The 192,203-nt window shown below is 66.1% G+C and carries 146 protein-coding genes, 4 tRNA genes and 2 pseudogenes; 92 read left to right on the top strand and 60 right to left on the bottom strand.

From position 1 onward, the window contains the following. The 5 genes and pseudogenes from OGL92_RS10695 to OGL92_RS10680 all read left to right on the top strand — a co-directional run. On the top strand, nucleotides 1-202 hold a 202-nt coding region (locus OGL92_RS10695), incomplete at its 5' end, for a hypothetical protein (RefSeq protein ID WP_263143570.1). Between the two features lie 194 nt (nucleotides 203-396). Further along, on the top strand, nucleotides 397-819 hold the full coding sequence (locus OGL92_RS10690) for a hypothetical protein (RefSeq protein ID WP_263143569.1): 423 nt from the start codon (nucleotides 397-399) through the stop codon (nucleotides 817-819). A 268-nt stretch (nucleotides 820-1,087) separates the two neighbouring features. Beyond that, a pseudogene (locus OGL92_RS22210) lies at nucleotides 1,088-1,309 on the top strand (transposase); the annotation flags it as partial. Nucleotides 1,310-1,320: 11 nt separating this feature from the next. After that, nucleotides 1,321-1,587, top strand: a complete 267-nt coding sequence (locus tag OGL92_RS22205; RefSeq protein WP_346659495.1) for a transposase — start codon at nucleotides 1,321-1,323, stop codon at nucleotides 1,585-1,587. Nucleotides 1,588-1,741: 154 nt separating this feature from the next. After that, entirely contained in the window at nucleotides 1,742-4,102 is a 2,361-nt protein-coding gene (locus OGL92_RS10680) for a DNA polymerase II (protein ID WP_263143568.1), read from the top strand. A 136-nt stretch (nucleotides 4,103-4,238) separates the two neighbouring features. On the opposite strand, the gene OGL92_RS10675 is transcribed toward OGL92_RS10680, so the two are convergent. The 4 genes from OGL92_RS10675 to OGL92_RS10660 form a co-directional block, all read right to left on the bottom strand. Next, a complete protein-coding gene (locus OGL92_RS10675) occupies nucleotides 4,239-4,562 on the bottom strand; it encodes a hypothetical protein (protein WP_263143566.1) in 324 nt (107 codons plus the stop codon). Next, nucleotides 4,559-5,104 (bottom strand): thiamine pyrophosphate-binding protein, encoded by a 546-nt coding sequence (locus OGL92_RS10670; protein WP_263143564.1) that lies wholly within the window; start codon nucleotides 5,102-5,104, stop codon nucleotides 4,559-4,561. The genes OGL92_RS10675 and OGL92_RS10670 overlap by 4 nt, the downstream gene beginning before the upstream one ends. After that, complete coding sequence (locus tag OGL92_RS10665) at nucleotides 5,101-6,294, bottom strand: PepSY domain-containing protein (RefSeq protein WP_263143562.1); 1,194 nt, start codon at nucleotides 6,292-6,294, stop codon at nucleotides 5,101-5,103. The genes OGL92_RS10670 and OGL92_RS10665 overlap by 4 nt, the downstream gene beginning before the upstream one ends. Nucleotides 6,295-6,647: 353 nt before the next feature. Beyond that, nucleotides 6,648-7,088 (bottom strand): hypothetical protein, encoded by a 441-nt coding sequence (locus OGL92_RS10660; RefSeq protein ID WP_263143561.1) that lies wholly within the window; start codon nucleotides 7,086-7,088, stop codon nucleotides 6,648-6,650. Between OGL92_RS10660 and OGL92_RS10655 the strand changes: the two genes are divergently transcribed. Together OGL92_RS10655 and OGL92_RS10650 are read left to right on the top strand one after the other, a co-directional pair. Then, nucleotides 7,087-7,707, top strand: a complete 621-nt coding sequence (locus tag OGL92_RS10655) for a hypothetical protein (protein ID WP_263143558.1) — start codon at nucleotides 7,087-7,089, stop codon at nucleotides 7,705-7,707. The genes OGL92_RS10660 and OGL92_RS10655 overlap by 2 nt on opposite strands. Continuing rightward, nucleotides 7,704-8,054: a ferric uptake regulator family protein gene (locus tag OGL92_RS10650; protein WP_263143556.1), complete on the top strand. Its 351-nt coding sequence runs from the start codon at nucleotides 7,704-7,706 to the stop codon at nucleotides 8,052-8,054. The genes OGL92_RS10655 and OGL92_RS10650 overlap by 4 nt, the downstream gene beginning before the upstream one ends. A gap of 170 nt (nucleotides 8,055-8,224) precedes the next feature. Here the strand turns inward: OGL92_RS10650 and OGL92_RS10645 are convergent. Beyond that, nucleotides 8,225-9,103: pseudogene (locus OGL92_RS10645) on the bottom strand (LysR family transcriptional regulator); the annotation flags it as partial. 593 nt (nucleotides 9,104-9,696) lie between these two features. On the opposite strand from OGL92_RS10645, the gene uvrY reads away from it, so the two are divergent. The 4 genes from uvrY to OGL92_RS10625 all read left to right on the top strand — a co-directional run bounded on the left by uvrY (nucleotide 9,697) and on the right by OGL92_RS10625 (nucleotide 12,903). Continuing rightward, nucleotides 9,697-10,341 carry a UvrY/SirA/GacA family response regulator transcription factor gene (gene uvrY / locus OGL92_RS10640; protein ID WP_263143555.1) on the top strand — a complete coding sequence of 215 codons (645 nt, stop codon included), beginning with the start codon at nucleotides 9,697-9,699 and terminating at the stop codon, nucleotides 10,339-10,341. A 4-nt stretch (nucleotides 10,342-10,345) separates the two neighbouring features. Then, nucleotides 10,346-12,169: an excinuclease ABC subunit UvrC gene (gene uvrC, locus OGL92_RS10635; RefSeq protein WP_263143552.1), complete on the top strand. Its 1,824-nt coding sequence runs from the start codon at nucleotides 10,346-10,348 to the stop codon at nucleotides 12,167-12,169. Between the two features lie 33 nt (nucleotides 12,170-12,202). After that, nucleotides 12,203-12,763, top strand: coding sequence for a CDP-diacylglycerol--glycerol-3-phosphate 3-phosphatidyltransferase (pgsA, locus tag OGL92_RS10630; protein WP_263143550.1), 561 nt, complete (start codon nucleotides 12,203-12,205; stop codon nucleotides 12,761-12,763). Nucleotides 12,764-12,827: 64 nt separating this feature from the next. Continuing rightward, nucleotides 12,828-12,903 (top strand) — tRNA-Gly (locus OGL92_RS10625). Between the two features lie 497 nt (nucleotides 12,904-13,400). Here OGL92_RS10625 and OGL92_RS10620 read toward each other — a convergent pair. The 4 genes from OGL92_RS10620 to OGL92_RS10605 are packed head-to-tail and all read right to left on the bottom strand — an operon-like array spanning nucleotide 13,401 to nucleotide 17,543. Further along, nucleotides 13,401-14,798: an isochorismate synthase gene (locus tag OGL92_RS10620; protein WP_263143548.1), complete on the bottom strand. Its 1,398-nt coding sequence runs from the start codon at nucleotides 14,796-14,798 to the stop codon at nucleotides 13,401-13,403. Next, nucleotides 14,795-15,100 carry an isochorismate lyase gene (locus OGL92_RS10615; protein ID WP_263143546.1) on the bottom strand — a complete coding sequence of 102 codons (306 nt, stop codon included), beginning with the start codon at nucleotides 15,098-15,100 and terminating at the stop codon, nucleotides 14,795-14,797. The genes OGL92_RS10620 and OGL92_RS10615 overlap by 4 nt, the downstream gene beginning before the upstream one ends. After that, the gene (locus OGL92_RS10610; RefSeq protein ID WP_276583904.1) at nucleotides 15,097-15,879 is read right to left on the bottom strand and encodes an alpha/beta fold hydrolase; all 783 of its coding nucleotides are present in this window, start codon (nucleotides 15,877-15,879) and stop codon (nucleotides 15,097-15,099) included. The genes OGL92_RS10615 and OGL92_RS10610 overlap by 4 nt, the downstream gene beginning before the upstream one ends. After that, on the bottom strand, nucleotides 15,876-17,543 hold the full coding sequence (locus OGL92_RS10605) for an AMP-binding protein (protein ID WP_263143544.1): 1,668 nt from the start codon (nucleotides 17,541-17,543) through the stop codon (nucleotides 15,876-15,878). The genes OGL92_RS10610 and OGL92_RS10605 overlap by 4 nt, the downstream gene beginning before the upstream one ends. 222 nt (nucleotides 17,544-17,765) lie before the next feature. Here OGL92_RS10605 and OGL92_RS10600 point away from each other — a divergent pair, with 222 nt between their 5' ends. The 8 genes from OGL92_RS10600 (at nucleotide 17,766) to OGL92_RS10565 (ending at nucleotide 36,588) form a co-directional block, all read left to right on the top strand. Then, nucleotides 17,766-18,659, top strand: coding sequence for an AraC family transcriptional regulator (locus OGL92_RS10600; RefSeq protein ID WP_263143542.1), 894 nt, complete (start codon nucleotides 17,766-17,768; stop codon nucleotides 18,657-18,659). Between the two features lie 166 nt (nucleotides 18,660-18,825). Beyond that, nucleotides 18,826-23,142, top strand: a complete 4,317-nt coding sequence (locus tag OGL92_RS10595; protein WP_263143540.1) for an amino acid adenylation domain-containing protein — start codon at nucleotides 18,826-18,828, stop codon at nucleotides 23,140-23,142. After that, on the top strand, nucleotides 23,139-28,541 hold the full coding sequence (locus OGL92_RS10590) for a non-ribosomal peptide synthetase (protein ID WP_263143538.1): 5,403 nt from the start codon (nucleotides 23,139-23,141) through the stop codon (nucleotides 28,539-28,541). The genes OGL92_RS10595 and OGL92_RS10590 overlap by 4 nt, the downstream gene beginning before the upstream one ends. Beyond that, the gene (locus OGL92_RS10585) at nucleotides 28,538-29,590 is read left to right on the top strand and encodes a Gfo/Idh/MocA family oxidoreductase (RefSeq protein WP_263143537.1); all 1,053 of its coding nucleotides are present in this window, start codon (nucleotides 28,538-28,540) and stop codon (nucleotides 29,588-29,590) included. The genes OGL92_RS10590 and OGL92_RS10585 overlap by 4 nt, the downstream gene beginning before the upstream one ends. Continuing rightward, nucleotides 29,571-31,310: an ABC transporter ATP-binding protein gene (locus OGL92_RS10580; RefSeq protein WP_263143535.1), complete on the top strand. Its 1,740-nt coding sequence runs from the start codon at nucleotides 29,571-29,573 to the stop codon at nucleotides 31,308-31,310. The genes OGL92_RS10585 and OGL92_RS10580 overlap by 20 nt, the downstream gene beginning before the upstream one ends. Beyond that, complete coding sequence (locus OGL92_RS10575) at nucleotides 31,307-33,004, top strand: ABC transporter ATP-binding protein (RefSeq protein WP_263143533.1); 1,698 nt, start codon at nucleotides 31,307-31,309, stop codon at nucleotides 33,002-33,004. The genes OGL92_RS10580 and OGL92_RS10575 overlap by 4 nt, the downstream gene beginning before the upstream one ends. 169 nt (nucleotides 33,005-33,173) lie before the next feature. Beyond that, the gene (locus tag OGL92_RS10570; protein WP_276583902.1) at nucleotides 33,174-35,267 is read left to right on the top strand and encodes a TonB-dependent siderophore receptor; all 2,094 of its coding nucleotides are present in this window, start codon (nucleotides 33,174-33,176) and stop codon (nucleotides 35,265-35,267) included. Between the two features lie 94 nt (nucleotides 35,268-35,361). Next, a complete protein-coding gene (locus tag OGL92_RS10565; RefSeq protein WP_263143531.1) occupies nucleotides 35,362-36,588 on the top strand; it encodes a RhtX/FptX family siderophore transporter in 1,227 nt (408 codons plus the stop codon). Between the two features lie 69 nt (nucleotides 36,589-36,657). Here the strand turns inward: OGL92_RS10565 and OGL92_RS10560 are convergent, their stop codons facing one another. From OGL92_RS10560 to OGL92_RS10550, 3 genes are all read right to left on the bottom strand, one after another. Then, on the bottom strand, nucleotides 36,658-37,575 hold the full coding sequence (locus OGL92_RS10560) for a bestrophin family ion channel (protein WP_263143530.1): 918 nt from the start codon (nucleotides 37,573-37,575) through the stop codon (nucleotides 36,658-36,660). A gap of 346 nt (nucleotides 37,576-37,921) precedes the next feature. Then, a complete protein-coding gene (locus OGL92_RS10555; protein ID WP_263143528.1) occupies nucleotides 37,922-38,338 on the bottom strand; it encodes a DUF3597 domain-containing protein in 417 nt (138 codons plus the stop codon). 192 nt (nucleotides 38,339-38,530) lie between these two features. Continuing rightward, nucleotides 38,531-41,185: an excinuclease ABC subunit UvrA gene (locus OGL92_RS10550; protein WP_263143526.1), complete on the bottom strand. Its 2,655-nt coding sequence runs from the start codon at nucleotides 41,183-41,185 to the stop codon at nucleotides 38,531-38,533. A gap of 363 nt (nucleotides 41,186-41,548) precedes the next feature. Between OGL92_RS10550 and OGL92_RS10545 the strand changes: the two genes are divergently transcribed. From OGL92_RS10545 to OGL92_RS10530, 4 genes are all read left to right on the top strand, one after another. Then, on the top strand, nucleotides 41,549-42,355 hold the full coding sequence (locus OGL92_RS10545) for an ABC transporter substrate-binding protein (RefSeq protein ID WP_263143524.1): 807 nt from the start codon (nucleotides 41,549-41,551) through the stop codon (nucleotides 42,353-42,355). A 74-nt stretch (nucleotides 42,356-42,429) separates the two neighbouring features. Then, a complete protein-coding gene (locus OGL92_RS10540) occupies nucleotides 42,430-43,158 on the top strand; it encodes an amino acid ABC transporter permease (protein WP_263143580.1) in 729 nt (242 codons plus the stop codon). 2 nt (nucleotides 43,159-43,160) lie between these two features. Next, nucleotides 43,161-43,853 carry an amino acid ABC transporter permease gene (locus tag OGL92_RS10535; protein ID WP_263143522.1) on the top strand — a complete coding sequence of 231 codons (693 nt, stop codon included), beginning with the start codon at nucleotides 43,161-43,163 and terminating at the stop codon, nucleotides 43,851-43,853. 305 nt (nucleotides 43,854-44,158) lie between these two features. Next, nucleotides 44,159-44,232: transfer RNA gene (locus OGL92_RS10530), tRNA-Cys, on the top strand. A gap of 1,136 nt (nucleotides 44,233-45,368) precedes the next feature. Here the strand turns inward: OGL92_RS10530 and OGL92_RS10525 are convergent. The 3 genes from OGL92_RS10525 to OGL92_RS10515 form a co-directional block, all read right to left on the bottom strand. Beyond that, nucleotides 45,369-45,455, bottom strand: a tRNA-Leu gene (locus tag OGL92_RS10525). Nucleotides 45,456-45,640: 185 nt separating this feature from the next. Beyond that, nucleotides 45,641-45,859: a hypothetical protein gene (locus tag OGL92_RS10520; RefSeq protein WP_263143520.1), complete on the bottom strand. Its 219-nt coding sequence runs from the start codon at nucleotides 45,857-45,859 to the stop codon at nucleotides 45,641-45,643. 113 nt (nucleotides 45,860-45,972) lie between these two features. After that, nucleotides 45,973-47,163, bottom strand: coding sequence for a benzoate/H(+) symporter BenE family transporter (locus OGL92_RS10515; protein WP_263143518.1), 1,191 nt, complete (start codon nucleotides 47,161-47,163; stop codon nucleotides 45,973-45,975). Between the two features lie 925 nt (nucleotides 47,164-48,088). Here OGL92_RS10515 and OGL92_RS10510 point away from each other — a divergent pair. The 3 genes from OGL92_RS10510 to OGL92_RS10500 all read left to right on the top strand — a co-directional run bounded on the left by OGL92_RS10510 (nucleotide 48,089) and on the right by OGL92_RS10500 (nucleotide 51,730). Next, nucleotides 48,089-49,255, top strand: coding sequence for a PLP-dependent aminotransferase family protein (locus OGL92_RS10510; RefSeq protein WP_263143516.1), 1,167 nt, complete (start codon nucleotides 48,089-48,091; stop codon nucleotides 49,253-49,255). Between the two features lie 10 nt (nucleotides 49,256-49,265). Continuing rightward, on the top strand, nucleotides 49,266-49,868 hold the full coding sequence (locus OGL92_RS10505; RefSeq protein ID WP_263143515.1) for a glutathione S-transferase family protein: 603 nt from the start codon (nucleotides 49,266-49,268) through the stop codon (nucleotides 49,866-49,868). 323 nt (nucleotides 49,869-50,191) lie between these two features. Beyond that, the gene (locus OGL92_RS10500; RefSeq protein WP_346659494.1) at nucleotides 50,192-51,730 is read left to right on the top strand and encodes a methyl-accepting chemotaxis protein; all 1,539 of its coding nucleotides are present in this window, start codon (nucleotides 50,192-50,194) and stop codon (nucleotides 51,728-51,730) included. Nucleotides 51,731-51,861: 131 nt separating this feature from the next. Here OGL92_RS10500 and OGL92_RS10495 read toward each other — a convergent pair whose 3' ends face one another. The 3 genes from OGL92_RS10495 to OGL92_RS10485 all read right to left on the bottom strand — a co-directional run bounded on the left by OGL92_RS10495 (nucleotide 51,862) and on the right by OGL92_RS10485 (nucleotide 53,530). Then, nucleotides 51,862-52,419 (bottom strand): Smr/MutS family protein, encoded by a 558-nt coding sequence (locus tag OGL92_RS10495; RefSeq protein WP_263143513.1) that lies wholly within the window; start codon nucleotides 52,417-52,419, stop codon nucleotides 51,862-51,864. A 65-nt stretch (nucleotides 52,420-52,484) separates the two neighbouring features. Then, a complete protein-coding gene (locus OGL92_RS10490) occupies nucleotides 52,485-52,802 on the bottom strand; it encodes a hypothetical protein (protein WP_263143511.1) in 318 nt (105 codons plus the stop codon). Nucleotides 52,803-52,933: 131 nt separating this feature from the next. Further along, nucleotides 52,934-53,530, bottom strand: coding sequence for a cysteine hydrolase family protein (locus OGL92_RS10485; protein ID WP_263143510.1), 597 nt, complete (start codon nucleotides 53,528-53,530; stop codon nucleotides 52,934-52,936). Between the two features lie 224 nt (nucleotides 53,531-53,754). On the opposite strand from OGL92_RS10485, the gene prmB reads away from it, so the two are divergent. Continuing rightward, nucleotides 53,755-54,669: a 50S ribosomal protein L3 N(5)-glutamine methyltransferase gene (gene prmB, locus OGL92_RS10480; RefSeq protein WP_263143509.1), complete on the top strand. Its 915-nt coding sequence runs from the start codon at nucleotides 53,755-53,757 to the stop codon at nucleotides 54,667-54,669. A gap of 142 nt (nucleotides 54,670-54,811) precedes the next feature. Here prmB and OGL92_RS10475 read toward each other — a convergent pair whose 3' ends face one another. Beyond that, the gene (locus tag OGL92_RS10475; protein WP_263143507.1) at nucleotides 54,812-55,936 is read right to left on the bottom strand and encodes a mechanosensitive ion channel family protein; all 1,125 of its coding nucleotides are present in this window, start codon (nucleotides 55,934-55,936) and stop codon (nucleotides 54,812-54,814) included. Nucleotides 55,937-56,054: 118 nt separating this feature from the next. Further along, entirely contained in the window at nucleotides 56,055-56,849 is a 795-nt protein-coding gene (locus OGL92_RS10470) for a cytochrome c (RefSeq protein WP_263143505.1), read from the bottom strand. Between the two features lie 758 nt (nucleotides 56,850-57,607). On the opposite strand from OGL92_RS10470, the gene OGL92_RS10465 reads away from it, so the two are divergent. The 3 genes from OGL92_RS10465 to OGL92_RS10455 all read left to right on the top strand — a co-directional run bounded on the left by OGL92_RS10465 (nucleotide 57,608) and on the right by OGL92_RS10455 (nucleotide 62,059). After that, the gene (locus OGL92_RS10465) at nucleotides 57,608-58,813 is read left to right on the top strand and encodes an acetyl-CoA C-acetyltransferase (protein ID WP_263143503.1); all 1,206 of its coding nucleotides are present in this window, start codon (nucleotides 57,608-57,610) and stop codon (nucleotides 58,811-58,813) included. Between the two features lie 78 nt (nucleotides 58,814-58,891). Further along, nucleotides 58,892-61,036 carry a 3-hydroxyacyl-CoA dehydrogenase NAD-binding domain-containing protein gene (locus OGL92_RS10460; RefSeq protein ID WP_263143501.1) on the top strand — a complete coding sequence of 715 codons (2,145 nt, stop codon included), beginning with the start codon at nucleotides 58,892-58,894 and terminating at the stop codon, nucleotides 61,034-61,036. 291 nt (nucleotides 61,037-61,327) lie between these two features. Beyond that, nucleotides 61,328-62,059 carry an amidotransferase gene (locus OGL92_RS10455; protein ID WP_263143499.1) on the top strand — a complete coding sequence of 244 codons (732 nt, stop codon included), beginning with the start codon at nucleotides 61,328-61,330 and terminating at the stop codon, nucleotides 62,057-62,059. 33 nt (nucleotides 62,060-62,092) lie between these two features. Here OGL92_RS10455 and OGL92_RS10450 read toward each other — a convergent pair whose 3' ends face one another. From OGL92_RS10450 to OGL92_RS10435, 4 genes are all read right to left on the bottom strand, one after another. Then, nucleotides 62,093-63,064 (bottom strand): magnesium and cobalt transport protein CorA, encoded by a 972-nt coding sequence (locus tag OGL92_RS10450; RefSeq protein ID WP_263143497.1) that lies wholly within the window; start codon nucleotides 63,062-63,064, stop codon nucleotides 62,093-62,095. 112 nt (nucleotides 63,065-63,176) lie between these two features. Beyond that, the gene (locus tag OGL92_RS10445; RefSeq protein ID WP_263143496.1) at nucleotides 63,177-63,905 is read right to left on the bottom strand and encodes a 1-acylglycerol-3-phosphate O-acyltransferase; all 729 of its coding nucleotides are present in this window, start codon (nucleotides 63,903-63,905) and stop codon (nucleotides 63,177-63,179) included. 141 nt (nucleotides 63,906-64,046) lie between these two features. Beyond that, entirely contained in the window at nucleotides 64,047-65,930 is a 1,884-nt protein-coding gene (locus tag OGL92_RS10440; protein WP_263143494.1) for a methyl-accepting chemotaxis protein, read from the bottom strand. A 232-nt stretch (nucleotides 65,931-66,162) separates the two neighbouring features. Then, the gene (locus OGL92_RS10435; RefSeq protein ID WP_263143493.1) at nucleotides 66,163-66,852 is read right to left on the bottom strand and encodes a crotonase/enoyl-CoA hydratase family protein; all 690 of its coding nucleotides are present in this window, start codon (nucleotides 66,850-66,852) and stop codon (nucleotides 66,163-66,165) included. A 194-nt stretch (nucleotides 66,853-67,046) separates the two neighbouring features. On the opposite strand from OGL92_RS10435, the gene OGL92_RS10430 reads away from it, so the two are divergent. The 4 genes from OGL92_RS10430 (at nucleotide 67,047) to efp (ending at nucleotide 69,400) form a co-directional block, all read left to right on the top strand. Continuing rightward, on the top strand, nucleotides 67,047-67,256 hold the full coding sequence (locus OGL92_RS10430; RefSeq protein WP_263143491.1) for a hypothetical protein: 210 nt from the start codon (nucleotides 67,047-67,049) through the stop codon (nucleotides 67,254-67,256). 84 nt (nucleotides 67,257-67,340) lie between these two features. Beyond that, nucleotides 67,341-67,430, top strand: a tRNA-Ser gene (locus OGL92_RS10425). Between the two features lie 120 nt (nucleotides 67,431-67,550). Continuing rightward, on the top strand, nucleotides 67,551-68,702 hold the full coding sequence (gene earP / locus OGL92_RS10420) for an elongation factor P maturation arginine rhamnosyltransferase EarP (RefSeq protein WP_263143489.1): 1,152 nt from the start codon (nucleotides 67,551-67,553) through the stop codon (nucleotides 68,700-68,702). A gap of 131 nt (nucleotides 68,703-68,833) precedes the next feature. Further along, on the top strand, nucleotides 68,834-69,400 hold the full coding sequence (gene efp, locus OGL92_RS10415; protein WP_263143488.1) for an elongation factor P: 567 nt from the start codon (nucleotides 68,834-68,836) through the stop codon (nucleotides 69,398-69,400). A 66-nt stretch (nucleotides 69,401-69,466) separates the two neighbouring features. Here the strand turns inward: efp and OGL92_RS10410 are convergent, their stop codons facing one another. Continuing rightward, the gene (locus OGL92_RS10410; protein WP_263143487.1) at nucleotides 69,467-70,423 is read right to left on the bottom strand and encodes a LysR family transcriptional regulator; all 957 of its coding nucleotides are present in this window, start codon (nucleotides 70,421-70,423) and stop codon (nucleotides 69,467-69,469) included. 103 nt (nucleotides 70,424-70,526) lie between these two features. Between OGL92_RS10410 and OGL92_RS10405 the strand changes: the two genes are divergently transcribed. Continuing rightward, a complete protein-coding gene (locus tag OGL92_RS10405) occupies nucleotides 70,527-71,276 on the top strand; it encodes a sulfite exporter TauE/SafE family protein (protein WP_263143486.1) in 750 nt (249 codons plus the stop codon). An 86-nt stretch (nucleotides 71,277-71,362) separates the two neighbouring features. After that, nucleotides 71,363-71,611 (top strand): hypothetical protein, encoded by a 249-nt coding sequence (locus tag OGL92_RS10400; protein ID WP_263143485.1) that lies wholly within the window; start codon nucleotides 71,363-71,365, stop codon nucleotides 71,609-71,611. 11 nt (nucleotides 71,612-71,622) lie between these two features. Here OGL92_RS10400 and OGL92_RS10395 read toward each other — a convergent pair whose 3' ends face one another. Continuing rightward, nucleotides 71,623-71,946 carry a hypothetical protein gene (locus OGL92_RS10395; RefSeq protein ID WP_263143484.1) on the bottom strand — a complete coding sequence of 108 codons (324 nt, stop codon included), beginning with the start codon at nucleotides 71,944-71,946 and terminating at the stop codon, nucleotides 71,623-71,625. Between the two features lie 203 nt (nucleotides 71,947-72,149). Here OGL92_RS10395 and OGL92_RS10390 point away from each other — a divergent pair, with 203 nt between their 5' ends. The 3 genes from OGL92_RS10390 (at nucleotide 72,150) to OGL92_RS10380 (ending at nucleotide 73,241) form a co-directional block, all read left to right on the top strand. Continuing rightward, on the top strand, nucleotides 72,150-72,437 hold the full coding sequence (locus OGL92_RS10390; RefSeq protein ID WP_263143483.1) for a hypothetical protein: 288 nt from the start codon (nucleotides 72,150-72,152) through the stop codon (nucleotides 72,435-72,437). Nucleotides 72,438-72,700: 263 nt separating this feature from the next. Beyond that, entirely contained in the window at nucleotides 72,701-73,000 is a 300-nt protein-coding gene (locus tag OGL92_RS10385) for a hypothetical protein (RefSeq protein WP_263143482.1), read from the top strand. 64 nt (nucleotides 73,001-73,064) lie between these two features. Next, nucleotides 73,065-73,241, top strand: a complete 177-nt coding sequence (locus OGL92_RS10380; RefSeq protein ID WP_263143481.1) for a hypothetical protein — start codon at nucleotides 73,065-73,067, stop codon at nucleotides 73,239-73,241. A 224-nt stretch (nucleotides 73,242-73,465) separates the two neighbouring features. On the opposite strand, the gene OGL92_RS10375 is transcribed toward OGL92_RS10380, so the two are convergent. Next, the gene (locus tag OGL92_RS10375; RefSeq protein ID WP_263143479.1) at nucleotides 73,466-74,032 is read right to left on the bottom strand and encodes an RNA polymerase factor sigma-70; all 567 of its coding nucleotides are present in this window, start codon (nucleotides 74,030-74,032) and stop codon (nucleotides 73,466-73,468) included. Between the two features lie 322 nt (nucleotides 74,033-74,354). Here OGL92_RS10375 and OGL92_RS10370 point away from each other — a divergent pair, with 322 nt between their 5' ends. From OGL92_RS10370 to OGL92_RS10345, 6 genes are all read left to right on the top strand, one after another. After that, nucleotides 74,355-74,573 (top strand): MbtH family protein, encoded by a 219-nt coding sequence (locus OGL92_RS10370; RefSeq protein ID WP_263143478.1) that lies wholly within the window; start codon nucleotides 74,355-74,357, stop codon nucleotides 74,571-74,573. Between the two features lies 1 nt (nucleotide 74,574). Further along, nucleotides 74,575-75,339, top strand: coding sequence for an alpha/beta fold hydrolase (locus OGL92_RS10365; RefSeq protein ID WP_263143477.1), 765 nt, complete (start codon nucleotides 74,575-74,577; stop codon nucleotides 75,337-75,339). Between the two features lie 51 nt (nucleotides 75,340-75,390). Beyond that, nucleotides 75,391-88,440, top strand: a complete 13,050-nt coding sequence (locus tag OGL92_RS10360) for a non-ribosomal peptide synthase/polyketide synthase (protein ID WP_263143476.1) — start codon at nucleotides 75,391-75,393, stop codon at nucleotides 88,438-88,440. A 175-nt stretch (nucleotides 88,441-88,615) separates the two neighbouring features. Further along, nucleotides 88,616-90,028, top strand: coding sequence for an aspartate aminotransferase family protein (locus OGL92_RS10355; RefSeq protein ID WP_263143474.1), 1,413 nt, complete (start codon nucleotides 88,616-88,618; stop codon nucleotides 90,026-90,028). 215 nt (nucleotides 90,029-90,243) lie between these two features. Beyond that, nucleotides 90,244-100,557 carry a non-ribosomal peptide synthetase gene (locus tag OGL92_RS10350; RefSeq protein ID WP_263143473.1) on the top strand — a complete coding sequence of 3,438 codons (10,314 nt, stop codon included), beginning with the start codon at nucleotides 90,244-90,246 and terminating at the stop codon, nucleotides 100,555-100,557. After that, nucleotides 100,554-103,775, top strand: a complete 3,222-nt coding sequence (locus OGL92_RS10345; protein WP_263143470.1) for an amino acid adenylation domain-containing protein — start codon at nucleotides 100,554-100,556, stop codon at nucleotides 103,773-103,775. The genes OGL92_RS10350 and OGL92_RS10345 overlap by 4 nt, the downstream gene beginning before the upstream one ends. A 454-nt stretch (nucleotides 103,776-104,229) precedes the next feature. On the opposite strand, the gene OGL92_RS10340 is transcribed toward OGL92_RS10345, so the two are convergent. Beyond that, nucleotides 104,230-105,138, bottom strand: coding sequence for a LysR substrate-binding domain-containing protein (locus tag OGL92_RS10340; RefSeq protein WP_263143468.1), 909 nt, complete (start codon nucleotides 105,136-105,138; stop codon nucleotides 104,230-104,232). Nucleotides 105,139-105,313: 175 nt separating this feature from the next. On the opposite strand from OGL92_RS10340, the gene OGL92_RS10335 reads away from it, so the two are divergent. Then, nucleotides 105,314-105,820 (top strand): DUF1993 domain-containing protein, encoded by a 507-nt coding sequence (locus OGL92_RS10335; RefSeq protein ID WP_263143466.1) that lies wholly within the window; start codon nucleotides 105,314-105,316, stop codon nucleotides 105,818-105,820. A gap of 147 nt (nucleotides 105,821-105,967) precedes the next feature. Beyond that, entirely contained in the window at nucleotides 105,968-106,576 is a 609-nt protein-coding gene (locus OGL92_RS10330) for an NAD(P)H-dependent oxidoreductase (protein ID WP_263143465.1), read from the top strand. A 191-nt stretch (nucleotides 106,577-106,767) separates the two neighbouring features. On the opposite strand, the gene OGL92_RS10325 is transcribed toward OGL92_RS10330, so the two are convergent. After that, nucleotides 106,768-108,357, bottom strand: a complete 1,590-nt coding sequence (locus OGL92_RS10325; protein ID WP_263143464.1) for an ABC-F family ATPase — start codon at nucleotides 108,355-108,357, stop codon at nucleotides 106,768-106,770. A gap of 504 nt (nucleotides 108,358-108,861) precedes the next feature. Between OGL92_RS10325 and gvpU the strand changes: the two genes are divergently transcribed. Continuing rightward, the gene (gene gvpU / locus OGL92_RS10320) at nucleotides 108,862-109,263 is read left to right on the top strand and encodes a gas vesicle accessory protein GvpU (RefSeq protein WP_263143463.1); all 402 of its coding nucleotides are present in this window, start codon (nucleotides 108,862-108,864) and stop codon (nucleotides 109,261-109,263) included. Between the two features lie 201 nt (nucleotides 109,264-109,464). After that, entirely contained in the window at nucleotides 109,465-109,758 is a 294-nt protein-coding gene (locus OGL92_RS10315) for a hypothetical protein (RefSeq protein WP_263143462.1), read from the top strand. A gap of 45 nt (nucleotides 109,759-109,803) precedes the next feature. Here OGL92_RS10315 and OGL92_RS10310 read toward each other — a convergent pair whose 3' ends face one another. The 5 genes from OGL92_RS10310 to OGL92_RS10290 form a co-directional block, all read right to left on the bottom strand. Continuing rightward, nucleotides 109,804-110,043 (bottom strand): hypothetical protein, encoded by a 240-nt coding sequence (locus OGL92_RS10310; protein ID WP_263143461.1) that lies wholly within the window; start codon nucleotides 110,041-110,043, stop codon nucleotides 109,804-109,806. Between the two features lie 103 nt (nucleotides 110,044-110,146). After that, nucleotides 110,147-111,049, bottom strand: coding sequence for a LysR family transcriptional regulator (locus tag OGL92_RS10305; protein WP_263143459.1), 903 nt, complete (start codon nucleotides 111,047-111,049; stop codon nucleotides 110,147-110,149). Between the two features lie 142 nt (nucleotides 111,050-111,191). Then, nucleotides 111,192-111,740, bottom strand: coding sequence for a DUF1003 domain-containing protein (locus OGL92_RS10300; protein WP_263143458.1), 549 nt, complete (start codon nucleotides 111,738-111,740; stop codon nucleotides 111,192-111,194). A 252-nt stretch (nucleotides 111,741-111,992) separates the two neighbouring features. Beyond that, a complete protein-coding gene (locus OGL92_RS10295) occupies nucleotides 111,993-112,913 on the bottom strand; it encodes a c-type cytochrome (protein ID WP_263143456.1) in 921 nt (306 codons plus the stop codon). Next, nucleotides 112,910-113,563 carry a cytochrome c4 gene (locus OGL92_RS10290; RefSeq protein WP_263143454.1) on the bottom strand — a complete coding sequence of 218 codons (654 nt, stop codon included), beginning with the start codon at nucleotides 113,561-113,563 and terminating at the stop codon, nucleotides 112,910-112,912. The genes OGL92_RS10295 and OGL92_RS10290 overlap by 4 nt, the downstream gene beginning before the upstream one ends. Nucleotides 113,564-113,813: 250 nt before the next feature. Between OGL92_RS10290 and zapE the strand changes: the two genes are divergently transcribed. The 4 genes from zapE (at nucleotide 113,814) to OGL92_RS10270 (ending at nucleotide 117,954) form a co-directional block, all read left to right on the top strand. Further along, entirely contained in the window at nucleotides 113,814-114,935 is a 1,122-nt protein-coding gene (gene zapE, locus OGL92_RS10285; protein WP_263143453.1) for a cell division protein ZapE, read from the top strand. A 156-nt stretch (nucleotides 114,936-115,091) separates the two neighbouring features. Further along, nucleotides 115,092-115,919 carry a MaoC family dehydratase N-terminal domain-containing protein gene (locus OGL92_RS10280; protein WP_263143452.1) on the top strand — a complete coding sequence of 276 codons (828 nt, stop codon included), beginning with the start codon at nucleotides 115,092-115,094 and terminating at the stop codon, nucleotides 115,917-115,919. 46 nt (nucleotides 115,920-115,965) lie between these two features. Next, nucleotides 115,966-117,126: an acyl-CoA dehydrogenase family protein gene (locus tag OGL92_RS10275; protein WP_263143451.1), complete on the top strand. Its 1,161-nt coding sequence runs from the start codon at nucleotides 115,966-115,968 to the stop codon at nucleotides 117,124-117,126. A gap of 15 nt (nucleotides 117,127-117,141) precedes the next feature. Then, complete coding sequence (locus tag OGL92_RS10270) at nucleotides 117,142-117,954, top strand: CoA ester lyase (RefSeq protein WP_263143449.1); 813 nt, start codon at nucleotides 117,142-117,144, stop codon at nucleotides 117,952-117,954. 710 nt (nucleotides 117,955-118,664) lie between these two features. Here the strand turns inward: OGL92_RS10270 and OGL92_RS10265 are convergent. Further along, complete coding sequence (locus OGL92_RS10265; RefSeq protein ID WP_263143447.1) at nucleotides 118,665-119,888, bottom strand: OprD family porin; 1,224 nt, start codon at nucleotides 119,886-119,888, stop codon at nucleotides 118,665-118,667. Nucleotides 119,889-120,164: 276 nt separating this feature from the next. Here OGL92_RS10265 and OGL92_RS10260 point away from each other — a divergent pair, with 276 nt between their 5' ends. From OGL92_RS10260 to OGL92_RS10175, 18 genes are all read left to right on the top strand, one after another. Beyond that, the gene (locus OGL92_RS10260; protein WP_263143445.1) at nucleotides 120,165-121,361 is read left to right on the top strand and encodes an acetyl-CoA C-acetyltransferase; all 1,197 of its coding nucleotides are present in this window, start codon (nucleotides 120,165-120,167) and stop codon (nucleotides 121,359-121,361) included. 25 nt (nucleotides 121,362-121,386) lie between these two features. After that, nucleotides 121,387-122,244, top strand: a complete 858-nt coding sequence (locus OGL92_RS10255; RefSeq protein WP_263143444.1) for an alpha/beta hydrolase — start codon at nucleotides 121,387-121,389, stop codon at nucleotides 122,242-122,244. A gap of 110 nt (nucleotides 122,245-122,354) precedes the next feature. Next, a complete protein-coding gene (locus OGL92_RS10250) occupies nucleotides 122,355-123,245 on the top strand; it encodes an MBL fold metallo-hydrolase (protein ID WP_263143443.1) in 891 nt (296 codons plus the stop codon). An 80-nt stretch (nucleotides 123,246-123,325) separates the two neighbouring features. Further along, nucleotides 123,326-124,243: a LysR substrate-binding domain-containing protein gene (locus OGL92_RS10245; RefSeq protein WP_263143442.1), complete on the top strand. Its 918-nt coding sequence runs from the start codon at nucleotides 123,326-123,328 to the stop codon at nucleotides 124,241-124,243. A 120-nt stretch (nucleotides 124,244-124,363) separates the two neighbouring features. Beyond that, nucleotides 124,364-125,416: a cyclase family protein gene (locus OGL92_RS10240; protein WP_263143441.1), complete on the top strand. Its 1,053-nt coding sequence runs from the start codon at nucleotides 124,364-124,366 to the stop codon at nucleotides 125,414-125,416. A 19-nt stretch (nucleotides 125,417-125,435) separates the two neighbouring features. Then, nucleotides 125,436-126,137, top strand: a complete 702-nt coding sequence (locus tag OGL92_RS10235) for an SDR family oxidoreductase (RefSeq protein WP_263143440.1) — start codon at nucleotides 125,436-125,438, stop codon at nucleotides 126,135-126,137. Between the two features lie 554 nt (nucleotides 126,138-126,691). After that, on the top strand, nucleotides 126,692-127,393 hold the full coding sequence (locus tag OGL92_RS10230; protein WP_263143438.1) for a 3-oxoacid CoA-transferase subunit A: 702 nt from the start codon (nucleotides 126,692-126,694) through the stop codon (nucleotides 127,391-127,393). A 4-nt stretch (nucleotides 127,394-127,397) separates the two neighbouring features. Then, nucleotides 127,398-128,102, top strand: a complete 705-nt coding sequence (locus OGL92_RS10225) for a 3-oxoacid CoA-transferase subunit B (protein WP_263143437.1) — start codon at nucleotides 127,398-127,400, stop codon at nucleotides 128,100-128,102. Between the two features lie 34 nt (nucleotides 128,103-128,136). Next, on the top strand, nucleotides 128,137-129,027 hold the full coding sequence (locus OGL92_RS10220; RefSeq protein ID WP_263143435.1) for an acyl-CoA thioesterase domain-containing protein: 891 nt from the start codon (nucleotides 128,137-128,139) through the stop codon (nucleotides 129,025-129,027). A gap of 261 nt (nucleotides 129,028-129,288) precedes the next feature. After that, entirely contained in the window at nucleotides 129,289-130,590 is a 1,302-nt protein-coding gene (locus OGL92_RS10215; protein ID WP_263143433.1) for an MFS transporter, read from the top strand. A 20-nt stretch (nucleotides 130,591-130,610) separates the two neighbouring features. Further along, a complete protein-coding gene (gene catC / locus OGL92_RS10210) occupies nucleotides 130,611-130,886 on the top strand; it encodes a muconolactone Delta-isomerase (RefSeq protein ID WP_263143432.1) in 276 nt (91 codons plus the stop codon). Nucleotides 130,887-130,964: 78 nt separating this feature from the next. Then, on the top strand, nucleotides 130,965-132,221 hold the full coding sequence (locus OGL92_RS10205) for an acetyl-CoA hydrolase/transferase C-terminal domain-containing protein (protein ID WP_263143431.1): 1,257 nt from the start codon (nucleotides 130,965-130,967) through the stop codon (nucleotides 132,219-132,221). A gap of 400 nt (nucleotides 132,222-132,621) precedes the next feature. After that, a complete protein-coding gene (locus tag OGL92_RS10200; RefSeq protein ID WP_263143430.1) occupies nucleotides 132,622-133,464 on the top strand; it encodes an RsbRD N-terminal domain-containing protein in 843 nt (280 codons plus the stop codon). A gap of 11 nt (nucleotides 133,465-133,475) precedes the next feature. Further along, nucleotides 133,476-133,898 (top strand): STAS domain-containing protein, encoded by a 423-nt coding sequence (locus OGL92_RS10195; RefSeq protein ID WP_263143429.1) that lies wholly within the window; start codon nucleotides 133,476-133,478, stop codon nucleotides 133,896-133,898. After that, entirely contained in the window at nucleotides 133,858-134,256 is a 399-nt protein-coding gene (locus OGL92_RS10190) for an ATP-binding protein (protein ID WP_263143427.1), read from the top strand. Before OGL92_RS10195 ends, OGL92_RS10190 begins: the two co-directional genes overlap by 41 nt. Next, on the top strand, nucleotides 134,253-135,233 hold the full coding sequence (locus tag OGL92_RS10185) for an ATP-binding protein (protein WP_263143426.1): 981 nt from the start codon (nucleotides 134,253-134,255) through the stop codon (nucleotides 135,231-135,233). The genes OGL92_RS10190 and OGL92_RS10185 overlap by 4 nt, the downstream gene beginning before the upstream one ends. After that, nucleotides 135,226-136,992: an ATP-binding protein gene (locus tag OGL92_RS10180; RefSeq protein WP_263143425.1), complete on the top strand. Its 1,767-nt coding sequence runs from the start codon at nucleotides 135,226-135,228 to the stop codon at nucleotides 136,990-136,992. The genes OGL92_RS10185 and OGL92_RS10180 overlap by 8 nt, the downstream gene beginning before the upstream one ends. Next, nucleotides 136,979-138,094 carry a response regulator gene (locus OGL92_RS10175; RefSeq protein WP_263143424.1) on the top strand — a complete coding sequence of 372 codons (1,116 nt, stop codon included), beginning with the start codon at nucleotides 136,979-136,981 and terminating at the stop codon, nucleotides 138,092-138,094. The genes OGL92_RS10180 and OGL92_RS10175 overlap by 14 nt, the downstream gene beginning before the upstream one ends. A gap of 223 nt (nucleotides 138,095-138,317) precedes the next feature. Here the strand turns inward: OGL92_RS10175 and OGL92_RS10170 are convergent, their stop codons facing one another. The 15 genes from OGL92_RS10170 to OGL92_RS10100 all read right to left on the bottom strand — a co-directional run bounded on the left by OGL92_RS10170 (nucleotide 138,318) and on the right by OGL92_RS10100 (nucleotide 154,529). Beyond that, entirely contained in the window at nucleotides 138,318-138,887 is a 570-nt protein-coding gene (locus OGL92_RS10170) for a GNAT family N-acetyltransferase (RefSeq protein ID WP_263143422.1), read from the bottom strand. A gap of 175 nt (nucleotides 138,888-139,062) precedes the next feature. Beyond that, nucleotides 139,063-141,771, bottom strand: a complete 2,709-nt coding sequence (gene tssH, locus OGL92_RS10165; protein ID WP_263143421.1) for a type VI secretion system ATPase TssH — start codon at nucleotides 141,769-141,771, stop codon at nucleotides 139,063-139,065. Nucleotides 141,772-141,785: 14 nt separating this feature from the next. Then, nucleotides 141,786-142,637, bottom strand: coding sequence for a hypothetical protein (locus tag OGL92_RS10160; protein ID WP_263143420.1), 852 nt, complete (start codon nucleotides 142,635-142,637; stop codon nucleotides 141,786-141,788). A gap of 83 nt (nucleotides 142,638-142,720) precedes the next feature. After that, nucleotides 142,721-143,773 (bottom strand): type VI secretion system baseplate subunit TssG, encoded by a 1,053-nt coding sequence (gene tssG / locus OGL92_RS10155; protein WP_263143419.1) that lies wholly within the window; start codon nucleotides 143,771-143,773, stop codon nucleotides 142,721-142,723. Further along, nucleotides 143,770-145,641 carry a type VI secretion system baseplate subunit TssF gene (gene tssF / locus OGL92_RS10150; RefSeq protein ID WP_263143418.1) on the bottom strand — a complete coding sequence of 624 codons (1,872 nt, stop codon included), beginning with the start codon at nucleotides 145,639-145,641 and terminating at the stop codon, nucleotides 143,770-143,772. The genes tssG and tssF overlap by 4 nt, the downstream gene beginning before the upstream one ends. 2 nt (nucleotides 145,642-145,643) lie before the next feature. After that, nucleotides 145,644-146,168: a type VI secretion system baseplate subunit TssE gene (tssE, locus tag OGL92_RS10145; protein WP_263143417.1), complete on the bottom strand. Its 525-nt coding sequence runs from the start codon at nucleotides 146,166-146,168 to the stop codon at nucleotides 145,644-145,646. After that, entirely contained in the window at nucleotides 146,165-146,986 is an 822-nt protein-coding gene (locus OGL92_RS10140) for a type VI secretion system accessory protein TagJ (protein ID WP_263143416.1), read from the bottom strand. Before OGL92_RS10140 ends, tssE begins: the two co-directional genes overlap by 4 nt. Before the next feature lie 133 nt (nucleotides 146,987-147,119). Then, a complete protein-coding gene (locus OGL92_RS10135; protein ID WP_263143415.1) occupies nucleotides 147,120-147,350 on the bottom strand; it encodes a hypothetical protein in 231 nt (76 codons plus the stop codon). After that, entirely contained in the window at nucleotides 147,350-147,736 is a 387-nt protein-coding gene (locus OGL92_RS10130; protein WP_263143414.1) for a hypothetical protein, read from the bottom strand. Before OGL92_RS10130 ends, OGL92_RS10135 begins: the two co-directional genes overlap by 1 nt. A gap of 47 nt (nucleotides 147,737-147,783) precedes the next feature. Then, the gene (locus OGL92_RS10125) at nucleotides 147,784-148,269 is read right to left on the bottom strand and encodes a type VI secretion system tube protein Hcp (RefSeq protein WP_263143413.1); all 486 of its coding nucleotides are present in this window, start codon (nucleotides 148,267-148,269) and stop codon (nucleotides 147,784-147,786) included. Nucleotides 148,270-148,361: 92 nt separating this feature from the next. Further along, entirely contained in the window at nucleotides 148,362-149,858 is a 1,497-nt protein-coding gene (tssC, locus tag OGL92_RS10120; RefSeq protein WP_263143412.1) for a type VI secretion system contractile sheath large subunit, read from the bottom strand. A 32-nt stretch (nucleotides 149,859-149,890) separates the two neighbouring features. Further along, nucleotides 149,891-150,448: a type VI secretion system contractile sheath small subunit gene (gene tssB, locus OGL92_RS10115; protein WP_263143411.1), complete on the bottom strand. Its 558-nt coding sequence runs from the start codon at nucleotides 150,446-150,448 to the stop codon at nucleotides 149,891-149,893. A 45-nt stretch (nucleotides 150,449-150,493) separates the two neighbouring features. After that, complete coding sequence (gene tssA / locus OGL92_RS10110) at nucleotides 150,494-151,510, bottom strand: type VI secretion system protein TssA (protein ID WP_263143410.1); 1,017 nt, start codon at nucleotides 151,508-151,510, stop codon at nucleotides 150,494-150,496. A gap of 33 nt (nucleotides 151,511-151,543) precedes the next feature. Then, entirely contained in the window at nucleotides 151,544-151,975 is a 432-nt protein-coding gene (locus tag OGL92_RS10105; RefSeq protein ID WP_263143409.1) for a TssQ family T6SS-associated lipoprotein, read from the bottom strand. Between the two features lie 76 nt (nucleotides 151,976-152,051). After that, a complete protein-coding gene (locus tag OGL92_RS10100) occupies nucleotides 152,052-154,529 on the bottom strand; it encodes a serine/threonine protein kinase (RefSeq protein WP_263143408.1) in 2,478 nt (825 codons plus the stop codon). Nucleotides 154,530-154,877: 348 nt separating this feature from the next. On the opposite strand from OGL92_RS10100, the gene tagH reads away from it, so the two are divergent. The 18 genes from tagH to OGL92_RS10010 all read left to right on the top strand — a co-directional run bounded on the left by tagH (nucleotide 154,878) and on the right by OGL92_RS10010 (nucleotide 177,944). Continuing rightward, complete coding sequence (tagH, locus tag OGL92_RS10095; protein ID WP_263143407.1) at nucleotides 154,878-156,545, top strand: type VI secretion system-associated FHA domain protein TagH; 1,668 nt, start codon at nucleotides 154,878-154,880, stop codon at nucleotides 156,543-156,545. Beyond that, nucleotides 156,542-157,369: a PP2C family serine/threonine-protein phosphatase gene (locus OGL92_RS10090; RefSeq protein ID WP_263143406.1), complete on the top strand. Its 828-nt coding sequence runs from the start codon at nucleotides 156,542-156,544 to the stop codon at nucleotides 157,367-157,369. The genes tagH and OGL92_RS10090 overlap by 4 nt, the downstream gene beginning before the upstream one ends. A gap of 137 nt (nucleotides 157,370-157,506) precedes the next feature. After that, nucleotides 157,507-158,067, top strand: coding sequence for a type VI secretion system lipoprotein TssJ (gene tssJ / locus OGL92_RS10085; RefSeq protein ID WP_263143405.1), 561 nt, complete (start codon nucleotides 157,507-157,509; stop codon nucleotides 158,065-158,067). 42 nt (nucleotides 158,068-158,109) lie between these two features. Beyond that, on the top strand, nucleotides 158,110-159,444 hold the full coding sequence (tssK, locus tag OGL92_RS10080) for a type VI secretion system baseplate subunit TssK (RefSeq protein WP_263143404.1): 1,335 nt from the start codon (nucleotides 158,110-158,112) through the stop codon (nucleotides 159,442-159,444). Between the two features lie 32 nt (nucleotides 159,445-159,476). Then, nucleotides 159,477-160,778: a DotU family type VI secretion system protein gene (locus OGL92_RS10075; RefSeq protein ID WP_263143403.1), complete on the top strand. Its 1,302-nt coding sequence runs from the start codon at nucleotides 159,477-159,479 to the stop codon at nucleotides 160,776-160,778. Then, on the top strand, nucleotides 160,778-164,380 hold the full coding sequence (gene tssM, locus OGL92_RS10070; protein WP_263143402.1) for a type VI secretion system membrane subunit TssM: 3,603 nt from the start codon (nucleotides 160,778-160,780) through the stop codon (nucleotides 164,378-164,380). The genes OGL92_RS10075 and tssM overlap by 1 nt, the downstream gene beginning before the upstream one ends. Beyond that, nucleotides 164,380-165,009 carry a type VI secretion system-associated protein TagF gene (tagF, locus tag OGL92_RS10065; protein ID WP_263143401.1) on the top strand — a complete coding sequence of 210 codons (630 nt, stop codon included), beginning with the start codon at nucleotides 164,380-164,382 and terminating at the stop codon, nucleotides 165,007-165,009. Before tssM ends, tagF begins: the two co-directional genes overlap by 1 nt. A 311-nt stretch (nucleotides 165,010-165,320) precedes the next feature. Next, complete coding sequence (gene epsC / locus OGL92_RS10060) at nucleotides 165,321-166,280, top strand: serine O-acetyltransferase EpsC (RefSeq protein WP_263143400.1); 960 nt, start codon at nucleotides 165,321-165,323, stop codon at nucleotides 166,278-166,280. Between the two features lie 598 nt (nucleotides 166,281-166,878). Continuing rightward, nucleotides 166,879-168,114: an SfnB family sulfur acquisition oxidoreductase gene (locus OGL92_RS10055; protein ID WP_263143399.1), complete on the top strand. Its 1,236-nt coding sequence runs from the start codon at nucleotides 166,879-166,881 to the stop codon at nucleotides 168,112-168,114. Nucleotides 168,115-168,126: 12 nt separating this feature from the next. After that, nucleotides 168,127-169,350: an SfnB family sulfur acquisition oxidoreductase gene (locus tag OGL92_RS10050; protein WP_263143398.1), complete on the top strand. Its 1,224-nt coding sequence runs from the start codon at nucleotides 168,127-168,129 to the stop codon at nucleotides 169,348-169,350. A 10-nt stretch (nucleotides 169,351-169,360) separates the two neighbouring features. Then, the gene (locus OGL92_RS10045; RefSeq protein WP_263143397.1) at nucleotides 169,361-170,749 is read left to right on the top strand and encodes an LLM class flavin-dependent oxidoreductase; all 1,389 of its coding nucleotides are present in this window, start codon (nucleotides 169,361-169,363) and stop codon (nucleotides 170,747-170,749) included. Between the two features lie 74 nt (nucleotides 170,750-170,823). After that, on the top strand, nucleotides 170,824-171,621 hold the full coding sequence (locus OGL92_RS10040; protein WP_263143396.1) for a MetQ/NlpA family ABC transporter substrate-binding protein: 798 nt from the start codon (nucleotides 170,824-170,826) through the stop codon (nucleotides 171,619-171,621). Nucleotides 171,622-171,626: 5 nt separating this feature from the next. Further along, nucleotides 171,627-172,748 (top strand): ATP-binding cassette domain-containing protein, encoded by a 1,122-nt coding sequence (locus OGL92_RS10035; protein ID WP_263143395.1) that lies wholly within the window; start codon nucleotides 171,627-171,629, stop codon nucleotides 172,746-172,748. Then, complete coding sequence (locus tag OGL92_RS10030; RefSeq protein WP_263143394.1) at nucleotides 172,732-173,385, top strand: methionine ABC transporter permease; 654 nt, start codon at nucleotides 172,732-172,734, stop codon at nucleotides 173,383-173,385. Before OGL92_RS10035 ends, OGL92_RS10030 begins: the two co-directional genes overlap by 17 nt. A gap of 95 nt (nucleotides 173,386-173,480) precedes the next feature. Beyond that, nucleotides 173,481-175,115, top strand: coding sequence for a bifunctional protein tyrosine phosphatase family protein/NAD(P)/FAD-dependent oxidoreductase (locus OGL92_RS10025; RefSeq protein WP_263143393.1), 1,635 nt, complete (start codon nucleotides 173,481-173,483; stop codon nucleotides 175,113-175,115). Between the two features lie 330 nt (nucleotides 175,116-175,445). Further along, nucleotides 175,446-176,366, top strand: coding sequence for an aliphatic sulfonate ABC transporter substrate-binding protein (locus OGL92_RS10020; protein ID WP_263143576.1), 921 nt, complete (start codon nucleotides 175,446-175,448; stop codon nucleotides 176,364-176,366). A 22-nt stretch (nucleotides 176,367-176,388) separates the two neighbouring features. Beyond that, nucleotides 176,389-177,219 carry an ABC transporter permease gene (locus tag OGL92_RS10015; protein WP_263143392.1) on the top strand — a complete coding sequence of 277 codons (831 nt, stop codon included), beginning with the start codon at nucleotides 176,389-176,391 and terminating at the stop codon, nucleotides 177,217-177,219. Beyond that, nucleotides 177,216-177,944 (top strand): ABC transporter ATP-binding protein, encoded by a 729-nt coding sequence (locus OGL92_RS10010; RefSeq protein ID WP_263143391.1) that lies wholly within the window; start codon nucleotides 177,216-177,218, stop codon nucleotides 177,942-177,944. The genes OGL92_RS10015 and OGL92_RS10010 overlap by 4 nt, the downstream gene beginning before the upstream one ends. Before the next feature lie 25 nt (nucleotides 177,945-177,969). On the opposite strand, the gene OGL92_RS10005 is transcribed toward OGL92_RS10010, so the two are convergent. The 6 genes from OGL92_RS10005 to OGL92_RS09980 form a co-directional block, all read right to left on the bottom strand. Beyond that, nucleotides 177,970-179,100, bottom strand: coding sequence for a sigma-54 dependent transcriptional regulator (locus OGL92_RS10005; RefSeq protein WP_263143390.1), 1,131 nt, complete (start codon nucleotides 179,098-179,100; stop codon nucleotides 177,970-177,972). Next, complete coding sequence (locus tag OGL92_RS10000; protein WP_263143389.1) at nucleotides 179,097-180,275, bottom strand: acyl-CoA dehydrogenase family protein; 1,179 nt, start codon at nucleotides 180,273-180,275, stop codon at nucleotides 179,097-179,099. The genes OGL92_RS10005 and OGL92_RS10000 overlap by 4 nt, the downstream gene beginning before the upstream one ends. Nucleotides 180,276-180,331: 56 nt before the next feature. Further along, on the bottom strand, nucleotides 180,332-181,480 hold the full coding sequence (gene ssuD, locus OGL92_RS09995) for an FMNH2-dependent alkanesulfonate monooxygenase (protein ID WP_263143388.1): 1,149 nt from the start codon (nucleotides 181,478-181,480) through the stop codon (nucleotides 180,332-180,334). A 9-nt stretch (nucleotides 181,481-181,489) separates the two neighbouring features. After that, on the bottom strand, nucleotides 181,490-182,053 hold the full coding sequence (msuE, locus tag OGL92_RS09990) for an FMN reductase (RefSeq protein WP_263143386.1): 564 nt from the start codon (nucleotides 182,051-182,053) through the stop codon (nucleotides 181,490-181,492). A gap of 214 nt (nucleotides 182,054-182,267) precedes the next feature. Beyond that, nucleotides 182,268-182,630 carry a response regulator gene (locus OGL92_RS09985; RefSeq protein WP_263143384.1) on the bottom strand — a complete coding sequence of 121 codons (363 nt, stop codon included), beginning with the start codon at nucleotides 182,628-182,630 and terminating at the stop codon, nucleotides 182,268-182,270. Nucleotides 182,631-182,657: 27 nt separating this feature from the next. Continuing rightward, nucleotides 182,658-184,103: an ATPase domain-containing protein gene (locus tag OGL92_RS09980; RefSeq protein ID WP_263143574.1), complete on the bottom strand. Its 1,446-nt coding sequence runs from the start codon at nucleotides 184,101-184,103 to the stop codon at nucleotides 182,658-182,660. A gap of 188 nt (nucleotides 184,104-184,291) precedes the next feature. On the opposite strand from OGL92_RS09980, the gene OGL92_RS09975 reads away from it, so the two are divergent. Next, nucleotides 184,292-185,227, top strand: a complete 936-nt coding sequence (locus tag OGL92_RS09975) for a sterol desaturase family protein (protein ID WP_263143382.1) — start codon at nucleotides 184,292-184,294, stop codon at nucleotides 185,225-185,227. Here OGL92_RS09975 and OGL92_RS09970 read toward each other — a convergent pair. The 3 genes from OGL92_RS09970 to OGL92_RS09960 all read right to left on the bottom strand — a co-directional run bounded on the left by OGL92_RS09970 (nucleotide 185,190) and on the right by OGL92_RS09960 (nucleotide 189,402). Then, the gene (locus OGL92_RS09970) at nucleotides 185,190-185,861 is read right to left on the bottom strand and encodes a helix-turn-helix domain-containing protein (protein ID WP_263143380.1); all 672 of its coding nucleotides are present in this window, start codon (nucleotides 185,859-185,861) and stop codon (nucleotides 185,190-185,192) included. The genes OGL92_RS09975 and OGL92_RS09970 overlap by 38 nt on opposite strands. Next, a complete protein-coding gene (locus OGL92_RS09965; RefSeq protein WP_263143378.1) occupies nucleotides 185,858-188,650 on the bottom strand; it encodes a response regulator in 2,793 nt (930 codons plus the stop codon). The genes OGL92_RS09970 and OGL92_RS09965 overlap by 4 nt, the downstream gene beginning before the upstream one ends. A gap of 104 nt (nucleotides 188,651-188,754) precedes the next feature. Then, entirely contained in the window at nucleotides 188,755-189,402 is a 648-nt protein-coding gene (locus tag OGL92_RS09960; RefSeq protein WP_263143376.1) for a DUF480 domain-containing protein, read from the bottom strand. A 231-nt stretch (nucleotides 189,403-189,633) separates the two neighbouring features. Between OGL92_RS09960 and OGL92_RS09955 the strand changes: the two genes are divergently transcribed. Next, nucleotides 189,634-189,894: a YjfB family protein gene (locus OGL92_RS09955; protein WP_263143374.1), complete on the top strand. Its 261-nt coding sequence runs from the start codon at nucleotides 189,634-189,636 to the stop codon at nucleotides 189,892-189,894. A gap of 7 nt (nucleotides 189,895-189,901) precedes the next feature. On the opposite strand, the gene OGL92_RS09950 is transcribed toward OGL92_RS09955, so the two are convergent. Next, on the bottom strand, nucleotides 189,902-191,056 hold the full coding sequence (locus OGL92_RS09950; RefSeq protein ID WP_263143373.1) for an MFS transporter: 1,155 nt from the start codon (nucleotides 191,054-191,056) through the stop codon (nucleotides 189,902-189,904). Between the two features lie 343 nt (nucleotides 191,057-191,399). On the opposite strand from OGL92_RS09950, the gene OGL92_RS09945 reads away from it, so the two are divergent. Next, nucleotides 191,400-192,203, top strand: an 804-nt coding sequence (locus OGL92_RS09945; protein ID WP_276583892.1) for a cache domain-containing protein, incomplete at its 3' end; no start/stop codon positions are given.

Here is a 192,203-nt window from a genome sequence, read left to right as displayed (position 1 = left end):
GTGGGGTGGATTGACCCACTGGGCCTCGCGGGCAGGATGGGGGGTAAGTAAATCTGGACACCATGCACCTTCGTTTAGAAAATCAGTAGGTAGGCCTTTTGAAATGAGCCGGAGTAATAAATGCTGGCCTACACTATTTCCCAAAGGAAAAGATCCAGAGTTAGAACATGAAAGGTTGCATGAGGCTGAAGAAAAACTGTAGGTAAGCGGCAAGGGCCATTCGAAGGAACGGACAAAGAGCTATTTGAAGCTTACGAAAAACCTATGCTGATCCAGCAATTAATGATATTAAAGTTTATTTAAGGTCTCCTGATGAGTCGGTAATGCTGCGTGAAAACTGTACACCTTTAGATGCTATTAAAAAATGCAAGAATGGCTTAAAGAGAAAGGTATGCTATGCAGTTAACTAATGATGGTTTGGATAAGTTTTTGAAGGGGCTGCTCAGTAAGGATTTTTTATCTAGTTATAATGATGAAGAAAAAATTATTGAATGCCTAGATTCACGTGATACCGATTCATTCGATTCGGAATGGGTAGAGATAGATAAACTTTTGACAGAGAAAATAGCAGACTCTTCGGATGGTAATCATATTGAATCTATCCAGGAACATTATAGGAAGGCTTTTTTCGAAAAGGTTATTCGTATCACTGGTTCAGCCGAACTGGCCAGCTATGTGTCTGAAGACATAGAGCTAATTATTGGGGCAGTATATTTTTCTATAGAAAATTGTTTTATATTTTCTCTAGTGGATAGCTATATGAAAAATATCGTGCCAGATAATAATATGGCTAGAGTGGATGCGTTGCCTAACTTTTAAGTTTTCCCTGTATATTGCAGCATGATTTTTTTGTCGTGCGGATATGATTATATGAGTAAAGGGCTTAACTAACTGATCTGTAGAGGATATTTGAAGGCTACCGTATTAAGGGAACTCTGAATTTCACTTCCCCAATCTGCTGAAATAAGCCGATCCCGCAGCCCGAGTATCCCGATGAAGCAGATGACCTTCCGACGCCGAGTGTGCCGGCAAGCGCAAGCAGACCCGCTCAGGTTGGCGCGGCCCGCGAGAAACAGGAGCGCAACGCCTGCAGCACGTTCTTGATCGTGGACGCGCAGAGCGTGAAGAACACGGATACGGCGGGCCAGAGGGCTATGACGCGGGCAAGAAGGTCTCGGGGATCAAGCGCCACATTGTCGTCGATACCCGAGGTTTCCCGAATGCCATCGCGGTGACAACGGCAGAGGTGACCGACCGCAAAGGCGCATTGCAAGCCCTGGATCGCTGCAAGCCGACCTTGGGGCAAGTACAAAGCCTGTTGTGCGACAGCGGCTACGCTGGAGAACCATTCGCCGAAGGCGTGCGAGAGGGCTTGGGCGAGCAGGTCACGGTACAGATCGCAAGCGCAGCGAACTGCACACCTTCAAGGTTATGCCCAAGCGCTGGGTTGTCGAACGCAGTTTTGCGTGGCTGGAGAAGAGTCGAAGGTTATGGAAAAACTGCGAGCGCAAACTCAACACCAGCTTGCAGCCCATCCATCTGGCCTTCCTGGCACTACTACTCAGAAGATCGTGGACAGGTTCTTAGACTAACGCTGTTCCGGTCACTCAAAGCCTGCTGCACCGAGGCATCTGGCAAGCCGCCGATCATCGCCTCGCGCGTCGGTGGAGTGGTGATGCACGACAGCCGAGTGCTCGGGGCACGTAGAATCCTCCGCTCGACAATGTCTGGATTCGGATTCGTGGATGTACAGCAGGGCTTCGTGCTCACCCGGCAATGGCGCGATACGCCCAGCGGTACGGAAGTAGAGTTCTGGCTGGCGACCGACGCCGGTCCGCGCTTCATTCGTTTGCCGCACCAGCCTTCGGTGGCGTTCATACCCGCCGAGCAGCGCTCGGAGGCGGAGACGCTGTTGCGCGGCGAGCCTGGCGTCGAGCTGCGGGCGCTGGAGCTGTGTGATTTTTCCCACCGCCCGGTGCTCGGTCTGTACTGCCGCCAGCATCGTCAGTTGATGCAGCTCGAAACCACGTTGCGGCGCGCGGGCATCGAGGTGTTCGAGGCGGATATCCGCCCGCCGGAACGCTACATGATGGAGCGTTTCATCACAGCGCCGGTGTGGTTCGGCGGTAAGCCGGATGGCGATGGCCGGCTGCTCGAGGCTCACATGAAGCCGGCGCCTGATTACCGGCCGCGGCTGCGGCTGGTCTCCCTCGATATCGAGACCACCGCCCGCGGCGAGCTGTACTCCATCGGCCTGGAAGGCTGCGGCGAGCGTCAGGTCTACATGCTCGGGCCGGCGAACGGCGAGCGCGGCTCGGTGGATTTCCGCCTCGACTACTGCGACAGCCGTGAACAATTGCTCGAACGGTTGAACGACTGGCTGGCCGAGCACAACCCGGACGCAATCATCGGCTGGAACCTGGTGCAGTTCGATTTACGCGTGTTGCACGAGCACGCGCAGCGCCTGCAGGTGCCCCTGCGGCTCGGACGCGGTGGCGAAGTCATGAGCTGGCGCGAACATGGCAGCCGCAGCCACTTTTTCGCGGCGGTTCCGGGCCGGCTGGTCATCGATGGCATCGAGGCCTTGCGCTCGGCGACCTGGAGCTTTCCGTCCTTCAGCCTGGAGAACGTTGCGCAGACGCTGCTCGGCGAAGGCAAGGCCATCGATAACCCTTACCAGCGCATGGATGAAATCAACCGCATGTTCGCCGAGGACAAGCCTGCGTTGGCGCGCTACAACCTCAAGGACTGCGAGCTGGTGACGAGGATCTTCGCCAAGACCGAGTTGCTGACCTTCCTCCTGGAGCGGGCCACCGTCACCGGTCTGCCCGCCGACCGCAGCGGCGGTTCGGTGGCCGCCTTCTCCCACCTGTACATGCCGCTGATGCACCGACAGGGTTTCGTCGCGCCCAATCTCGGCAGCCGCTCGCCGGAGGCCAGCCCCGGCGGCTTCGTCATGGACTCGCGACCGGGCTTGTACGAGTCGGTGCTGGTACTCGATTACAAGAGCCTGTACCCCTCGATCATCCGCACTTTTCTCATCGACCCGGTCGGCTTGGTGGAGGGCTTGCGACACCCGGGCGACGGGGAGTCGGTGCCGGGTTTTCGCGGGGCGCGCTATTCGCGGACTCGCCATTGCCTGCCGGCCATGGTGGCACGGGTCTGGGAAGGGCGCGAAGCCGCCAAGCGCGAGCACAACAAACCCTTGTCCCAGGCCCTGAAAATCATCATGAACGCGTTCTACGGCGTGCTGGGTTCGTCCGGCTGCCGCTTCTTCGACCCTCGGCTGGCCTCGTCCATCACCCTGCGTGGCCACGAAATCATGCGTCGGACGCGGGAACTGATCGAGGCCGAGGGCTACACCGTGATCTATGGCGACACCGATTCCACCTTCGTCTGGCTCAAGGACGCGCGCTCGGAAGAGCAGGCGGCGCATATCGGCAACGGACTGGCGCTGCGCATCAACCAGTGGTGGCGGGATCACCTGCGGCGTGAATTCGACCTGGACAGCGCACTGGAGCTGCAATTCGAAACGCATTTCCGGCGTTTCCTGATGCCCACCATCCGTGGCGCGGAGGAGGGCAGCAAGAAGCGTTATGCGGGCCTGGTCCGTCGCGCAGACGGTCGCGAGGACATGATCTTCAAAGGGCTGGAGACCGTGCGCACCGACTGGTCGCCCCTGGCCCAACGTTTCCAGCAGGAGCTCTACCTGCGGATATTCCATCGGCGCCCTCATCAGGACTACGTGCGCGACTACGTGCGGAGGACCCTGGCCGGCGAACTCGACGACCTGCTGATCTACCGCAAGCGCCTGCGTCGCCGGCTGGACGATTACACCCGCAACGTGCCGCCCCACGTGCGCGCCGCGCGCATCGCCGACGATTACAACGACCGGCAGCGCCGTCCGCGCCAATACCAGAAAGGTGGCTGGATCAGCTACGTGATGACGCTGGCCGGGCCGGAGCCGCTGGAAGTCCGGCAGGCCGCCATCGACTACGACCACTACCTCACGCGGCAGCTCCAGCCGGTGGCGGACGCCATCCTGCCGTTCGTACAGGACGACTTCGCCACGCTGGTGGACCGGCAGATGGGGCTGTTCTGAGCGCTTGGCCGTGGGCACCGGCTACCCAGCGGGGGCACCGAAACGAACGATGTGCCGCCAGCCCCTGGTGTGTCCGGTCGCCTCTTCGCTTGCTTTGCCTTGCCTGACCTTCGCGCGGCGGCTTTTCGCACAGCCCCTAGGGCGCGATGTCGGTGTGATCGACTTCGACCACGTAGCCCGGGCCCGCATCGAACAGCACATAGAAGGGACCGTCCGGACGCGTGAAGGTGAGGCTCGAGTCCGGTCCCAGCTCGCCGTGGAGGAGGATGGTCTCGTCTGGACCGATCACGTCCAGGGTCACGCCGGGCGCCGCGCCACCGCCGATGAAGCCGCCGGTGCAGCGGACCCGAGCGGCGTCCAGCGCCTTGCAGGTGCAGAAGGCGCCGTGGCCGAAGGCCAGGGGGGCGGACACGACGAGCAGCAGGCCAAGGGCGGCTCGATACCGAAGGATGGGGTTCATCGGGCGTTTCCTCCTTTGCCGAGCCAGGCGATCAGGGACGGCGAGGCTTGCTCGAGGGGAAGGGTGGCCTGGTGAACGGCGCCGTCCCAGCCCTCGACGGTGATCCATAACCTGTCCCCGGCACTCGCGCGTGGAGGAACCGGCACCTCGGCGATCAAGCGGTACGGATTGCCCGAGAGCAGGGCGCCGGCGGCACGCAGGCTGCGGGGTTGGCCGATGCGTAGATAGGCGGCCTTGATTTCTCCGCTACAGGTTTCGCACAGGGCCACGACGAACGCCTTCATGTAGCCGGCCTGGCCTTCGTCCTCCGGGTCGCCGACTTCCCACTCGGCCAGGCGCAGCGTCCAGGGGCCGACGGCCAGTTCGCCGATCTCCCGCTCGCCGAGGCCGAGCTTGCCGCTGAAGCGTGCCTGGTCGTGGAGGTATTTGGACATGAACACCAGCGGGACGACGAGCAGCAGCGCATTGAGATGAAAACGCCAGCGTTGCCAGAGGCGTTTGGCCGGATGCTCGGCTACGGGGGCGGCGTTGTTCCGGCTCATGCGCTGTGCTCCGCGGTCGGGGCGCCGGAAGGCGCACGGGGTTCGCGCGGCGGGCGCGCCTTCTTGAATGGCTTGGCGGTGGCCAGCGCCGTGCGCTTGGTCCAGATCAGCAGGCCGCTGAGGACCATCAGGCTCAGCAGCAGGCCGAAGAAGAACCAGATCAGCTTGACCGCGAGCCCGCCGAAATCGCCGTAGTGCAGCGGGTACATGGAGTCGATGATGAAATCCGCCAGGGGCCTGTCGCCTTTGAGGTAGGTATTCATCACCCGACCGCTGTAAGGGTCGAGGGAGGCGGATTGGTACATCAGCGGGTACCAGTCGCGTCCGCCGACGTGCAGCACGTCATAGGCGTTCTCGGGCATGCCGATATAGCTGACTTCCAGGCCGGGGATGGCCTGTTCGGCCAGTTTCGTGGCTTGGTCCAGGTCGAGGCGCGCGACGCCGTCGCCTGTCGCCGATGTCGGTACCGCCTCGCGGGCGTTCACCACCGGGGCTTCGATGGGCGTGACGCTCAGTTCCAGGTCCGAGAGGATCGCCCGGAGCAGGAACCAGGTACCGGTGATCGAAATGACGGCGATGAACCAGATCGACCAGATGCCGGCAAGCCGATGGAAATCGCCCCAGAAGATCCGCGCCCCTTGGTTGAAGCGCAAACGTGGCGTGAGGAAACCGCGCCAGAAGCGCTTGTAGACCACCAGCCCGGTGACCAGGGAGGCGAGCATCAGCGGGCCGAGCAGGCAGACCATGTACCAGCCCCAACTGAAGCCGTGAGTGAAGGGCACCAGCCACCAACCGTGCAGCGCCCGGGTGAAGCCGCGAAAATCGAAGTCCGGTGCGCTGCCCTGGATCCGCCCCGTGTAGGGGTCCACGTACAGCACCGCGGAGCGCGCGTCGGGATAAGTCACCGACGCGCTCAGCGCGAAATGCGACTCCTCCGGTTTGCGCAGGCTTTCGACGACCATCGTCGGTTCCTGCTCGGCCAGCGCCTGCAGGATGCGCTGGTAACTGAGCGGCTGGGCGTCGTCCGAGGGCGCGCTGGCGCGGATCTGCGGAGTGGCCAGCCAGACGATCTCCTGGCTGACCACCGCCAGGGTGCCGGTGAGGCATACCAGCAACGCGAATACCCAGATCGGCAGCGCGAGCCAGCCGTGGACGAGGAACCAGATTTTCGAGCGGGACTTCTTGGACATGGGCGGAGGACTTCTGCCGGCAAAGTGGAGGTGAAATGTCGCCCTCACGGAAGCGGCGAGGAATGGCCGCGGTATCGAGCACGCGGGTCTGAAACGGGACATGCCTCACCGGGCCGGACGACCGGGCCGTAGGATACGGACGAAGGGTGGGGACAGGCGCCTGCGCAGATGCAAGAAAATGTGTCCAAAAGCTAATGAGAACGCCTATCGGCTCGAAAGGTTGGCGTCCGATGCCTCCTCGGCCGCTCGTTCGGAACCTCAGCGGCGATGGCTGAGGCGAGCCGGCGTCTTTCGAGTGGCCATGCCAGTGGCCGAACGCTGGCCAGCGTCAAGCTCGCCCCTGTGGGAGCGATTCATCCCCCGGCGCGATTTCGCTGCGTCTTGGTCTCGAACCGCTCCTGCTGCCACGAGGCAGGCTTCATCGCCCCCTCCATAGGGTCTTGGCGAGCCTTTTTCGTTACCGTCCGATCCCGCTCGAGCGCCGCGTTTTTTTCGACGCGAGTTGGAGCGCGGCTTTCCAAGGCTGCCGCAACGTCACGGGCACCGGAGCTTCCACCGTGCAGGGATACGGGCTCGAGAAAGATGATCGAGCGCTCCGAAAAGGGCCGCGCAGCCGCTCCGGACAGGCAGGATCTTTCGTCCCGCGTCCGATGCCATGCATCGTCAAATCGAATCTTCGAGGCGCTTGGGGTGCGGGTTTTTCCGGTTTCATACGTCTTGTAAGGAAAGCATCCGATTTTTTGCGGGATCGCGCTCGCGAGATACGGCTGCATGAATAAAAGGAGTTTCTGCATGTCCCTGTTTCCTCGCCAGGCGGTGCTGTTCGGTGCGGCATCGTTCGTCTTGCCCTTGGCACACGCCGATTACCTTTGGCTGGAGCGCGGCTCCGAACCCGCGGCGTACGCCTATCTGAGCGAGTTCCAGCCAGGGGAGCATCTGCCTCTCGCAGGGCTGCAAGCACCCAAGGCTGCGCTCGGCACCGGCAAGGAGGTCGCGTTGCAAGCCAGCAGCGACGCTTATACCTTGCAGGGGCCGTTCCCGGGCGATCTGCGGGTCACCGCCAAGCGATCCGATGGAAAACGACTGACCCTCTACGAGGCGCGTGAAGGCCGCGACGAGACCCGCGCGGCGAACGACCTGGAGTTGGTCCCCGTCGCGCCTGGGAGCAACCAGTTCCGCCTGCACTGGAAGGGCTCCGTGGTCGCCGCCTCCCAGGTCAATGTCCATACCGGCGCGGAATGGGCGCGAGTCCTGAAGCCTGCCGCCGATGGCAGCGTGACCCTCGACACACCCTTTCCCGGTCGCTACGTGCTGGAGGTCACCGCCCAGGTCAATGGCGAGGCCACCGTCGACGGCCAGCGCTACGACAGCGTGGTGCATGTCGCCACTCTTTCTTTCCAGGTGCCGAAATGACCCTGGCGGCACCGGCTCTGGCCGTGGACAACCGTGCATTACGCCGCCTGATGCAACGCGTCGGCCTGCGCTGCAGCCTGCCGCGGCTGAAAATCCTCGATGCGCTTTGCACCGGCGACAGCGTGTCGGCCCCGGAGCTGCACGCGCGCCTGCTGAGCTGCGACGTGCCCATCACGCCCAGCTGTGTCAGCCAGGTGCTGCGTCGCTTGCACCAGCGGGGATTGCTGCGTCGCGATGCGCAGAAGCGCTACACCCTGGCGATCGCCCTGGCGGAGATGGAGCACGAGGGGGCTGCAACCTTGGACGACGCTGCGCAAGGCCTGGCGTTCGGAGCCGGCCAGGCCTGAAGGAAGGCCGTGGCCAGCGATCGAAGCGCGCTGCTGGCTCATCGGTATCCGCCGTCGCCAAGTCAATTCGGGCGGCCGGATTGCCTCGCTTCGCCGGGCGGCGCGATTGCGTCGCCTGGCGCGGACATATCTCATGCCGGCACGCTGTCGCCGGGGTTGTGCTCGAAGGCCCGCAGGCGCTGCCGTGTGCTGTGCAGGAAGTTCAGGAAGCCCTGTTCCGATTCCAGCGCCGAGTTGTAGTAGCAATAGATCTTGGTGGAGATGCCGGCGGGTTCGTAGAAGTTGCTCAAGGCCACCAGTTTTTGGGCGCGCAGGTGGGCTTCGACGAAATAGTGCGGAAGAATGCCCCATCCGACGCCGGCTTCCACCAGATGCAGCATGTCGTCGAAATTCTCCACGTAACACACCTTGTCGCTGACCGGTCGCAACAGGTTGGAGTAGATCGCCTGGCGGCTGCCCAGGCTTATCTGGCGGTAGTTGGAGAGCGTCGCCACGTTGCTCAGGGTCGAGTGGCACAGCGGGTGTTCGGGGTGAGCCACGATGAAGGCCTTGGTGTAACCCAGCACGCAATGGCTGAAACGGCCGATCTTCAGCTCTTCGTCGATGGTGATGGCGATATCGATTTCCGATTTGTCCTGCTTGATCATCATCAGCGTATCGGCCGGGGAGGCGCGCATCAGGCTGATGACGTTGAACTTGTCCAGCAGCATCTCGGCGACCGTTTCGCAGATCGACGAGGGGATGGCGGCATCCAGCAGGATGCGTAGGTTGCGCGGCCCCTTGTTGAGGTTGTAAGCGATGTCCCCGATCAACTGCTGGTAGTTCAGCAGGCTCTGCATGTACGGAATCAGGCGCAGCGCCTGATCGGTCGGCTCCACCTTGTAACCATCCCGATGAACCAGTTCGACGCACAGATCGATTTCCAGGTTGCTCACCGCGGAACTGACGGCGGTGTGCGATTTGCGCAGGATCCGTGCGGCTCCGGAAATCGAACCCGAGGCGATGACCTGGAGGAACATGTTGATGTGGTTCAGGTTGTGGATAGACATTCCCTTATCCCTTTGGCTATGACGTGAAACCCGCTTCCCTACGTGCCGGCGCTCCGTTTCGGCACTTGAACCTGTAGACGTCCCACGGGACCTGCAGTTGAGCACGAACCCCCGTGTATTGATTAACGTAAAACGACAGATGATTCCGTGACGGCCGGCAGCGTTTGCGTCCAAAGCCCTCTTTTTATGTATTACTCGAGCGGCCCGGGCCTCGCAATCGGGAAATCGTTGGAAGGTCGGAGGCCCTGTGTAGCAGAGGCCTAGCGCCGAGAAAATCCTCATTTTGGATAGGTTTTCCGTGCCAGCATTGGGGCATCTGTGCCGTTTTCCTCCTCTGAACTGGGCTGTCGCGTATGTGCCCGAGTCTGTAAGATGCCTAGCCATTCGAGGCAGGCGGGCGCCATGGAGTAGGGGGCGAGCAGACCTAAATATCTCCCCCTGTATGGCGTTGTTTCAGCGCCTTCCGGCTAGAGCGTTTGGGGGGCGTCGACAGCCAATCGTCATCCGCCACGCGTTGATCTCGCTGGTTTTATCGAAGCCAGCCTTCACAGAATTGCCGCTCTCGCGGCTCGCGATGCACAGCGAGGTGTCGCTTGATTAGGGTGCTAGTGGTCGATGACCATGATCTGGTACGTACCGGCATCACACGTATGCTGGCCGATATCGATGGCTTGCAAGTGGTGGGGCAGGCCGACTCGGGCGAAGAGGCGATAAAGAAAGCGCGCGAACTCAAGCCGGACGTCATCCTGATGGACGTGAAGATGCCGGGCATCGGCGGGCTCGAGGCGACGCGCAAGCTGTTGCGCACCAACCCCGACCTGAAGATCGTGGCGGTCACGGTTTGCGAGGAAGACCCGTTCCCGACCCGCTTGCTGCAGGCGGGCGCCGCGGGTTACCTGACCAAGGGCGCGGCCCTGGAAGAGATGGTCCAGGCCATTCGGCAGGTATTCGTCGGCCAGCGCTACATCAGCCCGCAGATCGCTCAACAGCTCGCGCTGAAGTCTTTCCAGCCACAGAACAGCGGTTCTCCTTTCGATTTGTTGTCGGAGCGCGAGATCCAGATCGCGCTGATGATCGCTAATTGTCAGAAAGTCCAGAGCATTTCCGATAAACTCTGCCTGTCTCCGAAGACGGTGAACACTTACCGCTATCGGATTTTCGAGAAACTATCCATCACCAGTGACGTTGAACTGGCGTTGCTGGCGGTGCGTCACGGGATGGTCGACGCTGTCAACTGAATCGATGCCTGCTGTTTTCGATCCCGGCGCCTTGCTCGCCGCCTGTAGTGTTCGCCCCGGCGTTTACCGGATGTTCGATGAGAGTGGCAAGCTGCTCTACGTCGGCAAGGCGAAGAACCTCAAGAATCGTCTTTCCAGCTACTTCCGCAAAAGCGGGCTGGCGCCGAAAACCGCGGCGCTGGTGGCCAAGATCGCCCAGGTCGAGACCACCGTCACCGCCAACGAGACAGAGGCGCTGCTGCTCGAGCAGACCCTGATCAAGGAATGGCGGCCGCCCTATAACATCCTGCTGCGCGACGACAAGTCCTACCCCTACGCCTATCTGTCGGCCGGGGAATTTCCGCGCCTGAGCATTCATCGCGGCGCGAAAAAGGGGAAAGGCCGCTACTTCGGGCCTTATCCGAGCGCCGGAGCGATCCGCGAAAGTCTCAACCTGCTGCAGAAAGCCTTTCTCGTGCGCCAGTGCGAGGACAGTTATTTCCGCAACCGTACGCGTCCCTGCCTGCAATACCAGATCAAGCGTTGCAAAGGGCCCTGCGTCGGGTTGGTCGATCCAGCCGAATATGCGGAGGACGTGCGCCACTCGACAATGTTCCTCGAGGGGCGCAGCAGTGCACTGAACGACGAATTATCCGCGGCGATGGAGAAAGCCGCGCAGCAGCTGGACTTCGAGCGGGCCGCCGAGCTGCGCGACCAGGTTTCCCTGCTGCGTCGGGTGCAGGAGCAGCAGAGCATGGAGGGCGGTACCGGCGATATCGACGTGATCGCCGCCATCGTCAACCCCGGGGGAGCCTGCGTGCACCTGATCACCGTGCGGGGCGGCCGCGTGCTGGGCAGCAAGAACTTCTTCCCGCAGGTGGCCATCGAGGAAGACGCGAGCGAAGTGCTGCTGGCCTTCCTGTCCCAGTACTACCTGGGCAACCATGAGCGCGAATTGCCCAGCGAGTTGATCGTCAACAGCGTGCATGAGGATTTCCCCACCTTCATCGAGGCGATCAGCGCGACCCGGGGTCGCGAGCTGGCCATCGGCTACCGAGTGCGGGGAACGCGTGCGCGCTGGCAGCAATTCGCCGTGACCAACGCCGAGCAGGCCATGGCCGCACGCCTCGCCAATCGCCAGCATCTCGCCGCCCGGTTCGAGGCGTTGGCCAACGCACTGGGCCTGGAAGAGCCGCCGCAGCGCCTCGAGTGCTACGACATCAGCCATTCCAGCGGCGAAGCGACCGTCGCCTCCTGCGTCGTCTTCGGGCCCGAGGGGCCGTTGAAGTCCGACTATCGCCGCTACAACATCGAAGGCGTGACGGCGGGCGACGACTACGCGGCCATGCACCAAGCGTTGACCCGGCGCTTCAGCAAGCTCAAGGAAGGAGAAGGCAAGCTTCCGGATATCTTGCTGGTGGATGGTGGCAAAGGGCAGTTGTCCATGGCCCAGGCCGTTCTCAGGGAGCTCGCGGTTCCGGACCTGATCTTGCTCGGCGTGGCCAAGGGCGTGACCCGCAAGCCAGGCTTCGAGACGCTGTACCTCAACGATGCGGCTCACGAATTCACCCTGCCCGCCGACTCGCCCGCCTTGCACTTGATCCAGCAGGTGCGCGACGAAGCCCACCGCTTCGCCATCACCGGTCACCGTGCTCGCCGCGGAAAGGCACGGCGCACGTCAAGCCTGGAGGAGGTGGCCGGCATCGGGCCGAAGCGGCGCCGCGAACTGCTCAAGCATTTCGGTGGCCTGCAGGAATTGTCCCGGGCCAGCAGCGACGAAATCGCCAAGGCGCCGGGAATCAGTAAAAAGCTCGCCGAGTCGATTTATGCAGCCCTGCACAGCGAGTAGAATGCCGATTCACCTCGCAGCCCAGCCGTACAGATGAATATTCCCAACCTGCTCACCGTTCTGCGCGTTCTGCTGATTCCGGTTTTCATCCTGCTGTTCTATATGCCCTTCCCATGGAGCTATTGGGCAGCCAGCGCGGTCTTTGCCCTGGCCTGCGCCACCGACTGGCTCGACGGCTACCTGGCGCGGCGCCTCGGGCAGAGCACCGCGTTCGGCGCCTTTCTCGACCCGGTCGCGGACAAGCTGATCGTCGCGGTGGCCCTGGTGTTGCTGGTGGAAGAGCACGCCAATCTATGGCTGACGCTTCCTGCGGTGATCATCATCGGCCGGGAAATCGTGGTCTCCGCGCTGCGCGAGTGGATGGCCGAATTGGGGGCACGCGCCCAGGTCGCGGTGTCCAATCTGGGGAAATGGAAAACCGCGGCGCAGATGCTGGCGCTGGTGATTCTGTTGGCCAATCCCCCGTTGATCAGCATCTGGGTGATTCTGGGCTATCTGCTGCTGATCGTTTCCGCTGCGCTCACCCTCTGGTCGATGCTGCAATACCTGCTGGCCGCCTGGCCCCATCTGACCCGCGAATCCAGTAAGAAATAACTTTTTCGAATCAAGGGGTTGACGGCGCGCGGAGTTCCTATAGAATGGCGCCCGTCACCAAGACGCGGGAATAGCTCAGTTGGTAGAGCACGACCTTGCCAAGGTCGGGGTCGCGAGTTCGAGTCTCGTTTCCCGCTCCAAATTACGATCCGCAGATACTCGAAATGTCTGTAGATTGTTGAAAAAAGGGCCGAAAGGCCCTTTTTTTATTCCTGCGATTTGTACTGAAACCGCCCTAGACCAGCGTTTTTCAAGTCCTCGATTTGAGGGCAAGATGTGGGGCAAATTGTCGCTGGAGCCGAGGGGCGTCATGACGAACGTCGAGCCCGGGTCGCAACCTTGACACTCCACGATGCTTCTCCTACCCGGTCGTCCGCCAGGCCAAGCGGCCGGCAACTTTCCGTCTCAAGACCCGCCGCAAGCAGGAACGACACGCTATCGGCTTAGCCGCCGAGCACGCCTTCAAGGCGATGTCAGGCCGCATCACCTCCGGCGCACTCTGCGTTCTCTAAAGTAGTCGAGCAGGACCATTCTTTAGGTGGCGATGTGCAAGCCCGATGGCTGCGCGCGAAGTCATGCCGTCGTTTGTAAGGCGTGAACGACTTGGACCGGTTTTCCTGATGGTCGGAATGCCGTTCTATACGGCTAGAGCCGCGTGCATGCTCGCCAACTTGATACAGGTTTCCTCGTATTCGCTGGCCGGGTCGGAGGTTCGTACGATGCCGCAGCCGGCGAATAGCCGGGCTTGCTTGCCATCCAGCAACGCCGAGCGCAAACCGACGATGAATTCGCCGTTGCCCCTCCCATCGAGCCAGCCCAACGGCGCGGCATACCAGCCGCGGTCGAAGCCCTCGAACTGACGGATATGTTCCAGGGCCTGCCGCCGCTCATGGCCACCGACGGCAGGGGTTGGATGCAGCGTTTCGACCACTTGCAGCAGGCTGGCTCGATCGCGCAGTTGGCCTTCGATTACCGTGCTCAGGTGTTGAACCCGACTCAGGCGTTGAATGGAAGGGGCCGCCGGTACCTGCAATTGGCTGACCCAGGGTGCCAGGTCGCTCTGGATGATCTGCACCACCAGTGCATGTTCGTGGCGGTTCTTTTCGCAGTCCATCAGCGCTTGCGCCAGCGCGGCGTCTCGCCCTGGGTCCGGACTGCGGCGGGTAGTGCCGGCCAACGCCAAGGTTTGCAGATGGCCGTCGTGCAGTTTGGCCAGGCGCTCCGGCGAGGCGCCAATGAAGCAGCTTTGCTGCCGGCGGAAGGCGAACAGGTAGGCGGAGGGGTCGTTGCTGGCCAGCCGCGCCAGGGTCCGGCCAGGGCTGACGGGGTGGGAAAACTCGCTGACCACTTCCCGCGCCAGTACCACCTTTTTCATCGAGGTGTTGCGCAGCACGTCCAGGGCCTGGGCGATTTTGCTTTCCCAGCAGGCCTGTGGCAGCAACTGGTCGCGTACATGCTGCGGCGCCGCCGTGGTAGCCGGCGGCGACAGGTAGCGATCCATCAGGCCGTGCCATTCATTCAGCACATGTTCGCAGCGCAGACTGGCCACGTCCGAAGGGCCGATCCGCTGTTGGCACAGCAGCCAACAGCGATCGCCTTCGCGTATCAGCAGCAGGGTCATCAGCAGCATCGAGGCGTCGTCGAATCCCTGCCAGGCACCGCCGGCCTTGGCCTGATGATCGAAGCGAAAGCCGCCGCAGAGGGTGGGGGGCTGCGGGCCGTGGATCACCGCGCCGCGCAGCCACTGCTGCCATTGCCGATCCACCGCGACGAAACGCTGCTCGCCGGCGCCGCTCAGCTCTGCGGCCACTCCCCAGCCGAACAGGCTCCTGCCGCCCTCGGCCGCCCGCCAGAACAGACTTTCGGCATGAGGCCGGTCGACCCGGCAAAACAGTTCCAGCAGGTCCATCGGGCTGATCGTCAGGGCATAGCTGGCCAGTACCGGCGCGTCTTGCGCGGCGGCACGTCGCCGGGCCTGCTCGAACACCTGGGTCAACCCTTCGACGTGTTCGTCCAACCGTGCAAAGGCGCTCATGCCAGGGTTCTCGTGGCGCGCCAGTGCAGCACCTGCTGGGCGATGCACCAGTGAATGATCTGGGCGAACAGGGTTTCCATGAAGTGCGCGTCCAGCCCGGCTTCCTCGGCCCATTGGCGCCGCTGCGGGAGCATCTGCTCCACGCGTTCGGGGGCGGGAATGCTGCTTTCCGTCGGTTTGTAGCGGGCGGCGGCTTTGACGTAAGCCATGCGCTGGCGCATGAGTTCGACGATCTGGTGGTCCAGTGAATCGATGGCGATCCGGATGTCCGGCAGGCCTTCGCAAGCGTCAGGGGTTTTCATCGGCAGGGTTCCTCGGGAGCGGGCGATGTGAGCGGGCGACGGCCGAGCAGGGCGGTCGCCAGGGCGTCGAACAGCGCCTGGCGCTGTTCGATCAGGTAGAAGTGTTCGCCATCCCAGCGCCGCAGGTGCAGTGGCTGGAGGCTGGCGGCTTGCCAGGCGAGGGCTTCGTCGAGGTCGATCTCCGGGTCTTGCTCGGGGTAGAACACCTCGATCCGGCTGTCGAGCGGCAGCGGTTGCGCGCGGCGGTAGGTCTCGACGATGCGGTAGTCGTTGCGCAGGCTGGGCAGGAACAGCTCTCGCTGGGCCGGGTCTTCCAGCAATGGATGGGGACGGCCGGACAGGCGCCGCACATCGTCCAGCAAGGCGGCGTCCGGCCCGCTGTGCAACTGCCCGCCGCGTTGGCATTGCGGGGCCGGGTGGGCGGAGATGAACAGGTGCTCGACGGCGATCGCCTGCCGCTCCAGGCGTATCGCCACTTCATACGCCGCCACGGCGCCGAGGCTATGGCCGAACAAGGCCAGGGGGCGATCGGCATAACCCCGTAGCGCCTGGCTGGCGGCCTCGGCGAGGCTGTGCATGTCGGTCAGGCAGGGCTCGCAGAAGCGGTCTTCGCGCCCCGGATACTGGATGGCCAACAGGTCGATATCGGCGGGCAGGGCAGCGGCCCAGTCGCGGAAAAAACTCGCACTGCCGCCGGCATGGGCGAAGCACACCAGGCGCCAGCGCGGCATCGGCGAGAGGCGATAGGGGCGCACCCAGCGCTCGTCCAGGGGCATCATGAGGCGAGGCCCCCGCGATGGGCGGCCAGCCAGGCCAGGCGCAGGCTTTCCCGCAAATCCTTGCGGCTGACCTTACCGACGCCGGTCTGCGGAAAGCGGGGGACGAATTCGATGCGGTCCGGCACCTTGAACGCGGCCAGGCCCTGGCTGCGCAGGTGCTGCTTGAGGCCAAACGCCGATGGCGCAGGATCGCGGGCGACGATGAAGGCGCAGGTGGATTCGCCGAGCACCGCATCGGGCATCGCCACCAGGGCCGCGTCATGCACCTGGGGATGGTTGATCAGCAGGTTTTCCACTTCCTCGGCGGCGACTTTCTCGCCGCCCCGGTTGATCTGGTCCTTGTCCCGCCCCTCGACCACCAGGTAACCCTCGGCGGTACGCCGTACCCGGTCGCCGCTGCAATAGAAACCGTCGGCGGTGAAGGCTTTGGCATTGTGTTCGGGCAGGCGGTAATAACCGCGAATGGTGTAGGGCCCACGCACTTGCAACTCGCCGACCTCACCGTCGGGCACCGGCTGTCCCCGTTCGTCGACGATGCGCACTTCGTCGTCGGCGCAAAGCGGGCGGCCCTGGGTGTGCAGGATCAGGTCCTCGCGGTCGTCGAGGCGCGTATAGCAGAGCAGCCCCTCGGCCATGCCCAGCACTTGCTGCAGGGTGCAGCCGAGGGTCGGCGCGACCCGCGCCGCGGCGGTGCTCAGCAGTTTCGCCCCGCCGACCTGCAACAGCCGCAGGCTCGACAGATCGGCCTGGCGCTGGGCCTGGGCATCGAGCCAGAGCATGGCCAGCGGCGGCACCAGTGCGGTGACGGTGACCCGCTCCGCGCTGATCAGGGCAAAGCAGGTGTCCGGGTCGGAGCGCCGGGTGCACACCACCCGGCCGCCGGCCAGCAGGGTGCCGATCACGCCCGGGCAGCACAGGGTGAAGTTGTGCGCCATCGGCAGGGCCGTGAGGTACACGCTGCGGGCGTCCAGGCCGCAGACCGCGCTGCTGGCGCGCACGTTGTAGAGGTATTCGGCGTGCCGGCGCGGAATCAGCTTGGGCGTGCCGGTGGTGCCGCCGGATAACTGGAAGCAGGCCACCGCGTCGGCGCGGCCGGCGTCCTGCTCCAGCGGTTCGTTGCGATACAGCTCGTCCAGGGCGGTGAATTCCTCGGCGCCACCGTCGATCACGACATATTGCAACTGCGGGTTGGCCGCGAGCAGCTGGCGCGCCATCTGCCGGCAATCGAAGCCTTCCAGTTGAGCGCAACCAATGTAGGTCGTGGCCTGGGCAAAGCGACAAAAGCCACCGATCTCGTGCTGGCGATGGGCGGGCAGGGCGAGAATCGGCCGGGCGCCCAGGCGAAACAAGGCAAAACACACCTCGATAAAGGCGCTGCCGTTGGGCAAGTGCACGACCACGTTGTCACCGGCTTGGACGCCAAGTGCGCGCAACCCACCGGCGAGGCGTCGACAGCGTTCCGCCAGGCTGCGGTAGTTCAGGTACAGGGGGCCGTCGGTAATCGCGATCGCCGAGGGTGTGCGAGCGGCGGCGGCATCCAGGGCGTGGGCGAATGTCTGGTCCTGCCAGTAGCCGGCCCGGCGATAGCGCTCGGCGAAGGCTGGCGGCCAGTCCGGCGCGTCGTCGAAAGCGTCTGAATCGTGGGTAGGGGTGAGCGATGACATGGGATCTCCTACTTGTAGAAATAATCGGCTACAAATAACTAAATGAGATCCATTATCATTATACTTTGCCTGGTGCTTCTCAACGCCAAGGCTTTCGGTGCCGCGACTTTTTCATTAGATGAAATACGCAGTGGCTTCAAACAGGGAGGTTTAGGGTTTAAAAGCCTCCCCATACTCAGGCCAGGCCCCCGCGTAATGGCCTCAGGATCAAGGGAAAACCCAATGACTATTACGATCATCGCCCCCACCCACCAAGAGACGCCGGCCGAACCCAAGGGCAACCAGCCCGGAACGGTCTACCTGGAACCGCACATGACCCTGGTCACCGGCACCCTGTGGTCCGAGAGCGAGGCCTGGGTGGAGGACCCGCTGGAGCGCGGGCTCAAGTTGATCCTGGTGCAGAGTGGCGAGTTGTCCTGCCGCGTTCCCGGGCACGCCGAGCAATCGATCAGGGGCCCGAGCCTGTGCACCATCGTCAATGACGGCGAGTTCACTTCGTCGCAGATCTACGGCACCTCGACGCCGCTGCGCTACACCATCGTGCAACTGGACCTGGAATCCCTCGACCGCCACCTGGGCATGGCACCGCGCAAGCTGCTGGCCCGCGGCGCCGGGGACCCCTACATGATGGTGCGCCCGGCGCCGCGGGCGATGCAGGCCCTGGCGACGCAGATCGCGACCTGCCCGATGCAGGGCCCGAGCCGCTCGCTGTACCTGGGCGGCAAGGCACTGGAACTGACCGCCCTCAGCGCTCAATTCCTGCTGGATGAACGGGGGCAACCGGAGCAGAAGCTGCGCATCACCTCATCCGATGTCGAGCGGGTGCACGCCGCGCGGGATCGTCTGGTGCGCTCGTTGCTGGAACCGCCGAGCCTGAACGACCTGGCCAGCCATGTCGGCATGAGCCCACGCAAGCTCACCGCGGGATTCCGCAAGGTCTTCGGCACCAGCGTGTTCGGCTACCTGCACGAACACCGCCTCAGCGAGGCGCACCGCATGCTCAGCGATGAAGAGAGCAACGTGTCGACCGTCGCCTATGGCGTGGGCTACAGCCCGGCGCATTTTTCCATCGCCTTCCGCAAACGCTACGGGGTATCGCCCAGCGAGATCCGCTGAGAGGGTCCAGCGCGCGGGCGACTGCCTCTGAATCGAATGAAAAGGCCCGTGCATCTAAAGCCCTGAGCGCTTCCTGAAAACCCGCTTGAGATAAAGTCTCATTTGACAATGGCTTCCATCTTGGTGAGCCACAGACTTCATTTCGACGGGCCACAGGAAGCTTTTCATGAGCGAGCTGACAACAGCAGACACGATCTCGGCGAACCCACTCCGCCCCTGGCTGATCGACTACCTCGCCCAATTGCTGGGCGCGACCGTGGAGGACATCGACAGCCTGGGCGACGAGGAAAACCTGTTGGGTTGCGGGCTGGATTCGATCCGCCTGATGTACCTGCAGGAACGCCTGCGCAGTCACGGATTACAGGTCGAATTCGCCCAACTGAGCGCCGACCCCTGCGTGGCCGCCTGGCTCGCATTGCTGCGCGGCCAGAGGTTGCAACCCACGCCGGCGACGGCCGTCGCAGCGGCGCCGGCGCCCGAGGAGAGCTTCGAGCTCAGCGCGGTGCAGCAGGCCTACTGGCTGGGCCGTGGGTCGGCGGAAGTGCTGGGCAATATCAGTTGCCACGCCTGGCTGGAATTCGACTGCCAGGGCATCGATCCGCAGCGCCTCGAAGCCGCCGTGAAATGGGTGCAGGCCCGCCACCCGATGCTGCGGGCCAGTTTCAACGAGGGCCGCCAACGCATTCTGGCGTCGCCGACAGTGCCGGTGTTCGATCATCAGGACTGGCGCCAACACAGCTTACAAGCCGCACGGAATGCCTGGGCCGAACTGCGCCACTGGCGCTCGCACCAATGCCTGGCGGTGGAGGCGGGGCAGGTGATGCTGGTGGGCCTGGTGCAGTTGCCCGACGGCCGTGACCGGGTCTGGCTGAGTGTCGACCTGTTGGCCGCCGACGTGGAGAGCCTGCGCCTGCTGATGGCTGAGTTGGGCCGCGCCTATCAGGCGCCGGCGTCCCTGGCCGCGCCGCCGACCTTGCATTTCGCCGACTACCTGAGTCGTCGCCGGCAACGTCGCGCCGAGGCCTATGCGCGGGATCGCGAATACTGGTGCCAACGCCTGGCCCAGTTGCCCGACGGCCCGGCGCTGCCCCTGGCGCGCGCGCCGGAATCGATCCGCGAACCGCGCTTCAGCCGCCAGGCCTTCGTGCTCAGCGTCGCCGAAGCCGGGCGCCTGCAAGACCAGGCCACCCGCCACGGGCTGACCTTGTCCTGCGTATTCGCCACCGCGTTCAACGCGGTGCTGGCGCGCTGGAGCGCACAGTCGAATTTCCTGCTCAACGTGCCGCTGTTCGACCGGCACGACGACCAGTTCCCCCTCGACCAGGTGATCGCCGACTTCACCACCTTGCTGCTGGTGGAGTGCCAGGACGCGCCGCAGTTGCCCTTCGCCGAAGCGGCGCGACTGTTCCAGCACGGCCTCCATGCGGCCATCGACCGCTCGGCGTTCCCGGCCCTCGAGGTGTTGCGCGAAGCCCGCCGCCAGGGCCATCCCCGTTCGGCGCCGGTGGTGTTCTCCAGCAACCTGAGCGAGTCGGGATTCGTCCCGAAGAGCTTTCGCGAGGTGTTCGGCGACCTGCACGACATGCTGTCGCAAACCCCGCAGGTGTGGCTCGACCACCAGTTGTACCGGGTCGAGGACGGCCTGCTGCTGGCCTGGGACAGCATCGCCGAGCTGTTCGCCGACGGCGTGCTCGAGGCGATGTTCCAGGCGTATATCGAACTGCTGCAGCGCCTCGCCGACAGTGACTGGAACCAGCCGCAACCGGTGCCGTTGCCGGTGGCGCAACAAGCCCGTCGCGACCGGCAGAACGGCGCCCCGGCACCGGGCCGCGGGCGGGGTTTGCTCGAGGACTTTTTCCGCCAGAGTGCCCGACGCCCGGAGGCGCTTGCGCTGATCTGCGGCGAACGGCGCTGCACCTATGGCGAATTGGCCACCCGCGCGCTGCGGGTCGCCGCCGGGTTGCTGGAGGCCGGGATGCGCCAGGGCGAGGCGGTGGAAGTCTGCCTGCCGCGGGGCCTTCAGCAGATCGTCGCGGTGTTCGGCGTGCTGGCGGCGGGTGGCTGCTACGTGCCGGTCGACACCGCGCAACCGCCGGCGCGCCGCCGCCTGATCGAATCGGCGGCGGGAATCGCCCTGGTGATCGCCGAGCAAGCGCCGGCGCTCACCCCCGACAGCCCGCCGTTGCGCTGGCTGGACCCCGCACGCCTGGAACGGTCCGCGCCCCTGGCGGCCCCGCGCGCGCAGGCGCCGCAGGCCAGCGCCTACGTGATCTACACCTCGGGTTCCACCGGAATTCCCAAGGGTGTCGAGGTGAGCCATGGCGCGGCGCTCAATACCCTCGACGCTTTGCAGGCCGAGTTGGATATCGACCAGGACGACTGCCTGCTGGCGGTGTCGGCGCTGGATTTCGACCTGTCGGTGTTCGACCTGTTCGGCGTGCTGGGGCAGGGCGCCCGCCTGGTGTTGCTGCACCCCGAGGAAACCCGCGATGCGGCGCGCTGGGCGCAGTTGATTGCCGAGCATCGGGTGAGCCTGTGGAATTCGGCGCCGGCCCTGTTGGAAATGGCCTTGGGCATCGCCGCCCGCGACTGTCGCTACCAGAGCCTGCGGGCGGTGTTGCTGTCGGGGGACTGGATCGCCCTGGACCTCGCCGCGCGCCTGCGCCGGCACGCCACGCCGCAATGCCGGGTGTATGGCCTGGGCGGCGCCACCGAGGCGGGCATCTGGTCGAACCTGCAACGCATCGATGAGGTGCCCGAACAGTGGCCGTCGATCCCCTATGGCAAGCCGCTGGCCGGCCAGGCGTACCGGGTGGTGGACGACAGCGGTCACGATGTGCCCGATCACGTGGTGGGGCACCTGCTCATCGGCGGTGGCAGCCTGGCGCGGGGCTATCGCAACGATCCGCGACTCACCGCCCAGCGTTTTCGCTGCGATGACCGTGGCCGCTGGTACCACACCGGGGATCGCGGGCGCTTCTGGGGCGATGGCACGATCGAGTTCCTCGGGCGCATGGACCAGCAGGTCAAGCTGCGCGGGCAGCGTATCGAGCTGGGGGAAATCGAGGCGGCGCTGACGGCCCACCCGCTGATCGACAGTGCGTGTGCCGCCGTATTGCCCGGCGCTGTCGCCAGCCTCGGCGCGGTGCTGGTGATGGGGGCAACGCCGATCGATATCGCGGCGGATGCCTTGCACGGTCCGTCCCTGCTCGACGACACCCCGGCGGCCGAGGCGCGGGTGGCGGGCGAAGTGCTGCAGCGTGTGTTGCAAGGGCCGCCCTTGCCGGAGCGGCCGCTGTTCGACACCTGGCGCCAGTGGCTGGACGGGCAACCCGCCGAGTCGATGAGCCTCGGCGACGCGCTGGCGCAACTGGGTTGGCGCGAGGCAGACCTGCACGCCATGGTCAATGCGCTGCAGGCGCTGTTGCGCAGCGAAGACGGCATCTCCCAGGTGCTGTTCGATCCGCTGCTGGCGCCCCAGGCCCTGGCCTTGAACCTGCCGGCCGGGCGCCAGGTGCTGGACGCGATGAGCCGCGCGGTGCAGGAGCAATGCGCCGCCCAGGCCGGGCCGCTCGAGGTGGCGGTACTGGATGTGCGCGGCGGGCAGTTGCTCGATCGATGGCTGGATCAGCTGAACCACGGCGACCTGCGACTGACCCTGTTCGACACCAGTCCCGGCCTGCTGGCGGCCGCCGGCAAGCGTGCGCGGGTCGCCTGCCAATCGCTGCAGGACGGTCTGTTGCCCGCCGAGCATTGGGCGCGCTATGACCTGGTGATCAGCTTCGCCGCCTTGCACAGCCATGCGCAGCCTGGCGACTGCCTGAACCTGGCCCAGGCGCTGCTCAAACCAACCGGTCGGTTACTGCTGGCCGACCTGTTGCGGGATTCGCCGCTGGGCCTGGTCAGCGCTGCGCTGCTGGAGAACCGTGCGCCGGTATTGCCTGACACCGGACAGATTGCACAAGCGCTGGGGCGGAGCGGCTTCGCCGAGCCGGAATGCCTGTGGCGGAACCCGGCGATGCTGCTGGTCAGCGCGCGGGCGGCTGAAACGCCGGACGGCGACAGCTTGCAGCCGTGGATGCAGCAACGCTTACCCCTGGCCATGTGCCCCGAACACCTGTGGTGCGTGCCGCACCTGACACTCAACGCCAACGGCAAGATCGACCGTGGCCGCTTGCAGGCCGGACTGACCGCGGCGTCGCAACGCCAGCAGCCGGCGAGCAGCGCGGCGGGCGAGTTGAGCCCGGCCTTGCAACCCCTGGCCGCGTGCTGGGAGGCGATATTGGGGCGGCCGGTGCTCAGCGCCCAAGGCAGCTTCTTCAGCCTGGGGGGCGACAGCCTGCTGGCCACCCGTTTGCTGGCCAGCGTGCGCGAACGCTTGGGCGTCAGCCTGCGTATGAGCGATTTCTATCGGCAGCCGACTCTGGCCGGCATGGCCGCGCTGCTGGCGCGCAGTGCCGCCCTCGAGGAGGGCGTGCTATGAGCCTGGACGACTTGCTGGATATCTGCCGTGAACGCCAGATCGAACTCTGGACCCGCGACGGCACGCTGCATTTCCGTGCGCCGGAAGGCGCGTTGGATCCGGCCCTGGCCGAATGCCTGCGCGCCCAGCGGGAAGCGCTGATGGTGCGTCTGTCGCCCCAGGTGCAGTGGTGCTCGCAGCCTGAGCAGGCATGCCAACCCTTTGCCCTGAGCGCGGTGCAGGGTGCCTACGTCTTGGGGCGCAACCCGGCGTTCGACTACGGCGGCAACGCCTGCCACCTGTATGTCGAGTACCCCTGGCCGGCCCCCCTCGACACCGAGCGGCTGGACCGCGCCTGGCATGCGCTGGTGCAGCGCCACCCGATGTTGCGCGCGGTGGTGCAAGACAACAGCCGCCAGTGCGTACAGGCCCAGGTGCCGTGGCTGCACGTGCCGCTGCACGACCTGCGCCATGCCACGCCGCTGGCGTTCGAGGCGCACCTGCAACAGGTGCGCGAGCGGCTGGATCATGCCTGCCATGCCCTGGACCGGTGGCCGATCCTGCTGCCCGAAGTCAGCCTGGGCGCCGAGCGGGCAATCCTGCACGTTTCCGTGGACTTCACCCTGCTCGACTACGCCAGCCTGCAACTGTTGCTGGTGGAGTTGACCCAGCGCTACCGGGAGCCGACGCGGCAGTGGCCCGTGCTGGAGGCCACCTTCCGGGATTACCTGCAATACGAGCGCGAGATGCGCGAAAGCGCCGCCTGGCAAAGCGACAAGTCCTGGTGGCTGGCGCGCCTGGAAAGCCTGCCCGGACGTCCGGACCTGCCCCTGAGCGACGACGCGGGGATCGGTTCGACGCGCTTCGAACACCACCACGGCGTGCTGACCACGGCCCAGTGGACCGCCCTCTGTGCCCTGGCCAGTGGCCAGGGCCTGAGCGCCGCAGGGGTGACCCTGGCGGCGTTCGCCGAGGTGATTGGACGGTGGAGCCAGACCGCGGATTTCTGCCTGAACCTCACCGTGCTCAACCGGCCGGACCTGCACCCGCAACTCGGCCAGGTGATCGGCGATTTCACCGCCCTGAGCCTGCTGGCGGTGCAGGGCGGCAGCGGCGCGAGCTTCGTGCAGCGCGCGCGGCGCATCGGCGCGCAGTTGTTCGACGACCTGGACCACGGCCGCTTCACCGGGGTGGAGGTGCTGCGCGAACTGGCTCGGGTCCGGGGGCGCGGCGCCGACCTGATGCCGGTGGTGTTCACCAGCGGCATCGGCAGTGTCGAGCGCCTGCTGGGCGATACCGGGCACCTGTTGCAGCCGCCCAGCTACATGATCAGCCAGACGCCCCAGGTGTGGATCGATTGCCAGGTCAGCGACCAGTACGGCAATTTGCAGATCGGCTGGGACGTGCGCACCGGCGTGCTGCCGGCAGGCATGGCCGCGCAGATGTTCGAGGCCTATGTCGACCTGCTGCGGCGCCTGGCCGAGGACCCGCAAGTGTGGCAGGCACACGGCGATATCGTTCTGCCGCGCCAGCAGGCGCCGCGGCCCCCGGCGGAAACGGCGCCCGACCGCAACATCGCCAGCGGCTTCGCCCGGCAGGCGCTGCGCACGCCGGATGCGCCGGTGATCAGCGACCGCGACGGCCGCTACAGCTATCGCCAGGTCGCCCGCCATGCCGAAGCGGTGCGCACGGCCCTCGAGGCCCTCGACTTGGCGCCCGGCGCCCGGGTGGCGGTGCTGCTGCCGAAGAGCGCCTGGCAACTGATGGCGGTGCTGGGCATCACCCAGATGGGCGCGGCCTATGTGCCGGTCGATATCCGTCAGCCGGCCCTGCGCCGCGAAGCCATCTTGCGCGACGCCGGGATTGCCGCGCTCGTCTGCCTGGAAGCCGAGGCCTTGCCGGCGACCCTCGAGCTGCCACGCATCGCCATCGACCGCCTGGCCGCCGCCAGCCATTGGCCGCCCCGGGAACCGCGGGCGGTATGCGCCGACGACCTGGCCTACATCATCTATACCTCCGGTTCCACGGGCACGCCCAAGGGGGTGATGCTCAGCCATGGCGCGGTGGTCAACACCCTGGACGACATCAACCGGCGCTATGGCGTCGATGTCGAAGACCGGGTGCTGGGGCTGGCGGAGCTGAGCTTCGACCTGTCGGTCTACGACTTCTTCGGCGCCACGGCAGCGGGCGCCCAGGTGGTGCTGCCGGACCCCGAGCGCGGCGCCGATCCCTCCCACTGGGCGCAGCTGATGCTCGAACACGGCGTGACCCTGTGGAACTCGGTGCCGGCCCAGGGCCAGATGCTGGTGGACTACCTGGAGACCGAGTCGGCGGCGATCCCCGGGCCCCGTTGCGTGCTGTGGTCCGGGGATTGGATTCCCACGACCCTGCCGACCCGCTGGTGGCGGCGCTGGCCCGACAGTCGCCTGTTCAGCCTGGGGGGCGCCACCGAGGCGGCGATCTGGTCGGTGGAGCATCCGATCCGCCCGGCCGATACCGCCTTGCCGAGCATTCCCTATGGGCGTGCGCTCGAAAACCAGACCCTGGAAGTCCTCGACAGCCTCGGCCGCCAATGCCCGCCGGGCGTGCGCGGCGAGATCCACATCGGCGGCCTCGGCCTTGCCCTGGGCTACGCTGAGGACCCCGAGCGCACGGCCGAACGTTTTATCACCCATGCCAGCGGGCGGCGGCTGTACCGCACCGGCGATCAGGGGCGTTACCTGGATGAAGACGGCCTGATCGAGTTCCTCGGGCGCCAGGACGACCAGGTGAAGATCCGTGGCCATCGCATCGAACTGGCGGAAATCGACGCCGCCTGGCTGGCCCATCCGCAGATTGCCGCGAGCGCCACGGTGCTGGTGGGGGAACGCCATGAGCGTTCGTTGTGCAGCTTTGTCACCGCGCAAGCGGTGGCGACGGATCCACGGCGCGTGCGCGAGGACATGCAGCACGTCCTGGCCCAGGCGCGCGCGACCCTGGAGCGGGCGGATTTCGGCCCGCGCGATGGGATTCACGCCGCCCTGGCGGCACTGGACCGGGCCGCGGATGCATCGCTGCTGCACTGGCTGGCGGGCAGTGGTCTGCTGGGGCTGGACCGGACCGTGGAATTCGCGCCGCTGTGCCAGGCCCTCGGGCTGCAACCCGGCCAGCACCGCCTGTTGCACCATTGGCTGACGCTGTTGACCGACAGCGGCTACCTGCAACGCGAGGGCGAAGGCTGGCGCTGCGGGGTGGACCCGGGCGCGTTCGATCAGGCCGCCGCCTGGGCGCACTTCGCCGAACGGGCGCCGGCGGGCATCTGGCCGGTGGAACTGGTGGATTACCTGCGTGGCAGCGCCCAGCGCCTGGCCGAGCAACTGGACGGTCGCCTGAGTCCGGCGAGCCTGATGTTCCCCGAAGGCTCGGCGCACATTGCCGACGCCATGTACAGCCGCGGCCTGCACGCGCAGGTGCTGCACCGGGCCATGGCCGAGGCGGTCGGCGCGATCGTGGCACGTGAACCCCAGCGCTCCTGGCGCATTCTCGAAGTGGGCGCCGGTACAGGTGCCGCCAGTGCCTCGGTCATTCCGGCGTTGGCCCCGCAGGTGGCCGCCGGTGTGCAGGTCGACTACCTGTTCTCCGACGTGTCCAGCTACTTCCTCAACGCCGCCCGGGAACGCTTCGCCGAGTACCCGTGGGTGCGCTTCATGCACTTCGACATGAACAAGCCCGCCTGCGAGCAGGGTCTGCCCGCCGGTTCGCTGGACCTCGTGTTGAGTTCCGGAGCCTTGAACAACGCCCTGGATACACCACGCCTGCTGGGCGGGTTGCGTCGACTCTTGCAGGCCGACGCCTGGCTGGTGATCCAGGAACTCACCCGCGAACACCGGGAAATCAGCATCAGCCAGAGCCTGATGATGGAGACGCCCCAGGACGCGCGCGCAGCCAATGGGCAACTGTTCGTGCACACCCACCAGTGGCTGGATTGGCTCAACAGCGAAGCGGGGGATCAGGCCCAGTCCCTGGCGTCATCCCGCAGCGTGCTGGCACTGCTGGGCTACGACCTGCTGGTGGCGCGGATGAAAACCGACCGGCCGCGCCTGCCCGCCGAAGACCTGTTGGCGTTCATCGCCGAGCGTGTGCCGCGCTATATGGTGCCGTCCCAGGTTCGGGTGCTGGAAAGTTTGCCGATGACCGCCAACGGCAAGATCGACCGCCGCGCCCTGACCACCCAGGCACAGCAGCGCCAGTTGGAACCGCTTCGACCGGTACGCACCGAGGTGGCCGACGAGCTGGTCCGGCGCCTGATCGGCCACTGGGAACGGGTGCTGGATCGCCGTGGCTTGTCGGCTGAGCAGGATTTCTTCGCGGCCGGTGGCGACTCGCTGCTGATCGCGCAGTTGATCGCCGGCCTGCGGGAACAGGAACCCCTGGCCCACGGGCAGCCTTTCGATCGCCTGCTGCGCTGGGCGCTCAGCCAGCCGACCCCGATCGGCCTGGCGCAGCGCCTGCGCAGCGCGTCAGGCGTTGAAGGGGCGCCTCCTGCGACTCCGGCGGCGGCCATGCCGCCAGGCACCCGCGCCCCCTTGGGTGGGCGCGTGCGGGTGGATGCCTTGAGCGAACTGGCGGGGGGCGAGGGCATCCCCCGGGTGTTGGTGCACGAGGGTCTTGGCACACTCTTGCCGTACCGCGGGCTGATCGCCGGACTGACCGGCAGCGGCCCGCTGCTGGGGCTGGCGGTCCACCACAGCGAAGATTACCTGCGCCTGCCGCCGCCGCAGGTGAATGCGACCCTCGGCAAACGCTACGCCCAGGCCTTGTGGGACAGCGGCCGGCGCCGCTTCGACCTGCTGGGCTACTGCTCCGGCGGGTTGGTGACCCTGGAGCTGGCCAAGGCGCTCCTGCAACTGGGGGCCGAGGTGCGGCAGGTGGACATCGTGTCCAGCTACCGCATTCCGTATCGGGTGGACGATGAGCTGCTGATTCTCTACAACTTCGCCGCCACCCTGGGGCTGGACACCGAGGCGCTGGGCCTGCCATCCGCCGGGCGACTGCAAGCGGCCCTGGCCCCGTTGCTGGTGGATTCGCCGCACCACCTGGCCGCGGGCAGCCTGGCTGCGGCGCTGCGGGACGTCGACACCGCGTCGCTCAAGTCCCGGGTGCTGGCCGCCGCCACCGGCATCGCCGACGAGCAGTTGTATCGGGTGTTCGCCCATTCGGTCCGGGCCAGTCACTACAGCGACGGCGCGCCCTATGCCGGCGCCCTGCGGCTATTCGTGCCCAGCGTCAGCAACCCGTTGATCGCCGATCATCAGGCCAGCCTGCAGGCCTGGTGGCAGGCGGCATCGCTGGCGCCGCTCACCTTGCACGCCCTGGCCGGCAATCACTTCGATTGCCTGGCCGGATTGAGTCGTCACTTGCTGGAGGAGCACCGCCCATGAGCAACCCCGTCAAAACCCTGGTGGTGGGTTCGCGATTCGGCCAGTTCTACGCTGCCGGTGTCGCCGCCGCCGACCATCTCGAACTGGTGGGCGTACTGGGGCAGGGCAGTCGCCGTTCGCAGGCCCTGGCCCGGCGCCTGGAGGTGGCCTGTTTCGATGCGCTGGAGCAGGTGCCCGGCGACACCCGCCTGGCCTGCGTGGCCGTGGGCGGCGCGGCACGTGGCGAGCAGGGCCCGCGACTGGCGCAGGCACTGATGGCCCGCGGCATGGATGTGTTGATCGAACACCCGCTGTTGCCCCAGGAACTGCACGACCTGTTGCGCAGCGCGGCGCGCCTGCAGCGGCGCTGCCTGCTCAACAGCTTCTACCCGCAACTGCCGTGGGTGGCGCGCTTCATCGAGCTCGGCCGGCAGTTGCACCGCCAACAGGGGATTCGCCACATCGAGGCTCAGTGCGCAGTGCAGGTCAGCTATGCGACCCTGGACCTGCTGGCGGCGCTGCTGGAGTCGGTGGGCCCCTGGTCGCTGGACAATCTGGCGCCGGCCCTGTCGCCGTGGCGTGACTTGAGCCTGGTGATGGCCGAGGTGCCGGTGTCACTGCGGGTGCTCAACGAGCTGGCGGCGGCGGATGACGGCCGCATGCAGCTGCTGCAGCGCATCAGCCTGGCCACCGAGAGCGGCACGCTGCTGCTGGCGTCGCCCCACGGGCCGCTGCTGTGGATGCCGGCGGTGCGTGCGCCCCGGGAAGACGCGGACGGCTTGTTCGCGCCGACGGACGCCGCCTTGCCCTGCGCTGAGGTGTTGCGGGAAGCCTGCGCGGATTGGGCGCAGGTCTACCGCCAGGTCTGGCCGCGGGCGGCGGCCAGCGCCTTGCAACCGCTGATCGACGGTGTCGGTTTGGCGCGCCTGCAACAGCGCAGCCTGGAGGTGGTCGAGTTGTGGCAACGGGTGACCGCGGCCATCGGCTTTCCCGAGACGCCCGCCCAGGCGTTGCCGGCAGGCCGCCTGGCCCAGGTGCTGGAGGGTGCCGATGCAGGTGCTCGGGCCTGAGTTGCGCGCATTGCTGCAGCCGTTTCGCGCGCGTCTGTGGCTGGCGGTGGCGGTGCAGGCGGTGGCCGGGATCGCCTCGCTGTTGCCGCTGATCGCCTTGGCGCAGTTGGCGGAGCGCCTGCCCGAGGCGCCGCCGCTGGGGCCCTCGGTCATGGGCTGGGTGCTGCTGGCGGTGCTCGGGTCGGGCCTGTGGCTGGTTGGCCAGACCCTGGCGTTGCACCTCACCCACGGGGTGGACGCCGACCTGAGCGACCGCCTGCGGGTGCGCCTGGCCGAGCACCTGCAACGCCTGCCCCTGGACTGGTTCGCCCGGTTGGGGCCCGAAGGCGTCACCCGTTACGCCGAGCAAGATGTGCGGGCGCTGCACCAACTGGTGGGGCACGCGCCGACGGACCTGGTCAACCTGCTGCTGATTCCATTGGCGACCCTGGCGTATCTGCTGTGGAGCGACAGCGGGCTGGCGCTCTGGTGCTTGTTGCCCTTGGGTTTGGGGGTGTTGGGATACGGTCGCCTGGGCTCGGCCCATTACCGCGAAGACGTCGAGCGGCGCAACGCGGCGATCCAGCAGTTGTTCAGCGACTACAGCCAGTTCGCCGCCAACCTGGGCCTGGTGCGGCAGTTCCCGGGGGCGGGTATCCACCCTCGCTTGCAGCAGGCGGTGCAAGGCTTCGATCAGCGCTTCAGCCACTGGGTGCGTCGCGCCGGTCATCTCGCCGCCTTGATCCAGGTGCTGCTCAGCGCGCCCTGGCTGCTGGCCTGGGTGGTCGTCGGCGCATGGCTGGCGGGCATGGCCGAGGCCGGCGCGGCGCAGCTGTGCGGCTTCCTGCTGCTGGTGCGCGCCATGGCCGCGCCCGTGCTGGCGATGGGGCACGGCTTCGATGCGCTCCACGGCGCACGGATCAGCGCGCAGCGCCTGCAAGAGGTGTTGAGTACGCCGCCGCTGGCGGAGCCCGATGCGCCCTTGGCACCGCAGGATGCCAGCGTGGAAATGCTCGACGTATACTTCACCCATGGCTCGGTACCGCTGCTGTCGGCGATCGACCTGCGGCTGGAACCGGGCACCACCACGGCGCTGGTGGGACCCTCGGGGGCGGGCAAGAGCACCTTGGTCGGATTGATCGCGCGGTTCATGGACGTGGACAGCGGGCAGGTGCGGGTGGGCGGAGTGGATGTGCGCCGGATCGCCAGCCCGCAGTTGCAACGGCACCTGGCGCTGGTGTTCCAGCATGCCGGCGCGCTGCGCATGTCCCTGGCGCAGAACATCGCGTTGTACCGGCCCGACGCCAGCCTCGCGCAGGTTCGCCAGGCGGCGCGAGCGGCTTGCCTGGACAGCCGGATCATGGCCCTGCCCAAGGGCTACGCCAGCATTGCCGGCGACGATGTGCAGCTTTCCGGTGGCGAGTTGCAACGCCTGGCCATCGCCCGGGCGTTGCTGTCCGGCGCGCCGATCATGCTGCTGGACGAGCCGACCTCGGCCACCGACCCGCAAACCGAACGGGCGTTGCGCGCCGCTTTGCGCGACGGCGCGGCCGGGCGTACCCGGCTGATCGTCGCGCACCGGCTGGAGAGCATCCGCCACGCCGAGCAGATCCTGGTGCTGTGTGATGGACGGATTGTGCAGCGCGGACGCCATCAGGACTTGCTGGCCGTGGAAGGCCTTTACCGCCAGCTCTGGCATGAGCAAATGCCTGGCGCCGATCGACCGGAGGCCCTGTCATGAGTGTCTTTTCGCCGCTTCGCCACCTGCCGGAGGTCGCCTGGCAAGCGTTGCGCGGCGCCTTGGCCTGGATGGTGCTGGCCGCCGTGCTGGATGGCCTGGCGGGGCTGGCGCTGGTGCCGTTGATTCTGGCCTGGTTCGACGGTTCCCGCGCCGCCGTGTCGCAGAGTGTGTGGCTGGTGCTCGGGTTGACGCTGTTGCAGGCCATCGCCGGCTACACTGCGCAGCGTCGCGGCTATCTGGCCGGAGCGGGGCTGGCGGCGGGCCTGGTGGCGCGTCTGCTGGAGCACTTGCCACGGCTGCCGCTGGGCCGGCGCCGGCACCTGGAGGGGCTGGTACGCGGTCCGGTGTTCAACAGCATGGGGATTCCCGCGCACCTGTTGGCGCCGTTGATTACCGCATTGGTCACGCCGACGGTGGTGGTGCTCGGCCTGTTCGCCCTCGAGCCGCGCCTGGCGTGGGCAGTGGCGCTGGCCTATCTGCCGCTGTTCGCCCTGCTGCGCTGGGCCGGACGGCGCAGCCTGGATCTGGAGCGGCAGCGCCAGGCGGTGGATCGCCAGGCCGGGCAATTGCTGCAAGCCTTCGCCGAACAGCAACCGCTGATCCGCAGCAGCGGCGACGCCAGTCAGGGCCAGCAGGCATTGCGCACGGCGTTGCACGCGCAACACCAGGCGACGCGCTCGCTCAATCGGCGGGCATTGCCCGCCAGCCTGGGGTTCGCCACCGCCGTGCAGATGATGTTTTCGCTGGTCCTGGCCGGTGGAGTACTGGCGGTGGCCGCCGGGTATTTGCCGGGAGCGCTGCTGGTGGCGGTGCTGGTGCTGCTGGTGCGCTTTATCGAGCCGCTGTCGCAACTGGCGCAATTGGACCAGGCGTTGCGCATGGCCTGGCAGGCCTTGTCCCAAGTACTGACGGTGCTGGGCGCGCCGGCGTTGCAGAGTCCGCAACCTGGCAGACAACCGCTGGATGCCAGCCTGCAAGGCCAGGGTTTGCAGTGTTACGGCGAAAACGGCGAGCAGTTGCTCAAGGATCTCGATGTGTACTGTGCTCCCGGCACCTTCACTGCGATCGTCGGTCCTTCCGGCGCGGGCAAAAGCACGCTGCTGGCGCTGCTTGGCCGGGGCATGGATCCGCAGGCCGGCGAAGTGCGGCTGGGGCAGGTGGACATCCGCCAGTTGAGCGAACGGACCCTTGCCGAGAACCTGACCCAGGTGTTCCAGGACAGCGGCTTGTTCGCCGGCAGCCTGTTGTGGAATGTCAGCATGGCCAGGCCCGAGGCGACACCGGCGCAATTGCAGCAGGCCGCCTCGGCCGCCGCGCTGGACGAGGTGATCGACAGCCTGCCGGATGGTTGGCACGCCGACGTCGGCCCGGGCGGCGGCTTGTTGTCGGGCGGCCAGCGGCAACGGGTCGGCCTGGCGCGGGCGCTGCTGTCCGAGGCGCCGATCGTACTGCTGGACGAGCCCACCGCCAGCCTCGATGCGCGCAGCGAGGCGCGGGTCAATCGTGCCCTGCGGGCGCTGCACGGCCGGCGGACGCTGGTGCTGGCGTCGCACAATCCGGCGCTGGTGCGCGAGGCGGACCAGATCCTGGTGCTGGAGGGCGGACGCTTGAGCGGCTGCGGTCGCCATGAGCAACTGCTCGCCACGCACCCGTGGTATGCGCAGTTCGTCGAGCCCGAGCAGGCGGGCGAGTAGGTCCATTCCTGCCCGCCATCGTTTGAAAAAGTCCCTAAATCGAAAAGTCCGACCGGTCGTTTGAACGATACTAATGAGAATTGTTATCGATCACGAGGCGGGGGACATGTCACACCGGGGAGTAGCGAAAGCGGGACGGGGTTCGACGCGCAGCGGTGCGCACTTGGGGATGGCACTGGCACTGGGTTTAAGCCCCCTGGCACAAGCGATTGCCGCCGAAAGCGGCGCCGGAGCGGTGCAACTGGGCAACATCGAGGTTACCGGTGATGCCACTTCGGGCGCGGCGACCGCGCCGGGTGTCACTGCCATTGGCAAGCTGCCACTCAAGCTGCGGGAAATCCCGCAATCGGTGAGTACGATCGACCACGAGCGTATCGAACAGCAGAACCTGTTCAGCCTCGACGAGGTGATGCAGCAAGCCACCGGCGTCACGGTGCAGCCGTTCCAACTGCTGACCACCGCGTATTACGTGCGCGGTTTCAAGATCAACGCCTTCGAACTGGACGGCGTACCGGCCTTGCTCGGCGACACGGCCAGTTCACCCCAGGACATGGCGGTGTACGAGCGGGTCGAGATCCTGCGCGGTTCCAATGGCTTGCTGCATGGCAGCGGCAACCCGGCCGCCACCGTCAATCTGGTGCGCAAGCGTCCGCAGAAAACCTTCGCCGCCAGCACTACTGTCAGTGGCGGTACCTGGGACCGTTACCGGGGGGAAGTGGACGTCGGCGGGCCGCTGACCGAGACCGGCAACGTGCGCGGGCGGGCGGTCGCGGCCTATGAGGACCGCGATTACTTCTACGACGTCGGCAAACAAGACACCCAATTGCTCTATGGCATCACCGAGTTCGACCTGAGCCCCGACACCCTCCTGACCCTGGGCGCGCAGTACCAGACCATCGACTCGGTGACCAACATGGCCGGTGTGCCGATGGCCAAGGACGGTTCGAGCCTGAACCTGCCGCGCTCCACCTACCTGGACGTCGGCTGGGATCGCTTCGAGTGGACCACCCGCCGGGTGTTCGGCTCTCTCGAGCAGCAACTGGATCACGACTGGAAAGCCAAGGTCGCCGCCGAATACCAGGACGCCGACTCCAGCCTGCGCTACGCCGGATCCTTCGGAGCGGTCGATCCGGCCACCGGCGACGGCGCGCACCTGATGGGCGCGGCGTACAGGTTCGAAAGCACCCAGAAAAGCCTCGACGCTTCGCTCAGCGGGCCGTATTCGGCGTTCGGCCGCCGCCATGAATTACTGCTGGGCAGCAACTACAGCCAGGGCGAAACCGAGCAACGCACGGCGAACTTCACGACCCCGTTGAACGTGCCGGTGAATGTCTATCGCTGGGACCCCCACAGCGTGCCGAAGCCGGCTATCGGTACCTACAGGTCGCCGGGTTCCACGACGACGACCTCCAAGGGCGTCTACGCGCTGACCCGCTTCAAGCTGCTCGACCCGCTGACCCTGGTGGTCGGCGCCCGCGCCAACTGGTGGGATCAGGACGCACCGAGCGATCGCCTCGAGCCCGGACGCGAGATCACGCCCTATGGCGGGCTGATCTGGGACTTCGCGCAAAACTGGTCGTGGTACGCCAGCTATGCCGAGGTCTACCAGCCGCAGACCGGCCTGACCTGGAGCGGCGACCTGCTCAAACCGGTGGAGGGCAAGACCTACGAGACCGGGATCAAGGGCGAGTTGATGGACGGCCGCCTGAATGTGTCCCTGGCGGCGTTCCGCATCGACCTGGAAAACAACCCGCAGGTCGACCCCGACCACCCCGGGGTAGGGCAAACCACCTATTACATCAGCGGCGGCAAGGTTCGCAGCCAGGGTTTCGAGCTGGAAAGCACCGGCTACATCACGCCGGACTTGAGCCTGTTCGCCGGCTACACCTACACCACCACCGAGTACCTCAAGGACACCCGCAGCGACTCGGGCGACCGCTACGCCGAGTTCACCCCGCGGCACATGTTGCGGCTCTGGAGCCAATACGATCTGCCGTGGCAGGACCGGCGCTGGAGCGTCGGGGCCGGCGTGCAGGCGCAGAGCGATTTCTCCACGCAATCGGGGGCGGTGTCGATGGAGCAAGGCGGTTATGCGCTGTTCAATGCCCGCGTGGCTTATCGCATCGACGAGCACTGGAGCGCCTCGCTCAACGGCAACAACCTGGCCGACCGCACGTACTACCAGAGTCTGTCCAACCCCAACTGGAACAACCGCTACGGCGAACCCCGCAGCCTCAACATGACTTTGCGAGGCACGTTCTGACCAGCCACCGGGCGCGCCCCGTGGCCATTGCGGGTCAGCCTCTTCGCGTACGGCAAGGGCCGCCGACGCCAACGCTCACTGATAGGAGACTACCATGCTGGAACTGTTGAAACATTGGCGCATGGTGCTGACGTTCGGCTTGTTGTACCTGTCCCAAGGCATCTGCTTCGGCATCGCCATGGACGCCTTGCCCACTCTCCTGCGCCACGACGGCGAGGCGCTGCAGGCCCTGGCATTCCTGCCGCTGGTGGGCTTGCCGTGGGTGGCGAAGTTCATCTGGGCGCCCCAGGTCGATAACCGCTGGAGCCCGCGTCTGGGGCGCCGTCGCAGCTGGATCATCCCGATGCAGATCCTGGTGCTGCTGTGCGTCGTCGCGCTGGCGGGCATCGGGCTTAGCGTCGCCACCGCCGGCTGGGCCGTGGGCCTGCTGATCGTCGCCTCCTTGGCCAGCGCCACCCAGGACATCGCCACCGACGGCATGGCCGCCGAATATTTCAGCGACACCCTGCTGGCGCGGATCAACGCGGTCCAGGTCGGCGGCACCATGGTCGGCTTCTTCGTCGGTGGCGCCGGGGCATTGCTGCTCAGCGGTCACTTCGGCCAGTCGACCGCCTTCGGCCTGTTGGCGCTGGTGCCGTTGGCGAGCCTGTTCTGCGTCGGCTGGCTGCACGCGGCACCGGCCAAGGAAATACAGCCGGACGTGGCACACGCCAGCCTGTCGCGGTTCATCAAGCGGCCCAAGGCGTTGTCGCTGGTGGCGCTGGCGTTGCTGTCCGCGATGACCTCAGTCTCGGGGTTCGGCCTGTCGAAACTCTTCCTCAATGATGCCGGCTGGTCGTTGCAGGCCATTGGCCAACTGGGCATCAGCGGTGGGGTGGTGACCATTGTCCTCGGTTGCGGCGGCGGTGCCTGGCTGATCCGGGTGCTGGGCCTGTGGCCGGCGTTCATGCTGGCGGTGAGCGTGGCCGGGGTTGCCGCGCTGGTCTGGCTGCTGCAAGCCACCGGGGCGGTGGCTCCCCAGGCCGGGCTGATCTGGCTGGCGGTGGGCCTGGGCTCGTTCGCGACCGGGGCGACCTCGGTGGCGATCATGACCGCCTCCATGGCCTTCGCCGCGCGAAGCGACCAGGCCGGCACCGACATGACGGCGGTGCAGAGCACCCGCGACCTCGGGGAGATGCTGTCGTCTTCGCTGCTGCTCGGGCTGACCGCCCAGGCCGGTTACGGTGGCGGGTTCCTGGCCGGGGTGGTGATGGCGGTGTTGGCGTTGCTGGTCGCGCTGAATCTGGCTCGGTTTCCGGTGGACCGCAGCAGGGTGGCCTAGGCGTGAGACGGCTGACCGGCGAACGAAGGCCGTCGCGCGCTAAACGCCATGTTCGCCGCTGTTCGCTCGCTACAGGAGCACGCCGTCCTGGGGCTGCTGCGGAGCGGGGGAGGGTTCGTCCAGGAGCTCCAAGGCCGAGATTTCGATCGTGCGACACATCGCGTTCAGCGGAAGGTCGTTGGGCTGGGTGTCGAAAGGATCGGAGATCTGGTCGCCCAGGGCATCGAGGCCGAAGAAGGTGTAAGCCAGCACGCCGACCGCGAAGGGCGTGAACCAGCCGATGCCATCCACCAGGCAGAACGGCAGCAAGAAGCAGTAGACGTGCACCACCCGATGCAGCATCAGGATGTAGGGGTAGGGGATCGGCGTGGTGGCGATGCGCTCGCAGCCGCCCAGCACGTAGGACAGGCGAGTGAGCTGCTGGTCGATCTCGACCTGCAGGATGTCGCTGGCGCCGACGCGCCGCGCCGCGCCCATGAAGCGCTGCGCCAGCAAGCCGAGCAGGGCGTTGGGCGTGTTGCTCTTCCAGGCCAGCGCGGCCTGGAGGGCCGGGTCCAGCAGACGTCTGGCGTCCTCGCTCGAAGCCTCTCCGCGTAGATGGTCGCGCAGCACATAGCCGAAGCCGATCAGGCCATGGATCAGCTCCAGGCGTTCCTTACCCGTCAATTGCGGCAGCAGGCTGAGGGCCTGCCGGGTCAGGTTGCGCGACACGATGAGCAGTTCACCCCACAACGTCCTGGCTTCCCAGAAGCGCTGGTAGGCCACGGTATTACGGAAACCCAGGAAGATCGCCAGGGTCAGTCCCCACAGAGTGAAGGGGGTGGAAGTGAGGATCACCTTGTAGTGATAGAGGGTGCCGTGGGTCGCCACCACGATCGAACTGATCAGCATGGTGAAGACCACCTTGCGCCAGATCACCGGGATGATCGAACCCTTGAGGGAAAACAGGAGCACCCAGATGGAAGGGTTTTGCGGGCGGGTAATCATGCGAGCGAGGCCTGCTGGAGAGCATGGGCAGGCTGACCGGAGTCGGCCTGGTGCGTTGAGCGCGCAGTATATCGCGCTGAACGGAGGGCGCGGCTTGCCGTGCGGATATGGGACGTCGAAGACCTGGATCGAGCCGAGCCCTCAGGTGGGCATCGAGCGAACGCATAGAAAGAGATAGATAAAGAGTGCGTGGATAACCGAGTGAGCGCGATGATTCGCAGCGGGTGGAGCCTGTGGACGGAAGCCGCGGTGGTTTCGGATCGAAACGGCGGAAGGGATGGCGCGGGGGGCGGCGGAGCCTGTCGAAACGAAATCGCTCCCCTGCCAGGCAGGGGAGCGGGTTCGATCAGTGCAGCAGATCGGCGGGAATGTTACCGCCGTTATCCGCCAGTTTCTGCAGGACGGTCTTGTGCAGCCAGGTATTCATCTGCGCGGAGTCCGAGAGTTTCTCTTGCGGGCAACCCAGCTCCTTGGCCAGCTCCTGGCGAGCGCTCAGGCTGCTATCCAGGCCCAGCAGTTTGAGCAGGTCGACGATGGACACTTTCCAGTTGAGCTTTTCCGGATGGTTGGCGGCCAGTCCTTCCAGTTTGGCGACCACGTCCACTACGCCGATGGCTTGAGGCTGAGCGGTGGTGGTGGTGGTCCCGGCTGTCGTCGGGGAAGAGGGCGCGGCGGTCGCCGTCTTATCGTCGGGCGTGGTGCCGGCCTGTGCTTGACTGTGGCCAAAACCGAGTTTTTCCAGAATCTTGCTGAACAACCCCATGGGATTACCTCTTCGCTTATGGGTGGCTGGTTGCGAGGCCGGTAATCCGACTCCGCTCTCTAAAACCGACCCTGGTGTTTCTATTAAGTTTGGATTTTCTGCGACGTCGACGCGTTGCCGAGTGCCAACCCGAGGTCGCGGGACAGGCGGGCATCGCTGCGCGAGCGCATCGAACCGGGGCGATTCCTTACGTCATCCGTTCAGCGCTTGCAGCAGATAGGGCGCGGTCCGGCTGGCAGGAGTACCCGCCACGGTTTCCGGCGTGCCCTGGGCGACCAGGGTGCCGCCCTGGTCACCGGCGCCCGGACCGATATCGATCACCCAGTCGCTCTGGGCGACCACGCGCATGTCGTGTTCGACCACCACGACCGTGTTCCCCGCGTCCACCAGGCCGTTCAATTGCACGAGTAGGCGATCGACATCGGTGGGGTGCAGGCCCGTGGTGGGCTCGTCGAGCACGTAGAGCGTCGCCCCTCGCTGGGTGCGCTGTAGCTCGGTGGCCAATTTGATTCGCTGGGCCTCGCCACCGGACAGCTCGGTGGCGGGCTGGCCCAGGCGCAGGTAGCCCAGGCCGATATCGCGCAAGACCTGCAGGGCGCGCGCGACACCCGGTTCCGCGGCAAAGACCTCGCAGGCATCCTCGACCGTCAGGTCCAGCACCTGGGCGATGTTTCGCGACTGCCACAGGACTTCCAGGGTCTGGGGGTTGTAGCGGGCGCCATGGCAGGTGGGGCAGGGTGCATAGACGCTGGGCATGAACAGCAATTCGACGCTGACGAAGCCTTCCCCCTCGCAGGTGGGGCAGCGGCCCTTGGCGACGTTGAAGGAAAACCTCCCGGCATCGTAGCGGCGCTTGCGGGCTTCCGGCGTCGCGGCGAAGAGTTTGCGCACGTTGTCGAACAGCCCGGTGTAAGTGGCCAGGTTGGAGCGGGGTGTACGGCCGATGGGTTTCTGGTCCACCCGTACCAGACGGCGGATATGCCGCATGCCGTCGGCGATATGGCCTGAACTCGCTCGTAGCGATTGTTCATCCGCCTGCACATCCTCCGGGTCGCCTTGTTCCACCGGCGTGCCCAGGGCGGCGCCCACCAGCTCGATGAGGGCCTGGCTCACCAGGCTGGACTTTCCCGAGCCGGAAATGCCGGTGACCGCAGTGAAGCAGCCGAGCGGGAAATCCACCGTCAATTCCTTGAGGTTGTTGCGGGTGATCCCCGCCAGCTTCAGCCAAGTCCGGGGCTCGCGACGTTCCCGTCGAGCGGCTGGCTGGCGTCCGAACAGGTGGGTGCGGGTCTGCGACGCGGCTATCGCTTCCAGGCCCGCCGGCGGTCCGCTGTAGAGGATGGTCCCGCCGTGCTCGCCGGCCGCCGGGCCGACGTCCACCAGCCAGTCGGCGCGGCGCATGGTTTCCAGGTCGTGTTCGACCACGAACAGCGAGTTGCCGGCCTCCTTGAGTCGCTGCAACGCGTCGAACAACGCCTCGCCATCGGCGGGGTGCAAGCCGGCCGAGGGTTCGTCCAGCACGTAGACCACGCCGAACAGTTGCGAGCCCAGTTGGGTCGCCAGGCGCAGGCGTTGCAGCTCGCCCGAAGACAGGCTCGGCGTGCTGCGTTCCAGGGCCAGGTAGCCCAGGCCGAGGGCGGTCAGGGTGGTCACCCGCGCCAGCAGATCCTCGGCGATGCGCTGAGCCGCCAGGCGTTTCTCCGCCGAAAGGTGCGGCGTGACGCGTACGTCGGGCGCGGCCTGGTGGCCGGACTGGCCGCGCTCGACCCGGTGATGCCGTGTGTCGCGGGATTCCGCGCGGCTGAGGGTGTCGGACGCATCCTGCGCCTGGACCTCGAAGCGGCCCTCGGCCACCGGTTGCAACACCTCGGCCAACTGCAGCAATGGCATCCGCGCCAACTCGCCGATGTCGTAGCCGGCGAAGGTCACCGCCAGTGCCTCGCGTTTCAAGCGCTTGCCCGCGCAGAGCGGGCAGGCACTGCCGACCATGAAGGGCGCCACGCGTTTCTTCATCAACGCGCTCTGGGAATGGGCGAAGGTGTGCAGCACATAGCGCCGTGCGCCGGTATAGGTGCCCTGGTAGCTTGGCTCCAGCTTGCGGCGCAGAGCCTCGCGGGTTTCCTCGGGGGAAAGGCCCGCGTACACCGGCACCGTGGGCTGTTCCTCGGTGAACAGGATCCAGTGACGGTCCTTCGCCGGCAGCTCGCGCCAGGGAATGTCGACGTCGTAGCCCAGGGTGACCAGGATGTCCCGCAGGTTCTGGCCCTGCCAGGCGGTCGGCCAGGCGGCGATGGCGCGCTGCCGGATCGTCAGCGAAGGGTCGGGAACCATCGACGCCTCGGTGACTTCGTAGACCCGCCCGAGGCCATGGCACTGCGGGCAAGCGCCCTGGGGCGTGTTCGGCGAGAAGTCCTCGGCGTAGAGCATGGGCTGCCCGGCGGGATAGAGGCCCGCCCGCGAGTAGAGCATGCGGATCAGGCTCGACAGCGTGGTCACGCTGCCTACCGAGGAGCGCGCGTTGGGCGTGCCGCGCTGCTGCTGGAGCGCGACTGCGGGCGGCAGGCCGTCGATGGCGTCGACGTCCGGCACGCCGACCTGATCGATCAGCCGCCGCGCATAGGGCGCCACCGACTCGAAGTAACGCCGTTGCGCTTCCGCGTAGAGAGTGCCGAACGCCAGGGAGGATTTTCCCGAGCCCGAGACACCGGTGAACACCACCAGGGCGTCACGGGGAATGTCCACGTCGACGTCCTTGAGATTGTGTTCGCGCGCGCCGCGGACGCTCACGAATCCGGAAACCGCGGGGGCCGGGCGGGGTGCTGAGGTCGGATCGGCTGTGCGTTTCATGCTGGAATCCATGGAAATTCAAAACGAAGGTCGCCGCCTCGGTCGCGAGCGGCTGCAGAAGGTTTCGAGAATTCCGCGGGCGAACCGTTCCGATGGATCCTTGCCTCGACATGGATCGGCGGACTGGATTTATTTCCTCTGGGTATTTCAGTAGGATTTTTATAACGTTAAAGAATTAACTAGCGTTATTCGTTCTTTTCAAACCAGGCCTAAAGCCTGCAAGACTGCGCACACCGACGAGCCATCCTCGCGGTGATCGACAGGCGACCCTATCCGGGGCGCCGTCATTTTCATAACAAGCGGAACGTTACTGCCCATGCGCCATGTCCGCTGCGTAGAGCGTCCCTCCAGAGTTGGAAGACCATGAAAAAACTGACTGCCCTCAGCGCCCTCGCACTCGTCGTGATGTCGAGTCTGGCCCACGCCGACCGCCTGGAAGACATCAAGAAAGCCGGTGTCCTGCGGGTCGCGGCCTTCGATAGCAACCCGCCGTTCGGCTTCGTCGATGCCAGCAGCAAGCAAATCGAAGGCCTCGACGTCGACTACGCCAAAGCCATCGCCGACAAGCTCGGCGTCAAGCTCCAACTGCAACCCACCAACCCGGCCAACCGCGTGCCTTTGCTGGTGGCCAACAAGGTCGATCTGGTCCTGGCCAACTTCACCATCACCCCGGAGCGCGCCGAACAGGTCAATTTCAGCATTCCCTACTTCGCTTCCGGCCAGCAGTTCATCGTCAAGAAGGGCACGCTCAAGTCGCCGGATGACCTGAACAAGTGGCGGGTCGGCGTGGACAAGGGCACGGTCAACGAAGGCGTGCTGCGGGCCAAGTACCCCGGCGCCAAGGTGATCGCCTATGACGACACGCCCTTCGCCTTCACCGCCTTGCGCAACGGCAACGTCCAGGCCATCACCCAGGACGGCCCCAAGCTGATCGGCCTGCTGGCCAACGTCCCGGACCGCGACAAGTACGAAGTGCCGGCTTTCACCATCTCCAACGACCTGATCGGCGTGGGCCTGCCCAAGGGCGAGGCGGCGCTGACGGAGTTCGTCGACCAGACCCTGCTGGAGCTCGAAGCCAACGGCCAGGCGCAGAAAATCTACGACACCTGGTTCGGCCCGCAAACCAAGACGCCGCTGGCGCGCTTGTATAAGATCGGCGACAAGAACTAACCCTCGCTCCACCGTTCAGAGCCCGCCCCGTTCGTTCGGGGCGGGCGCGTTCGTTCACCATGGGCTTTCCACGCATGTTCGGCGATCTGCTCGCACCCCAGTATTTGCATTGGCTGCTCGACGGCTTCCTGCTCACCCTGTTGCTTTCCGCGCTGGCCTGCCTCGTGGCGACCGGCCTGGGCTTTCTGCTGTGCATGGCGCGCTTGTCGAGCCTGCCTGTCTGCGCGTGGCCGGCACGCGCCTACCTGGCGTTTTTCCGCAATACGCCGCTGCTGGTGCAACTGTTCTTCTGGTATTTCGGTGTTTCGGCGTTGCTGCCGGAAGACTTTGTCACCTGGCTCAATATGCCCCATGACCTCGCGTTGGGACCCTGGACGCTCGAGTGGCCCGCCTTCGAGTTCCTCGCCGGCTTGTGGGGCCTGACGCTGTACACCACGGCCTTCATCGCCGAAGAGTTCCGCGCCGGTGTCGCCTCGGTCCGCGAGGAACAACGCGCCGCCGGCATGGCTTTGGGGATGCGCCCCGCCCAGGTCTGGCGCCACGTCATCCTCCCCCAGGCATTGCGCACGGCCATGCCGCCCTTGCTCGGGCAATACATGAATGCCCTGAAAAACTCTTCGCTGACCATGGCCATCGGCCTGGCCGAGCTTTCCTATGCCTCGCGGCAGGTGGAAACCGAGACCTTCAAGACCTTCCAGGCCTTCGGCATCGCAACCTTGCTCTATATCGGCAGCATCGCGCTCATCGAAGTGGCCGGGCAGTTGCTCCAGCAGCGCAAGCGCTACCGGCAAGGGGAGGCGTGAGCATGGATTTTTCGGTCATTCAGGAAAACTTTTCCTACTTCCTGCTGGGTGCCTATCCCGATGGCCCCCTGGGCGGGGCGGCGTTGACGGTGGTGTTGAGCTTGCTGTCCGGGCTGGCCTCGGCAGTCCTGGGTCTTGGCCTGGGCATCGCCCTCACGGTGGTGCGTGGTCGAACGCGTTGGGCGCTGCTGACCGGGTTGGGGTTTTTCCGGGCGGTGCCGGTGCTGATGCTGATCTTCTGGACCTATTTCCTCTTGCCCATCCTGTTCCAGGTGGATGTGCCGGCCCTGGCCACGGTCGTTTGCGCGCTTTCCTTGATCGGCGGCGCTTACCTCGCCCATTCGGTCCATGCCGGCATCCGCAGCCTGCCGTCCGGACAATGGGCCGCGGCGCGCGCGCTCGGTCTGCGCCCCGGTCAGGTGCTGCGGCTGATCATCCTGCCCCAGGCGTTGCCGATCATGCTGCCGTCGTTCCTCAACCAATGGGTCGCGCTGGTGAAGGACACTTCCCTGGCCTATGTGATCGGCGTCGGCGAGCTCTCCTTCGTCGCCACCCAGATCAGTAACCGCGTAATGGTCCACCCGACCGAGATTTTCCTGTTCGTGGCGCTGCTGTACTTCGTGTTCTGCGCCAGCCTGGACCTGGCCGCGAACCTCCTGGCCAGGAGGGCGCCAGCCGTACGGCGCAGGGGGTGACGTCGACTGTGCCGGGTCGACCATGACCGGATGCCGGAGCGGGGGCTTTCCGGAATCGCCGGTGCCGGGTAGGCATTGCCATCGGGCATGCCTTCAGGCATGGATTCCCTGCCGTCCCTCTGAATCGAGAAAAAGGAATGTCGACCGTTTTTGGGGTTGCCAAGCCTTTGAAAGTAGTACACAATTCGGCCCGTCATCCAAGGCGGCAACGCTAAGGCTGAAGCTTCACCCCGCCTGAGGATGAAATAGCGAGTCGTCAGGCACGAGTTTGCAACGAAGAGGTCGGGTTCGACGTTTTCGTTTGAGGCCGGTTGGCAGAGTGGTTATGCAGCGGATTGCAAATCCGTGTACGCCGGTTCGATTCCGACATCGGCCTCCATATTGAAAGCCCCGCAGATCAAGGTCTGCGGGGCTTTTTCTTTGCCCGTATAAAAGCCAATCGTTTCCGCAACTCTTGGATCGTTTCCGGCCATGGATCATTTCGTCAGATTCATGGCTTTGCCAACGCGCCCGCACCTTCTCGACATAGATACCCCTGCGCTCTTTGGCAGAACGCCTACCTGTCGCGTTCTTCAAAACAAAAGGCATCATTGAGATTGCCATCGGCTTCGACATGGGCAGAATCGAGCGGCCGGCCGCCAGCAGATGTGAACACTGGGGCCGAATAGAGGGTTAAAGAGTGACGTTCGGCCAGGTCAGTAATCGCGGGCGCCGAATGCGGCTTATCGTCGGAATGGCAGCCAGCCTTATGGCCGCTCCCTGGGGTGACGCGAGAGTTAATCCCGATTTTGTCCGACTTTACGGTAGACCGACACAACGTCACGGCCATATGGCCAGAGAGTCGTAGCACCACTCCGGCTGTGCGCGCTTTCCTGGATGTGTTGATCGAAACGTCCTGAAACCACCGCAGTCGTTAGCCTTCATTTTCGATGGTGCCGCGCGGGTGCTGCATTTCAACGCATATAGCGATGATGCTGGATGGGTGTTTGCCTGCCCCGGCGAGCGGCATGGCTAACGGAATAAATGCAGGTAGCAGCGCCGGCCTTTTCTGCGCATGCAGCCGAATCCATTTGTGGACGAGGTTCGCCTTGAGACAATCGCCGAGCGCGGCGTTAGCAACCGAAGCGCTGGGCTGGGCACACTCTTTCTTTAATGAACGAGGCCTTTAGGGGCTTGGAATAGGAACGGCGCATTGGCTGCATGAAATACCCGCTTATAAAGGCTGGAACGGGTGTGCACTTAAATTTAAGTGCATACCATGTCTTGGCTTTGCGGGCCTGGCTTGATGACATGACCGGAGGGTTACGAAGAAAAGGGTCAGCAGTTGGACTCGATCGTCCAATTATGGGCGAGCTGATCGGGCCAAGGAGTGGCTTATGAATGACCTAATCGAGAACCGAATATTTTCAGGTCCGCAAAGCCTATTCAGCACTGGCCCAAAGGGCGATTGCGGAACGACTTGGAATGACGGGAAAAGCATTGCGACTTGGCTGTTGGCGAAAGCTGCGTCGTGACTGGTGCCCGGAGCCGGGGTCGAACCGGCACGGGGTTACCCCCGAGGGATTTTAAGTCCCTTGCGTCTACCGATTTCGCCATCCGGGCGGTAGCGCTTCGAGCCTGAAAGTGGATGCCGGGAGGCGCCCGGCTCGAATGAGGGCAGGACTATATACAGCTCGCCAGCAGGGCGCAAGGCGCGTAGGTCGTTGGGGAAGTTGGCTTTTATCCCCAGCGCCGCGGTCATCGGAGACCGCAGCGGCCGTTCTCTCGGGAGGTGTTTGGGCGGCGCGTCAGAGTTCCTGGAGCTGGATATCGGAAATACCCGTGGTGGGCAATTGCTCGATGATGGCGCTGCGGCCACCCAGCGGATGCTCGGGCACCACGAAACCGTGCAGTTCGAAGAGTTCGGCCGCGGCATCTTCCAGGGACAGCTGTTCGGCATGGGAAAGATGGGTCATGGGTTCGCCGCGCAACAGGTAGGAGATGGCGAACGTGGCTTTGTCGGTCATGGCGGTTCCTTGCAGGGGATGATGCTTCTTCAGACCATCGCGGATGGGCATCCGTTTCCGTCTTCGTCGTATGGGCTGGTGGGCCTGTTCGGCTTGTCGCGGACAGGTGCCGGTCAGGCGCTCCGCCCGTTGATGATGGCGAGGGTGAGCACGCCGCCGATCAAGCCCCAGAAGGCTGAACCGATTCCCAGCAGGGTCATGCCGGAGGCGGTGATCATGAAGGTGATCAGCGCCGCTTCGCGTTCTTTCGGCTGTTGCATGGCGACGGTCAGGCCATTGCCGATCGAGCCGAGCAAGGCGAGGGCGGCGATGGACAGCACCAGTTCCGGCGGCAGCGCGGCGAAGAGGGCGGCGAGCGTGGCGCCGAATACCCCGGCGATACCGTAGAACAGGCCGCACCAGACCGCCGCGGTGTAGCGTTTGCTCGGATCTTCCTCGGCGTGGGGGCCGGTGCAGATCGCCGCACTGATGGCGGCCAGGTTGATTCCGTGGGAGCCGAACGGGGCCAGCAGCACCGAGGCGAATCCGGTGACCGAGATGAGCGGGGAGGCGGGGGTGTGATAGCCATCGGCACGCAGCACGGCGATACCGGGGATGTTTTGCGAGGTCATGGCCACGACGAACAGGGGAATGCCGATGCTGACGATGGCGGTGAAGGAAAAGCGGGGCGTGGTCCAGACCGGCCAGGCGAGGCTGAACGAGAAGCCGCTGAAATCCAGCAGGCCGAGCAGGCCGGCCGCTACCGTGCCGATCAGCAGCGCGGCGAGTACCGCGTACCGCGCATGCAGCCGCTTGACGACCAGGTAGGTGAAAAACATGCCCAGCACCAGGGCCGTGCGATGCTGTGCCGCCACGAAGATCTCGCTGCCGATCTTGAACAGGATGCCGGCCAGCAACGCGGCGGCGAGCGGCGCGGGTAAGCGGCGCATCATGCGTTCGAATCCGCCCGTCAGGCCGACCAGGGTGATCAGCGCGGCGCAGACCAGGAAGGCCCCTATGGCCTCGTCGTAGGCGACGCCTGGCAGGCTGGTGATCAGCAGGGCCGCGCCGGGGGTCGACCAAGCCACCACGATGGGCGCGCGAAAACGCAGCGACAGGCCCACGCTGGTGATCGCCATGCCGATGGAGAGTGCCCAGATCCACGACGAGATCTGCCCGTTGCTCAGCCCCGCGGCCTGGCCTGCCTGGAACATCAGCACCAACGAACTGGTGTAGCCGGTGAGCATGGCGATGAAGCCTGCGATGATCGCCGAGGGCGATGAGTCGGAAAAGAAAGAGAGGCGCGTCTGCGTGGCATCGGTCATCGGACGGTTCCTGAGTTCTGCGGCGGGGGCGCGAGCGGGGCGTTGCGGCCGGCGCGAGTGAGGGGAAAGGCCGCTTCATGGAGGGCGGCGACCGGTCGATTCCTCGAGGTGCCCATGGAGGTTCGATCGATGGCAGCCTCGCGGACGGGAGCCGACGAGGATCGCGTCAACGACCAGGATCCGGCGGCCTTGGAGGAGTGCGGCACGCCACTCGATGCCCTGACTGTGCGAGGCTCGCCTCGAGGGCTGCTCGACGGGCGGAAGGGGGGTAAGACCAGTAAAAGGCGGAACTGCAGACTCACGCGGGTCACTCCGTAGCGATGTCTGGAGCCTAAGCGGCCCTCCGCGTGGACGTCGCCATACAGCGAAGCGCGTAAAGGGCATTACAGTTCGACGGGCGCGGTGCGTTTCTCCAGCTGTCTTGCTTCCGTAGGGGTGGATTGCCTGAGATGGCGGGGGATCGAGTCATCCGTCGAGGCATGATTGCCGCCACCGAGTCCTTTGCTTGAGCAATCTTGAGGCGACATCGCGGCCCTGTACGAAATGCGTTCCACCGAGGCGGGACTGTCCGGATGGGGCGTGCCTCGGATAGCCACCCCTGCGTCACCATGGACCGGTCGCATCGTCGTCCGACCCGTTTGGCGGCCCGTCGAACACCCATCCGTCGAAGGCCTGGGCGGCCTTGGCGGCGCGATGCCGAGGCGATGAGGGCGCGGGGCATGACGAGGGAAATCCGAGGCGTCAGCGCTCGGGACAGGGCTTAAATTTTGATGGTGAATGCCGAGGGGTGTAACGGAAAGCTTCCATGGCGAGTCGCCGAGCCTGCGCGTTTTCAGGGCGTTTCAGGTTGACGGTTCCGAGCGGGGCGTCGTAGTTTCGGTCGGTACTCGAGTCCATTCCCCGCTTGTCATTGGTGACCCCCCGCATGGCTTTCTCCGAACGCGTTACCCGCCTGAAAAGTTCTCTGATCCGCGAAATCCTGGCCGCCGCCCAGCGCCCGGAAGTGATGTCGTTCGCCGGGGGGCTGCCGGCGGAGTCCATGTTGCCGACGCTGGAGTGGGCGGAGATGCCGGCCTCCCTGGGCCAGTACGGCATGAGCGAGGGAGAGCCCGCGCTGCGCGAGGTGATCGCCGCCGAAGCCCGTTCGCTGGGCGTGGCCTGCGAGGCCAGCCAGGTGCTGATCGTCAGCGGTTCGCAGCAAACCCTGGACCTGGTCTCGAAGCTGTTCATCGATCCGGGTACCGAGGTGCTGGTGGAGGCACCCACTTACCTGGCGGCCTTGCAGTCGTTCCAATTGTTCGGCGCGGACTGCATCGCGGTGCCCCAGGAAGCGGACGGTCCGGAAATCGCTGCATTGCGCGAGCGCCTGGAGCAGCACAAGCCGGCGTTCGCCTATCTCATTCCGACGTTCCAGAATCCGTCCGCCGTACGCTACAGCGAAGCGAAGCGCGATGCGGTGGCCGCGTTGCTTGACGAGTACGAGGTGACGCTGATCGAGGACGAACCCTATCGCGAGTTGGTCTTCGACGAGGGCAGCGCCAGCCCCATCGTCGGCCGCCTGAAAAAGGCCCGCTGGATTTACACCGGCACGGTCTCGAAGACTCTGCTGCCGGGGCTGCGCGTAGGCTATCTGATCGCCAGCCCGGAGCTTTTCCCGTACCTGTTGCGTCTCAAGCAGTCCGCCGACCTGCACACCAATCGCATCGGTCAGTGGCAGGCGTTGCAGTGGCTGGGCAGCGATCGTTATCGCCAGCACCTGGCCGATCTGCGGGATTTCTATCGGCAACGTCGCGATGCCATGCAGATCGCCTTGGAGGCGCATTTCGGCGACCTCGCCACCTGGGAAATCCCCCAGGGCGGCCTGTTCTTCTGGTTGACCCTTAAATGCCCCTTGGATACCCGTACCTTGCTGGCGCCTGCCCTGGAGCGGCACGTCGCGTTCATGCCCGGCGAGCCCTTTTTCATCGAGCCGGATCGTCACCCGGGTCACCTGCGGCTGAACTTTAGCCATGTGGCCCCGGAGCGCCTGAGCGAGGGGCTCGCCCGCCTGGCCACTGTCATACGGTCCGCCGTGGCGGACGAAGCAGCCTGAGGAGAAGTGGATGTACAAGGTTTATGGCGATTACCGCTCCGGCAACTGTTACAAGATCAAGCTCACCCTGCACCTGCTCGACGAAGCCTACGAATGGATTCCCGTGGATATCGTCAAGGGCGAGACGAAAAGCCCGGCATTCCTGCAGAAGAACCCCAACGGCAAGATTCCCGTGCTGGAGCTGGAGGACGGCTCGACCCTGTGGGAATCCAACGCCATTCTCAATTTCCTCGCCGATGGCAGCGACCTGCTGCCGAGCGAGCCGCGCCTCCGCACCCAGGTGCTGCAATGGCAGTTTTTCGAGCAGTACAGCCATGAGCCGAATATCGCCGTGGCGCGCTTCATCCAGCTCTACCAGGGCTTGCCGGAAGCGCGGCGCGCCGAATACGAAGCGACCCATGTCGAAGGCTACAAGGCCCTGCGGGTCATGGAGCAGCAGCTCGAACGCACGCCCTATCTGGTCGGCGATCGCTATTCCATCGCCGACATCGCGCTCTACGCCTACACCCATGTCGCCCACGAAGGCGGTTTCGATCTGAGCGGTTTCCCGGCCATTCGCCGGTGGATCGACCGGGTCGCCAGCCATCCCCGCCACGTCGGCATGTTGGATTAACCCGCGCCCCGCTCGACGAAGGCCGCGAGGGCGCCCGGCATCGCGGTTCCTCGGCAGTTTGCATCCGGACGACCCGAGTGGCTGCCATCGCTTGCCGGTAGCGTTCGCCGGCAAAAGACAAAGCAGCCGCTATGCTTGCGCAGGACTCGTCCGCGGGGTCGGTGTGCGACCACCGCGACGGGACCGCGGCGTCTCGAAGCTGGTCCTTCGGCCGTATCCCGGCCCAGGCCTGTAATGACCATGAAGCTCCCACGTACCAAGCCGCTCGCATGGCGCATAGGCCCGATCGCCTGTGCGCGAAGTGCGGCGAAGAGGGTTGAAGGATGTTCAAGAATATGAGGATCGGCCTGCGGCTGGGCTTGGCTTTTTTGATGTCGACGATCCTCCTGCTGGTCAACGGTATCGTTGGCATGCAGGCATTGCATAAAACCAACGAAGGCTTGGAAACCGTCTACCAGGATCGCGTGGTGCCGTTACGGGGCCTGAAGGTGATCGCCGACGCCTATGCGGTGAACGTCATCGACGCGGTCAACAAGGCCAACGCCGGCCTGCTGAGCGCCGAGCTGGCCTACGCCGGTATCCAGCAGGCCGAGCAGCGCATCAAGGAGGAGTGGAGGACCTATACCGCGACCCGCCTCACGGCCGAGGAATCCCGCCTGGTGGCGGAAACCGAGCGCCTGTTCGAGGCCGCCGACGTCGATATCCAGCGTGTCTCAGCGGCGTTGCGGGATCGCCACGGCAACCAGGAGGGCCAGTTGAACGACTACGACGGCGCGCTCTACAAGAGCGTCGACCCCATCAGTGGAAAGCTCGCCGAACTGATCGAATTGCAACTGCGCGTGGCGAAGGAGCAACGCGACAAGGCGACCGAGGTATTCGGCCAGACCCAGCGCCTGATCATGGGGCTCAGTTTCGCCGCGATCCTGCTCTCGGCGCTCATCGGTCTGTCGATCACCCGTTCCATCACCCGGCCGATCGGTTTCGCCGTGTCGGTGGCCGAACGGCTGGCCGATGGCGACCTGACCCTGGCCATCCCGCCCGGCCGCGGCGACGAAACCGGGCGCCTGCTCGCCGCCATGGCGCGGATGGTGGAGCGCCTGGGCCACACCCTCGGCGAGGTGCGCAATGCCGCTGCCGCCCTGGGCGGGGCGTCGGCGCAGATCAGCGCCACCACCCAGTCGCTCAGCCAGGCGGCGAGCGAACAGGCCGCCAGCCTCGAGCAGACCCACGCCGCGCTGGCCCAGGCCGCGGCATCCATCAACCAGAACAGCGAGAACGCCCGGATAACCGACGGCCTCGCCACCCGCGCGGCCGAGGAGGCCCGCCAGGGCGGTGCGGCGGTAGTGGAAACGGTGCTGGCCATGAGGCGCATCACCGAGCGCGTGGGAATCATCGACGACATCGCCTACCAGACCAACCTTCTCGCGCTGAACGCGGCCATCGAGGCGGCCAGGGCAGGGGAGCATGGCAAGGGGTTCTCCGTGGTGGCTGCGGAGGTGCGCAAGCTGGCCGAGCGCAGTCAGGTCGCCGCCCTGGAGGTGGGCCAGCTGGCCAGCGGCAGCGTCGCCACCGCGGAGCGGGCCGGTGCATTGCTCAGCGGCATGCTGCCGAGCATCCAGCGCACGTCCGATCTGGTGCAGGAGATTTCCGCGGCGTCATCCGAACAGGCCACCGGCATGGGCCAGATAAACGGCGCGGTCGGCCAGCTCAACGAGGCCACTCAACAGAACGCGGCGGCGTCCGAGCAACTGGCCGCGACCGCCGAACAGATGAGCGCCCAGGCCGAGGACCTGCAACGCCTGATCGCCTTCTTCAGTTTGCAGGACGAGCGCCAGACGCCGCCGGGGAGGCAGTTGCCTTAAGGCTCCAAGGGGGGGCGGCGAGGTGAGGCGCGGATTCGGCATCGGGCCGAAGCCCGGCGAGTATGACTGGAGGCGCGGAGCTCAGGCAGGGCGCGGTCGGGAGACCGAGCGCTCGACCCGCGACCGGACCGTCACTCGTCCCGGCCTTCGAGCATGCTGCGCTTGAGCATGACGTAGGCGGCGCCGGCACCCCCGTGCCTGGGCAGACACGAGGTGAAGCCGAGGACCTGCGGGTGTTGGCGCAGCCAGGTATTGACGTGGCTCTTGATCAAGGGACGTCGACCGTCCAGGCGGATGCCCTTGCCATGGGTGACCCGCACGCAGCGCACTTCGAAGCGAGTGGCTTCGGCGAGGAACTCCCACAGGGTCTCCCGGGCCTTCTCGACGCTCATGCCGTGCAGGTCGAGACTGCCTTCGAAGGCGATCTGCCCGGCTTTCAACTTGCGCATCTGGCTGTCCTGGACGCCATCGCGCGCCCAGTAGAGTTCGTCGTCGCCCCCGACGTCGATCACGAACTGATCGGACAATCCATCGACCTTGAGTTCGCCGGTGCTCACCGTGGCGTTCAGCCGGCGGCTGACCAGTTGGTGACGGTCGCTCTTGGGCTTACCGGTTTCCGCGCGATCGTGGTGGAGGGGCTTGACCCCCTTCACGGCGCTGCTGAACAAGGAAAAATCGTCGTCTTGCATGGGGCCTCCGAAGGGCGCGCAGTTTACCCAAGGGCACGGCAGGCCGACAGTCTCTCGGGCCTCGTTCAATCCTTCTTCATCAGGTGGGGCGCCAGGCACAGATCGTTGCGACGTCGGCTGCGGCGGCGGCAGAGGCGCCAGGCGAGCACGCCGAACCAGAGCGAAAACACCCCCAGGACCAACAGAACGGAAGCGTTGGCGGGGGTGGCCTCGAGTTGGCCCAGGGCCGGTGCGTGGCCGAGCAACATGGCGGCGCCCGCCATCGTGAGCAGTACGCCGAACCCGGCGAACAGTGCGGCCAGCGCCGCACCGAAACGCCAGCGCCAACTGCAAGAGCCTTTTGGGCGCAGGCGGCGGGCGTCGAAACCATCGGACAATTTCATCCGGACGTCCTCTTAATCAATCGGCGTATGACCGAGGCAGGGTAAGCGGGTTCCGGCAGGGTCCGGGATGAATGTCGTTTCGGCTGTCGTCGGTCGGATGGCGCCGGGCGACCGCTTCACGCCTGGAGGCTTCAGGACAACGCCCGTGCGTTGGGCACCACGCAGGCGAAGTTGTCCGCCAGGGCGATGACTTCGATGCGGTGCATGTCGGCGGCGCTGATCACGCCGCCATCGAGGGTGGGCAGGTCGCGGGTGGCGCAGGCGGCGTCGACCAGCGTGCACCGGTAGCCGTAATCCTTCGCGGCGCGGACGGTGGTGCTGACGCTGGAGTGGGTCATGAACCCACATACGATCAAATCGAGATTGCCGATGGCCTGCAGGCGGTCGTGCAGTTCGGTGCCGGCGAAGGCATTCGGCAGGCGCTTCTCCACGACGATTTCCCGCTCCAGGGGCGCCACTTCCGGCAGATGCTGGCCACGTTCGCCCTGGGGATCGAGCAGGCCGCCGGGAACGCCCAAATGCTTGACGTGTACCACGGCCGACCCGATCCCGCGGGCGGCGGCCAGCAGGCTGGCGATCTCCGCCACCGCCGCGTCCAGGCCGGGCAAGCTCAGCACGCCGCTGCGATATTCCTCCTGGACGTCGATGACCAGCAAGGTGGCATGGGCGAGGCTCGCCGGCGAGTAACCGCGGCCGGTCAGTTGCAGCATGGTCTTGGGGGCGGACATGGGCACGACTCCTTATACGGCTTTGGCGCCATTCTCCGCTGCCGGGAGCGTTCTGTGAACCATGCCGGGCTTTTCCGCCCCGCGCGCGGCGATTCCCCGCGTAAGGGTCCGCGGCTACGGCTGCGCCGGCAGATCGGCGTGAGCGTCGCTTCCGCCGGTGCAAGGCATCGAAGCCAGGTGGCGCGGCTGCTAGAATCCGCTTTCCGTCCATGGAGGTACTCGTCGTGTCCGAATCCCGTCTGCGCACCCTGCGCGATCACATCCGCTGGGCTGTCAGCCGTTTCCATCAGGAAAACCTGTTCTTCGGTCACGGTACCGATAACGCCTGGGACGAGGCGCGGCAACTGGTGCTCGGCGCGCTGTACCTGCCCTATGAGCTGGCCGATAGCTACCTCGATTGCGCGATGGAGGATGACGAGCGCGAGTACGTGAGCCTCCTGCTGCGTCGCCGTATCGAGGAGCGGGTGCCAAGTGCCTACCTGTTGGGAGAGGCCTGGTTCTGCGGCCTGTCATTCATCGTCGACCCGCGCGTACTGGTGCCGCGCTCGCCGATCGGCGAGCTGATCCAGCAGCGTTTCGCCCCCTGGCTACCCGCCGATCCGGCGAGGATTCTCGACCTGTGCACCGGTTCCGGTTGCATCGGGATCGCCTGTGCGCAGGTTTTCAGCGAGGCCGAAGTGGTGCTCGCCGACCTGTCGTTCGATGCGTTGGAAGTGGCCAACCTGAACATCGAGCGGCACGAGCTCGAGTCCCGCGTCTACACCGTGCAGGGCGATGGCTTCGATGGCCTGCCGGGACAGCGCTTCGACTTGATCCTCTCCAACCCGCCCTATGTGGACGCCGAAGACTTCGCCGACATGCCCGAGGAATATCACCACGAGCCCGCCCTGGGCCTGGCCTGCGGCGTCGATGGCCTGGATCTGGTGAGACGGATGCTGGCCGAGGCCGCCGATCACCTGACCGATGCCGGACTCTTGTTCGTCGAGGTGGGCAACAGCCAGGTTCACCTCGAGGCCCTGTACCCGGAAGTGGACTTCGCCTGGATGGAGTTCGAGAACGGCGGCCACGGGGTGTTCATGCTCAGTGCCGAGCAGTGTCGCCAGCATCAAGCGTTGTTCCGCGAGCGACTCGGCGCCTAGCCCGCAGGGCGGCGGGCGAGAGGATGCGCCAGCGCGAGAGTCGTGGGTTTCGCGCGGCCCGCTGGGCTCGTCGCCCGGCGGCCCATTCGCCTAGGATCACCTGCCTGAGGGGTTATCCAGCCGCTGTTCGGACTGGCGTTCCTCAGTCGCGCCTGCCGCCCTGGTGCAGGGTCGGCGAGCTGCGCAGGGCGTTTTCCTGCCGCCGCGGCGGCGCCTCGTCCTTGCTGGCCAGGGGCTCGCTGAGCACTAGGTTCTGCGTCGGGAAGGCGAACTGGATGCCGCGCTCGACCATCGCCTGCATGATTTCCAGATTGATGTGCTGCTGGATGTCCATGTAACGGTTGTAGTCGGCGCTGAGCACGATATACACCACCTCGAAACGCAGGGCGGTCTGCTCGAAGGCGAGGAAGTGCGCGCGGTCGAAGCGGGTGTCCGGCGTCGCCCTGATGATTCGCTCGATCACCGCGGGCATTTCCCGGACCTTTTCCACCGGCGTCTTGTAGGAAAGGCCGAGGCCGAAGACGATCCGCCGTTCGGCCATGCGCTTGTAGTTGTGCAGGATCTGCTTGAGCAGCTCGGCGTTGGAGCAGACGATCTGCTCGCCGCTCAGGCTGCGGATCCGCGTGGTTTTCATGCCGATGTGTTCGATGCTGCCGGCGACATCGCCGAAGACCACGAAGTCGCCCCGCTCGAAGGGCTTATCGATGCCGATGGACAGGGACGCGAAGAGGTCGCTGAGGATCGTCTGCACCGCCAGCGCCACCGCGATGCCGCCAACCCCCAGGCTGGCGACGAAGGCGGTGATGTTCACGCCCAGGTTGGAGAGGATCGCGAGCAGCACGACCGACCAGATGGTGCCGCGCACCATGTAGGTGACGAGGACGCTGGTCACCGGGTTGCGTTGCGCGCCGTTGATGTAGCTCACCGTCCACAGGCGTACGGCGGCGTCCAGCCAGAGGGCGATCTGCAGCGCCAGGGCGAGGAACCAGCCATGGGCGAAGGCGCTTTCCCAGCGGGGCGACAGTTCCACCAGCTTGAGGCCGATCTGCACCGAGAAGACCATCAGTAGGAAGCGGCTGGTGTTGCCGATGATTTCGCTGACGAAGCCGTACCAGGGGTTCTGGTGATGGCTGGCGAATTTGGCGAGGCGTCGGCTCAGCAGGCCGAACGCGGCACGCAGCAGCAGGTAGCTGACCACCGCCACGGCGACCACCAGGCAGGTGTCGAGCAGTGTCGTCTGATTGAAACCCAGGACCCCGTTCTCCATGAGACCGTCCTCCACGGCTGTCTTTTCGGAAGACCGAGCCTCCGGCCGGCCACGCATAGGAGTTCGTTTGCCGGCGGCGCCGATAGTTCCCCGGCAGGGGTGGATGCGTTCGCTCGGCTCAGCGCTTGCGCGAGGCCATGTGGCGCAGGTAGGCGATCAGTTGGGACAGCTCGGGTTCGGAAAGAATGCCCTCGCCGAACGCCGGCATTTTCGCCTGCGGCCAGCGCCGCAGGCTTTGCGGGTCGCGGATGTAGCGGCGCAGGAAGTCGCCGGCGAAATACTCGGTGGGATTGAAGGGCTGGTTGAGGTCCGGCCCGAATTCGGCATCGCCGGCACCGTTCAGGCGGTGGCAGGCCAGGCAGTTCTTACGGAACTGGGCGAACCCCTCGCGTACCTCCGCGTCCGCGTCAGCGGCGGGCAGCAGGGCGGGGAAGCGCTGCGCCAGGGGCGCCAGGTAGCGCAGCCGGGATAACTGGAACGGCCATTGTTCCGGAACGATGCGCGACGCCTTGGGATCGGTCCAGACCAGATAGAAGGGCCCCGCGCTGGGTTTGCCCTGGCCCAGGGGCGGCCAGGGCTGGGCGGGGTCCTCGATGGCCAGCCAGGCCCGCGATCCCCGCTCGTTCAGCAAGGGCGCGGCGTCCAGCTCCGCGGCGAAACCGTCCAGGGCGACCGCCTGCAACTGGTCCCCGGGCTTGAGGCCCTCCAGCAATACGGCGAGGGGAATGGCGCGATAACGCATCGGGCGTTTGTAGGAGACGTCGTCGGCGACCTCGAGGGTTACCGTGCGAGGATCGGCCAGCAGTTCGGCGCTGTGCAGGGTCCGCGTGGCCTGGGGCCGCTCGATGACCAAGTCGGCGGCGCTGGCGGGTAGCAGGCCGAGTGACAACAAGGCGATCAGCAGTCCACGCATTTCGATCTCCAGGCGCTCCATGGAGGGGATAGGACGCTCGCCGTGCCCATCCGTTCCCTGCCATCTCCCCACGGCGCTCGGGGCGCGGCCTTCGGGGGGCGGCGGCGGGGCGAGCGGACGGGACCCGCTCCGTTCGACTGGGTGGCACCGAGGCGCTGCGGGCGGTATCGGCCGCGCGGGACGACACGTCAGGAGCAGGGAGAATGGCCGGGGTTTCTCGCTCAGGTGAACCAGCGGGTGAGGTTGGGCAGGATCAGGACGACGGTGGTGGCGAACAGGATGAGGCTCGCTTGCCTCAGCTTGGGGTGCTTGAACATGGCCTCACCTTTTCTTCTTGTTAGGAGTCGTCGGTGTCCGCTCTGACGGCTTGGCGGAAAGACGGACGGCCCATGTATGGATGGGATGCCCCGGCATTCCCGGCGGCATATCGAGTACGAGTCAGTAAGGTTTAGATAATTCCGCAGCCCCCGTCATCCCTGGGCCCGCGGATAATCCGGCGAGTGCCGCGGAATGGCTGGCACGGGCGCCGCGGAAACGCCCGCCGGAGGCGGCGAAGGCCTGTGCCAGACGCCTCGCCGAGGGCGATTGAAGTGCCTGGCGTGATCATGACCGTTCGTCTGAGCGCCGTGGTCAACGCCGTCGAGCGCTTCCGTCATTGAGTCGGGAGTCCGCCGCGCTATGGTGTACGACCAGCGGCATCCGGGCTCGACGCTTTCCAGCGCCGACGGCGCTGCCCAGAACCTGTGCTAGAGGATTCCATGACCGAAGCCTATATCTACGACACGGTGCGCACGCCCCGTGGCAGGGGCAAGAAGGACGGCGCCCTATACAGCGTCAAGCCCGTCAACCTGATCGCCGGCCTGCTCAGGGCCCTGCAGGCGCGCAATCGCCTGGATACCCGCGAAGTGGACGATATCGTGCTGGGCTGCGTGACGCCGGTGGGCGACCAAGGCGCCGATATCGCCAAAAGCGCGGCGATGGTCGCCGACTGGGACCAGCGCGTCGCCGGCGTGCAGCTCAATCGCTTCTGCGCCTCGGGCCTGGAAGCGGTGAACCTGGCGGCGATGAAGGTCCGCTCGGGGTTCGAGGACCTGGTGGTGGCGGGCGGGGTGGAGTCCATGTCGCGGGTGCCCATGGGCAGCGACGGCGGCGCCTGGGCCCTGGATCCTGAAACCAACCTGCATGCGCGCTTCGTTCCCCAGGGCATCGGCGCCGACCTGATCGCCACCCTGGAAGGATTTTCCCGGGCCGAGGTCGACGCCTTCGCCCTGCGCTCCCAGCAGAAGGCCGCCCGTGCCCGGTCCGGCGGCGCTTTCGCGCGCTCGCTGGTGCCGGTCACCGACCAGAACGGCATCCTGCTGCTGGACCACGACGAGTTCATCCGCCCCGATACCACCCTGGAAGGCCTCGGTCGGCTCAAGCCGAGCTTCGAGATGATGGGCCAGATGGGGTTCGACGCCACCGCCCTGCGCCAATACAGCCATCTCGAACGCATCGAGCATGTGCATACCCCGGGCAACAGCTCCGGCATCGTCGATGGCGCCGCCGCCATGCTCATCGGCTCCGCCGCCAAGGGCGAAGCCCTCGGCCTGACGCCGCGCGGGCGTATCCTCGCCACGGCAGTCACCGGCACCGAGCCGACGATCATGCTCACCGGCCCGGGGCCGGCTTCCCGCAAGGCTCTCGCCAAGGCCAGCCTGGATGTTTCCGACATCGACCTGTTCGAGGTGAACGAGGCGTTCGCCTCGGTGGTGATGAAGTTCATCAGGGACATGGGCATCGACGAGGACCGGGTCAACGTCAACGGCGGCGCCATCGCGCTGGGCCATCCGCTCGGGGCGACCGGTTGCGCGATCCTCGGCACCCTGCTCGACGAACTGGAAAAGCGCCGCTTGCGCTATGGCCTGGCCACCCTGTGCGTGGGCGGCGGCATGGGCATCGCGACCATCATCGAACGCATTTGAGGCGCGCTGCGGGCCGGTTTCCGCGCGGCCCGGTAGCCCGGCGCTTCGAACCGCCTCTCGAATCAAGGAATCCTCTGCATGACCGACGCTATCCGCTACGAAAAAGGCCCGGACGCCATCGTCATCCTGACCATCGATCTGCCCGGCCAGAGCGCCAACACCATGAACGCCCTGTACCGCGAGGCGATGGGCCAAGTCCTCGACCGGCTGGAGGCCGAGAAGGAGGCCATCGCCGGGGTGGTCTTGACCTCGGCGAAGAAGACTTTCTTCGCCGGCGGCGACCTCAATGAGCTGGTCAAGGTCGACAAGGCCGGCGCCGAGGACTTCTATCGCATGGTGCTGAAGATCAAGGCTGATCTGCGCCGCCTGGAAACCCTCGGCAAACCGGTGGTCGCGGCCATCAATGGCGCCGCCCTGGGCGGCGGCTGGGAAATCTGCCTCGCCTGTCATCGACGCATCGCCCTCGACGACGCGAGCGTGCAGATCGGCCTCCCGGAAGTCACCCTGGGCCTGTTGCCCGGGGGTGGCGGCGTGGTGCGCATGGTCCGCTTGCTGGGGCTGGAAAAGGCCCTGCCTTACCTGGTGGAGGGCAAGAAAGTCCGGCCGGCTGCCGCCTTGAAGGCGGGCCTGATCCATGAGCTGGCGGCCAGCCGCGAGGACATGTTGGCCAAGGCGCGTGCCTGGATTCTGTCCGCGCCGGATGCGCAGCAACCCTGGGACGCCAGCGGTTACCGGATGCCGGGCGGCACGCCGGCGAGTCCCGGCCTGGCGCAGACCCTTGCCATCGCGCCGTCGCTGCTGCTCGACAAGACCAAAGGCTGTTTCCCGGCTCCGGAAAAGATCCTCTGCGCCGCGGTCGAGGGTGCGCAGGTGGACTTCGACGCGGCGCAGCTCATCGAGACCCGCTACTTCACCGAGCTGGCGACCGGCCAGGTGGCGAAGAACATGATCGGTGCCTTCTGGTTCCAGCTCAACGCGATCAACGCCGGCGGTTCGCGGCCCCAGGGCCATGAGCGCCAGCGCGTGCGCAAGGTCGGCGTGATCGGCGCCGGCATGATGGGCGCGGGTATCGCCCAGGTGACGGCGGCGGCCGGCATAGAGGTGATGCTCAAGGACGTGAGCCGCGACGCGGCGGAGCAGGGCAAGGCCCGCGCGGCGGCGGCATGGGAAAAGAAGGTCGCGCGCGGGCATCTCACGCCGGCCCAGCGCGACGCCTATCTGGCACGCCTCCATGCCACCGACGACGATGCGGATTTCGCGGGTTGCGAGTTGATCATCGAGGCGGTGTTCGAGGATCGGGCTCTGAAAGGCAAGGTGATGGTCGCGGCGTCGGTGGCTGCCCGCCATGATGCGGTGCTGGCTTCGAACACGTCGACGCTGCCGATCACCGGTCTGGCGAGCGCGGTGGCCGAGCCCGAGCGGTTCGTTGGCCTGCATTTCTTCAGTCCGGTGGAGAAAATGCCGCTGGTGGAAATCATCCGTGGCGCACACACCCGCGACGAAACCCTGGCCCGCAGCTTCGATTTCGTCCAGCAGATCAAGAAGGTCCCGATCGTGGTGAACGATAGCCGGGGGTTCTTCACCTCCCGGGTCTTCGCCACTTTCATCCAGGAAGGCATCGCCATGCTTGGCGAGGGCGTTGGCGCGGCGCTGATCGAGAACGAGGCCCGCAAGGCCGGCATGCCGGTGGGGCCGCTCGCGGTTTCCGACGAGGTGTCCCTGAGCCTGATGACCCATATCCGCAGCCAGACCGCCAAGGACTTCGAGGCCGAAGGTAAGCGACCGCCGGAGCATCCGGCCTTCGCCGTCATCGACCGGATGGTGGAGCAGGGGCGGCTTGGAAAAGCCGCCGGCGCGGGCTTCTACGACTATCCGGCGAATGGCCGCAAACAGCTATGGCCTGGCCTGAAGGCTGGTTTCGAGCGCCCCGGCGTCGCCCTGGCGACAGCGGACGTACGGGATCGCCTGTTGTTCGTTCAGGCGCTGGAAACCGTGCGTTGCCTGGAGGAGGGCGTGCTCACTTCGGTTGCCGATGCCAATCTCGGCTCGATTCTCGGGATCGGCTTCGCCGCCTGGACCGGCGGCGCGTTGCAATTCATCAATCAATACGGCTTGGACGCGTTCGTCGCGCGGGCCCACGACCTGGCGGCGCGCTTCGGCGAGCGCTTCGCTCCGCCGGTGTCGCTGCTGGAAAGGGCTGTCCGTGGCGAGGCATTTGTCTGAGACGGCCCGGCTCGACGGGGCGGACTGCATGAGGCCGTTCCCCTGTCGGCGGGTCGCGTGGGCCGGGTCGCGTAGGCGAGCCAAGCGGACGCGATGCAAGGTGCCCGGCGACAGGAGGGGGCGGTCGCAGGCACGACGGCATGTCAATTTTTATTGACGGGCACCTTTATTTCGGCGGGAAGAGCGGGACGCTAACGCCTACGCAAGCCTTTGAAGTCGCTTCGCCTCTTTGCGAATACGCGCGCTTGTGTTAAATAAATCGCACATCTCGCGCCCGCTTCAGGAATACCCATGTCTTTGCGTATCTGCATTCTGGAAACCGACAACCTCCGGCCCGAACTGGTCGACCAATACCAGGGGTACGGCCGCATGTTCGAAGAGCTCTTCGCCGGCCAACCCATTCCTGCGCGGTTCTCCGTTTACAACGTGGTGCAGGGGCATTACCCGGCGGATGACGAACGTTTCGACGCCTACCTAGTCACCGGCAGCAAGGCGGATTCCTTCGGCGACGATCCCTGGATCCAAACCCTGAAAACCTATCTGCTCGAGCGCTACAAGCGCGGCGACAAGCTGCTCGGCATCTGCTTCGGCCACCAGTTACTGGCCTTGCTGCTGGGCGGCAAGAGCGAGCGGGCCAGCCAGGGGTGGGGCGTGGGCACCCATCGCTATCGACTCGATGAACGCAATCCCTGGATGACCCCCAGTCTCGACGAACTGATCCTGTTGATCAGCCATCAGGATCAAGTCACCGCCTTGCCGGCGAACGCCACGGTGATCGCATCCAGCGAGTTCTGCCCGTTCGCGGCCTACCGTATCGGGGATCAGGTGCTGTGCTTCCAGGGCCACCCGGAGTTCGTCCAGGATTATTCGCGGGCGCTGCTGGACCTGCGTCAGCAGCACTTGGGCGAGCACCTGTATCGCCAGGGTGTGGACAGCCTGCAGCACGACCACCATGGCAGGACGGTAGGTGAGTGGATGCTGCGTTTCGTGGCCAATCCCCGCAGCCTCACCGAGGACGCCTGATCTCTCGCCGGCCTGCCTGACAGCGCCGGCCGATCACAGCCAATTCAGGCGTTTGAAGTTCAGGTACAGGCCCAGGCAGCCGGCGCCCAGCAGGCCGAGCACGGTAAAGTACCCGTAGTGCCAGCCCAGTTCCGGCATGTTCTGGAAATTCATACCGTAGATGCCCGCCACCGCCGTCGGAAACGCCAGGATCGCCGCCCAGGCGGCGAACTTGCGCTGTACCACGCTCTGCCTCGACGACTCCAGCAGCAAGCCGATCTCGATGGCGTGGTCGGCCAGTTCGCGCAGGCCGGTGAGGTCTTCCAGCAGGCGGTTGACGTGGATCGCCAGGTCGCGGAAGTACGGCTTCACATGCTTGTCGATAAAGGGGAATTCGAGGTGCTGCAATTCCTGGCAGATTTCCACCAGAGGCGCGACATAGCGGCGTAGACGCAGCAGGTCGCGACGCAAGCCGTGGATCTGCTCGACATCGGACTGGGTCAGCGGACAGTTCAGCACCCGTTGCTCGATCTGCTCCAGTTCCGCGCGATATTGCTCCAACTGCGGGCGGTAATTCTCGATGACGAAATTGAGCAGCGCGTAGAGCACGAAGTCCTCGCCATGCTCCAGCAGCAACGGACGGGCCTCGCAGCGTTGGCGCACCACCGAATAGGACGAGGATTTGCCGTAGCGCGCGCTGATCACATAGCCCTTGCCGGCGAACAACTGGGTCTCGACGAAGGCCAGCTTGCCGTCGTCCATCACGGGCGAATACACCACCAGGAACAGGGCGTCGCCGAAGGTTTCCAGCTTGGGACGGGTGTGCTGGGCCAGGGCATCGTCCAGAGCCAGTTCATGGAGGTCGAACTGGTTCTGCAAATGCAGTAATTCGGCGGGTTCGGGGTCATGCAGGCCGATCCAGACGAAATGGCCCGGCTTGGCGGCCCATTCGCGGCCTTGGTCGAGCCCTATGTCGGTGACTTTTCGGCCCTTGGCATAAACAGCAGCAGCGATGACTCGACCCATGGATATCCTGTTCCTTATCGTCGGGAGGGTACCGGCTGAACGCTTGACGCCGACCCGGCCGGTTCCTGCTTGTTGTGAGGCGCGGCGGGTGGCGAAGTTCAGCTCGGCGAGCTTAGCCCGAATTCGCCTCCAGCCGACGATCGAGGCGCTGGATGCAGGCCTGCATCTGCGCGCGGCATTCCTCCATCAGCGCCGACAGGTCCTGGGAGCCCATGCCCTGTGTCGGGATCGCCGGCAGCGCCTGGATCGATACCCGCCCGCTGCGCCAACGGTCCAGTTGAAGCCGCCCGGCATAGCTGCTGACGCATACCGGCACTATGGGGACGCCGGCATTGATCGCCATCTGGAAGGCGCCTTTCTTGAAGGGCTGCAGACCTCGGCCGAGGCTGCGCGTGCCCTCGGGGAATATCCAGATCGAGGTGGTGCGTTGGCGAAGGGTCTGCTGGGTGATCTTCAGCGCCCGCTTCGCCGAGCGTGGATTCCCCCGGTCCACCAGGACATTCCCCGCTAGCCAATACGCCTGGCCGAAGAACGGAATCCACTTCAGGCTCTGCTTGCCGATGCTGACCGTCCGCTCCGGCACGATGCGGCCCAGGACGAACAGGTCGAAGTTGGACTGATGATTGGCGACGATCACGCAACTCTGTTCCGGCGTAGGCAGGCTATCGAGCCTGGCCTCGACCCGGATGCCCAGCAGGCAGAGCGCGGGCCAGGCATAGAGCCGGGCGCACAGGCGGCTGTTGTCGGGGTGGAACGGGCGGGCCAGCGTCAACAGAAGGCTCAGGACGCTAGCGAGCAGGCAGTGCACCGCGAGTAAGAGCATGCGGAAGAGATGGAGCATGGGGAACGCACCCGATGGAAAAGCGTTCCAGTGTATGGTCGTGCACTCGGATGAGCAAACGCCTGCGGGAGGAGAGGCAAAACTTCGAGAAGAAATCCGCCTTCATGCGGTCGAGGCAGGAAGGCGGAGGCTATGCGGCCGTCAGACCTTGAAGCGACCGAGCAGCCGATCCTGCTGGCTGACCTGCTCGACCATCACGGCGCATTGCTCGACCTGCTTGTCGGCACCGCCGGCGACGTCGTGGCTGATGTCGCGAATGTTGGTGGTGTTGCGGTTGATCTCTTCGGTGGTGGCGCTTTGTTCTTCGGCCGCCGTGGCGATCTGCAGGTTCATGTCGTTGATCCGGGTGATCGCATCGCGGATGCGGCCGAGCATTTCATTGGCCGCGCCGGCATCTTCGGCGGTGCGGCTGGCGGTATCCCGGCTCTGCTGCATCCGGGTCTCGGCCTGTTTCACCCCGGTTTGCAACTGGTCGATCATTTGCCGGATTTCCTGGGTCGATTGTTGCGTGCGCGAGGCCAGCGAGCGTACCTCGTCCGCCACCACGGCGAACCCGCGTCCCGATTCGCCGGCGCGCGCCGCTTCGATGGCGGCGTTGAGGGCGAGCAGGTTGGTCTGGTCGGCGATGCTGGTGATCACCGAGAGGATCGACTCGATGTTGTGGCTGAGCTTGGCCAGCTCGTTGATGGCGTGGCTGGTTTCGTCCATCTCGTTGGCCAGGCGCTTGATCGCCTGGGTCGACTGCGACACCACGGCCACGCCGTTCTCGGTTTCCTGGTTGGCGGCCTGCGCGGCTTGGGCCGCGGCCTGGGCATTGCGGGCGACCTCTTCGGCGGTGGAGGCCATTTCCTGCATGGCGGTCGCCAACTGGTCGAGCTCCTGCAACTGCTCCTGCAGGCGCCTCGCCGCCTGATGGGCTTCGTGTGAGGTCAGCGTGGTGCTCTCGCGAACCAGGCCCGAACTGCCCTTCACCTCGCTGATCAGCGTCTGCAGGTTTTGCAGGAAGCCGTTGAATTCGTGGGAAACCAGGGCGATTTCATCCTTGCCCTGGATCGGCAGGCGCCGGGTCAGGTCGCCGCCGCCGCGGTTCACTTCGTTCAGCGAGGTGTTCAGATGGTCCAGGGGCTTGAGCAGCCGGCCCATCAGCCAGCCCAGCACCACCAGGCTGATCACCACACCCAGGAGGGTCCCGATCACCGCGCGCCAGGTCAGCGCGTTCGCCTCGGCCATGACGACGTCCTTATCGAGCACCACGCCGATGTACCAGTCCATGCCCTTGAGGTTGGGCAAGGGGGTGAAGGACACCAGAAGCTCCTTATCGCTGCCGTCGACCTCCTTCAATTGCTTATCCAGCGCCGGACTCTTGCCGCCGAAGAGTTCGCTGTAGGACTTGCCGTTCAGCTTGGCGTCCGGGTGGGAAATGATGTTGCCGTTGCGGCTGAGCAGAAAGGCATAGCCCGCGCCGTTGAAGTCCAACGTATTGACCGCGTCGGCCACGCTCTTCAAGCGGATGTCGCCGCCAAAGACCCCCTGGAACGCGCCGGCGTTGGTCAACTTGGCCACCGCCGAGATCAGGATCTCGCCACTAGTGGAGTCCACGTAGGGTTCGGTCAGCACCGCCTGGCTCGAGTTCTTGCCGGTGGCGTACCAGGGGCGTACCCGGCCGTCCCAGTCCGGCTTGGGCTGCCAGGTGGTGGTGTTCTTGATCGGTTTGCCATCGCTTTCCAGGGCCCCGAAAACCAGCAGGAATTCGTCTTTGAGCATGGGCCGTTCGATTACCCGCTGGATGCCTTCCGCACTGAACTGGTTGTCGATGCTTTGTCCCATCAGGTCGATCAGGCGCAGCTTGGCGTTCAGCCAGTTCTCGATCTGGCGGGCCAAGGCGTTGCTGGACTCCGAGATGCTCGCTTCGGCCTGACTGCGCAAGGTATGGCGCACCTGGCTGATCTGCGCCAGGGACAGCAGGCCCGTGGTGAGGAACAGCACCGCGGCAGCGGCGATGCCGACTTTATGGACGATCTTCATGGGGAATGACTCCGAAACAGCGTTCACTGGAAGGACAGGACGTTCGGCCTTCGTCCGTGAGGCTTTCCTAAACAGTAATACAGGTTGCGCAGAACGCTCGTCGGACGAGCAGATTTTCTCGCCGGTAAGTGGGGAGCCGTCTAGAACGGGGGAGGGCAGGCGCGGTGAAGTGGCACGGTGACATGAGGGAGGGCCAGCGTGCCCGAGCGGCGACGCTGGCTCCGGAGGGTGTTCAGACCTGATGGCGCTTGTCGAGCTCGATGGCCTTGTCGAGGGTTTCCAGCAGGGTGTGGCGCACCTTCAGCTTGGTATTGCGATGCGCGGTCATGTTGATCTTCTTCAGTTGCTGGGCGGCGGCCAGGGCGGTTGCCTGGAGCTGGTCGGCGGCTACGACCTTGTCGAGGAAGCCCGCGCCGACCGCGCTCTGCGGATCGAACATCTCGGCGTTGATCACCGAGCGATGGAAGGCCGAGCGGCGCAGGCGGTCACGCGCCAATTCGATGCCCACGTGGTGCATGGTCATGCCGATCTGCACTTCGTTGAGGCCGATATGGAAGGGGCCTTCCACACCGATCCGGTAGTCGGCCGACAGCAGCAGGAAAGCGCCTTTCGCGACCGCGTGGCCCGGACAGGCGACGATGATCGGGAAGGGATGGGCGAGCATCCGCCGTGCCAGGGTCGATCCCGCGGCCACCAAGTCGATGGCGTTCTGCGGGCTGGAGGTCATGACCTTCAGATCGTAACCGCCGGATAGGATGCCCGGCTGTCCGGTGAGGATGACGATGGCCTTGTCCTGTTCGGCGCGATCGAGTGCCGCATTGAGGGCGACGATCACGTCGGGGGAAATGGCGTTCACCTTGCCGTTGTTCAGCGTCAGCGTGGCGATGCCGTCTTCTAGGCGATAACCGATCAGGTCGCTCATGATGGATTCCTTGTCTGCCCGTTGGCTGGAAAAGCGCTGACGTTACGCAGCCCGGCGCATGAGGTAAAGCGCTTTGGCTGACTGGCAGGTCAGGCCACGGCGCGGTTCTATCGCCGTCATTGGCAGAGCCAATTGGTAGGGCGCCCGGCGACGCGCGAGGATCGGGCTTCCCGTTTTCTCGAGGTGAGCCGGCCATGCGTAACCTTTCCTTGTCGCCCTGCGCGGCTCTCGTCGGCCTGATGCTGATCGCTTCGCTGGTTCTGGCTCAGGACCCGGCCAGTCACAACCCCTATGGGCTCGCGCTGTTGTCGCTGAGCGGCTCGTTCGCATCCCTTGGCCTGCTGTTATATGGGAGCCGCGGCACGCCCGACTCGCAGCCGCCGGTGCAGCGCTTAAATGCATGAATAGGCTGAAAAAAGATTTGCCTTTGGAAATATGTTCGACTACATTAGCGCGCCTCGACGGACCAGACTGGTTCGGCGAGATCCGGTGAAGTGTCCGAGCGGTTGAAGGAGCACGCCTGGAAAGTGTGTATACGAGAAATCGTATCGTGGGTTCGAATCCCACCTTCACCGCCAGATAGAAAGACGAAGAGCCCGGCCAAGTGCCGGGCTCTTTCGTTTCCGCTTTCCGCCAACGGTTTTCGCCCTTTCGCCTATGGCGTTTATCATCGGCGCCTACCCGCCACGAGGATGCCCATGTCGGTTTCCATCGCTTCCGCCCGCTGGGACATCTTTTGCCGGGTCATCGATAACTACGGCGACATCGGCGTGACCTGGCGCCTGGCACGGCAACTGGCGCGGGAACATGGATTCCATGTGCGCCTCTGGCTCGACGAGCCGGCGGCCTTCGTACGCCTGTGTCCGCAAGCCGATGGGGCGACGCCCGGGCAATGGATCGATGGTGTGGAAGTGCGCCAGTGGCCGACGGAGTGGCAGGCCGAAGAGCCGGCGGACGTGGTGATCGAGGCCTTTGCCTGCGAGCTGCCGCAGGCTTATCGACGGGCAATGGCCGAGCGCCGCCCGACACCGCGCTGGATCAACCTGGAATATCTCAGTGCCGAGTCCTGGGTGGCCGGCTGCCATGGCCTGCCTTCGCCACAGGAAAACGGCCTGCCGAAATTCTTTTTCTTTCCCGGCTTTTCCGCGGCCACTGGCGGATTGCTGCGCGAGGACGGATTGCTCGAACGGCGACGGGCGTTCCAGGCGGACCCCCTGGCGCGCGATGCCTTTCTGGGGGCGCTGGGCGTGGAGCCACGACCCGGCGAGCGACTGGTTTCGTTGTTCGCCTACGAGAATCCGGCGCTACCCGGCTGGCTCGAAGCCTTGAGTTCCGGGACCACGTCAACGCGGCTGCTGGTCCCGGAAGGGCGCATCCTCGCCGATGTCGCTCGCTGGCTGGGCGAGCGGCCGAAGCCCGGCGACGTCCACTCGAGAGGTGCCCTAAGCCTGCACGTGCTGCCGTTCCTGGCCCAGGACGACTACGACCGCCTGCTCTGGAGCTGCGATTTCAACGGGGTGCGCGGCGAGGATTCGTTCCTGCGGGCGCAGTGGGCCGGGCGACCGCTGCTCTGGCACATCTACCCCCAGGAGGACGGTGCTCATTGGGACAAGCTGGACGCCTTTCTCGAGCTCTATGGCGCGGAGCTGCCGCCAGCGGTCTTGTCGGCCTTCGAATCCTTCTGGCGCGGCTGGAATGCCGGAACGGACGTCACCGAAGCCTGGATCGGACTCGAACCCCATCTGGCCCTTTTGCGCCTGCATGCCGAGCGTTGGTGCCAGGCGCAAGGCGAGCGCGCCGATCTGGCCTCCGCGCTGGTGGCCTTTCTGGACACCTCCGCAGCGCCTTGAACGACGCCCGGTGCGCCGCCGCAAACCGCTCGGCGCGCGCTTTCCGGGGGCAGGGTTACACCCTCAAGCAAATTGGCTATGATGTGCGGCCTGTTTTTTCGTTACCCAATCAATCCAAATCGGATATTCGTATGAAAACCGCTCAAGAGTTTCGCGCTGGCCAGGTAGCCATGGTCAATGGTTCTCCCTGGGTCATCCAGAAAGCCGAGTTCAACAAATCCGGCCGTAACAGCGCCGTGGTCAAGATGAAGCTGAAGAACCTGCTCAACGGTTCCGCCACCGAGACCGTATACAAGGCCGATGACAAGCTGGAGCCGGTGATCCTCGAACGCAAGGAAGTGACCTACTCCTACTTCGCTGATCCGCTGTATGTCTTCATGGACAACGAGTTCAACCAGTACGAAATCGAAAAAGACGACCTCGAAGCCGTGTTGACCTTCATCGAAGACGGCATGACCGACGTCTGCGAAGCGATCTTCTTCGGCGACAAAGTCATTTCCGTCGAATTGCCCACCACCATCGTTCGCCAGATCGCCTACACCGAGCCTTCGGTGCGCGGCGATACGTCCGGCAAGGTGATGAAAACCGCACGCCTGAACAACGGCGCCGAACTGCAGGTTTCCGCGTTCTGCGAAATCGGCGATTCGATCGAGATCGATACCCGTACCGGCGAATACAAGTCCCGCATCAAGGCTTGATTCCCGCGAGACCCAGAGAAGCCCGGCCATGCCGGGCTTCTTCGTTCCTGGGAGGGGCGAACGGCTTCAGGCCTGCGACAGGGATAGCCGCAGGGCGAGATCCCAGGGCGGAACGGGACCGAAGCGGTCCTTGAGGAATTCCAGCAACAGGCGACTCCGGGTTCCCGTTTCGCCCTCCAGATGCAAGGCGTGGATGCCGCTCGGTTCGGCGGTCGGAAGGCCGGTTTCGCAGAACAGCGGGAGCAACTCGCCTCGCGCCAGGTATTCACCGCTCAGCCAAGTCGGCAAGTGGGCGATTCCCAGGCCGGACAGGGCGCCGAATACCAAGGTTTCCGCGTTGTTGGCGACCATGCGCATCCGGCGCGGGCGGATCAGCCGCGACTGCCCATCCACCTCGAAGCGCCAGGCGAACGGCGGCGCCAGCGCATCCCAATCCAGGCCATCGTGATCGCTCAACTCCAGCGGGCTTGCGGGGTGCCCACGGCGCCGCAGGTAGGCCGGGCTGGCGCAGGCGATGCGAATTATCGGCGCCAGGGGCGTAGCGATCAGGCGGCTATCGACTAGCGGGCCGACTCGCACCATCAGGTCCACTTTGCCCAGATGCTCGCCCTGCATATCGACGAAGCTGTCGATCAAGCGCAACTGGACGTCGAGACCCGGGTAGGCCGCCAGGAAATCGGCGAGGGCCGGGGCCAGGTGGCGGCGCCCGAACGGCGAGGGCGCATCGATGCGGATCAAACCCTCCGGCGCGTTGCTCAGGGACACGACTTCGGCCCGCGCCTGGCGCAGTTCGCCGAGGATGCGCTTGGCACGCTCGGCGAACGCCAAGCCCGCGGCGCTTGGACGTACCGCGTGGGTCGTCCGAATGAACAAGGCGCTTCCCAGCGCGCGCTCCAGGCTGTCGATGCGTCTGGCAACGGCGGAGGGCGTGAGAGGGCGCCGCCGCGCCACGGCGGAAAAGCTTCCGGACTCCACCACATCGAGAAACAGTGACAGGTGCTCGGTAAGCGCATCGGGATTCATACACGTTTCTTTTGCGAATAATGCATAGCCATTGTGCGTGGCTTTGCGTTTCCGGAAAAGCTGCGGACGTCTAGGCTAGGCGTTCTTTTCAGGAGACGACCGCATGCCGTGGGATATGTTGATCAACCTGGGCCTGGGCGTCGCCCTTGGCTTGCTGGGTGGGGTATTCGGGATCGGCGGAGGCCTGGTGGCCATCCCGGTATTGGGCGTGCTGTTCGGGCTGGACCAGCAGCTCGCCCAGGGTACCGCCTTGGTGATGGTGGTACCCAACGTGCTGATGGCGCTATGGCGCTACCACCAGCGCAACCGAATCGATCCGTGGCACGCCCTGGCCCTCGGAGTCGCCGGCTTCCTCTGTGCCTGGCTGGTCTCCCTATATGCGGTGCGTCTGGACGGCAGCTACGTGCGCCTTGGCTTCGTGGTCTTCCTGTCGCTGCTGGCGCTGTACAACTTCGCCCGCATGTTCATGGACAAAGGGACGCCCAGCCGCGAACTGCGTCATCCCTGGCCGTGGCTCGCGGTATTGGGTGGATTCGCTGGCGCACTCGGCGGCCTGTTCGGGGTCGGCGGTGCGGTGCTGGCCACGCCCGTTCTGACCAGTCTCTTCGGCACCAGCCAGGTGGTGGCCCAAGGCTTGTCCCTGGCGCTGGCCGCACCCAGCACCGGGATCACCCTGGGCATTTATGCCTGGCACGGCCAGGTGGACTGGATGAGGGGAGTGCCCCTGGCGATCGGTGGGTTGGCGAGTGTCAGTTGGGGCGTTCGTCTGGCCCACGGTTTGTCGGAAACCCTGTTGCGCAGCCTGTTCTGTGGTTTCCTTCTACTCTGCGCGATCGCCCTGGCCTTGCGTTGAGCCAGGCGCGTCCCACGCGCTCTACGCCCAACTTGGGACGAATGGCGCAGTCCAAGGGTTCTCCGGATCGATTGCAAAGGCGCTCCATGACCGAACAACAATTGCTGGCACTGGTGAAGCGGATCATGCAGCGTGAAGCGCTTCCGGATTTCCTGCCTTCGCGGGTCGGCGCCTTGCTGTTCGAGGCATTGGTCAGGGACTGGGACGCCCTGAGCGAGGAGAGTCGGCAGGATCTGCTGGTGGCGCTGGGCATGCTGGCCAAGTCGTTTTCCGCCGAAGCCAAGGCGGAGCGCACCACCACCGACATCCTCGACCGACTTTGCGGTACCCGCTGAGCAGGAATCGCTCAGAACCGATCGCGCAAACTCCGGCGCAGCAAGCGTGCGGCGAGCCAGCCCAGCGCACCACCCACCAACGTCCCTATGACGTCCGCCAGGAACAGCGTCGGCAAGCTGCCGCCCTCGGTTCTCGCTGCTTCCGCGGGATGCAGCCATGCCCAACCGTGGGGGAAAAATGCCAACGCCAAGAGTGCCGGCACCAGCACCAGGTAATACCAGAACGGACTCAGATCATGGGGCTTGACGGTTTTCACGTACAGGATGAAGCAAGACACGAGCGCGGCGATCAGCCCGCTGCGAACGCACTGCTGAAGGATCTCCAGGCTATACATGGCGGACTCCGCTTTCAGATGGCTTGGATTTTCAGACCGCGGCCCGGCCATGGGTTCAGCTTTTATCCAGGGTGCAGGGCGGCGCGCTGGCATCGACCATCCGTCATCCTTTTCCCCGCCGAAGAAACCTGGGGCGCGTTTCGCTTCTCCCTATAAGGTACCGGCCGCTTTTTGCGGGCGGATAAGAACCCCCGGGAGTGAGCATGGCGAAGTCAGCGCTCGACAACGTAATCGATACACGATGGTTCCAGTGGGCGAGGTGGGGCCAATGGTTCGGATTGGCTGCATTGCTCAGCGCCATGTTGCTGGGCGGCTTCACCGATATTCGGCAGACGCCCGCCGGCATCGCGTTCGTCGCGATCATCGGCATGCTCGGGCTCATGTCGCTGATTCCGGCTCGTTTCATTCTCACCGTCTACCTGATGCGACGGGAACAGCGAAGCCATCACGGCCGTCGGGTCGCATCGGCCAGGAAATCCAGCCAGAGGTAAAAAGATGACTACGGATCGCAGCAAATCGCCTTCGACACAGGACCAAGACCTTGGCACCCGGTTGCCGCCCGAGCGTGATCAGGCCGGCAAACCCGGTTCCTATCACAACGATCCCAATGGCCAGAAGGGGCCAGGGCCGCAGAATGACGAGAAAAAATAGCAGGTCGTTCCGGTAGAACTACCGTTCGTCAGGCTTCGAGCACCTTCCCCCGCTGGTGCAGCCCAATTCCAGGTAATCCCCATCAAGACTTGGAGAAAGACATATGACCATCAAGAGCTTCGGCGCCCTCGCAATTGCAGCAGTAATGTCCTTTCCCGTTTTCGCTGATACCTCCGCAAGCGGCTCGCCCACCAGCCAGCCTTCGGCCAGCGAAAGTTCTTCCGGTAAAACCAACAACGCGACCACCACCAACAACGGCGAAAGCAGTGGCACCACCACTGGCGCGAGCACCGATGCCGGTAACGGCACCGATTCGATGGTCGGCAGCGAAAGCTCGGGCGTGACCACCGAAACCGGTGCGGGCACCGGCACTACCGGCGGCGCGACCGACGCTAAAAAATGATCGAAGGATGGAAGAAGCCTCGCCTTGTGCGGGGCTTTTTTATTCAGCTTGGAGACGTCTTTCCATGAGCCAGCAAGACACCAGACGCACGTTGAATGATCCCCATGCGAATCCGGCGGATATCGCCGACGAGCGTGAGCGAGGCATCGAAGAGCGGCGTAGCGAGAAATTGACCGGCGGACGCAACGACAGCCAGGGGCATACGCCCCAGTTGAAACGGTCGGAGTCGGACAAGCCATGATCGGCCTGGGCGAAGTGGGGCGGGTGTCGCCCCCTCGCTCCCATCCTGCCAGGCGCCAGGCTCTGTACGAAAGGGATCTGCGCTCGGTGAGGTTGCGCTAACAACAGGCTCAGCATGTTCATTTACTGCGGAGAAACTCCGTTTCTTCGCCCGTTTTGCTTTCCCTGACCTGCGTTCGGTTATTTTTCGTACAGGCGGTTTCTGTGTTCAGGGACGCACATCCCCTAGCTTGCCTTTTCCAGCGAAAGCCTTTCGTTCTCTACGCGCTTGCGGCAATGCAGCAACGCATCCCGGACCATGAAGTTGACCAAGGTCGGTGACACGCCGAGCTCCTTGGCGATTTCCTTCTGCGGCACCCCGTGCAAGCGATACATCTCGAACGCGTAACGGGTTCGGCGCGGCAGTTCGCCCAGCGCGCCATCCAGCATGTCCAGGGTTTCCTGATGGATGTGGGTCGCTTCGGGGGAAGCGCTTTCATGGGTCTCCACCTCCAAACCTTCCGCTTCGCTCCCCGAATACTTTCTTTCCAGGATCTGCTTGCGGTAATGATCGATGGCCAGGTTGCGCACCGTGCGGAACATATAGCTGACCTGGGCTTTGAAGGAGAGGGAAACCAGAGGGGCTGACTCCAAGCGGAAATAGGCATCCTGGACGATGTCTTCGGCGCGGGAATGACATCCGGTGATGCGCGCCGCGGTTTTCACCAGGACAGAGCGATGTTCGACGAAAGCCTGTAGCGATGGGGCGCGCAGCCCGGTAGCCAGAAAATCAACGGATCCTTGTTTTTGCATGGAAGTTACCTGTGCGACGAGGTGTGACGGCAAATTTCTATGGGCTTGGTCCATACGACGCCGGACAAAATAGGGCGACTGATGCGCATTGTCAAATGAGAATCATTATCGAGAAATATTGCCATTTTGCTGACTGCCTGCTATGGCAGCCTGCCGCGAAAATGTTTTGTCCATGTGACGCGCAGCCGCACCGGAGGACCTGTTCCCGAGCTTCCCCCTCGTTCGAAGGCCGTCTGAAAGCGGGCTAATTATTTTCGAAACCCATCCGTTCTTCTCTGTGTAATGGGTCGGGCAGGGGCCCGGCCTCAGGTCAACCGAGGGGATGAACATGGTTTTCGATCGTGACGACGTTGTGTTCCAGGTCGTGGTGAACCACGAGGAGCAGTACTCCATCTGGCCGGACTACAAGGAAATCCCCAATGGCTGGCGCGCCGTCGGCAAGCGTGGGCTGAAGCAGGAGTGCCTGGCCTACATCGAGGAGGTCTGGACCGACATGCGCCCGCTGAGCTTGCGGCAGAAGATGGACCAGGCGACCGCTTGAGATGACAGGCATGCCCCGGCTGCGCTTGTTCTGCCTGCCCTATTCGGGCGCCAGCGCCATGGTCTACGCCCGTTGGCGGCGCAAGCTGCCCGCCTGGCTCGACGTGCATCCGCTGGAGCTGCCTGGGCGCGGCGCACGCTCCGCCCAGCCGTTCGCGACCGACGCCATCGAGCTGGCACGACGCCTGGCGATGGAGATTCGCGCCGATCTACAGCGTCCCTATGCGCTGTTCGGCCATAGCCTCGGCGGACTGCTGGCCTTCGAGACCGCCCACGCGTTGCGCGAAATGGGCGTTCCCGCGCCGCTGGCGCTTTTCGCGTCGGGGACCTCGGCACCGGCCAGGCGAGACTTCTCCGACTACGCCGAGCCGAAAAGCGACCCCGAGTTGATCGAACGGTTACGCAGCCTGCGTGGCACCTCCGAGGAGGTCCTCGCCAATCCCGAGTTGCTCAGCTTCGCGCTGCCGATCCTGCGGGCGGACTTCCTGCTCTGCGGAGGCTACCGCTATTCCCCCCGCGCGCCGCTGCGGCTGCCGATCCATGTGCTGGGCGGCAAGCAGGACGATGTCAGCATCGAAGACCTGCTCGCCTGGCAAGACGAAACCCTGGGGGCCTTCTCCCTCGATATGTTCGAAGGCCACCACTTCTTCATCCACGACTGCGAACGGGAAGTGCTGCTCGCCGTCGAGGAACACGCGCGACTTCATCTGTACGGCCCGCCTGCCAGCGGCCTGGATTCCCGTCGCCAGGCGCTCACCAGCCCCTGATCCCGCTCTTCTCCGAACCCACGCACGCAGCCGATCCAGGCAGGTAACGACATGAAGGAAGTATTCGATCTCCCGGGCGCCCCGCGCCTCGAAACCCTGGCTGACGCCTTGCAATCGCGCGCCGCTGCGGAGCCGGATCGGCTGGCCCTGCGTTTCCTCACGGGTGAAGGTGACGGCGAAACGCTCAGTTACCGTGAACTGGACCTGCGGGTCCGCGCCATCGCCGCTACGTTGCGCCAGTCCGCCGAGCCCGGTGACCGCGCACTGCTGCTGTTCAGCAGCGGCGTGGAGTACGTGGCGACCTTCTGCGCCTGCCTGTACAGCGGGATCATCGCCGTGCCGGCCTATCCTCCGGAGTCCAACCGCCCCCAGCACCGGGAACGCTTGCTGGGCATCGTCGAGGATGCCCGGCCGCGGCTGATCCTGACCACCTCGGGCCTGCGCGAGAGCCTGCGGCCGCTATGCGAAGGGCAGCCCGAGATCGGGTTGCTCGCGGTGGACGAGTTCGATCCATCGGCTGTCGCCGCCTACCAGGCACCGGTGCTATGCGGGGATGACATCGCCTTCCTGCAATACACCTCCGGTTCGACCGCGTCGCCCAAGGGCGTGCAGGTCACCCATGGCAACCTGGTGGCCAACGAGCGCCTGATCCGCCACGGCTTCGGCATTCAGGATGACGATGTGATCGTCAGCTGGTTGCCGCTGTACCACGACATGGGGCTCATCGGCGGCTTGCTGCAGGGTATCTTCAGCGGCGTCCCGGTGGTGTTGATGTCGCCACAGTATTTCCTCGAACGCCCGTTGCGCTGGCTGGACGCGGTGAGCCGCTTCGGCGGCACCGTCAGCGGCGGACCGGATTTCGCCTTCCGCCTGTGCGCCGAGCGCATCGCCGACAGCGCCTTGGCGCGGCTCGACCTGAGCCGCTGGCGCGTCGCATTCTCCGGTTCGGAGCCGATCCGTCCGGACAGCCTGGAAGGGTTCGCGGCGAAATTCTCCGCCTGTGGCTTCCAGGCGTCCGCCTTCTTCGCCTGCTACGGGCTGGCGGAGGCGACCCTGTTCGTCACCGGCGGACGGCGCGGTGCGGGCATTTCCACCCTGGAGCTGGACGCGCGCGCGCTGAGCGAGCACCGGGCCAAGGAAGGGGCGGGCCTGCCGTTGGCCAGCTGTGGCCATGCCCAGCCCGGCCACGCGCTGATGCTGGTCGATCCCGTGAGTGGCGAAACCCTGGAGGACGACCGGGTCGGCGAGATCTGGACCAGCGGTCCGAGCATCGCGCACGGCTACTGGCGCAATCCCCAGGCGAGCGCCGCCAGCTTCGTCGAGCGCGAAGGGCGTACCTGGCTACGCACGGGCGACCTGGGCTTCCGCCGCGCCGGCGAGTTCTATGTGACCGGTCGGCTCAAGGACATGCTGATCGTCCGCGGGCAGAACCTCTATCCGCAGGACATCGAACGCAGTATCGAGCAGGCGGTGGAAGGGGTACGCAAAGGACGTGTCGCCGCATTCGCCGTTCAGAGCCAAGGGCAGGAACGCATCGGCATCGCCGCCGAGATCGGCCGGCGCGTGCAGAAACTGGTGCCGGCGGACACCCTGGTCGCGCTCATTCGCCAGGCGGTCGCCGAGGCGCACGGCGAGGCGCCGGGACTGGTGGCGCTGCTCGATCCCGGCACCTTGCCGAAGACCTCCAGTGGCAAGCTGCAACGCTCGGCCTGCCGCATCGGCCTCGAAGAGGGGCGCCTCGACGCCTACAGGCTGTATCGCCAGGACGAATTCCCGACCGCTTCAAGCACGCCGAGCCCGGCTTCGGACACCCCCGAACACCTGATCGCGGCGCTCTGGCGCGAACGCCTGGGCGTCGAGCGCGTCGAGGCGGACAGCCATTTCTTCGGCCTGGGGGGCAACTCCATCCGTGCCGTCGAGGTCGTCGCAGCCCTGCGCGAGCGTCTCGGGGTCGCCCTGGAGCCGCAGCATCTGTTCGAAGCGCCGACCTTCGCCGCGTTCACCGCCCTGGTGGCGCGCCTGCAACAGGCCGGCAAGGTGGCTGGCAGCGCCATCGAGCGACATGCCGGCACGCAACCCACGCCCCAGTCTCCGGCCCAGCAGCGGCTGTGGTTCCTCTGGCAACTCGATCCTCTCGGTGCCTCCTACAACATTCCCGGCGCCTTGCGCTTGCGTGGCGATCTGGACGAGGTCGCGCTCCAGCGCAGCTTCGACCACCTGCTCAGCCGGCATTCCGGCCTGCGGACCTTCTTTTTCGAACAGGACGGGATCGCCTTGCAGCAGGTCCAGGCCGCGCAGCCGCTGCGGCTGCAACGGACCGATCTCGGCGAGTGGCCGCCCGAGCAGCGCGAGTCGCAAGCGCAGCGCCTGCGCGAAGAGGAGGCGCTGCGGCCCTTCGATTTGCGCGAAGGGCCGTTGCTGCGGGTCGGTTTGATCCGTCTGGACGACCAGGAGCACCTGTTACTGGTCACCCTGCATCACATCGTCGCCGACGGCTGGTCGCTGAACCTGCTGATCGAGGAGTTCTCCAGCCTCTACGCCGCCTTCGCCCAGGATCGCCTCGCGCAGCTCTCCGAACTGCCGGTGCAATACACCGATTTCGCCCTCTGGCAACGGGAGTGGCTGGCCCAGGGCGAGGGCGAGCGGCAACTGGCGTACTGGCGGGAAACCCTGGGCGGCAGCCAGCCGGTACTGGCGTTGCCCACCGATCGGCCCCGCCATGACGGGGGCAAGTATCGCGCCGAGCGCCTGTCGTTCGGGCTCGATCCAGAGCTGGCCGAGGGCCTGAAAGCCCTCGCCCGGGAACGGGATGCCACGCTGTTCATGCTCTTGCTGGCGGCGCTGCAAAGCCTTCTGCATCGCTACAGCGGGCAGGACGATATCCGCGTCGGCGTGCCCAATGCCAACCGCACCCGGTGGGAGACCCAAGGGCTGGTCGGCTTCTTCATCAATACCCTGGTACTGCGCGGCGAGCTGGATGCCGGCACCCCCTTCCAGCAGGTGCTGGACGCCGCGCGTAGCGCGACCTTGGGCGCACAGGCGCACCAAGACGTGCCCTTCGATCAAGTGGTGGAGGCCCTCGCGGGCGCTCGCGGAGCGAACGCCGCCGGACCCTTCCAGGTCCTGTTCAACCACCAGCAACGTGACCGTCGCGCATTGCGCCGCCTGCCCGGTCTGCTCGCCGAGGAGTTGCCCTGGCACAGTCGCGAAGCCAAGTTCGAGCTGCAGTTGCAGAGCGAGGAAGACGAGCGCGGTCGGCTGACGCTGGCCTTCGACTATGCCGCCGAACTGTTCGATGCCTGCACCATCCAGCGCATGGCGCGGCACCTGGTGGCGCTCCTGCGCGAGGCCGTGGCGCACCCGGCGAGGCCCATCGGCGAGCTCGAACTGCTGGACGACGGCGAGCGGGCGCAACTGGAGGCCTGGGCGAGGGCGCCCCGGACGTACCCGGCCAGCCTGATCCCCCACGCCATCGCCGAAACGGCTCGTCGCGCGCCGCAGCGGATCGCGCTGGTCAGCGACGGCGGCAGCCTCGATTACGCCACCCTGGATGCCCGTGCCAATCGCCTGGCTCATCGCCTGATCGCCCTCGGCGTCGGCCCGGAAGTGCGGGTCGGCATCGCCGTGGAGCGTTCGCCGGAACTGATCGTCGGGCTGCTGGCCATTCTCAGGAGCGGCGCCGCCTATGTGCCGTTGGACGTCGACTATCCGGCGGAACGCCTGGCCTACATGGTCGAGGACAGCGCGCTCGCCTTGCTGCTGACCCAGAGTCACCTGCCCGCGCTGGCACTGCCGGCCGGCCTGCCCGTGCTGGAACTGGACCGGCTGAACCTGGAGGAGGGCGATGCCCAGGCGCCGGACGTCGCCCTCAGCGGCGACAACCTCGCCTACGTCATCTACACCTCAGGGTCCACCGGCCAACCCAAGGGCGTCGGCAATACCCATCGGGCCCTGAACGAGCGGCTGCGCTGGATGCTGGACACCTACGGCTTCGACGCCGAAGACGTTTTCCTGCAGAAGGCGCCGGTCAGCTTCGATGTCTCGGTGTGGGAATGCTTCCTGCCGCTGCTCGCCGGTAGCCGCCTGGTGCTCGCCGCGCCGGGCGAGCACCGCGACCCGCGGCGCCTGGTGGACCGAGTGATCGAGCAGGGCGTGAGCGTGCTGCATTTCGTCCCGCCGCTGCTGCACCTGTTCATCGAGGAGGCGCGCGTCGAGCAGTGCGTCACCCTGCGCCTGCTCTTCTCCGGCGGCGAGGCTCTTTCCAGCGAATTGCAGGACCGGGTGCGGGAGCGCTTGCCGGCCGTGGCATTGCACAACCGCTATGGCCCGACGGAAACGGCGATCAACGTCACCCACTGGCCCTGCGTGTCGGAAAATCGTGCCCTGGTGCCCATCGGCCGGCCGCTGGGCAACGTGGTCTGCCAGGTGCTCGATGCGCGCCTGCAACCGGTGCCCATCGGCGTCGCCGGCGAACTCTATATCGGCGGCAGCGGGCTGGCGCGGGGTTACCTGGGGCGCGCGGCACTGACCGCGGAGCGTTTCGTGCCGGCCGCCGACGATCGCGGTGGGCGGCTGTACCGCAGCGGCGACCGGGCACGCTGGCGCGCCGACGGTGCGCTCGAATACCTGGGGCGTATGGACCGCCAGGTCAAGTTGCGCGGGTTCCGCATCGAGCTGGAGGAAGTCGAAACCTGGCTGCTGGAGCAGCCAGGTGTCCGCCAGGCGGCGGTGACCCTGCACCGCGGGCAGGCGGGCGAGCAACTGGTGGGCTATGTCGTCTGCGAAAGCCAGGAGGACCAGGACGCACTGGGCCTGCGGGTACGCCAGGCGTTGCAACGGGTCCTTCCGGAATACATGGTCCCGGCGCTCGTGATGCGCCTGGAAACCCTGCCCTTGACGCCGAGCGGCAAACTGGACCGGCGCGCGCTGCCGGAGCCGCGCTGGACCCAACGGGCGCAGCGCGCCCCGAGCAGCGACCTGGAGTGCCGGATCGCCGCGATCTGGCGCGAGGTCCTGGGGGTCGAGCGCATTGGCCTGGACGACGATTTCTTCGAGCTGGGCGGGCACTCGCTGCTGGCTACGCGCATCGTTTCCCGCGTGCGCCAGGCCTGTGACGTCGAGCTGCCGCTGAGCAGCCTGTTCGAGGCCAGCCGCTTGGAAGCCTTCGTCTCGTGCGTGCAGCAGGCCCTGGAAACCGGCCAGCGCAATGGTCAGGGCGCCATCGCCCGGATCGATCGCAGCCTGCCGGTGCCCTTGTCCTATTCGCAGCAACGCATGTGGTTTCTCTGGCAACTGGAGCCGGACAGCCCCGCCTACAACGTCGGCGGCGTGGCGCGCATGAGCGGTCCGCTGCAGGCGGATCACTTCGACGCGGCGCTACAGGCACTGATGCAGCGTCACGAAACCCTGCGCACCACCTTCCCCAGCGTCGACGGCGTCCCGCTGCAAAAGGTCGCCGCCGAAAGTCCGGTACGCCTGCGCCGGCTGGATTTCTCGAACCTGGCGGCGCCGGCCTTCCAGGACGAGCTGCGACGTTTCGCCGAGGCCGAGGCCCATGCGCCCTTCGACCTGGAGCGGGGCCCCTTGCTGCGGGTCTGCCTGCTGAAGGCAGCCGACCGCGAACACTACCTGGTGGTGACCCTGCATCACATCGTCACCGAGGGCTGGGCGATGGACATCTTCGCCCGGGAACTGGCGGCGCTCTACGAGGCGGCGCTGCAGGGCCGGCCCTCGCCGTTGCCGGAACTGCCGGTGCAATACCTGGACTACAGCGTCTGGCAACGTCAATGGCTCGAGGCCGGCGAGTTGCGCCGGCAGTTGGATTACTGGACGCATCAACTGGGCGGCGAGCAGCCCTTGCTCGAACTGCCCTTCGACCGGCCACGCCCGCCGGTGCAAAGCCACCGTGGCGATCTGTACCGCTTCGAGCTGGACGACGATCTGGCGCAACGGTTGCGCGCATTCAACGCCGAACGGGGCCTGACCCTGTTCATGACCATGACCGCCACCCTCGGCCTGCTGCTGTATCGCTACAGCGGGCAGGATGACCTGCGCATCGGCACGCCCATGGCCAACCGGATACGCCCGGAAAGCGAGGGCCTGATCGGCGCCTTCCTGAATACCCAGGTGCTGCGTCTGCGTCCCGCAGGCCACATGCGGGTGGAGGAGTGGCTGGAGCAGGTGAAGCAGGTCGCGGTGGAGGGCCAGTCCCATCAGGATCTGCCGTTCGATCATCTGGTCGAAGCCCTGCAACCCCAGCGGAGCGCGGCCTACAACCCGTTGTTCCAGGTGATGTGCAACGTGCAGCGCTGGGAATTCCAGCAAACCCGGGAGATCGCCGGCGGCCTGCGCCTGGACTACCTGGTCAACGACGCCCGGGCCACCAAGTTCGACCTGAACCTGGAGGTTACCGATTTCGATGCGCACCTGCGCTGCTGCCTGACCTATAGCAGCGATTTGTTCGACGCCGACACCATCGAGCGCATGGCCCGGCACTGGCAAACCCTGTTGTGCGGCCTGCTCGCCGAGCCGCAGCGGCGGCTCAGCGAATTGCCCCTGTTCGAGGCCGACGAACTTCGTGCCTTGTTGACCCAGGACCCGCCCGCCCCGGCGGAGTCGGCGCTCGACGAATGCCTGCACGTCCTGTTCGAGCGGCAAGCCGCCGCGACGCCGGAGGCGCCGGCATTGACCTTCGCGGGTTCCACCCTGAGCTACCGCGAACTCAACGCGCGGGCCAACCGTCTGGCCCGCCACCTGCGCGAGCGGGGCGTCGGCGCCGAAGCCCGGGTGGGCCTGGCCCTGGAACGCTCCCTGGAGATGGTCGTGGGCCTGCTGGCGATCCTCAAGGCCGGCGCTGCCTATGTGCCGCTGGACCCCGAATACCCGGCGGAGCGCCTGCGTTACATGGTGGAGGACAGCGGCATCGGCCTGCTGCTCGGCCACGCGGCGTTGTTCGATGCCCTGGGGGAATTGCCGGCCGGTGTCGGCGCCTGGTGCCAGGAGCGCGACGCCGCCGCCCTGGACGCCCATGAATCCGCCGACCTGAATCTGCCGGTCGACCCGGCGCACCTGGCCTATCTGATCTACACCTCCGGCTCCACCGGCCAGCCTAAAGGCGTCGCGGTGGCCCATGGCGCCATCGCCATGCATTGCCGCGCGGTGATCGAGCGCTTCGGCATGGGCGCCGACGACTGCGAACTGCACTTCTATTCGATCAATTTCGACGCCGCCAGCGAGCGCCTGCTGACCCCCTTGCTCTGCGGTGCCCGCGTGGTGTTGCGCGAGCAGGGCCAATGGGGGGCGGAAGACATCTGCGGGCTGATCCGCGAACAGTCGGTCAGCGTCGTCGGCTTCACCCCCAGCTATGGCGGCCAGCTCGCCCAATGGCTGCGCGAACGTGGCGAGGTACTGCCGGTGCGCCTGTGCATCACCGGCGGCGAAGCCCTGACACCGGAACACGTGCATGGCATTCGTGCGGCCTTCGCGCCGCAGCGCTTCTTCAACGCCTATGGCCCGACCGAGACGGTGGTGATGCCGCTGGCTGGCGAGGTCCCGCTCGATCTGGACCAGGAGGCCAACAGCATTCCGATCGGCTCGGGGGTCGGGGCGCGCAGCCTGTACATTCTCGACGCGGACCTCAACCCGGTCGCGCCCGGGGCGGTGGGCGAGCTCTACGTCGGCGGTGCCGGCCTGGCCCGCGGTTATCACGAGCGGCCCGGGCTGACCGCCGAACGCTTCGTCGCCGACCCCTTCGGCACGCCGGGGGGCGGACGCTTGTACCGTACCGGCGACCGGGTGAAACGCCGGCGCGACGGTTTGCTGGAATACCTGGGGCGGATCGACCATCAAGTGAAGATCCGCGGCTTCCGCATCGAACTGGGCGAAATCGAGGCCCGCCTGCAGGCATCCCCGGAGGTGCGGGAAGCGGTGGTGCTCGCCGTCGAAGGCGGTTCCGGGCTGCAACTGGTGGCCTACGTGACTGCCGTCGAGACAGGACTGAACCTGGCCGACGAGGCCCGCCAGGAGCGCTTCCGGGAAAGCCTCAAGGGTGAGCTGCAAGCCCGGTTGCCGGACTACATGGTGCCGACGCACATCCTGTTACTGGATAGCCTGCCCTTGACCGCCAACGGCAAGCTGGACCGCAAGGCGTTGCCGATGCCGGACCTGGAGCGCGCGCGACAGGCCTATGTCGAGCCGCGCGACGAGCGCGAGCGAAAGCTGGCGCGAATCTGGCGCGAGGTGCTGAACGTGGAGCGCGTCGGCCTGCACGACAACTTCTTCGAGCTGGGCGGCGATTCGATCCTGTCGATCCAGGTGGTCAGCCGGGCGCGCCAGGCCGGACTGCACTTCACGCCGAAGGAACTTTTCCGCTTCCAGACCGTGCAGAGCCTCGCCGCCGCGGCGCAAGTCAGCGAGCGCCTGAGCATCGACCAGGGAGCGGTGAGCGGAGACGCGCCCCTGACGCCGATCCAGCACTGGTTCTTCGACAGCCTTTCTCAGCGGCCCGACCATTGGAACCAGGCGCTGTTGCTGGAGCCGGTCGCGACCCTCGAAGGCCGGCATCTGGAACAGGCGTTGCACGCGTTGGTGGCCCATCACGATGCCTTGCGCCTGAGTTTCGTCCGGGATGAGCAGGGCTGGCACGCCACGCATCGCGAGGTCGATGCGCCAATCGCCGACCTGCTCTGGCAACGCCGCGTCGACGACGCGGCGGACCGTCTCGCGCTGTTCGAGGAGGCCCAGCGCAGCCTGGACATCCAGCGCGGTCCGCTGCTGCGCGCGGTGCTCGCCGAGGGCCCCGGTGAACAGCGACGCTTGCTGCTGGCGATCCACCACCTCGCGGTGGATGGCGTTTCCTGGCGCGTCCTGCTCGACGATTTGCAGACCGCTTGCCGGCAGTGCGCGGCGAGCGAGCAGGTGAACTTGCCGGCGAAAACCAGCGCCTTCCGCGACTGGGGCCGTTGCCTGCAGACCTATGCCGGCAGCGAGCCGCTGCGCGAGGAACTGGACTGGTGGCGGGACCACCTGGCCGGTCCCGCGGTCGAGCCGCCCCGCGACAATCCGCAGGGTCTCAACCTGCAACGGCACGCGTGCAGCCTGTCGGTGAAACTGGACGCGCAACGCACCCGCGAGCTGCTGCAACAGGCGCCCGCGGCCTACCGGACCCAGGTCAACGACCTGTTGCTCACTGCCCTGGCGCGGGTGCTGTGCCGCTGGACCGGCGAACGCTCGACCCTGGTCCAGCTGGAAGGCCACGGCCGCGAAGCGCTGTTCGACGCCATCGACCTGACCCGCACCCTGGGTTGGTTCACCAGCGCCTACCCCTTGCGCCTGACCCCGGCCGACGAACCTGGCACGTCGCTCAAGGCGATCAAGGAACAACTGCGCGCGGTGCCGCACAAAGGCCTCGGCTACGGCGTGCTGCGCTACCTGGCGGACGCCGAGCGGCGGGCTGTCCTGGAGACGCTGCCCCAGGCCCGAGTCACCTTCAACTACCTCGGCCAGTTCGACCAGAGCTTCGCCGCGGACGCGCTGTTCCGTCCGGTGGACGAAGCCTCCGGCGCGGCCCACGACCCCGACAGCCGCTTGCCCAACTGGCTCAGCGTGGATGGCCAGGTCTACGGCGGCGAACTGCTGCTGCGCTGGACCTTCAGCGAAGACCTCTATCAGGTGAGCACCGTGCAGGACCTGGCGGAGGCCTATCTGGAGGAATTGCAGGGATTGATCGCCCATTGCCTTGAGCCCGAGGTCGGCGGCATCACGCCATCGGACTTCCCGCTGGCACGGCTCGACCAAGGCCAGTTGGATGCGCTGCCGGTGGCCTTCGACCAGATCGACGACATCTATCCCCTGACCCCGATGCAGGAAGGCTTGCTGCTGCACACCCTGTTGGAGCCGGGCTCGGGCGTGTATTTCATGCAGGACCGCTACCGGGTGGACAGCGAGATCGATCCGTCGCGCTTCGCCGCCGCCTGGCAAGCGGTGGCGGCTCGCCACGAAGCGTTGCGCGCCTCCTTCTGGTGGGACGCCGGCGACACCATGCAGCAGATCATCCACCGACCGGGCCCGGTGCCGGTGGATTACCAGGACTGGAGCGAGGTGCCCGAGGACGACCACGAAACCCGCCTGGCGACTCTGCTCGAAAACGAACGCCAGGCCGGCTTCGACCTGCTGCGGGAACCGCCTTTCCGCCTGCGCCTGATCCGCCTGGGCCAAGCGCGCTACTGGTTCCTGATGAGCAACCACCACATCCTCATCGACGCCTGGTGCCGGTCATTGCTGATGGGGGACTTCCTCGAGATCTACCAGGCCTTCGGCCGTGGCGAACAGGCCGAGTTGCCGCTGGCGCCGCGTTATCGCGACTACATCGCCTGGCTGCAGCGCCAGGACGCCGATGAAGCCACCGCCTATTGGCGGGAAAGCCTGCGCGGCTTCGAACGGCCGACCCTGGTTCCCAGCGACCGGCCGATCGTGCATGACAGCGGTGCGATGCGCGTGGCCGATGCCCACGCTCGCCTGGATGCGGCCGACGGTCGCCGCTTGCGCGAACTGGCGCAGCGTCACCAGTTGACTGCCAACACCTTCGCCCAGGCGGCCTGGGCGCTGGTATTGCGCCGCTACAGCGGCGAGCGGGACGTCCTCTTCGGGGTCACCGTGGCCGGGCGTCCAGTGGGCATGCCGGAGATGCAGCGGACCGTGGGGCTGTTCATCAACAGCGTGCCGTTGCGGGTGCCGATGCCGGCGGCGGGCGAGCGCCGCGCCGTCGGCGACTGGCTGCGCGAGCTGCTGGAGCGCAACCTGGCGCTGCGCGAGCACGAATACCTGCCGCTGGTGAACATCCAGGCGTGCAGCGAACTGCCCAAGGGCCAGCCGTTGTTCGATAGCCTGTTCGTCTTCGAGAACGCGCCGGTGGAAGTCTCGGTGCTGGACAAGGCGCAAAGCCTCAATGCGCGCTCGGAGTCGGGGCGGACCCACACCAACTTCCCGCTGACCGTGGTCTGCTACCCGGGCGACGACCTGGGCCTGCACCTTTCCTATGACCAGCGGTTCTTCGACGAACCGACCGTGGCGCGCCTGCTGGCCGATTTCAAGCGCCTGCTGCTGGCCTTGATCGACGGCTTCCAGGGCGACTTCGCCGACTTGCCGCTGATGGGCGAGGATGAAAGCCGCTTCCTCTTGCAGGACTGCAACCGCACCGACCGTGCCTATCCGCTGGAACAGGGGTACGCGGCGCTGTTCGAGGCCCGGGTCGCGGCCCATCCCCAGCGCATCGCGGCGGTCTGCCTGGAGCGGCAATGGAGCTATGCCGAGCTCAATCGCCAGGCCAATCGCCTCGCCCATGGTTTGATCGAGGCGGGCGTGCGGCCCGATCAGCCGGTGGCGCTGCTGGCCGAGCGTGGCCTGGAACTGCTGGGCATGATCGTCGGTAGCTTCAAGGCGGGCGCGGCGTACCTGCCGCTCGACCCCGGCCACCCGAGCCAGCGCCTGAGCCATATCCTCAGCCTGAGCCGCGCGCCGGTGCTGGTCTGCGACCAGGCGTGCAGCGACCAGGCGCGGCGTTTGCTCGACGAACTGGAGGCGCCGCGGCGGCCCCGTCTGCTGGTGTGGGAAACGCTGCAAGGGACTCCGGGCGCGGAGCACGACCCCGCCGTGCCCAGCGGCCCGGATCGGTTGGCCTACATCATCTACACCTCGGGTTCCACCGGGGTGCCCAAGGGGGTGATGGTGGAGCAGGCCGGCATGCTCAACAACCAACTGAGCAAGGTGCCTTATCTGGGCCTGGACGAACGCGACGTGATCGCCCAGACCGCGTCGCAGAGCTTCGATATTTCCGTGTGGCAGTTCCTCACCGCGGCGCTGTGCGGCGCGCGGGTCGAGATCGTCCCCAACGCCATCGCCCACGACCCGGCGGTCCTGCTCAGGCATGTCCGCGAGCGTGGTGTGACCGTGCTGGAGAGCGTGCCCTCGTTGATCCAGGGGCTGCTGACGGAAGAGCAGGACCCGTTGCCGGCCCTGCGCTGGATGCTGCCGACCGGTGAGGCCATGCCGCCGGAGCTGGCGCGGCAGTGGTTGCAGCGCTACCCCGATATCGGCCTGGTGAACGCCTACGGCCCGGCGGAGTGCTCCGACGACGTGGCGCTGTTCCGGGTGGACCCGGCGTCCACCCAGGGCAGCTACCTGCCCATCGGCACGCCCACCGACAACAATCGCCTGTACGTGCTGGACGAACAGGCCCTGCCGGTGCCGGTCGGCGCGGTGGGCGAACTGTGCGTGGCGGGGACCGGGGTCGGCCGAGGTTATGTCGGCGATCCGGCACGCACCGCCCTGGCGTTCCTGCCGCATCCCTATGGCGAACCCGGCGAGCGCCTGTACCGCACCGGGGACCTGGCGCGGCGGCGCGCCGATGGCGTGCTGGAGTACGTCGGCCGCCTCGACCACCAGGTGAAAATCCGTGGCTTCCGCATCGAACTGGGCGAGATCGAGGCGCGCCTGCACCAGCACGATGGCGTGCGGGACGCGGCGGTCGCGGTACAGGAAGGCCCCACCGGCAAGCAACTGGTGGGCTACGTGGTACCGGCGGACAGTGCCCTGCTGCAACTGGACGAAGCCAACGCGGCGCAATCGCTTGTCGAGCAGAGCGCCTATCGCGAACGGCTCAAGCAGGACCTGAGGGCCGAGCTGCCGGACTACATGGTGCCCTTGCACTGGTTGCTGCTGGAGCGCCTGCCGCTCAACGCCAACGGCAAGCTGGATCGGCGTGCCCTGCCGGGGCTGGACATCGGACAGGCGCAGCAGCACTACACCGCGCCGCGCAGCGAGCTGGAACGCGACCTGGCGGACATCTGGCGCGAGGTGCTGAAGGTCGAGCGGGTCGGCATCCACGATAACTTCTTCGAGTTGGGTGGGCACTCGCTGTTGGCCACGCAGATCGCGTCACGGGTGCAGAAGGCCTTGCAGCGCAACGTCCCGCTGCGGGCGATGTTCGAGTGCGCGACGGTCGCGGAACTGGCGGCCTACATCGAGGCGCTGGAAGGCTCGGCCATCACCGAGCAGAAAGCCGAGCGCCTGAACGATCTGATGAGCCAACTGGAAGCCTTGTAAGGCCCGCCCGGGACGCGCGGCGGTTATCGCCGCGCGCCGGCCCCGCCTGTCGCGTCGTCCCTCGCCGCCGGTGTAAATCGGCACCGGGGCCGTGCGTCATCTGAACGAGCCGCCGCCGCGCCGCTTCCGCGCGGCGGATGGCCCGGCGCACCATCACTCCATCGAGGAATCCGCTATGCAAGTCGTTTCCAGCGTCGTCGAAAACCCGACCGTCCCGGCTTCTGCCGAGGCGGCGGAAACGCTCTATCGGTTCGACGAGTCGCCCTTGCTGGCCCGGCAGAAGCGACAGGAATCCAATGCGCGCAGCTATCCCCGGCGCCTTCCGCTGGCCCTCAAGCGGGGCCGCGGCATCCGCGTCGAGGACGTCGAAGGCCGCTGGTTCATCGACTGCCTGGCCGGCGCCGGAACCCTGGCCCTGGGGCACAACCACCCGGTGGTGATCGAAGCGATCCGCCAGGTGCTGGACGATGAGCTGCCGCTGCATACCCTCGACCTCACCACGCCGGTCAAGGATCGCTTCGTCCAGGACCTCTTCGGCCTGCTGCCGGAGGCGTTTTCCCGCGAGGCGAAGATCCAGTTCTGCGGGCCGACCGGCACCGATGCGGTGGAGGCCGCGCTGAAACTGGTGCGCACCGCCACCGGGCGCAGCACCGTCCTGTCGTTCCAGGGCGGTTACCACGGCATGAGTCAGGGCGCCCTCGGCCTGATGGGCAATCTCGGGCCGAAGAAACCCCTGGGCGCGTTGCTCGGCAATGGTGTGCAATTCCTGCCCTATCCCTACGCGTATCGCTGCCCGTTCGGGCTTGGCGGCGACGCGGGCGTGAGGGTGAACCTGAACTACCTGGAAAACCTGCTGAAGGACCCGGAGAGCGGCGTGCAGCCACCCGCCGCGGTGATCGTCGAAGTGGTGCAGGGGGAGGGCGGGGTGATCCCCGCCGACCTGGACTGGCTGCGCGGACTGCGCCGTATCACCGAGGAGGCCGGCGTCGCCCTGATCGTCGACGAAATCCAGAGCGGCTTCGGCCGCACCGGGCGGATGTTCGCCTTCGAGCACGCCGGCATCCTGCCGGACGTGGTGGTGCTCTCCAAGGCCATCGGCGGCAGCCTGCCGCTCGCCGTGATGGTCTATCGCGAGTGGCTGGACAAGTGGCTACCCGGCGCCCATGCGGGCACCTTCCGCGGTAACCAGATGGCCATGGCCGCCGGTTCGGCGGTGATGCGCTACCTGCGCGAGCACGACCTGCCGGGCCACGCCGCCGCCATGGGCGAGCGCCTGGCCGAGCATCTGCGCGTGCTGCAACGGGACTTCCCGCAGTTGGGCGACATCCGTGGGCGCGGGCTGATGCTCGGTGTGGAGATCGTCGATCCGCGGGGTGTTGCCGATGCGCTGGGCCATCCGCCGGGTGACGGTAAGCTGGCCTCGGCGATCCAGCACGAGTGCCTGCGTCGTGGCTTGATCCTCGAACTCGGCGGTCGCCACGGCTGCGTGGTGCGCTTCCTGCCGCCCCTGGTGATCAGCGCCGAAGAAATCGACGACGTCGTGCAGCGTTTCGCCCGCGCTTTGCAGGCGGCCTTGCGGCGCGCCTGAGCTCGTCGTGCGCCCTGGCCCGGGGCGCACTCTTCCACGCCTTCGTTTCGCCCGTCCATCCGATGGGTGCGTCCGCGCTCGCCCGGGTGAACGGCCAGGGCGCGGCATCGCCGCGCCGGGCCACGCAGGCCTAAATGACCGTGCGGCTGCTTCGTTCAACTGGATATGGCGGGGAAGCGAAGGCTTTCCACTGACTTGGCCGGATGGACTGATAGATGAATGCAGAAGACGCACTGAACCTGGCCCGGCGTTTTATCGGGCTGCCGGCCGACAAGCGCAAGCTGTTCCTCGGTGTTCTCGACCGCGAGGGCGTGGATTTTTCCCTGCTGCCGATTCCGGCGGACGTCGAGGCGCCCGAGCGCGAAGCGCTTTCCTATGCCCAGCAGCGCATGTGGTTCCTCTGGAAGCTCGACCCCGACAGCGGCGCCTACAACCTGCCCAGCGCGGTCCGCCTGCACGGCGCCCTGGATACCGAGGCGCTCATTCGCGCCTTCGCCGCGCTGGTGGAACGCCACCAGGTGTTGCGTACCGGTTTCGTCGAAGAGAACGGGCGGGTTCGCCAACAGGTTCGCCCGGCCTTCGTTCCCCAGGTGCGCCGCGAGGATCTGAGCGGATTCGACGAGGCGCGACAGGCGCTACGCATCGATCAGGCGATCGAGGCGGAAGCGCAGACGCCCTTCGACCTGGTGGCCGGCCCCCTGCTGCGGATCGGCCTGTTGCGCCTGGCCGAGCGGGAGCACGTGCTGTTGCTGACCTTGCACCACATCGTCGCCGACGGCTGGTCGATGACGGTGTTGATCGACGAGTTCACCCGCCTGTACGACGCGTTCGCCCTGGGCGAGGCCCCCGCCCTGAACCCGCTGCCCATCCAGTACGGCGACTATGCCCTGTGGCAACGCTGCTGGCTGGAGGCCGGCGAATTGCAGCGCCAATTGGACTACTGGCAGGCCCGCCTGGGCGACGAGCACCCGGTGCTGGAGCTGCCGCTGGATCACCCGCGCCCGGCCCAGCCGTCGCACCGCGGCGCGCGCCTCGAGTTCGCCCTCGACGGCGCCTGGGTCGAGCGCCTGCGCGGCTTCGCGCGGCAGCATAACGTCACCCTGTTCATGCTCTTGCTGGGCGCTTTCAAGCTGGTCCTGCAGCGCCACTCCGGCCAGTCCGATATCCGCGTGGGCGTGCCCATCGCCAACCGCAACCGCGGCGAGATCGAAGGGTTGATCGGCTTCTTCGTCAACACCCAGGTCCTGCGCACAGCCATCGATCCGAACCTCGGCGTCGACGCCTTTCTGCAGGGAATCCGCGAGACCGCGCTCGGCGCCCAGAGCCACCAGGACTTGCCCTTCGAGCAACTGGTGGAAGCCCTCAAGCTGGAGCGCAACCTCAGCCACACCCCCTTGTTCCAGGTGATGTACAACCACCAGCCGAACGTGGTCGCCCTCGACAGCCTCGCCACGCGCAGCGGGCTGCGCCTGGAAACCCTGGAATGGGAGAAGCGGGTCACGCCATTCGATCTCAGCCTGGACACCCACGAGCGTGACGGGGAACTCCACGCCGCCTTCACCTATGCCCGCGACCTGTTCGAGCCCGCGAGCATCGAGCGCCTGGCGGGCCATTGGCAGAACCTGTTGCAGGCGATGCTGGAACGGCCCCAGGCGCGCATCGGCGAATTGTCGATGCTGGGCGAGGAGGAGCGGGATCGCATTCTCCGGCAATGGAACCTGAGCGAGGCGTTACCGCCGCCCGGTACGCTGGCCGGCGCGTTCGAAGCCCAGGTCAAGCGCACGCCGGAGGCGCTGGCGCTGATCGACGGCGAACGATGCCACACCTATGCCGCGTTGAACGAAAAGGCCAATCGTCTCGCCCATTGCCTGCGCGAGTGGGGCGTGAGGCCGGGCGTATTGGTGGGCGTCGCCCTGCCGCGCCGGGTGGAGCTTCCGGTCGCCCTGCTGGCGATCCTCAAGGCGGGTGGCGCCTACGTCCCCCTGGATCCCGGCTATCCCCGCGAGCGCCTCGCCTACATGCTCGCCGACAGCGGCGCGCGGGTGGTACTGAGCCACAGCGACCTGCAGGTCGAGCTGCCGGTCCCGGACGGCACGCGGACCCTGTTCATCGACCGCGAACAGGATTGGCTGACGCGCCAGCCGAGCCATGATCCGGCGCCTCTCGCGCAACCCGAGGACCTGGCCTACCTGATCTACACCTCGGGCTCCACCGGCCAGCCCAAAGGCGTGGCGATCGAGCAGCGCAATGCCACCGCGCTCATCGACTGGTCCTTGCGCCACTACAGCCGCGAGGACCTGTGCGGGGTCCTGGCATCCACCTCGGTGTGCTTCGACCTGTCGGTCTGGGAGTTCTTCGTCACCCTGAGCGCCGGCGGTTTCCTGGTGCTGGCGGAAAACGCGCTGGCCCTGCCGGAGCTGCCGGCCCGCGACCGGGTGCGCCTGATCAACACGGTGCCCTCGGCCATCGCCGCACTGCTGCGCGCCGACGCGATTCCCGCCAGCGTGCGCATCATCAACCTCGCCGGCGAGGCGCTGAAGCAGCGTTTGGTCGACGCGCTCTATCGGCTGCCTGGCCTGGCGCGGGTCCACGACCTCTACGGGCCTTCCGAAGACACCACCTATTCCACCTTCGCGCTGCGCCGGGCCGGTGGCCAGTCGAACATCGGGCGGCCGCTGGACGGCACCCGTAGCTACATCCTCGACGCCCGGGGGCAGCCGCTGCCGGTCGGCGTGACCGGCGAGCTGTACCTGGCGGGCGCGGGCACCGCGCGTGGCTACCTGCATCGCCCGGCCCTGACCGCGGAGAAATTCCTGCCCGATCCCTTCTCGGCGGACGGCGGCCGCCTGTACCGCACCGGCGATCTGGCGCGTTACCGCGAAGACGGCAGCATCGACTATGTCGGCCGCCTCGATCACCAGGTCAAGGTGCGCGGATTCCGCATCGAACTGGGTGAGATCGAAGCGCGCCTGCTGGCCCACCCGGCGGTCCGCGAGGCGGTGGTGATGGCGCGGGACGGCCTGCAAGGCCAGCAGTTGATCGCCTATGCCGGGGTGGGCGACGCCGACCCCGAGGCGCTGCGGGTGACGCTGCGCGAACACATGCAGGCGACGCTGCCGGACTACATGGTACCGGCCCACCTGCTGCTGTTGCCCCAGTTACCGCTGACTCCCAACGGCAAACTGGACCGCAAGGCCTTGCCGACGCTCGACAGCGAAACGCTCCAGGCGGGGTTCGTCGCACCCGCCGCCGGCCTGGAGAGCCAACTGGCGACCCTCTGGCAAGAGGTCCTGGGGCTCGCGCAGGTCGGGCGCGACGACAACTTCTTCGAGCTCGGCGGCGACTCCATCGTGTCCTTGCAGATCGTCAGCCGCGCGCGCCAGGGCGGCATCCGGATCACCCCGAAGGACCTGTTCCAACACCAGACGATCGCGCGCCTGGCGGCGGTCGCGGCGGAAGGACGCGGCCCGCTGGCGGAACAGGGCAGGGTGCGGGGCGAGTCGCCCCTGACGCCGATCCAGGCGTGGTTCTTCGAGGCGGCCATCCCGGCGCCCCATCATTGGAACCAGTCGGTATTGCTGCGTAGCCGCGAGCTCCTCGACGCGGCCTGGCTGCGGCGGGCGCTGGAGGCCCTGGTGCAGCAGCATGACGCGCTGCGGCTGAGCTTCGTCGCCGGCGAGCAGGGCGTTAGGGCCAGCCACCGCGACGACCCGAGCGACGGCGCGCAGCTGCTATGGCTGCGCACCGCGGAGGACGCCGCCGAAATGACTGCGGTATGCGACGCGGCCCAGGCCAGCCTCGACCTGGAACGGGGCCCGCTGCTGCGCGCGGTGCTGATCGAGACCACCGATGGCCAGCGTCTGCTGCTGGCGATCCATCACCTGGTGGTGGACGGCGTGTCCTGGCGAATCCTGCTGGAAGACCTGCAAAGCGCCTACCTCCAGGCGCGCGAAGGGCAGCAACCGCGCTTTCCGGCCAAGAGCAGTTCGTTCAAGGCCTGGGCGGAGCGTCTGCAAGACTATGCCCGCGCGCCCTCGCTACGCGCGGAGCTGGACTATTGGCATGACCAGGCCGCTGGCGATCTGCCCGAATTGCCCCGCGACAACCCGGCCGGCAGCCTGAGCAATGCCTACTTGCGACGCCTGAGCCTGCGATTGGATCGGGAACAGACCGAGCGCCTGCTGAAGCAGGCCGGCGCCAGCTATCGCACCCAGATCAACGACCTGTTGCTGACCGCTTTGGCGCGGGTGCTCTGTCGCTGGAGCGGCGCTCCCGCCGTGCGCGTGCAATTGGAGGGACACGGGCGCGAAGACCTGTTCGACGAGCTCGACCTGACCCGCACGGTCGGCTGGTTCACCAGCCTGTTCCCGTTGCGCCTGACGCCGACGGAGGATCTGGACGGCTCGATCAAGGCGATCAAGGAACAACTGCGCGGCGTGCCCGATAAAGGGCTCGGGTATGGCGTGCTGCGCTACCTGGCGGCGCAACCGCTACGCGAAGCGCTGGCCGCGTTGCCCCCCGCGCGCGTCACCTTCAACTACCTGGGGCAGTTCGACGGCAGTTTCGAAGAGACGGCGCTGTTGCGTCCGTCCGGAGAGAGCAGTGGCGCGGGACAGAGTGCGGCGGCCAGCCTGGGCAACTGGCTGAGCGTCGACGGCCAGGTATTCGACGGCAGGTTGAGCCTGGACTGGTCGTTCAGCGCCGACGTCTATCGCGATGAAACCATCCAGCAGTTGCTGGACGACTATCGGCGCGAACTCCTGGCCCTGATCGAGCACTGCACCAACGGCCTGCACCAGGGTGTGACCCCCTCCGATTTCCCCTTGGCGGGCCTTACCCAGGCGCAGCTCGATGGGTTGCGCCTGGTGCCGGCGGACGTCGCGGATATCTACCCGTTGTCGCCGATGCAGCAGGGCATGCTGTTCCACAGCCTCTACGAACCCGGCGCGGCCGCCTATGTGAATCAGCTGCGGGTGGATGTCCAGGGCCTCGATCTGGAGCGCTTCCGCAACGCCTGGCAGGCCACCCTGGATGCTCACGATGTGCTGCGCAGCGGTTTCGTCTTGCAGGAGGCGGGCCGGCAGCCGTTGCAGATCGTCCACCGCCGGGTGGCGGTGCCCTTCGTCGAGCTGGACTGGCGCGAACGCGCGGATGCGCCGACCGCCCTCGAAGCCCTGGCGGAGGACGACCGCCTGCGGGGTTTCGAACTGGCCCGGGCCCCCTTGATGCGCCTGACCCTGGTACGCCTGGAAGACGACCGCCACCACCTGATCCACACCAGCCATCACATCCTGATGGACGGCTGGAGCAACGCTCGCCTGCTCGGGGAAATGCTCGGCCGCTATGCGGGTGAGACCCTTCCGTCGGCGAGTGGCGGTTACCGCCAGTACATCCAGTGGCTGCAAGGCAAGGACCCGGCGGCGGCCGAAGCCTTCTGGCGCGCGCAACTGGTTGACCTGGAAGGGCCGACCCTCCTGGCCGCCGCGCTGCCGCGAGCGGTGCCCTTGGAGCCGGGCTACGGCGAGTTCGATCAACGCCTGGACGAGGCCGCCACCGCGCGCCTCGGCGATTTCGCGCGGCGCCACAAGGTCACGCTCAATACCCTGGTACAGGCGGCCTGGCTGCTGCTGTTGCAGCGCTATACCGGCCAGCGGCGGGTCTCCGTGGGGACCACGGTGGCGGGACGGCCCGCCGAGTTGCCGGGTATCGAGCAGCAGGTCGGGTTGTTCATCAACACCTTGCCGCTGATCGCCGAGCCACCGCTCGAACGCTCGGTGGCCGACTGGGTCCAGGACGTCCAGGCGCTGAACCTCGCCTTGCGCGAGTACGAGCACACGCCGCTCTACGATATCCAGCACTGGGCGGGGCGCGCCGGCGAGGCCTTGTTCGACAGCATCCTGGTATTCGAGAACTTCCCCGTCGCCCAGAGCCTGCGCGCGGGTCAGTCCAGCGGGCTGGCGTTCTCGGCCGTGGAGAACCATGAGCGCACCCACTATCCGCTGGCGCTCACCCTGAACGCCGGGCAGCACCTGTCGCTGAGCTACGGGTATCAGCGCGAGCACTTCAGCGACGGGCAGATTCAGCGTATCGCCGGTCACCTGCTGCATCTGCTGGAGCGCTTCGTCGCCTCCCCGCAACTCGCCTTGGGTCGACTGGCCCTGCCGACGCCGGACGAATCGCACCAACTCCTGAACGTCTGGAATCCCGGCGAGCCGGAGAGGGCGCCACTCCTTTGCGTCCAGCACTCGATCGAGCGCCAGGCGGCCGCGGCGCCCGAGCGGATCGCCCTGATCATGGACGAGCGCCAATTGAGCTATGGCGAGTTGAATCGCCAGTCCAACCGCCTCGCCCATCGCCTGATCGAGCAGGGCGTGGGCCCGGACGTGCCGGTGGGCGTTGCCCTGGAGCGTTCCCTGGAGATGATCGTCGGGCTGCTGGCGGTCCTCAAGGCGGGAGGCGCCTACGTACCCCTCGATCCCCAGTATCCGGCGCAACGGCTCGGCTGGATGATCGAAGACAGCGGCCTGCGCCTGCTGCTGACCCATTCGGCTGTCTTGGACAGCCTGCCGATCCCTGAACAGGTGCGGGCCCTCTGCATCGACCGGGAGGTGCCGGCCCCGGTCGAGGCGGCGGAACACGATCCTTGCAGCCGGGCCCGTCCGGAGAACCTCGCCTACATCATGTTCACCTCGGGCTCCACCGGGCGCCCGAAGGGGGTGGCCATCAGCCACGGAGCGTTGTCCCGGCATACCGAGGTGGCGACGGCGCTGTTCGACTTGCAGGCGAACGACCGGGTCTTGCAGTTCAGCACCTTCAACTTCGACGCCTTCGTCGAACAGCTGTATCCGGCCCTTACCCAGGGCGCGTCTGTGGTAGTGCGTGGCCGCGAGTTGTGGGACAGCGAGACCTTCCACCGGCAGGTGATCGAGCAGGGCATCAGTGTGGTGGACCTGCCCACGGCCTACTGGTACATGCTCGCACGCGACTTCGCCGCCGCGCCCCGCGACCTTGGCCGTTTGCGCCAAGTGCACATAGGCGGCGAGGCCATGCCGCCCGAGGGCCTGTCGGCCTGGAAAGCGGCCGGGCTCGAGCGGGTGCGCCTGATCAACACCTACGGGCCGACCGAGGCCACGGTGAGCGCGACCGCCCTGGATTGCGCCGATTACCTGAACGGGCGCCAGGCGGTGCCCCTGGTCATGCCGATCGGCCGGGCGCTGGGCGGACGCCGCCTGTACCTGCTGGATACCAGCCTGAACCCGGCACCGGTGGGGGTTACCGGCGAGCTGATGATCGGCGGCGAGTTGCTCGCCCGCGGCTACCTGGGCAAGGCCGCGCTGACCGCCGAACGCTTCGTGCCCGATCCCTTCGCCGAGCGTCCTGGCAGTCGGCTCTATCGCACCGGCGACCTGACCCGTCATCGCGAGGACGGCGTGATCGACTACGTCGGCCGGGCCGACCATCAGGTGAAGATCCGTGGATTCCGGATCGAACTGGGTGAAATCGAGGCCCGCCTGCTGGCCCACCCGCAGGTGAGCGAAGCGGTGGTGTTGGTTCTGGACGAGCAGGGCGATAAACGCATCCTGGCCTACTGGGTGCCCGTCGGTGCGCTACCAGAGGGCGCGGCGGCGGAACGCCTGCAGGCCGAGTTGCGCGATCACCTGAAGAACCAACTGCCCGACTACATGCTGCCAGGCCAGTGGGTCATGCTCGCCGAGCTCCCCCTGAGCCCCAACGGCAAGCTCGATCGCCGGGCATTGCCCGTGCCCGACAGGCACGGCGTCGAGGGCGCCCACCGGGTGCCCGAAACCCCGCTGCAACGGCAGTTGGCACGGATCTGGGCACAGGTCCTGGGCGCCGAGTCGATCGGCCTGGATGACAATTTCTTCGAGCGTGGCGGGCATTCGTTGCTGGCGACCCGGGTGACGTCCTGCGCGCGCGCCGAAGGCCTGGAGAGCCTGCAACTGCGTGACCTCTTCGAATGCCCGAACCTGGCCGCCCTCGCGGAACGCCTGGAAGCCCGGGGCGCTGCGACGCCTACCGCGACTCGACTGCCCGCCCTGGAAGCGCAACCCAGGCGCGCGCCCTTGCCGCTGTCCCTGGCGCAGCAGCGCCTGTGGCTGGTGGACCGGATAGCGGCGGGCGGAACGGCGTACAACATGCCGGCGGCCCTGAGCGTGCGGGGCCCCTTGTCGCGCCCGGTGCTGGCGCAAGCGTTCGACCTGCTGCTGCAACGGCACGAGATCCTGCGGACCAGCTACCACCAGGACGAGGAGGGCAACCCCTTGGCGCGGGTCGGCGATTCCGTCGAGTTGCCCATCGGGTTCGACGACCTGTCCGGGCTGGAGCCCGCCGCGCGGGAGCGGGCGCGGATCGACTGGCTGCGCCGCTGCGCCGAGGAAGCCATCGATATCGAACGGGCACCCTTGCTGCGCGTCCATCTGCTCAAGCTGGCCGAGGATGAGCACCAGGTGTTCTTCGCCATGCACCACATCATCTCCGATGGCTGGTCCATGGGGGTGCTGGTGAAGGAGCTGCTCGCGTTCTACCGGGCCTGCGCCGAGGATTCGCCTGCCGGTTTGCCCGCCCTGCCGCTGCAATACCTGGATTACGCCCTCTGGCAGCAGCGCTTGCGGGAGGAGGGTTGGTTGCAGAAGGACGTGGAGTACTGGCAGCTCGCCTTGCGAGACGCGCCGCCGCGCATGCGCCTGCCGACCGATCATCCACGGCCGCAGCAACCGACGCTGGACGGTGAGAGCCTGGAGTTCCGCCTCGAGGCGTCCCTGTACGAACCGCTCAAGGCGCTGGCCAGGCAACTCGATACCACGCCCTACGTATTGCTGCTGGCCGCATTCCAAGTGGTCCTGCACCGCACCTGCGGCGTCGACGACCTGGTCGTCGGCACGGACGTCGCCGGCCGGCAGCGGCAGGCGCTGGAAGGCCTCATCGGCTTCTTCGTCAACGTACTGCCGATGCGTTCGCGCTTCGACCCGCGTCAAGGGTTCGAGGATTACCTGGCTCAGGTCCGGGCCACCGCGCTGAACGCCTACGAGCATCAGGAATTGCCGTTGGATCTGATCGTCGAGGCCTGCGCCGTAGAGCGTTTCAAGGGGATCAACCCCCTGGTGCAGGTGCTGTTCGTGATGAACAACACGCCGACGGCCAGCCTGCAGGTCGACGGCTTGCGCCTGGAGCCCTTGCCCCTAGAAGAGCGCCATTCGAAGTTCGAAATGGGCCTGTTCGTCGAAGAGATCGGAAATAGCCTGGTTTGCAATTGGTCCTACGCCGTCGCGCTGTTCAGGCGCGAGCGCATCGAGCAACTGATGCAAAGCTGGATCGGCATCCTCGAGCAGGCCCTGCGGAACCGGCACACATCGCTGGGAGAATTCGTCATGTCCGTCGCACCCGAAACATCCGTCCCGCCGCGGGCGGCAAGCAAGAAGTTCGACAAGCTGGACCGCTTCCTGAAGAAAGGCGCAACGGCCGCGCCGGCGACCCTGCCCGCGGTGCGTTTCTCTGCATTGCGCGAGGGGCAGGTCTTCCCGCTGCTGGCCGAACCGGCCGACGGCGACCTGGACGTCGTCGAGTGGATCGGGCAGAACCGTGGCCTGCTGGAGGAAAAGCTTGCCACCCACGCCTGCATCCTGTTCCGCGGTTTCGGCCTGACCGGCATCGAGGAATTCGAACGGTTCGCCGAGGCGGTACAGCCCGGTCTCTATGGCCGCTACGGCGACCTGCCGAAGAAAGAGGGCGGAAAGAACACCTACCGCTCCACCCCCTATCCGGAACAGAAGATGATCCTGTTCCATAACGAGAGCTCCCACCAGGACCGCTGGCCGCGCAAACAGATGTTCTATTGCGAACAGCCGTCGCCGATCGGCGGCGCGACGCCCATCGTCGACTGCCGGGAAATGTGCGAACGCCTGCCCGCTGACCTGTTGCGGACGTTCGAGAGCAAGGGGTTGCTCTACGTGCGCACCTTCACCGAGAAGCTCGACGTTTCCTGGCAGCATTTCTTCAAGACCGACAGCCGGGAGGAGGTGGAGGCCCGTTGCCGCGCCGCCGGCATCGACTGGCGCTGGCTGGACAACGACGAGTTGCAGACCCGCACCCGTTGCCCGGCGGTCATCAGCCATCCGCTGACCGGGGCGCGCTCGTTCTTCAATCAGGTGCAACTGCACCACATCCATTGTCTCGACCCCGATGTCCGCGACGACCTGATCGCGCTGTTCGGCATCGACAACATGCCACGCCACGTCTACTACGGCGACGGCACGCCGATACCGGACGAGGTCATGGAAACCATCGGCCGCCTCTACGAAGACTGCGCGGTTCGCTTCGACTGGCAGAAGGGCGATGTGGTGCTGCTGGACAACATGCTCGCCGCCCACGCCCGCGATCCGTTCCAGGGCCCGCGCAAGATCGTCGTGGCGATGGGGGATATGTTCGATCGCAGCGCGCTGGAGCAGCCTTCCGCCAGCGACGAGGAACCCCTGGCGGATCGCGTACTGGAAGAGGAGGTCGGCTCGTGAACCCGTCGGACCTGGAGCTTCATGAAACCGGCTCGGCCCTGAGTCCCGAGCAGCAGGCGTGCCTGGCCCAGGAGCCGGGCACGACTCGCCCGGCCCTCGCCGTGGTGATCCGCCTGGACGGCACTCTGGACGTTGCGCGCCTGCAAGAGGCCCTGGCACGGGTGCTGGAGAGCCAGCGAGTACTCGGCAGTCGCTTCTTCCGCGTTCCCACCTACCGTGGGCTGCGCCAGGCGAGCCGTCTCGAGAGCCGTCCATGGCCGTTGGACATACAGGATTGGCGCGGTCAGCCCGACGCCTGGCAGGCGTTCCTCAATAAAGTCGAAACCCAACGGAGAGCCGGTTTCGCCGTCGACGGCGAATGGCTGGCGCGCGCCTGCCTGGGACGGGTGTCGGACGATCGCCATGGCTTCGCCCTGGTGGTAGCTGACTTGATCAGCGATCGTGGCGGCTTGCAGGCCTTCCTGGCGGCCCTGCGCGATGCCTATGAACAGGATGGCGCGGCGGAGGCCGAGGAAGAGGCACCGCAGTACGCCCACTACGTCGAGTGGCGGGCGGAGATGGCCCAGGACGAAGAAGCCCGTGCCGGTCGCGATTATTGGCAGGCCCACTTGGCGGATTCGGCCCCGCAACCGCCCCACCTGCCATACCGGAAGGCGAGTGCCCGTGGTACGGCGGCCTTCGCCTGCCTGTCCATGGCCGTGGACGACGCCCTGGCCGACGCGCTGCGCAACTGCACCGGTGGCATCGGCAAGCCGCTGTCGCTGATCCTGCAAGGCGCCTGGTGGGTCTTGCTGGGCCGGATCGCCGGGCAATCCGCGCTACGGGTGGGCTGGCGCCACGACTGCCGCCGTGACTACGAGTATTTCGCCGGCAGCCTGGGCCTGTTCGAGAAAAGCCTGCCGCTGACCCTGGGACTGCCTTCGGAACAAGGATTCCGTGACTGGCTCGAGAGCCTCGAACAGTGCCTGGAAAACCATTCCACCTGGCAGGAGCACTGGGCGGTGGAAGCGCCGCCGAGCGACGACCATCTGCGCTGTGGGTTCGTCCTGGAAGCATGCCCGTCCGGGGAGACCGTCCGAGGAGTGTCCTGGAGCGCCGTGGCTTGCGAAGGCGGGGAGGCTCCTTTCGAACTGGCGTTGCGGGTCGAGGACGTCGCGGATCGGGCGGAACGCCTGGTGGTGCGCTACGACGTCCGTCGGTACGACGCTGCCGCGATGCAGGTGCTGCTCGACCAGTACCGGACCCTCCTGCTCGGCCTCGCCGGGCAGGCCGACGCCTCCCTGGCCGAGCTGAATCTGATCGGCCCCGCGGAGCGGGCACGGGCGCAGCGCCTGGAGGGACGCGAAACGCCGCTTTCCGGACCGGCCTTGCCCGAACGCATCGCCGCCTGGGCGCGCCAACATCCGCAGCGTCTCGCGCTGTCCGATGGCAATGAGCGGCTCGACTACGCCGGGCTGGACGAACGGGTCGAGGTCCTGGCGCGCCGCCTGCGCCACCGAGGCATCGCCCCTGGCAGCGTGGTCGCCCTGGTGCTGCCGCGCTCGGTGAGCCTGGTGGTCGCGTTGCTGGCGGTGTGGCGCGCCGGCGCGGCCTGGGTTCCGCTCGATCCGCAATGGCCCGATGCGCGCAAGCACTTGGTGATCGAGGCGGCGGGCGCGAGCCTGACGCTGAGCGACTCGGTTGCCTGGCCGGGCCCGGCCGACGACCGTCTGATGCGCCTCGACGAACCGGTGGACGCCGCCGCGCTCTCGGCTTGCTCGTTCGAGGCGACCGACCTCGAGCAGCCGGCCTACCTGCTCTTCACGTCGGGCACCACAGGCGTGCCCAAGGGCGTGGTGATCGAGCACCGGCAATTGCTCAACTATGTGCAGGCGTCCCACGCGGGTCTGGCCCTGGCCGACTGCCAGGCGTTCGCCATGACCTCCACCGTCGCCGCCGACCTGGGGCACACCACCCTGTTCGGCGCCTTGTTCGGCGGTGCCCACCTGCACATCGCCAGCGAGGAGGACGTACGGGACGCCAGCTGTTTCGCCCGCTTCCTCGAAACGCATGCCATCGATTGCCTGAAGATGGTGCCGTCCCACCTCGCCGCCTTGCTCGACGGCGAGAGCGCTCGCCTGCCGGCCACGTTGATCCTGGGCGGGGAAGCGATTCCCGTCGGCCTGCTGGAAACGGTCTTCCGGCTCGCGCCGGATTGCCGGGTGTTCAACCACTACGGCCCCACCGAAACCACCGTGGGGGTGCTGTTCCATCCCTTGCGGAGCGCCGGGCCGGCCCAGGAAGCCGTTCCCCTGAGCCAGGCATTCGACAATTGCCGGATACGCCTACTGGACGCCCAGGGAAACCTGACGCCCAGCGGCGCCTTGGGCGAAGTGTGCATCGGCGGGCAGCAGCTGTTCCGCGGCTACCTGCGGGAGACCGGTGCGGAGGTCTTCGTCGAAGATCCGCTACGCCCCGGCGAGCGGCTCTACCGTTCCGGCGACCTGGGCCGATACTTGCCCGAGGGAACCTTGCTGCTTTGCGGGCGGAAGGACCATCAGGTCAAGATCCGCGGGTTCCGCATCGAGCTGGCGGAGGTCGAGCAGACGTTGCTGGCCGGTCCGGACGTCGCCCAGGCGGCGGTCCGCACCTGGCAACCCGGCGAGGTCGGCGATCTGCAACTGATCGGCTACGTGCAACTGCGCGCCGCGCCGCCCGACGCTGATACGCCAAGCCGCCTGGAACGGCTGCGCCAGGCACTGGCGGAGCGCCTGCCCGCTGCCCTGTTGCCGTCGCAGCTGTTCGCCCTGGCGCAGATGCCGCGGCTGGCCAACGGCAAGATCGACCGTCAGGGCCTGCCGGACCCCGAGTCGCTGATGGCGGCGGTCGAATACGTGGCGCCGCGCGATGCGCTGGAAACTCTGCTCGCCGAAGGCATGGCGCAACTGCTGGGCGTCGAGCGGGTGGGTATCCAGCAGGACTTCTTCGCGCTGGGCGGCCACTCCTTGCTGGTCATCAAGCTGGTGTCCGGGCTGCGCAAGCAGTTGCAGCTGGAGGTTCATCCCGGCGTGGTCTTCGACCATCCCAGTGTGGCGCACCTGGCGGCGGCGCTGAGGGCTGGCGAGGCGACGCCGGGCGCCTTGGAGCGCGTCGCGCAGATGCGGCTGAAACTGAACAGTTTGACGCCTGAACAACGGGAAGCCCTGTTGGCGAAGACCCGGCAGGGGGTGGATGCCTGACGGTCCTCGCCGGTCGCCGGTCGCGGGTCGGGCGATCGGCGTAACCCCGTTGCCACGGCCGACTGGCCGGAAGCCGATGGCGAGCCTTGCCGGCGAGGGCTGTTCGTCAGGTTCGTCTCCGCTCCACGCATCGTTCGCAGATCAGCGATGGATTCATCTCTGAAGCGAACTTATTCCTGTCGGGGCCGGTCATTTACCTGAGCCGGTTTTACCGGCTCGCCCCGGCCCCCTGCGTTTCAGTCGCCGCTGCCGCAGTGGGGCCGGTTTCATTTCCCCGCTCGACCCTGAACGAACGATAGACACGACCTGCCTGGGCGCTGCCTTGAAGAGCAGGGCGGCGAAATCGATTCGCCACGACGCACTTTTCCTGGCCGTAAACGTGAAGTCCGGACCGCCTCCGAGGCAGCATCGCGGGAGGCCCGGCCACTGCGAGGGCAGGCCTCGCGGATCGCACTCAGAGCGATGGCTCGCTTTCGCTGCCGAAGGTTTCGCTGAGGTGTTCGATCCAGGCCCGTACCGCGGGCAGCATGCCTCGGCGATGGGTGTACACCGCGCGCAAGTGTTCGTCCGGCAGGTGCCACTCCGGCAGCAGCCGAACCAGCTGGCCGCTGGCCAATTCCTCCCGGCAATACATCAAGGGCAGCATGCTGACGCCCAAGCCGCCGAGCGCCGCCGCCTTGCGCACGGAAAAGTCCTCGATCCCCAGGCGCGCCTCCAACGTGACTTCCCGGCGGTTGCCCTGGGCGTCGTGCAAGCGGAAATGTACCTTTCGATCCGCGCCCAGCGCACCCAGCGCCGGCAGCCGCTCCAGGTCTTCGGGCGTCGTCACGGCGATGCCGGCGAGCAGCGCCGGCGCGGCGACGATGAACGCCTGGGCCGGATGCAGTTTGCGGGTGATCAGGCTGGGGTCTTCATCCGTCTCGTTGCGCACGCGCAGCGCGACGTCCACCCCTTCGTTGAGCATGTCCACCCGTTGATTGGTCAGCAGGATGTCCAGGCTGACCTGGGGGTAGCGTTGCAGGAAGTCGATGATCACCCCGGGTAGCCGGTCGTGGGCCAGTTGCACGGGGCTGGATACGCGAATCCGTCCTCTGGGCTCGCTGGTCAGCGACGCCACCGCCTCTTCGGCCTGTTCCGCCTCCAGCAGCATCGCCTGGCAATGGCGCAGGTAACGCTCGCCGACGTCGGTCAGGGCCAGCTTGCGCGTGGTGCGCTGGAGCAGGCGCACGCCCAGGCGTTCCTCCAGGTCGGCGATCCGCCGAGACAGGCGCGACTTGGGTATCCCCAGCGCGCGTCCGGCCGCGGCGAAGCCGCCGGATTCCACCACCTTGGCGAAATAATAGAGGTCGTTGAGGTCGTGCATGAGGGGTTCCAGGCGCGGGGCGAGGGGGCAGCCTAACCCTTCCGCGACACGACGCGAAGAGCGCCGCGCCCAGCCCCAGGCGCCTCGAGGGCGCACGAGCGATGAATCATCGGCGAGAACCGGTGGCAGCGGCTAGTCTGTGCGCTCGGATCCATTCCTTGTTCTGGAGAACAGCATGTCCCTGTCGATGTACCAAGCGTCCATTCCGGTCTTCCTGCGCATGTTCGACAACCTGTCGGCGATCCTCGCCAAGGCGCAAGCCCATGCCACGGCGAAGAAAATCGACCTGGCGGTGTTGGCCAACGCGCGTCTCGCGCCGGATATGCTGCCGCTGATCCGCCAGGTGCAGATCGCCACCGATGGCGCCAAGGGTTGCGCCGCGCGCCTGGCCGGGGTCGAGGTGCCGAGCTATGCCGACAACGAGACCACGTTCGACGAGTTGCAGGCCCGTATCGCCAGGACCCAGGATTTCCTGCGCGGCTTCCAGGCGGCGCAGGTCGAGGGCAGCGAAACCCGGACCATCCACCTCAGCTTTCCCGGCCGCAGCCTGACGTTGACCGGGCAGGACTACCTGTTGAATTTCGTGCTACCCAACTTCTATTTCCACCTCACCACCGCCTACGCCATCCTGCGGCATAACGGCGTGGAGATCGGCAAGATGGATTTCCTCGGCGACGTCTGATTCGCGCTTGCCGCGGAAAAATATCTCAGCCGCAGCGTCCCATGGATAGGACGCTGCGTCACAAGCCGTCGGGCTAATCGGTCATTGGTTTCATGGGTAGGATGACCCTCATTCCTCGCCACCGGCGAACATCGACAGGAGCCTTCCATGAAACTTTTGCATCTCGATTCCAGCATCCTCGGCGAAGCCTCTGCGTCCCGGCAGCTCGGCCAAGCCCTGGTGAAGAGCTGGCAATCCGCCGAGCCCGGCCTCGAGGTGACCTATCGCGACCTGGCCGGCGATGCGCTGAATCACTTTTCCGCATCGAGCCTGGCTGCCGCGGCCACCCCCGCCGAGTTGCGCGATGCCTTGCAGGAAGCCGAGGCCGCCTTGGGCGAGGCCGTCCTGGAGGAATTTCTCGCCGCGGACGTCATCGTCATCGACGCGCCCATGTACAACTTCGGCATCTCCAGCCAACTGAAGGCCTGGATCGATCGCATCTGCGTCGCCGGCAGGACGTTCCGCTATACGGAGAGCGGCCCGGAAGGGCTGGCGGTGGGCAAGAAGGCGGTGATCGTATCCACCGCCGGTGGCGTGCATGCGGGCCAACCGAGCGGCATCGCCCATGAGGATTACTTGAAACTCGTCCTCGGTTTCCTCGGCATCCGGGACATCGAGATCGTCCGCGCCGAAGGGCTCGCCTACGGGGATGCGCCGCGCGCCGCAGCCCTGGCCGGCGCCCAGGCGCAGATCGACCAGCGCTTCATCGCGGCCTGACAGTCGGCCGCCGGGCCGCCGGGCCGGCGTCGAGGCCGAAGAGTCGCTCGGGCACGCGTGGCCGATCCTCCTGGGCCCGTTTGCCTGGCTCGACTGCGGTCGAGCCATCAGGCGGCTTCGAACCTGGAACCCGCCCCATGAAAAAGCCCCGCTCTGGCGGGGCTTTTTCATGGGTGACGTACCGAGGCGATCTAGACGATGACGCCCTGGCTGCGCAGGTAGTCGTCGTAGGTGCCGCTGAAGTCGGTCATGCCATCTTCCGAAAGCTCGATGATTCGCGTGGCCAGGGAGCCGACGAACTCGCGGTCGTGACTGACGAAGATCAGCGTGCCCGGGTAGTTCTCCAGGGCCAGGTTCAGCGCTTCGATGGACTCCATGTCCAAGTGGTTGGTCGGTTCGTCCATCACCAGCACGTTGGGGCGGCGCAGGATCAGCTTGCCGAACAGCATGCGGCCCTGTTCGCCACCGGAAATCACCTTCACCGACTTCTGGATGTCGTCGTTGGAGAACAGCATGCGGCCGAGGGTGCCGCGCACGAGTTGCTCGCCGCCCTGGGTCCACTGGCCCATCCAGTCGAACAGGGTCACGTCGTCCGCGAAATCGTCGGCGTGGTCTTGGGCGAAATAGCCGACGTCGGCGCTTTCGGTCCATTTCACCTCGCCGGACAGGGGCGCCATCTCACCGACCAGGGTGCGCAGCAGCGTGGTCTTGCCGATGCCGTTCGGGCCGATGATGGCGACCCGCTCGCCGGCCTCGATCTGCAATCCGAGATTCTTGAACAGCACGCTGCCGTCGTACCCCTGGCTGACCTTCTCCAGGGTGACCGCCTGGCGGTGGAGCTTCTTGTGCTGTTCGAAGCGAATGAACGGGCTGACGCGGCTGGACGGCTTGACCTCGGCGAGCTGGATCTTGTCGATCTGCTTGGCCCGGGAGGTCGCCTGCTTGGCCTTGGAGGCGTTGGCGGAAAAGCGGCTGACGAAGGTTTGCAGCTCGGCGATCTGCGCTTTCTTCTTGGCGTTGTCCGACAGCAATTGCTCGCGGGCCTGGGTGGCGGCGGTCATGTACTCGTCGTAGTTGCCGGGGAACAGGCGCAATTCGCCATAGTCCAGGTCGGCCATGTGGGTGCAGACGCTGTTGAGGAAGTGACGGTCGTGGGAAATGATGATCATGGTGCTGTTGCGCGCGGTGAGCACGCCTTCCAGCCAGCGGATGGTGTTGATGTCCAGGTGGTTGGTCGGCTCGTCGAGCAGCAGCACTTCCGGGTCGGAGAACAGCGCCTGGGCCAGCAGCACGCGCAATTTCCAGCCCGGGGCGACCGCGCTCATCGGACCGAAGTGCTGGTCCAGCGGGATGCCCAGGCCGAGCAGCAGTTCGCCGGCGCGGGATTCGGCGGTGTAGCCGTCGTACTCGGCGAATTCGACCTCCAGCTCGGCCACCTTCATGCCGTCGTCCTCGCTCATCTCCGGCAGCGAGTAGATGCGGTCGCGCTCGGCCTTCACCGCCCAGAGCTCGGTATGGCCCATGATCACCGTGTCGATCACGCTGAAATCTTCGTAGGCGAACTGGTCCTGGCGCAACTTGCCGAGGCGTACGTTCGGTTCGAGCATCACCTGCCCGGCGGACGGCTCGAGCTCGCCTCCGAGGATTTTCATGAAGGTCGACTTGCCGCAGCCGTTGGCGCCGATCAGGCCATAGCGGTTGCCATTGCCGAACTTGACGGACACATTCTCGAACAGGGGCTTGGCCCCGAACTGCATGGTGATATTTGCGGTGGAGATCAAAGGGCTTACCTATCAATAACTTACGATTGGGCGTTGTCTGCTGGGGAGCGCCTGGGGCGGCCTCGGCTTTCCAGTCGCTCCAATCGCAATTGGAGTCGAGCCGACGCGCATAGGTCGACAGCAGCATGGGCGTGGCCAATGCTGCTGAGCGCTAGGCGCGGGGTCGTACCGGACATTGGCGCGCATTGTCGCATAGCTGTGCCGGCAGTTGTATGGAAGCGATGCCCGGCCACCGGCCGAGGCGACAGTCCTCCGCATCGAGGCGGGCCGCGAAAGTCGGCACTATCCGAAGAATGATCGGTCACTTTCTTTGAGCGCTTACCAACCCCGCGTCGAGTGCAGGGAGACCAAGGGGCGCGGGCCCCTTGCCGCTATCGGCGGGCAGGAGGCTGTAGTACCTTGGTTTCCGCAGTTCCCCCTTGGCTACTAAGGATTGAACGCATGGACCCGAACCAAGAGACTCAGGATTCTTTTCCCGCCTGGTATGAAGAAACCCGGAAAGCCTTGAGCGACCCCGCCCAGTTGAATCTGATCTGGCATGGCCGGCAGACCGACTGGTTGTTGCAGCGCCTGGTGCAGATGGTCAACAACACCGAATTGGAATTCGGCATCACCCTCACGGTGGGCGCCGGGCTGGTGTCGGGTCAGTTGATCAGCGGCAAGCAGTATTTCAAGACGATTTCCCAGGCGTTCGCCGGCGCTTCGCCCGACGAGACCGAGGAAATTCGCTCCGCCTTCAATTCGCTGTGGCTGGACGAGGACGAAGAGGGTTCGCCACCCGTGCAGTTCGTCCACCTGAAGAACGCCCGCTTCTTCATTTCCGGCAGCCTGGCGCCCCACGGCGTGTTGTGGCGCGGCACCATCGCCTCGATCAGCGGCTTCAATCTCGGCGAATTGAGCGACTGATCCTGCGTTCGACGGACCCGGCGCAACGCCGGGTCCTTTCAGGCGCCGCTCGTTGTTCGTGCCGCCGTAGGCCCGTTTCGTATATCTCCGTTTGCCCTGCCTCGCGCGATGGCCGGTCGCTAGCCTCGCGGCGCCGGGCGCAGGTGCGGGCTATATTCGAGCGAGCGGTAGAAAAAACCTACCGGTAATCAGGAGAGCACTATGCAATGGAAAAACCAGGCCCTCGTGGCGCTGACCGCATTCGCCTTGAGCGCAGGTTCCGCGCTGGCCGCAGAGGGCGAATTGAAGGAGTTGCACAAGGAAGAACACAAGGTCGAGCATGGCGTGGACTCGGCGGGCAAGAGTGTCGACCACGACGTCAAGCATGACGAGACCCTTATCGATCACGGTGTGAAGCACGATGCCGATGAAGTGGATCACGGTGCGAAGCACGACGATCGCGAGGTGAAGAAAGCCGAACACCACGACGACAAGGAGCTGAAGAAGCTCGAGTGACCCGCGAAAGGGGAGCCGTGCGGTGCATCGGCTCCCCATCCCTTCCTACGATTTCTTCAATCCATCCAGCGCCTTGCGCGCCTGATCGGCACAGCGCTTGTAATCACCCGATTCCTTGGCTTCCTTCGCCTGCTGGTGTTGGTGATGGGTGTCCGACGTGTGTTGGCTGTCGGTCGCCGCATCCAGCTTGGACAGCGCCTCCTCGCACTGGTGATGGTCCTTCTCCGCTTGAGCCGTGGAGGAAAAGGCGAGGGCGCCGACGAACAAGAAGAGTATCGCTTTCATGGGCAGAATCCGTCCTGATAGAAGGGGGGAAACCTGAGCCTAGGACAGGGTGCGTCGCTCGACGAGGCACCTCATCGGAACCTCGCTTCGAGCGTTCCGCTCGCTAATCCCCTTCGAAAGCGCCCTGCAGACGCGCCTGGATGAAATCCAGGAAGCACCGGATACGCAGCGCCAGCTCGGCGTTGCGGTAGTAGACGGCCTGGATCGGCTGGTACTGCGCCTCGGTCAGCTCCGGCAACACGCGGACCAGGCGTCCGGCCTGCAAATCCGCCTCGGTCATGAATGCGGACAGGCAGGCGATACCCTGTCCGGCCAGCGCGAGCTGGCGGAGCGTTTCGCCGCTGGAGGCGGAAACACTCGGGGCGATGGCCAGCAAGGCGCCGTCGGCCTGGCGCAAGGGCCAGAGGTTCAGGCTCTGCGGTTCGGTGAAGCCCAGCAGCGAATGATTCAGGAGGTCTTCCGGGCACCGCGGGGTTCCGTGAAGTTGCACATAGCCAGGGCTGGCCATGATCGCCAGGCGGCTACGGCCGAGGGGCCGCGCATGCAGGGTGGAGTCGCTCAACGGGCCGATGCGGATCGCGATGTCGGTACGCTGCTGCAACAGGTCGATGTTCAGTTCGTCGGTGTTCAGCTCCAGCTGGACGTACGGGTAGTCCGCGCGAAAGGCGTCGATGTGCGGCAGGATCGCGTGCAGCATGAAGGGTGTCGCCGCATTGATCCGCAGGCGCCCGGCGGGACGCTGGCGGCGCAGCGCCAGCCCTTCTTCCAGGGTCTCCATGCGGCGCAGGATGTCCCGGGTCTGCGACAGCACGAAACGCCCCTCCTCGGTCAGTTCCATACGCCGGGTGGTGCGGTTGAGCAGGGTGGTGGCGAACTTCCGCTCCAGGCGCGCCAGGCTCCGGCTGATCGCCGAGGGCGTTAGGCCGAGCTGGTCGGCGGCGGCGCTGATCGAGCCACAGTCGACGACGGCGACGAAGATCTCCAGCTCCTCGGACTGGGCTTTCATGCCGACCCCAGGTCGTCTGAGGCGAGCGCCAGCCTGGGCCGCTCGCCCACTGAACCGGGGATCGGCCCTGTCGGGGACCAGGGCGTTTCTCGGGGACCTCGCACCGATCGGCCAGGCGCCGCCAAACGGGCGCTTTTCGCATTCACGGCTTGCCGCCCTCGTTCATGAAGTGCGCATGCAGTTGCCGGGTCAGGCTCTCGACACGTTCGGTCAATTCCTTGGTGATGGCGGTGAGCTCGGTGTTCTGCCGTAACAGTTGCAGCAATTGCTCGCTGTTCTGCGCGGCCTCGGCCTGGCGTTGCTCGCTGGCCACGGCGATGGCTTCGCGGTGTTGCGCATCCGCCTCGGCATTGGCCTTGTCGCGAGCGGCCTGGCGGGTCTGCGCCAGCAGGATAAGCGGGGCGGCATAGGCCGCCTGCAGGCTGAAGGCCAGGTTGAGCAGGATGAAGGGGTAGGCGTCGAAGCGCGCGATGTCCAGCACGTTGAGGGCGATCCACAGCCCGACGATGAGGGTTTGCGCGCCGAGGAAAAGCGGGGTGCCGAAGAAGCGCGCGAAGGCTTCCGCCTTGAGGGCGAACGCATCGTTGCCGAAGGTCGACGTCAGGTGGGCGATCGGCCGATGGAAGCGCATGTGGTCGGCGATGCGGTGGCCCGGGAGGCCGCGGCCGGCATCGGGATTCGCTGGTTTCATGGGGTGTCCTCGGTATCGTTCGAAGTGGCGGCCGCCCTCCGGCGCATGCGGCATCGCCGTCGTCGCGACGACAGGGTCGCAACCGGAGAACGCGGGCCCGGACAAGGGTAGCGCGTTCGAGACCCGTGGAACCCGGGAGCGAGGCTCAGGTTGGCCGTAAGCCGGTGTCGGCGCGCCGGACGAGGCGCGCCTGCGTCCGCCCTCCGGGCGTGGTCGAGCCGGGCCCGCCCGCGGCGGGGCCCGGCGATCCCGCTACTTGATGCCCTGGCCGAGCAGCACGCCCTCCACCTGCTTGCCATACAGGTTCACACCGTCGTTGGCGTGGAACTTGTCGCGGGTCTTCTCGATGGAGCCCTCGATCAGGCGGGGGTCCTGCGGCCGTTCGTGGCTGTTCATGAACGCCGCCACGTGCCAGGCATCCGCATCGCTCAGGCTGCGGCCCTTGCCGAACGGCATGCTCTCCTTGATGAAGGCCGCGGCGGTATTGATCCGGTGCATGCCGGCGCCCCAGTTGTAGGACTGCGCGCCCCACAGCGGCGGGAACACGTAGTCCTCGCCGGATTTCTGCCCCTGGCCGTCGGCGCCATGGCAAACGGCGCATTGGGCGGCGTAGACCTGCGCGCCCTTGGCCAGGTCGTAGCCGCCCTTGGGTTCGGGAATTTCAGGGTAGGCGCGGCCCGGCAGGGCCTTGCCCACCGGCGCCCCGGTGGACAGCCAGTAGGAGTAGGCGGTCAGGGCGCCGATCACCGGGCCGTCCGCCGGTGGCGGCTTGCCGTTCATGCTGAACTGGAAACAGCCTTGCAAGCGTTCGGCGTAGCTGTTGACCTTGTCGTTCTTCTGCCGATAGGCGGGGTACATGGTGTAGGCGGCCCACAGGGGCGCGGAATTGGCCTTGCGCCCCTGTTCGATGTGGCAGTTGGTGCAGCTCAGGCCGTTGCCGACGAACTCGGGTGCCTTGTTGCGCGTATCGACGAAGATCGCGTGACCCTCGCGGACCAGTCGGCCAAAAGCGTTATCCGGCAGCTCGCTTTCCTGGGGCGGCTGGAAATAGGGTTTCTCCGCCGGCTTAGCGGTGCTCGCGGGCAATTGCGACTGATCGTCCATGGCGACCTTGGCCGCCATCGCCGGGGCGACGATGAGCGAAGCGAGCAGGCCGGGGATGAAGGGATTCATGGGGTAACCTCCTTCTGGCCCAGGCCAGCGAAGTATTCCGCGACGGAGTTGATTTCCTCGTCGGTCATCGACCGGGCGATATGGCCCATCAGGTCGTTCGGGTCGTTCTTGCGCGCGCCCTGGCGCCAGGCCTGCAGTTGCGCGCTCAGGTATTGCGCCGATTGCCCCGCGAGGGGCGGGAAGGCTTCGCCCACGCCGCCCCCGCCGGGGCCGTGGCAGGCCACGCATTCGGGGATGTCGCGCTCCCAGGCGCCGCGCAGCGCGAGGCTCTCGCCCGCGCCCGTAGCCTGTCGGGCGCGGCCGAGGCGTTCTGGATGCGGGGCGGGCAGGGCGGCGAGGTGCGCGGAAACCTGGTCGATTTCGGCATCGGTCAGCGCCGCCGCGATGGGTTGCATGATCGGATTGGTCCGGGAGCCGGAGCGGAAATCGCCGAGCTGTTTGGCCATGTAGCCGGCCGACAGGCCAGCCAGGCGTGGAAAGCCGGCAGCGCCCATGCCCATGCCATCCGCGCCATGGCAGGTGGCGCAGGCCATCGCCGCCGGATTGGCGCCACCCTGGGCGTAGATTTTCTGTCCGGGTTCGTCGGCTTGCGCCGATAGGGCGAATAGCAGGCCGCAAAGGCCCGCCAGGGGCCAAGGGGTAGTGTTCATCGATAGCCTCATCACGGTGGTGGTGAACTGCCGCGCGGCCTCTTGGCGTACTGAGGAACGCTCTTGTCGGGTGCATCGGGCCGTGCAACGCCTTGTCGCCACCGAAAGGTACCACAGGAATGTGCAGCGAAAAGGGCATAAGGAATAAGCATATAACCGTATCGACGGTGACGATTTCCGCACTCGGGCTCGTCTTCGCCGCGGCGTCTGGATAGGATCGCGGCCTCGACTCTTTTTCCGAACGCCGCCGATGACACCCCCGACCCCTCTGCAAGCCTATCGGCGCGCGCTCGACGAGTTGGGCTTCGTGCCCGACCACGCCCAGGCCCAAGCCGTGGACGCGTTGCAGGCCTGCCACGACGCCTTGCACCGCCGGGGACGCCAGCCGGTGCAGGGCGTCTATCTCTGGGGCCCGGTGGGGCGCGGCAAGACCTGGCTGATGGACAGTTTCTACCAGAGCCTGGATGTGCCGAAGCGGCGCCAGCATTTCCACCATTTCGTGCGCTGGGTGCATCGGCGCTGCTTCCAGTTGAGCGGCACGCCTGACCCGTTGCGCGTGCTGGCCCGCGAGCTGCGCGCGGAGGCGCGGGTGCTCTGCTTCGACGAACTGTTCATCAGCGACATCGGCGACGCGATGATCCTCGGCCGGCTGTTGCAGGCGATGCTCGCCGAGGGCGTGGTGCTGGTCGCCACCTCCAACCAACCGCCGCAGGCACTCTACGCCGACGGTTTCAACCGCGAGCGCCTGCTTCCGGCGATCCAGGCGCTGGAAGAACATATGCAAGTGGTCCGCGTCGAGGGCGCCCAGGACCACCGCCTGCATCCCGGCGCCCGGCAGCCGCGTTACTGGGTCACCGAACCGGGCAGTCCCGTCGCGCTGGACGCGGTATTCGAGCGCCTCGCCGCCGGTGCGCCGGCCAGCACCGAGCCGGTGGAGCTGGGGCATCGACCGCTGCCGGTGGTCAAGCGCGCCGAGGGGATCATCTGGTGCCGCTACGCCGACCTGTGCGAGCGGCCCCTGGCGGCCTTCGACTTCATCGTCCTCTGCGATCGCTTCCCGCTCATCCTGCTCGGCGATGTGCCGGAGCTGAGTGCCTGCCCGCGCGAGGCCCGCATCGCCCGTGGCACCGAAGACGGCGTCAACCGGGTGGCGGCGGGCGACCGCGAGCTGCAGGCGCTGTCCCGCACCGACGACGGCGTGCGGCGCTTCATCGCCCTGGTGGACGAATGCTACGACCGGAGGGTGCCGCTCTACGTCGAAGCGGCCGTGCCCTTGACGACGCTCTATACCCAGGGCGCGCTGACCTTTCCGTTCCGCCGGACCTTGAGCCGCCTGCAGGAAATGCAACTGCAACGCTTCGGCAGGCCGTGAATGCCTCCGGCGACCCGGCGCCGAATCCTGGATGCCGAGTTCCCTGGCCCCAGGTATTAGCCCTGGCTTGAAGCGGGCTTATGGAAAAGCGAATTCCACCCTTCGGTCGCCCCTTGCATCATGGCGTACGACTCGAGACGACGTGGAAGACGAGGCATGGCAGATTTCGATCCGGCGCAATGGCTGGGACGTACCGAAGAGGTTCACGACCAGCTCAGCCGCAACCTGGTCCGGCGCATCGCCGCCACCTTCGACGTGGCGGCCCCCGGGCATGGCGAGGAGTTGCCGCTGTTGTGGCATTGGTGCTTCTTCCAGGAACCGGTGGATTCCGCCGGCTTGGGCAGCGACGGCCATCCGGCGCTGGGCGGCTTCATGCCGCCGGCCCATGGGCGCAACCGCATGTGGGCCGGCGGGCGCCTGGAGTTCCTCGCGCCCCTGCGGGTGGGCGAGGAAGCCTGCCGCACCACCCGCATCGCCCATATAGAAGAGAAGAACGGCCGCAGCGGTTCCCTGCTGTTCGTCACGCTGCACCATGAATACCGGCAGGGCGGCCGCCTGGCGATCCGCGAGGAACAGGACATCGTCTACCGCGAGCCCAGCCCGCCCAAGCTGGCCGATGGCGAGCCGCTGCCCGAGGCGCAATGGCGCGAAGCGATCCAGCCCGACCCGGTGCTGCTGTTCCGCTACTCGGCGGTCACCTTCAACGCCCACCGGATCCACTACGACTGGCCCTACGTGACCGAGGCCGAGGGCTACCCCGGCCTGGTGGTGCACGGCCCGCTGACCGCGACGCTGAACCTGGCGGCGTTCGTCAAGGCGCATCCCGCGCGGCGGCCGAAACGCTTCAGCTTCCGGGGCGTGCGGCCGCTGATCGCGCCCGCGGCCTTCGAAGTGGGCGGCCGGTCGCTGGAACCCGGCGTCGCCGAGCTCTGGGCCGGCAACGCCAGCGGCCTCTGCCAGCAGGCGCGCATCGAATACGAATGAGTGCGGGGCCTTTCCCCGCCGTCACCCTTTTCACGACGAGGTCGTCATGCATAGCCAACACGAAGAACTGAATGCCATCCGCGAAGGCGTGCGCGCGTTGTGCGCCGAATTCGATGCCGCCTACTGGCGCAAGGTCGATGAAGAGAAAGGCTTCCCCGAGGCTTTCGTCGAGGCCCTGACCCGCGCCGGCTGGCTGGCGGCGATGATCCCCATCGAGTACGGCGGCTCCGGCCTGGGCCTGGCCGAGGCTTCGGTGATCCTCGAGGAAGTCAACCGCTGCGGCGGCAACTCCGGCACCGTCCACGGGCAGATGTACAACATGTTCACCTTGCTGCGGAACGGCAGCGAGGAGCAGAAGCGCTACTACCTGCCGAAGATCGCCGCCGGCGAGCTGCGCCTGCAATCCATGGCGGTGACCGAGCCGACCACCGGCACCGACACCACCAAGATCAAGACCACCGCCGTGCGCAAGGGCGACAAGTACGTGGTCAACGGGCAGAAGGTGTGGATCTCGCGTATCCAGCATTCCGACCTGATGATCCTGCTGGCGCGCACCACACCGCTGGCCGAGGTGAAGAAGAAGGTCGACGGCATGTCGATCTTCCTGGTGGACCTGCGCGAAGCCATCGGCAACGGCCTGACCGTGCAGCCCATCGCCAACATGGTCAACCACGAGACCAACGAGCTGTTCTTCGACAACCTGGAGATTCCCGCCGACAGCCTGATCGGCGAGGAGGGCAAGGGTTTCCGCTACATCCTCGACGGGCTCAACGCCGAGCGCACGCTGATCGCCGCCGAGTGCATCGGCGACGGCCGCTGGTTCATCGAGAAAGCCAGCGCCTACGCCCGCGACCGCGAGGTGTTCGGCCGGCCGATCGGGCAGAACCAGGGCGTGCAGTTCCCCATCGCCGAGGCCCACATCGAGGTGGAGGCCGCGGACCTGATGCGCTGGCGCGCCTGTGCCGAGTACGACAGCGGGGTCAACGCCGGCGCCAGCGCCAACATGGCCAAGTACCTGGCGGCCAAGGCGTCCTGGGAAGCGGCCAACGCCTGCCTGCAAACCCTGGGTGGCTTCGGCTTCGCCTGCGAGTACGATGTCGAGCGTAAATTCCGCGAGACCCGGCTTTATCAGGTGGCGCCGATCTCCACCAACCTGATCCTGTCCTACGTCTCCGAGCACCTGCTCGACCTGCCCCGTTCGTTCTGAGGAAACCGTCGCCCCATGTCCAGCCACCTGCTCCGCACCGCCCTGTTCGTCCCCGGGAGTCGTCCCGAACGCTTCGCCAAGGCCCTGGCCAGCGGTGCCGACGCGGTGATCGTCGACTTCGAGGACGCCGTGGAAGAAGCGCAGAAACGCCAGGCGCGGGACAACCTCGAGGTGTTCCTCGATGACCAGCCGGATGCCCGGGTCTGGGTGCGGGTGAACATGGCCGGCCATGCCGAACACGCGGCGGACCTCGAGGCGTGCCGCCACCCCGGCGTGGACGGCATCCTCCTGCCCAAGGCGGAAAGCGTGGAGCAGGTGGTGCGCGCCGCCGCCATCGGCAAGCCGCTCTGGCCGATCGTCGAGAGCGCCCGTGGGTTGCAGGAACTGCCGGCCATGGCCCGGGCGGCAGGCGTTGAGCGCCTGACCTTCGGCGGGCTGGACCTGGGCGTCGACCTGGGCCTGGCCGCCGGCAGCGCCGCGGCCGAGCGCATCCTCGACCAGGCGCGCTTCGTTTTACTGCTGCAATCGCGCCTGGCCGGCCTGGCGCAGCCACTGGACACGGTGTTCCCGCGCATCGACGACGAGGCGGGGCTGACCCGCTTCGCCCGCGACGCCGGCGCCATGGGGTTCGCCGGGATGCTGTGCATCCACCCGAAACAGGTCGCCGTGGTGCATGCGGCACTGGCGCCGTCCGCCGACGAAGTGGCCTGGGCGCGCCGGGTGGTCGAAGGCGCCGAGGAGGGCGTCGGCGCCTTCAAGGTGGACGGTCAGATGGTGGATGCCCCGGTCATCGCCCGCGCCCGGCGCATCCTCGTCGCCGCCGGCTGAATACCGCTTTTCCTCGCGGGCGCACCCGTCGCGCCCGTTTTTTTGCCCGTAATTCACGAATCGCGGCACTTCGGGTCGAAGTCATCGGCCCCTGTGTTTGGTGTCCGGGCGGGCCTGCGGGCGCTTCGCGCGCCCCGACAGGCTCGAACACGAGTCAAGTCCTCATCGCGGCCAGGTCCTTTCCCATGGCTTGGGCCATCCGCCGCGCATTCGACACCCATGAGCCACGATTTCCGACTCGGGCATCGCCCTCGAAACAACCCTCAGGATTCGACGGCGAAGTTTCCGTGGGTGGATCGGCCATGGGCGTAATCCCGGGTAAAGCCAGCGTCCGCCCTGCGGCAGCTCCGCCATTCGTCTTGCCTGCGAATCGGCCTGAGATAGAGGCGGCCCCTCCGACCCGCCGCTCGGAGCAAATGCTGCGACGGCGAACCCGCCGTAGCGGGCATCGGTAGGGTGGATCAGCCATGGGTGGAATCCACCATGAAGCCAGCGCCGGTACCGCAACGGTTCCGCCACAGGTTTTCGCCGCGACGGATACAGGCTTGGGGGCACGAATGCGGGCATCCGATTGGACGCCCGGCGAAGCTCGAAGGGTGCGGCTCTCCGGCGGACCCGGGAGGGGCAGCGGGCGGATCAGGCCGCCGAATAGCCATCGCCCCTCCGCTCGGAGGGGCGATGGCCAGAGCGGGCGACGGCGCCCGCCCGCATCATTTCAGCGGGATGCTGTAGGACAGGATCAGGCGGTTCTCGTCGAGGTCCCCGATGGCCGCGTCGGAGCGCACCATCGCGTTGCGCCAGCGCACGGCGAGGTTCTTCAGCGGGCCGTTCTGCACCGTATAGGTCAAGTCGATGTCGCGTTCCCATTCCTCGCCGCCCTGGTTGCCCACGTCGAAGCCGTCGCCTTTCAGGTAACGGGTGAAGAAGGTCAGGCCGGGCACCCCGAGGCGGGCGAAGTCCAGGTCGTAACGCACCTGCCAGGAGCGTTCCTGGGCGCGGGTGAAGTCGAGGATCTGCACCACGTTGGCGACGTTGGCATCGGCGTCCTGCAGGTAGGGGAAGGGCGAGTCGCCGCCGTTGTCCTGGTAGCCGGCGCGGAAGGTGTGGGGTCCGGTGCTGGCCGAGAGCAGGACCGAGGTCAGCCCGTTGTCGATGTCGCCGGCGCGGGCGCCGCCGGCCTCCGAGGAGTCGAAGTAGCCGAGGCTGGCTCCCAGGCTCCAGTCGCCCAGGGTATGGCTGGCCAGGGCGCCGAAGTAGTTCTGCTGGTAGACGTCGGCCAGTTCGGCGCGCCAGTAGGACAGGATCAGCGACGGCGCCAGGGTGTAGCTGGCGCCCAGGTAGTCGAAGTGGTCGCCGGCCACGCCGTAGTTGCCGGCGAGGATGTCGTCGTGGTTGCTGCTGGAGTTGCGGTAGTTGACGTGGTCGAAGCGGCCGGCGTCGAGCAGCAGGTTATCGATGTCGCCGGAAGTCAGGGTAATGCCGTTGAACAGCGGCGGCAGCAGGCGGGCGTCGCTGGAGAGCAGCACCGGCGACTTGGGCATGAAGCCGCCGACCTTGAGTTCGGTCTTGGAAATCTTCGCCTTGAGCACGCCGGACAGGTCGGTGTATTCGTCCGGCCCGGAATCGCCGAACGCGTTGGGCAGCAGGCCGGTGCCGGCGCGGGCATCGGAAGAGTCCAGTTTCAGCCCCAGCGCGCCATACAGGTCGACGCCGAAGCCGACCAGCCCCTCGGTGTAGCCGGACTTGGCATTGAGGATGAAGCCCTGCGCCCACTCCTCGCGCTTGGACTGGGCCACGCCCGAATCGCGCAGGTCCCGGTTGAAGTAGAAGTTGCGCAATTGCAGCGTGACGCTGCTGTCGTCGATGAAGTCGGCCTGTGCGAGCGCGGGCAGCGCCAGCAACCCGCAGAGGGGGGCGAAGGAGTTCTTATGCATTGTTATGTCCGTCGTGATGTTCGGAGTGTCGCGGACCGGAGTCCGGCGCGAGCCAGCATGCTCAGGGGCGTCGGGCTTGGGAATTCGGTTTTCCTTAAGCGGCCTTTCCGCTCTGCGAAACACTCGGCGCGCCGCATGGGGCCTGCCTGGCCCGCCCATGCGAGACGGGCGCTTAAGCGCAGCGAAAGGCGCCCTTTCGCGATGCGAAATTGCCGCCCGGCGCTGGCCTCGCCCATGCTGGGCCGACCCCTCCCGCCGTAGAAGAGTGCCCGCGCCATGAGAAATGCGTTGATCGTTTCACCGCTTCGAACCCCCATCGGCAAATTCGGCGGGGCCCTGCTGCCGCTGACCGCCGACCATCTGGCGGCAACCCTCATACGCACCCTGATGACGCGCACCCAGGTACCGCCGGAGACCATCGACGAGGTCATCGTTTCCCAGTCCTACTCGTCCAGCGAGGCGCCCTGCATGGGTCGCTACGCGGCGTTGCTCGCCGACCTGCCGTTGCAAGTGCCCGGCTACACCCTCGACCGCCGTTGTGGCTCCGGCCTGCAGGCTGTGGTCGACGCGTCCATGCGCGTGCAACTCGGCCACGCCGAGGCGGTGCTGGTGGCCGGAGTCGAGAGCATGAGCAACATCGAGTACTACTCCACCGACATGCGCTGGGGCGCCCGCGCCGGCAGCGTGAAGCTGCACGACCGCCTGGAGCGCGGCCGCGAGCGCTCCCAGCCGGAAGGTCGCTTCGGCTACATCTCCGGGATGCCGGAGACCGCCGAGAACCTGGCCCGCGACTACGCCATCAGCCGCGAGGACGCCGACCGCTTCGCCGTGCGCAGCCACCAGTTGGCCGCGGCCGCCTGGCGCGAGGGGCGTTTCGCCGAGGAAGTGGTGCCGCTGGAAGTGCCGCGCAAGCGCGGCCCCAGCGAGACCTTCGCCCGTGACGAAGGCATCCGCGAGGACGCCAGCCTGGAGACCCTCGGTACGCTGCGCACGCTGTTGCCCGGCGGCGTTTGCACCGCCGGCAATTCCAGCCAGCAGAACGACGCCGCCGCCGGCTGCCTGGTGGTCTCGCCGGAATACGCCGCGCGGCACGGCCTCAAGCCCCTGGCGCGGCTGGTCGACTGGGCCGCCAGCGGTTGCGATCCGGCGCGCATGGGCATCGGCCCGGTGCCGGCGGTGGCTAAGCTGTTCGAACGCACCCGCCTGAGCCTGGCCGACATGGACCTGATCGAGGTCAACGAGGCCTTCGCCGCCCAGGCCCTGGCGGTGCTGCGCGCCTGGAAGCTGGAGGACCTCGACCGGGTCAACGTCAACGGCTCGGGGATTTCCCTGGGGCACCCGATCGGCGCCACCGGGGTGCGCATCATGACCACCTTGCTTCACGAGATGCGGCGCCGCGAGGCCCGCTACGGCCTGGAAACCATGTGCATCGGCGGCGGCCAGGGCATCGCGGCGCTGTTCGAGCGCGTCTAGTCGGAACGCCATCAGGAGAACCGCGATGAACTGGTGCGAAGCGAACGGCATGGCCCTGCGCTACGAAGTGCGCGAGGGTGATGGGCCGACGTTGGTACTGATCCACGAGATGGGCGGGTCGCTGGAAAGCTGGGACGCGGTTTGCGCGGCCCTGCCGGATTTCCGCCTGTTGCGCTACGACACGCGCTGCGCCGGCCTGTCGCAGAAAATCGTCGGCGCGGTGAGCGTCGACGAGCACGTCGACGACCTGCGGGCGCTGCTCGACGTGCTGGGCATCGAGGGTCCGCTCGCCCTGGCGGGCGTCGCGGTGGGCGCGGCCATCGCGATCCGTTTCGCCTCCCGGCATCCGCAACGGGTCGGCCATCTGGTCGGCCTGGCGCCGGCCTGTGGCGTCGCGGCCGCGGCGCGCGAGGGCGCCTTGCAGCGCGCCGCGCTGATCCGCCGCGAGGGCTTGGTGGACACCGTGGCCCAACTGCTGGAAAAAACCTGGCCGGCGCCCTTGCGCAGCGATCCGCAACGCTACGCCACCTTCCGCCTGCGCTGGCAGGCCGGCGATCCCCAGGGCTTCGCCGCCATTTTCGCGATGCTCGCGGACATGGACCTGGAGGCGGACCTGCCGCGCCTGCCAAGGCGCACCCTGCTGGTCGCCGGCGAGTACGACGGCCTGCGTCCGCCCGCGGAGATCGACCGCCTGGCCGGGTTCAACCGGGACATCGAGGCGCTGCACGTGGCCTCCGGGCACTTCATGTCGGTGCAGAGCCCGCGCTTGGTGGCGACCCTGTTGCGCGGCTTCATTCGCGACGACGCGGGGGGCGCCGAACTCTACCGTGCCTTCATGGCCGACCCCGCCCATCGGCTCGGCGCCAGCGGCCACGCTGCCTGAACCGGCTTAAGCGGCGCTTAAGGAGCGCTTAAGCAGAAGCGAAAAGCCGGCCGCCGAGGCTTGCCGGATAATCGCCGCAGTCCAGACCATAACTACAAGAGGAACCCGCCATGATGCAGTCCCGAATGATCGGCGATATCAAAGTCACCCGGATCCTGGAGTACGCCGGCCCTACCCACGACCCGGCCTTCCTGTTCCCCAGCATGGAGCCGGGCGTGCTGGACGAGCACCGCCAACTGATGGCGCCGAATCACTGGGTCCCGCACATGAACAAGCTGATCGTCACCATCCAGTTCTGGATCGTGCAGGTCGGCAGCCACATCATCGTGATCGATACCGGCGTCGGTAACTTCAAGCCGCGGGCCGACGTGGCGCGGATGAACATGCTCAACAACCGGGTGACCGAGTGGATGACCGCCGCCGGCGCGCCGCCGGAGAAGGTCACCCACGTGGTGATCACCCACCTGCATTCCGATCACGTCGGCTGGAACACGTCCTGGAAGGACAACCGCTGGGTGCCGACCTTCCCCAACGCCAAGTACTACCTGCCCAAGGACGATTTCGACTTCTGCTTCCAGGGCAAGAACAAAGCCTCGGACGTGATCGACGTGTTCGGCGATTCATTCTTCGACAGCGTGATGCCGATCGTCGACGCCGGCCTGGCCGAGATGATGCAGCCGGGCCAGGAAATCGCCGACTGCCTGCTGGTGGAGGCGGCGCCGGGCCACAGCCCCGGCCAGGTGGTGTTCCGCGTGCGCTCCGGCGGCGAGGAAGGGCTGTTCTCCGGGGACATCCTGCACAGCCCGGTACAGATCGTCCGTCCGGAAATCAACTCCGGCTACTGCATCTGGGAGGACACCGCGCGGCAGACGCGTCTGGCGTTCCTCAACCGCGCGGCCGATCGCGAGGCGCTGATCATGCCGGTGCACTTCGGCGAGCCCCACTGCGGCTACATCCGCCGCCAGGGCGACGGCTTCCGCTTCGAACCGGCGAGCTGGTAAGGGAGGGACTCGACGGGTTGCCTTGGCACGGCTGGCGTTAGTCATTACCGTGATGGCACCTCGCCGAGAAGCAACCGACCATGGCCATGCACTTCGATATCACCGATTTCCGCCTGTTCATCAACGTGGCGGAGACCAGCAGCCTGACCCGTGGCGCCGAGCGTTCGTTCCTCTCGGTGCCGGCGACCAGCAACCGGATCAAGAACCTGGAAGACAACCTGGGGATGAAACTCCTGGAGCGCTCGCCCCAGGGCGTCACCCTGACCAACGCCGGCAAGACCTACCTGCAACATGCGCGGATCATCCTCGCGCAACTGGAGATGCTCACCGGCGACCTGCAGCAGTTCGCCGAGGGCCTCAAGGGGCAGTTGCGCCTGCTGGCCAACACCACGGCGATCACCGAGTACCTGCCGCCGGTGGTCGGCGAATACCTGAAGACCCACCCGGACGTGCACATCGACATGCGCGAACGGCTCAGCGACGACATCGTGCGCAGCGTGCGCGATGGCGGCGCGGACCTGGGGATCGTCTCCGGCACCGTGGTGACCGACGGCTTGCAGAGTGTGCCGCTGGTGTCCAGCCGGCTGATGCTGGTGGCGCCGCTGGGGCATCCGATCCTCGAGCACCGCGAGGTGTTCTTCAAGGATTCCCTCAGCCATGCCTTCGTCTCCTTGCTGGAGGGCAGCGCGATCCATGTGTTCCTCAGTCGCGCCGCGGCGGCGCTGCACATCCCGCTGACGATTCGCGTGCAGGTGGCCAGCTATGACGCGGTGTTCCGCATGGTGGCCGCCGGTGCCGGCATCGCGGTGGTGCCACAGGCCGCCTTCACCCGCCTCAAGGGCAGCCAGAGCCTGGGCTCCTGCGACCTGCTCGATCCCTGGGCGGTGCGCAGCTTCCAGCTCTGCGCACAGGATTTCGACGGCCTGTCGAGCTTCGCCCGGGATTTCGCCGACAGCCTGATCGGCTGGTACCGCAGCGAGGAGGGCGAGGCGCTTTAACGCGAGGTTAAGCCGGGCTTCCACAGGGCGAAATTGAATGCGCCGCGCAGCTTTGGGACGCTTGGGCCGGGTGATGGCCGTCCAGGCGCCACCCTTCACCACAAGAAAAGGGGAATCCCCATGCCTGAACACCGCTGGAAGCAGCGTCCGCCTGGTTCGAACTGGGGCGATTTCGGTCCCGACGACCAGAAAGGCCGCCTCAACCTGCTGACCCCCGAAAAGGTCCGCCAGGGCGTCGCCGAAGTCCGCGAGGGCCTGGCCTTCTGCCTGAGCCTGCCGCTGGACTACCCGGGCGGCAATGCGATGAACGTCAACCGCCTGCCGCCGATCCTGCGCCCGCTGCTGCGCAAGGGCGGGGTGAACATGAACTACGAATACCAGTGGATCCAGGAAGGCCGCCCGGACGTGCTCAGCGACGACCTGGCGATCCTGCATCTGCAGTATTCGACCCAGTGGGATGCGCTGTCCCACGTCGGCGCGCTGTTCGACGCCAACGCCGATGGCGTGCCCGAGCCGCTCTACTACAACGGCTTCACCGCCGGCGGCGACGTCGAGGGACCGAGCGACCTGGCCGACTGCGGCATCGCCGGCACCCTCAAGCCCCACAGCACCTCCTGCGCCCATGCCCTGGGCATCGAGCGCATGGCCGAGACCTGCGTACAGGGCCGTGGGGTGATGATCGACCTGCATCACCATTACGGTCTCGGCCGTACCCACGTCGGCTACGACGAGCTGATGCGGGTGCTCGACGCCGACAAGGTGGAGGTGGAGAGCGGCGATCTGGTCTGCCTGCACACCGGCTATGCCGAGGCCCTGCTGGGGATGAACAAGAACCCCGACCCGAAGGAACTCGAGACCCTCGCCGCGGTGCTCGACGGCAACGACGCGCGGCTGCTGAACTGGATCACCGACAGCAACCTGGTGGCCATCGCCGCCGACAATTACTCGGTGGAGATCTTTCCCTCCAGCGGCGCCGACGCCTGCTGCTCGGTGATGCCGCTGCACCAGCACTGCCTGTTCAAGCTCGGCGTGCACCTGGGCGAGCTCTGGCACCTGACGCCCCTGGCCAACTGGCTGCGCGCCAATGGGCGCAACCGCTTCCTGCTCACCGCACCGCCGCTGCGCCTGCCCGGCGCCGTCGGCGCGCCGCTGAACCCGATCGCCACCGTCTGACCCTCTCAAGGAGACCTTCGTGTCCAAAGAACGCGTACTCATCACCGGCGGCGCTTCCGGCATCGGCGCCGCCATCGCCCAGCGCTGCCGCGAAGACGGCTACCAGCCGGTGATCATCGATCGTATCGGCGACGGCCTGATCGCCGACCTCAGCGATACCGCCGCCACCGCCGCCGCGCTGGACGCGGCGCTGGCCGACGGCCCCATCACCCGGCTGGTCAACAATGTCGGCATGGTCTGCCCGAACAGTGCAGAGGAGCAGAGCTTCGAAGAGCTGGAGCGGGTCTGGGCGCTGAACCTGCGCTGCTCGCTGCAATGCATGCAGGCCTTGCTGCCCGGCATGAAGGAGGCGGGCTTCGGGCGCATCCTCAACATGTCCTCGCGTGCCGCCCTGGGCAAGGAACTGCGCAGCGCCTACGCCGCGACCAAGGCCGGGCTGATCGGCATGACCCGCGTCTGGTCGCTCGAGCTGGGCCGCTTCGGCATCACCGCCAATGCCATCGGCCCCGGCCCGATCCGCACCGAACTGTTCGAGCGCGCCAATCCCCCGGACAGCCCGCGCACCCAGGCGATCATCGACTCGGTGCCGGTCAAGCGCCTCGGCATCCCCGACGACATCGCCCAGGCGTCCTCCTTCTTCCTCGATGCTCGCAGCGGCTTCGTCACCGGCCAGGTCCTCTACGTCTGCGGCGGCATGACCGTGGGCGTCGCGGGCGTCTGATCTCCAGGGGCGTATACCGCGTCCTCGGCCCACCCACGGCGGCGGCGGGCGCTGCGCCGGCCGCCCCACCGTGCAGGCCCCGGCCCAAGAGCCCCAGGGCCCGGCGGCGGATGCGCCCGTGGCCGATCCGCGCTGGCCTGGCTGTCGTCGGCGTGGCCCGAGCGCGCGGCGGATCGCGCCGTCGCCAAGCGGTCGGCGGTGGGCGCCGCAGCGACCGGTACCTGCCCCCACGACCCGCCGAGCGCGCCGCTCGCGCGGACGGACCGCTTCGCGAATCTCCCGACACCCCCACGACAAAAGAGCGTGGCCGTGGCGCGGGCCCGAGCCTTCGGGCCGTGCGCCTGCCATAGCGCGGGTGCCCCACCTTAATCCTGGGTTAACCGGGCCTTCCGCAGACTGAAATTGTGGCGGCCGGACCGCGCTGGCAAGCTGATTTTCACGGAGGAGGGCAGCCTTTGCCTTCCGTCGCGGGGCTCTCCGGCAGGTGCCGGCAGCCCGGCCGCCGGATCGCACGCAGGCCCAGCGCCACGAAAAGAAGAAGAGGACAAGCAGCCATGATCGACAAGTTTTCACCCAGCGCGGCGGACGCCCTGGCCGATATCCCGGACGGTGCCACCATCGCCGTGGGCGGCTTTGGCGGCGCCGGCATGCCCGAGGACCTGATCGAAGCGTTGATCGCCCAGGGCGCCCGCGAGCTGACCCTGGTCAGCAACAACGCCGGCCAGGGCGACACCGGGTTGGCCGCGCTGCTCAAGGCCGGCCGGGTGCGGCGGATACTCTGCTCCTACCCGCGGATGACCGGCTCCCACGTCTTCGAGGAGCTCTACCGGGCCGGCAAGATCGAGCTGGAGATCATTCCCCAGGGCAACCTCGCCGAGCGCCTGCGCGCCGCCGGTTGCGGCATCGGCGCTTTCTTCACCCCGACCGCCTATGGCACGCCACTGGCGGAAGGCAAGGAAACCCGGGTCATCGACGGCCGCGGCTACGTGCTCGAATACCCGATCCACCTCGACTATGCCCTGATCAACGCCGAGGCCGGCGATCGCTGGGGCAACCTGGTGTTCCGCAAGACCGCGCGCAATTTCAGCCCGGTGATGGCCATGGCGGCGCGCTGCACCGTCGCCTCGGTCGGCCGCGTCTGCGAACTGGGCGAGCTGGACCCCGAGCAGGTGGTCACCCCCGGCATCTTCGTCAAACGCATCGTCCAGCGCACGGCCGTGACCGCGCCGGCGGACGTCCAGAATCAGGTGGGATGAGCTCATGGATAAACAGACACGCAACGCCATGGCGGCACGGGTCGCGCGGGACATTCCCGAGGGCGCCTACGTCAACCTCGGCATCGGCCTGCCGACCCTGGTGGCCAACTACCTGCCCGCCGACAAGGACATCTTCCTGCACAGCGAAAACGGCGTGCTCGGCCGCTGGCACGCGGCCCCGGCCGGCGAGGAAGACTGGGACATGATCAATGCCGGCAAGGAGCCCATCGAACTGGAACCGGGCGCGGCGTTTTTCCACCACGCCGATTCCTTCGGCATGATGCGCGGCGGTCACCTGGACATCTGCGTGCTCGGCGCCTTCCAGGTGTCTGCGCGCGGCGACCTGGCCAATTGGCACACCGGGGCGGCGGACGCGATTCCCGCGGTCGGCGGCGCGATGGACCTGGCGATCGGCGCCAAGCGCATCTTCGTGATGATGGAGCACCTGGACAAGCAGGGCCGCAGCAAACTGCTGGATACCTGCGGCTATCCCTTGACCGGGCTGGGCTGCGTCAGCCGCGTCTACACCGACCTGGCGACCCTGGACATCACCGCCGACGGCGTGAAGGTGGTCGAGCTGGTGGGCGACACCACCGCGCAGGCCTTGCAGGCGGCCACGGCGGTGCCGTTGGACTTCACCGCGCTGGACGCCGCGACCAGGCCCGAGCGCCCCCTCAGCCGCGCCGCCGCGACGGCGGTGAACGGATGAGTCGTCAGCTAACCCTCCGCGGCGAGGCCTGAGCATGACCACCGCCGCCCGTTCTCCCGACTGGCGCTGGGACCAGCGCGATCTGACCGAACTGCTCTGCCTGGAGCCGGCCGGCGAGTCGGGCTTCCGCAGCTATGTCTGCGACACCAACGCCAACGGCCGGGTCTACGGCGGCCAACTGCTCGGCCAGGCACTCTGGGCGGCGGCGCAGACCGTCAGCGGGCGCAGCCCGGGCATGCTGCAACTGACCTTCTTGCAGGGAGCGCGCCCGCAGGACTGCATCGAGTTCAGCGTGGAGCGCCTGCAGGACGGCCGGCGCTTTTCCAGCCGGCATCTCTATGGCGCCCAGGGCACCGGGATGATTTTCAGCGCCAATGCGTCCTTCCAGGTGGGGCAGGGCGACCCGGGCAATCCGCATCGTCTGGAGAACCCGATGCCCGAGCCGGAAAGCCTGCCCACCCTGGCCGAACTGGCGGCCCGCTATCCGCAGCGCTCAGAGGCGGTGCAGTTGCGCTTTTCCAGTCGCCCGGTGCTGGACGTGCGGCCGATCCACCCGGAGGGCTATTTCGAGCATCCGGCGCGGCAGTCGAAGATCGCCTACTGGATAAGACTCAATCACGCCCTGCCGTTCGAGGGCTGCCTGCATCACGCGGCGCTGGCCTACATGTCGGACAGCTGGCTGAACGGCAGCCTGGCGCCACCGGTCGGCATGTTCGAGTTGTGGCAGGACTATTACGTCAGCAACCTGAACCATACGCTGTGGTTCCACAGCCTGGACATCGATGCCAGCGACTGGCTGCTGTTCGTCAACGACGCGGTGCGCAGCCTGTCGGGACGCGGCCTGGCGATGACCCACATCTATGACCGCGGCGGCCGGCTGCTGGCCAGCATGGCCCAGGACATCCTGATCGCGCCGCGCGCCTGAGCCCACTTAGCCAACCCGAAAGGCAGGGTTTCGTAAACGGAAATGGGCGGCCGATGGAATCTGCCGCATGCTCCAGATGCAGACAGGACACGAGTATCCGGTTAGCCAGATCGTCGCGCGGCGCCCTTGCCATGGCGTTCGCGGCAGCGAGGCCGATGCTCTCGGCCGGCACCGACGATCGACGGCCGGCACAGGAGTGAACCTACGCGATGGCCGCCTCGAGCCATGAGCCGCAATCCAATAACAAGAAGGACGATCGACATGTTCGAATGGTATAAAACCGGTTCCTCGCAAGAGCGAAAAACCTTCTGGGCCTGCTTCTCGGGCTGGGCGCTGGATACCTACGACGCCCAGATGTTCAGCTTCCTGCTGCCGACGCTGATGGCGGTGTGGCAGATATCCAAGGGCGAGGCCGGCATCCTGGGCACGGCGGCGCTGCTGTCGGCCTCGGTGGGCGGCTGGATCGCCGGGATTCTCAGTGACCGCTACGGTCGCGTGCGCATCCTGATCTTCACCATCTGCTGGTTCACCGCCTTCGGCGTGCTGGCCGGCTTCACCCAGTCCTTCGAGCAGATGCTGGTGGTGCGTACCCTGCAAGGCCTCGGCTTCGGCGGCGAATGGGCGGTGGGCGCGGCACTGATGGCGGAAATCATCCGCCCCGAGCATCGCGGCAAGGCCATGGGCTTCGTGCAGAGCGGCTTTTCCCTGGGTTGGGCCCTGGCGGCGGTGCTGATGACCGGGTTGCTGGCCTGGCTGCCGGCCGAGCTGGCCTGGCGCGTGGCGTTCTGGGTCGGGATCATCCCGGCGAGCTTCGTGCTGTTCGTCCGTCGCAACGTCAAGGACCCGGAAATCTACAAGCGCGCCAAGGCCCAGACCGAGGAGCGCGCTTCGATCCTGTCCGCCTTCCGTCCCCATGTGATTCGCCTGACCCTGCTCGGCGCGGTCCTGGTGACCGGTCTGCAGGCCGCCGCCTACACCATCATGACCTGGCTGCCGACCCTGATGGTCTCGGTGCGCGGGCTGAAACCCGGCCCGGTGATCGTCACCATGCTGATCATGTGCGCGGGCGCCTTCGTCGGCTTCGTCGTCACCGCCTGGCTGGCCGACCGCTACGGCCGCCGCCCCGCGCTGCTGCTGTTCAGCATCGGGGCCTGGATCTTCACCGTGATCTACATGCTGGTGCCGATGAACACCACCCTGCTGATGATGATGGCCTTCCCCGTGGGCGCCTTCGCCACCGGGATCTTCGCGGTGCTCGGGCCGTTCCTCAGCGAGCTGTTCCCGACCCACGTGCGCACCACTTGCATGGGCTTTTCCTACAACCTGGGCAAGTCCCTCGGTGCGCTGTCCATCGCCGGCGTCGGCATGCTCTCCGAGCGCATCGGCCTGGCGCAGTCGATCGGCACCTTCTGTCTGGTCGCCTATGCCTTGTCGGTGACCGCCGTGCTGTTGTTGCCGGAAACCCGTGGCGTACGCCTGGAAGATGTCGACGCGAAGATTCTCAGTGAGGACGACGCGACCGACCTGCCGCCGACCGCACGCTTGTCCGAAAGCAAGATCTGACGCCCAAGAGGAGAACCCCAATGCTGTATTGCGTGAAGATGGATGTGAACATTCCCCGGGATATCGAACCGGCGAAGATCGACGTGATCAAGGCCGCGGAGAAACAGCGCGCCCAGGATATCCAGCGCTCCGGCAAGTGGCCTCACCTGTGGCGGGTGGTCGGGCAGTACTCGAACATCAGCATCTTCGATGTGGAGAGCAACGACGAACTGCATGACCTGCTGTCCAGCCTGCCGCTGTTTCCCTTCATGACCATCCAGGTCACGCCCTTGGCGAAGCACCCGTCGGCCCTCTAGGCCGGCGCTCGCCCATCCCGCGATCATCCCGGCGCGGTCGCGCGCCGGGTTCGCCCCCGAAGCCCCCGAGACTCCGCGATGCCGACGATACTCGACGCCGCCGCCCCCGACCTGAGCGGGCTGGTTCGCCCCGGCGATACCCTGATGTGGGGGCAGGCCAACGCCGAGCCGCTGCCCCTGACCCAGGCCCTGGTGGCGCAACGGCAGCGCCTCGGACGGTTTCGGGTCATGCTCGGCATCGCCCATGCCGATACCTTCCGCCCGGAGCATGCCGACCACATCGACTTCATCGGCTACTGCGGCGCCGGGGCCAACCGCGAGCTGACCCGCGCCGGCCTGCTGGACATCCTGCCATGCCATTACTCGCAACTGCCGGCGCTGATCCTCAGCGGCGCGCTGCGCATCGACGTCCTGCTGTTGCAACTGTCGCCGGCCGACGCCCAGGGCCGGCACAGCCTCGCCCTGGCCCATGAATACCTGCTGCCGGCCCTCGACAGCGCCCGGGTGATCATCGGCGAGGTCAACCGCCAGGCACCCTGGGTGCACGGCGAGCGGACGCTGCGCAGCGACGAACTCGACGCCGTGCTCTACAGCGACCGACCGCTGCTGGAAAACCCCGCCAGCCCCGCGCGTCCCCATGACCTGGACATCGCCCGCCACATCGCCGGCCTGGTGGAGGACGGCGCGACCTTGCAGATGGGCATCGGCGCGATTCCCGACGCGGTGCTCGGCGCCCTGGCCGACCGTCGCGACCTGGGCGTGCACTCCGGCAGCCTCGGCGACGGCGTGGCGAAACTGATGCAGAGCGGCGCCATCAACAACCGGCGCAAGTCCATCGACCGCGGCCTGAGCGTCGGCGGCGTGTTGCTGGGGAGCCGCTTGTTGCACGACTTCGCCCACGACAATCCGGCGTTCAGCCTGCGCTCCACCGCCTATACCCACGATGCCGGCGTGCTGGCGAGCCTCGACCGCCTGGTGGCGATCAACTCGGCCATCGAGGTGGATCTGACCGGGCAGGCCAATTCCGAGGTCGCCGCGGGTCGCTACCTCGGCGCGGTGGGCGGGCTTCTCGACTTTCTCCGTGGCGCCCATGCCTCGCGGGGCGGCCTGCCGATCCTGGCGCTGCCATCGCGCGCCGGCGCCAGCGACCGTATCGTCGCCCGGCTGAGCGGGCCGGTCAGCGTGCCGCGCAGCGACGCCGGGCTGGTGGTCACCGAGCACGGCGTGGCCGACCTGCGCGGCCTGTCGCTCCAACAGCGAGTGCGCAAGATGCTGGACATCGCCCACCCCGACAGCCGCGCCAGGCTGGAAGAGGATTTCTACGCCAGCCGCTGAGCCCTGCCGCAGGCGCGGCCATATCCGTCTCCCGCGCCAGGGGGCGGCGCCGTCTCCCTGGCTCATGGCGGGAACGCTTACCGGCAATGCCGACAGGGCCGATTTCGAAAAAGGCGATCCCGCCCGGGAAGCGCCCGGAGGCGTTCGCATCGCGCGGCGATACGGCTCCCCGGCGGGTCGCCCGAAGCGCTTGGCCGCAGGACGCTGCTGAGGGCGCTGGCGCCGTGTGGGACGGCCGTTCCAGAGGGCTTCGCGACTTCCGACGTAGCTCGATGGAGCGGCCGCGGACTCCGTGATATGTTGCGCCGATCGTTTTCCTCAGCTCCGTTCGGACCCGCTTCGCGTATCCGTCGAGGCCACTCCCTGGAACGCCACTCTGCTCCGCACACGAGAGATGATGATGCCTGTATCGGTACTTGCTGAAATTCTGAAGAAGCACGAAAGCCAACTGCTGGAAACCTGGATCGAGGCCCAGCGGGCTTCGGGCATCCGCGCCGACCTGATCGACATCGATACCGTCATCGCCAACTCCAAGGAGCTGCTGAAACTCCTCACCGTCGCCGCCGCCGAAGGCACCCAGGACCTGTCCGCGCAGCATTGGGAGCCGGTCAAGGGCATGCTCGCGCGGCTTTCCCGAGTGCAAAGCCGGCAGGGCTTCACCCCCTCGGAAACCGCGACCTTCGTGTTTTCCCTGAAGGAGCCGCTGTTCGCCACCCTCCAGGCCTACGGCGAAAACCCCATCGAGGAAATCTGGGCCGCCACCCGCCTGCTGGATAGCCTCGGCCTGTACAGCATGGAAAGCTTCATGACCGGTCGCGAAATGGTCATTCGCGAACAGCAGGAAAGCATGCTGGAACTCTCCACCCCGGTGGTCGAGCTGTGGAAAGGGGTGCTGGCGATCCCGCTGATCGGCGCGCTGGACAGCAACCGCACGCAGATCGTCATGGAGGCGCTGCTCGAGAAGATCGTCCAGACCGAGTCCGAGATCGCCATCATCGACATCACCGGTGTGCCCACGGTGGACACCATGGTCGCCCAGCACCTGCTGAAGACCGTGACCGCCGCCAAGCTGATGGGCGCCAAATGCATCATCAGCGGCATCCGTCCGCAGATCGCGGCGACCATCGTCCACCTGGGCGTGGAGCTCGGCGACGTGGTCACCAAGTCCTCCCTGGCCGACGCCTTCCTGCTCGCGCTCAAAGAACTCGAAGTCCGCTTGGTTTCCAAGCCGGTCCTTCGCTGAGGAATGCCGCCATGGTTGAGCGAATCCCGATCCTCAAGATGGGGCGTTTCCTTCTGCTTTCCATCCAGGTGGACATGCACGATCAGTTGGCCCTGGACCTCCAGGAAGACCTGACCGAGAAGATCGTCAAGCACCGTTCCAAGGGCGTGCTGATCGACATTTCCTCGCTGGAGATCGTCGACTCTTTCATCGGCCGCATGTTGTCCCATATCGCCCATGTGTCGCGCATCCTCGACGCCAAGGTCATCGTGGTCGGCATGCAGCCGGCGGTCGCGATCACCCTGGTGGAGCTCGGTCTTTCGCTCGATGGCATCGCCACCGCGCTGAATGTCGAGAAAGGCATGAGCCGCCTGGAAAAGATGGTCGGCGAAGATTTCTACCTGGAGCCAGAGCGTGGGGAAGAGAGAGATATTTCCGCTGAAGCAGGAGACTGACATCGTCCTCATCCGCCAACGTGTGCGCAAGTACGCCGAAGAGGTGAAATTGGGCATCGTTTCGCAGACTAAGATCGTCACCGCCGCCAGCGAAATCGCGCGTAACGCCCTGATTTACGGCGGCGGCGGCGAGTGCCTGATCGAGGAATGCGAGCGCGAGGGGCGGCGGGCGGTCTACCTGAGCATTTCCGACTCCGGAAAGGGTATCGAGAACATCGAGCGGGCGATGGTGGACGGCTACACCTCCGGCAACGGCCTCGGCCTCGGCCTGAGCGGCGCCAAACGCCTGGTGGATGCCTTCGCCATCGACAGCGCCCCCGGGCGCGGCACCCGCGTCGAGCTATGGAAGTGGAGATGACCCTCGCGCCGGTCGACCTCAACCTGGCCGTGGCGGATGAAGCCCATGTGGACGCGGCGCGGCGGGCAGTGTTGCGGGAAGCGCGCCGGCTGACCCTGGACGAGACCTTCCTCGGCCGGTTGGCGCTGGTGGTGCAGGAGATGGCGCGTAATCTGCTGCTCCATGCCGGGCACGGCGAGCTGCATTTCAATCGCAACGGCCAGGGATTCGACCTGCTGGCGGTGGACAGCGGGCCGGGGATGGCCAACGTGGCGCAGTGCCTGAGCGATCATTATTCGACCAAGGGCACCATGGGCGCGGGCCTGGGTGCCATCAGGCGGTTGTCGGACCGCTTCGATATCTACTCCCAAGCGGGCCGTGGCACCGTGGTGTTCTCCCGCTTCGAGCTGGGCGCGGACAAGTCCCGCGACGGCCTGATCAGCGGCGCCTTGAGCACGCCTTATCCGGGCGAAGAGGTTTGCGGCGACGCCTGGGCGGTGAAGGGTAACCGGGTCATGGTCTGCGACGGCCTGGGCCACGGGGTTTCCGCGCATTTGGTGGGCCAGCGGGCGCGCGAGCTGTTCCTCGCCCACGACCCGGCGATGCCGCTCGCTCAACTCATGGAACAGTTCCACCGTGCCTTGATGAGCACCCGTGGCGGCGCCCTGGCGTTCGCCGAAGTGCTGCTCGCCGAGGGTCAGCTGAATTTCTGCGGCATCGGCAATATCGCCGGCTCCCTGGTAGCCGACAAATCGCGGGGACTGGTTTCGGCCAATGGCACCATTGGGTACAAGGCCGGTCGAATCCAGCCGTACTCCTATCCCTGGGATGAATCCTCTTTGTTGATCATGAGTTCCGACGGCCTCACCAGTAAATGTGGCATGAGCGGCTACCCCGGCTTGACCCAGCGGCATCCGGCGGTGGTGGCTGCGGTGCTGCACCGCGACTTCAGGCGCCACAACGACGATGCGACTGTGCTGGTCCTGAAAAATGCATGACCCTGGCCTGCCGCTGTGCAGCGTCCCCATCGCCACCGAGCTGGATGTCGTCCGCTGCCGCCAGCAGGCCAAGCAGATCGCAGCCTGGCTCGGGCTGGGCAAGCTGGACCAGATCCGTATCGCCACCTGCGTGTCCGAGCTGGCGCGGAACATCTATCAGTACGCCGCTCAGGGGCGGTTCGACTTCTATCTGAACCGGAACGCCAAGGGCGAGCTGAATGGCTTCGGTTTCGAGGCCCGCGACCAGGGCAAGGGAATCGAGAACGTCCAGGCGATTCTCGATGGCAGCTATGTCTCCACGACCGGCATGGGCATCGGCCTGCGCGGCGCCCAGCGCCTGATGGACGAGTTCACCCTCGAGTCCTCGGAGCGCGGTACGCGTATCCACGCGGTCCGGCATTTTCCCGCACGGCCGTTTCCCGACCCCGAGGAGATAAACGCCTTTCGCCAGCAGGTCGATCGGGCCGACCCGCTCGATCCCTATCAGGTGATGCAGGCGCAGAACAAAGAGCTCCTGGTCGCCAGCTCCGAGCTGCGGCACAAGCAGCAGGAACTGGAAGACACCAACCTCGAGCTGGAAAACACCAACAAGGGCGTGGTGGCGCTGTATTCCGAACTGGAGAAGACCGCCCAGGAACTCAAGGAAGCCGGCGAAGCGAAGAGCCGCTTCTTCTCCAACATGACCCATGAGTTCAGGACCCCGATCAACATCATCGAGAACATCTCCAAGCTCCTGCTCTCGGGGGTGGATGGGAGCCTGAACGACGAACAGAACAAGCAGGTCCGCTTCATCAGCGACGCCGCCATCGAGCTGTCGAACCTGGTCAACGAGCTGCTGGAGCTGGCGGAAGTGCAATCCGGACGGATGACCATCCAGCCGGAGGCGTTCGGCCTCTGCGCGTTCATGGAGAAGCTGGAGGCGTTCACCTCGGCGTTGTCCTTGCGTTATCCGCTGGTGGACTACCAAGTCGATCGGCCGGCCGAGGACATCGTCATCCACTCGGACCAGAACCGTCTGTTCCAGATTCTCCGCAACCTCATCTCCAACGCCTTCAAGTACACGCCACGCGGCCGGGTAAAGGTGAAGTGCTACCACACCGATGCCAATACCCTGGAATTCATGGTCGCGGATACCGGCATCGGCATCTCCGCCGAGAACCAGCGGCGCGTATTCGACGAGTTCTACCGGATCAAATCCTCCGGCCTGAGGAATATCGAAGGCACGGGCCTGGGGCTGTCGCTGGCACAGAAGGTCGCCACCCTGCTCAAGGGCGAGCTGGACCTGAGCAGCCGGGAAGGCGTGGGCAGCAAGTTCTATCTGCGGCTCCCGCTCGAGTACGAAGGGTCCGCGGTGGGCTCGACCCATTTCGACCTGTCCGGCACCACCATCCTGCTGATCGACGACAACCCGGCGGACCGCTACATCGTCACCAAGGCGCTGGCCGCCTTCGACCCGATCCTGATCGAAGCGGAGAGCGCCAAGGCCAGCATGGACAAACTCAACGTGGTCCGACCCGACATCATTTTTCTCGACCTGGATCTACCCGACATAAGCGGCGAGGACCTGCTGGAAAGCATGGACTGGAGCATGCACCGACGCGTCCTGGTCAATACCGCCAAGCATCTGACCGATGAGGACCGAGCCCGGCTGGCGCCGTACTGCTACGCCATCCTGCAGAAATCGGAGCCGGGCTACGTCGAACAAGTATTGCGGCAGGTGAAGGGTTTGTCGGGGAGTCTGAAACATGAAAGAACTTAAGCGCATCGCGATCATCGACGACACCGACGCCAACCGTTATGTGTTGAAGAAGATTCTCACCAGTCAGCACGATTACGAGGTCGTCGAAGCCGGTACCGGGCGCGAAGGGCTGGACATGATCGACGAGCATACCGATCTGGTGATCATCGACATCAACCTGCCCGACATGTCCGGGTTCGAGTTGATCCAGGCGCTGGAGGCGCGGCTGGGCAAGGATAACTTGCCATCGATCATCAATATTTCCGCGACCTTCGTCACCGGCAAGGACAAGGCCATGGGGCTCAACAGCGGGGCCCAGGCCTACTTGACCCATCCGATCAACCCGGACGAGGTCCTCGCGACCATCGCCCTGTTGCTGGAGTCGAATAACCGCTTCGAGCACATCCAGAACCAGCGCAACCTCGCGGTCGCCCGCAGCGAGAACCTGGAAACCGAGAAAATCATGCTCGAGCGCTTCATGCGCTCGCTCAGCCACGACCTGCGCTCGCCACTGACGGCCGCCACCATGGTGGTCAAGCTGATGCAGAAGAAACCCGAGCGGCGCAACGAGGAAATGCTGCAGATCCTCGACGAGAACCTGTTTCGCATGAAGGAGATGATCGCCAACGTGCTGGATATCTCCCACGCCAGCCTGGGCGGCAGCGTCCCGCTGCGGGGCGAGAAGATCGGCCTGTGCGGGCTGCTGAACGAGGCGGTGGAGAACCTGCGCCTGCAGGTGGACAACCCGCTGCAACTGGAGTCCGGCAGCGAGGATCAGTTCGTCTATTGGGACAAGCAGGCGTTCCTGCGCATTCTCGATAATCTGGTGATCAATGCGTCCAAGCACGGGGTGGCGGATGCGCCCATCCTCATCGCCCAGCGCCGGGACCAGGACGACATCGTGCTGAGCGTCACCAACCAGGGGAGCATGCCGGAAGAGGTGCTCGCCAACCTGGCGACGCCTTACTTCATTTCCTCGAAGAGCGACACCCAGGGCTGGGGCCTGGGGTTGCCCATCGTGAAGGCACTGAGCGAAAGCTTCGGCGGCTACTCCACCTTCAGCAACCAGAGTGGCCAGGTGTGCGTGGACATCCACCTGCCGGTGGCCATCGTCAACGCTTGAAAAGCGCAGGCTTGAGCCCTCGCGGTGGATGGGCGGTGCGAAAATAATTGGCCTTCCCGGCCAAGGTGGCCTACAGTGAAAACAGGACAACGGAAGTCCTGGTAACGTGTCTAGCATCGCCCTTGGCCTGTTTGCTCACAGCTTTGGCCAAGGGCGAGCGCAGTTTTCCGCTCCACCTCCCAACCAAACGAAGCCTCATCGGACCCAGCACAGTTGAGTACGATCAGCCTTCGTGCTCCGAGCCCCAGGCGTCCCGGACGGTCGTTTCAAAGCGTAGATACCAGAACAGCGCGGTCTCGCGCTGCGTTTCCGGCTGGGCGCTGTAGAGCAGCCGATCGATCCCGCCCAATTGGAAGCCATATCGTTGGTAGAACAGGCAGGCCGGCACATTGTTGTCCTGGGTCTCCAGCCTGATGCCGGGTAGTCCCCGCGCCTTCGCCCAACTCACTGCGGCGTCCATCAATAGACGGGCGACGCCCTGGCGGCGATAGCTGGATTCGACGCCCAGATCGTCGACCAGTGCATAGCCATTCCAGTTTTCGCTGACCAGCAAGTAACCCGCCCAGCCCGACGCGCCCTTGGCGGCGAGTAACGCCCGTTGACTGTCGGCCAACGCATCGCGGCATTCCTCGAGGTCGCTACCGTAGGTTTTCCGATAGCGCTCCACCGGTGCCAGGTGATCGCTCACCGCGCTGTCGAAGCAGGGGGCGAAGACATGCTCCACCGCGAAGCTGAAGTCGCCTTGCTCGATCCAGGTTAGGAGGGACGCGTCCGCCGGTTCGATTCTGATCATTTTCCGGAGAATCCATTGATGGGAACGATGCCTCGGCGGCGTAGGCGTCCGTGCCCGCGGCCGCGAGGTCGCTGGCGCGATACGGATCGGTCGGGCAGTGAGCCGCTCGTGATATCCGCCGAACGGGCGATCCCGTCGGGCCACGGACCGGCGCCGTGTCCCCGACAGGATGCGCTTAGGCGCGGGTTTCGAAGCGATAGGCGAAATCGTCGGCTTCGGCGCCAAGGTGGATCGAGGCGAGTGCCTTCCCTTCGGCCAGGTGGGTCAGGTACTCGCGGCTGATCACCGGCAATACGGTGTGGGTGAGGATCGCATCGATCATGCGGCCCCCGGACTCCACTTCGGTGCAGCGCCGGATGACCAGGTCGACGGCTTCCTGGGCATATTCGAAGCGAATCCCATGCTGTTCGTCGATCCGCTTGCGGATGCGGTCGAGTTGCAGGGCGACGATTTTCGCCAGGGTATCGTTGGCCAGCGGATAGTAGGGGATCACCACCAGGCGACCGAGGAACGCCGGCGGGAACACCTGCAGCAGGGGATCACGCAGGGCGGTGGCGAGCGCTTCGGGTTCCGGAGCCAGTTCGGGCTCGCGGGTCAGGCTCATCACCAGGTCGGTGCCCACGTTGGAGGTGAGCAGGATCACGGTGTTGCGGAAGTCGATGAGGCGGCCTTCGCCGTCTTCCATCCAGCCTTTGTCGAAGACCTGGAAGAACAGCTCGTGCACGTCCGGGTGGGCCTTTTCGATTTCGTCCAACAGGACCACCGAGTAGGGCTTGCGGCGCACCGCCTCGGTGAGCACGCCGCCTTCGCCGTAGCCGACGTAGCCGGGAGGCGCGCCCTTGAGCGTGGATACGCTGTGGGCTTCCTGGAACTCGCTCATGTTGATGGTGATCAGGTTCTGTTCGCCACCGTAGAGGATTTCCGCCAGGGCCAGCGCGGTCTCGGTCTTGCCGACCCCCGAGGGGCCCACCAGCATGAACACACCAATGGGTTTGTTCGGGTTGTCCAGGCGCGCGCGGGAGGTCTGGATGCGGCGTGCCACCAGTTCCAGGGCGTGACGCTGACCGATGACCCGCTGATCGAGGGTGTCGACCAGGCCCAGAACTGCGGCGATCTCGTTACGCACCATGCGTCCGACCGGAATCCCGGTCCAGTCCGCGACCACCGATGCCACGGCGGATTCGTCCACCGCGGGCAGCACCAGGGGCGACTCGCCTTGCAGGCTGGCCAGTTCTTCCTGCAAGCGCCCGTGTTCCGCCAGCAAGGCCTCGCGATCGACCTCGGGGGCGGTCGGGTCGGCCTGGGGCTCCGTCGGCGCCTCCTGGGTGTCGGCGGCCTGCAGGGCACGCAGTTGCCCGCGCAGGTCCAGCAGGCGCTCGGCGATGACTTTTTCCTGTTCCCAGCGCGCCTGCAAGGTGGCCACGCGTTCCTCTTCCTGGGTCAGGCGCGCCAGGCACTTGCTCTCGCGTTCGGCGACGTCGAGGCCCACCGCGCGCTCGCGCTCGATGATGGCCTTCTCGGTGCGGAGGATTTCGATCAGCCGAAGGCTGTCCTCCAGTTCGGCCGGCGACGTGTGCTGGCTGACCGCGACGCGCGCGCAGGCGGTATCCAGCAGGCTGACTGCCTTGTCCGGCAACTGCCGTGCGGGGATGTAGCGATGGGACAGGCGCACCGCCGCCGCGATGGCCTCATCGAGCAACTGGACCTTGTGGTGTTTCTCCAGGATATCGGCGATCCCCCGGACCATGGCGATGGCCTTGTCCTCGTCGGGCTCGCCCACCTGGATGACCTGGAAGCGGCGGGTGAGGGCGGGGTCCTTCTCGATGTACTTCTTGTACTCGCTCCAGGTGGTCGCGCCGATGGTCCGCAGGGTGCCGCGGGCCAGGGCGGGCTTGAGCAGGTTGGCGGCGTCGCCGGTACCCGCAGTGCCGCCCGCGCCGATCAGGGTGTGCACCTCGTCGACGAACAGGATGATCGGCTTGGGGCTGGCGTGCACTTCGTCGATGACCTGACGCAGGCGCTGCTCGAACTCGCCCTTCATGCTGGCACCCGCTTGCAGCAGACCGATGTCCAGCATCAGCAGGGACACGTCGCGCAGTTGCGGCGGCACGTCGCCGCTCGCCAGGCGCAGCGCGAAGCCTTCGGCCACCGCGGTCTTGCCGACGCCGGCCTCGCCGGTAAGCAACGGGTTGTTCTGCCGACGGCGCATGAGGATATCGACGATCTGGCGGATTTCTTCATCGCGCCCGGTGACCGGATCGATCTCGCCCTTGCGCGCCCGCTCGGTGAGGTCGACGGCGAAGCGCTTGAGCGCGTCCTGCTTGCCCGGGCCAGGCCCCATGGCACCGCTGGCTTCACCGGGAACCGCGCCTTCCAGCTGGCTGCCGTCGGTAGCCGCCAGGCCGTCTTCCGGAGAGCCGCGAAGGATCTTCGGCAATTCCCGGGAGAGGGTATCGGCGTCCAGGCTCGCCAGCTCGCGAGAGGCGTTGGCCAGGACGTTGCGCAGGTTTCCACTCTTGAGGATGCCGAGCAACAGCGTACCGCCCCGTACCCGATCGTCGCCGAACATCAAGGTGGCGTAGACCCAACCGCGTTCCACCGCGCTTTCCACGTGCTCGGAGAGATCGCTGATGGCGGTCGCTCCGGTGGGCAGCCGGTCGAGCGCGCGGGTCAGCTCGGTGGCCAGCTGCGCATCGTCGAGCTCGTAATGCCGGATGATGCGATGCAGGTCGCTGTCATTCAACTGAAGCAGTTGGTGCAGCCAATGCACCAGCTCGACGTAAGGGTTGCCGCGCAGCTTGCAGAAGACGGTGGCGCCTTCGATGGCCTTGTACAGCACGGGGTTGAGTTTGCCGAATAGGGCGGTACGGCTGATGTCGCTCATCGTTCAGAGATCCTTCACTGGCCGGCTTGGCTCGGGGCGGGGCTGGCGTTACCCGCCGGCTTCGCGGCGGGGGCCTGTACCGCCGGGGCGGTGAACGGGCGATGGGCTTGGTCGCGGGCATCGGTCACCGGCGTTTGCTTGATGCGGTCCAGCTTCCAACCGGCGCCGGTGCGCGTCAGGGAATAGGCCAGCGGCTTGCCGTTCTCGATGACTTGCTCCGGGCCTTTGGGCTTCAGCGCGTAGAGCACCACTTCATAGGCGCTCGGCTCGACGTTGCTGGCCCAGCGCGACGGCACCAGGCGGGCGTAGTTGAGCACCGACGACCCCGGCAGGCGGCCGAGCACCCGCGAGCCCAGCTCGGCTTCGGCCACCAGCGGGTAGTACACCGGGGCCGAACGCGAGCTCACGTCCAGTACGTGCAGGAAGCCGAAACGCTGCCAGTCGTTGATGGCGAAGAGGCCTTTGCCCTTGCCGGCGATCACCAGGTAGCGTTTCTTCGGCAGGGTCATTTCCAGCAGTTGCGCCTTGTCCAGGTCGATCTGCGGGAAGGAGCCCCAGGGAGTATCGGTAGCGGGGAAGCGCTTACGCGAGTATTCGACGGTCGCACCTTCCTCGCCGGAGGTGATGTAGGCCGGGGTGTCTTTCACCCGTGCCTCATGGCGTACGCCGTCCTTCTGCTCCTTGCTGTCGAATTCGTCGCTGAGCAGGGAGACCGCCGGGCTTTCGATGCGCCAGACGCCTTCGAGGGCGAAGGCGAGGCTGGGGTCGACTTCGGCATGGACGGTGGGAACCTGCAAGGCCAGCCCGAGAACGGTGAGGTTGCGCAGGAGGGCGGAACGGGAGAACAGTGCGTGCAATGACTTCATCTTTACGGACTCGAGTCGGATGGGTTCATGGGAAGACGGGGACGGAGAAGCGGCAATGGCCGCTTTTCCTGGTTGTGAGGTGGTCATAGCGCGGGCTCCGCTCTTCTGGATTGACCAGCGGCCAGGCGTTCCGGGTCGAGGACCAGGTCGTCGCGATCGCGGGGACGCTCCTGGGCACCCATCCAGGTGCTCCAGCCGAGGCGGGTGCCGCCGTCGAGGCCGGCGCGCGGCACGTCCTCGGCGCGCAGGACCAAGCGGACGTCCCAGGCGAATTCGATGCCGATATAGGTCCTGAGCCAGTCGAGCAGCTTGCGATGATGTCCCCCGGTGGGCAGCAGGGCCTCGTAGGCGGCTCGGTTCATCGGGCCCAGCTTCAGGCGGAAGCGATGCTGGCGGTCCCATACGGCGTTGCCGGCAACCGCGTCGATGCCGAGCTGCGCGCCGCTCAAGGCACCGAGCCGGGTACGCTGCTCGTCCGGCAGGGGCAGCCAGCGGCTGACGAATTCCTCCACGGCCACCGGCACCTTGAAGAAGTCGCTGAGGATCCGGCTCAAACCCTCGGCATTGCGGGTCTGGCGAACCAGGTGGCCGGCATGGTTCCAGCGCGCATGGTCGGGAACCGAGTCGCGCTCGCGCAAGGATTCGAAACCGTAGGACAGGAGACTGGACACGTAGCGGGTGAAGGCATCGTCGCGCGGACGATCCAGGCTGACCGTGGATTGCGCGTCGGCCCAGGCACGATAGAACAGCAGGGTCAGCCGATGATGGAACAGGTCGACGAACTCCACCAGGGTCTGGTCGCCATGGTGCAGCGTGCGTTCGCGCGCATATTCGGTGAGGGCCAGGGGCAGCGGGCCATTCGGGCCGAACAGTCCGAAACTGTAGATGCAGACTTTCGGCGGCGTGTCCGCGTGCTGCCGGTTGAGCCGGGCGATGGCCGCAGGAGCGAAGGCGGAGGAAGGCTCCTGGCCGATGCGCAAGGGTTCCTGTTGCGGGCGGCGCGCATAACCCAGGCGCGGCGCCCGGGCGTGCAAGGCTTCCACCTTGCGCAGCAGGTTGAACAGGTCATAGGCGAAGGGGCGCTCTTCCAGCGCGTGCCATAGGGCTTCGCCCTTATCCTGCTGCAGGGCGCTCATGCCACCGGCCTCGTGCCGAAGCGGGGCGGCCAATGCCCGATCGCGCCGCGCTGGGCGCTGTGCAGGCGCAGCTCGGTGAAGGTGTTCAGGCTGACGTGGCGTGCCAGGTATTGCTCGAGAATGGTCCCGAACAGGTAAGGGCTGGTACCGGCGAACTGGCTTTCGTCGACCGTCACGTCGATGGCCACGCCCCGCCCGAAGGTCAGCGGGCCCGCGCCGGGCAGGCGCCGGGTGACCGGCTTCAGCTCGGTTTTCAACAAGGCCTGGGCATGGCGGGCCACGGCGGGATCGCCCAGCGAGGTATAGAGCGCGAGCAACTCGCGCAACGCCTGGGCGCCTTGCTCGGGTGTCTGCTCGGTCAGGGTCTGGTAGGTGAGCCCCAGGTGGCTGATCAAACGCCAGGTGAGCTCGCCTTCGGGTGCCGCCGGCACCGGCCGCGACGGGCCTTGCAGGATGCGCACGGCGGATACCGGCAACGAGTTGAGCGGGATCAGGTCCTGTTCGCCACCGACCGAAACCAGCAGCGGCAGGTCGCGGTTGGTGACCGTCATGTCCACGCCGAGCTGGCGCAGGTTCCTGGAGTAGGGCGCATCGTGTTGGTCCACCAGGGAGAGGAAGACCTCCGAGCCCAGGTAGGTGCTGCGCGCACCCTTGCGCAGGATGGTGTCGGAGGGCAGGCGCGGTTCGCGACGGACCGAGAAATAGGCGCCGTGGTTGCCGCGATCGCCGGCGATGCAGGAATAGAAAGGGCGGAACTCCGCCTCGACGGCGTTATCGCGGCCGAAGCCTTCCGCCGACTGCACGCTGTAGACCTCGTAGTCCATCGGGCGGGCACGATCCGGAACGGCATGGAACTCGAAACGGCTGTCGGTGATGGGCACCCGGTCGGAGCGCATCGAGATCAGGTTCACCGCCGGCGTGCAGAACAGCGCGAAGTTGCCGGCATCCACCACGGATTCGAAATCCGCGGTTTCGCAATCCAGCAGCACGACGACCTCGAACCCGCGCACGTCGCGCGCGGACGCCAGGGCCGGGCGCAAGCCTTCCAGGGCGACGAAGTGATAGCGCGAGGGAAAGGCGAAATACTCGTGCAGCAGGCGATAGCCCTGGAAGCCGCGTATGGAATAGGGCAGCAGCGCCTGTTCGTCGCTGAGGCCCTCCGGGCGCAAGGCTTCGGCGGGCAGCGTGTGCCATTCGCTGCGTTCCGCTCCCACGGCGCGTACGGCCACGCCGAGGCTGTGGGCGCAGAGCAGTTCATAGAGGCGCGACGCCAGGTGCCCGCCGCGCAGGTGCAGCGACAGGCGATCAGGATCGGGCGCCTTGCCGCTGCTGGACACGGTGAAGTCGAAGCGCAGGTGCAGCGCGGATTTCACCGGGCGTTTGAGGCTCGCGCGATTGAGGCGGATGTCCGCCGGGGCGCTTTCGAACTTGGCACTGCTCAGGCGCAGGGGCCACAGCTCGACTTCATGCGCGGTGCGGAATTCGCACTGGGTCTTGCGTTCGCTCTGGGGCGGTTCCTTCAGCCGCGTATCACGGGGAATGGTGAAGCCGCCGCTCTGGTTGCCGGTCATCTCCCCCGGGGCGAACTGGACGATGCACATCGCCGGCGTGGGGGCCAGGTAATTGGGATAGATGACTTCCAGCAAACGCTGGGAAAAGCGCGGGAATTCCGCATCCATCTTCAACTGCACGCGCGCGGTGAGGAAGCAGAACCCCTCCAGCAACCGCTCGACGTAAGGGTCGGCCACTTCCATGCCTTGCATGCCGAGGCGCGCCGCCACCTTCGGATAGTGGCCGGCGAACTCGGCGCCGAGCTCTCGCAGATAACCGAGCTCGTTGTTGTAGTAGGTCAGCAGCCTTGGATCCATGCTCAGGAACTCGCAACGTTTTCCAAGAGAATCTGCCCGCATTCGAGATCGATATGCGAGCGCAGCAGCAGTTCGATGGGGTAGGGCTCGGACCACAACTGGCCCTTGATCTCCATCGACAACTGGTTGTGCGTGGCGTAGGGGGTTTCCATCGGCAGGACACGGATTTGCAGGCTGTCCGCCAGGATTCGCGGTTCGAAACTCTGGATCGCCTGGCGAATCGCCTTCTCCACGTCGGCCCAGTCCTCGTCCGCCAACTGTCGCCCGGACAAGCCGAGCACGCCGAAATTCACCACCGACTGGCGTGCATGGTCGGCCCCTCGGAAGTCGGTGGTGGATTCGGCATTGATGGTATTGAGCAGCCAGGACATATCGCGCAGCACGCTTTCGCGGAACGCGGTCTTGCTGATCACCCGTTGCTGGGCGGTCTCGCTGCGCTTCAACGGCTCGTGATCGGTCAGTCGATCGAGCAATGCCGGCATCAGCCGGTTGCTGCGAGCCGTATTCAGCGGCTTGTTGCCACTCATGCCGGTTCTACCGACTCTTCAGTGGCCAGGGAAAGCAGTTTGCGTACGGACAGGAACGGATGGTCGTCCTGGTCGCTGACCAGCATGCGCTGGCCAAGGCCTGCCCAGGTGTCCTCACCCAGGGGCTGCCATTCGGTGAGCGTGCTCAGGGCGAGACGATCGTTGCCCTGCTCATGGCTGCGCGGGTAGCGGCTGGGGATCAACACGGGATGCTGACCCTCGTTGCTCAGCGTGAGGGTGGCGGGAATCCAGACCAGATCGCGCAGGTCGCTGGGCTCTTCTATTTCCAGGGAGCGAATGCGCTCGAAGGGCAACCAATAGTACTGGCCGTTGAGGAAGACTTCGCAGAGGGGGCCGAGCCGGGAATCGGCGTCCGCCAGCCAGGCCACTTCGCGCCCGTCGATGGAAAAGGGAGTCGCGGCGGCCTGGTCGAATGCCTGGGCTTGCAAGTCGTCCGCCAGGGAGGCATCGCCTTGTGCGCGACTGGTGAGCGCTTGCGCCAGCTGGGCGAACCAGGGCGCGGGTTCGCCAACGGTTTGCGCGCTGATCTCGCCGGCGAACACCCGTTCCCGCACGCGCTCGCACCGAATCGCCTCGCGATAGGCCTGGGCCATCGGAATGGACGCGGGGTCGAGTTGGGAAGCCGTTTGAAGCTGGGAAACCGCACGTTCCCAATTGCCCATCACCATGCTCAATTGAGCCAGATGGGTACGCAGCTTGACGTCGCCCGGTGTCTTGCGCACCGCGGCGGTGAGTTCGTTCAGTTGCTCGCTGAGAGGCAGGTCGTGGCGCAAGGTGTGGCGAGAAGCGGAATCCATGGGTACTGCTCTCCTGAAATCGTGAAACGACGGTGTGCGGAGGGGCTCGCACATGGGAAGACGGCTGCTTACCCGGTAACGGTGGAACGGCGAACGAGCCCGACGGGGCGAACGCTATCGGCTGGCGCCAGGCTTACCCCTTTAAGAACAACGCGGCGAGGCTGACGAAGGCTAAAAGAAAACCGAAAACGCGAATAAAAAAGGGCCGGAGACGGAACTGGCTCGGGTCCGCCAGACGGACGATCGGGTAATGCCGGTAGAAATGGGATACCCGTTCGGCGGTGCTGCGGGAAAAGATCGCGATGAACACTCCGAACAACGCCAGGGCGAGGCAGAGCAGGGTGACCACTACGTGCTCGCTCATCACAGTGCCCACCGGGTGATGTTATGCGACACGCTGATGTCCACGCCGCCATAGTCGGTGCCCACGCTGGTGGTCACCAGGGGACCGTTGGGGACCTTGATGCCGCCGCCGATCTTCAAGCCAGCGCCCGCCTCGAGGGATATGCCGCCCATGTAGCCATAGCCGGCGAAGCTGCGGCAGGTGGTATCGCGGTCCATGGTGAAGCGGAAGGGGCGGGAAGTTCCGCGGAACGCGGGCAGGCCTACGCCCAGACCGAGCATGTAGATGGTGTAGAGGGCGCGCTCGTTGGTGCTCAGGTCGGTGACCTCGGCATCGAAGACGCCTCCGCCCAGGATAATGTGACCTACGGCGCCGCCAACGGAGATTTTGACTTCGAAATCTTTCATAGCGAGAAGGCGGCCGGCATGGAGATTTCCATGCCGGCCAAGCCCCTTTACTCCTTGTTCTGCTTGACGTCCCAGGTGCCGGTAACGGTGGCGCCCATGGAGCCGTCGGTGTTCTGTTCCTTCACTTCAACCTTGATCTTGCCGTAGGACATGCCCACTTCTTCCATCACGCGCGGGTCGCTGGTGGAACCCATCGGCCGTACGTGGGTGATCAGCACTTCGTTGAGGGTGACCTTCAGATACTCCTGGGAACCGTCGCCTACCTTGCAGCAGGACAGTTCGACCGAAGCGACGTGCTTGCCGCTGGCGCAGTATTTCATCAGGTTGGCAGTGGATTTATCCACGTAGTGGGTGAAGACCAGCTCGCTGAAATTGGCCTTGCCGGCGCCGGAACCACCACCCACGTGGGAAGTGGAGGTCTGGCTGACCGCATAACCCCAGTTGAGTACGTCAATCTGGCCGGAATGTTTGGAATCTTTGGATTCGCCTGGAATGCCATCGATCTTGATGAAGAAGTCCTGAAGAGAAGCCATGATTTTTCCTTTTGTGTGAGATAACGATCAGTATTGCATCGTGCATACTGCTTATTTCGTCGCTTGGCGCTCCGATCAACGCCACTCGACACTCAGCTGCCGCCGTATTTGACCGATGGCAGTTTCGAGACGAGACGGAGAGAAACCGTCAGACCTTCGAGCTGATAATGCGGACGCAGGAAGAACTTGGAGGTGTAGTAGCCCGGATTGCCTTCGACTTCTTCCACCTGTACCTCGGCGGCCGCCAGGGGCTTGCGAGCCTTGGTGTCCTGCGAGGAGTTGGAAGGGTCGCCGTCCACGTAATTCATGATCCAGTCGTTCAGCCAGCGCTGCATGTCGTCGCGCTCGCGGAAGGAGCCGATCTTGTCGCGCACGATGCACTTCAGGTAGTGAGCGAAGCGGCAGCAGGCGAATAAGTAAGGCAGGCGCGCGGCCAGGTTGGCGTTGGCGGTGGCGTCCGGGTCATAGTATTCGTGGGGTTTCTGCAGCGATTGCGCACCGATGAAGGCCGCCACGTCGGAGTTCTTCCGGTGGATCAGCGGCATGAAGCCGTTCTTCGCCAGCTCCGCTTCGCGACGATCGGAAATCGCGATCTCTGTCGGGCACTTCATGTCCACGCCGCCGTCGTCGGACGGGAAGGTATGGGTAGGCAGGTCGTCTACCGCGCCGCCGGATTCCACGCCGCGGATCGAGGTGCACCAGCCGAAGTACTTGAAGGAGCGATTGATGTTCACCGCCATCGCATAGGCCGAGTTGGCCCAGCAGTAACGGCCGTGATCCGAACCGTCGGTTTCTTCCTCGAAGTTGAACTCGTCAACCGGATTGGTGCGCACGCCATAAGGCAGGCGCGCGAGGAAGCGTGGCATGGCCAGGCCGATGTAGCGGGAGTCTTCCGAGGCCCGCAGGCTGCGCCAGGCGGTGTACTCGGTGTTCTCGAAGATTTTCGTCAAGTCGCGCGGGTTGGCCAGTTCCTGCCAGGATTCCATCTGCATCACCGAAGGCGCGGCGCCAGCGATGAAAGGGCAGTGGGACGCGGCGGATATCTTCGACATTTCCGCCAGCAGCTCGACGTCCGGCGGCGAGTGGTCGAAGGAGAAGTCGCCGACGATGCAGCCGTAGGGCGTCCCGCCGAGCTGGTCGTATTCCTGCTCGTAGATCTTCTTGAAGATCGGGCTCTGGTCCCAGCCGATCCCCTTGTGGCGACGCAGTGTGCGGTGCAGCTCCTTCTTGGAGATGGGCAGCACACGGATCTTCAGCATTTCGTCGACTTCGGTGTTGTTCACCAGATAGTGCAAACCGCGCCAGGCGCTTTCGATCTGCTGGAAGTCGCTGTGGTGGATGATCGCGTTGACCTGCTCCGACAGCTTGTTGTCGATCTCGGCGATGATCGCCTCGATGGCTTTGTAGGCGTCGTTGCTGATGGTCACCGAGTTGGCCAGGGCCTGTTCGGCGAGAGTGCGGACTGCGTTCTGCACCGCCTCCTTGGCTTCGTCGGTCTTCGGCTTGAATTCTTTCTGCAGCAGCGCGGAGAACTCGTCGTTCTCTACTTGTTGCGCCTGCTGCAGGCTTTCTGTTTGGTTAAGCGCCATTGGTTACTCCCTGGAATCTATGCGGGGCCGGATCAGGATTCGCTGCTGTCTTGGCTGGGGCGTTCGCTCGCGACGGGCTTGGCGGTCGTCGCCAGCGTCTTGAGCAGCGCCGGATCCTTGAGGATCTTGCCGATCAGTTCTTCTGCGCCGGTCTTACCGTCCATGTAAGTGAGCAGGTTGTTCAACTGGGTACGGGCTTCCAGCAGCTTGGACAGGGCGTCGACTTTCTTGGCGATGGCGCCGGGCGAGAAGTCGTCCATGCTCTCGAAGGTGATGTCGATGGCCAGGTTGCCGTCACCGGTCAGGGTATTGGGCACCGCGAACGCGACACGCGGCTTGATCGACTTCATGCGCTCGTCGAAATTGTCGATGTCGATCTCGAGGAACTTGCGGTCGCTCACCGCCGGCATCGATTCCTTGGGCTTGCCCGCGAGGTCCGCCATGACGCCCATGACGAAGGGCAATTGGACCTTCTTGTCCGAACCGTAGAGCTCCACGTCGTACTCGATCTGCACACGCGGCGCCCGGTTACGGCCGATGAATTTCTGGCTGCTCTTACGATTCACTGTTTCGTAACGAGGGCTGCTCATGTATCTCTCTCCTTGAACCGCTCAACGGTCATGATTCGGGAAATTTCAGTCTCGCTTGGAGACACCGGCGATCAGTTCTGCCTGGGCCAGGCCATCAGGCGCCAGATCCCGAAGGATCGACAGGAAGTCCTGGCCGATCATGTTTCGGGCCCGCCGGATCAATAAAGGTGCCGGGTTGGCCGGCTCATTCTTTTCCAGGAAATCGCACACCGCGTCCAGCATGGCGATGGCATCGCTGCGGCTGCGTGCCACGCCGGGGGCCGCCTTGGCTTCGGGCTGCGCACCGCCCGGCGGCCCCTCGGCCCCGGTATTCTCTTCCTCCGCCGGAGCGGTCGCCTGGGCGGCGCTCAGGTGGCTGGGACAGATCAGGTCGATCAGGCTGACCAGCCGATGGAACTCCGGCGTGTGCTCCGCTCCCAGGGAGTCGCGGCAGAAGCGGTCCAGCTCGAGCGCCAGGCGCTTCACCTCGCCGAGGGCGCTCAGGTCGGGATTGCCGAAGGCGAGCTCGTCGGCGAGAAACTGCTCCAACTGATCGCGACGCAGGGGCGCACCGGCCGTATCCTCTCGGGATTGGGCGATGCGTTCCAGCGTGCTCAGGGGCAGCTTGCCCAACTGGCGACTGGCGATCTCGATGCTGCGAAGGTCGCCGATCAAGCCATTGAGTGCGGTCAAGCCAGCCAACGCATTGCTGCGGGGCAGGGGATCACTCTCGCCGTCGTAGGCCAGGGAGGGATAGGCCTCCGTCCAATAGCGTTGGGCCATCTCCAGCGTAAGAGTCAGGCCCTGCACCGTGCCTTCGACGCCTTGGGTATGGGTCAACGCCCGGGTGGCGATCACCGTCAGTCGGAAGTCCTTGCTCTTTTCCAGCAACGCCAGCGCCTGCTGAAGCACCTTCGACCAGTCGGGCTCCTCGGCGGGGATGACGGTATCGCCATATTGCCGCTCGGGCTGTCCTTCGACGCTGCGCTCCAAGGCGAGGTAGTCGGCATCGTAGTCGAGCTCGACGCCGCAGGGATTCTCCTCACCGATCGGAGCGAGCAATGTCTCTACGTTCAAGGACATCGAAACCTCTGGCCTAGGGTTGAAAACACTTTTTTACTTGACGGTCGATTTGGCGATCTTGAACTCGGGTCCCCACAACGGATGGCTGCTTTCCGCGGCGTCCAGGGTGAAGGCAGGATTGATCTGCAAGGCCCGCTCGAACGCTTGGCGGCACTGGACCTTGCGCTCGCTGACGCAATAGGTGAACGCGAGGTACTTCAGGGCCTGAACGCGAGTGGCATCACCCGCCGCCCATACATCGGGGGACAGGAATTTGGCTTCGGCCTGCGAGTAGTAGCCGTTCTGGTAGAGCGAAATTCCGTCTTCCAATACGGTATGGCCTTTGTCCTCGATGGCCTTCTGAGCTTTCTGAGCCTCCGTGAGGGGCGGCTGGACGGGCTTCGGCGGAGTGGTATTGCAGCCCGCGAGCCCCACGGAAAGCGTCAGCAGCAGGAGCGGAGTAGCGAGTTTTTGTTGAATGCTCATGGTCGGTTGATAACTCTCTATCTATAAGCGCTTGAGTGGTGATGCGGAACCGCCGTTGCGCAAGGGCAACCACGGCTCACTCGAAACGGTGTTCCAGGTTGAGCCGCTGATCGGCGCCGACACTGATCTTCTGCTTGAAGCTGGGGAAGCTCGGGTTGCGCAACTCGACCGAATAGGTTCCTTCCGGCAACCTGAGGTCGTGCAGCGGCGGGCTGACGCCGCGTTTCTGCCCGTCGATCCAGATCTCGCCCCACGGATGAATGCTGAAGGCGACGACACCCTTGCTCACTTCGCCCAGGGAAGCACGCGGCGCGTTGTCGCGGGTCGGCTGACTGGGTTTGACGGGCGCGGGCTTCTGCTCGGCGGCAGGCACGCTCGCAGGCTTCGCGACTGGCTTGGGCGCGGCTTCACGGGGCGTTTCCTTGGCGGCTTCCGCTGTACGCACGCTTCCGGCAGCCGGCGCCTTGAAGTCATGTTCGAGCGTGAGCGGCGTACCTTCCTTGACCGTCAGGCGCTTGCTCCACGCCGGCAGGCCAGGGTTGCGCAGTTCGATGGTATGGGTACCCGGCTCGAGATCGAGCGTCTTGATCGGAGGGCTGACCCCACGCTGTTGGCCGTCCACCCAGACCTCGCCCCAGGGCTTGACGTTCAGGGCCAGGGTGGCCGTTGCCACGACCGCGGGTGTGGCCTTGGGTTTTTCGGTCTTTTTCACGGGCGCCACGGCTTCCCGGGCAGGCGTCTCGGAGCGAGCATTGGGCGTAGGCGAGGCTTGTGACCCTGGTGTCGCGGCGTTTGGCGCGGAGGCAGCTTCCGATTGGGTGGCCTTGGGCGCGGAATCGGCGCTGGGAGTTTGCGCGGGCGCCTCGCGGGTGCTGTCCAGGCTGATACGCGGCGCGTCTTCTACGTTCAGACCCTCGCTCATGGGCGAGACCGGCGGGGTGGCGGGCGCAAGCGTGGGCGCCGCCTCGACGAGGGGCTGTCTCGGCGCCGGATCGCTTGCGCCGGCCGCTTCGGTACGGGAGGTCGATGCAGTCTCGACAGGCGCACGAATGGCCGGTTCGGCTTGTTTCGGCGCTTCCGCGGCAGGCTTGAGCGTGTCGGGCTGCACGGTTTCTACAGACGTCGCCTCAGGTTGGCTCGGGCGAAGCATCAACCAGCCCCCAGCGCCTATGGCCGCGAGCGCGGCGATAGCGGTCAGGCCAAGCCACATGGCCTTGGACGAGGACTCTTTCTTAGCAGGCGGAATGGGCTTGGCTTGTGTCGCTTCGGCAGCGGTCGGGGTCTGCGGAGCGGATTTCTGGGCGCCCGGCACGGCTACGTGGCCGGCCTTGTGTGAACGATCGCCGGCCAGCATTTCTTCCATTTCCGGGAAGCTGTTGCTGCTCGGCGCCTGAGCTTTCTTCTGATCCAGGAACGGGTCGGGCAGCTCGATGCGCGGTTGGGCGACCGTCGTGTCACGGGAGGACGGCTTGTCCAGGTTGATGAAGCGGGAGGCCAGTTGGGCCATTTCCTCGGAGGACAGGATCACCGTCTTCGCTTCATCGATATGTTGCGGAGCGGTCGCTGCCGCTTTCTGGTTCATGCTGCCCAGCGGCGTTGCGGTCCAGGTCACGGTGTTCATGCCGAGCAACGCCCGGAGGGCGGCAATCGATTGCGGACGGGCGCCCGGCTGCAGCGCCAAGGTGTGGTCGATCGCGGCCAGGAACTCCCGGGAGAAGCCCGGGCGAGGCGTACCGGACAAAGGCTCCAGCGTATCCTTCATCATCCGCGAGACGGAGGCGACCGGTGCGTTGCCGGTGACGGCGTAATAAAGGACGGCGCCCACCGCATAGATGTCGGTCCAGGGGCCCTGGGGAACGGCCAGATCTTCCGCGTACTGCTCGATGGGCGCATAGCCGGGCTTCACCACCACCGTCAGCGCGTGCTGCATGTCACCGAGTACGCGACGCGCGGAGCCCAGGTCCAGCAGGACCGGCATACCGTCGTCCTGGATCAGGATGTTGTCCGGGGCGATGTCGCGGTGGAAGATGTTGTGGGTATGCAGCAGCTCGAGAACGTCGAGGATGGGGGCGAAGATGCTCCGCAACCAGCGTTCGTCGCACTGTACGTCGTACTCCTTGAGGACGTGGCGCATGGTCCGACCGGAGTAGCGGGGCATGGCCATGTAGGCGGTGCCGTTTTCTTCCCAGAAACGCAGGACTTCCACCAGCGCGCGATGCTTGAACTGGGCGAGCAGGCGCGCCTCGTCGATGAAGCTGCGCAGGCCGGCCTCGAACGTGGCTCGGTGGCGCTCCGAGCGAAGCTTCACCTGGGTGCCGTCGACGCGGCTGGCGAAGGCTGCCGGCATGTACTCCTTGATCGCCACATCGCGGTGCAGTTGGGTGTCGTGCGCAGCGTAGACGATGCTGAATCCGCCTTCGCCAAGGGTGGCGAGCAGATTGAATTCGTGCAGACGCGTGCCTGCGGGCAGCGCTCCAGCCGGGGGCAGATCGCTGCGCAAAGCGGTTTCGGCGTTCATGACGAGCTGGGATCGCGGATTCACGGTGGCATCCATGCAGACAACACTTACCGTTTAAGTGAGAAAGAAAAATGGCAAGCCCAATTTAATTCAAATTGGCATGCACATTTGAGCGGAGAGTCTCGTTTTGGCCATTTGAACCGCCTGGCATAGTGGTTATTGTGTCGCTCTGTGAACGAGGCATCGTTTTTGATGGCTGTTTGCCTGCAAAGGGACCTCTGGAATATGTCGAGAGTTCCACATTTCTAGTCGTTTTCTGATAGGCCACCTTACAGGAAACGACGAAAATTGACTGTTCCCGATTGAACCTCCGAACGCATGGGCGGTCTCCTTGCCCGACCCAGCGTGGGTTCTTCGTGGTTCTGCATCCTAGGGAGAGTATGAATGCCGGCGGCCAAGATGGAGCTGGTGGTCCTGTCTTATAACGGAGAGGCCCCAGACGTACCACTCAGTCGATCCTTCGACAAGGAAGAGCTGACGGTCGGGCGAAGCCCCACGAATGACCTCGTGCTGGATGATCCCGATCGCCTGATTTCGCGCTTTCAGGCCAGGATCCGCCTCGACAGGGGCGGCTCGGCGACCGTTGCCAATATAAGCAGCAACAGCTTGATTCTCATCAACGACACCGAAGTGCAGCCTGGCTGCTCCGGCGCCATGAAAGGCACGGACCGCATGCTGGTCGGACGCTACCTGCTGGCGCTCAATCCGATCCAGGCGACCCAGGGGTTCGCTGCAGCGGCCGATCCTTTCTTCGCGCAGCCGGCGAACGCCTATGCGCCTTCGGCGCCCATGGCGGTGATTCCGGAAGATTTCGATGTGTTCGCCGTGCCTGCCAAGCCGACGGAGTCTTCATCCATCGGCGAAATCTCGCTCGCCGATTTCGAGGATCCTCAAGGACTGGCGCGCGCGGTCATCGATGACTTGCCCCTCAGTGGCGCCTCCGAGCTGCCCGAACCCCTCGGGGAAGCGGTCTATCGGGAGAAGATGCTCGACGTGTCGGCCAACAAGGTCGACCCCCTGGCCATGTTCGGTTCGTCGACGGCCGACCTGCTCGAGCCCACGGGCTCCGGTGAAAGCTTCTCCTTGGACCATGGTCTGGAAGTGGATTCGTTGTTCCACACCCCGGCCATTCTGCAGGAGGCCAAGCAGGCGCATATTCCGGCGTCGCTGGGGGAGCCGGCCGAACTGTCCATCGATGGTATTTCCCTGGGCAATGCCACGGATTCGCCGAGCATGTCCGGCGGTGCGCCTTCCGGCTCGCCCGCTCTGGATGCCAACGATCCTTTCGCGGCCTTGCTGGCCACCGCGGTGGAGCAACCGGAGGCTGCGGCCTCCAGGCCCCGTCCAACGGCCAACCCGACCGCTGCCTACGCTCCGCCGCGCTCCGGACTTCCCGAAAACGCTACGGCTCCCGCTGCTCCCCTTGCCGCGGCGCCAGTGAGCTCTTCGGGCGAGGAAGCCAGCTTGCGCGCCGCTTTCGCCAGGGGTTGCGGGATTCCCGAGGGCGCATTGCCGGAGTTGACGCCGGCCTTCATGGAGACGCTGGGGAAGATCTTCGCCAGCATGACCGCCGGAACGATCCGCTTGATCCATGCGCGTTCGGCGACCAAGCACGAGATGCGCGCGAACGTGACCATCATCGCCACGGCCGGCAACAATCCCCTCAAGTTCGCCCCGGACGGGCAGTCCGCTATTTCCCAGTTGTTGGGGCATCGCTTCCCCGGGTTCATGGAACCCTTGCGGGCGGTCGAGGATGCCTTCGATGACTTGTCCGCACATCAGGTGGGCTTGTTGGCCGGGGCGCGAAGCGCTATGTACGATGTGGTCGGGCGCTTCAGCCCGGATCGTTTGCAAAAACGCCTGGGCGAGGAAACCTTGTTGCAGACGCTGGTTCCGGCGATGCGCAAGGCCAAGCTCTGGGAGCTTTACGAAAACGGTTTCACCGAAATTGCCGGAGAGGCGCGCGAAGAATTCGAGGCCCTGTTCGAAAACGCTTTCGCACGTGCCTACGAGCAGGAGATCGAGCGAATTTACGCCGGGAGAGAGGAATGAGCGTATATGTCGCCGTCGAAGGGCCGCGTGTCGAATTCGCGACACTTTCGCGGCAAGGACGCCGGGAACACAACGAAGATGCCTGCGGATACTGGACATCGGAGGGCGGGGCCTGCTTCGTCGTGTGCGACGGCGCGGGTGGCCACGGAGGCGGGGACGTGGCGTCGGAAACGGCGGTGCGCACGCTGCTCAGTGCGTTTTCCGCCAGGCCGATCTTGACCCGCGAAAACATCGAAAGCCTGATTGCCCAGGCCGACTCGGCCATCCGTTATGGCCAAGGTCTGACCGGCAGCCTGCGGCAGATGAGCGCCACCGTGACCGCGTTGTTCCTGAATGGCAATGCCCGCCAGGCGCAGTGGATCCATCTGGGCGATACCCGGCTCTACCATTTCCGTCGACGCGGCTGTCGCCAGTTGACCAAGGACCACAGCATCGTGCAGAACTTCGTCGATGCCGGCATGCTCAGCGAGAGCCGAGTGCGCGGGCATTCCGAGCGCAACCTGCTGTTCGCGGCCCTGGGCATGGGCGAGGACGTGCCACCCGCGGCGCTCGACGTGCCGTTCGAAGTGGAGGAGGGTGACGCCTTCCTGATCTGCACCGACGGGTTCTGGGAGGTGGTGCTCGAATCGGAAATGCTCGACGAGCTGATGTATGCCAGCGCCGCCGAAGAATGGCTGGTGCGCATGGAGCGGCTGATCGTGGAGCGCAGTTCCCCCGGGCAGGACAACTACAGCGCGCTGGCGGTTTGGGTGGGTTCGCCCAACGACGTCACGGTGCCCTGGGCCGCTTCCAGCATGAAGACTGCCAGTCTCAGCAATGGTTAGCGCTGGGGCGGTGCTGCGTTCCAGTGGAAATATTTCTTCGCCCGCATGTCTGTAATGCGAATTGGATATCGGATAGATAGCATTGTGATGTCGATAATACTCCTCCCTTTTTCCGGTCAGGAATGCCGAAACACGCCATGAGCCCATTACCCCGTTTTTGGAAAGGATTCAGCTCCGGCCGGAGCATGCTGTGCGGTGCAGGCGCGCTTGCGTTAATGGGCTTGCTGGCAGGCTGTTCCTCGACGCCCAAGCAGGTGGAACCCACCGCCATCCGCGTGACGTTCACCGCGACGGACTCGTTGAACCCCGACATGAACGGAAGGCCTTCGCCCGTGGTGGTCAGGCTCTTCCGTTTGCGACAATCGGCGGTGTTTTCTTCCATCGATTACTTCACGCTCACCGATCGCGAACAGGAGGCCCTCGGCGGCGACCTGTTATTCCGCGAGTCCTTCGTGGTGCATCCCGGCGAGACCCAGGTACACGAGTACAGTGTCGAGAACGATGGACGGGCACTGGGCGTACTGGTCGGCTACCGCGATCTCGAAGCCAGCACCTGGCGTGCGGCCATCGATATCCCGGCACCACGCGAACCCTGGTTCGAATTGCCTGAATTCATGCGCTGGGGCGACCGCACTCTCGATTATTCCGCCAAGCTCGACGAGCGCTCCGTTACCCTTTCGCTTCCAAGCCGGGATTGATGGGCCTCCGGTTCAACACGATCAGTAACTAGGGATGGCTTGATGGATTCTTATCAGAAGGTTGTGTGGGCGGAGGGGATGTTCCTGCGCCCCCAACACTTCCAGCAGCAAGAGCGTTACCTGGAGTTTTTCGCCCATCTGCGCGGGTTGGCGGCGGAGCCGTACTTCTGGGGATTCCGTTCGCTCAAGTTCGATCTGGCGGCGCTGGCGGTAGGCAAGTTGTCCCTGCTCGAAGCCGAAGGGTTGCTGCCCGACGGCACGCCGTTCAGCTTCCCGTTGCAGTGCGAATGCCCGGAACCCCTGCATTTCACCGAAGGCGCTATCGATCAGCGCATCTACCTGGCGCTGCCGATGAAGCGTCCAGGCACCGAGGAAGTGACTTTTGAGGACAGCCCCACTTCGCTGGCACGCTACAGCGTCGAGGACTCGACGGTCAGCGATGCCAACTCCGTGGCGGGCGAGGCGGCGGAATTGCAACTGGCTGCACCTAGGCTTCGCCTGGTCCTCGAGAAGGATCTCTCCGACGCCTGGCTGGGCGTCGGCGTGGCGCGGGTGCTGGAGTGCCGCAGCGATCGGCAACTGGTGCTGGACACCCAGCACATCCCGCCGGTGGTGGTCTGCCATGCCAGCCCCAACCTGCTGTCGATGCTCAACGAACTGCACGGTCTCGCCAACCAGCGTGCCGAGGTTCTGGCCGAGCGCCTGAGCCAGCCCGGTCGCGGCGGGGTCTCGGAAGTCGGCGAGTTCCTGCTCCTGCAGGTGCTCAACCGCGTGCAGCCGCTATTCGCCCATATGATGGCGTCGTCGGTGATCCACCCCGAGCGCCTCTACAGCACCCTGGTGCAGGTGGCGGGCGAGCTGGCCACCTTTACCGAGCAATCGCGGCGCCCCGGCAACTGGCCGAAATACGATCACGACAACCTGCAAGGTTGCCTGCCGCCGCTGATGATCGAGCTGCGCAAGGCGCTGTCGTCGGTGCTGGAGCAGAACGCGGTGCAGATCGAGCTGCTCGACCGCAACTACGGTGTTCGCGTGGGTCAGGTCAAGGATGGCGAGCTGCTGCGTAACGCGCAATTCGTCCTCGCGGTGCATTCCAGCATGGCGCCCGAAGCGCTGCGCTCGCACTTCCCGAGCCAGGTGAAAATCGGCCCGGTGGACAAGATTCGCGACCTGGTCAACCTGCACTTGCCAGGGGTCGGGCTGCGTTCCTTGCCGATCGCCCCGCGGCAGATTCCGTACCACGCCGGGTATCACTATTTCGAGATGGATACGTCGACCGATCTCTGGAAACAGCTACAGGTTTCCGGCGCGTTGGCGCTTCACGTGGCAGGCGATTTCCCCGAACTCGAACTCGAGTGCTGGGCCATTCGCCGCTGATCAGCGGTTTCCTATTTTGCAGTGCTTAAGCCATGGCTGAACTAGATCCCTTCAACGCCGGCAAAGACCGCACGTTCGTGATGCCCAATCCGGGTGGCGAGAGCCCCGGTAACGCGGGCACCCACGAGCGGAGCCGGGCGCCGGAGTTCGATCTTCCCGAAGTGCATTCGGGGAGCAATCCGCTGGTGGCGGCGGCGAACCCGTTGCTCAACCTGATCTACCAGATCCGCACGCTGGTGCATAACTCCGAGCCCGCGCGCCTGCGGGACTTCCTCACCCAGGAAGTCCGCAACTTCGAGGCGCGGGCGAAATTCGAGGGAATCTCCCAGGAGCACCTGATCGCCGCGCGCTATTGCCTGTGCACGGTGCTGGACGAAACCGCGGCGCAGACCCCCTGGGGTGGCTCCGGCGTATGGTCGCGCCACAGCCTGCTGGTGACCTTCCATAACGAGACCTGGGGCGGCGAGAAGTTCTTCCAGTTGCTCGCCAAGCTGGCGCAGTCGCCGATGCAGCATCGCGACCTGCTGGAGTTGATGTACTACTGCATTTCCCTGGGTTTCGAGGGACGCTACCGGATCATCAGCAATGGCCAGAGCCAGCTGGAGACCCTGCGTCGGCGCCTCGCGGAAATCATCCGCGATGCCAAGGGCGACCGTTTCAAGGCACTTTCCCCGCACTGGGAAGGCGTCACCAACGAGCTGCCGAAGGTCTGGCGGGTCATGCCGGTGTGGGTTTCCACCATCCTCGGCTTGCTTCTCGGCACCGCCATCTACATGGTCATCGCCTTCTACCTGTCGGACCGTTCCGACAAGACGTTCGCCGCGATCAACGGGCTGAAGCTGCCCGAGGCGCCGGTGGTGGAGCGCAATACCGCGCCACCCGTACGTTTCGCGCGCTTCCTCGAGCCGGAAATCCGCGCGGGCCTGGTCTCGGTCAAGGAAACCTCCGAACAGAGCACGGTCACCATTCTCGGCGACGGCCTGTTCGATTCCGGTAGTGCCTCGGTCCGTTCGCGCTACTACCCGATCCTGCAGCGGATCGCCGAGGCGATCAACGAAACCCACGGCAAGGTGCTGGTCACCGGGCACAGCGACGACGTGCCCATCCGCACCGTGCGCTTCCCCTCCAACTGGCACCTGTCGATGGAGCGGGCGACCACGGTCTCCGCCTTGCTGGAGAAATTCATCGATACGAGTGGACGGGTGACCACCCAGGGGCGCGGGTCCTCCGAGCCGGTGGTGCCCAACGCGTCGGCAGCGAATCGCGCGCTGAACAGGCGGGTCGAGATCACGGTGTTCGCGTCCCCCGCCGATCTGCAGAAAGAGATTCGATAATGCGCTGGCTTTTCTCCTTGCTGTTCAACCGCTACGTGTTCATCGCACTGGGCATCGCCGCGTTGATGCTGGCCATCTGGTACCTGGGCCCGCTGTTCGCCTTCGCCGACTGGCGTCCGCTGGAGCCGATTCCGGCGCGCCTATGGTTGATGGGCGCGATCCTGTTGCTGATCGCCTTGCGCATCCTGGTGCATTACTGGAGAAGTCGCCGGGTCAACGGCATGCTGCTCAACGCCATCGCCGGCATGCGCAGCGCCAAGACCCCGGCGGGCCCGTCCGACGCAGCCCTCGAAGAGCTGCACAACAACTTCGAGCAGGCTCTGCTGAAGCTGAAGAAGGTGCGCTTCGGCAGCCAGGAGCAGGGCTGGTGGGCGCGCGTGCGGCAGAAGTACGTCTATCAGATTCCTTGGTACGTGTTCATTGGCGCACCGGGCTCGGGCAAGACCACCGCCCTGGTGAACAGCGGGCTGCGCTTTCCCCTGGCGGACGAGTTCGGCAAGGAAAGCATCAAGGGTGTCGGCGGCACGCGGAACTGCGACTGGTGGTTCTCCGATGAAACGGTCCTGCTGGACACCGCGGGCCGTTACACCACCCACGAGAGCGATGCCTCGGCGGACAAGGCCGAATGGGAAGGCTTCCTCCGCCTGCTGAAAAAATTCCGCCCCCGCCAGCCCCTCAACGGCGCGATCCTCACGGTGTCGGTATCGGACCTGCTCGCGGCCAGCGAAGAGGACCGTGCCCGGCATGCCGCGCGGCTGCGCGCCCGTCTCAACGAGTTGTACGAGTCCCTGGGTATCGCCTTCCCGGTCTACGTGCTGGTGACCAAGGCCGACCTGCTCGGCGGCTTCAACGAGTATTTCGCCGGTCTGAGCAAGGAAGAGCGGACCCAGGTCTGGGGCCTGACGCTGCCTTACCAGCCCGATGCCGTGCTCGACGGCAAAGCCCTGGGCAAACAGTTGGAAGAGGAAATGGACCTGCTGTCGCGGCGCCTCTTCGAGGGCCTGCCCGACCTGATGCTCGAAGAGCACGACACCGGGCGCCGGGCCCGCGCCTACGCCTTGCCGCAGCACTTCACCAACCTGAAACCCTTGCTCAGCCAACTGATGCAGGACGTGTTCGCCGAGAACCGTTTCGCCCAGACCGCGATGCTGCGGGGGGTCTACTTCACCAGCGGCACCCAGGAAGGCACCCCCTTCGACCGCGTGCTCGGCGTGCTCGGCCGCAGCCTCGGCTACGACGCGCGGGTGGCGTTGCAATCCTCGCCGTCCACCGGCAAGAGCTTTTTCCTCCAGGACCTGTTGCGCAAGGTGATCTTCCCCGAGGCCCACCTGGCCGGACGCAACCGCCGCGCCGAACGTCGCGAGCGCCTGCTCAGCATCGCCGGCCACAGCGCCGTGGCGTTGCTGCTGCTGGCCGCCATCGGCGCCTGGGCGCTCAGCTTCCACAACAACACCCGCTATATCGACCTGGTGGATACGCGCACCGCCAAGGTTCAGGGCAAGTTGCAAGGGCTGGCCAAGTCCGAGGGCGACAGCCTGCTGGAGCTGGTGCCGGTGCTCAACGACCTCAACGGCCTGGCGGCCGGACCGGACTTCCCGGCCAGCGAGCCGCCGCTGAACTACACCTATGGCCTCTACCAGGGGGGCAAGCTGGATGCGGTAGCCCAGGAAACCTATCGCTCCGCGCTGGAGCAGGCGCTGTTGCCGCGCATCGTGCGGCGCATGGAATACCTGCTGCGCACCACGCCGGAGGACAACCTCGAATTGTCCTATGAGGTGCTCAAGGCCTACCTGATGCTCAACGATCCGAAGCGCTACGACGCCGGCGCCCTGGAAGCCTTCATCCAGCTCGAGTGGGAACGCAGCCTGCCGCCATCGGTGTCCCGCGATCAGCGTGAGCAGCTCTTCGCCCACCTGCACAACCTGCTGGGCGATCATCCGGTGGTTTCGCCGTATCCCCTGGACGAGGAACTGGTCAAGCAGAAGCGCGAGCAGTTGGCCAGCTTCTCCCTGGCCCATCGTGCCTACAGCCGCCTGAAGCGCCGCCTCATGGACGGCAGCCTCTCCGACTTCACCGTGGCCGAGGCGGGCGGCCCGCAATCCTCGCTGGTCTTCACCCGCGCCAGCGGCAAACCGCTGACCGACGGCATACCCGGACTGTTCACCTATAACGGCTACCACAAGGTATTCCTGCCGGAGACCCGCTCCATCCTCGGGATGCTGGAAAGCGAGGAGAACTGGGTGCTCGGCCGCGTCGCGCAGCCGGTGCAGCAGCAAGCGGAAAACCTCGTGGAGGGCACCACCCAGCGCGACATCAAGCGCCTGTACCTGCACGAGTACGTGCGGCTTTGGGAGGAATACCTGGGCGATATCCGCCTGATCGAAAGCCAGTCCATGGCGCAAAGCATCGAGACCGCGCGCATTCTGTCGGCGCCGGATTCGCCCATCGCCCAATTCCTGCGCTCGGTCGCCCGGGAGACCACGCTGCTGCGCGCCGAGGCCAAGCCCAACGAGCAGTATTCCCTGGCCGGCCAAGCCGCCAATCGGGTGAAGAGCGCCGCCGCCGATCTGGAACGGGTGTTCGGCCCATCCAACCTGACCCGCCGCGAGGGGAGCGTCGAGCAGCTCGAGCGCATCGTCGACGACCGCTTCGAGCCGATCCGCCGACTGGTCACCGCCGACGGCGGCACGGTGCCGATCCAGACCGTGTTGCGCATGTTCAACGACATGTACATGAGCCTGTCGAGCACCGACGTGGCCCTGCGCAGCGGCGGGACCTCGGCGCAATTGAATGTCCCCCAGACCGAGGCGCTGACCCGCATCCGCGCCGAGGCGGCGCATCTGCCGATGCCGCTGCGGACCATGCTCGAAGCACTGGCCGACTCCAGCACTTCCCAAGCGGTAGGCAGCGTACGCCGTACCCTGGGCGGCGAACTGGACAGTTCGGTGGGGGCGTTCTGCCGCAAGGCGATCCGCGGCCGTTATCCCTTCCAGCGCTCTTCCAACCAGGATGTCACCCTGGCCGACTTCTCCCGGCTGTTCGCGCCCGGGGGCATGATGGAACAGTTCTATCGCGACCACCTGGCGGCGATGACCGACATGTCGGGCTCCACCTGGGTGCTCCGCCAGCCAGGCGGGGTCCAGGTGCCCCTGACTTCCTTCCAGAAGGCGGCGCGCATCCGCGATGTGTTCTTCCCCTCGGGCGGGCGCACGCCCGAGCTGTCCTTCGAATTCCGCGTGTTGGAAATGGACGCCTCCATCACCCAGCTGACGTTCGATTTCGATGGGCAGATTTTCCGTTATGCCCACGGCCCGCAGATTCCGCAGCGGGTGACTTGGCCGGGGCCGCGGGGCAGCAACCAGGTGCGCCTGGAACTGGCCGATTCGTCGGCGCCCAGCGCCTATCTGGTGAAGACCGGTCCCTGGGCCCTGATGCGGCTGTTCGACGAGGGCGAGAGCCGCAACGTTTCCGGGCCGGAAAAATTCGTCTCGACGCTGATGGTCCAGGGTAAGAAAGTCGTGCTGGAGGTCACCGCCAGCAGCGTGCAGAACCCGTTCCGCCTGGGCGAACTGGCCAGCTTCTCCTGCCCGAGCCGGATCTGATGGAAGAGGAATTCAACCTCCTCGGCGAGCTGGCAGCGACGCCGCGTTTCGGCTTCTACGGCAAGATGCCCGCGGTCGGCGACTTCGTCGTGCGCGGTCTGCCGCGCGCCCAGGTGGCCTTGGTGGACCACTGGCTGCAAGAAGGCCTGGGCACCTTGCAGCAGACCGAAGCCGACTGGTTGCAGCATTACCTCATCGCGCCCGCCTGGTGTTTCGTCCTGCCACCCGGCCAGTGGGACGAGCAGGCCCTGTGCGGGGCGTTGATCCCCAGCGTCGACCGCGTCGGGCGTTATTTTCCCCTGGTGGCGCTGGCCCCCCTGAGTGCCGCGCAGGCCACTGATCAAGCGGGGCTCTGCGCGCGCCTCGCCGACCTGGCCAAGGCCTTGCCCCGGGTGCTCCACGAAGGACTCGACCCGGACGCCTTCCTGCTGCAACTGGAGGCGTTGGGGAGCTGGCTGAGCCTGACGCCGGGCGCGGTCCCCTCCATCTTCGAGCGGTTCCAATGGGAGGGAGACTGCTCGTTGTGGTGGGCCATCACCCAGCCCGACCAGCCGTTCCGCCAAGTCAGCCATCGCGGCAAGCCGGATATCGACCTGTTCAAGTGCCTGTTCGGCCCGCGTCTCTACTAGATCGAGGCGGGCGGAAACGAAGGGAGCCCGACATCCGGTTTTCAGTCATTCCTCGCCGCACGCGATACCTTGCCGAACATCCCCAAGCGCAACCGAGCACCGACCCCTGGTGTTTCGGTCGTCTCTCCAGAAAGCGAGCGCGTGCAGGCTCATCACGGCAGGCCAACCTTGCATCTCGTTCTAGTCTCATATCAAAAAACTCTAGAAAAAGTGTTTCATTAATAGGCTGTTATCCAGCAGCCTTGGCCGCCAGGCGTTGCGCTGGCGCAGCCGGCGCGCATTTCCATTGTTCGAGCACCGGTGCCCCTCCCATGAGTCGTTCTTTCGATCAGCCTTCTTCCTTAACCGCCCCGGCGACCGCGGTCGACTGGCAACTCGGGCGCATCGTCGGCGAATTGCGCGAGGCGCGCGCCGATTGGCGGGCCAGCCACAGCCGCAACCTGGACCAGCGCTCCCGCGAGTTGCCTTCGCGCAGAGCGGTCGGGCAGATCGTCGAAGCCTTGAGCGGCGCGCTTTTTCCCATGCGCCTCGGGCCCAACGACCTGCGCGCCGAGGGCGAGGATTTCTACGTGGGCCATACCCTGGACGCCGCCCTCAATGCCTTGCTCCATCAGGTTCGCCAGGAACTGCGTTATAGCGCGCGGCTGCAGGGTGAGGAGGGCGAGCGCGAAGAGACGGCCCGCGCCTTGGTGCAGGACTTCGCGATGGCGCTGCCCGCCCTGCGCCGCCTGCTCGACAAGGACGTACTGGCCGCCTACAAGGGCGATCCGGCGGCCCGCAGCGTCGACGAAGTGCTGCTCTGTTACCCCGGCATCCTCGCGGTGATCCACCACCGCATCGCCCATCATCTGTATCGAGCCGGCCTGCCGCTGCTGGCGCGGATCATCGCCGAGATCGCCCATTCGGCCACGGGCATCGATATCCATCCCGGTGCGCGTATCGGCACCTGCTTCTTCATCGATCACGGCACGGGCGTGGTCATCGGCGAGACCGCGATCATCGGCGACCGGGTGCGCATCTATCAGGCGGTCACCCTCGGCGCCAAGCGTTTCCCGGAAGACGAGTCGGGCAATCTGCAAAAGGGCCAGCCGCGCCACCCGATCGTCGAGGACGACGTGGTGATCTATGCCGGCGCCACCATCCTCGGGCGCGTGACCATCGGCCAGGGTTCCACCATCGGCGGCAACGTCTGGCTGACCCGCAGCGTGCCGGCCGGTAGCAACGTCACCCAGGCCAACCTGCAGAATCACCTGGACGCGGGCGCGAGCTGAATCCTCGAGCGTAGCCCGGCCGCTCGCGCGATCCTGGCGTCGAGCGCTGGTCCAGAGACGATGTGCTGATCGACTGCTGCTCCAGCAACACCCCTGACATCCCCTGTCCAGAGGCCTGGCGCCGGTAAACCCGGCGCCACGGCGGCCTGACGCCTTTCTTGGGGATGCGACTGTCTCTCCAGCAACAGTTAACCGGCCGATCCCACCCATGGCCGCCGAACACTGTTGCTCTTTAATATTAAGACGTTGATTTAAAAGAATATTTTTTTACGGCATGGCTTGTGCAATAGGCTTCCCATCGATCCGGCAACGGCCGGAGCGCAATGCAGTTGGGAACAGTGGATGCCGTCGCGTTTAGCGAACCGCCCATTCCGCTCGACGCGGACACATGCCACGTCGCTTCTTGCGAAGCCTATCCGTCCGCGGGTGCGGAAGGTGTGGGAGCGGGGCGGCGGCCGTTCCGCTGAGGTCGGGGCCGGCGCATGGATGCGTGCCTCGACATCCTGTCGACAACGGGAGCCGGCCCGTAGGGAGCCGGTATCCGCCTCGCGGCTGGAGTGCCGTACGAGGCGTTTTCATATCAAAGGTCGTCCAATTCATGCACAACGAAACCGAACCCAAGGATTTTCGTGATCAGGCGCCCCGGTTACTGCCGGCGAAGCTGATCGAGAACGATGCCCAGGCCATTCATGCCGCTCACGAGGTGGCGAAACTGGCCCGGGAAGAGGCGGCCCTGCGCGATCGCGAGCGCAAGTTGCCGTGGCGCGAGCTGGAGCATTTCACCGTGCTGGGGCTGGGGGGCATCTGCGTACCGCGCGCCTACGGCGGCGCCCAGGTGTCCTACGTCACCCTGGCCGAGGTGTTCCGGGTGATCTGCGCCGCCGATCCGGCGCTGGGACAGATCCCGCAGAATCAGTTCGGCATGCTCAACGTGATCGACAACGTCGCCAGCGATGCGCAGAAGCGTGTGCTGTTCGGCGGCGTGCTCGGCGGACGCCGGCTGGGCAACGCCGGCCCCGAACGCAACACCAAACACACCCTGGACATGAAGGCGCGGGTGGTGAAAAGCGCCGACGGCTACCGGGTGAGCGGCGAGAAGTTCTACTCCACGGGCGCCTTGTTCGCCCATTGGGTGGCGGTGAAGGCCCTCGACGAGCAAGGCCGCGCGGTGATGGCGTTCGTCGAGCGCGGCGCCCCCGGCCTGCGCATCGTCGACGACTGGTCCGGCTTCGGCCAGCGCACCACCGCCAGCGGCACCGTGCTGCTGGACCAGGTGCCGGTGGCCGCGGACATGCTGATCCACAACGGCCTGCTCGCGGAAATCCCGAGCATCCAGGGCGCCGTGTCCCAACTGATCCAGGCGGCCATCGACGCCGGCATCGCCGAGGCGGCGGTGGAGGATACCATCGCGTTCGTGCGCGAGCGCAGTCGCCCCTGGGTGGACGCCGGCGTCGAGCGCGCCGCCGACGAGCTCTACACCATCGCCGAGGTGGGCCGGCTGAAGATCGAACTGCATGCCGCCAACGCGCTGTTGGAAAAAGCCGCGCGGACCCTGGACGAAATCGCCGCCGCGCCGGTGGATGCCGACGCCGCCGCCCGCGCCTCCATCGTGGTGGCGGAGGCCAAGGTCCTGACCACCGAGATCAGCCTGGCGGCCAGCGAAAAGCTCTTCGAGCTGGCCGGCAGCCGCGCGACCCTGGCCGAGTTCAACCTGGACCGGCATTGGCGCAATGCCCGCGTACACACCCTGCACGACCCGGTGCGCTGGAAGTACCACGCGGTCGGCAACTATCACCTGAATGGCGCGCGTCCGGCGCGGCATTCCTGGATTTGAGGAGCTCTCAGGATGAGCCTTGCACACCCCTTGACCCCCCTTGACCAACCCTTCGACGGGGTCGCGGTGATTCGCGACGACGCCGAGGCGCTGGCCGTCGCCCACGCCCTGGCCGCGGATTTCCGCGAAGGCGCCGCGGCGCGCGACCGCGAGCGGCGCCTGCCCCATGCCGAGCTGGAGGCGTTCAGCCGCAGCGGCCTGTGGGGCATCGTGGTGCCCCGCGACTACGGCGGCGCCGACGTTTCCCGGGTGACCCTGGCGCAGGTGGTGGCGATCATCAGCGCCGCCGACAGCTCCCTCGGGCAAATCCCGCAGAACCATTTCTATGCCCTGGAAGTGTTGCGGGTGAACGGCAGCGAAGCGCAGAAGCGCCGGCTGTACGCCGAGGTGCTGGCCGGCCAGCGTTTCGGCAACGCGCTGGCGGAAATCGGCACGCGCACCGCCAGCGACCGCACCACCCGGCTGACCCGCGAGGGTGACGGCTACCGGGTCAAGGGGCGCAAGTTCTATGCGACCGGTGCCCTCTACGCGCAACGCATCCCCACCTCGGTGATCGACGACGACGGGGTCCAGCAATTCGCCTACATCCCGCGCAACGCACCGGGGCTGGAAATCATCGACGACTGGAGCGGCTTCGGCCAGCGCACCACCGGCAGCGGCTCGGTGCTGTTCGAGGACGTGGCGGTGGCCGCCGAGGACGTGGTGCCCTTCCAGAGCGCCTTCGACCGACCCACCACGGTCGGCCCCTTCGCGCAGATCCTGCACGCTGCCATCGACGCCGGCATCGCCCGGGCGGCCTATGAGGACGCCCTGGCCTTCGTCCGCGAACGCTCGCGGCCGTGGATCGACTCGGGCGTGGACAAGGCCAGCGAGGATCCGCTGACCCTCCACGAGTTCGGCCGCCTGAGCATCCGCCTGCACGCCGCCGAAGCGCTGCTCGAGCGCGCCGGGCGGTTCCTCGACGCCGCCACCGCGAATCCGCACGCCGAGTCGGTGGCCGCCGCCTCCATCGCGGTGGCCGAGGCCCGCGCCCTGACCACCGAGATCGCCCTCAGCGCCGGCAGCAAGTTGCTGGAACTCGCCGGCAGCCGCGGCACCCTGGCCGAGTTCAACCTCGACCGCCACTGGCGCAACGCGCGGACCCACACGCTGCACGATCCGGTGCGCTGGAAGTACCACGCGGTCGGCGATTACTACCTGAACGACCGCCTGCCGCCGCGCCGCGGCACGCTCTGAGGAGCCCGAGATGGCGAAGAAACAGATGCTCTTCAACGCGTTCAGCATGAACTGCGTGGGCCACATCAACCACGGGCTCTGGACCCATCCGCGGGATCGCTCGACGGACTACCGCAGCTTGAAACATTGGACGGAGCTGGCGCGGCTCCTCGAACGCGGCCTGTTCGACGGGCTCTTCCTCGCCGACATCCTCGGCGTCTACGACGTCTACCAGCAGTCCATCGACGTGACCTTGAAGGAGGCGATCCAGCTGCCGGTCAACGACCCTTTGCTGCTGGTCTCGGCCATGGCCCAGGTTACCGAACACCTGGGCTTCGGCCTGACCGCCAACCTGAGCTACGAGGCGCCGTATCCGTTCGCCCGGCGCATGTCCACCCTGGACCATTTGAGCGACGGACGGGTCGGTTGGAACATCGTCACCGGCTACCTGGAGAGCACCGCCAAGGCCATGGGCGAGACGCGGCAGATCGAGCACGACCGGCGCTACGACCGCGCCGACGAATACCTGGAAGTGCTCTACAAGCTCTGGGAGGGCAGTTGGGAGGACGATGCGGTCGTCGCGGACCGCGCGGCGCGGGTCTATGCCCGGCCGGACAAGGTCCACCGCATCGAGCACCATGGCGAATTCTTCGACGTGGAGGGCTATCACCTCTGCGAGCCCTCGGCGCAGCGCACGCCGCTGCTGTTCCAGGCCGGGTCCTCGGACCGCGGGCTGGAATTCGCCGCGCGGCACGCCGAGTGTGTCTTCGTCTCCGGCCAGACCAAGGACGCCACCCGCAAGCTGGTCGAGCGTTTCCGCGCCGCCAGCCTGGAACAGGGCCGCGGCCCGGATGCGATCAAGGTGTTCATGGGCGTCAGCGTGATCGTCGCGCCGACCGCCGCGGAGGCCCAGGAGAAGTACCGCGAGTACTGCCGCCACGCCAGCCCCGAGGCCGGCCTGGCGCATTTCAGCAGCACCACGGGCATCGACTTCTCCCGCTATGGCCTCGACGAGCCGATCCGCTACGAGAAGAACAATGCCATCGAGTCGGTGGTGAAGAACCTCACCGTGGCCCGGACCGATTCCACGGTACGCAAGCTGCTCGACCAGTTCGCCCTTGGCGGGCGCTACATCACCCTGGTGGGCGACCCGGTGCAGGTGGCCGACGAATTGGAGAGCTGGATCGCCGAGACCGGCCTGGACGGTTTCAACCTGACCCGCACCGTGGAGCCGGAAAGCTACGCCGACTTCATCGACCTGGTGGTGCCCGAGTTGCAGAGCCGGGGCTCCTACAAGACCGCCTATGCCGAGGGCACCCTGCGGGAGAAATTGTTCGGCGCCGGGCGCGCACGCCTGCCGGCCGAACACGTGGGCGCCAGTTGGCGGCACGGGCGCGCCGGCCAGCGCCTGCGGGCCTGAAGCGGGATGACAACGACCACTGGAGCGTCTCCAGACACCTTTCCCCACGTCCACTCCGCATTAGGGAGCGAAAGATGCTGAATCGCGCGAAAACACTGACCCTCGGGGTCTTGCTGGCGGTTTCCGGGGCGTTGCACGCCGCCGACGACAAACCCTTGAAGGTCGGCACCACCGCGGCCTTCGCACCGCCGCTGGAGGTGGCGGTGGAGGAGGCCGGCAAGCAAGGGCTGAAGGTCGAACTGGTGGAGTTCAGCGACTGGAACACGCCGAACATCACCCTGGCCAACGGCGACATCGACGTGAACTACTTCCAGCACACGCCGTTCCTGGAGAACGCCAAACGTGAAGGCGGGTTCGACCTCAAGGCCTACGCGCCGGGGGTGATCAACAACGTCGGGCTGTATTCGAAGAAGTACACGCGCATCGCCGACCTGCCGGACGGCGCCAAGGTCGCCATTGCCAACGACCCGATCAATGGCGGGCGCGGCCTGCAACTGCTGCAGAAGGCCGGGCTGATCCGCCTGAAGGCCGGGGTTGGCTACAAGGCCACCCTGGACGACATCCTCGACAACCCCAAGCACATCGACATCATCGAGCTGGAGGCGGTGCAACTGGTGCGCGCCCTGGACGACGTCGACCTGGCCCAAGGCTACCCGCATTACATCCGCCTGGCGGGCACCATCGACCCGGAAAGCGCGCTGCTGTTCGACGGCATCGAGAACAAGGAATACATCATCCAGTTCGTCACCCGCAGCGATTACCAGGACGACGGCCGGCTGCGCCGCTTCATCGACATCTACCAGCACTCGCCGCAGGTGCGCGCGGCGCTGGACAAGGCCCACGGCAAACTCTACCAACCGGGTTGGGAATGAACGGCATGACCCGCGTGTTGGCCGCCGCCGAGCGGTTCGCCCCGGCCAGGCCGCCCGTCGCCGCGCCGGTGTCCGTCGAGGCGACGGCGACCGAACACATTCGCCTGCGCGGCCTGGACAAGCGCTATGTCAGCGACGCCGGCAGCGTGCAGGCGTTGCAGGGCATCGACCTGTCGATCCGCCGCGGTGAGGTGTTCGGCATCATCGGCCGCAGCGGTGCCGGGAAGTCCTCGCTGATCCGCACCCTCAACCGCCTGGAACGGCCGAGCGGCGGCCAGGTGCTGGTCGACGGCGAGGACATCGGCACCTTCGACGACCGGCAACTGGTCGGCCTGCGCCGGCGCATCGGGATGATCTTCCAGCACTTCAACCTGATGTCGGCGAAGACCGTCTGGCAGAACGTGGCGCTGCCGCTGAAGGTGGCCGGCCTGGACAAGGCCCACGTCCAGCGGCGGGTCGAGGAATTGCTGGCGCTGGTGGGGCTGGAAGACAAGCACGGGATGTATCCGGCGCAGTTGTCCGGCGGGCAGAAGCAGCGGGTCGGCATCGCCCGGGCGCTGGTGCATCAGCCGGAGGTGCTGCTGTGCGACGAGGCCACCTCGGCCCTGGACCCGGAAAGCACCCAGGCGATCCTCGCCCTGCTGCGCGACATCAACCGGCGCCTGGGCCTGACCATCGTGTTGATCACCCATGAGATGGCGGTGATCCGCGAAATCTGCGACCGCGTAGTGGTGCTCGAACGTGGCCAGGTGGTGGAGCAGGGCGAGGTCTGGCAGGTGTTCGGCGACCCGCGCCATGCGGTGACCCGCAGCCTGCTGGGGCAGCATCGCGAGGGGTTGCCGGAGGACCTGCGCGATCGCCTGCACGCGCAACCGCCGGGCCAGCCCAGCGATCTGCTGGTCCAACTGCGCTTCACCGGCGCCGGCCGCCGCGAGCCGGACCTGCTGGCCATCGCCCGCAGCCTGGATGCGCCGGTGAGCCTGCTGCATGGCGGGGTGGAGCGCATCCAGGGGCATGCCCAGGGCCACCTGTTGCTGCGCATCGGCGGCGCCCCGGAGGCGCTACCCGCCTCTTTGTACGAATTGGCCGACCACGTGGAGGTGCTGGGTTATGTCGCCCATGCTTGATCGCCTGTTGCAGGGCTTCCTGGATACCCTGCTGATGATCGGCGCCTCGTCGCTGATCGTCCTGCTGGTGGGCATTCCGCTGGCGTTGGTCCTGGTCACCACCGGCCCCGGAGGCATCTTCGAGGCGCGTGCGCTGAATCGCGGCCTGGGGGCAGTGGTCAACGTGCTGCGCTCGATCCCGTTCCTGATCCTGATGGTGGCGCTGATTCCCTTCACCCGGCTGATCGTCGGCACCAGCTACGGGGTCTGGGCCGCGGTGGTGCCGCTGACCATCGCCGCCACGCCGTTCTTCGCGCGGATCGCTGAAGTCAGCCTGCGGGAAGTGGACTTCGGCCTGGTGGAGGCTGCCCAGGCCATGGGCTGCCAGCGGCGTCACATCGTCTGGAACGTGCTGTTGCCGGAGGCGCGGCCGGGCATCGTCGGCGGCTTCACCATCACCCTGGTGACCATGATCAACTCCTCGGCCATGGCCGGGGCCATCGGCGCCGGCGGCCTGGGCGACCTGGCGTATCGCTACGGCTACCAGCGCTTCGATACCCAGGTCATGCTCACCGTGATCATCGTCCTGGTGGTGCTGGTGGCGCTGATCCAGTACGGCGGCGACAGCCTCGCGCGGCGCCTCAACAAGCGCCTCTAGGCCTTCCGTTCGTCCAGGGGCGCCGGGGTGGTCCGAGACAAACCGCACCCAGCGGCTACGCTGTGTGACTTCGTCCCCCGACAGGATGCCCGCGCATGGATGCCTTCAAACGCCTCACGCCCTTTCTCTTCATCGCCGCCCAACTGGACCCTAAAGACATTCCGGGGATCGCCGCCCAGGGGTTTCGCCTGCTGGTGGACCTCGGGCCGCGACACGACCTGGGCCTGGCCGCCGAGGCGCGGCGCATCGGTCTCGACTATCGACCGGCGGCCGCGACGGCCAGCGAGGACGAGGCGCTGCTGGAACTGATCAGCGGCCAGCGCGGACCGGTGCTGATCCTCAGCCAGGACGCCGAGGCCGCGGTCCGCCTCTGGGCCTTGGCGGAAGCGTCCAGCCAGGCGCCGGAAAGAATCCTCGAAACCGCCGCCAGCGCCGGTTTCGACATAGGCCCCCTGGACGGCGCGCTGCGCGAACGTCGCCAGCGTCTCGCGCGAACCCCGCGGAACGCGGAGTCCGCGGACTTCGACGTGGTGGTCATCGGCGGTGGCGCGGCCGGCTGCGCGGTGACCTCGAGCCTGCTGAAACGCAACCCCCGCCTGCGCATCGCCGTGCTGGAGCCGGCCGAAACCCATTACTACCAACCCGGCTGGACCCTGGTCGGGGCCGGGGTGTTCAGCCAGGCGCATACCCACCGCCCGATGCAGCGCTGCATCCCGCCGCGGGCGACCTGGATCCGGCAGGCGGCGAAAGCCTTCCATCCCCAGGCGAGCCGGGTCTTGCTGGCGGACGGCAGCCACCTACGCTATCGCGCCCTGGCGGTCTGCACCGGCCTGGAACTGGATTGGAACGCCATCGAGGGGCTGGACGAGACCCTGGGCCGCAACGGCGTGACCTCCAACTATGCCTTCGACCTGGCGCCCTACACCTGGGAATGCGTACAAGCGCTGCGTGGCGGGCGCGCGTTGTTCACCCAGCCGCCGGTGCCGATCAAGTGCGCCGGCGCGCCGCAGAAGGCCATGTACCTGTCCTGCGACTGGTGGCGCCGCCGTGGGGTGCTGGACGCCATCCAGGTGGACTTCTGCTCGGCCGGGGCGGCGTTGTTCAGCGTCGCGGCCTTTGTCCCGGCGTTGATGCGCTATGTCGAGCGCTACAACGCGCACCTGCATTTCGGCGAGACCCTGGTGGCGGTGGACGGGCCGGCGCGGCTCGCGCACTTCCGCGTCAACGACGCCGAAGGCAACGGCCGCACCCTGACCCGCGAGTTCGACCTGTTGCACCTGGTCCCGCCGCAGCGCCCGCCGGCGTGCATCGGAAGCAGCCCGCTGGCCAATCCCGAAGGCTGGCTGGAGGTCGATCCCTATACCTTGCAGCACCTTCGCCACGAAAACGTCTTCGGCCTCGGCGACATCATCGGCGTCGCCAACGCCAAGACCGCCGCGGCGGTGCGCAAGCAGGCCCCGGTGGTGGCGGAGAACCTTCTACGGGTGCTCGCCGGCCAGGCACCGAGCGCCCACTACGACGGCTATGGCGCCTGCCCGCTGACCGTGGAACGCGGCCGTGTGGTACTGGCGGAATTCGGCTACGACGGCCGGCTGCTGCCGAGCTTTCCCCTCGACCCGCGCGTGGCCCGGCGCAGCGCCTGGGCGCTGAAGACTCGGGTGATGCCGCGGGTGTACTTCGACCTGATGCTCAAGGGTCGCGAGTGGCTGACCGCCAGCCACGGCACCTGAAAGGCTTCCTCCGCACCGCTGGACGACGGGGCGCCAGGGCCGGCCGGAGTCCGCGGCACCAGGGCCTCACTGTCGGCCCGGCAACAGTGCGTCGACACAAGTGTTTCCCCTCCAACTGAATGCCGGTCGCCGCGGGCAGCCCAGGCCCCGTCGGCCGGGCCTCGCGGACCTTGGCACGGCGGCTGCACTCCCCGCATACCGCGTCGACGACTCCCGCCGTCGTCGTCCGAAGCCCGCCGAGGAGTTGCCATGCGCATGTCGTCCCAGAAAGTCCGTTCCCTGTCGTCTTCCCTGCTGCGCCGGCTGGCCCTGCCGCTGGCGTTGCTCGTCATGCCCTGGAGCGCCGCCCAGGCGGAAGAAGCGCCCGCCGCGCTGCGCCTGGACTACGCCTACTACTCGCCCACCAGCCTGGTGCTCAGGCATTTCGGCTGGGTAGAGAAAGCCTTCGCAGGCACACCGGTGACCTGGGTGCTCAGCCAGGGCAGCAACAGGTCGCTGGAGTACCTCAATGGCGGCAGCACCGATTTCGCCTCCACCGCCGGCCTGGCCGCGGTGCTCAGCCGGGCCAACGGCAGCCCGATCAAGACGCTGTACATCGCCAGTCGCCCGGAGTGGACCGCCCTGGCCGTGGCCAAGGACTCGCCGCTGCACAGCCTGGCCGACCTGAAGGGCAAGAAGATCGCCGCGACCAAGGGCACCGACCCCTACCTGTTCACCCTGCGCGCCCTGAAGCAGGCCGGCCTGAGCAAGAACGACGTGGAACTGGTCCACCTGCAGCATCCCGACGGCCGGGTCGCCCTGGAGCGGGGCGACGTGGACGCCTGGGCCGGTCTCGACCCACACTTGGCGGCCAGCCAGTTGCAGGCCGGCTCGCGCTTGCTCTACCGCAACCTGGCGTTCAACAGCTACGGCGTGGTTAGCACCACCGAGGCCTTCGCCAGCCGTTATCCGCAAACCATCGAGAAAGTCCTGCGCGCCTACGAGCAGGCGCGCGGCTGGGCGCGCGAACATCCCCAGGCGCTGGCCGAGCTGCTGGCCAAGGAATCGGGGCTGCCCCTGGAGGTGGCCCGCCTGCAACTGGAGCGCACCGACTTCGGCACCGCCTTGCCGGGCGCCGAGCACATCGCCGCGTTGAAGGCGGCCGCACCGATCCTGGTTTCCGAAGGGCTGGTGCGGCGCGGGGTGAAGGTGGAAGAGGTGGTCGACAGCCTGATCGAGCCGCGCTTCGCCAAGGCGGTGATCCAGCCATGAGGCGGGCCGCCGGAGGCTGGGAATGAACGGCCGGGACGGGGCTTTGCCCCTGGCGCGCGCCGCCAGGCGTGGTGGATTGAACGCCGATCTCCGCCGCCGGGCGAAAGGCCTGGCGCTGCCGCTGCTGGCACTGCTGGCCCTGGAACTCCTGGTCCGCGTCGGCTGGGTGCCGTCCTACCAGATGCCGGCGCCCAGCGAGATCTTCCTGACCCTGCGGGAGCTGGCCGAGGGTCCCTTGTGGAGGCACATCGGGGCGAGCCTGTCGCGCGTGGCGCTGGGCTTCGCCATCGGCAGCCTCCTGGCCTTGCTGTTCGCCGCTTGGGTGGGCCTGAGCCGCGAGGCCGAAGCCTACCTGGAGCCGACGTTCGCCGCCTTGCGGGCGATCCCCAGCCTGGCCTGGGTGCCCTTGCTGTTGCTCTGGCTGGGCATCGACGAGTCCTCGAAGATCGTGCTGATCGCCATCGGCGCCTTCTTCCCGGTGTACCTCAATGGCGTCGCGGCGATCCGCAGCGTCGACCGTAAGCTGGTGGAAGTGGGCCGCATGTATGGCTTCGATCGCGCCCGCCTGACCCGGCGGATCCTGCTGCCGGCGGCCTTGCCGGGGCTGTTCACCGGGTTGCGCGGCGGGTTGAGCCTGGCCTGGATGTTCCTCGTCGCCGCCGAACTGATCGCCGCCACTCGCGGCCTCGGCTACCTGCTCAGCGACGGCCGCGAGACCTCGCGGCCGGATCTGGTGCTGGCGGCGATCATCGTCCTGGCGCTGCTGGGCAAATTCAGCGACAGCCTGCTGGCCGCCCTGGAGCGGCGCTGCCTGGCCTGGCGCGACACCTTCGACGGAGAGGCCCGGGCATGAGCGCGCCATTGCTGGACGTGCACGTCGAACGCATGCGCTTCGCCGAGACCACGGTGCTGCAGGACGTCCACCTGCGCCTGGAGGCACGGGAGCGGATCAGCCTGCTCGGGCCCAGCGGGTGCGGCAAGAGCACCCTGTTGCGCATCGCCGCCGGGCTAGAGCGGGACTTCAGCGGCGAGGTGCGGGTGAACGGCGGGGACCGCGCCGCGACGACGCTCGGGCTGGTGTTCCAGGAGCCGCGGCTGATGCCCTGGCTGACCGTGGCGGAGAACATCGGCTTCGCCGAAGGCGCGGCCTGCGATCGCGCACGGGTGGCCGGGCTGATCGAGGAAGTCGGTCTCGGCGGCTTCGCCGAGGCGCTGCCCAAGCAACTCTCCGGCGGCATGGCGCAGCGGGTGGCGCTGGCCCGCGGGCTCTATGCGCGGCCCGCCTTGCTGCTGCTCGACGAGCCATTCAGCGCGGTGGATGCCTTCACCCGAATGAAGTTGCAGGTGTTGTTGCTGGAACTGGCCGAGCGACATGCCACCGCGTTGCTGCTGGTGACCCATGACGTGGACGAAGCGCTCTACCTCAGCGACCGCGTCCTGGTGATGGACGGACGGCCGAGCCGGGTGCGGCAGACGCTGCGGGTGGACCTGGCCCATCCGCGCGACCGCCGCGACCCGCGGCTGGCGGCCTTGAAGGCGGACGCCCTGACCGAATTGCACAGTGCCCAGGTGATCTAGTGGCCAGGTGATCCGAACGCTCGCCTCAGGGCGCCGGTCGCACCTCCGCGGCGGCGCCCCGCGAGGGGGTGCGCCGGCTGCCGCGCTTGTTCACCACCAGTTCGCCGATGGCGATCAGCCGCGCGCGGGCCACGTTGCGGCTGAGGCCGAGGAGATTGGCGGTATGCACCTGGTTGCCGTGGCAGAAACGGTAGGCCGCCCGCAGCAAGGCATCCTCGACCTTGCCATGCAGGTTGCCGTTGTAGGCTTCGAACAGGTGCAGGAAGGCCTGGTCGAGCAATGCATCCGCCGAGCGCCCGTCCGGGCGACCCTCGTCGTTGCGCTCCAGGCGCAGGTTGGACAGATGCAGGTCCTCGGCACGGATCAGTCCGTCGCGGCAAATCAGCAGGGTGTGGTGGATGACGTTTTCCAGCTCGCGGATATTGCCCGGCCAGGAATAGCTGCGCAGCTTCTGCGCGGCCTCGGCGCTCAGGCCGCTCTGGCCGTAGCCCAGGCGGCGGCTGTATTCGCCGATGAAATGCCGGGTCAACGGGAGGATATCGCCGGGGCGTTCGCGCAGCGGGCTGAGTTCCAGGCTGACCACGTTCAGCCGGTAGTACAGGTCCTCGCGGAAATGCCCGGCGTTGATGGCTCTTTCCAGCTGCACGTTGGTGGCGGCAAGGACCCGCACGTCGATGGGGATGCTCTTGCGCGAGCCGAGCCGCACCACCTCGCGCTCCTGCAGCACGCGCAGCAGCTTGACCTGGATCGGCATCGGCAGGTCGCCGATCTCGTCGAGGAACAGGGTGCCGCCGTTGGCCGCCTCGAACCAGCCGGGCTTGGCCGCCAGGGCGCCGGTGAAGGCGCCTTTCTCGTGGCCGAAGAGCTCGGCCTCCACCAGGGTTTCCGAGAACGCCCCGCAGTTCACCGCGAGGAACGGGCCATTGCGCCGCGCGCTGAGGTTATGCACGTGGCGCGCCACCAGCTCCTTGCCCGTGCCGGTCTCGCCGATGATCAGGACGCTGGCCTCGCTGGGCGCTACTTGGCGCAAGTGGTTCAGCAACGCCTGCGACTTGGGGTCCTCGAAGACCTGGGCGGTGGCGCGCACCGAGGTGGCCAGGGCCGGGGAGTGGGGCAGGACCAGCAGGTCCTCGGCGTCCGCGAAACGGCTGTTCATGAGTAGAAGGTCGGCTGTGGGAAGGTTCGGTTCAGCGCCCAGTCGCCCAGTTCGCGGACCTTGTAGTCCACCGGGTCGTGCAGGGTCTGGGTGCGCAGGTTGCGCCAGTAGCGGTCCAGGCGCAGCGCGGCATGGGTGGAACGCGCACCGGTGACCTCGAACAGCCGGCTGCACAGGTCCAGGCCGGTGCGGGTCGCGGCGACCTTGGCGGTGGCGATGGCCACCGCCACTTCGCCGCGCTGGGTTTCGTCCAGGGCCTCGCCGAGGCTCCAGGCGGCGTCGAGGCGGTCGGTGGCCTGCCGAACCAGGGCCCGGACACCCTCCAGGGCGACCCAGAACTCGCCATAGTGGGCCAGCACGTAAGGGTCGTCGCCGACCCGCTCGACCCCGGAACGGAACCAGGGGCGCGCTTCCTTGAGGCTGTAAGTGCGGGCTTCCTCGAACGCGCCCTCGGCGATGCCCAGGTAGACATGGGTGAAGATCAGTTGGGCGATCAACGGGCGCAGGCAGGAAAAGGGCGTGCTCAGGGGCCCCGGGTCCAGCAGCAGTTCGCTTTCTTCGACGCGCACCCGCTCGAAGTGGGCGCTGCCGCTGTCGGTCTGGCGTTGCCCGATGTTGTTCCAGTCCTCGTTGAGGGTGATGCCGGTACGCGCGGTGGGGACCGCGGCGATCAACAGCTTGCCGCTGTCGGCGTCGAGCGCCGAGGCGATCAGCATCTGCGAGTCGAGGGCGCCGGAACAGAAGCTCTTCTGCCCGGAAAACTCGCGCCAGCCGGCGCAACGCTTGGCCAGGGTGCGGGTATCCAGCGGGTTCAGGGCATTGCCCCAGAACCACTGGTTGCGGGCGGTCAGCTCGAACCAGGGCTGCCATTGTTCCGGCTTGGCGAACAGGCGCACCGTGGCCAGCAACAGGTGCTGGAAGCCGAAGACGTGGGCGATCGAGCTGTCCACCCGGGCGAAAGTCCGGACGATCTCCAGGGTGGCGGTCCAGTCGGCGCCGAGGCCGCCGTATTCACGGGGGATGATCAGCGAAAGCAGGCCGCTGTCGCGCAAGGCGTCGCGTTCGGCCTTCGGCGTGCCGCCGCGGGCATCGCGCTCGGCCGCGGTTTCGGCGAAGCGGGCGGCCAGCCGGCGGGCGCATTCGGGGGCGGAGGCGAGGGTCGGCTTGGCGTGCACGCGGTGTTCCTCATCGAAATAGGCGAAGCCCTTCGGTCAGCGAAGGGCAGGGGGGCTCAGCGCGCGGCCGCCTGGGCCGGCAGCACGTCGTTGGCGATCATCTCGCCGAAGGGCCCGGTCAGGTTGGTGACGCCGCGTCCCGCCAGGCTCGCATAGGGCTCGGGCAATAGCGGGAACACCAGCTCGGCGAAGCGGTAGGCTTCTTCCAGATGGGGATAGCCGGAAAAGATGAAGCTGTCGATCCCCAGGTCGGCGTATTCCTTGATGCGTTCCGCCACCTGCTGCGGATCGCCCACCAGGGCCGTGCCGGCGCCGCCGCGGACCAGGCCGACCCCGGCCCACAGGTTGGGGTAGATCTCCAACTGGTCGCGCCTTCCGCCGTGCAGGGCGGCCATGCGCCGCTGGCCTTCGGAGTCGAAGCGCGAGAAGGATTTCTGCGCCGAGGCAATGGTCTCGTCGGAAATATGCTCGATCAAGCGGTCGGCGGCTTGCCAGGCTTCCTCGGCGGTTTCCCGGACGATCACATGCAGGCGGATGCCGAACTTCAGGGTACGCCCGCGCTTGGCGGCCCGGGCGCGCACGTCGGCGATCTTCTCGGCCACCGCGGCGGGCGGTTCGCCCCAGGTCAGGTAGACGTCCACCTGCTCCGCGGCGAGTTCGTGGGCCGCTTCCGACGAACCACCGAAATACAGCGGCGGATAGGGTTTCTGCACCGGCGGATAAAGCGCCTTGGCGTTCTGCACGTGCAGGTGTTCGCCCTCGTAGTCCACCGACTCGCCCTGCAGCACGCGCCGCCAGATGTGCAGGAACTCGCTGCTGGCCTGGTAGCGCTGGCCATGGTCGAGATGCAGGCCGTCCCCACGGTTCTCGTCGGGATCGCCCCCGGTCACCACATTGATCAGCACGCGGCCGCCAGACAGCCGGTCGAGCGTCGCCGCCATGCGCGCCGAGACCGTCGGCGAGATGATGCCGGGGCGGATCGCCACCAGGTAGCGCAGGCGCTCGGTGAGCGGGACCAATGCCGAGGCGACCACCCAGGAGTCCTCGCAGGAGCGCCCGGTGGGGATCAGCACGCCGTGGTAGCCGAGGGTGTCGGCGGCCTGGGCGACCTGTTTCAGGTAGGGCAGGGTGACCGGGCGGGCGCCCTTGCTGGTGCCGAGGAAATGGCCGTCGCCGTGGGTGGGGAGGAACCAGAAAACGTTCATGACAGGTCCTTAGGCGATTTTCAGCAGGTCGTTGGGCTTGACGCCGAACAGCGGGGCGGCGCGCTCGGCGGCCAAGCGTATGCGCGCCTTGAGCGGCTCGCTGACGATCTGGTAGTTGGCGAAGTCGGCTTCGGCGGCGTAGACGCCAATCGGCAGGGTCAGCGACTGGAAGAAGCTGAACAGCGGGCGCAACTGATGCTCCAGCACCAAGGCATGGCGGTCGCTGCCGCCGGTGGCGGCAAGCAACACCGGGGTGTCGATCAGCGAATTCATCTCCACCAGGTCGAACAGGTGCTTGAGCAGACCCGGATAGGACCCGCGATAGACCGGGGAAGCCACCAGCAGCAGGTCGGCGGATTCGATGGCGCGCAACTGCGCGTCCACCTCTTCAGGCAGTTCCTGGCGCGACAGCGCCGATCCCAGCGGGCGGGCGATGTCGCCCAGCTCGATGATGGTGCCGTCGATCGGCAGCAAGCTTCCCAGCTCGGCGAGCAGGGCCTTGGTGAGCGCCAAGGTGCGCGAAGGGCGATAGGTGCCGCCGGATACGGCGACCACTTTCAACGGAGATGTCATGGCAGAGTCCTGTAGGTGTTGCCCGATGTACAGTGACCGGGAGCAAGACCTGTACCAGAACCCAAGTGTGCAGTTTCAGGGCACTTGCGGACCCTGGAGGAAAGATTCCTGCGGAGCAGGCAACACTTCTGCTGAACGGGTGTTGCTCAGGCAACAGTCACCTGGCAACGGCGGTACCGCTCTGCCGAGCCTTTCAGGACATGGGTAGGCAGGGTTACTGACCGGGGCCGATCAGTTCCTGGACCTTGGCCACCACCGCGAAGATATCGAAGGGCTTGTCGAACACCGTATCGAAGAGGTGCGAATTCGCCCTGCCGATGCTGCCTTGGGCGCCGCTCATGAGGATGATGGGGAGGTGCGCCCACTGGGGCCTGGACTTCACCGCCTGGGCGAATTCCAAGCCATCCATGACCGGCATCATGAAGTCGGTGATGATCAATTGCGGACGCTCGCGTTCGAGCACATCCAGTCCTTTGCGGCCGTTGCTGGCCTTGGCCACCATGTAGCCTTCATCCTCCAGGGCGAACGCCAGGATGTCGGCTATGAGGTATTCGTCATCAACAATCAGGATTGTCATACTGCGCTAGTCGGGTAGCTGACAGTTTCAGTCTTTAGGCAGAGGTGTTGCCGAACCGGAAAGCACCGTGGCTGCATTTTTAAAGGCCTTACTGAGGTCGACGCCATGTTCGTTGATGATGACTTCGAGAAGTGATGGATCGTATGTACTGTCCCTCATTTTCAGGATGGACAGGAGGCGCTTGAGTTCCGAGTCAAGTTCGACGAATCGCATCAGGAACAGGTTATCCACAATGCTCGAAAGCTCGGGTCCTGGCGCATTGATTTCTCCGCCGAAAAGGCCCCGCATTTCCCAGGTGGCAAAGACAGTGACATCGCGCGCGCGCAGCTCGTTCATCAAAACGGTGAAAAACTCGACGAGGCGTGCGGGGGAGGTGGCGACTCGGGCCATGCCGCCGATGCTGTCGATCATCACGCGCTTGACGTTCTTTTCTTCCACGGCCTTGAGCAACCGGCCGCCGATGCCATCCAGCAGGCCTTCGGTGGTGGGTTGCCAGATGACGCCCAGGGCGCCTTCGTCGATCAATTCGTCGAGATTCACGCCGATGCTGCGGGCTTTCATCCGCAGGCGTTCGGGGGTTTCGTAGAAGCCGAAATGCAGCCCCGGTTCATCGATCGTCGAGCCGGACAGAAAGTGCAGGCCGAGGCTGGTCTTGCCGACGCCCGACGGGCCCATGGCCAGCGTGACCGAGGATTTCGGCAAGCCGCCGTCCATCAGCGCATCGAGCCTGGGGACACCGCTGGGAATGCGTCGCAGGGTCGAGCTGTCGGGGCGGGTAGGGCGGCTGATCAGGCTTTCCAGCCGCGGATGCACCACCAGTCCGTCCTCGGTGATCTCGCACTCGTGCAGACCCGAGAGCGCACCGCTGCCACGGGTCTTGCGCAAGTGGATGCGCCGCACCGAACGAACCCCGAAGAGCTCTTCGCCCAGCTCGATGACGCCGTCGACCATGGTGTGTTCCGGGCTGCCATCGTCCAACCGGGAGCTGGTGAGGAACAACACCGTGCAACCGGCGAAGGCGGCGTGCCCTTGCAGCTCGGAGATGAATTTCTTGGTATCGAGGGTGTTTTCGGCCTTGGAGCGGGCGTTCAGCAGGCCATCGACGATCAGCAGGCTGGCTTTCTGCCGGCTGATCTCCCGGCGCAGCAGCTTGACCACCTCATCCAGGCCTTCGTTCTCCAGGGTGTCGAAGGCGCTGACGAACTGGATTTCCGCGCCGATCCGGTTCGGATCGAAGAAGCTCAGGGTGGAGAGGAACTGGAACAGCCGCTCGTGGGTTTCCGAGAGCAGCGTGGCCACCAGTACACGGCCGCCATCGCGCACGTGGTTGAAGGCGATCTGGTTGGCCAGAATGGTTTTACCCGAGCCAGGACGCCCTTGGACGATGTAGGAAGCGCCGGAAACCAGGCCGCCTTTCAACAATAAGTCGAGCCCTTCGATACCGCTCCGAAGGCGTTTTAGTTGTTCCAAGATCCTGCCCCGAAAAAATGGATGGAGGAAAATAGCTCACCTGCGTTCTGAGCGGAAGAGGATAGCGCCTAACGCTTCCAGACAGAAATTTTTCCGGCGCGCGGGGGAACTTTTTCCCATGCGCCGTTCGTTCAAGCGAAAGCCTTTTCCCTGGCGGGATAGTGGGGCTCCATCCCCCGAAGCCTGCCGCCATGACTCTCTTTCGCTACCTCTACGCACCCGCATTCGCGTTCGTCTTTCTCGGCCTCGCCTTCTGGCTCGTGGCCCTCGCCGGCTTTTCCAGCGTCTGGCTGATTCCGCTGCTGATGCTCGCGCTGGCGACGTCGTTCGGCGCGGAACGCGCCTTGCCCTATGAGCAAGACTGGAACAACGCCCAGGGCGACGTCGGAAGCGATGTCCTGCATGCCGCGATCAACGAGGCGTTGAACCTGCTATCCGTCGCCGCGATCCCGCTGGCGGCCGCGCGGCTTCCCTGGAGCGGTCTGTGGCCGACGCACTGGCCGGTGGGCCTGCAAATGCTTCTAGCCATCCTCATGGCCGACCTGGGCATTACCCTGATGCATTACCTGAGCCATCGCGTCCCGCTGCTCTGGCGCCTGCATGCGGTGCATCACAGCCGCCGTCGCCTGTATGGACTAAACGGACTGATGAAGCATCCGCTGCACCAGGCACTGGAGGCCGTCGCGGGCACGCTGCCGCTGTTGTTGCTGGGCATGCCCCAGGCGATAGCGGCGCTTCTGGCGTTCGCCGTGGCCCTGCAATTGATGCTCCAGCATTCTAACGTCGACATGCGCCTCGGCGGCCTGCGGCATATTTTCGCCTGGGCGCCCGTGCACCGGTTTCACCATCTCCGATATGGCCGGGCGGGCGACGTGAATTTCGGGCTGTTCTTCACCGGGTGGGATCGGCTATTGGGCACCGCCTTCCACCGACCGGACTATCGCGTCGACGGAGCCGACCTGGGCATCGGCAGTCAGCCGGACTATCCGCAGGCGTACCTGGCGCAATTGCGTGAGCCGTTCGTGCCCACGGCGCCCAGCGGGCCCTCGCCACGGCCGCCGGCAGGGTTGAGCGTACGCTCAGGCGCGCTCAGTCCAGCAGATGGACCCGCAGATGGCGCAACGTAAGGTCGGCGCGGACGCCGAACAGGCGGCGCATGGTGCGCGAAAAATGCGCGGAGTCGGAAAAGCCGGCGGCATGGGCGGCGACGGTAAGGCTCTGGCCCTGGAGCGCCAGTGCGATGGCGAAACGCAAGCGACGCCAGCGCAGCAACGGCCTGACGGGAATACCCACCTGTGCGGCGAACAGCCGCTCCAGTTGGCTCAGGGAGAGGCGGACCTTGGCGGCCAGGGGCTGCGCGCCGTTCAAGTCCGCCAGGGAGGCGTCGACAGTCTCCAGGGCCAGACGCAAACGCGGATCCGCCAGGGGCCGGCGCGCGTCGCACAGCGCGGCGGCGATGCCGAGCGGATCGGGATCGAGGGGCTCCAACGCCTGGGCCAAGGCCGCGGCGGACAGGGTCGCCGGCTCGGCGAAGACGTTGAGCAGCGCCGGAATGCTTTCCAGCACGGCATGCGCCTGCATCGATTCGATCAGCAGGCGCGGGCCGCAGCGTTCTTCACCGCCCACGCGGATGCGCATCGGAGCGGCCGCCAGCAGATATTGGTGGGCGTAGTGGGCATGCTCCGAGGTGCTCCCGGCCTCGCCCTGCAGGATGGCGAAATCCCGCGCCAGCCACAGGGCGCCGCGCCAGGGCGGGCTCACAAGGGATCGGGCTCCAAGGCCTCGGCCAGGCTGTGGCCGAGCAACTCGCGCGCTTTGCGCGCCAGTTCGTCCAGGCCGAACGGCTTGGTCAGCAAATCCATGCCGGCGCCGAGGAAACCTTCGGCCGAAGTGGCGTTTTCCGCATAGCCGGTCATGAACAGGATGCGCAACTCGGGCCGCAGGGCGCGGGACGCCTCCGCCAGGCGACGGCCGTCGAGGCCTGGCAGGCCGATGTCGGTGATCAACAGGTCGATGCACTGGTCCGACTCGAGGATGTACAACCCGCCGGGTCCGTCTGCCGCTTCGAGGGTGCTGCAACCCAGGTCGTGCAACACCTCCACCACCAGGGCGCGCACCGCGGGCTCGTCCTCCACCACCAGCACCACGTCGCCGCTGGCCTCGCTGCCGGGCTGCTCCGTGCTCGGGGGCGTGGGGGTCGGCGTCGGCCCCAGGTGACGCGGCAGGTAGAGGCTGACCCGCGTGCCGATCCCGAGGCTCGAATCGATGTGGGTGCTGCCTTCGGATTGGCGGGCGAAGCCGTACACCATGGACAGCCCGAGCCCGGTGCCCTGGCCCAGCGGCTTGGTGGTGAAGAAGGGTTCGAAGGCGCGCTCGATCACCTCGCGGGGCATGCCGCTGCCCGTATCGGCCACGCTGATGCAGACATATTGGCCCGGCGGCATGGTCTGCCCGCCGACGTTCAGCGCGGCGCTCAGCGGCGCATTGCGGGTTTCGATGACCAGCCTGCCGCCTTCGGGCATGGCGTCGCGGGCATTGATCGCCAGGTTGAGCAAGGCGCTTTCCAACTGGTTGGCGTCGCAGCGAATCTGCCAGAGGTCCGGCGCGGTATGGAATTCCAGCGCGATCTTCTCGCCGATGGTGCGGTGCAGCAGCTCCTGGATGGAGGCGATCAACTGGTTGGCGTCCACCGGGCGCGGCGCCAGGGGTTGCCGGCGGGAGAAAGCCAGCAGACGGTTGGTCAAGGCGGCGGCGCGGCCGGCGGCAACCGTCGCGGCCTCGATGTAGCGTTCGAGGCCGTCGCTTCGGCCTGTGGCGAGGCGACGCTGCAAGAGATCCAGCGAACCGATGATGCCGGTGAGCAGGTTGTTGAAGTCATGGGCGATACCGCCGGTGAGCTGGCCGACCGCCTCCATTTTCTGCGACTGGCGCAGCGCCTCCTGGGCCGCCTCGCGGATCGCCGACTCGTTCTTCAGGTCCAGCAGCGCCTCCGCCAGCGCATCGGTGCGCTCGGCGACCTTGGCTTCGAGGGTTTCGTTGAGGCGCAGGAGCGCCTCCTCGGCCTCGATCTGCTCGGATACGTCGCTGCCCTCGACGAAAATCCCGGCGACGCTGCCGTCCACCTCCAGCACGGGTTGATAGACGAAATGCAGGTAGCGCTTCTCCAGCGGCGCGTCGGGGCGTCGTTGCAACAGGATCGGCACGTTGCGCCCGACGAAGGGCTCGCCGCTGGCATAGACCTCGTCGAGCCGTTCGAAGAAGCCCTGGCCGGCCACCTCGGGCAGGGCCTCGCGCACCGATTGACCGACCAGGTCGCGATGGCCCACCAGCTTGAGGTAGGCATCGTTGGTCAATTCGAAGATATGGTTCGGCCCGCGCAAGGCGCAGATGAAGCCGGGCGCCTGCTGGAACAGCGTGCGCAACCGGTCGCGTTCGGCGGTGCGCTGCTCCACTTCGGCGATCAGGCCGGCATTGGCCCGGCGCAGCGCCTCGGCCGCCTGCCGGCGCATTCTCACGATTTCAGCGAGCGTCTGCGCGCGCTGGCGCTCCGCCTGGTAGGCATCGACGCTGGCCAGGGAGGAGGCGATCTGCCCGGCGAGCAGCTCGATGAAGCCCAGGTAGCCGTCGTCGTGGGGACGGAACGGATTGAGCCCGGCGACGATGAAACCCAGCGGCCGGGCGTCGCCCTGACCGACGATGGGAATCACCGCGACCTTGCGGGGCGACCGTGCCCAGGCGCCGGTGGGCAACTCCGCGACGGGGCACAGGATGTCCCGCTCGAGAGCGCCCGCGCCGGCGAGGATGCGCTCCAGCGCCCAGTCCTCGCGTTCGTCGAGCCCGACGCGTTCGACTGCGTAGGGATGATCGGGGTCGATGCCGCTGGCGCATACGCGGTGAGCGACTTCCGATTGGTCGAAGACATAGGTCAGGGTGAAAGGCAGGTCGTAGGGGTTGCCTCCCAGCGCCTGCGCCACGGCGCGGAACAAGGCCTCCCGGGTATCGACGTCGGCCAGCGCGGTCGCCAGGTCCCGCAGCGACTCCAGGCGCCGTTCGCTGATCACCCGCTCGGTTTCCTCGGTCACCGCGCAGAACAGGCCCTCCACCTGGCCACCGTCCCCCAGCAGGGGACTGTAGGAAAAGGTGTGGTAGGTCTCCTCCGGGTAGCCCGCACGCTCCAGGATCAGCAACAAGGCGCGATCCCAGGTGGAAACGCCCTGTTCGTAGACGGTACGCACACGCGCCTCGACCGCGTCCCAGACTTCCGCCCAGAGCTCGCGCATCGGCATGCCGAGGGCGCCGGGGTGTTTCACCCCCAGGGTTGGCCGGTAGGCATCGTTATAGAAGACGCGGATGTCCGGCCCCCAGCCCAGCCACATGTCGAAACGCGAGCTGAGCAGGATGCGCAAGGCGAGCTTGAGCGATCCCGGCCAGTGTTGCGGAGGGCCGAGCGGAGTGGATGCCCAATCGTACCGACGCATCAGGTCGGCCATTTCGCTATCGCCGATGAAAGCCTCGGCAGCGACCAGCGACGAAGGGGAGGTCGGGGTCACAGAACAGTTCCTGTTCGAGATACGAGATACCAGTGGCTTTGCGAGCGTACCCGGGATTCAGCCGGGTCGACGTGGCGCGCCGCCCGCTCGCGTCGGTCCGTCCGTCAGTCGCGTCCTTCCAGCGCGGCCAGGCGCTCTTCCAGAGCGGCCAGGCGTGCCTCCAGTTCATCCAGGCGCGAGTCCGAGGCCGCGGAGCGCTCGCTGCGTTCGGCGGAAACCGGTCGCGCGGCCAGCAGCGCCTCCATGTCCGAGGGGTCCACCAGCAGCGGTACGTAGCGTTCCTCACGCTGGCCGGGTTGGCGCGGCAACTGCCTGGCCAACCCGCGGCTGGCCAGGCGCTCGAGGTTGTATTGGAGCTGCTCCGCATCTTCGAAGTCGTGCAGGCGGGCGCTTCGGGTGAGGAGTTCGGCGATGGTCTGGGGACCGCGCAACAGCAACAGGCCGAACAGGATCACCTGGGGCGTCACCAGCTCCAGGGCCTTGTCCGCGCGTTGCTCCCAGCGATCCGCGCGGCTGCCCATCACCAGGCGTGCCAGCCCCCTGGCCTCCAGGCTGCGCAGCCCCTGGCCGACCTGACCGGGCGTGAGGTTCATCAAGGGTTCGCGGCTGGTCTTCTGATTGCAGGCGGTGACCAGGGCATTCAAGGTCAGGGGATAGGCCTCGGGCGTGGTGGCCTGTTTTTCGATCAGGCACCCGAGAATCCGCGCCTCGCTGGCGGTCAGCGGGGCCGGGGCGTCCGGTTCGGAGGACATGGCAAACTCCCTGGAATGAAGAAAGGCTCTTAGCCTAGCCTGTACGACAGCCTTTTGTCATAACGGGGGCCGGTTTCTCGCCCGCCTGATGCGTTGCATCACAGCGAAACAGGCCGACCTTTCATCGGCCCGCGATCAAGATGAATGCTTTGCCGCCGATAGCGCCAAACATAGGGAGGACTTCGTCTGTCGAAGCCCTTGCAGGCGTCGAGTCGCCAGGAGGATTCACCCGTGGACATTTCCCGTATCGCCAATGCCGTCTCACAGGCCAGCGCCGCGACCGGCGCGGCCTTCAACAATGCCAGCAGCAACGCGAGCGCCTCCGACATATCCGGCGCGGGCGGCGCGGCGCTGGCGTCCGACGTGAAGGTCATGACCCTGAAGAAAGCCATCGATCTGCAGGCGCAGAGCGCGGTGGCGCTGATCCAGGCAATTCCGCAACCCTCGAGCAATCCGCCGCACCTGGGCAACAGCATCGACGTACGCGCCTGACCCTCCTTCAGGCGCCGATGCGGGCGCTCGCGGCCACCAGGGTCAGCAGCGCGGCCACGCCCAGCAAGGCGAAGGGCAGCCCGATCAGGTGGGCGACCAGGCCGATGAGCGCCGGCCCCGCGAGGATGCCGGCGTAGCCCAGGGTGGTGACGGCGGCGACGGCTTGATGGTCGGGCATCGCCTGTTGCCGGCCGATGGCCGAGTACAGCACCGGCACGATGTTCGAAGCCCCAAGCCCGACCAACGCGAACCCTGCCAGGGCCAGCGGCCAATAGGGCGCGAACACCGCCAGCGCCAGTCCGGCCGCGGAAAGCAGGCCTCCCACCACGAGCACGCGCTTGCCGCCCAGGGTTTGGACGATGCGATCGCCATACAGACGACCGAAGGTCATGGCGATGGCGAAGGAGGCGTAGCCGAGGCCGGCACGCGCCGCATCCAGATGCTTGTGGGCGGTCAGCAACACCGCGCTCCAGTCGAGAATCGCGCCCTCGGCGAGGAAGGCGATGAAAGTCAGCAGGCCGATGAACAGCACGATGCCATGGGGAATCGCGAAGCCCTTGGCCGCGCCGGACGCGGACGCCGGGCCGGCATCGGGCAGCAGGTGCCTGGCGCAGGCCAGGATCGCCACCACGATCAGCGCGCTGACCGCCAGCGCCGCTTCCAGGGGGGCGGCGCCAAGCCAGAGCAATAGACTGACGCCGCCGGCACCGGCGATGCCGCCGACGCTGAAGAGCCCGTGGAAACCCGACATCAGGGCGCGGCCATTGGCTTTTTCCACCTGCACCGCCTGGATGTTCACCGCCACATCGACCGTGCCCACCCCTGCACCGAAGAGAAACAGCGCCAGTCCCAGGGCGAAGGGCGCCTGCAGAAAGCCGAGCAGGGGGAGGGTGAGGCAGACGAGTGCCGCGGCGGCGACGATCAGGGCCCGACAACCCAGCCGCGGCGCGAGCGCCCCGGTGAGCGGCATGGTGATCAGCGAGCCGGCCCCCAGGCAAAGCAGGAGCAAGCCCAGGGCCGCGTCATCCAGCCCGGCGCGTTGCTTGGCATAAGGCACCAGGGGGGCCCAGGCCGACATGCCGAAGCCGGCGACGAAAAACGCGACACGGGTGGAAACCCGTGCCGCCAGGCCACCGGGAAGAGCAGGGGAACGCATCGTCATCGGGAATCTCGCCATCCGTGAGGGTCACAGCCGAATGCATGCTGACTCGCCAGCGCGCGGCAAGGTTCAAACCCGCGCCGGCGATGCGTTCACCGCCCGGGCCGACGGGCCGGCGCCCGCAGGGGCTGGCGCGGCGCAGCGCCCTTCCGTACCATCCGCCAGCGCCGCGGGGCCCTCCCGCGGCCAGCGGCTCCGCCGCGATTCGTTCCGTTCCTCACCGTCTCTCCGCCCGTGCCTGGCGCGCTCCCCGCGTGCGTGGCGGGCGGCGATAGCCTGTGGGCCGGCTTAGGCCCTTCCGTTTCCACCTCGTCGTCTCGCGCCCCCTTGGCCGCGAAGGAAAACCATGTACAGCCGTATGAAGTTCAGCCACAAGATTCTCTTCGCCGCCTCGCTGGTGGTCCTTATCGCCTTCGCCTGCTTCGTCCTGTTCAACGATTACCGACAACGGCAATCGGTGCGCGCCGATGTCGAGAGCAATTTGCAGGCGCTTGGCGATCTGAGCACGCGCAACATCCAGAACTGGCTGGATGGGCGCATCCACCTGCTGGAAGCCCTGGCCCAGCAAATCGAGCGTCAGGGCAGCGAAGCCGACGCCTTGGGCCGGTCGGTCGGCATGCCGGTCTATGCCGGCAGCTTCCAACTGCGCTATTTCGGTGGCCAGGACGGCGTGATGTTTTCGGTTCCGGCCGGCAACCGCCCCAGCGACTACGACCCGCGCACGCGGGGCTGGTACCAGGCCGCGCTGAAAGCCCAGGCGACCATCCTTACCGAGCCCTACATCGCGGCGTCCTCGGGCAAGCTGGTGATCACCATCGCCACGCCGGCAAGGGCTGCGCAAGGGTTACTCGGCGTGGCGGGCGCGGACATGGAACTGGACGCCATCACCTCGATCATCAATTCGCTGAACTTCGAGGGCCACGGCCATGCGTTCCTGGTGGACGCCAACGGCAAGGTCCTGCTGCACCCGGATGCGAGCGCCTTGCTGAAACCCCTGGCCCAGCTCTATCCGGCCGGGCATGCCCCGCGCATCGCCAAGGGCGTGCAGGAAGTGGAGACCGCCGACGGCGTGCAGTTCGTGTCCTTCACCCCGGTCACCGGGGTGCCTTCGGCCAACTGGTACGTGGGTCTGGTGCTCGATCAGGACACC

The organism is Pseudomonas sp. RIT-PI-AD, assembly GCF_025642785.1.
Taxonomy (GTDB): Bacteria; Pseudomonadota; Gammaproteobacteria; order Pseudomonadales; family Pseudomonadaceae; genus Pseudomonas_T.
Note: the sequence above shows the minus strand (reverse complement) of the source record. Positions and strands in the feature narration are given on the sequence as shown.

Excerpts from the sequence above, each read along its gene's own strand:
- OGL92_RS10690 (WP_263143569.1), top strand. The coding sequence starts at position 397 with ATGCAGTTAACTAATGATGGTTTGGATAAGTTTTTGAAGGGGCTGCTC.
- OGL92_RS10675 (WP_263143566.1), bottom strand. The coding sequence starts at position 4,562 with ATGAACCCCATCCTTCGGTATCGAGCCGCCCTTGGCCTGCTGCTCGTC.
- OGL92_RS10670 (WP_263143564.1), bottom strand. The coding sequence starts at position 5,104 with ATGAGCCGGAACAACGCCGCCCCCGTAGCCGAGCATCCGGCCAAACGC.
- OGL92_RS10665 (WP_263143562.1), bottom strand. The coding sequence starts at position 6,294 with ATGTCCAAGAAGTCCCGCTCGAAAATCTGGTTCCTCGTCCACGGCTGG.
- OGL92_RS10655 (WP_263143558.1), top strand. The coding sequence starts at position 7,087 with ATGTCCCTGTTTCCTCGCCAGGCGGTGCTGTTCGGTGCGGCATCGTTC.
- OGL92_RS10660 (WP_263143561.1), bottom strand. The coding sequence starts at position 7,088 with ATGCAGAAACTCCTTTTATTCATGCAGCCGTATCTCGCGAGCGCGATC.
- OGL92_RS10650 (WP_263143556.1), top strand. The coding sequence starts at position 7,704 with ATGACCCTGGCGGCACCGGCTCTGGCCGTGGACAACCGTGCATTACGC.
- uvrC (WP_263143552.1), top strand. The coding sequence starts at position 10,346 with ATGCCTGCTGTTTTCGATCCCGGCGCCTTGCTCGCCGCCTGTAGTGTT.
- pgsA (WP_263143550.1), top strand. The coding sequence starts at position 12,203 with ATGAATATTCCCAACCTGCTCACCGTTCTGCGCGTTCTGCTGATTCCG.
- OGL92_RS10620 (WP_263143548.1), bottom strand. The coding sequence starts at position 14,798 with ATGAGCGCCTTTGCACGGTTGGACGAACACGTCGAAGGGTTGACCCAG.
- OGL92_RS10615 (WP_263143546.1), bottom strand. The coding sequence starts at position 15,100 with ATGAAAACCCCTGACGCTTGCGAAGGCCTGCCGGACATCCGGATCGCC.
- OGL92_RS10610 (WP_276583904.1), bottom strand. The coding sequence starts at position 15,879 with ATGATGCCCCTGGACGAGCGCTGGGTGCGCCCCTATCGCCTCTCGCCG.
- OGL92_RS10605 (WP_263143544.1), bottom strand. The coding sequence starts at position 17,543 with ATGTCATCGCTCACCCCTACCCACGATTCAGACGCTTTCGACGACGCG.
- OGL92_RS10600 (WP_263143542.1), top strand. The coding sequence starts at position 17,766 with ATGACTATTACGATCATCGCCCCCACCCACCAAGAGACGCCGGCCGAA.
- OGL92_RS10595 (WP_263143540.1), top strand. The coding sequence starts at position 18,826 with ATGAGCGAGCTGACAACAGCAGACACGATCTCGGCGAACCCACTCCGC.
- OGL92_RS10590 (WP_263143538.1), top strand. The coding sequence starts at position 23,139 with ATGAGCCTGGACGACTTGCTGGATATCTGCCGTGAACGCCAGATCGAA.
- OGL92_RS10585 (WP_263143537.1), top strand. The coding sequence starts at position 28,538 with ATGAGCAACCCCGTCAAAACCCTGGTGGTGGGTTCGCGATTCGGCCAG.
- OGL92_RS10580 (WP_263143535.1), top strand. The coding sequence starts at position 29,571 with ATGCAGGTGCTCGGGCCTGAGTTGCGCGCATTGCTGCAGCCGTTTCGC.
- OGL92_RS10575 (WP_263143533.1), top strand. The coding sequence starts at position 31,307 with ATGAGTGTCTTTTCGCCGCTTCGCCACCTGCCGGAGGTCGCCTGGCAA.
- OGL92_RS10570 (WP_276583902.1), top strand. The coding sequence starts at position 33,174 with ATGGCACTGGCACTGGGTTTAAGCCCCCTGGCACAAGCGATTGCCGCC.
- OGL92_RS10565 (WP_263143531.1), top strand. The coding sequence starts at position 35,362 with ATGCTGGAACTGTTGAAACATTGGCGCATGGTGCTGACGTTCGGCTTG.
- OGL92_RS10560 (WP_263143530.1), bottom strand. The coding sequence starts at position 37,575 with ATGATTACCCGCCCGCAAAACCCTTCCATCTGGGTGCTCCTGTTTTCC.
- OGL92_RS10555 (WP_263143528.1), bottom strand. The coding sequence starts at position 38,338 with ATGGGGTTGTTCAGCAAGATTCTGGAAAAACTCGGTTTTGGCCACAGT.
- OGL92_RS10550 (WP_263143526.1), bottom strand. The coding sequence starts at position 41,185 with ATGAAACGCACAGCCGATCCGACCTCAGCACCCCGCCCGGCCCCCGCG.
- OGL92_RS10545 (WP_263143524.1), top strand. The coding sequence starts at position 41,549 with ATGAAAAAACTGACTGCCCTCAGCGCCCTCGCACTCGTCGTGATGTCG.
- OGL92_RS10540 (WP_263143580.1), top strand. The coding sequence starts at position 42,430 with ATGTTCGGCGATCTGCTCGCACCCCAGTATTTGCATTGGCTGCTCGAC.
- OGL92_RS10535 (WP_263143522.1), top strand. The coding sequence starts at position 43,161 with ATGGATTTTTCGGTCATTCAGGAAAACTTTTCCTACTTCCTGCTGGGT.
- OGL92_RS10520 (WP_263143520.1), bottom strand. The coding sequence starts at position 45,859 with ATGACCGACAAAGCCACGTTCGCCATCTCCTACCTGTTGCGCGGCGAA.
- OGL92_RS10515 (WP_263143518.1), bottom strand. The coding sequence starts at position 47,163 with ATGACCGATGCCACGCAGACGCGCCTCTCTTTCTTTTCCGACTCATCG.
- OGL92_RS10510 (WP_263143516.1), top strand. The coding sequence starts at position 48,089 with ATGGCTTTCTCCGAACGCGTTACCCGCCTGAAAAGTTCTCTGATCCGC.
- OGL92_RS10505 (WP_263143515.1), top strand. The coding sequence starts at position 49,266 with ATGTACAAGGTTTATGGCGATTACCGCTCCGGCAACTGTTACAAGATC.
- OGL92_RS10500 (WP_346659494.1), top strand. The coding sequence starts at position 50,192 with ATGTTCAAGAATATGAGGATCGGCCTGCGGCTGGGCTTGGCTTTTTTG.
- OGL92_RS10495 (WP_263143513.1), bottom strand. The coding sequence starts at position 52,419 with ATGCAAGACGACGATTTTTCCTTGTTCAGCAGCGCCGTGAAGGGGGTC.
- OGL92_RS10490 (WP_263143511.1), bottom strand. The coding sequence starts at position 52,802 with ATGAAATTGTCCGATGGTTTCGACGCCCGCCGCCTGCGCCCAAAAGGC.
- OGL92_RS10485 (WP_263143510.1), bottom strand. The coding sequence starts at position 53,530 with ATGTCCGCCCCCAAGACCATGCTGCAACTGACCGGCCGCGGTTACTCG.
- OGL92_RS10475 (WP_263143507.1), bottom strand. The coding sequence starts at position 55,936 with ATGGAGAACGGGGTCCTGGGTTTCAATCAGACGACACTGCTCGACACC.
- OGL92_RS10470 (WP_263143505.1), bottom strand. The coding sequence starts at position 56,849 with ATGCGTGGACTGCTGATCGCCTTGTTGTCACTCGGCCTGCTACCCGCC.
- OGL92_RS10465 (WP_263143503.1), top strand. The coding sequence starts at position 57,608 with ATGACCGAAGCCTATATCTACGACACGGTGCGCACGCCCCGTGGCAGG.
- OGL92_RS10460 (WP_263143501.1), top strand. The coding sequence starts at position 58,892 with ATGACCGACGCTATCCGCTACGAAAAAGGCCCGGACGCCATCGTCATC.
- OGL92_RS10455 (WP_263143499.1), top strand. The coding sequence starts at position 61,328 with ATGTCTTTGCGTATCTGCATTCTGGAAACCGACAACCTCCGGCCCGAA.
- OGL92_RS10450 (WP_263143497.1), bottom strand. The coding sequence starts at position 63,064 with ATGGGTCGAGTCATCGCTGCTGCTGTTTATGCCAAGGGCCGAAAAGTC.
- OGL92_RS10445 (WP_263143496.1), bottom strand. The coding sequence starts at position 63,905 with ATGCTCCATCTCTTCCGCATGCTCTTACTCGCGGTGCACTGCCTGCTC.
- OGL92_RS10440 (WP_263143494.1), bottom strand. The coding sequence starts at position 65,930 with ATGAAGATCGTCCATAAAGTCGGCATCGCCGCTGCCGCGGTGCTGTTC.
- OGL92_RS10435 (WP_263143493.1), bottom strand. The coding sequence starts at position 66,852 with ATGAGCGACCTGATCGGTTATCGCCTAGAAGACGGCATCGCCACGCTG.
- OGL92_RS10430 (WP_263143491.1), top strand. The coding sequence starts at position 67,047 with ATGCGTAACCTTTCCTTGTCGCCCTGCGCGGCTCTCGTCGGCCTGATG.
- earP (WP_263143489.1), top strand. The coding sequence starts at position 67,551 with ATGTCGGTTTCCATCGCTTCCGCCCGCTGGGACATCTTTTGCCGGGTC.
- efp (WP_263143488.1), top strand. The coding sequence starts at position 68,834 with ATGAAAACCGCTCAAGAGTTTCGCGCTGGCCAGGTAGCCATGGTCAAT.
- OGL92_RS10410 (WP_263143487.1), bottom strand. The coding sequence starts at position 70,423 with ATGAATCCCGATGCGCTTACCGAGCACCTGTCACTGTTTCTCGATGTG.
- OGL92_RS10405 (WP_263143486.1), top strand. The coding sequence starts at position 70,527 with ATGCCGTGGGATATGTTGATCAACCTGGGCCTGGGCGTCGCCCTTGGC.
- OGL92_RS10400 (WP_263143485.1), top strand. The coding sequence starts at position 71,363 with ATGACCGAACAACAATTGCTGGCACTGGTGAAGCGGATCATGCAGCGT.
- OGL92_RS10395 (WP_263143484.1), bottom strand. The coding sequence starts at position 71,946 with ATGTATAGCCTGGAGATCCTTCAGCAGTGCGTTCGCAGCGGGCTGATC.
- OGL92_RS10390 (WP_263143483.1), top strand. The coding sequence starts at position 72,150 with ATGGCGAAGTCAGCGCTCGACAACGTAATCGATACACGATGGTTCCAG.
- OGL92_RS10385 (WP_263143482.1), top strand. The coding sequence starts at position 72,701 with ATGACCATCAAGAGCTTCGGCGCCCTCGCAATTGCAGCAGTAATGTCC.
- OGL92_RS10380 (WP_263143481.1), top strand. The coding sequence starts at position 73,065 with ATGAGCCAGCAAGACACCAGACGCACGTTGAATGATCCCCATGCGAAT.
- OGL92_RS10375 (WP_263143479.1), bottom strand. The coding sequence starts at position 74,032 with ATGCAAAAACAAGGATCCGTTGATTTTCTGGCTACCGGGCTGCGCGCC.
- OGL92_RS10370 (WP_263143478.1), top strand. The coding sequence starts at position 74,355 with ATGAACATGGTTTTCGATCGTGACGACGTTGTGTTCCAGGTCGTGGTG.
- OGL92_RS10365 (WP_263143477.1), top strand. The coding sequence starts at position 74,575 with ATGACAGGCATGCCCCGGCTGCGCTTGTTCTGCCTGCCCTATTCGGGC.
- OGL92_RS10360 (WP_263143476.1), top strand. The coding sequence starts at position 75,391 with ATGAAGGAAGTATTCGATCTCCCGGGCGCCCCGCGCCTCGAAACCCTG.
- OGL92_RS10355 (WP_263143474.1), top strand. The coding sequence starts at position 88,616 with ATGCAAGTCGTTTCCAGCGTCGTCGAAAACCCGACCGTCCCGGCTTCT.
- OGL92_RS10350 (WP_263143473.1), top strand. The coding sequence starts at position 90,244 with ATGAATGCAGAAGACGCACTGAACCTGGCCCGGCGTTTTATCGGGCTG.
- OGL92_RS10340 (WP_263143468.1), bottom strand. The coding sequence starts at position 105,138 with ATGCACGACCTCAACGACCTCTATTATTTCGCCAAGGTGGTGGAATCC.
- OGL92_RS10335 (WP_263143466.1), top strand. The coding sequence starts at position 105,314 with ATGTCCCTGTCGATGTACCAAGCGTCCATTCCGGTCTTCCTGCGCATG.
- OGL92_RS10330 (WP_263143465.1), top strand. The coding sequence starts at position 105,968 with ATGAAACTTTTGCATCTCGATTCCAGCATCCTCGGCGAAGCCTCTGCG.
- OGL92_RS10315 (WP_263143462.1), top strand. The coding sequence starts at position 109,465 with ATGCAATGGAAAAACCAGGCCCTCGTGGCGCTGACCGCATTCGCCTTG.
- OGL92_RS10310 (WP_263143461.1), bottom strand. The coding sequence starts at position 110,043 with ATGAAAGCGATACTCTTCTTGTTCGTCGGCGCCCTCGCCTTTTCCTCC.
- OGL92_RS10305 (WP_263143459.1), bottom strand. The coding sequence starts at position 111,049 with ATGAAAGCCCAGTCCGAGGAGCTGGAGATCTTCGTCGCCGTCGTCGAC.
- OGL92_RS10300 (WP_263143458.1), bottom strand. The coding sequence starts at position 111,740 with ATGAAACCAGCGAATCCCGATGCCGGCCGCGGCCTCCCGGGCCACCGC.
- OGL92_RS10295 (WP_263143456.1), bottom strand. The coding sequence starts at position 112,913 with ATGAATCCCTTCATCCCCGGCCTGCTCGCTTCGCTCATCGTCGCCCCG.
- OGL92_RS10290 (WP_263143454.1), bottom strand. The coding sequence starts at position 113,563 with ATGAACACTACCCCTTGGCCCCTGGCGGGCCTTTGCGGCCTGCTATTC.
- zapE (WP_263143453.1), top strand. The coding sequence starts at position 113,814 with ATGACACCCCCGACCCCTCTGCAAGCCTATCGGCGCGCGCTCGACGAG.
- OGL92_RS10280 (WP_263143452.1), top strand. The coding sequence starts at position 115,092 with ATGGCAGATTTCGATCCGGCGCAATGGCTGGGACGTACCGAAGAGGTT.
- OGL92_RS10275 (WP_263143451.1), top strand. The coding sequence starts at position 115,966 with ATGCATAGCCAACACGAAGAACTGAATGCCATCCGCGAAGGCGTGCGC.
- OGL92_RS10270 (WP_263143449.1), top strand. The coding sequence starts at position 117,142 with ATGTCCAGCCACCTGCTCCGCACCGCCCTGTTCGTCCCCGGGAGTCGT.
- OGL92_RS10265 (WP_263143447.1), bottom strand. The coding sequence starts at position 119,888 with ATGCATAAGAACTCCTTCGCCCCCCTCTGCGGGTTGCTGGCGCTGCCC.
- OGL92_RS10260 (WP_263143445.1), top strand. The coding sequence starts at position 120,165 with ATGAGAAATGCGTTGATCGTTTCACCGCTTCGAACCCCCATCGGCAAA.
- OGL92_RS10255 (WP_263143444.1), top strand. The coding sequence starts at position 121,387 with ATGAACTGGTGCGAAGCGAACGGCATGGCCCTGCGCTACGAAGTGCGC.
- OGL92_RS10250 (WP_263143443.1), top strand. The coding sequence starts at position 122,355 with ATGATGCAGTCCCGAATGATCGGCGATATCAAAGTCACCCGGATCCTG.
- OGL92_RS10245 (WP_263143442.1), top strand. The coding sequence starts at position 123,326 with ATGGCCATGCACTTCGATATCACCGATTTCCGCCTGTTCATCAACGTG.
- OGL92_RS10240 (WP_263143441.1), top strand. The coding sequence starts at position 124,364 with ATGCCTGAACACCGCTGGAAGCAGCGTCCGCCTGGTTCGAACTGGGGC.
- OGL92_RS10230 (WP_263143438.1), top strand. The coding sequence starts at position 126,692 with ATGATCGACAAGTTTTCACCCAGCGCGGCGGACGCCCTGGCCGATATC.
- OGL92_RS10225 (WP_263143437.1), top strand. The coding sequence starts at position 127,398 with ATGGATAAACAGACACGCAACGCCATGGCGGCACGGGTCGCGCGGGAC.
- OGL92_RS10220 (WP_263143435.1), top strand. The coding sequence starts at position 128,137 with ATGACCACCGCCGCCCGTTCTCCCGACTGGCGCTGGGACCAGCGCGAT.
- OGL92_RS10215 (WP_263143433.1), top strand. The coding sequence starts at position 129,289 with ATGTTCGAATGGTATAAAACCGGTTCCTCGCAAGAGCGAAAAACCTTC.
- catC (WP_263143432.1), top strand. The coding sequence starts at position 130,611 with ATGCTGTATTGCGTGAAGATGGATGTGAACATTCCCCGGGATATCGAA.
- OGL92_RS10205 (WP_263143431.1), top strand. The coding sequence starts at position 130,965 with ATGCCGACGATACTCGACGCCGCCGCCCCCGACCTGAGCGGGCTGGTT.
- OGL92_RS10200 (WP_263143430.1), top strand. The coding sequence starts at position 132,622 with ATGCCTGTATCGGTACTTGCTGAAATTCTGAAGAAGCACGAAAGCCAA.
- OGL92_RS10195 (WP_263143429.1), top strand. The coding sequence starts at position 133,476 with ATGGTTGAGCGAATCCCGATCCTCAAGATGGGGCGTTTCCTTCTGCTT.
- OGL92_RS10185 (WP_263143426.1), top strand. The coding sequence starts at position 134,253 with ATGACCCTCGCGCCGGTCGACCTCAACCTGGCCGTGGCGGATGAAGCC.
- OGL92_RS10180 (WP_263143425.1), top strand. The coding sequence starts at position 135,226 with ATGCATGACCCTGGCCTGCCGCTGTGCAGCGTCCCCATCGCCACCGAG.
- OGL92_RS10175 (WP_263143424.1), top strand. The coding sequence starts at position 136,979 with ATGAAAGAACTTAAGCGCATCGCGATCATCGACGACACCGACGCCAAC.
- OGL92_RS10170 (WP_263143422.1), bottom strand. The coding sequence starts at position 138,887 with ATGATCAGAATCGAACCGGCGGACGCGTCCCTCCTAACCTGGATCGAG.
- tssH (WP_263143421.1), bottom strand. The coding sequence starts at position 141,771 with ATGAGCGACATCAGCCGTACCGCCCTATTCGGCAAACTCAACCCCGTG.
- OGL92_RS10160 (WP_263143420.1), bottom strand. The coding sequence starts at position 142,637 with ATGAAGTCATTGCACGCACTGTTCTCCCGTTCCGCCCTCCTGCGCAAC.
- tssG (WP_263143419.1), bottom strand. The coding sequence starts at position 143,773 with ATGAGCGCCCTGCAGCAGGATAAGGGCGAAGCCCTATGGCACGCGCTG.
- tssF (WP_263143418.1), bottom strand. The coding sequence starts at position 145,641 with ATGGATCCAAGGCTGCTGACCTACTACAACAACGAGCTCGGTTATCTG.
- tssE (WP_263143417.1), bottom strand. The coding sequence starts at position 146,168 with ATGAGTGGCAACAAGCCGCTGAATACGGCTCGCAGCAACCGGCTGATG.
- OGL92_RS10140 (WP_263143416.1), bottom strand. The coding sequence starts at position 146,986 with ATGGATTCCGCTTCTCGCCACACCTTGCGCCACGACCTGCCTCTCAGC.
- OGL92_RS10135 (WP_263143415.1), bottom strand. The coding sequence starts at position 147,350 with ATGAGCGAGCACGTAGTGGTCACCCTGCTCTGCCTCGCCCTGGCGTTG.
- OGL92_RS10130 (WP_263143414.1), bottom strand. The coding sequence starts at position 147,736 with ATGAAAGATTTCGAAGTCAAAATCTCCGTTGGCGGCGCCGTAGGTCAC.
- OGL92_RS10125 (WP_263143413.1), bottom strand. The coding sequence starts at position 148,269 with ATGGCTTCTCTTCAGGACTTCTTCATCAAGATCGATGGCATTCCAGGC.
- tssC (WP_263143412.1), bottom strand. The coding sequence starts at position 149,858 with ATGGCGCTTAACCAAACAGAAAGCCTGCAGCAGGCGCAACAAGTAGAG.
- tssB (WP_263143411.1), bottom strand. The coding sequence starts at position 150,448 with ATGAGCAGCCCTCGTTACGAAACAGTGAATCGTAAGAGCAGCCAGAAA.
- tssA (WP_263143410.1), bottom strand. The coding sequence starts at position 151,510 with ATGTCCTTGAACGTAGAGACATTGCTCGCTCCGATCGGTGAGGAGAAT.
- OGL92_RS10105 (WP_263143409.1), bottom strand. The coding sequence starts at position 151,975 with ATGAGCATTCAACAAAAACTCGCTACTCCGCTCCTGCTGCTGACGCTT.
- OGL92_RS10100 (WP_263143408.1), bottom strand. The coding sequence starts at position 154,529 with ATGGATGCCACCGTGAATCCGCGATCCCAGCTCGTCATGAACGCCGAA.
- tagH (WP_263143407.1), top strand. The coding sequence starts at position 154,878 with ATGCCGGCGGCCAAGATGGAGCTGGTGGTCCTGTCTTATAACGGAGAG.
- OGL92_RS10090 (WP_263143406.1), top strand. The coding sequence starts at position 156,542 with ATGAGCGTATATGTCGCCGTCGAAGGGCCGCGTGTCGAATTCGCGACA.
- tssJ (WP_263143405.1), top strand. The coding sequence starts at position 157,507 with ATGAGCCCATTACCCCGTTTTTGGAAAGGATTCAGCTCCGGCCGGAGC.
- tssK (WP_263143404.1), top strand. The coding sequence starts at position 158,110 with ATGGATTCTTATCAGAAGGTTGTGTGGGCGGAGGGGATGTTCCTGCGC.
- OGL92_RS10075 (WP_263143403.1), top strand. The coding sequence starts at position 159,477 with ATGGCTGAACTAGATCCCTTCAACGCCGGCAAAGACCGCACGTTCGTG.
- tssM (WP_263143402.1), top strand. The coding sequence starts at position 160,778 with ATGCGCTGGCTTTTCTCCTTGCTGTTCAACCGCTACGTGTTCATCGCA.
- tagF (WP_263143401.1), top strand. The coding sequence starts at position 164,380 with ATGGAAGAGGAATTCAACCTCCTCGGCGAGCTGGCAGCGACGCCGCGT.
- epsC (WP_263143400.1), top strand. The coding sequence starts at position 165,321 with ATGAGTCGTTCTTTCGATCAGCCTTCTTCCTTAACCGCCCCGGCGACC.
- OGL92_RS10055 (WP_263143399.1), top strand. The coding sequence starts at position 166,879 with ATGCACAACGAAACCGAACCCAAGGATTTTCGTGATCAGGCGCCCCGG.
- OGL92_RS10050 (WP_263143398.1), top strand. The coding sequence starts at position 168,127 with ATGAGCCTTGCACACCCCTTGACCCCCCTTGACCAACCCTTCGACGGG.
- OGL92_RS10045 (WP_263143397.1), top strand. The coding sequence starts at position 169,361 with ATGGCGAAGAAACAGATGCTCTTCAACGCGTTCAGCATGAACTGCGTG.
- OGL92_RS10040 (WP_263143396.1), top strand. The coding sequence starts at position 170,824 with ATGCTGAATCGCGCGAAAACACTGACCCTCGGGGTCTTGCTGGCGGTT.
- OGL92_RS10035 (WP_263143395.1), top strand. The coding sequence starts at position 171,627 with ATGACCCGCGTGTTGGCCGCCGCCGAGCGGTTCGCCCCGGCCAGGCCG.
- OGL92_RS10030 (WP_263143394.1), top strand. The coding sequence starts at position 172,732 with ATGTCGCCCATGCTTGATCGCCTGTTGCAGGGCTTCCTGGATACCCTG.
- OGL92_RS10025 (WP_263143393.1), top strand. The coding sequence starts at position 173,481 with ATGGATGCCTTCAAACGCCTCACGCCCTTTCTCTTCATCGCCGCCCAA.
- OGL92_RS10020 (WP_263143576.1), top strand. The coding sequence starts at position 175,446 with ATGCCCTGGAGCGCCGCCCAGGCGGAAGAAGCGCCCGCCGCGCTGCGC.
- OGL92_RS10015 (WP_263143392.1), top strand. The coding sequence starts at position 176,389 with ATGAACGGCCGGGACGGGGCTTTGCCCCTGGCGCGCGCCGCCAGGCGT.
- OGL92_RS10010 (WP_263143391.1), top strand. The coding sequence starts at position 177,216 with ATGAGCGCGCCATTGCTGGACGTGCACGTCGAACGCATGCGCTTCGCC.
- OGL92_RS10005 (WP_263143390.1), bottom strand. The coding sequence starts at position 179,100 with ATGAACAGCCGTTTCGCGGACGCCGAGGACCTGCTGGTCCTGCCCCAC.
- ssuD (WP_263143388.1), bottom strand. The coding sequence starts at position 181,480 with ATGAACGTTTTCTGGTTCCTCCCCACCCACGGCGACGGCCATTTCCTC.
- msuE (WP_263143386.1), bottom strand. The coding sequence starts at position 182,053 with ATGACATCTCCGTTGAAAGTGGTCGCCGTATCCGGCGGCACCTATCGC.
- OGL92_RS09985 (WP_263143384.1), bottom strand. The coding sequence starts at position 182,630 with ATGACAATCCTGATTGTTGATGACGAATACCTCATAGCCGACATCCTG.
- OGL92_RS09975 (WP_263143382.1), top strand. The coding sequence starts at position 184,292 with ATGACTCTCTTTCGCTACCTCTACGCACCCGCATTCGCGTTCGTCTTT.
- OGL92_RS09960 (WP_263143376.1), bottom strand. The coding sequence starts at position 189,402 with ATGTCCTCCGAACCGGACGCCCCGGCCCCGCTGACCGCCAGCGAGGCG.
- OGL92_RS09950 (WP_263143373.1), bottom strand. The coding sequence starts at position 191,056 with ATGACGATGCGTTCCCCTGCTCTTCCCGGTGGCCTGGCGGCACGGGTT.